Annotated in this window: 153 protein-coding genes; 98 read left to right on the forward strand and 55 right to left on the reverse strand. The window is 71.4% G+C overall.

All coding sequences use genetic code 11. The features are described from left to right. Window positions 1–225: 225 nt before the first annotated feature. Window positions 226–1,043, forward strand: a protein-coding gene (locus ACFYY1_RS32170) for an IS5 family transposase (RefSeq protein ID WP_388591830.1) whose coding sequence is annotated in 2 segments (ribosomal slippage) — window positions 226–571 and window positions 571–1,043 — 819 coding nt in all. Because the reading frame shifts where the segments join, the coding sequence is not laid out codon by codon here. An 18-nt stretch (window positions 1,044–1,061) separates the two neighbouring features. Here the strand turns inward: ACFYY1_RS32170 and ACFYY1_RS32175 are convergent. Continuing rightward, a protein-coding gene (locus tag ACFYY1_RS32175; protein ID WP_388591832.1) for an IS5 family transposase occupies window positions 1,062–1,879 on the reverse strand; the annotation gives its coding sequence in 2 pieces (ribosomal slippage) (window positions 1,062–1,531 and window positions 1,531–1,879; 819 coding nt in all). Window positions 1,880–2,882: 1,003 nt separating this feature from the next. Beyond that, window positions 2,883–3,035: a hypothetical protein gene (locus ACFYY1_RS32180; RefSeq protein WP_388591834.1), complete on the reverse strand. Its 153-nt coding sequence runs from the start codon at window positions 3,033–3,035 to the stop codon at window positions 2,883–2,885. Between the two features lie 178 nt (window positions 3,036–3,213). On the opposite strand from ACFYY1_RS32180, the gene ACFYY1_RS32185 reads away from it, so the two are divergent. After that, window positions 3,214–4,050, forward strand: a complete 837-nt coding sequence (locus ACFYY1_RS32185) for a maleylpyruvate isomerase family mycothiol-dependent enzyme (protein ID WP_388592064.1) — start codon at window positions 3,214–3,216, stop codon at window positions 4,048–4,050. Between the two features lie 19 nt (window positions 4,051–4,069). Here the strand turns inward: ACFYY1_RS32185 and ACFYY1_RS32190 are convergent, their stop codons facing one another. After that, window positions 4,070–5,899 carry an AAA family ATPase gene (locus tag ACFYY1_RS32190; RefSeq protein ID WP_388591836.1) on the reverse strand — a complete coding sequence of 610 codons (1,830 nt, stop codon included), beginning with the start codon at window positions 5,897–5,899 and terminating at the stop codon, window positions 4,070–4,072. Between the two features lie 320 nt (window positions 5,900–6,219). Between ACFYY1_RS32190 and ACFYY1_RS32195 the strand changes: the two genes are divergently transcribed. Further along, window positions 6,220–8,352, forward strand: coding sequence for a tetratricopeptide repeat protein (locus ACFYY1_RS32195; protein WP_388591838.1), 2,133 nt, complete (start codon window positions 6,220–6,222; stop codon window positions 8,350–8,352). Window positions 8,353–8,385: 33 nt separating this feature from the next. On the opposite strand, the gene ACFYY1_RS32200 is transcribed toward ACFYY1_RS32195, so the two are convergent. Both ACFYY1_RS32200 and ACFYY1_RS32205 read right to left on the reverse strand, forming a co-directional pair. Then, entirely contained in the window at window positions 8,386–9,795 is a 1,410-nt protein-coding gene (locus tag ACFYY1_RS32200; protein WP_388591840.1) for a hypothetical protein, read from the reverse strand. Between the two features lie 552 nt (window positions 9,796–10,347). Next, complete coding sequence (locus ACFYY1_RS32205) at window positions 10,348–10,839, reverse strand: GtrA family protein (protein WP_388591842.1); 492 nt, start codon at window positions 10,837–10,839, stop codon at window positions 10,348–10,350. 231 nt (window positions 10,840–11,070) lie between these two features. Between ACFYY1_RS32205 and ACFYY1_RS32210 the strand changes: the two genes are divergently transcribed. Both ACFYY1_RS32210 and ACFYY1_RS32215 read left to right on the forward strand, forming a co-directional pair. Continuing rightward, window positions 11,071–11,895 (forward strand): SAM-dependent methyltransferase, encoded by an 825-nt coding sequence (locus ACFYY1_RS32210; protein WP_388591844.1) that lies wholly within the window; start codon window positions 11,071–11,073, stop codon window positions 11,893–11,895. Between the two features lie 120 nt (window positions 11,896–12,015). Then, a complete protein-coding gene (locus ACFYY1_RS32215) occupies window positions 12,016–12,840 on the forward strand; it encodes an SAM-dependent methyltransferase (RefSeq protein WP_388591846.1) in 825 nt (274 codons plus the stop codon). A 79-nt stretch (window positions 12,841–12,919) separates the two neighbouring features. On the opposite strand, the gene ACFYY1_RS32220 is transcribed toward ACFYY1_RS32215, so the two are convergent. From ACFYY1_RS32220 to xylB, 6 genes are all read right to left on the reverse strand, one after another. Continuing rightward, a complete protein-coding gene (locus tag ACFYY1_RS32220; RefSeq protein ID WP_388591848.1) occupies window positions 12,920–15,592 on the reverse strand; it encodes a TIM-barrel domain-containing protein in 2,673 nt (890 codons plus the stop codon). A gap of 239 nt (window positions 15,593–15,831) precedes the next feature. Continuing rightward, window positions 15,832–16,353: a DUF4232 domain-containing protein gene (locus ACFYY1_RS32225; protein WP_388591850.1), complete on the reverse strand. Its 522-nt coding sequence runs from the start codon at window positions 16,351–16,353 to the stop codon at window positions 15,832–15,834. 195 nt (window positions 16,354–16,548) lie between these two features. Further along, window positions 16,549–17,916, reverse strand: a complete 1,368-nt coding sequence (locus tag ACFYY1_RS32230) for a cytochrome P450 (RefSeq protein ID WP_388591852.1) — start codon at window positions 17,914–17,916, stop codon at window positions 16,549–16,551. A gap of 213 nt (window positions 17,917–18,129) precedes the next feature. Continuing rightward, window positions 18,130–18,969 (reverse strand): hypothetical protein, encoded by an 840-nt coding sequence (locus tag ACFYY1_RS32235; RefSeq protein WP_388591854.1) that lies wholly within the window; start codon window positions 18,967–18,969, stop codon window positions 18,130–18,132. Beyond that, on the reverse strand, window positions 18,969–20,243 hold the full coding sequence (locus ACFYY1_RS32240; RefSeq protein WP_388591856.1) for a VWA domain-containing protein: 1,275 nt from the start codon (window positions 20,241–20,243) through the stop codon (window positions 18,969–18,971). Before ACFYY1_RS32240 ends, ACFYY1_RS32235 begins: the two co-directional genes overlap by 1 nt. A gap of 63 nt (window positions 20,244–20,306) precedes the next feature. Next, the gene (xylB, locus tag ACFYY1_RS32245) at window positions 20,307–21,788 is read right to left on the reverse strand and encodes a xylulokinase (protein ID WP_388591858.1); all 1,482 of its coding nucleotides are present in this window, start codon (window positions 21,786–21,788) and stop codon (window positions 20,307–20,309) included. Window positions 21,789–22,004: 216 nt separating this feature from the next. On the opposite strand from xylB, the gene xylA reads away from it, so the two are divergent. Continuing rightward, window positions 22,005–23,174 carry a xylose isomerase gene (gene xylA, locus ACFYY1_RS32250; protein ID WP_388591860.1) on the forward strand — a complete coding sequence of 390 codons (1,170 nt, stop codon included), beginning with the start codon at window positions 22,005–22,007 and terminating at the stop codon, window positions 23,172–23,174. A gap of 38 nt (window positions 23,175–23,212) precedes the next feature. Here the strand turns inward: xylA and ACFYY1_RS32255 are convergent, their stop codons facing one another. After that, on the reverse strand, window positions 23,213–24,457 hold the full coding sequence (locus ACFYY1_RS32255) for an ROK family protein (protein ID WP_388591862.1): 1,245 nt from the start codon (window positions 24,455–24,457) through the stop codon (window positions 23,213–23,215). Between the two features lie 46 nt (window positions 24,458–24,503). Beyond that, entirely contained in the window at window positions 24,504–25,355 is an 852-nt protein-coding gene (locus ACFYY1_RS32260; protein WP_388591864.1) for a formylglycine-generating enzyme family protein, read from the reverse strand. On the opposite strand from ACFYY1_RS32260, the gene ACFYY1_RS32265 reads away from it, so the two are divergent. Continuing rightward, window positions 25,354–25,530 carry a hypothetical protein gene (locus ACFYY1_RS32265; protein ID WP_388591866.1) on the forward strand — a complete coding sequence of 59 codons (177 nt, stop codon included), beginning with the start codon at window positions 25,354–25,356 and terminating at the stop codon, window positions 25,528–25,530. The genes ACFYY1_RS32260 and ACFYY1_RS32265 overlap by 2 nt on opposite strands. Here ACFYY1_RS32265 and ACFYY1_RS32270 read toward each other — a convergent pair. Further along, window positions 25,511–26,758: an ROK family transcriptional regulator gene (locus ACFYY1_RS32270; protein WP_388591868.1), complete on the reverse strand. Its 1,248-nt coding sequence runs from the start codon at window positions 26,756–26,758 to the stop codon at window positions 25,511–25,513. The genes ACFYY1_RS32265 and ACFYY1_RS32270 overlap by 20 nt on opposite strands. A gap of 210 nt (window positions 26,759–26,968) precedes the next feature. Here ACFYY1_RS32270 and ACFYY1_RS32275 point away from each other — a divergent pair, with 210 nt between their 5' ends. From ACFYY1_RS32275 to ACFYY1_RS32295, 5 genes are read left to right on the forward strand one after another with little or no spacing between them, the layout of a single operon-like run. Then, window positions 26,969–28,504, forward strand: a complete 1,536-nt coding sequence (locus ACFYY1_RS32275) for a sulfatase-like hydrolase/transferase (RefSeq protein ID WP_388591870.1) — start codon at window positions 26,969–26,971, stop codon at window positions 28,502–28,504. Then, window positions 28,501–29,358 carry an ABC transporter permease gene (locus ACFYY1_RS32280; protein ID WP_388591872.1) on the forward strand — a complete coding sequence of 286 codons (858 nt, stop codon included), beginning with the start codon at window positions 28,501–28,503 and terminating at the stop codon, window positions 29,356–29,358. The genes ACFYY1_RS32275 and ACFYY1_RS32280 overlap by 4 nt, the downstream gene beginning before the upstream one ends. A 2-nt stretch (window positions 29,359–29,360) precedes the next feature. Continuing rightward, the gene (locus tag ACFYY1_RS32285) at window positions 29,361–30,143 is read left to right on the forward strand and encodes an ABC transporter ATP-binding protein (protein WP_388591874.1); all 783 of its coding nucleotides are present in this window, start codon (window positions 29,361–29,363) and stop codon (window positions 30,141–30,143) included. Further along, on the forward strand, window positions 30,140–31,168 hold the full coding sequence (locus ACFYY1_RS32290; protein ID WP_388591876.1) for an aliphatic sulfonate ABC transporter substrate-binding protein: 1,029 nt from the start codon (window positions 30,140–30,142) through the stop codon (window positions 31,166–31,168). Before ACFYY1_RS32285 ends, ACFYY1_RS32290 begins: the two co-directional genes overlap by 4 nt. Then, window positions 31,165–33,456: a DUF4838 domain-containing protein gene (locus tag ACFYY1_RS32295; RefSeq protein WP_388591877.1), complete on the forward strand. Its 2,292-nt coding sequence runs from the start codon at window positions 31,165–31,167 to the stop codon at window positions 33,454–33,456. Before ACFYY1_RS32290 ends, ACFYY1_RS32295 begins: the two co-directional genes overlap by 4 nt. A gap of 84 nt (window positions 33,457–33,540) precedes the next feature. Here the strand turns inward: ACFYY1_RS32295 and ACFYY1_RS32300 are convergent, their stop codons facing one another. The 3 genes from ACFYY1_RS32300 to ACFYY1_RS32310 form a co-directional block, all read right to left on the reverse strand. Further along, entirely contained in the window at window positions 33,541–34,197 is a 657-nt protein-coding gene (locus tag ACFYY1_RS32300) for a DUF305 domain-containing protein (RefSeq protein WP_388591878.1), read from the reverse strand. After that, a complete protein-coding gene (locus tag ACFYY1_RS32305) occupies window positions 34,194–34,844 on the reverse strand; it encodes a DUF3105 domain-containing protein (RefSeq protein ID WP_388591880.1) in 651 nt (216 codons plus the stop codon). Before ACFYY1_RS32305 ends, ACFYY1_RS32300 begins: the two co-directional genes overlap by 4 nt. Window positions 34,845–34,933: 89 nt before the next feature. Then, window positions 34,934–35,356, reverse strand: a complete 423-nt coding sequence (locus tag ACFYY1_RS32310) for a hypothetical protein (protein ID WP_388591882.1) — start codon at window positions 35,354–35,356, stop codon at window positions 34,934–34,936. Window positions 35,357–35,615: 259 nt separating this feature from the next. Here ACFYY1_RS32310 and ACFYY1_RS32315 point away from each other — a divergent pair, with 259 nt between their 5' ends. Further along, entirely contained in the window at window positions 35,616–36,224 is a 609-nt protein-coding gene (locus tag ACFYY1_RS32315; RefSeq protein ID WP_388591884.1) for a GNAT family N-acetyltransferase, read from the forward strand. Window positions 36,225–36,274: 50 nt separating this feature from the next. Here ACFYY1_RS32315 and ACFYY1_RS32320 read toward each other — a convergent pair whose 3' ends face one another. Next, entirely contained in the window at window positions 36,275–37,792 is a 1,518-nt protein-coding gene (locus ACFYY1_RS32320; protein ID WP_388591886.1) for an APC family permease, read from the reverse strand. Window positions 37,793–38,018: 226 nt separating this feature from the next. On the opposite strand from ACFYY1_RS32320, the gene ACFYY1_RS32325 reads away from it, so the two are divergent. Both ACFYY1_RS32325 and ACFYY1_RS32330 read left to right on the forward strand, forming a co-directional pair. Beyond that, window positions 38,019–38,723, forward strand: coding sequence for a GntR family transcriptional regulator (locus tag ACFYY1_RS32325; protein WP_388591887.1), 705 nt, complete (start codon window positions 38,019–38,021; stop codon window positions 38,721–38,723). 202 nt (window positions 38,724–38,925) lie between these two features. After that, entirely contained in the window at window positions 38,926–40,131 is a 1,206-nt protein-coding gene (locus tag ACFYY1_RS32330; protein WP_388591888.1) for an amidohydrolase, read from the forward strand. A gap of 67 nt (window positions 40,132–40,198) precedes the next feature. Here the strand turns inward: ACFYY1_RS32330 and pcaB are convergent, their stop codons facing one another. Then, entirely contained in the window at window positions 40,199–41,560 is a 1,362-nt protein-coding gene (pcaB, locus tag ACFYY1_RS32335; protein WP_388591889.1) for a 3-carboxy-cis,cis-muconate cycloisomerase, read from the reverse strand. Window positions 41,561–41,597: 37 nt separating this feature from the next. Beyond that, entirely contained in the window at window positions 41,598–42,365 is a 768-nt protein-coding gene (locus ACFYY1_RS32340) for a VOC family protein (RefSeq protein WP_388591891.1), read from the reverse strand. Between the two features lie 148 nt (window positions 42,366–42,513). Between ACFYY1_RS32340 and ACFYY1_RS32345 the strand changes: the two genes are divergently transcribed. The 3 genes from ACFYY1_RS32345 (at window position 42,514) to thrS (ending at window position 46,127) form a co-directional block, all read left to right on the forward strand. Continuing rightward, window positions 42,514–44,217 carry an FUSC family protein gene (locus ACFYY1_RS32345; RefSeq protein ID WP_388591893.1) on the forward strand — a complete coding sequence of 568 codons (1,704 nt, stop codon included), beginning with the start codon at window positions 42,514–42,516 and terminating at the stop codon, window positions 44,215–44,217. Next, complete coding sequence (locus tag ACFYY1_RS32350; RefSeq protein ID WP_388591895.1) at window positions 44,214–44,720, forward strand: MarR family winged helix-turn-helix transcriptional regulator; 507 nt, start codon at window positions 44,214–44,216, stop codon at window positions 44,718–44,720. Before ACFYY1_RS32345 ends, ACFYY1_RS32350 begins: the two co-directional genes overlap by 4 nt. A gap of 192 nt (window positions 44,721–44,912) precedes the next feature. Next, complete coding sequence (thrS, locus tag ACFYY1_RS32355; RefSeq protein ID WP_388591896.1) at window positions 44,913–46,127, forward strand: threonine--tRNA ligase; 1,215 nt, start codon at window positions 44,913–44,915, stop codon at window positions 46,125–46,127. A 147-nt stretch (window positions 46,128–46,274) separates the two neighbouring features. Here the strand turns inward: thrS and ACFYY1_RS32360 are convergent, their stop codons facing one another. Beyond that, complete coding sequence (locus ACFYY1_RS32360) at window positions 46,275–47,030, reverse strand: IclR family transcriptional regulator (protein ID WP_388591897.1); 756 nt, start codon at window positions 47,028–47,030, stop codon at window positions 46,275–46,277. A gap of 492 nt (window positions 47,031–47,522) precedes the next feature. On the opposite strand from ACFYY1_RS32360, the gene ACFYY1_RS32365 reads away from it, so the two are divergent. The 6 genes from ACFYY1_RS32365 (at window position 47,523) to ACFYY1_RS32390 (ending at window position 53,647) form a co-directional block, all read left to right on the forward strand. Then, window positions 47,523–49,148, forward strand: a complete 1,626-nt coding sequence (locus tag ACFYY1_RS32365) for a sensor histidine kinase (protein ID WP_388591899.1) — start codon at window positions 47,523–47,525, stop codon at window positions 49,146–49,148. After that, the gene (locus ACFYY1_RS32370; RefSeq protein ID WP_093896207.1) at window positions 49,145–49,552 is read left to right on the forward strand and encodes a roadblock/LC7 domain-containing protein; all 408 of its coding nucleotides are present in this window, start codon (window positions 49,145–49,147) and stop codon (window positions 49,550–49,552) included. The genes ACFYY1_RS32365 and ACFYY1_RS32370 overlap by 4 nt, the downstream gene beginning before the upstream one ends. Then, window positions 49,549–49,920: a DUF742 domain-containing protein gene (locus ACFYY1_RS32375; RefSeq protein WP_351259810.1), complete on the forward strand. Its 372-nt coding sequence runs from the start codon at window positions 49,549–49,551 to the stop codon at window positions 49,918–49,920. The genes ACFYY1_RS32370 and ACFYY1_RS32375 overlap by 4 nt, the downstream gene beginning before the upstream one ends. Continuing rightward, the gene (locus ACFYY1_RS32380) at window positions 49,901–50,515 is read left to right on the forward strand and encodes an ATP/GTP-binding protein (protein WP_358942663.1); all 615 of its coding nucleotides are present in this window, start codon (window positions 49,901–49,903) and stop codon (window positions 50,513–50,515) included. Before ACFYY1_RS32375 ends, ACFYY1_RS32380 begins: the two co-directional genes overlap by 20 nt. Window positions 50,516–50,584: 69 nt before the next feature. Then, entirely contained in the window at window positions 50,585–52,132 is a 1,548-nt protein-coding gene (locus tag ACFYY1_RS32385) for a cytochrome P450 (RefSeq protein ID WP_388591902.1), read from the forward strand. Between the two features lie 168 nt (window positions 52,133–52,300). Then, window positions 52,301–53,647 carry a 6-phospho-beta-glucosidase gene (locus tag ACFYY1_RS32390; RefSeq protein ID WP_388591904.1) on the forward strand — a complete coding sequence of 449 codons (1,347 nt, stop codon included), beginning with the start codon at window positions 52,301–52,303 and terminating at the stop codon, window positions 53,645–53,647. Between the two features lie 11 nt (window positions 53,648–53,658). On the opposite strand, the gene ACFYY1_RS32395 is transcribed toward ACFYY1_RS32390, so the two are convergent. The 7 genes from ACFYY1_RS32395 to ACFYY1_RS32425 all read right to left on the reverse strand — a co-directional run bounded on the left by ACFYY1_RS32395 (window position 53,659) and on the right by ACFYY1_RS32425 (window position 65,130). Beyond that, window positions 53,659–55,686 (reverse strand): hypothetical protein, encoded by a 2,028-nt coding sequence (locus ACFYY1_RS32395; RefSeq protein ID WP_388591906.1) that lies wholly within the window; start codon window positions 55,684–55,686, stop codon window positions 53,659–53,661. Next, window positions 55,683–56,876 (reverse strand): VWA domain-containing protein, encoded by a 1,194-nt coding sequence (locus ACFYY1_RS32400; RefSeq protein WP_388591908.1) that lies wholly within the window; start codon window positions 56,874–56,876, stop codon window positions 55,683–55,685. The genes ACFYY1_RS32395 and ACFYY1_RS32400 overlap by 4 nt, the downstream gene beginning before the upstream one ends. Next, window positions 56,873–59,236, reverse strand: a complete 2,364-nt coding sequence (locus ACFYY1_RS32405; RefSeq protein ID WP_388591910.1) for a DUF5682 family protein — start codon at window positions 59,234–59,236, stop codon at window positions 56,873–56,875. The genes ACFYY1_RS32400 and ACFYY1_RS32405 overlap by 4 nt, the downstream gene beginning before the upstream one ends. After that, window positions 59,236–60,366, reverse strand: a complete 1,131-nt coding sequence (locus tag ACFYY1_RS32410) for an AAA family ATPase (RefSeq protein WP_388591911.1) — start codon at window positions 60,364–60,366, stop codon at window positions 59,236–59,238. The genes ACFYY1_RS32405 and ACFYY1_RS32410 overlap by 1 nt, the downstream gene beginning before the upstream one ends. Beyond that, a complete protein-coding gene (locus tag ACFYY1_RS32415) occupies window positions 60,363–63,965 on the reverse strand; it encodes a DUF4132 domain-containing protein (RefSeq protein ID WP_388591913.1) in 3,603 nt (1,200 codons plus the stop codon). The genes ACFYY1_RS32410 and ACFYY1_RS32415 overlap by 4 nt, the downstream gene beginning before the upstream one ends. Before the next feature lie 269 nt (window positions 63,966–64,234). Next, window positions 64,235–64,678, reverse strand: coding sequence for a hypothetical protein (locus ACFYY1_RS32420; protein ID WP_388591915.1), 444 nt, complete (start codon window positions 64,676–64,678; stop codon window positions 64,235–64,237). Beyond that, window positions 64,672–65,130: an ATP-binding protein gene (locus tag ACFYY1_RS32425; protein ID WP_388591917.1), complete on the reverse strand. Its 459-nt coding sequence runs from the start codon at window positions 65,128–65,130 to the stop codon at window positions 64,672–64,674. Before ACFYY1_RS32425 ends, ACFYY1_RS32420 begins: the two co-directional genes overlap by 7 nt. A 207-nt stretch (window positions 65,131–65,337) precedes the next feature. Between ACFYY1_RS32425 and ACFYY1_RS32430 the strand changes: the two genes are divergently transcribed. From ACFYY1_RS32430 to ACFYY1_RS32445, 4 genes are all read left to right on the forward strand, one after another. Continuing rightward, window positions 65,338–66,198 (forward strand): helix-turn-helix domain-containing protein, encoded by an 861-nt coding sequence (locus tag ACFYY1_RS32430; RefSeq protein WP_388591919.1) that lies wholly within the window; start codon window positions 65,338–65,340, stop codon window positions 66,196–66,198. Further along, on the forward strand, window positions 66,198–66,434 hold the full coding sequence (locus tag ACFYY1_RS32435; protein WP_266728102.1) for a DUF397 domain-containing protein: 237 nt from the start codon (window positions 66,198–66,200) through the stop codon (window positions 66,432–66,434). The genes ACFYY1_RS32430 and ACFYY1_RS32435 overlap by 1 nt, the downstream gene beginning before the upstream one ends. Before the next feature lie 121 nt (window positions 66,435–66,555). Beyond that, on the forward strand, window positions 66,556–67,365 hold the full coding sequence (locus tag ACFYY1_RS32440) for an SAM-dependent methyltransferase (RefSeq protein ID WP_388591920.1): 810 nt from the start codon (window positions 66,556–66,558) through the stop codon (window positions 67,363–67,365). 125 nt (window positions 67,366–67,490) lie between these two features. Next, the gene (locus ACFYY1_RS32445; protein WP_388591922.1) at window positions 67,491–67,940 is read left to right on the forward strand and encodes a YchJ family protein; all 450 of its coding nucleotides are present in this window, start codon (window positions 67,491–67,493) and stop codon (window positions 67,938–67,940) included. Window positions 67,941–67,966: 26 nt separating this feature from the next. Here the strand turns inward: ACFYY1_RS32445 and ACFYY1_RS32450 are convergent, their stop codons facing one another. Beyond that, window positions 67,967–70,042, reverse strand: a complete 2,076-nt coding sequence (locus ACFYY1_RS32450) for an MDR family MFS transporter (RefSeq protein WP_388591923.1) — start codon at window positions 70,040–70,042, stop codon at window positions 67,967–67,969. Between the two features lie 58 nt (window positions 70,043–70,100). Beyond that, the gene (locus ACFYY1_RS32455) at window positions 70,101–70,928 is read right to left on the reverse strand and encodes a hypothetical protein (protein WP_388591925.1); all 828 of its coding nucleotides are present in this window, start codon (window positions 70,926–70,928) and stop codon (window positions 70,101–70,103) included. Between the two features lie 83 nt (window positions 70,929–71,011). On the opposite strand from ACFYY1_RS32455, the gene ACFYY1_RS32460 reads away from it, so the two are divergent. Then, window positions 71,012–72,262, forward strand: a complete 1,251-nt coding sequence (locus ACFYY1_RS32460) for a cytochrome P450 (protein WP_388592066.1) — start codon at window positions 71,012–71,014, stop codon at window positions 72,260–72,262. A 63-nt stretch (window positions 72,263–72,325) separates the two neighbouring features. On the opposite strand, the gene ACFYY1_RS32465 is transcribed toward ACFYY1_RS32460, so the two are convergent. Together ACFYY1_RS32465 and ACFYY1_RS32470 are read right to left on the reverse strand one after the other, a co-directional pair. Then, window positions 72,326–72,589 carry a hypothetical protein gene (locus tag ACFYY1_RS32465; protein ID WP_124720710.1) on the reverse strand — a complete coding sequence of 88 codons (264 nt, stop codon included), beginning with the start codon at window positions 72,587–72,589 and terminating at the stop codon, window positions 72,326–72,328. Between the two features lie 215 nt (window positions 72,590–72,804). Further along, complete coding sequence (locus ACFYY1_RS32470; protein ID WP_388591927.1) at window positions 72,805–74,019, reverse strand: helix-turn-helix domain-containing protein; 1,215 nt, start codon at window positions 74,017–74,019, stop codon at window positions 72,805–72,807. Window positions 74,020–75,087: 1,068 nt separating this feature from the next. Between ACFYY1_RS32470 and ACFYY1_RS32475 the strand changes: the two genes are divergently transcribed. The 18 genes from ACFYY1_RS32475 to ACFYY1_RS32560 all read left to right on the forward strand — a co-directional run bounded on the left by ACFYY1_RS32475 (window position 75,088) and on the right by ACFYY1_RS32560 (window position 92,823). Next, entirely contained in the window at window positions 75,088–75,735 is a 648-nt protein-coding gene (locus ACFYY1_RS32475; RefSeq protein WP_388591928.1) for a hypothetical protein, read from the forward strand. A 109-nt stretch (window positions 75,736–75,844) separates the two neighbouring features. Continuing rightward, a complete protein-coding gene (locus tag ACFYY1_RS32480; RefSeq protein ID WP_388591930.1) occupies window positions 75,845–77,332 on the forward strand; it encodes a DUF6801 domain-containing protein in 1,488 nt (495 codons plus the stop codon). A 50-nt stretch (window positions 77,333–77,382) separates the two neighbouring features. Continuing rightward, window positions 77,383–78,342 (forward strand): hypothetical protein, encoded by a 960-nt coding sequence (locus ACFYY1_RS32485; protein ID WP_388591932.1) that lies wholly within the window; start codon window positions 77,383–77,385, stop codon window positions 78,340–78,342. Between the two features lie 22 nt (window positions 78,343–78,364). Further along, window positions 78,365–78,967, forward strand: a complete 603-nt coding sequence (locus ACFYY1_RS32490) for a hypothetical protein (protein WP_388591934.1) — start codon at window positions 78,365–78,367, stop codon at window positions 78,965–78,967. A 558-nt stretch (window positions 78,968–79,525) separates the two neighbouring features. Then, on the forward strand, window positions 79,526–80,521 hold the full coding sequence (locus ACFYY1_RS32495; RefSeq protein WP_266728080.1) for an ABC transporter ATP-binding protein: 996 nt from the start codon (window positions 79,526–79,528) through the stop codon (window positions 80,519–80,521). Continuing rightward, on the forward strand, window positions 80,518–81,378 hold the full coding sequence (locus ACFYY1_RS32500) for an MlaE family ABC transporter permease (protein ID WP_388591936.1): 861 nt from the start codon (window positions 80,518–80,520) through the stop codon (window positions 81,376–81,378). Before ACFYY1_RS32495 ends, ACFYY1_RS32500 begins: the two co-directional genes overlap by 4 nt. A gap of 3 nt (window positions 81,379–81,381) precedes the next feature. Beyond that, entirely contained in the window at window positions 81,382–82,185 is an 804-nt protein-coding gene (locus ACFYY1_RS32505; RefSeq protein ID WP_072485014.1) for an ABC transporter permease, read from the forward strand. Next, on the forward strand, window positions 82,185–83,498 hold the full coding sequence (locus ACFYY1_RS32510) for an MCE family protein (protein ID WP_388591938.1): 1,314 nt from the start codon (window positions 82,185–82,187) through the stop codon (window positions 83,496–83,498). The genes ACFYY1_RS32505 and ACFYY1_RS32510 overlap by 1 nt, the downstream gene beginning before the upstream one ends. After that, on the forward strand, window positions 83,495–84,526 hold the full coding sequence (locus ACFYY1_RS32515; RefSeq protein ID WP_388591940.1) for an MCE family protein: 1,032 nt from the start codon (window positions 83,495–83,497) through the stop codon (window positions 84,524–84,526). Before ACFYY1_RS32510 ends, ACFYY1_RS32515 begins: the two co-directional genes overlap by 4 nt. Beyond that, complete coding sequence (locus tag ACFYY1_RS32520; RefSeq protein WP_388591942.1) at window positions 84,523–85,542, forward strand: MCE family protein; 1,020 nt, start codon at window positions 84,523–84,525, stop codon at window positions 85,540–85,542. The genes ACFYY1_RS32515 and ACFYY1_RS32520 overlap by 4 nt, the downstream gene beginning before the upstream one ends. A 1-nt stretch (window position 85,543) precedes the next feature. Next, the gene (locus tag ACFYY1_RS32525; RefSeq protein WP_388591944.1) at window positions 85,544–86,653 is read left to right on the forward strand and encodes an MCE family protein; all 1,110 of its coding nucleotides are present in this window, start codon (window positions 85,544–85,546) and stop codon (window positions 86,651–86,653) included. After that, complete coding sequence (locus ACFYY1_RS32530; protein ID WP_388591946.1) at window positions 86,650–87,801, forward strand: MCE family protein; 1,152 nt, start codon at window positions 86,650–86,652, stop codon at window positions 87,799–87,801. The genes ACFYY1_RS32525 and ACFYY1_RS32530 overlap by 4 nt, the downstream gene beginning before the upstream one ends. Continuing rightward, window positions 87,798–89,057 (forward strand): MCE family protein, encoded by a 1,260-nt coding sequence (locus tag ACFYY1_RS32535; protein WP_388591947.1) that lies wholly within the window; start codon window positions 87,798–87,800, stop codon window positions 89,055–89,057. The genes ACFYY1_RS32530 and ACFYY1_RS32535 overlap by 4 nt, the downstream gene beginning before the upstream one ends. After that, window positions 89,054–89,575 (forward strand): hypothetical protein, encoded by a 522-nt coding sequence (locus ACFYY1_RS32540; RefSeq protein ID WP_388591949.1) that lies wholly within the window; start codon window positions 89,054–89,056, stop codon window positions 89,573–89,575. The genes ACFYY1_RS32535 and ACFYY1_RS32540 overlap by 4 nt, the downstream gene beginning before the upstream one ends. After that, window positions 89,572–90,201 (forward strand): hypothetical protein, encoded by a 630-nt coding sequence (locus tag ACFYY1_RS32545; RefSeq protein ID WP_388591951.1) that lies wholly within the window; start codon window positions 89,572–89,574, stop codon window positions 90,199–90,201. Before ACFYY1_RS32540 ends, ACFYY1_RS32545 begins: the two co-directional genes overlap by 4 nt. Before the next feature lie 88 nt (window positions 90,202–90,289). Continuing rightward, window positions 90,290–90,787, forward strand: a complete 498-nt coding sequence (locus ACFYY1_RS32550; protein ID WP_388592067.1) for a hypothetical protein — start codon at window positions 90,290–90,292, stop codon at window positions 90,785–90,787. Window positions 90,788–90,827: 40 nt separating this feature from the next. Continuing rightward, complete coding sequence (locus ACFYY1_RS32555) at window positions 90,828–91,595, forward strand: hypothetical protein (RefSeq protein ID WP_388591952.1); 768 nt, start codon at window positions 90,828–90,830, stop codon at window positions 91,593–91,595. Window positions 91,596–91,617: 22 nt separating this feature from the next. Further along, complete coding sequence (locus tag ACFYY1_RS32560) at window positions 91,618–92,823, forward strand: lytic murein transglycosylase (protein WP_388591954.1); 1,206 nt, start codon at window positions 91,618–91,620, stop codon at window positions 92,821–92,823. Here ACFYY1_RS32560 and ACFYY1_RS32565 read toward each other — a convergent pair. After that, window positions 92,806–93,873 carry an ATP-dependent DNA ligase gene (locus ACFYY1_RS32565; protein ID WP_388592068.1) on the reverse strand — a complete coding sequence of 356 codons (1,068 nt, stop codon included), beginning with the start codon at window positions 93,871–93,873 and terminating at the stop codon, window positions 92,806–92,808. The genes ACFYY1_RS32560 and ACFYY1_RS32565 overlap by 18 nt on opposite strands. A 97-nt stretch (window positions 93,874–93,970) precedes the next feature. Between ACFYY1_RS32565 and ligD the strand changes: the two genes are divergently transcribed. Together ligD and ACFYY1_RS32575 are read left to right on the forward strand one after the other, a co-directional pair. After that, window positions 93,971–94,981, forward strand: a complete 1,011-nt coding sequence (gene ligD, locus ACFYY1_RS32570; protein WP_388592070.1) for a non-homologous end-joining DNA ligase — start codon at window positions 93,971–93,973, stop codon at window positions 94,979–94,981. After that, window positions 94,978–96,057, forward strand: a complete 1,080-nt coding sequence (locus ACFYY1_RS32575; protein WP_388591956.1) for an ABC transporter permease — start codon at window positions 94,978–94,980, stop codon at window positions 96,055–96,057. The genes ligD and ACFYY1_RS32575 overlap by 4 nt, the downstream gene beginning before the upstream one ends. Window positions 96,058–96,069: 12 nt before the next feature. Here ACFYY1_RS32575 and ACFYY1_RS32580 read toward each other — a convergent pair whose 3' ends face one another. Together ACFYY1_RS32580 and ACFYY1_RS32585 are read right to left on the reverse strand one after the other, a co-directional pair. Further along, window positions 96,070–98,304 (reverse strand): OmpL47-type beta-barrel domain-containing protein, encoded by a 2,235-nt coding sequence (locus ACFYY1_RS32580; RefSeq protein ID WP_388591957.1) that lies wholly within the window; start codon window positions 98,302–98,304, stop codon window positions 96,070–96,072. Beyond that, on the reverse strand, window positions 98,301–100,793 hold the full coding sequence (locus ACFYY1_RS32585; RefSeq protein WP_388591959.1) for a ThuA domain-containing protein: 2,493 nt from the start codon (window positions 100,791–100,793) through the stop codon (window positions 98,301–98,303). The genes ACFYY1_RS32580 and ACFYY1_RS32585 overlap by 4 nt, the downstream gene beginning before the upstream one ends. A gap of 194 nt (window positions 100,794–100,987) precedes the next feature. On the opposite strand from ACFYY1_RS32585, the gene ACFYY1_RS32590 reads away from it, so the two are divergent. Then, the gene (locus ACFYY1_RS32590) at window positions 100,988–102,049 is read left to right on the forward strand and encodes a multicopper oxidase domain-containing protein (protein WP_388591961.1); all 1,062 of its coding nucleotides are present in this window, start codon (window positions 100,988–100,990) and stop codon (window positions 102,047–102,049) included. Between the two features lie 57 nt (window positions 102,050–102,106). Here ACFYY1_RS32590 and ACFYY1_RS32595 read toward each other — a convergent pair whose 3' ends face one another. Continuing rightward, window positions 102,107–104,359 (reverse strand): DEAD/DEAH box helicase, encoded by a 2,253-nt coding sequence (locus ACFYY1_RS32595; protein ID WP_388591963.1) that lies wholly within the window; start codon window positions 104,357–104,359, stop codon window positions 102,107–102,109. Window positions 104,360–104,617: 258 nt separating this feature from the next. Further along, window positions 104,618–105,400: an IclR family transcriptional regulator gene (locus ACFYY1_RS32600; protein WP_388591964.1), complete on the reverse strand. Its 783-nt coding sequence runs from the start codon at window positions 105,398–105,400 to the stop codon at window positions 104,618–104,620. Window positions 105,401–105,595: 195 nt separating this feature from the next. Here ACFYY1_RS32600 and ACFYY1_RS32605 point away from each other — a divergent pair, with 195 nt between their 5' ends. From ACFYY1_RS32605 to ACFYY1_RS32635, 7 genes are all read left to right on the forward strand, one after another. Next, window positions 105,596–105,706, forward strand: coding sequence for a putative leader peptide (locus ACFYY1_RS32605; RefSeq protein WP_388591965.1), 111 nt, complete (start codon window positions 105,596–105,598; stop codon window positions 105,704–105,706). 158 nt (window positions 105,707–105,864) lie between these two features. Then, window positions 105,865–106,896: an ABC transporter substrate-binding protein gene (locus ACFYY1_RS32610; protein ID WP_388592071.1), complete on the forward strand. Its 1,032-nt coding sequence runs from the start codon at window positions 105,865–105,867 to the stop codon at window positions 106,894–106,896. A gap of 14 nt (window positions 106,897–106,910) precedes the next feature. Beyond that, window positions 106,911–107,927: an ABC transporter substrate-binding protein gene (locus ACFYY1_RS32615; protein ID WP_388591967.1), complete on the forward strand. Its 1,017-nt coding sequence runs from the start codon at window positions 106,911–106,913 to the stop codon at window positions 107,925–107,927. Next, window positions 107,924–108,754 carry an ABC transporter permease gene (locus ACFYY1_RS32620; RefSeq protein ID WP_388591968.1) on the forward strand — a complete coding sequence of 277 codons (831 nt, stop codon included), beginning with the start codon at window positions 107,924–107,926 and terminating at the stop codon, window positions 108,752–108,754. The genes ACFYY1_RS32615 and ACFYY1_RS32620 overlap by 4 nt, the downstream gene beginning before the upstream one ends. Continuing rightward, entirely contained in the window at window positions 108,751–109,506 is a 756-nt protein-coding gene (locus ACFYY1_RS32625) for an ABC transporter ATP-binding protein (protein ID WP_388591969.1), read from the forward strand. The genes ACFYY1_RS32620 and ACFYY1_RS32625 overlap by 4 nt, the downstream gene beginning before the upstream one ends. Beyond that, the gene (locus ACFYY1_RS32630; RefSeq protein ID WP_388591971.1) at window positions 109,507–110,406 is read left to right on the forward strand and encodes an ABC transporter substrate-binding protein; all 900 of its coding nucleotides are present in this window, start codon (window positions 109,507–109,509) and stop codon (window positions 110,404–110,406) included. It begins immediately after the preceding gene. 4 nt (window positions 110,407–110,410) lie between these two features. After that, window positions 110,411–111,484: an LLM class flavin-dependent oxidoreductase gene (locus ACFYY1_RS32635; RefSeq protein WP_388591973.1), complete on the forward strand. Its 1,074-nt coding sequence runs from the start codon at window positions 110,411–110,413 to the stop codon at window positions 111,482–111,484. A 50-nt stretch (window positions 111,485–111,534) separates the two neighbouring features. Here the strand turns inward: ACFYY1_RS32635 and ACFYY1_RS32640 are convergent, their stop codons facing one another. Then, the gene (locus ACFYY1_RS32640; RefSeq protein WP_388591975.1) at window positions 111,535–112,410 is read right to left on the reverse strand and encodes a hypothetical protein; all 876 of its coding nucleotides are present in this window, start codon (window positions 112,408–112,410) and stop codon (window positions 111,535–111,537) included. A 261-nt stretch (window positions 112,411–112,671) separates the two neighbouring features. Here ACFYY1_RS32640 and ACFYY1_RS32645 point away from each other — a divergent pair, with 261 nt between their 5' ends. The 3 genes from ACFYY1_RS32645 to ACFYY1_RS32655 all read left to right on the forward strand — a co-directional run bounded on the left by ACFYY1_RS32645 (window position 112,672) and on the right by ACFYY1_RS32655 (window position 114,339). Next, the gene (locus ACFYY1_RS32645; protein WP_388591977.1) at window positions 112,672–113,472 is read left to right on the forward strand and encodes a VOC family protein; all 801 of its coding nucleotides are present in this window, start codon (window positions 112,672–112,674) and stop codon (window positions 113,470–113,472) included. Window positions 113,473–113,545: 73 nt separating this feature from the next. After that, entirely contained in the window at window positions 113,546–113,794 is a 249-nt protein-coding gene (locus tag ACFYY1_RS32650) for a WhiB family transcriptional regulator (RefSeq protein WP_124720677.1), read from the forward strand. A 44-nt stretch (window positions 113,795–113,838) separates the two neighbouring features. After that, window positions 113,839–114,339: a tetratricopeptide repeat protein gene (locus ACFYY1_RS32655; protein WP_388591979.1), complete on the forward strand. Its 501-nt coding sequence runs from the start codon at window positions 113,839–113,841 to the stop codon at window positions 114,337–114,339. A gap of 70 nt (window positions 114,340–114,409) precedes the next feature. Here ACFYY1_RS32655 and ACFYY1_RS32660 read toward each other — a convergent pair whose 3' ends face one another. The 3 genes from ACFYY1_RS32660 to ACFYY1_RS32670 form a co-directional block, all read right to left on the reverse strand. Beyond that, window positions 114,410–115,384 (reverse strand): acyl-ACP desaturase, encoded by a 975-nt coding sequence (locus ACFYY1_RS32660; protein ID WP_388591981.1) that lies wholly within the window; start codon window positions 115,382–115,384, stop codon window positions 114,410–114,412. A 306-nt stretch (window positions 115,385–115,690) separates the two neighbouring features. Further along, window positions 115,691–115,882, reverse strand: coding sequence for a hypothetical protein (locus tag ACFYY1_RS32665; RefSeq protein WP_124720673.1), 192 nt, complete (start codon window positions 115,880–115,882; stop codon window positions 115,691–115,693). Between the two features lie 9 nt (window positions 115,883–115,891). Continuing rightward, window positions 115,892–116,743 (reverse strand): Scr1 family TA system antitoxin-like transcriptional regulator, encoded by an 852-nt coding sequence (locus tag ACFYY1_RS32670; RefSeq protein ID WP_388591983.1) that lies wholly within the window; start codon window positions 116,741–116,743, stop codon window positions 115,892–115,894. Window positions 116,744–116,957: 214 nt separating this feature from the next. On the opposite strand from ACFYY1_RS32670, the gene ACFYY1_RS32675 reads away from it, so the two are divergent. Next, window positions 116,958–117,362 (forward strand): ATP-binding protein, encoded by a 405-nt coding sequence (locus ACFYY1_RS32675; RefSeq protein ID WP_388591984.1) that lies wholly within the window; start codon window positions 116,958–116,960, stop codon window positions 117,360–117,362. Between the two features lie 45 nt (window positions 117,363–117,407). Here the strand turns inward: ACFYY1_RS32675 and ACFYY1_RS32680 are convergent, their stop codons facing one another. Continuing rightward, entirely contained in the window at window positions 117,408–117,824 is a 417-nt protein-coding gene (locus ACFYY1_RS32680; RefSeq protein ID WP_388591986.1) for an SsgA family sporulation/cell division regulator, read from the reverse strand. A gap of 222 nt (window positions 117,825–118,046) precedes the next feature. Here ACFYY1_RS32680 and ACFYY1_RS32685 point away from each other — a divergent pair, with 222 nt between their 5' ends. Continuing rightward, window positions 118,047–119,117 carry a WD40/YVTN/BNR-like repeat-containing protein gene (locus tag ACFYY1_RS32685; protein ID WP_388591988.1) on the forward strand — a complete coding sequence of 357 codons (1,071 nt, stop codon included), beginning with the start codon at window positions 118,047–118,049 and terminating at the stop codon, window positions 119,115–119,117. 48 nt (window positions 119,118–119,165) lie between these two features. On the opposite strand, the gene ACFYY1_RS32690 is transcribed toward ACFYY1_RS32685, so the two are convergent. Then, the gene (locus ACFYY1_RS32690; RefSeq protein ID WP_388591990.1) at window positions 119,166–119,465 is read right to left on the reverse strand and encodes a YciI family protein; all 300 of its coding nucleotides are present in this window, start codon (window positions 119,463–119,465) and stop codon (window positions 119,166–119,168) included. A gap of 140 nt (window positions 119,466–119,605) precedes the next feature. Here ACFYY1_RS32690 and ACFYY1_RS32695 point away from each other — a divergent pair, with 140 nt between their 5' ends. Next, window positions 119,606–120,268 carry an endonuclease V gene (locus ACFYY1_RS32695; protein WP_388592073.1) on the forward strand — a complete coding sequence of 221 codons (663 nt, stop codon included), beginning with the start codon at window positions 119,606–119,608 and terminating at the stop codon, window positions 120,266–120,268. A gap of 68 nt (window positions 120,269–120,336) precedes the next feature. Then, window positions 120,337–120,480 carry a morphogenic membrane protein MmpA gene (mmpA, locus tag ACFYY1_RS32700; RefSeq protein WP_388591991.1) on the forward strand — a complete coding sequence of 48 codons (144 nt, stop codon included), beginning with the start codon at window positions 120,337–120,339 and terminating at the stop codon, window positions 120,478–120,480. A gap of 36 nt (window positions 120,481–120,516) precedes the next feature. Here mmpA and ACFYY1_RS32705 read toward each other — a convergent pair whose 3' ends face one another. Beyond that, window positions 120,517–121,467, reverse strand: coding sequence for a peptidoglycan-binding protein (locus ACFYY1_RS32705; RefSeq protein ID WP_388591992.1), 951 nt, complete (start codon window positions 121,465–121,467; stop codon window positions 120,517–120,519). 228 nt (window positions 121,468–121,695) lie between these two features. Beyond that, window positions 121,696–122,886, reverse strand: coding sequence for a saccharopine dehydrogenase family protein (locus ACFYY1_RS32710; protein WP_388591993.1), 1,191 nt, complete (start codon window positions 122,884–122,886; stop codon window positions 121,696–121,698). 202 nt (window positions 122,887–123,088) lie between these two features. On the opposite strand from ACFYY1_RS32710, the gene ACFYY1_RS32715 reads away from it, so the two are divergent. From ACFYY1_RS32715 to ACFYY1_RS32730, 4 genes are all read left to right on the forward strand, one after another. Beyond that, window positions 123,089–124,222 carry a CaiB/BaiF CoA transferase family protein gene (locus ACFYY1_RS32715; RefSeq protein WP_388591995.1) on the forward strand — a complete coding sequence of 378 codons (1,134 nt, stop codon included), beginning with the start codon at window positions 123,089–123,091 and terminating at the stop codon, window positions 124,220–124,222. Between the two features lie 64 nt (window positions 124,223–124,286). Next, window positions 124,287–125,429 (forward strand): acyl-CoA dehydrogenase family protein, encoded by a 1,143-nt coding sequence (locus tag ACFYY1_RS32720; RefSeq protein WP_388591997.1) that lies wholly within the window; start codon window positions 124,287–124,289, stop codon window positions 125,427–125,429. 35 nt (window positions 125,430–125,464) lie between these two features. Beyond that, entirely contained in the window at window positions 125,465–126,679 is a 1,215-nt protein-coding gene (locus tag ACFYY1_RS32725) for an acetyl-CoA C-acetyltransferase (RefSeq protein WP_388591998.1), read from the forward strand. A gap of 39 nt (window positions 126,680–126,718) precedes the next feature. Then, on the forward strand, window positions 126,719–128,890 hold the full coding sequence (locus ACFYY1_RS32730) for a 3-hydroxyacyl-CoA dehydrogenase NAD-binding domain-containing protein (RefSeq protein WP_388592000.1): 2,172 nt from the start codon (window positions 126,719–126,721) through the stop codon (window positions 128,888–128,890). A 34-nt stretch (window positions 128,891–128,924) separates the two neighbouring features. Here ACFYY1_RS32730 and ACFYY1_RS32735 read toward each other — a convergent pair whose 3' ends face one another. Next, window positions 128,925–129,656 (reverse strand): MerR family transcriptional regulator, encoded by a 732-nt coding sequence (locus ACFYY1_RS32735; protein ID WP_388592002.1) that lies wholly within the window; start codon window positions 129,654–129,656, stop codon window positions 128,925–128,927. Window positions 129,657–129,785: 129 nt separating this feature from the next. On the opposite strand from ACFYY1_RS32735, the gene ACFYY1_RS32740 reads away from it, so the two are divergent. The 4 genes from ACFYY1_RS32740 to ACFYY1_RS32755 all read left to right on the forward strand — a co-directional run bounded on the left by ACFYY1_RS32740 (window position 129,786) and on the right by ACFYY1_RS32755 (window position 135,012). Beyond that, window positions 129,786–130,262, forward strand: coding sequence for a macro domain-containing protein (locus ACFYY1_RS32740; RefSeq protein WP_388592004.1), 477 nt, complete (start codon window positions 129,786–129,788; stop codon window positions 130,260–130,262). Window positions 130,263–130,345: 83 nt separating this feature from the next. Continuing rightward, window positions 130,346–131,452 carry a helix-turn-helix transcriptional regulator gene (locus ACFYY1_RS32745; protein ID WP_388592006.1) on the forward strand — a complete coding sequence of 369 codons (1,107 nt, stop codon included), beginning with the start codon at window positions 130,346–130,348 and terminating at the stop codon, window positions 131,450–131,452. A 131-nt stretch (window positions 131,453–131,583) separates the two neighbouring features. Beyond that, the gene (locus ACFYY1_RS32750; protein ID WP_388592008.1) at window positions 131,584–134,274 is read left to right on the forward strand and encodes a M4 family metallopeptidase; all 2,691 of its coding nucleotides are present in this window, start codon (window positions 131,584–131,586) and stop codon (window positions 134,272–134,274) included. A gap of 105 nt (window positions 134,275–134,379) precedes the next feature. Beyond that, a complete protein-coding gene (locus ACFYY1_RS32755) occupies window positions 134,380–135,012 on the forward strand; it encodes a TetR/AcrR family transcriptional regulator (RefSeq protein WP_388592010.1) in 633 nt (210 codons plus the stop codon). Here ACFYY1_RS32755 and ACFYY1_RS32760 read toward each other — a convergent pair. Beyond that, window positions 134,930–135,928, reverse strand: a complete 999-nt coding sequence (locus ACFYY1_RS32760; RefSeq protein WP_388592012.1) for an oxygenase MpaB family protein — start codon at window positions 135,926–135,928, stop codon at window positions 134,930–134,932. The genes ACFYY1_RS32755 and ACFYY1_RS32760 overlap by 83 nt on opposite strands. Before the next feature lie 295 nt (window positions 135,929–136,223). Between ACFYY1_RS32760 and ACFYY1_RS32765 the strand changes: the two genes are divergently transcribed. After that, window positions 136,224–137,141, forward strand: a complete 918-nt coding sequence (locus ACFYY1_RS32765; RefSeq protein ID WP_388592014.1) for an oxygenase MpaB family protein — start codon at window positions 136,224–136,226, stop codon at window positions 137,139–137,141. Here ACFYY1_RS32765 and ACFYY1_RS32770 read toward each other — a convergent pair. Both ACFYY1_RS32770 and ACFYY1_RS32775 read right to left on the reverse strand, forming a co-directional pair. Beyond that, on the reverse strand, window positions 137,104–138,153 hold the full coding sequence (locus ACFYY1_RS32770; protein WP_388592016.1) for a LacI family DNA-binding transcriptional regulator: 1,050 nt from the start codon (window positions 138,151–138,153) through the stop codon (window positions 137,104–137,106). The genes ACFYY1_RS32765 and ACFYY1_RS32770 overlap by 38 nt on opposite strands. A gap of 130 nt (window positions 138,154–138,283) precedes the next feature. Then, window positions 138,284–139,777: a M1 family metallopeptidase gene (locus ACFYY1_RS32775; RefSeq protein WP_388592018.1), complete on the reverse strand. Its 1,494-nt coding sequence runs from the start codon at window positions 139,775–139,777 to the stop codon at window positions 138,284–138,286. A 232-nt stretch (window positions 139,778–140,009) separates the two neighbouring features. Here ACFYY1_RS32775 and ACFYY1_RS32780 point away from each other — a divergent pair, with 232 nt between their 5' ends. The 6 genes from ACFYY1_RS32780 (at window position 140,010) to ACFYY1_RS32805 (ending at window position 149,303) form a co-directional block, all read left to right on the forward strand. Beyond that, window positions 140,010–142,004: a Xaa-Pro dipeptidyl-peptidase gene (locus ACFYY1_RS32780; protein ID WP_388592019.1), complete on the forward strand. Its 1,995-nt coding sequence runs from the start codon at window positions 140,010–140,012 to the stop codon at window positions 142,002–142,004. Window positions 142,005–142,136: 132 nt separating this feature from the next. Further along, complete coding sequence (locus ACFYY1_RS32785; RefSeq protein ID WP_388592021.1) at window positions 142,137–143,900, forward strand: BCCT family transporter; 1,764 nt, start codon at window positions 142,137–142,139, stop codon at window positions 143,898–143,900. 81 nt (window positions 143,901–143,981) lie between these two features. Then, on the forward strand, window positions 143,982–145,619 hold the full coding sequence (locus tag ACFYY1_RS32790; RefSeq protein WP_356087411.1) for an ABC-F family ATP-binding cassette domain-containing protein: 1,638 nt from the start codon (window positions 143,982–143,984) through the stop codon (window positions 145,617–145,619). 240 nt (window positions 145,620–145,859) lie between these two features. Further along, entirely contained in the window at window positions 145,860–147,335 is a 1,476-nt protein-coding gene (locus ACFYY1_RS32795) for a chlorohydrolase family protein (protein ID WP_388592023.1), read from the forward strand. Continuing rightward, window positions 147,332–147,991 (forward strand): GntR family transcriptional regulator, encoded by a 660-nt coding sequence (locus ACFYY1_RS32800; RefSeq protein ID WP_388592024.1) that lies wholly within the window; start codon window positions 147,332–147,334, stop codon window positions 147,989–147,991. The genes ACFYY1_RS32795 and ACFYY1_RS32800 overlap by 4 nt, the downstream gene beginning before the upstream one ends. A 103-nt stretch (window positions 147,992–148,094) precedes the next feature. After that, complete coding sequence (locus tag ACFYY1_RS32805) at window positions 148,095–149,303, forward strand: amidohydrolase family protein (RefSeq protein WP_388592026.1); 1,209 nt, start codon at window positions 148,095–148,097, stop codon at window positions 149,301–149,303. Window positions 149,304–149,522: 219 nt separating this feature from the next. Here ACFYY1_RS32805 and ACFYY1_RS32810 read toward each other — a convergent pair whose 3' ends face one another. Further along, on the reverse strand, window positions 149,523–151,931 hold the full coding sequence (locus ACFYY1_RS32810; protein WP_388592027.1) for a Tex family protein: 2,409 nt from the start codon (window positions 151,929–151,931) through the stop codon (window positions 149,523–149,525). A 308-nt stretch (window positions 151,932–152,239) separates the two neighbouring features. After that, window positions 152,240–153,103 (reverse strand): hypothetical protein, encoded by an 864-nt coding sequence (locus ACFYY1_RS32815; RefSeq protein WP_388592029.1) that lies wholly within the window; start codon window positions 153,101–153,103, stop codon window positions 152,240–152,242. Window positions 153,104–153,237: 134 nt separating this feature from the next. Here ACFYY1_RS32815 and ACFYY1_RS32820 point away from each other — a divergent pair, with 134 nt between their 5' ends. Next, entirely contained in the window at window positions 153,238–154,200 is a 963-nt protein-coding gene (locus ACFYY1_RS32820) for a GlxA family transcriptional regulator (protein WP_388592030.1), read from the forward strand. A gap of 62 nt (window positions 154,201–154,262) precedes the next feature. Next, the gene (locus ACFYY1_RS32825) at window positions 154,263–154,898 is read left to right on the forward strand and encodes a DJ-1/PfpI family protein (protein WP_388592032.1); all 636 of its coding nucleotides are present in this window, start codon (window positions 154,263–154,265) and stop codon (window positions 154,896–154,898) included. Between the two features lie 17 nt (window positions 154,899–154,915). On the opposite strand, the gene ACFYY1_RS32830 is transcribed toward ACFYY1_RS32825, so the two are convergent. Then, the gene (locus ACFYY1_RS32830) at window positions 154,916–155,674 is read right to left on the reverse strand and encodes an enoyl-CoA hydratase/isomerase family protein (protein ID WP_388592034.1); all 759 of its coding nucleotides are present in this window, start codon (window positions 155,672–155,674) and stop codon (window positions 154,916–154,918) included. An 80-nt stretch (window positions 155,675–155,754) separates the two neighbouring features. Between ACFYY1_RS32830 and ACFYY1_RS32835 the strand changes: the two genes are divergently transcribed. Together ACFYY1_RS32835 and ACFYY1_RS32840 are read left to right on the forward strand one after the other, a co-directional pair. After that, window positions 155,755–156,378, forward strand: coding sequence for an HdeD family acid-resistance protein (locus tag ACFYY1_RS32835; RefSeq protein WP_388592036.1), 624 nt, complete (start codon window positions 155,755–155,757; stop codon window positions 156,376–156,378). 135 nt (window positions 156,379–156,513) lie between these two features. After that, window positions 156,514–156,969, forward strand: coding sequence for an ATP-binding protein (locus tag ACFYY1_RS32840; protein ID WP_266727948.1), 456 nt, complete (start codon window positions 156,514–156,516; stop codon window positions 156,967–156,969). Between the two features lie 39 nt (window positions 156,970–157,008). On the opposite strand, the gene idi is transcribed toward ACFYY1_RS32840, so the two are convergent. The 3 genes from idi to ACFYY1_RS32855 form a co-directional block, all read right to left on the reverse strand. Then, complete coding sequence (gene idi, locus ACFYY1_RS32845; RefSeq protein WP_388592038.1) at window positions 157,009–157,602, reverse strand: isopentenyl-diphosphate Delta-isomerase; 594 nt, start codon at window positions 157,600–157,602, stop codon at window positions 157,009–157,011. A 147-nt stretch (window positions 157,603–157,749) separates the two neighbouring features. Further along, window positions 157,750–159,018 (reverse strand): bifunctional class I SAM-dependent methyltransferase/N-acetyltransferase, encoded by a 1,269-nt coding sequence (locus ACFYY1_RS32850; RefSeq protein ID WP_388592040.1) that lies wholly within the window; start codon window positions 159,016–159,018, stop codon window positions 157,750–157,752. A gap of 210 nt (window positions 159,019–159,228) precedes the next feature. After that, window positions 159,229–160,170 carry a cation diffusion facilitator family transporter gene (locus ACFYY1_RS32855; protein ID WP_388592042.1) on the reverse strand — a complete coding sequence of 314 codons (942 nt, stop codon included), beginning with the start codon at window positions 160,168–160,170 and terminating at the stop codon, window positions 159,229–159,231. Between the two features lie 439 nt (window positions 160,171–160,609). Here ACFYY1_RS32855 and ACFYY1_RS32860 point away from each other — a divergent pair, with 439 nt between their 5' ends. The 15 genes from ACFYY1_RS32860 to ACFYY1_RS32930 all read left to right on the forward strand — a co-directional run. After that, window positions 160,610–162,379, forward strand: a complete 1,770-nt coding sequence (locus tag ACFYY1_RS32860) for a DUF5941 domain-containing protein (protein WP_388592075.1) — start codon at window positions 160,610–160,612, stop codon at window positions 162,377–162,379. Continuing rightward, the gene (locus tag ACFYY1_RS32865; RefSeq protein WP_388592044.1) at window positions 162,376–163,128 is read left to right on the forward strand and encodes a sugar phosphate nucleotidyltransferase; all 753 of its coding nucleotides are present in this window, start codon (window positions 162,376–162,378) and stop codon (window positions 163,126–163,128) included. The genes ACFYY1_RS32860 and ACFYY1_RS32865 overlap by 4 nt, the downstream gene beginning before the upstream one ends. Beyond that, window positions 163,116–164,177 (forward strand): iron-containing alcohol dehydrogenase family protein, encoded by a 1,062-nt coding sequence (locus ACFYY1_RS32870; protein ID WP_388592045.1) that lies wholly within the window; start codon window positions 163,116–163,118, stop codon window positions 164,175–164,177. Before ACFYY1_RS32865 ends, ACFYY1_RS32870 begins: the two co-directional genes overlap by 13 nt. Then, window positions 164,155–164,934: a CDP-alcohol phosphatidyltransferase family protein gene (locus ACFYY1_RS32875; protein ID WP_388592047.1), complete on the forward strand. Its 780-nt coding sequence runs from the start codon at window positions 164,155–164,157 to the stop codon at window positions 164,932–164,934. Before ACFYY1_RS32870 ends, ACFYY1_RS32875 begins: the two co-directional genes overlap by 23 nt. 8 nt (window positions 164,935–164,942) lie before the next feature. Next, the gene (locus tag ACFYY1_RS32880; RefSeq protein WP_388592077.1) at window positions 164,943–165,815 is read left to right on the forward strand and encodes a glycosyltransferase family 2 protein; all 873 of its coding nucleotides are present in this window, start codon (window positions 164,943–164,945) and stop codon (window positions 165,813–165,815) included. 110 nt (window positions 165,816–165,925) lie between these two features. Then, on the forward strand, window positions 165,926–166,855 hold the full coding sequence (locus ACFYY1_RS32885; protein WP_388592049.1) for an ABC transporter permease: 930 nt from the start codon (window positions 165,926–165,928) through the stop codon (window positions 166,853–166,855). Beyond that, window positions 166,848–167,633, forward strand: coding sequence for an ABC transporter ATP-binding protein (locus tag ACFYY1_RS32890; protein ID WP_072484952.1), 786 nt, complete (start codon window positions 166,848–166,850; stop codon window positions 167,631–167,633). The genes ACFYY1_RS32885 and ACFYY1_RS32890 overlap by 8 nt, the downstream gene beginning before the upstream one ends. Window positions 167,634–168,080: 447 nt before the next feature. Beyond that, window positions 168,081–169,001: a squalene synthase HpnC gene (gene hpnC, locus ACFYY1_RS32895; RefSeq protein WP_388592051.1), complete on the forward strand. Its 921-nt coding sequence runs from the start codon at window positions 168,081–168,083 to the stop codon at window positions 168,999–169,001. A 29-nt stretch (window positions 169,002–169,030) separates the two neighbouring features. Next, a complete protein-coding gene (hpnD, locus tag ACFYY1_RS32900) occupies window positions 169,031–169,951 on the forward strand; it encodes a presqualene diphosphate synthase HpnD (protein ID WP_388592053.1) in 921 nt (306 codons plus the stop codon). A gap of 118 nt (window positions 169,952–170,069) precedes the next feature. Next, window positions 170,070–171,458, forward strand: a complete 1,389-nt coding sequence (gene hpnE / locus ACFYY1_RS32905; protein WP_388592055.1) for a hydroxysqualene dehydroxylase HpnE — start codon at window positions 170,070–170,072, stop codon at window positions 171,456–171,458. Further along, window positions 171,455–172,558 (forward strand): polyprenyl synthetase family protein, encoded by a 1,104-nt coding sequence (locus ACFYY1_RS32910; RefSeq protein WP_388592056.1) that lies wholly within the window; start codon window positions 171,455–171,457, stop codon window positions 172,556–172,558. The genes hpnE and ACFYY1_RS32910 overlap by 4 nt, the downstream gene beginning before the upstream one ends. A gap of 109 nt (window positions 172,559–172,667) precedes the next feature. Further along, window positions 172,668–174,668 carry a squalene--hopene cyclase gene (gene shc / locus ACFYY1_RS32915; RefSeq protein ID WP_388592058.1) on the forward strand — a complete coding sequence of 667 codons (2,001 nt, stop codon included), beginning with the start codon at window positions 172,668–172,670 and terminating at the stop codon, window positions 174,666–174,668. Next, on the forward strand, window positions 174,668–175,327 hold the full coding sequence (locus tag ACFYY1_RS32920; RefSeq protein ID WP_388592059.1) for a 1-hydroxy-2-methyl-2-butenyl 4-diphosphate reductase: 660 nt from the start codon (window positions 174,668–174,670) through the stop codon (window positions 175,325–175,327). Before shc ends, ACFYY1_RS32920 begins: the two co-directional genes overlap by 1 nt. 5 nt (window positions 175,328–175,332) lie before the next feature. Further along, window positions 175,333–176,352 carry an adenosyl-hopene transferase HpnH gene (gene hpnH / locus ACFYY1_RS32925; protein ID WP_388592061.1) on the forward strand — a complete coding sequence of 340 codons (1,020 nt, stop codon included), beginning with the start codon at window positions 175,333–175,335 and terminating at the stop codon, window positions 176,350–176,352. A 4-nt stretch (window positions 176,353–176,356) separates the two neighbouring features. After that, window positions 176,357–176,537 (forward strand): flavodoxin-dependent (E)-4-hydroxy-3-methylbut-2-enyl-diphosphate synthase (locus ACFYY1_RS32930; protein WP_388592063.1); only part of this gene is annotated, 181 nt, incomplete at its 3' end.

Consider the following 176,537-nt stretch of genomic DNA (forward strand, 5'->3'; position numbering starts at 1 on the left):
AGCGCTTCCGCCCCTATGGCCAGTCGACGCTGACGCTCGTCCAGATGCGGCAACAACGCCTGGAACTTCGCCGCCAGGACGTTCTCGATCCCCTCTGGTCTCCCCATACCAGAACAACGAGCCCCACAGCTGGAAGCCACGACTTGTTTCCCGGCAAGCCCTTAGAGGCCCTAACAGAAGGCGTTGATGGTGTGACTGTCGGCTTGGCCGCTCGTTGGTCTGTTCGTGGGGAAGAGGAACTCTCGACCGTGGGTCGTTTCGGACGAACTGTGGCTGTTGATCGAGCCGTTGCTGCCGGTCCCGGCCCCGAAGCTGGTGGCGGGGCGTCCGCGGGTGCCTGACCGGCAGGCGCTGTGCGGGATCCTGTTCGTGCTCCATACCGGCATCCAGTGGGAGTACCTGCCCCAGGAGCTTGGCTTCGGATCAGGCATGACGTGCTGGCGGCGCCTGGCCGCGTGGAACGAGGCCGGTGTGTGGGACCGGCTGCATGTCGTTCTGCTGACAAAGCTGCGGGCGGCAAAGCAGCTGGACTGGTCCCGGGCGGTGATCGACTCCTCCCATGTCCGGGCCGCTCGACGGGGCCCAAAAGCGGGCCCAGCCCGGTCGACCGAGCCCGGCCGGGCAGCAAGCACCACGTCCTGGTCGACGGGCAGGGCATCCCACTCGCCGTGTCGCTGACCGGCGGCAACCGCAACGACGTCACGCAGTTGATGCCCCTGCTCGCGAAGATTCCGCCTGTCGCCGGGAGGGTCGGGCGACCGCGAAGGCGACCGGACGCGCTCCTCGGCGACCGAGGCTACGACCACGACAAGTACCGCCGTCAGGTCTGGGCGACGGGCGTCAAACCGGTGATCGCTCGCCGCGGTGTCCCACACGGATCGGGACTGGGTATCCATCGCTGGGTCGTCGAGCGGACCATCGCCTGGCTCCACGGCTTCCGCCGACTCCGTATCCGCTGGGAACGACGCGACGACATCCACGAAGCCTTCCTCGGCCTCGCCACCTGCCTCATCACACACCGACACGTCCAACGCCTTTGTTAGGACCTCTTAGACCGTGTCCTATGTGGTGAGTCGGACCAGTCGTTTGTAGCAGCAGAGGGTGGCGGCGAGGCCGAGGAAGGCCAGGTAGTTGCGGGGGTGGCGTTCGTAGCGGTGGTTGAGTCGGCGGTAGCCGGTCAGCCACGACATGGTGCGTTCGATGACCCATCTGCGGCGTCCGAGCCGTTCGCTGGATTCGATTCCTTTGCGGGCTATGCGGACGCCGATACGTTTGCCGCGGAGCCATCTCCGCAGGTCGGGGATATCGTATGCCTTGTCGGCGTGGAGCTTGCGGGGATTGTAGTGCCAGCCGCGGTGGGGGTCGTGTCTCGTTTGGAGACCGGCCACCATGGGCTTCAGGCCGTGGCTGTCGTGGGTGTTGGCGGCGGAGATGCCGACGACCAGGGGCAGTCCGTTCGCGTCCGACAGGACGTGCATCTTGGAACCCGGTTTACCCCGGTCCACGGGGCTCGGGCCTGTGAGTTCGCCCCTTTTTTGGCCCGTACGTGGGCGGAGTCCAGGACCACGCGGGTCACGTCGAGCAGGCCGCACTCGTCGATGCGGTCGAGCACCGCCTCGTGCAGCCGGCCCCAGACACCGGCCCTGGACCAGATGACGAAACGCCGGTGGGCAGTCGACTTCGAGACCCCGAAACATGGCGGCAGAGCCCGCCAGGCACACCCGCTCACCAGCACATAGACGATCGCCGCGAACAGCGTCTCATCAGGCGTGTCCTGCGTCCCGCCGCCCTGCGGACGCACCCTCGACGGCGGGATCAGCGGCTTCGCGATCTCCCACAGCCCGTCCGGAACAATCCAACTCCACGTATCCCGCCCCATGAACAGCCCAACGAGTGATCACCACTTAGGACACGGTCTTAGCTGCAAGAAGTGGGCCGTCTGCGTGGGGTAACCCCCATCATGGGCCCCCCACCATGGGGGTTACCCGGGCCCGGCATGTGCGTATGTACTGACGTCGCGGCGCCGAGATATACCCAACTCGCAAGTTATCCACCAAGATCCACACGACATGGCGACCTTTGCTGTCATGTCCGAACGCGACTCCACCGATGAAAAGAGACCCTTATGCCGAACCGCCCCGCGTTCGAACTCCGCTGTGGCGGGTTCCATATGACGCTTCAGCGTGTCCCCGGATGGTTGGTGGCAACCCTCACCACGGCCGGAGGCGGCGCCGTGGCCGCATGGCTCACCTCGCGCTGACGTCGCCGTCAGTTCCGGTCAGTTGGGGACAGAGCAAGGGGGCGGGGTCTGCGGTGCATGGGGGAGCCGCCTAATTTCCTGAGGCGTGGATACGATCAGTAAGCTGCCTGACCTGCCGTAAGGGCGGTAGCGACGGTTCGGCTACTTCCGTTCCGCAGGTCGTCGGCTACTTTCGTTCCGCAGGTCAGCGGGGTCCTGATGTCGCTGATCCGAAGGGACTCCCCACGGCAATCCAGGATCCAGGGTCTACCAATGGCATCACGGTAGACGTGCACCCCACCGCCCGCGCTACGTTCCACCACGGCTCGCAGACCGGCTGAGAGCGCGAGGGAGGAGCAGCCCATGGACACCGACCACAGGGCCCCCGCAGTTGACATCCGAGTTGGCGGATTCCATCTGACTGTTCAGCGCGCACCAGTGCGCCTTTTCACGGCGCTGGTCACCCTCGGAGGGTCAGCGCTCACGGCATGGCTGACAACGCGGTGAGAAGTGCCTGCGGGCTCTTGAGTACTCGGCGCGAGGTATCAAACAGCGTCCCCGAACTTCGTTGCCGTCTTGAACCCGTGGCGGTCGACAGTCAGCCCCAACCCGTTCATGAGCCCCCGCATCTCCGCAGATACAGTCAGCCAGTCTTGCTGAACGCGTTGTACATGAGGACGCGCAGCGACGGAGTCCCGGCCGCCGATGCCTGACGTGCGTTGGCGGCCAGCGTCGCCGCGGCGAGCGCGGCGGCCAGAGTCGCGCCGGAGATGCGGCGGATCGCGGGATTCGGCACAGGATCTCCTCGTGCGGGGGAGGGGCGGAAGATGGTGCCGCCCATCAAAGCAGGAGGAGTTACCCATGGGTAGACATTGGATGCCCGCAGACTTGCCACGACCGTACGAATGGGTAAGTTCGGCGCAGTGGGTTCGGCCGGAGCGGGTTCGGCCGAGGTGGGGAGAAGCGTGGAACCAGTGACCGGACGCGACGCACGGGGCACACTGCCCGCAGGGCTGGGTGACGCCCTGCGGTCCACCGCCGAGGACATCGCGGCGGTGGTCCGCGGGTTCGCCGACACCGGCGTTCCGGTGCCCCGGTCGGAGTGGACCGCCGGGGAGGCCGCGGCACATCTGGCGCAGGCCAACGAGCTGATGGCCGACCTCGCGGCCGGGCGGGAACGCCGCTACGGGGACGGGACGCCGCAGAGCCTGGCCGCCGCCAACGAGCGCGCGCTCGCGGAGTTCGACGAGCGGGGTGGCGAGCCGCTGGCGGAGATGATCGTGGCGCATACGGACGCCTACCTCGCCGCCGTCGAGCGGTGCGCGACGGACGGCACCGGGACCGATGACGCGGCCGGAACCGTGGTCACGCCGCTGGGGCCGATGAGCCGGGCGGTGCTCGGCTCGTACCTCCTGACGCACATGCTCGGCCACGGCTACGACCTCGCCCGTGCGCGGAGGCGGCCCCACATGATCGACCGCACCCGCGTCGAACTGTCCCTGCCGTTCCTGATCACGGCGATGCCCCGGGTCACCGATGCCACCACCACCGCGGGGCTCACCGCCTGCTACGCGATCCGTCTGTGGGGCGGCGCCCGATTCGGTGTCACGTTCACCGACGGCGCCGTGACCGTCACTCCCCGACCGCCGGCCCGCCCGGACTGCACCATCCTCATCGAGCCGGTCACCTTCTTCCTGATGGCGCTCGGCCGCGTCGACCCATGGGGTGCCATGGCCCGGGGCCGGGTGTTCGCCCGGGGCCGCAAGCCCTGGCTCGCACCCCGGTTCCCCAGGCTGTTCAAGGCCCCCTGATCCGCCGGACGGGCCCGCCCTACGCCGGGTTCCCGTGGGACTCCATGAGCTCCTGGTGCGCCGCCGTCACGTCCTCGGTGAGCACGGTGACGATCTCCTGCCTGGTGGGCGTCGTCCCGCCCGAGTGTTCGGCGTACAGACGCAGATCCCGTTGCGCGGCGGCCTTCTGGCAGAGCTCACGGGCGAAGCGGGCGTTGCCCAGGGTGTCGGCCATGCCTCCCTCCACGGCCGAGGCGAAGAAGGAGCCGAGTGCGGCCGCCGCCCCCTCGTCGGGTTCGTCGCCCTGACCGGACAGGACGGACCGGGCGATCAGGAGCAGCTCCTGCGCGGAGTAGGAGGGGAAGTCGACACGGGTGTTGAACCGGGACACCAGACCCGGGTTGGCGGCGAGCAGACCGGTCATCTCCTCGCGGTATCCGGCGAGTACGACGACGAGCCGGTCCCGGTCGTCCTCGGCCCGCTTCAGGAGCACCTGGAGCGCCTCGTCGCCGAACGCGTCGCCACCGCTGTACCCGCTGTTGGACAGGGCGTACGCCTCGTCGATGAACAGCACGCCGTTCAGGGCGGAGTCGATGACCTTGCTGGTCTTGATCGCGGTGGAGCCGAGGTGTTGCCCGACGAGATCGACGCGCTGCGCCTCGACGACATGGCCGGACCGCAGCAGCCCCAGCCCGGCGAAGACCTTGCCGATGATGCGGGCGACGGTGGTCTTGCCGGTGCCGGGCGGTCCCGCGAAGACGAAGTGCCGGGGCCGGGCACCACTGGGCAGGCCCTGCTCCTCGCGGAGCGCCGCCATGCGCAGCTGCGCGATCAGCGTGAGCACCTGCCGCTTCACCGGCTCCAGACCGATCATGCCGTCCAGCGCCTGCTGGGCCTCCGCGAGCAGACGCGCCATCTCCTCCCGGGACAGCCCGCCCGTCCCGTCCGTCTCCGCCGACGCGGAGTCCGGCCCGCCGCCCGGAGCGGCCACCGGGACAGCGGGTGCGGCGGGTACGGGGGAGGGCGCGGCCGTGCGGGGCGGCGGGGGCCCCACCGGGGAAGGGGGCGGGGACGAGGGCGCGGGGGACTCCCCGGCCACGGACGAAGCCGTCGGAGCCGTGGAACGCGCCTGCGCCCGTACGTTCACGTCCAAGAGGTTCGGTGCGCACCGGAACGCGTACTGGTACCGCCTCAGCGCCTCCTCCGGCCGGCCCAGCGACTCCAGGGACCGGCCCATGAAGTACTTGACCTCCGCGTCGAAACGGCTCCCCGCCTCCAGCTTCTTCGGCAGCTCCGCCAGCACGTTCAGGGCCTCGTGGCAGACCCCCTGCGCGAACAGCGCCGCCCCCACGTACAGCTGCGCCTCGTCGTGCAGGAACGCGTCACGGATGCCCGGGGCGAAACGGAGCACGAGGGCCCAGTCCTCCTTGAGGAAGGCATATCGCGTACAGACGAACCGGGTCTCGTCGCAGTCCAGTTGGGCCGTGGACAGCCCGGCCCAGGCCTCGTCGAGCTTGCCTTCGTCCAGCAGCGAGGTCATGGCCGCCACCCAGAGGTCACGGGCGTTCTCCAGCCGGAACGTGACGTAGTGGCCGAGCTGGAACCGGGACCGCAGCGGCATCCCGAACTTCGAACGCAACGCGCCGAAGAAGCCGGACGCCCGGACCATGCCGTCCAGCGCCTCCTTCTGACGCTGCCCGGTCGCATGCAGCCCCAGCCATGCGTCCGCGGCCAGGGGATCGTGCGCGGCGGCGAACGAGAACCGCTCGGCGGCGGCCGCCTCGTTGCCCTGGTTCAACAGGACCACTGCCTGCTGCCAAGCCTGCTCGGTCTTCCTGGGCGAACCCCGGCCTGCGGCTGTTCCCTGCACCGTTACTCCCCTCGACGGGCCCCCGGCCCGCGCGCCGACGGCCGACGGGGCTCGCCGTGACGACCTGGAACAACCGCCAGGATATCCAAGATACCCAGCACGACGTGGCGGCCGGTGAACACACTCCGAGCCCGGCCGGGCGCCGACGAAAAGGGTCGCTTTCAGGACAGTTGGATGGTTGGCGCACGCCGGCACCGTCGATCACCCCGCGATGTCCGGGGGAGTGGGCCCGTCTGACGCTAACGTTGCTCCGCACGGTGACAGCGACGGTGCCGGGGAGGGCGCACCGCGCGGAACACCGGGAACGAGGAGTGCGCGACATGCTCGATCCCACTTCGGTGGCGGCGATTTCGGCGGTGCTCGGTGCGGTCGGCTCGGGAATGGCCAACGAGGCCGGCAAATGGGCCTGGGAATCCACCGGTGGTGTCGTGCGGAGAATCGTCGGCCGCGAGGTCCCCGCGCCGGAGGCCCCGGACGAACGGGACGACGTGGCCCGCATGGTCCACGACCGGATCCGCACCGATCCGCAACTCGCCGCCTCCTGGACCTCGTTCGCCACCCGCATGCGCCGCGAGCCCGCCCCGGGCCGGGCCGCGCGGTCGAACCTCCCCGCCTCCATAAGGTTCTTCACGGATCGCAAGGAGGCACTGAAACAACTCCAGCGGGAGGCGTCCCGCCGCCCGGACGGGCGGCCCCGGCTCGCCCTGGTGCACGGTCCGGACGGCATGGGTTCCAGCACCCTCGCCGTGCACTTCGGCGCACAGCCGACCCGCCTCTTCCCGGACGGCCAGATCTACGCCGACCTCGGGGGCCGTGGAGCCGGTGGCGCGCGCGACGTCGGAACCGTACTGCGTGCCCTGCTGCGCCAACTGCGGGTGCCGGACGAGGAGATGCCGACCGGGACCGATGAGCTCGGCGAGTTCTTCCACCACCGCGTGGCGGACCTGAGACTCCTGATCGTGCTCGACCACGCGTACTCCTCCTCGCAGGTGCGGCCGTTCCTCACCTCGGCACCCGGGGTGTTCACGATCCTGGTCGCCCGCGCGCCCTTCACCGGCATCGACGCCGTACGGGTGCCCGTCGGCCCGCTCTCGGACCGGGACGCGGTGCGGCTGCTCACCGACATCACCGACAAGTCCACGGTCGCCGCCGCCCGCGCCACCCTGCCTTCGCTGCTCCAGCGCTGCGGCGGGTCGCCGTACGCCCTGCGCGCGGCGGCGCACCAGCTTTCCGCGCCCACCCTTCCGCCACGTCGCGCCGAGGCGGACAGCGACCCGGTCCGGGGCGCCGCCGAGGACAACTACCGGCTCCTGACGCCGGAATCCGCCCGGCTGTACCGGCTGATGGCGCTGCGCGACTGGCCCGCCTTCGACGCCGCCACGGCCGCCCGGACCACCGGCCAGGACCCCGACCCGACGGCCGGACTCCTGGAGGACCTGGCCGACCGGATGCTGCTGGAACGGGGCTCCGGAGCGGCCGGCAGCGGCCGCTACCACTACCGCCTCGCGGTCCGTGCGCACGCCGAGGCGGCGGCGGTCCGGGACGACGGGATCGCGGCGTGCTCCGCGGCGCTCGCCCGCACCCTGAGCGCCTACGCCGACCTGGCCGAATCGGCCGCGCACCAGGCGCTCCCGGAGAGCTGGCGGGTCCCCGCGCCCGCCGAGGACCGTGCCGGGCGGACGTACGCGGACCGGGGCGCCGCCCTCGACGCGCTGCTCGTGGAATCGGGCAACCTGGTCGAGGCGGTGCGCTGCGCCGAGGAGTCCGGCGACCCGGACACCGCCGTACGCCTGTGCCGTTCCCTGTGGCCGCTCCAGCTCAAGGCCGGCCACCACGAGATGCTGCTGCCGGCCCTCCGTATCGGCACGCGCCTGGTGGACACCCATCGGCCCACGAGTCCCGACGCCGGAGCGCTGCACGCCCAACTCGCCCACTCGCTCACCGAGTCGATGCGCTGGCAGGAGGCGGGGGAGCAGGCTCGGGCGGCGGCTCGGGCGGAGGAGGCGGCGGGCCACAAGCGGGGACATGCCTCGGCCGTCGAGTTCCTGGGGCTGCTGCGACTGCGGCAGTGGCGGTACCAGGAGGCGTACGACTGCTTCGAGGAGGCCGGCGCCGTCCTGAGCACCATGGGCGGGCAGGACGAGGGGACGCGCGACGTGCCGCGCGCCGAGGCCTTGCTGGAGCGCCATCGCGGACGGGCGCTGCGCGGTCTGGGCCGACGCGAGGAGGCCCGGCGGAGGCTGGAGACGGCGCTGTCGTACTTCCGGTCGAGCGGCGACACGTACAACACGGCCCGGACCCTCACGGATCTCGCCGAGACCTGCCTGGACGAGGAGGACACCGGGGCGGCGCTCCCGCTGGTCGAAGTGGCGATCACCACCCTCGACGGTCAGCGTGCGACGTACCACCTGGCGCATCTGCGAACCCTGCGGGAGCGCTGCGTTGCCGCCTGAGCGCGTACCCGGGAATCTCGGGCCGCGGTTCGTCTAGCCGGCCGGGTCAGGTGGCGTGAGAGGAGTGACGCGTACGCGATGGAGCCGGTCGCCCGTCCGCAGGACGAGCCCGTCGGTCATGGCCCGCGCCAGCCTCGCCCGGACGGTGACGGCCTCCGGGCCGTCCGCGGCCAGCCAGGCGTGCAGGGCGGAGGCGTACGCGGCAGGGTCCGCGCCGGACACGTCCTCCGTATCGGCCGTACCGGCGCCGGGCACCGCCACCATCCGCAGCGGCTCCTCGCCGCGTACCCGGACCACGCACTCGGACGGGCCGGTCGCATAGGCCGCCAGGGAGCAGCCCCGGTGGCGGCGGAGCACCTCGGCGGTCCAGAGCGACGGCGAGCCGAAGCGCGGATCGTCGGGTTCGCCGTCCCGGAAGATGACGTCGGCCAGCTCCAGCCGGTCCACCTCGCGGGTGTCCTCGTGCACGGCGACGTGCAGTTCGCCACCGTGATCCGGCCCCGGGCCGGACCGCTGCCCCGCCCACCGGCTGACCGCGACCTCTCCCGGCCCGAGCACCCGGGTCAGGACCCGCAACGGCACGGTGACCGTTCCGGCCTCGTACCGGGGCAGCGGGAGCGGTTCCAGCGAGGCGGGCCGGCCGGGCTCCGGCGTCCCCATCATCGAGTAGAAGAGCCGCCGGAGCCGGACCGCGGATTCGCCCGGCACGGAGGTGGTGAACTCGGCGGGTCCGGGCAACGGCCGGTGAGAGCCGATGACTTCATCGATCTGTGTCGCCAGGGACGCGTCGGGGTCGAGCCTCGGTGCCTCCCGCATGAACGCGGAGATCGGCGCGTCGGGGTCCAGGGCGTGGAGGGGCACGGCGCCCAGGAGCACCGGGGTGCCGAGGGCGGCCGCGTAGAAGGTGACGGATCCGTGGTCACCGATCACGGCGTCGGCCGCCAGCAGGGCCTGCCGCCATCCCGTCAGCGGATCGATCAGCGCCAGCCCGCCGCGCCGCGCGCGATCGAGCCAGGCGCGGATCTGACCGGGGCCGTGCCCGTGCCAGATGTTGGGGTGGAGCACGGCCGCGAACCGGTACTCGTCCACGGGGAACTCGTCGGCGACCCGGTCCAGCAGGGCGGCGACCACATCACCTCCGCACCAGCCGTCCCCCGGGACCTCGGCCCCGTCGCCGAAGAGCGACTCGGAGTTCCAGGTCGAGTTGAGCAGGACGAGCCGCTGACCGGGCCGCACTCCCAACGCGCGGCGGAAGCGTTCGCGGCGGGGCCGTGCGGCGAGCATCCGGTCGAAGCAGGGGTCTCCGGCGAGCACGGCGGTGGGTGCGGCCTCGGGGCAGGCGGTGCGCAAGCGCTCGAACTGCTCGGGGTGGGAGAGCACGAGCGCGTCCGCGACGGGAGTGCCCCGGCTCGACAGCAGCCACGAAGGCGCGAGCCCGAACACGGGCGCAGGCGCCCCCGCCCCCGATCCGGTATCCGGTATCCGGTATCCGGTATCCGGTATCCGGTATTGCCAGCCTCTTAGTATATCCAACGCCGTGCGAAAGGACGGCCAACTTCCCGGTGAATGCCTCCAGTTGGCCGCCGAAGCTGGCGGAGACGACCAGGTCCACCCTGGTCTCGACCGCCTGCTCCCACGGCAGCACCGGCACCCCCGTGTCGGCCAGCAGCTCGGCGGTGCCGGCCGCGAACGCCGAGGAGCCCGTGCAGGTCGCCAGCAACTGGACCCGCAGGTCATCGTGGAACAGGGGCAGTACATCGAGCAGCCGTGTCGCGGCGGTCACGTTGTGCACGACGACGAGCACCCGCAGGCACTCGCCCCGGGTCGTCCACCGCGCGGCGTCGTCCCCCACCGGCACCCGGACCCACCCGGCCCGCCCGTACTCCATCCGCACGCCCCTCATCCGCCCCGGCCCGCCCGCGGGCTCCGTGTCGCCCGTGCGACCGGCCACGCCAGTCAACCAGCACGATCGCCGGTCCGGCCACCGAGGGGGCGTCACACGGCCATGGCGACCGAGGACTTGCCCAGTGCGTCGTCGTGCGGGGCACGGCCGCGCCGCCTGCGGGTGCGGTTGCCGAAGACGACGACGCGCAGCAACACGAACCGGCCGGCCCCCGCCAGAGCGGACGCCGACAGATAGACCGTCTGCGCGAGCAGGGGCGAGGCGGCGGGTCGCACGGCGAACAGGCAGAGCAGCGCCCCCGTCGTGAACGCGTAGCTCACGGCGACCGTCGCCCCGGACTGGAGATGGACCCGCCACCCCCCGCGTTCGCTGCGGAACGAGATCCGTCGGTGCAACTCGGTCGCGACGACCGTGGAGACGACGGTGACCAGCGCGTTCGCGACGGCCATCGGCATACGCGCGCTGAGCGGCACCACCGCCGCGCTCGACGCCAGCCCGACCCCGCCACCGCACACGACGAACCGCGCGAAGGCCGCGAGGATCGGCCGAAGGGCGCGCGTCCGTGGACGCGTTGGGGCGGTCACTGGCGGGCCTCCGGACGTTCTGGGGGGACGGTGGATCGACTCCACCCCAGAACCTACGGATTCGGCGCCGTTCGAGCGACCCGATAAGGCCCGGATCGAGCGGGGAACAACCCGGAACCCACCCCGGGCCGAGCAGGGGAGACACGTTCGGTGACGTATGCGGCCATAACTCGTGCGACGCCCAGGTAGGTTAAGGCCATAGCTTGATCACTTTCGCGTCCGGAGGTCTCCATGAGTGAGCAGCAGCCGTCCGTCACCCCTCCCGCCAAGTCCGTGTCGGACCGGATCGACACCACCAGGCCTCATTCCGCCCGCTTCTGGAACTACTTCGTGGGCGGGAAGGACAACTACGAGGTCGACCGTGAGATCGGTGACCAGATCAAGGCGTTCTTCCCGGGGCTGGTCGACGTGGCGGTGGCGGGGCGGCAGTTCCTGCGGCGTTCGGTGAGCCACCTCGTCCAGGAGCGGGGGGTCCGGCAGTTCCTGGACATCGGGACCGGCCTGCCCACCGCGGACAACACTCACCAGGTGGCCCAGGACATCGCGCCCGAGGCGCGCATCGTGTACGTCGACAACGACCCGCTCGTGCTGACGCACGCCCGTGCGCTGCTGACCAGTTCGCCCGAGGGCGTCACCGACTACATCGACGCCGACCTCTACGACCCGGACAGCATTCTGGCCGAGGCGGCGAAGACGCTCGACTTCGACCGGCCCGTGGCCCTGATGCTGCTCGGCATCCTCGGTCACGCGGACGACTTCGCCAGGGCCCGCGAGGTGGTCGGCCGGCTGATGGCGGGGCTGCCGACAGGCAGCTACCTCGTGATGTACGACGGCACGCGCACCAGCGAGGGCATGATCGCCGCGGAGAAGGCGTACATCGAGAGCGGCGCGGTCCCGTACTACGTGCGCGAGCCGGACGAGATCGTCACGCTCTTCGACGGGCTGCGGATCCTCGACCCCGGCTTCGTACGGCTCAGCGAGTGGCGGCCCGACGCCGACAGCGCGACCGTGCCCGCGGACGTCGACGCCTTCGGGGGGATCGGCGTCAAGGAGTGACGTGACCCGCGGCCCGATGCGGATGGCCGGCCGTCGGATCACGCGTGTCCGCGCGGCCGGCCGGGCGATTGCTGCAGGATGCCGGGGCAGGCAGCTGATCAGTACCAGGGGGTATGCCGGATGACAGGGAACGGATCCGGTGCGGACCGCATCGACACCACCAGGCCGCACCCCGCGCGGGTGTACGACTGGTTTCTCGGCGGGACGGACAACTTTCCCGCCGACGAGGCGCTCGGGAGACGGATCGCCGGGCTCTCACCGGACACGAAGCGCATCGCGCGGCACAACCGGTGGTTCATGCACCGCGCGATGCGCTGGCTCGCGGGCGAGGCGGGGATCCGGCAGTTCCTGGACATCGGTTCCGGCATTCCCACCGAGCCCAATCTGCACCGGATCGTCCAGAGCACGGCTCCCGACGCCCGGGTCGTGTACGTGGACAACGACCCCGTCGTCCTGGCCCATGCCGGGGTGCTGCTGAGCGGGAGCGCCGAAGGAGCGACGGCATACCTCGACGCGGATGCGCGGGAGCCGGAGAGGATCCTCGAACTGGCCGCCGACGTCATCGACTTCGACCGGCCCGTGGCGCTCTCCCTCATCGCTCTCCTGCACTTCATCGACGACGGGGAGGGGAAGCACCCGGGGGCGTACGAGCTGGTGGAGCGGTTGACGGAGCGGCTTCCCGCCGGAAGCTGTCTGGTGCTGTCGCAGCTCACCGGTGACTTCGACCCCGAGAGCGTGGAGAAGGGGGTGGCCTCGTACGCGGCGGGCGGTGTGACGCTCGTGCCGAGGTCGCACCGGGGCGTCAGCCGGTTCTTCGACGGACTGGAGCTGGTCGAACCCGGCCTGGTGCCGGTCGTCGACTGGCGTCCCGAGCTCAGTGTCGGCGAGCTTCCGGTGGAGACGCAGCCGGTGCCGATCTACGGTGCGGTCGCCCGCAAGCCGTAGCGGGACGGACGCGGGGCCGGGGACCGTCCGGAGACGGCCCCCTGCCCCGCGCCGCCGCGTTCGCCGGCTGCTTTTGCGGTTACTTCCTCAGTTCGACCGTGAAGCCGCGCCCGGTCGGGACGGACGGTGTCCTGATCTCCGTGATCCCGGTCGCGGGGTCGGTGAACCAGCCGGATCCGGCCCCGGCGAGTTCCGCCGCCGAGTTCACCCGGTGCAGGCGGCTGCGGCCCATGACGACCTGCGACGGCGCGTGCTCACCGTGCACGGTCAGGTCGTACGAGCGGGTGGCCACCTTGCCCTCGTAACTGCCCACGCTCGCACCGATCCTGATGGTGGTGCCGCCCTCCTCGCCCCGGTCGGGTGCCTCGACCCGCACGTGCTGGGTGGCCGAGGCGCCCTGCGCGAACTGCCTCGTCACGCCGTCGTCCTCGTAGAGCGTGTACTGCGAGGTGCCCTGCGGGTGGATGTCGTAGCCGAGCCGGGTCCGGTCCCGGGACTCCCAGGACATGGTGCCCTCGGGCCACATCGGCACGATCGATCCGCCCCTGACGAAGAGCGGCAGGGTGTCGAGCGGCGCCTCGTAGCCGTCGATCGTGGTCGGGCCCTGGTACGTCCGGCCCGTCCAGTAGTCGGTCCAGGTGCCCTTCGGCAGGTAGATGCCGTCACGGACGTCCGTGTCGCTGTACACCGGAGCCACCAGGAAATCGGGGCCGGCCAGGAACTCGTACTTGGCGTCCGGGCCGAGCGCCGCCGGGTCGTCGGGGTACTCCAGCGCGAGCGGCCGGACCGCGCCGACACCGGTCTTCGTGGCCTCCTTCGACAGGGTGTACATGTACGGCAGCAGCCGCTCCTTCAGCATCAGGTACTTGCGGTTGATGGAGGTGTACGGCTCCCCGTCCAGCCACGGCTGCTGGTCGTGCGGCTTCTTGGTGGTGATGTCACTGGCCCAGCCGTCCATGGTCATGATGGCCGGGAGGAACGCCTTCCACTGGAGGTCGCGGGTGTACATCTCGGGGTCGTGACGGTAGATGCTGCCGACGTCACCCGTGTTGTACGCGATGCCGGACATGGTCGCTCCGGCGTACGTCGGGATCTGCCAGCGGATGAAGTCCCAGGACAGGCTCTGGTCCCCGCTCCACAGCACACCGCAGCGCTGCGCACCGGCCCAGGACACGGGCAGCCAGACGAAGCCGCGGGCATCGCTGTTGTTCTCGATGCCGGCCTTGGCCTGGTCGCAGGCGTCCAGCGCGAAGCCGTAGCCGCCGCCGACCCAGGCGACGTCCAGCTTGCGGACGCGTACCCCGGCCTTGGCCTCCGCGGCCTCGTCGGGCAGACCGTTCTGGGTCCAGAGCCCGAGCTGGGCGTGGTTCTTGTTGAGCCCCGCACCCGTCTGGGACAGGTTCTCGTAACCGCATCCGTAGCCGTCGTTGACGAGCATCCAGCCGAGTGGCATCCCGTTGCTCACATAGCTGTCCGAGACCTTCAGCGCGTCCAGGGTGTGGCGCTCGCCCCGGTTGGCGTTGTGGAGGTAGCAGTCGGCGGAGCCGGGCTCCAGCCCGTACGCCGGGGGCATGAACGGCTTGCCCACCAGGGAGGTGTACTTGCCGATGACCGACTTGGTGTCACCGGTGAAGTAGTAGGCGTCCAGGCGCCGTTCCTGCTGGCCGGTCCGCACCGGGGAGCCGAAGTCGTAGATACCGGGCGTCATGGTGTTGCGGAACACGCCGTAGCCGGCCGTGGAGACGTAGAACGGCTGGGAGTTGTTGTAACCCCCCTCGTTCCAGTCGGTGTTGTTGCCGACGTTCATGAGCCGGCCGCGGTGGGAGAAGCTGCCGTTCTGCTCACCGCCGCCGAAGAACTGCTCGTCGGCGCCGCGCTTCAGGCTCTGCCGCATGCCGCCGCCGGTCCAGCGCAGCGGATCGGCCTCCTGCCAGATGGCCGTGCGGTTGTCGGCCTTGTAGAGGCCGAGGCGCAGCGGCTTCTTGTAGACGCGCAGCACGACGCCCTTGGAGCGGATGCCGTAATAGGTGCCCGCGTCGAAGGAGGTGGTGTGCGGTTGCGCGGTGGGCTGCTGCCGGATCATGTGGCTGTCCTTCGGGTCGGCGAGCACGCCGTCCGGGGATGCCTGGAGCCGCAGCGTGTCGTCGGTGAAGAACTCGGCGCGGGCCTTGAGCGCACCCGCCTCGATCTCGTACCTGCCGTGCGAGCCGGTGAGGCCGGTGAGGTTCCCGGCGTCGGTGGCCTCGGGCAGATACGCCTTTCCGCTGAAGGAATTGTTGTGCACGTCGTAGGGGACGACCACCACGTGGTACGTCCCCGAAGCCTTCGGGACGACCGCGGACTCCGGGTCGGCGGTGCCGGCGCTGGAGGCCACCTGCTTGCCGGCCGAGTCGTAGATGTACATGTCGAAGTCGTCCGTGGGTGTCTCCCACCGGATGGAGACGGGGACGCCGCCCTCGGGGTTGTCGTCCCACTGGCCCTCGGGCGGGTCGACGGTCAGGTCGAACCGGGCGCAGACCGCGTTCTCGGGATCCTCGGCTGCCGTACCGCACTTGCTGGGCGAGTCGACGGTTCCCTCGGCGTACACCGGGCTCTGCCACGTGACGGTCTTCGTGGCGCCGTCCAGGGTGCCCGAGGGCGTGGCCGCGGCATGGGCCCGCGGGGCGGGGGCGGTCAGGGCGGTGAGTGCGAGGACGATCACGGACAGCGTGCCGACGGCCGCTTGGCCGGGACGGTTCTTGAGTATCCGCAAGGAGTGTTCTCCGTTCGTACCGAACAGTGAAAGAGGTGACATTTGCGCAGTCGTGATTGGAACTCTGGAGATTCGAGCATCAGAATTCACCGCACGACGGGTGCATGTCAACGCGTCGGACCGTCGCCCGCACGGGCCACGGTCCGTGGTCGCAGCTCACCTCGGCGCGCCCTCCGGCCCGGCGCGCCCTTCACTCCGGCGCGCCCCGCCCCGGCGCGCCGCTCACCCCGCCCTGCCCGTCACCCCAGCGCGTCCGCCAGGGCGCTGTCGGCCGCCGCGCGCGAGTGCTGCCACAGGGTGGTCACCGGCACCCACACATGGACGCCCTCCGGCATGCCGACGGTGGCCGCAGCGAAGGTGACGCCCAGGTGGGAGGGGTCCGCCGCCACGGAGAGGCTGCCGACGACGTGCCCCTCGGCGGCCGCCGGGTCGGCGGTCCGTACGGCGGCGTACGCCCGCTCGCCCGGGGACAGCTCGTACGGGCCGCTCCCGGTGGGCGGGACGACTTCGGCGGAGCCGTCGAGGCCCCGGAACGTGATCGTGGGGACACGGTCCACCGCGCAGGCCCGGCCGCCGTTGTTGACGACGCTGATCAGGGCCGTGTTCCGCTGTCCTCCGGGTGTGGCGTGCACCGCGAGGGCCTTCTCCTGGCAGGTCGCCGGGCGGCTCGCGGTGCCGGTCGTCGCCGACGCCGTGGTCCCGGTGAGTGGCAGGGTGGCCGCGACGGCGAGTGCGGCGGTGAGGGCGGGGCGCAGACGCATGGTGCTTCTCCCGTTGGATCGACAGCCTGCGGGTACGGGGCCGGGCGGCCCGCCGGCCGGTGCGGCCGACATGGACAGTGTGAACCGTATGCCCTGATCTTCGCGACACATCGGACATATCGGTTCGGTATATCCGATGCGGGGGGGCGGGCCCGGGGAAACAGGTGCGGCCGCCGGGGCCCGCCCCGTGCGCCGTCAGCGGGCCCGGACCGTCGCCATCACTTCCCGGTCCGGCTGCAGCGTGAGCGAGGGGACCGGCTCGATGACGCCCGGGTCCACATCCAGCTCGAAACGGCGGGCCAGCACGGCCAGAATCAGCACGGACTCGACCATCGCGAACCGGGCGCCCAGGCAGACCCGCGGGCCGCCGCCGAACGGGAACCAGGCGTACTCCGCGATGTCGTCGCCCTCCTCGGGGTCCCAGCGCTCGGGGCGGAACTCCTCCGGTTCGGGGAACCACCGCGCGTCGCGCTGGGTCGCCCACTGGCTGGTCCACACCCGGGTGCCCTCCGGCATCGGCACACCGCCGATCTGCGCACCGGCCTTCGCGACACCGGTGACCAGCCAGATCGTCGGGTAGAGGCGCAGCGTCTCCTTGACCACGGACTGGGTGTACGTCAGCCGCGCGTAGTCGTCGAACTCCGGCTCCCGGTCGCCGAGCACCCGGTCCAGCTCCTCGGCGAGCGCGGCACGCACCCGCGGATTGCGGGCCAGCAGGTACCAGGCCCACACCAGGGTGGAACTGGTCGTCTCGTGCCCGCCGATGTACAGCGTGACCGTCTCGTCCCGGATCTCCTGGTCGGTGAGGCGCTCCCCCGACTCGTCGACCGCCGTCAGCAGCCGGCTCAGCAGATCGGGGCGTTCGTCCCCGCCGTCGCGATGGCGGGCGACGACCCGGCCCACCTCGGCGTCGATGACCGCCGCGGCCTTCTTGATCCTGGCCCTGCCGGGAGTCGGCACCCAGTCCGGCAGCAATGCGCCGATACCGGCGAACTCCTTGCCGATCTCCTGCTGCGCCACATCCATCGCCCGGCCCATCGCCTCGGCGTCGGCGGCCGTGTCGACCCCGAAGATCGTGCGCACGGCGATCCGCTGGGTCAGCGCCGCCATCTCCCGCTTGATGTCGACGCGTTCACCGCCCGACCAGGTGTCCGCCAACTCCACCGTGCTGCTCGCCATCGTCGCCGCGTACGATCGCACCTGCTTGGGCCGTACGGAGGGCTGCACCAGCGACCGCTTCCGCCGCCAGTCCGTGCCGCGGGCGACCACCACGCCGTTGCCCATCACGGTCCGGAAGGCGATTCCCAGGGCCGGCTGGTCGAAGGAGCGTTCCGTCTCGGTGAGCAGCTCGCCTATGCATTCCGGATCGGCTATGTACACACAGGAGTTGGGGCCGAATCGCCAGCCCACCATGTCGCCGTGGGAGCGCAGCCGCTCGAAGAAGGCGAGGGGGTTCTTTCCGAACTGCGGCAGATTCCCGATGAACGGCAGCCCCTTCGGGCCCGGCACGATCCGGTGGCTCCGCGGCTCGGCGTCGATGGCCGGGCCGGTCTCCGTGGACATGAATGTCTCCGCTCCCTTGTGGCGCACCCGATTCGGTGCGCGGCGACCTGACTTCAGCGGTACCGCACGCCCCGAGAACTGTCACCGGCCTTGTGCGGTACGTGAGTTGTCGAGGGTAGTCGCTGTCCGCCACCGCCGTCCGGGCCCGGGAGCGGGGCCCGGACGGCGGTGTGCCGGGCCCCTTGTCCGGAGCCCGGCCGCGCGGTGTGCGGGTCAGACGCCCGGCGGGACCCGGGACGGGCTGCCGCTGCCGCGCGTGAGGCGGTATCCGAACACGGCCGCGAGCGCTCCGAGCACTCCGCCGCCCACCGTCCACAGCCAGCGGTCGGTCCACCAGCCCGACGCCCAGCCGTCCTCCGGTTCACTGGCGAGCGGGACTCCGGACGAGCCGTCGTCGCCGTCGGCCGAGTCGTCCGAGGCCTGCGCGACGGAGGACACACCGGGGACCAGCGGCTCGGCGAGCGTGCCGTCCACATCGCCCGCGCCGCCCTTGTCGGCGGCCGTGACCTCGATCTCGGTCTTCACCGGCAGGCCCAGGTCCGCCGACGGCAGATCGACGACCGTGAGGCGTACGTAGTAGCTGCCCGGCAGCGGGTCGTCGGCCCACGGCTCGGACCAGGCGCGGACGGTCCGCAGCACGCAGGTCAGCTCGACCGCCGCCGCGTCGGCCGCGGCCTTGCCGGTCTGGCGGCCGTACATGCAGGCCTGGCGGCGCCGCAGTCCGTCGTACACGTCGACCTGCCAGGTCGACGCGCCGTGCCGGGTGGCGCTCTCGGGCAGTGTGATCTTCGCCTTGACGGTGGCCCGCTGGCCCGCGTCGGCGGGGAACACCCAGTACAGGTAGTCACCCGTGGACGCCCCGGCGGTGGCGAGCTGGTCCGGCTTGATCGCCGTCGCCGTACGGAAGGTGGTGCCGGCCTCGGTGGGGCCGGAGCCGTCCTCCGAGGCGCTCGGGCTCGCCGACGGGTCGTCGGCCACCGCGGCGCCCGCCGACGTCAGCAGGGCGAGCCCGGCGAGCAGCGCGCCCGCCAGTACACGTGTCCTACGCATCATCAGTTGGTCCTCCAGACAGCGACGCGCCAGCGCGAGATCCAGCCGAAGACCAGGCCCACGACCAGCCCGGTGAGCACCAGGACGCCCAGCAGCCACCAGCCGCGGCCGAGCCCGAACGCGGCGGCGTCGGCTGCGTCGTCCGGGGCGTCCACCAGGTCCACGGTCAGTTCGACCGGCATACCGGGCGAGGTCTTCACCGAGGCGGGCGCCGAGAAGGAGTTGCTGAGCTGGAGGCACACGGTCTCGGCGGCCGGCTTGTCGCTGTCCGAGCCGTCCACCTCGGGCTTCGGGTAGCGCAGGCCGGAGGAGATCGCGTCCGTACGGCCGGTGCCCGACTCCGAGCCCCGTACGATCTCCCGGCCGTGCACGGTCAGTGCGCGCATCAGCACGCCGTAGTCGTCGTTCACGGCGCGGTCGGCGAAGACGCTGACCGAGGCGCGCAGTTCCTGGCCGGGCAGCACGTCGACCCGGTACCAGCGGTGCTGGCCGAACTTCTGGCGGTCGGTGTAGAGGCCGGCCTTGAGCTGCGGTGCCGAGGAGCAGCTGTCCGCACCCTCGGTCGCCACCGGGGTGACGACGGGCTCGGCGGCCCGGTCGACCAACTGCTTGACGCGGCCGGAGAGTTCATCGGTGTGCTGGACCGCGGTGTACGTTCCGCCGGTGGCCTCGGCGATGCAGGTCAGCTGTTCGCGGATCTTCGCGTTGGGCACCAGGCCCAGGGTGTCGATGACGAGGTGGATGCCGCGGGCCGCGATGTCGCGTGCGACCTCGCACGGGTCGAGCGGGCCGCAGGTGTCCTCGCCGTCACTGATCAGTACGATCCGGCGGGTGGAGTCGCCGCCTTCGAGGTCGTCGGCGGCGCCCAGCAGGGCCGGGCCGATCGGGGTCCAGCCGGTGGGGGCCAGGGTGGCGACCGCGGTCTTCGCCTCGGTGCGGTCCAGCGGGCCGACCGGGTAGAGCTGCTTGGTGTCCTTGCAGCCGACCTTGCGGTCGTCGCCCGGGTAGTCGGCGCCGAGCGTCCGGATGCCGAGCTGCACCTCCTCGGGCACCGCGTCCAGCACCTCGTTGAACGCCTGCTTGGCGGCTGTCATCCGGGACTGGCCGTCGATGTCACGGGTCCGCATGGAGCCGCTGACGTCGAGCACCAGCTCGACCTTGGGGGAGGCTTTGGCGGGGGCTTCGCCGGCGGCGGCGGGGAGTGCCGTGCCGAGCCCGGCGGTCAGGGTGGCGAGCAGGATGCCCACCCCGGCCGTCAGCCTTCTTCTTATGATCATCGCCGGATACTAGTGAAGATCGCCGTGCTTGCCCAAACCGGTCCCCGGACCGCTGGGGAACCGTCAGAAACCGCCGAGCAACGGCCCCGAGGCGCGCTCCAGTACCGATCCGACCCGCTCCCAGGTGGCCGAGTCCCGCTGGACGGGCGGCAGTCGGACGTCCTCGCCGGTGCCCCAGCCGGCGGCGATCGCGACCGGGTCGGCGCCGGTGGCAGCGGCGGCGGCCAGTGCGGCGGCGCCCAGGGCCACCGGTTCGCCGCTCCCGGGCACGATCACGGGACGCCCGGAGAGCCGCCGCACCATCTCCACCCAGGCGCGCCCCCGGGCGCCGCCGCCGATCAGCCGCAGTGGGCGGGCGGCCACCTGGGGATCGGCCGGGTCGAGCCCGCAGGCCCGCAGCAGCTTGTCCAGGGCGCGCAGCACGGTGACCACGGCACCCTCGTAGGCGGCGCCGAGGAGCTGACGGGGCGTCGTGTCGTGCCGGAGCCCGGTGAGCAGGCCGGCGGCGGTGGGCAGATCGGGGGTGCGTTCGCCGTCCAGGTAGGGGAGGAGCACTGCCTCGCCGCCGGGTGAGGTGTCCTCGCGGTCCAGGCCGAGCAGTGCGGCGACCTTGTCCACGGCGAGCGTGCAGTTGAGGGTGCAGGCCAGCGGGAGGTACGTGCCGTCCGTCGCGGCGAAGCCGGAGAGCGCCGGGGACGCGGGCCGGGTCCGGGACGCCGCGAAGACCGTGCCCGAGGTGCCGAGGCTGAGGACGGGGTGGTCGAGGAGCCCGGCGGCGCCCAGCCCGAGACCGACGGCGGCGCTCATGTTGTCCCCGGTGCCCGCGGCGACGGCGGTCGTGGTGGGCAGGCCGAGGGCCTCGGCCGCCTCGGCGGTCAGCGAACCGACGCGGGTCGCGCCGGTCGGTGCCACCTCGGGGAGCAACGCGGCTTCCAGGCCGAGGAGTTCGAGGAGCACGGGGTCGTAGGCACCGGTCGCGGTGGAGTACCAGCCGGTGCCCGAGGCGTCGCCGGGGTCGGTGGCGGCGGTGCCCGCGAGCCGCTCGGTCAGGAAGTCGTGGGGCAGGCGGACGGCCGCGGTCGCGGCGGCGGTGTCCGGCTCGTTCTCCCGCAGCCACCGCCACTTCGACGCGGTGATGGCGGCCACCGGCACCGATCCGGTCCGCGCGGTCCAGGCGCCGGGGCCGCCGAGCGCCCCGGTGAGCGCGGCGGCCTGGGGGGCGGAGCGGGTGTCGTTCCACAGCATCGCGGGGCGCAGCGGACGGCCCGAACCGTCGAGGACGACCAGTCCGTGCTGCTGTCCGGCGACCGCGATGCCGGTCACCGCCGACGCGGCGGCTCCGGACTCCTTCAGCCCGGCGGCGACGGCGTCGCGCAGCGCCCGCCACCACACCTCCGGGTCGCTCTCCCGGGCCCCCGCCGCACCGTGGACGGCATGCGGCGCGCGGCCGACGGCGAGCAGTCGGCCGCTCACGGCATCGACGAAGGCCGCCTTGGTCGACTGGGTGGAACTGTCCACGCCGATGACGACGGTACGCGGCGGCATGGCGCCCTCATTCCTGTGCTGCGGGCCCGCGCGGCGTACCGCGTGGATTTTGGACATGTCAGAAACAAAATACGCGACCGGGTCCCCGTCGAACAGTGGCTGTGCGGGGGTTACGCGCCGAGGACGGCCCGTGCATCATTAGTCATGACAGTGAACAAATAAGGTCCGGGCGGCTCGGCCGGCCCCGGGTCCGACGGCACCGAAGGCGGTCACACGATGACGGAACGCTTCACGCCCACCCCCGATGACAGGTTCACCTTCGGACTCTGGACGGTGGGCTGGCAGGGACGCGACCCGTTCGGCGACGCGACCCGCGCGGCGATCGACCCGGCCGACTCCGTGCGGCGGCTCGCGGAGCTGGGTGCGTACGGTGTGACGTTCCACGACGACGACCTCATCCCGTTCGGCTCGACGGACACCGAGCGCGAAGGGATCGTGAAGCGGTTCCGGCAGGCGCTGGACGCGGCCGGGCTGGTCGTCCCCATGGCGACGACGAACCTCTTCACCCACCCGGTGTTCAAGGACGGCGCGTTCACCGCCAACGACCGCGACGTACGCCGCTACGCCCTGCGCAAGACGCTGCGCAACATCGACCTCGCCGTCGAGCTCGGCGCCACCACCTATGTCGCCTGGGGCGGCCGAGAGGGCTCTGAGTCCGGCGCCGCCAAGGACGTCCGGACCGCCCTCGACCGGATGAAGGAGGCCTTCGACCTGCTCGGCGACTACGTCACCGGGCAGGGCTACGACCTGAGGTTCGCCATCGAGCCCAAGCCGAACGAGCCGCGCGGCGACATCCTGCTCCCCACCATCGGTCACGCCCTCGCCTTCATCGAGCGCCTGGAGCGGCCGGAGCTGGTCGGCGTCAACCCGGAGACCGGGCACGAGCAGATGGCCGGGCTGAACTTCCCGCACGGCATCGCGCAGGCCCTGTGGGCGGGCAAGCTCTTCCACATCGATCTGAACGGTCAGTCGGGCATCAAGTACGACCAGGACCTGCGCTTCGGCGCGGGCGATCTGCGCCAGGCGTTCTGGCTCGTCGACCTGCTGGAGACGGCCGGTTACGCGGGCCCGAGGCACTTCGACTTCAAGCCGCCGCGGACCGAGGACCACGACGGGGTCTGGGCCTCGGCCGCGGGCTGCATGCGCAACTACCTGATCCTCAAGGAGCGCGCCGCCGCGTTCCGCGCCGATCCCGCCGTCCAGGAAGCGCTGCGCGCCTCCCGCCTCGACGAACTGGCCCGCCGCACCGCCGAGGACGGTCTCGCCGGGCTGCTGGCCGACCGGTCGGCGTACGAGGAGTTCGACGTGACGGCGGCGGCGGAACGCGGGATGGCGTTCGAGGCCCTGGACCAGCTGGCGATGGACCACCTGCTCGGCGTCCGCTGAATCCCGGGCGCGCCGGTGAACCCGGGCCGCCCGGCCGCTCAGCCGGCCGGGCGCCCCGCGTACGCCAGCGGGTCGGCCAGCACTTTTGTCAGCACCAGCGCAGCCGCGCCCCGGGCCGCGTCACCCGCGACGGACGAGGCGCGCAGCCGCCCGCTCCCCGGGGACCAGAGCCCCGACACCACTCGGCCGGTCAGCTCCTGGTCGGCGGGCGGCGACAGCCACGGCATCAGGTTCCGGTAGATCCCGCCGAGCACCACTGCGTCCGGGTCGAGCAGATTCACCGCCCCGGACAGCACCCGCCCCAGCATCCGGCCGGCCTCCGCGACCGCGGCCACCGCCCGTTCGTCCCCCGCGCGGGCGCGCCGTTCCAGTTCGGCCACCCCGGCGCCGCTGCCGGACTCCGCGATCCCGGCGGCCCGCAGCAGCGCCGCCTGTCCCGCGTACTGCTCCAGGCAGCCGCGCGAGCCGCACCGGCACTCCGGCCCCTCGGCGTCCACCACCACATGCCCGATCTCCCCGGCGAATCCGTGCGCCCCGCGCAGCAGTTCACCGTTGACGACCAGCGCACCGCCGACACCGATCTCGCCGGTCAGATAGAGGAAGCTGCGCAGCTCGTCGAGTCCGCCGAACCAGAGCTCGGCCAGCGCCGCCAGATTGGCCTCGTTCTCGGAGGCCACCGCCGGCGCCTCGTGCCCGGGGCGGGCGCGGGCGAGCGCGGCCGCGAAGAGATCCTCGGCCGGAACCCGGTTCCAGCCCAGGTTGGGCGCCTGGCGCACCGTACCGCCGGACACCAGTCCGGGCAGGGCGAGGGCCACGCCGACCGGGCGGAGTTCCTGCTCGCGTGCCGACTCCAGGGTGCGTGCGGCGATGCCGGCGGCCCGCGCCAGGACCTCCCCGGGCGGGGCGCCGCGGTTGTCGAGGTGCTCGGTGAGCCGCACCCGTCCGGTGCCCGCCAGGTCCACGACGCACACCGACACGTAGTCGATGTTGACCTCCACGCCCAGCCCGGCGGGCCCGGTGCGTGCCACCTTGAGCGCGGTGCCGGGGCGGCCCGCCTGACCGCTGAACGTCTTGCCGGACTCGGTGAGGAAACCGGTGGCGAGCAGCTGCTCGACGAGCGAGGACACCGCGGCCCTGGTCAGCCCCACCCGTGCGGCGACCCCGGCCCTGGTCGCCCCGCCCTCGGCCTCGTCGCGGACGGCGCGCAGCACCAGGCTGAGGTTGCTCCGGCGCACGGTGTCCTTGTCGGCCTTGGGCCCCAGCGGTGTGACGTTGCTCTTCATGTCGGAGCCGAGCCTATGCGATCCCTTGTGCGATGCCCCGGCCCGCTCAGAGCGCGCAGCGGAATCCGCCGTGGCCCGTCGTGCTGTCCGGGGTGTTGGAGGTGCGGGCGGCCACCCGGTAGCGGGTGCAGTAGGAGCTGTGGCAGAGGTAGGAGCCGCCGCGCAGCACCCGGTTCCCACCGGTCGGCGGCCCGACGGGATCGACGCGGGCGGCCGGGCGGTCGGCGACGTGCCAGTCGGCGCTGAACCGGTCGACGCACCACTCCCACACATTGCCCGAGGTGTTGTACAGGCCGAAGCCGTTGGGCGGGTAGGAGTTGACGGGGGCCGTGGAGAGGAAGCCGTCCTCCCCGGTGTTGCGCACGGGGAAGTCGCCCTGCCAGGTGTTGCAGCGGTGCCTGCCCCCGGGGGTGAGTTCGTCGCCCCAGGGAAAGCGGGCCCGGACCAGTCCGCCACGGGCCGCCTTCTCCCACTCGGCCTCGGTCGGCAGCCGCTTGCCGGCCCATCGGGCGTAGGCCGTCGCGTCGTGCCACGACATATGGACCACGGGGTGATTGCGGCGGTCGCCGATCGAGGTCCCGGGACCCTCGGGCGCCCGCCAGTGCGCACCGCTCACCGCCCGCCACCAGGGGGCGCCGGGGACGGTGCCGGGCAGCACCGCGTGCCGTGCCTGCGGGGGCACGAAGGAGCCGAACACATAGGACCAGCCGATGAGTTCGGCCTCGGTGCGATAGCCGGTGGCCTTCACGAACACGGCGAAACGGGCATTGGTCACACAGGCCGCGTCGATGTGGAACGGGCTGACGGCGACCTCCCGTACCGGCCCCTCACCGTCCGCCGCGAACCCGTCCTCGTCCTCGCCGCCCATCAGGAACGGGCCACCCGGGACGGCGACCATGCCCCGAAGGAGCTCGGCCGGCCGGCGCACGGGGACGGTGAAGTCCGCCGGCGGAGGGCAGGGGGTGCCCTCCGGCGGTGCGGCGGCGGGCATGGAGTCCGCCGGGGCGAGGGCCGGGGCCGTCGCCGCCGCCCGGGACGGTCCGCAGCACGCGTTCACCGCGATGCCCCGGTGACGAGGGGCGAGCCGTCCTCGGTGGCGTCGCCGGGGGCGGGCCGGTCGTCGAGCAGCCCGGCCAGTTCCTGCCCGGTGGTGCGCAGCAGCAGGGCCACCCCGCCGAGCGCGGCCGCGTCGCCGCTGAGCGCGGAGCCGCGCACCTCGACGGTACGGGGCGCGGTCGGCAGGGAGAGCGCGGCGAGCTGTTCGCGGATCGGGGCGAGGACGAGTTCGTCCAGGGCGGCCGGTTCACCGCAGACCACGATGCACTCGGGGTCGACCTGTGCCGCGAGGGCCGCGAGGACCCGCCCGGCGGTGACGGCCGCGCCGCGGAACACATCGGCGACGTCCGGCCGGCCCGCCGCCGCGAGCGCGACCATCTCCTCGGCGTCCTCGACCACCACGCCCCGGTCGGCGCAGGCCGCGAGCAGAGCGGGAAGGCCGATGAGGCCCTCCAGACAGCCGCGGCCACCGCAGTGGCAGGGCTTTCCCTCCGGATCGCAACTGGTGTGGCCGATCTCGCCGGCCGCGCCGTGGGCGCCGCGCACCAGCTGGCCGTTGACGACGAGCCCCCCGCCGACGCCCTGGGACCACCCCAGGTAGACGGTGTTGTCGAGGCCGCGGGCCGCGCCCCAGGTGACCTCGGCGAGCGCGGCGAGCCTGGAGTTGTTGTCGGTGAGCACGGGGGCGTCGAAGTGCCGGCCGAGTTCGGCGGCGACATGGCTGGCGAAGGGCGTCATGTTGCGCGGATCGCCGGAGGCCGGGTTCTGGACGAATCCGGGGAGCCCGAGGCCGATGCCCTGGACCGGGGCGAGGCTGATGTTCTCGCGGCGTACCAGCTCCTCCACGGCGGCGACGGCCTGCGCGGCCCGCTCGGGGGCGCCGCTGTCCGGCGGGGCGGGGGCGCTGTACCGGCCGACGATCTCATGGGCGCAGTTGGCGACGACCACATGGATCCGGTGGCGCTGGAGGTCGATGCCGATCAGCTCGGCACCGCGCGCGTTCAGCGCGATCTCCAGGGCGGGCCTGCCCCGGCCGCGCGGATGCTCCGGATCCGGGGCGGGCTGTTCCACCACGGCCTTGCGTTCCAGCAGATCGGAGACGATCGCGAACAGGGTGGTGCGGGAGAGCCCGACCCTCGCCTTGAGCTCGCCGCGGCTCAGCGCGCCCGACCTGCGCAGTTCGCCGAGTACGGCGGCTTCATTGGCCCTGCGCAGGCGTTGCAAGGCATCGGTGCGTTCCGTCATGCACGCATGGTCGATCGGTCAAGGTCTTTCTGTCAACGCGCCGGAAGAATTCACACGCTTTTTATTCCCAAGGGTTGACGTAAAAAAGTCGCCATCCCTACAGTTCCGGTCACTTGCCTGCCCGAGCACGTGCCTCGGCACCGGCCCGAGCTCCTGCCCGGGCCCTCGGCGGCACCCCCGTGAGCGACCCGTCGAAAGGGCGACCAGCCAGTGGCTCCGCGCAACGTCCTGTTCCTGATGACCGACCAGCACCGGGTCGACACCCTGGGCTGTTACGGCAATCCACTCGTCGACACCCCGGCTCTGGACGCCCTGGCGGCCGAGGGGACCCGGTTCGACCGCTTCTACACGCCGACCGCCATCTGCACCCCCGCCCGTGCCTCACTCGCCACCGGCCTCCACCCGTTCCGCCACGGCATGCTGAACAACCCCGAGCGCAACGGCGGCAGCAAGGACGAACTCTCCGACGGAAGTCCCCTGCTCTGGCGCCAGTTGATGGACCGGGGCTACCAGGTCGGCCACGCCGGCAAATGGCACATCGGCCGCGAGCGCGGCCCCGAGTTCTACGGCCTGGACGGCGAGCACCTGCCCGGCGCGCTCAACCCCGTACACCATCCCTCGTACGAGAAGTGGCTGGAGGACAACGGCTTCCCGCCCTTCGCCGTGCGTGAACCCGTCTTCGGCACCGCCGCCAACGGCACCGGACGCGGCCACCTCATCGCCGGCCGGCTCCAGCAGCCCGCCGAGGCCACCATCGAGGCGTTCCTCACCGACCGGACCCTCGCCCTGCTGGAGCGCTACGCCGCCGACTGGAAGGCGAGCGGCACACCCTTCATGCTGTCGTGCCACTGGTACGGCCCCCACCTGCCGTATCTGATCCCCGACGAGTACTACGACCTGTACGACCCCGACGACGTGCCGCTGCCCGCCTCCATGGCCGAGACCTTCGCCGGCAAGCCCGAGGTGCAGCGCCAGTACAGCGCGTACTGGTCCTCGGACGACTTCGACGCCGCCGCCTGGCGCAAGCTCATCGCCGTCTACTGGGGCTACGTCACCATGATCGACCACCAGGTCGGGCGGCTGACCGACGCGCTCCGGGAGCACGGGCTCCAGGACGACACGGCGGTCTTCTTCACCGCCGACCACGGCGAGTTCACCGGCGCCCACCGGCTCAACGACAAGGGCCCGGCGATGTACGAGGACATCTACCGGATCCCCGCGATCGCCCGCGTCCCCGGCGTCCCCGCCCAGGTCAACGACGACTTCGCCACCCTCATCGACCTCAACCCGACCATCCTCGACCTGGCCGGCGCCGCGATACCCGAACTCTGCGACGGGGAGAGCCTGTTGCCGCTGCTGATGGGGGAGAAGCCCGGGATCACCGGGGATTCCGGGGCCGCCCAGGGCTCCGTGACACCCGCCGGGAACACCCGTGACCAGATCGTCGCCGAATTCCACGGCCACCACTTCCCCTACTCCCAGCGCATGATCCGCGACCGGCGCCACAAGCTGGTGCACAACCCGGAGAGCGTGCACGAGCTGTACGACCTGGAGGCAGACCCGCACGAACTGCACAACGTGTACGAGGCACCCGCCTACGCCGGTGTCCGGCGCGACCTCACCGTGCGGCTCTACCGCGAGCTGCTGCGCCGCGGCGACCCGGCCTACTCCTGGATGAGCTACATGGCGGACATCGGTGGAGACCGCGCGGCGGACGTCGACGGAGTCGCGGAGGAGGTCGCATGAGGCAGAAACTCCTGCCCGGCCCCGCACCGGCGGACGAACCGGCCACGGCCGCACCGGTGAAGAGCCCGAGTTCGACGAAGCGTCCGCAGAAGAAGGTCCGTGGCACGGGCCGGCTGCACTCCCTGCTGCTCGGCCTCGCCTCCGCCGCGCTCGGCCTGGCGGCCTGGTCCGTCCTCGCCAACAGCGGCATCGACGGCTTCCCCGGACCCGTCGAAGTGGCCCGCCGGGCCATCGCCCTCATCGGTGACGGCACGCTCCTCGCCGACGCGGGCGCCAGCCTGAAGCGCGTACTCATCGGCTACGTCCTCGGCGTCGTGCTCGCGATCCCCGTCGGCTTCCTGATGGGCTGGTACCCGGCCGTCCGCCGACTGGTCGAGCCCTGGCTGCAGTTCTTCCGCATGGTGCCGCCGCTCGCGATCATTCCGCTCGCCATCGTCCTCATGGGCATCGACGAGACCCCGAAGATCTTCGTCATCTTCCTGGCCGCGTTCCTCAACTCCGTCGTCTCCACCTTCCAGGGCGTCGTCGCCGTCGACGTCACCCTCGTCAACGCGGCCCGGGTGCTCGGCGCCCGCGACCCGCAGGTCTTCCTCGGCATCGTCGTCCCCGCGTCCACGCCGTTCATCCTGGTCGGCATGCGCATCGGTCTCGGGGCCTCCTGGGCGACCGTCGTGGCGGCCGAACTCATCGCGGCCCAGGGCGGACTGGGCTTCCGCATGCAGCAGGCCCAGCTCTACTACGACCTGCCGACCATCTTCGTCCAGCTCATCGCCATCGGAGCGATCGGCCTCGTCATGGACCGGCTGCTGCTCCTCGCCGAGCGCCGGCTCACCCACTGGCAGGAACGGCGGTAACCATGCCCACCATCAACTTCCACGAGGTGTCGAGGAGCTTCCCCGTCAAGGACGGCGAGTTCCTGGCCCTGGACCGGGTCGGACTGGACATCGAGGACGGCGAGTTCGTCACCGTCGTCGGCCCGTCCGGCTGCGGCAAGAGCACCCTGATGAACATCGCGGCCGGTCTTCTGGACGCGACCGGCGGCGAGGTCACCGTCGACGGCGTGCCCGTCCGCGGACCGGCCCCCGAACGCGGCGTCATCTTCCAGCAGTACGCGCTCTTCCCCTGGATGACCGTCACCGCCAACGTCGAGTACGGACTGAAGGTCGCCGGAGTCGGCAGGGCCGAACGCCGCCGCCGGGCCCAGGAGGTCATCGAACTCGTCGGCCTCACCGACTTCGCCGACGCCCTGCCCAGAACGCTCTCCGGCGGCATGAAGCAGCGCTGCGCCATCGCCCGCGCCTACGCCGTCGACCCGAAGGTCCTCCTCATGGACGAACCGTTCGGCGCGCTCGACTCACTGACCCGGGTCCGGATGCAGGAATCCCTGCTCGACACCTGGAGCCGCGACCGGCGCACCGTCATGTTCATCACCCACGACGTCGACGAGGCGGTCTTCCTGGCCAACCGGGTCGTCGTGATGGCCGCCCGTCCGGGCCGCGTCCACACGATCATCCCCGTCACACTGCCCTACCCGCGCACCGAGGAACACCGCCTCTCGCCCGAGTTCGCCGAACTGCGCGCCCAGGTCTGGCACGCCGTCCACCGTCAGCCCGCTCCCCTCGAAGGAACAGCGTCGTGAAGAGAACCCGCATCGGCCGTCGCACGGCAGGTCTCCTCCTCGCCCTCGCCCTCATCCCCGCCACCACCGGATGCGGCGGCGACTCGTCCGCCGGCTCCTCGGGCGGTGGCGGCGACAAGGTCCGCTTCGGCTACATCGCCGACTACAGCGGCTCGGCGGCGCTCGCCGTCGCCCAGAAGCAGGGCCTGTGGAAGAAGGCGGGCCTCACCCCCGAGCTGAAGGTCTTCACCAACGGCCCGCTCCAGGTCCAGGCCCTGGGCTCCGGCGACCTGGACTTCGGCTACGTCGGTCCGGGCGCGCTCTGGCTCCCCGCCTCCGGCCGCGCCGAGATCGTCTCCGTCAACATGCTGGGACTCGCCGACCGGGTCATCGCCCGGCCGGGCTCCGGCATAGACGGGCCCGCCGACCTCAAGGGAAAGAAGATCGCCGTCGCCGAAGGCACCTCCGGCGACATGATCCTCGACCTGGCGCTGCGCGAGGCCGGGCTGAAGCAGAGCGACGTCACCAAGGTCGCCATGGACGCCTCGACCGTCGTCACGGCCTTCTCCTCCGGCCAGGTGGACGCGGCAGCCACCTGGTACCCGCTCATCGACACGATGAAGAAGAAGGTCCCCGATCTCAAGGAGATCAGCCGGACCGAGGACTACTACCCCGAGCTCACCTTCCCGAACGTCTTCGTCACCCAGCCGAAGCTGGCCTCCGGAAACCCGGAACTCGTCAAGAAGGTGACCGGGGTCCTCAAGGCGGCCGGCGACTGGATCGCCGCACACCCGCAGGAGTCGGAGACCGTCGCCGCCGACTTCCTCAAGCTGCCCGCCGGTCAGCTCAAGGGGTCCACGAAGTACGTGAAGATCCTCCCGTCCGCCGAGCTGACGAAGCTCAGCCAGGACGGCACGGTCGACGGCTGGTTCGACGGACTCGCCGATGTCTTCGTCCGGATGAAGAAGCTGCCCGAAGCAGGCAGGGCCAAGGACTACTACCTCGCAGACCTGTACGCCACAGCCGGAAAGGCGGACCGGACATGAACGACCCGAGCGCCACGGACGACGGATACGCGTCCCGCCACCTGAGCACCAGGAGCGCGCCGGGACGGCGGGGATTCCTCGCCGGAGCCGCGGGCCTCGCCGGTGCGGCCGTACTGCCCTGGACCACCGCCACCGAAGCCGCGGCGGCCGCACCCGCCACCGCGGCCGCCCTCCGTGTCGTCACGGAAGGACGCGCCCGTGCGACGGTGCTGTGGTGGGGAGCGGGCAGCGCCCGGTTCGCCGCCACCGAACTGCGGGACTACGTCCGGCGGATCACCGGTGTCCGGCTGCCGCTGCGCGCCGCGAACGCCCCCGGAGCCACCGTTCCCGAAGGCGTCACCGGCCTGGTGAGCCTCGCCCCGGGCACCGGCCGGGACACCACGGTCCCCGCGAGCCGGCTCGCCGAGGCCGGCCGGGAACTCTCCGGTTCGCCCGAGGACTCCTTCACCCTGCTCGGCGACCACACCCACCTGCTGCTGACCGGGCTCGGCGACCGGGCCCCGCTCTACGCCGTCTACGCGCTCCTGGAACGGCTCGGCGTACGGTTCTTCGCCCCGTCCTTCCCCGCGTACGAGGGCCACGCCGAACAGCTCCCCAGCATCCCGGCCCTCACCCTTCCGCCCGTACGCAGCACCGACCGGCCCGACTGGCAGCTGCGCCGGCAGTACGCGGAGGAGGGCTTCAGCCACACCGAAGCCAGCCTGCCGCCGCTGCTGGACTGGATGGCGAAGAACCGGCTCAACACCTTCGTCCACCCGACCGACTACCTGGGCCTCGGCGTCACCACGTACGACAAGGTGCGCAGCGTCCTCACCCGCGAGGCCACCAAGCGGGGCATCCGCATCGAGACCGGCGGCCACGGCTACGACAGCTTCCTGCCGAAGGCCGACTACCCGCAGTACTACGAGTCCGGCGGGCCGCTCTTCGACATCTACAACCCCGAGGCGCTCGACGCCTACATCGACCGCGTCGTCGCCTTCCTGCGGGACCGCCCCGAGATCACCGTCTTCGACTGCTGGCCCCCGGACGTCGGCGCGTTCCAGAAGGCGATCCTCGACCGGTACGGCAAACCCGCCAACGCGGAATCGGTGGTCGTCAACAAACTGGTCCAGGTGTTGCGGGAGGAACTGCCCGGTGTCCGGGTCGAACGGATCGCGTACGCGTCCACCGTCCGGCCGCCCGATCCGGAGTACGCCTGCGACCCCGAGGTCATCGTCGACTTCGCCCCGTACTCCCGCAACTACGACGGGAACCTCGGCGACCCCGCGGTGAAGGCCAACACCGGGCTCGCCGACGCGCTGCGCGAGTGGCGGTCCGCGTTCCGCGGTTCGCTGGTGATGTACGAGTACTACCGGCGCTACCGCTGGCGCAGCCTGCCGGTGCGTCCGGTCGCCACGATCGAGGGCGACGTCGCCTTCGAGTCCCGGCTCGGTCTGGGCGGCATGGGCATGTACAGCGAACCGGGCGACTGGATCACCTACGAACCCGTCCAGAGTCTCGTCGCCGCGCTGGCCTGGGACAACAGCCTGGACGCGGACGCGTATCTCGACGGCTACCTCCTGGCGCGTTTCGGCGAGGAGACCTTCACCGCGATGCGCCGCTACTACGACCTGACCGGCCTCGACCCCGACACCCACGCGGTCACCCGGCTCACCGACACCTACACGCGGGCCCGCGACGCGCTCGGGGAGGCCACCGGCCTGGCGAAGGGCGCCGCGGCCTGCACGGTGCTGGACCGGCTGACCCGCAACATCGACATCGCGCTGGCCGACATGCGCATCGGCCTGGCACCGGCGAACAGCGCCGAACTCGCCGCGGCCCGCCGGGAGTACCGGGCGCTCGTGCACCGCAACCGGTTCAACGGCGTCTGCCTGCCCAACGTGCAGGCCTGGTGGCGCTGGAACGGCCCGGCGGGGCAGACGCCGTACGACGACGCCACGGTCCGCCAGGACGTCGCCGACAACTACGCCGCCCCTGCCGCCGGATTCGGCGACCCGGGATTCCTCGCGCTGGTACGGGACGGTGAAGCCGCGGCGCTCGTCGTCGAGGCACAGGACGTCGACTTCACCGGTCACACCGTCCAGTGGACGGCGACCGCGCCCCACGGCGTGGTGCTGGAACCGGCGAGCGGCACGCTGAAGGTGCACGGCACCCGGGGCGCGGCCGCCACGGTGACGGTGCGCGCCACTGCCGGGGCGGCGACCGGGGCGCAGCGGATCACCCTGGACTTCCGGCTGCCGGACGGGACCGTGCTGGTCCCCGCACGGGTGGAGGTCGCCGTGTCATGACCGGGGCCGGCCCGTCCGGGGCGGAGGAGTCCGCCGCGAACGGGCCGGCCGCGCGGGGGTGCGGGAAGCGGGAACGTCCGGCGCTCAGGCCTTCGAGCCGCGTTCCTTGAGCATGTCCGCCATGAGCGAGATCTCCGACTGCTGGCCGCGCACCATGCCCGCCGCCAGGTTCCTGATCTCGTCCGTGTCCGCCGAGGTGGCGGCGGCCGCGGCCATCTCCACACCGGCCTGGTGGTGCGGGGTCATCAGCTTCAGGTAGAGCACCTCGGCTGCCCTGCCCTTCGCCGCCCGCAGCTCGTCGAGTTCGGTGTTGGTCGCCATGCCGGGCATCAGCGAACCGTCGCCCCTCGGTGTGAAGGGGTGGTTCATCCACTTCATGGGCGCGGCCGAGGAGGACTTCGCCCGGCCCCACGTCTCCAGCCAGCCGAGCATCATGCCCCGCTGGTTGGCCTGCGTGTTGATGATGTCGTAGGCGAGCCGGCGCACCGCCTCGTCGGACGTGCGGTCCCGGACGATGAACGACATCTCGACCGCCTGCTGATGGTGGACCGACATGTCACGGGCGAACCCGACGTCGACCGAGGTGTCCGAGGGGGCGGTCGCGGCGGAACCCCCGGCGGAGGGGGAGCCCGCCGACGAGGACGGCCGTACGAGCATGAGCGCGACCAGGCCCGCCGCCAGCAGCAGCACCACGCCGCCGGCCAGCATCATCGGGCGCGAGGAGCGGACCGCGGTCGTCACTGGGCGACCCCGCCCGTGCAGGCAGCGCCCGGCTCCGGCGTCTGCGGGCCCTGCACGTACTTGGTGAAGAACTGGTCGACGCGCGCGTCGGCGGCGCCGTTCACCGTGACCTGCTTGCCCCAGGCGCTGAGCATGAGCGGGTCGGCCTGGTCCTCGATCGGGCTCATCAGGGAGTACGGCGTCGACTTGACGCGCTCGCGGAGCTTCTCGACGTCGGCCGGCTTCGCCTTGCTGGTGTACGTGACCCAGACCGCGCCGTGCTCCAGGGAGTGGACGGCGTTCTCCTTCGGTATCGCCTTGGAGTAGACGTCGGCGTTGCAGTTCATCCAGATCGGGTTGTGATCGCCGCCGACCGGCGGGTTCATCGGGTAGTCGACCTTCTTGTCGACATGGTCCTGGGTGAGCTTGTCCCAGGTCCGCTCGCCCTTCACCGGAGAGGACTTCGCCTCGGTCTCGGCCTTGTCCTTGTCGTCGGCGGCCGACATCAGATAGCCGCCGCCCGCGACGAGCGCGGCGACCACGGCGACGGACGCGGTGATGGTGATGAGGCGATTGCGTCGCTCGCGGGCCCGCTCCTTGCGGCGGGCCTCCTCCAGCTTGGCGCGGCGTGCGGCGGCCGAGGCGTTCTGTTGCTTGGCGGATGCCATGAGGGGGGTCCTTCGGTTCAACGGAGGTGAGGGAGCTGAGGGCATACGGAGTCCGTTCCCCGGGTGTCACGGGGAACGGGGGCGTGCCTCTAGATCCGCTGAACCTGCAGACGGAGATGGTCGACGTCCCGCACGGCGTCGTTGGACGGGCCGCGGATCGCGGCCGCGCCGCTGAGCGGGGCGACGGGAGCGGTGACGGCGGTGCCGGGCAGGGCGGCGGGTGCGCTCTGGCCGGGCAGCACGACCGGGGTCGAGTGCTCGGAGGGTCCGTGGCAGGAGCTGCCCATGCCCCGGTCCTCGGGGGAGTCGGCCACCACGATGCGTGCGAGTGCCTGGTGCGTGGGCGTGACGGTCCGGGCGACGGCCGCCGGCCCGACGTCCGAGGCGTGTGCGGCCGGCGCCGTGATCGAGCAGCACGAGACCATGGCGAAGAGCACGAACAGCCAGCCGAACACGGCCGACGCGCAGGTGCCCTGCGTCCGTCGGCGCGTCGCTTCGCTCAGCCCGGTCATCCCGTCATCGTACGCGGTGTGTGAAGTTTCAATGAGGGGTGGGAGGGGGTGGACCGGGCGGATCCCGTGCGAGTGCTCCCTCACACGATCGCCCGTGCGAGGGAGCACCCGGGGCAGTGGGACGTCACGGGGCGGGCCGCCCCGTGGGCGAGCCGGCCGATGGGCGAGCGGGCCGGCTGACGGGCGGGCCGACCGCGGGGCCGGGCCGACCGGCGCGCGACCGGCCGCGACGGCTGGTGCCCCGTGCCATGATGCGCCCATGCCGTACTTGGTGCCGCCCCACATCCCCCCGGGTCGCCTCGCGGACCACGCCCAACCGGCTCTCGCCGTCGCCGACGACCTGCTTCTGCGGCCGTGGCGGCGCGCGGACGCACCGGCCGTCTTCGCCGCCTTCTCCGATCCGGCGATCCAGCGCTGGCATCTGCGCCGGGCCGACAGCGAGGACGAGGCGCGCGGCTGGATCGAGCAGTGGCAGGAGGCCTGGCACGGCGAGACCGCGGCCCACTGGGCCGTCGTACGTCCCCGGACGGCGGGCGACGGAACCGGGGAAGTCCTCGGCCGGATCTCGCTCCGCTCCCTGATCCCGGAGGTCGGTCAGGCGGAATGCGCCTACTGGGTGCTGCCGGCCGCCCGCGGACGGGGCGTGGCATCGCGGGCCGTCTCGGTGCTCGCGCGCTGGGCGTTCGACGAGATCGGGTTCGAGCGGCTGGAACTCGCGCACTCCGTGCTGAACGAGGCGTCCTGCCGGGTGGCGGCCAGGACGGGTTTCGCCCTGGAGGGCACCCGGCGCCACGCCCATCTGCACGCCGACGGCTGGCACGACATGCATCTGCACGCCAGGCTCCGCGGGGACGAGGCGAAGAGCTGACCGCGACCGGGGCCGGTACCGGCTGTTCGCGTCGTCCCCGTACGGAACACCTAGTCCCGTTCCACGTCCACCTCGGTGAGCCGCTCGTACCGTCCGGGGTCGGCGCGCCGGATGCGCAGCGCCACCACGGCCCCGGCCACGAGCACCACCGGCAGCGGCAGCAGCAGCGCCACATTGACCGCACCCGTGCGCCCGGTGAGCAGGTCGAAGTGGAGTACCGCCAGCACCGAGAGGAGCGCGAGACCGACGAAGGCGATCAGTGGCGCGACCGCGACCCGCCAGACCGACATGCCGCGCCGCTCCCGGCGGAAGAAGAAGCAGACGGCCAGCGCGGCCAGCGCCTGCATGATCATGATGCCGAGCACGCCGGTGCTGTTGGTCCACAGGAAGATCTCGGCGTACGGATCCGCGTCGATCAGGGCACCGCCCACCACGATCACCAGGCCGAAGACGGTTTGCACGACGACCGCCGCCACCGGTGAGCCCTGCCGGGGCGACACCCGGCCCAGCCTGCGCGGCAGCAGGCCCTCGCGGCCCAGGGCGTAGAGGTAGCGGGCCGCGGCGTTGTGGAAGGCGAGGGTCGCGGCGAACGCGCTGACCACGATCAGCACATGCATGGAGTCGGCGAGCCACGGGCCGACGAACCGGTCGGCGGCGTGGAACGTCAGCTGCGGGCCGTCCGAGGAGCGGGCCATCGAGACCGACTCGTCCGTGCCGAAGCCGCCCATCAGGATCCACACCCCGGCGGCGTAGAACAGCGCCAGGAACCCGATCGCGACAAAGGTGGCACGGGGCACCGTGCGCTCCGGGTCGCGTGCCTCCTCGGCGTAGATCGCGGTCGCCTCGAAGCCCGTGAACGCGCCGATGACCAGGACGAACATCCCCGCCATGCCGCCCGACGAGGTCAGCACGGACGGGTCGAAGGACGTGACGTCCAGGGCGGCGGTCCCCCGGTCCGCCAGCACCCCGACGTCCATCACCAGCAGCACCAGGACCTCCAGGACCAGCGCCACCCCCAGCACCTTCGCGCTCAGGGTGACCCGCAGCCAGCCCAGTACCCCGGTGCCCAGCACACAGATCGTCGCCAACGGCCACCAGGGCAGTTCCGCACCGGTGAGATCGCTCAGCGTCGTCGAGGCGAAGTAGCCGAACCCGGCGGCGACACCGGGGGCGATGAGGTTGTACGAGAGCGTCGCGAGGTAGGCCGTGGCGACCCCGAGCGTACGGCCGAGCCCTCGGGCCACGTACGCGTAGAAGGCCCCGGCGTTGCGCACGTAGCGGCTCATCGCGGTGAACCCGGCGGCGAAGAGCACCAGCAGCGCACCGGAGACCAGATAGCCGAGCGGGGTGCCCGGACCGCCGATCCCGATGGCGAACGGTGCGACACCGGCCAGCACCGTCAGCGGTGCGGCCGCCGCCACGACGAAGAAGACCAGATCGAAGGTGCCGATCTGCCCCTTGGCGAGGCTTCCGGACGGACTGCCGGAAGGCGGGGTGGTATCCCGAGGGGCCTCGGGGGGCGAGGCGGGGGAGGCGGGCGGCGGGACGGCCGTCGAGGCTTGCGTCATCGGTGGTTCCTCAGGTGCGAACGGGCGGCTGGACGCCGAAACCGATGCCTGCTCCAGGCATGGGTCAGCGGAAAAGACCAGTTCAGGGCGGCCGAATTGGGCGCGGCGCTCAAGCTAACTGGTATACCGAATACCAAGCAAGGGGGTACGGAAGGTTTCCGGAATCTGCGATGATCGCGGCACGGGAACCGGAAGAGACCGGCTCCGACGGGCAGGAAGCGAGTCCATGAGCAGCAGCCGAACCGCCGGCCCCACCGCCACCGGCACCATCGGCGCGGCACATCAGTCGCTGCGCGACCAGGTCTATGTGGAACTGCGCGAGAGGATCATCGACGGCCGCTACCCCTCCGGGCACCGGGTCGTCGAGCGGGAACTCGCGGACGAGCTGGGGGTGTCCCGCATCCCCGTACGGGAGGCCATCCAGCGGCTGGAGACCGAGGGGTTCATCGCGGCGCAGGCGCGCAAGGGCGCGTTCGTCGCCCCGCTCGGCCCGGCCGAGGCCGCGGACTTCTTCGACATCCGGGAACACCTGGAGGCGCTGGCGGCCTCGCTGGCCGCCCAGCGCGCCGACCGGGCCGGTCTGCGCACCCTGGAAAAGCTCCTGGAACGGGCCCGCCGCGCCGCCGACTCCTCCCGCCGGACCCGCGAACTGGGCTCGGTCCATGCCGACTTCCACCAGCAGATCGTCGTCATGTCCGGCAATCCGCTGCTCCAGGGCCTGATGGCACCGCTGGACGGCCGGCTGCGCCGCCTGTTCAGCCTCACCTCCGAGCCGGGCGACGGCCCCATGATGTGCGGGGAGCACGAAATGCTCTACGAGGCGATCCGCAGCGGCGACGCCGAGGCGGCGGAGCGGATCGCCCGCCGTCATGTGGCCGGGACGCGCGAGACCGCGATGCAGATGCTCGCCGCAGGCACCGCTGACTCCTGATCCGGGGCAGCCCCTGCCGTCGGCCCCTTGGATCCCGGCCCCGATCCCGGCCCCGATCCCGGCCCCGGCCCCGGCCCCGGCCCCGATCCCGGCCCCGGCCCCGGCCCCGGCGCCGGTCCCGATCCGGACGACCGATCCGCGCGCCACGTCACGCGCCTCGTCACTCACCACGTCACGTACCACCGAAGGAGACCACCGCCCCATGGCGACGCCCGCCCCCGCCCGCCCCCACGTCCTGTTCACCGCCGTCCGCTGCACCGACGGGCGCATCCGTGACCTGCTGGTCTCCGAGGGCCGGATCGCCGCGTACGACCCCGCACAGCTGCCCGACGGCTGCGCGACCGTGGACGCCCGGGGAGCCCTCGCCCTGCCCTCGCCCGTCGACGCGCACATCCACCCCGACAAGTCGACCTGGGGCGGGACCTGGCTGAGCCGCGAACCCGCCGAAACGCTCCGGGACCTGATCGAGGGCGACGTACGGGCCAGGGCCGCCTTCACGGATCCGGTGGCGGAGCGGGTCGGGGCACTCATGGACCGGGCCATCGCCCATGGCACCCGCGCCATGCGGGCCCATGTGGACGTCGCCCCCGTGCACGGCCTGTCCGGGGTGCACGGGGTGCGGGCGGCGGCCGATGCCCGCAAGGACCTCATCGACGTCCAGATCGTCGCCTTCCCCCAGCTCGGCCTGTTGAGCGAGCCCGGTACCGCCGAACTCATGGAGCAGGCCCTGTCCGAGGGCGCCGATGTGGTCGGCGGCCTCGATCCGATCGGCATCGACGGTGACATGGGGGGCCAGTTGGACTTCGTGTTCGGGCTGGCCGCCCGCAAGGGCGTACCGCTCGACATCCATCTGCACGACGGCGGACCGGCAGGGATCCGCCAGGTCACCGAGATCGCCCGGCGCACCGTCGCGGCGGGGATGCAGGGCCGCGTCACCCTCGGCCACGCCTTCGCGGTGGCCGAGCTGGACGGCACCGAGAACGACTCCGTCGCCGCGCTGTTGGCCGGATCCGGCGTCTCCCTCGTCACCTGCGCGCTGGGTGCCGACCCGGTCCTGGACCCCGCACGGCTCATGCCGCACGGTGTGCGGCTCGCGGTCGGCTCCGACGGGGTGCGCGATGCGTGGACGCCGTTCGGCGACGGCGACATGATCGCGCGGGCCCATCTGCTCGCCTACCGCACGGACGCCCGCACCGATGCCGAACTCGCCGCCTGCTACGAGGCGGTGGCCCAGGGTGGCGCCGCCCTGCTGGGGCTGCCCGCCTCCCGGCTGGAGCCCGGCGACCCGGCCGACTTCGTCCTGGTGGCCGCGGGGTCGCTGCCCGAGGCCGTGGTGGACCGCCCGGTCCCGTCCATGGTCGTGCGCGAGGGCCGGATCATCGCCCGCGAGGGCCGGCTGGTCCGATGAGCGCGGGGCCCGGCGCGGCGACGGGGGCCCGGCACGACGGCGGGGCCCGGCACGACGACCGGGCCGGTCAGCCGCGATCGAGCGCGCGGTCGGTGAGGGCGCCCGCGCAGCCGGTGTAGCGGGCGGGGTCGGTCAGTTCGCCCAGGTCGAGACCGGCGAGTTCGGGTTCCTCGTCGAGCACGTCGGCGAGGACGTCGGACAGATCCGTGGTCTCCGCGCGGGCCCGGTCGGCGGCGCCGGCCAGAACCTCCCCGGCGCGCTTGCGGCCGATCCGTTCGGCGAACACGGCGGCCAGCCGCTCCGAGACGATCAGCCCGTCGGTGAGCTGGAGATTCTCGCGCATGGCGTACGGGACGACGCGCAGCGCCCCGGTGAGTTCGGCGGCGCAGCGCGCAGCCCCGCCGACGAGCCGCAGCAGCTCGCGCAGCGGTTCCCACTCGGCGTGCCAGGCCCCGGCCGGCCGCTCGTCCTCGGCGGCGAGCGATCCGTACAGCGTCGCCGCCAGACCCGGGGCGCGACGGGCGGCCGCCGCGATCAGCGTGGCGTGCACCGGACCGGCCCGGTGCGCCATGGCGGACGTGTCATCGCCCGTCCCCTCGGTGACCTCGCCGATCTCGGTGCGGGCAAGGCTGAGCACATCGGCCGCCGTCTTGCCGAGCGCACCCGCGGTGAAGGCGAGCGCGCCCGCCAGGTCCGCGATCGGGGTGCGCAGGGTGTGCCACGGCAACAGCGGTTCGGCCAGGCCGAGTTCGCTCGCGAACGCCTGGACCAGGGGAAGCCCCGGATCGATCGCGTCGATGTCCTCGGTGGGCGCGTACGCCTCGAAGGCGGCCAGCGTTCCCGCGACGCCGCCGAGTTGGGCGGGAAGCGATTCCCGTACGGCCGAGAGGCGGTCCCTCGCGTCCAGGACCAGCGCCCGCCACCCCGCCGCCTTGAGCCCGAAGGTGGTCGGCACCGCGTGCTGGGTGAGGGTCCGGGCGGCCATCGGGGTGTTGCGGTGCACGGTGGCGAGCCGGGCCACCGCGTCCGCGGCCCGCGCCAGGTCGTCCAGGAGCGGAGCCAGGGTCCGTGCCGCGACCAGCATGGCGGCGGTGTCCAGGATGTCCTGGCTGGTCGCGCCCCGGTGCACATACGGCCGGACGTCCGGCGGTACGGCGGCGACCAGGTCCATGACCAGCGGGATGACCGGATCGCCGCCCGCGCGTGCGCGCAGCGCCAGATCCCGTACGTCGAACCGGCTCCGGTCGGCCGCCGCGGCCGTCACCGCCTGCCCCGCACCCGCGGGGGCGAGCCCGCACTCGGACTGGGCGCGGGTGAGCGCAGCCTCGGCGTCGAGCATCGCCTGCAGAAAGGCGCTGTCGCCGGTGGCCGTCTCGGCGGGGGAGCCGGCCCGCCCGGGGGCGAGCAGACCGGCATCGCTCTCGTACATCGACTGAACTCCAGACATCCCCCCAAGGGCTGCCTCCTTAGCCTTCGCCGCCCGTCCGGTGGATGCCGAACACCGCACCCTGCGGGTCCCGCACGACCGCGATCCGCGGCCCCTCCGGGATGTCGGTCGGCGGCATCAGCAGTTCGCCGCCCGCACCCTGGGCCGTGGCGGCCGTCGCGTCGACATCCGTCACGGCGAAGTACGGCAGCCAGTGCGACGGTGCCTCCGGCGGGAACCGGTCGTCCATGACCAGCATCCCGCCGAAGTCCTCACCGGCCACGCCCCACTGTGTGTACCGGTCCGACGCGGCGTTCACCGTCCACCCGAGGACCGCGGGGTAGAAAGCGAGCGCCGGGTCCGCCTCGCGGGTGACGAGCTCGACCCAGCCGAGCGCGCCGGGGTCGTTCAGCCGCTCGGCACCGGCGAAGGCGCGCCCCTGCCACAGCGAGAACACCGCACCGGACGGATCGGCGACCACCGCGAACCTGCCCTGGTCGAACACGTCCATCGGGCCGACCAGGAGCGTGCCGCCCGCCGACTTCACCCGCTCGACGGTGCCGTCCGTGCCGTCCGTGGCGAACGAGACCGTCCAGGCGGTCGGCAGGCCCGGCTGATAGACCGGGCTGAGCGCGGCCACGCGGGCGTCGCCGAGGTGCGCCATCGTGTAGCCGCCCGCCTCCTCCCGCGGATCGGTCTCAAGGCGCCAGCCGAAGAGTGCCGCGTAGAACGACTTGGCGGCCGGGATGTCGGGGGTGCTCAGCTCGACCCAGCAGGGGCCGCCGGTCACCGGTTCGGTGAGCTTCATTCGGTTCCTCCGTGGACGGGTGGGCGCGCGGACGTGTACGTGGGCCTGTGGCTGCCGGTCCTCGCGCAGTTGAACGCTATGACCTCGGGCAGGGAGCGGCCATCGGGGAGAAATGTTTTACGGGTGTAATACCTGTTAAAGTATTTGGGTGAGTGATACAACTACCCGGTCCCGGTGGCCCTCCGTCCGCAGACTTCCGCTGGCGGCCCCGCTGCGCCTCGCCCGGCCCTCGGACATGTGGTTCAAACCGGCACTGAGCGTGGTCGTCGCCACCGCCGTACCGGATCTGGTGCTGTTCGCCATCGACCGGCTCGACCTCGTGATGTACACGATGGCCGGTTCGCTCTGCGCGCTGTACGGCCACAACCTGCCGTACGCCCGGCGCGCCCGTGCCGTCGCCGGAGTCGTCGTCTCCATGGTCATCGGCCTGGCGATATCCCTGGTCGCGGCCTCCCTCACCGGGTCGACCGCCGTACTGATCGCGGTGGGGGCGCTGCTCGCGGCGGCGCAGAAGACGCTCTGCGACGCCACCCGCATCGGCCCGCCCGGACCGGTGATCTTCACCTTCGTCACCTCCGCCGCCCTCTTCGTCCCCCAGCATCCGGGCCAGGTGCCCGGCCATCTCGCACTGACCCTGGCCGCGGGCGCCATCGCCTGGCTGGTCACGGCCGGCCCCGCGCTGCTGCGCCGGGAGGGCCCGGAGCGCCGGGCGACGGCCCGCGCCCTCGACGCCGCCGCGGCGTACCTCACCGACCCCGGCCACCGCACCCGGCACGCCGCGGCCGCCACCGTGCACGCGGCCTGGCAGACCCTGCTCGCCGCCGGCCGCCCCACACCCGTACGCCGGTCACTCGAACGGCTCGTCGTGCACGCCGAAGCCGCCCTCGCCTCAGGCACCCTCGACGCCGCCACGGCCCTGCCCGCCCCCGACCCGGAACAGCTCCGCGCCTGGGCCCGGCGGACCCGCGCCCGAGGCCCCGTCCCCACACCGCCGCCCGCCCCGGGCACGGCGGAGGAGCTCTTCGGCATCGACGCCGAACGGGCCGCCCGCGGCACGAGCCGTCGCGAGGCCCGCCGCGCGCTGCTGCGCAGCCTCGCCCCGGGCTCCCCCCTGCTGCCCGTCGGCGCCCGCGCCCTCGTCGGCTGCGCCCTGGCCGGATACGTCTCCCAGGCGGCCGGCGTCGGCCGTCCCTACTGGGCGATCGTCACCGCCGCCTCCCTGTACCAGGCCAATGTGACCCTGTCCTGGAACCGGGCCCTCCAGCGCACCCTCGGCAATCTGATCGGCGTCCTCGTCTTCGCCGCGATCCTCCCGGCCAGCCGCACCGGCCCGCTGGCCCTCATCGGCTTCTGCCTGTTCTTCGGCTTCGCGGCCGAGGCCCTGATCACCCGGAACTACTGGCTCGGCTCCGTCGCCGTCACCCCGATGGCACTGCTGGTCCTGGAATTCGGCGGCACCCACCCGGCCGGCGAACTCATCGGCGACCGGGTCCTGGACACCGTCATCGGTGCCGGGGTGGGCATCCTCGCCGCCATGCTGGTGCCCAACCGCCGCGCCGCCGGACGCCTGGAGAAGGCGCTCGCCGCCACCGACCTGGCCCGCGCCCACGCCGTACACGCACTCGCCGCCCCGCAGCCGACTCCCGCCGCGCTCGACGCCGCCCGCCGCAGGCTGACCGGAACGCTCGTCGAACTGCGCGAGGCCGACGACACGGCGGCGGGCGAATGGTGGCAGCGCGCCCTCCCCCAGGAGCGGGTCCTCGCGGCCGAGCAGGCCGGACACCGTACGCTCGCCGCTACAGCAACACGGCGGGGGCCGATCGCCCGCGCCCCGGAGAACGGAGCGGTGTGACCGACGACATCGTCGCCACGGTGGTACGGCAGTGGCAGGCCGTCAACCCGGAACTGGACACCGGACCGATGGAACTCATCGGCCGCATCAACCGCTGCGCGGCCCTGCTCCAGCAGGCCGAGGACGCCCCGCTGCGCGAGGCCGGGCTGACCCGCGCCGAGTTCGACCTGCTCGGCGCCGTACGCCGCACCGACCGCGAACTCACGCCCGGCGAACTGGCCAGGGAGACGTTCTCGTCCGGCGCCGCCGTCACCAAGCGGCTGCGGATCCTCCAGGAACGCGGTCTCGTCGACCGGCGCGGCGACGACCGGGACCGCCGGGTCAACCACATCCGCCTCACCGAGGCGGGGCGCGCGCTGGTGGACATGCTGCTGCCCCGGCAGCTCGCGTACGAGCGCGCCGTGCTGTCCGGTCTCGACGAGGAGTCCCGTACGCGGCTCAGCGCCCAGCTCAGCGAGTTGCTGGTGCAGTTGGAGGGGCGGATCGGCGGCGGCCGGCGCTGAACCGGCGCCGGAAAAATGCCGCGCGGATGCGGGCGCGCTGCTGCTAGCGTCCACGGCATGAAGCGCGCTGCCATGACGACGACGCCGGAGAGTGTCCCGGCGCGCTGACAGCTGTGCAGTGAGAAGCCCCGGGGCGAGTGCCCCGGGGCTTCGCCCTGCGGTCACCCGCCCGACCACCGCGAGGAGACCGCCATGCACGACCACCGCAAGCTCGGCCGCGAACTGGGCCTGTTCGACACCGACCCGCTGATCGGCGCGGGACTGCCCTACTGGCTGCCCGACGGTGCCGCCGTGCGCCACACCCTGGAGGAGTACGTCCGCACCGCCGAACGGCGGGCCGGATACCGGCATGTGTACTCGCCGGTGCTCGGCAAGCGGGAGCTGTACGAGATCTCCGGGCACTGGTCGCACTACAGCGACGACATGTTCCCGCCGATGGACGTGGGCGGGGAACAGGTCGTGCTGCGGCCGAGCCTGTGTCCGCACCACGCCGTCATCTACCGCTCCCGCTCGCACAGCTACCGCGAACTGCCGCTGCGGATGGCCGAGCTGGGCGGCATGTACCGCTCCGAGCTCTCCGGGGTGCTCGGCGGACTGACCAGGGTGCGTTCCATCCAGCTGAACGACGCGCACATCTTCTGCACCCCGGACCAGGTGGCCGAGGAGGCGCGCGCCGCTCTGGAGCTGATCGGCGCGGCGTACCGGGCGCTGGGCATCGGCGCGGCCCGCTACCGGCTCTCCCTCCCGGGCGCGGGAGGCAAGTACGTCGACGATCCCGGGATGTGGCAGAGGTCCACCGCCCTGCTGACCGAGGTACTCGACCGCTCGGGAGTGCCGTACGAGGCGGCCGAGGGCGAGGCCGCGTTCTACGGTCCCAAGATCGATGTCCAGGTCGTCGACGGCGCCGGCCGGGAGTTCACCCTCTCCACCGTCCAGATCGACTTCCATCAGCCGGGCCGGTTCGACCTGCACTACATCGGCGCCGACGGCGCGAAACACCGGCCGGTCATGATCCACCGCAGCATCATCGGCAGTGTGGAGCGAGCCGTCGCCCATCTGATCGAGGTGCACGGCGGGGCCTTCCCCGCCTGGCTCGCCCCCACCCAGCTGGCGATCCTCCCGATCTCCGACGCCGAACTGCCGAACGCCGAGGCGCTCGCCCGGCAATGCGCCGACCTGGGACTGCGGGCCGAGATCGCCGGACCGGAACGCGGCACCCTCGGCGCCCGCATCCGGGAAGCCCGACTGGTGCCCTGCCAGGCGGTCATCGGGGCGAGGGAGGCCGCCGGGGGACAGGTGGCGCTGCGGCTGCGCGGCGGAGAACGGCTGGAGCCACGGCCGGCGGACGGCGTTCTCGCACGGATCTCCGCCCTGGTGGAGGCGCACGCCATCGAACTCCGGATGTAGCCACCCGGGCGGAAAACGGACCGCCGGAGCGGACCGCCGGAGCGGCAGCCGGAGCGGATCACCGGAGCGGGACGGCGCGCTCCGGCGGTCCGCTCCGGCGTGCGCTCGCCCGCGGCGGCTCGCCCGTGGCCGAACGGCCGGGAGCGGTCAGACCGCGTCCAACAGCGCGGCGGACAGGCGGATTTCCGCGGCGAGGCGGACGAGCGCCGCGTCGTCGCCGCGATCGGCGGGAGCCGACGCCATCAGGGCGAGCCGGTCACGCCGGCTCGATCCGGTCAGCGGCACGGCCACGGTGTTCAGGCCCCGGACCGACTCCCCGCGGCTGAGTGCGTATCCGACGGAGCGGATCTCCTGGAGCTCGGCGAGCAGCGCGGAGCGCGAGGTGACGGTGGACGGCGTGGCCGCGGGCAGCTCCTCGTGCGGGTAGAGCGAGCAGACCTGTTCCGGCGCCATCCGCGAGAGCAGCAGTTTCCCGCCCGACGTGGTGTGGGCGGGGTGCGTACTGCCGGGTTCCGGCATCACCCGTACCGGCTGCGCGGACTCGCGGCCGTCGGTGACGATGATCCGGTCACCGATCAGCGCGGTGCACTGCACGGTCTCACCGGTGCGCCGCGCCGCGTCGTCCAGCACCGCCGCGAGCCGTTCCCGGACGGGCGGGCCGAATCCCGCCGGGCGGCCGAGCCGGAACAGCTCCGGACCGGCCGAGTAGCCGCGGCCGGAGAAGTCCCGGGTCGCGAAGCCGCGCCCTTCCAGGGTGCTGAGGACCCGGTGTGCCGTGGACCGGCCCACGGAGAGCAGTTCGGCGGCCTCGGAGACGGTGAGCGTGTCGTGGGTGAGGAAGAGCTGCATCAACCGGAGCCCGGTGTCCAGAGATTCGATGGTGTAGCCACGATTCGACCCCATGGTGTGTCGGTTCCCCTTCGGTCCAGGTGTGTTCAGCGACGCCCGCGGTGCCGGTCCGTCCCATCCGTCAGTTCGGTGACCGCACCGTCCACCCGCCCCTGAGCCATGAATGCACTCCTTTCGATCCGGTTCGATCACATGTGCGCCTGTCCTGCGCTGCAGGACGGATGAGTCTGCCCGGCAGGGTCGGAATCCCCGAACTCGCTTGAAACAACCGTACGTTGTCCCGTCCTCCGGTACGAACGTCTCGACTTCGCGCCGCATCACCTCCGCTGTCACTCCTTGTGCACGCATGGCGGCGGTGCGTGCAAAAACTCGTGAGTGTATTACCGCTGGAGCGCTCGCGCAGGGGGTTGGGTGAATGTGCCGAAGCACTGATTCGATCTGACTAAGCTCACGCGCAGTGAAGTCGAGTTGATATGAATTCGAGCGCTTGTTCCCGACTGTCCTGCAAGCGTGCATACCTCCCGAATCAACCGCCAGAGGTCTTAGATGGTTCGTGTTGAATCACCGCCGATCGACCGAGAACCCTCCGTCGCTCGCGCCGTGCTGCTGCCCGTGTTCCTGATGGGCGGCGCTACCGCCGCCGCGGCGGCACTGGTTTCCACGGCCGCGCGGATACCAGCCGTCTGGTGCGGTGCCGTCGCCACCGTGGTGGTAGCCGCCCTGAGCGTCCAACTCGCCCGCCGGGCACGCGAAATGCGTACCCAGCGCGCGGTGTACGAACGGCGCTTCGCCGACCTGGAGCGGCGCATCGCCACTCATGACGACGAGACCGTACGGATCAGCAAGGAGCTCCTGCCGGCCGCCATCCACCGGCTGCGCGTGGGCAATTCGCCCGAAGAGGTGCTCCGCGACGTCGTCGACGCGGACGAGTTGTACCGCGACCTGCCCGACGCCCAGCGCACCCTCGTCTACACGGTGCTGCGCATCATCGACAACGAGGAGGCGATGCGTGACTCCGCGCAGCGCGCCTTCGTCAACGTCGCCCGGCGCGTCCAGGCGATCGTCCACCGCCAGGCGAGTGAACTGCGCGAGATGGAGGAGCACCACGGGCGCAACCCCGACGTCTTCGACGACTTGCTCCGCATCGACCACGGCACCGCGCTGATCGGCCGCCTCGCCGACTCCATCGCGGTGCTCGGCGGCGCCCGGCCCAGCCGTCAGTGGCCCAAGCCCGTACCGCTGTTCAGCGTGTTGCGCGGCGCCATGTCGCGGATCCTGGAGTACCCCCGCGTCGATCTGCACTCGATCGCCAAGGTCGCCATCATCGGCACCGCCGTCGAGCCGCTCATCCACGCCTGTGCCGAACTCCTCGACAACGCCACCCGTTACTCGCCCCCGCAGACCCGGGTGCACGTCACCGCCGTCGAGGTCCAGACCGGCATCGCCATCGAGATCGAGGACGGCGGCGTCTCGCTCAGCGAGGAGGCCCGCTCGCGGGCCGAGAACATGCTCGCCAGGGCCCAGGCCGGCTCCAACATGAACGACCTCGGCGAGTCCCCGCGCCTCGGCATGGCCGTCGTCGGCCGGCTCTCGCGGATGTACGACCTCCAGGTCTCGCTGCGACAGTCCGCGTACGGCGGCGTCCGCGCCGTGCTCATCGTGCCCCGCGCCATGATCACCACCGGACCCGCTCCCGGCATCGCCCACGGCATCGGCGCCACTTCGAGGCCCACCAGCGACATCGACCAGGAGGCGATGAAGCACGTCGTGCCGGCCCGCCGCCGCAAGCCCCGTACCCCCGTGGCCCAGCGACCCGCCACCGGGCCGGTCGCACCCGCCACCCGGCCGGTCCTCCCCGCAGCCGCCATGGAGGACGACGTCCCCGTGGTGACCGAATGGACCGCGGGCGGGCTCCCGCAGCGCCGCAGCCGCGGCAGGGCGCCTCTCGGCTCGCACAACCTTCCGGCCCAGCCCGCCGACCCCACCGCGGGCCAGCGCAACGGCTACACCAACGGCCACACCAACGGGCACGGGCCCGGCGGATCCGGCGGCAAGGAACAGCCGCCCGGGCTCTGGCTGGAGGCCTTCACCAACGCGGTCAACGGTGTGCCGCAGGACCCGAAGACCGACGAAGACTCTGACGATGCGTGGGACAAGGGAGACCTGAAGTGATCCAGCAGCGGGGAAACATGGACTGGATGCTCAAGGAACTGGCCGACGACGTACCGGACATCCACCAGATCGTGGTGCTCTCCGCCGACGGTCTGCGCATCGCCCGGCACGGCGGCGATCCCGATGTCGCCGACCGCCTCGCGGCGGCCTGTGCCGGACTGCAGAGCCTGGCCGCCGCCGTCGCCTCCGAGATCCCCTACAGCGACGGGCTCATGCGGCTGGTCGTCATCGAGGTCACCGGCGGCTTCTTCTACCTGATGGCTGCCGGGACGGGCGCGTACCTCGCGGTGCTCGCCGGTGAGACGGTCGACGCGGGGCTCGTCGGATCGCGGATGCGTGACATGGTCGTCAGGATCGGCGCCCACCTGACGAGTCCGCCGCGCCATGACGGGCAGGCCGGATGAACTCTCCCCGACGAGAACGCCGAAAAGCCGATCCGGCGCTGAGCGATCCGGAACGGCTGTACGTGATCAGCGGCGATCCCGACGGCAGCGAGAGGGCGCAGCTCGACCTGGTCACGATGATCGTCGCCCAGGCAGAGCCGTCACCGACGGTCCAGCCCGAGCAGGCCGTGATCCTGCGGCTCTGCCAGGCACCGTTATCCGTCGCCGAGATCTCGGCATACCTCGGTCTGCCCTTCAGCGTGGTGACCTCGCTCCTCACCGAACTCCTCGCTGCCGAGCTCATCGAATCGCGCGCACCCATCGTCCGCGCCACTCTCCCGGACAGGTCCCTTCTCGAAGCGGTGATGCATGGACTTCAGAAGCTCTGACACGATCACCGGCCCCCGGCGCGAGGACGTCCTTCCCACCACGGCGACAGCCGCGGTGAAGGTCGTGATCGTCGGCGGGTTCGGGGTCGGCAAGACGACCATGGTCGGTTCCGTCAGCGAGATCCGGCCGCTGACCACCGAGGAGACCATGACCCAGGCCGGTGTCGGCGTGGACGACAACTTCGGGGTGGAGAGCAAGACCGCCACCACCGTCGCCATGGACTTCGGCCGGATCTCCATCAGTGAGGAGCTGATCCTCTACCTGTTCGGCACCCCGGGCCAGGAACGGTTCTGGTTCCTGTGGAACGGCCTGTTCGAAGGTGCCCTCGGCGCGGTGGTCCTCGTCGACACCCGGCGTCTCGAAGTCAGCTTCGACGTCATCGGGAGACTGGAGGAGCGCGGCGTGCCGTTCGTCGTCGCCGTCAACACCTTCCCCGGTGCCCCGAAACACCCCGTCGAGGCGTTGCGGAGCGCCCTGGACCTCCCCGACGAGGTCCCGATGATCGACTGCGACGCCCGGCTGCGCGGTTCCAGCCGCGATGTGCTGATGACCCTGATGCGCTATCTGCACAGTCTGGCCCTCCCGCTCGCCTGACCGCAGCACCACCACCCTCCCTCGCGCGTCCCCGTCCGTCCGGTACTTGGCCTGATCCCTGGAGCGATCGTGACAACCCCATTCCACTACGAGCCCGGAGCGGCCCCCGGGCCGGTTCCGCCCCCCGAATGCCCGGCCCACGGCCTCGGCATCGGCCCCGGCGGAGTGCACCGGTTCTACGGCCCGGAGGCCGAACGGGACCCCCACGGGCTCTACGACAAGCTGCGGGCCGAACACGGCACCGTGGCCCCCGTGTTGCTGCACGGGGACGTACCCGCCTGGCTGGTCCTCGGACACAGCGAGAACCTGCACATGACCCGCACCCCCTCGCAGTTCTCCCGTGACTCCCGGCGGTGGCGGGCCCTGCAGGACGGCAGCGTCGCCCCGGACCACCCGCTGGCCCCGATCTTCACCTGGCAGCCGGTGTGCGTGTTCGCCGACGGGGCCACCCATGAGCGTCTGCGCGGCGCGGTCACCGACAGCATGGGCCGGATCGACACCCGCGGTGTCCGCCGCCACGTCAACCGCTACAGCAACCGGCTCGTCAACGACTTCTGCCAGCAGGGCCGCGTCGACCTGGTCGCCCAGTTCGCCGATCGGCTGCCGATGATGGTGATGTGCGCGATCATCGGCATGCCCGAGGAGTACAACGACCGGATGGTCCAGGCCGCCCGCGACATGATCCGCGGCACGGCCACCGCCGTCGCGAGCAACGCCTATGTGCTCGACGCGCTGACCCGGCTCGTCCAACGCCGCCGGCGCGAACCCGCGGACGACTTCGCCACCTGGCTCACCGAGCATCCCGCAGGGCTGAACGACACGGAGGTCAGCGAGCATCTCCGGCTGATCCTCATCGCCTCCTACGAGGCGACCGCCAACCTGATCGCCAACGTCCTGCGGATGGTGCTCACCGATCCGCGATTCCGGGCCAGGCTCAGCGGCGGTCACATGACGGTGCCCGAGGCGGTCGAGCAGACGCTGTGGGACGAGCCGCCGTTCACCGCGGTCTTCGGCCGCTGGGCGGTCGGTGACACCGAACTCGGCGGCAAGCAGATCAAGGCTGGCGACGCGCTGATCGTCGGCATCGCACCGGCCAACTCCGACCCGGTGGTCCGGCCCGATCTGGGCTCCGACATGGCGGGCAACCGCGCCCACCTCGCCTTCAGCGGCGGCCCCCACGAATGCCCCGGACAGGACATCGGACGGGCCATCGCGGACGTCGGTGTGGACGCCCTGCTGATGCGGCTGCCCGACCTCGAACTCGCCGTCGAGGAGAGCGAGCTGAGCTGGGTCGGCAACATCATGAGCCGGCACCTGGTGGAACTGCCGGCCGACTTCGCCGCCCGCCCGCCGCAGGACGACAAGGAACCGCCGTCCATGGGCAGGCCCAACCTGCCGCGCCAGGACTGGGAGGTCCAGTCGACGGTCCGGCACACCGCACCCACACCCGGACGTGTCTCGGCCACCATCCCGATGGGTACGACATCCACGGCCACCGCCGTCGACGACTCCGGGAGCCCCGCCCCGACCGCCGTGGGCGGGATCCCGCAGCAGCACGGCGGATCCGCACCGGCGAGGCTGTGGCGGGCCGTCTCCCGATGGTGGAGCGGCAACTGACCCGGCACACCCCTCGGGAATCAAGGCGGCACCGGCGTACGGCCCGGCGGCGGAGGACCTCCCGGTCCGCGGCCACCGGGCCGTACGCCGTACCCGGCCACCGGGTGAACGCCGCCGCCCGAGGTCGCTCGGCCCGGGACCGGGCCCGCCCCCGTACCATGCACAAGCGTGAAGCTGACAATTCTGGGCGGCGGCGGATTCCGGGTTCCACTCGTGTACGGGGCGCTGCTCGCCGATCACGCCGAAGGCCGCGTGTCCGCGGTCACCCTCTACGACACCGACGCCGACCGGCTCACCGCCGTCGCCCGGGTGCTCGGCGAACAGGCCGCCGGCATCCCGGACGCACCCACCGTCACCGCCACCACCGAGCTCGACGAAGCGCTGCGCGGCGCCGACTTCGTCTTCTCGGCGATCCGCGTCGGCGGCCTCGAAGGCCGGGCGGCCGACGAACGGGTCGCCCTCGACGAGGGCGTACTCGGCCAGGAGACCGTCGGCGCGGGCGGCATCGCGTACGGACTGCGCACCGTGCCCGTCGCCGTCGGCCTCGCCCGGCGCATCGCGCGGCTCGCCCCCGAGGCCTGGGTCATCAACTTCACCAACCCGGCGGGCCTGGTCACCGAGGCCATGTCCCACCACCTGGGCGACCGGGTCATCGGCATCTGCGACTCGCCGGTGGGGCTCGGCCGTCGCATCGCCCGGGTGCTCGGCGCCGACCCCGACCGGGCCCGGATCGACTACGTCGGGCTCAACCATCTGGGCTGGGTCCGCGGACTGTACGTCGACGGCCGGGACGAACTCCCGAGGCTGCTCGCGGACCCGGAACTCCTCGGCTCCTTCGAGGAGGGCAGGCTCTTCGGCACCGACTGGCTGCGGTCGCTGGGCGCCGTCCCCAACGAGTACCTGCACTACTACTACTTCAACCGGGAAGCGGTCCGCGCCTACCAGGACGCCGAACAGACCCGCGGCGCCTTCCTCCGGGAGCAGCAGGAGGGTTTCTACGCCCGGATGAAGGACCCCGCCACCCCCGCCCTGTCCGCCTGGGACCGCACCCGCGCCGAGCGCGAAGCCACCTACATGTCGGAGAACCGGGAGGTCGCCGGGGTCGGCGAGCGGGACGAGAGCGATCTGGAGTCCGGCGGCTACGAGCAGGTGGCGCTCGCCCTCATGCGGGCCGTCGCCCGCAATGAACGGACCTCGCTCATCCTCAACGTCCGCAACCGCACGACGCTCCCGGTGCTCGACGCGGACGCCGTCATCGAGGTGCCGTGCCTGGTCGACGCCAATGGCGCCCACCCGGTCGCCGTCGACCCGCTGCCGTACCACGCCGTCGGGCTGGTCACCGCGGTCAAGGCCGTCGAACGCGCCGTGCTGGACGCGGCGGCGAGCGGCTCCCGCAGCGCCGCCGTGAAGGCATTCGCCCTGCACCCGCTGGTCGACTCGGTGACCGTGGCCGGGCGCCTCGTCGACGGCTACATCAAGGTCCATCCCCAACTCGCCTATCTGAACCGTCCGTAGCGGTTCCGGAGCTATTGCGGTTTCGCGGACTCCGTTCCCGAGGAGCGGAGTTCGCTGCTGAGCAGGAGGTGGAGCTGGGCGTCCAGCCACGCCTCGGTACGGGCCGCGAGGGCCTCCTCGGCCGACCGGGCCCCGTCGTCCAGTGCCGCGACGAAGGCGCGCAGCAGCGTCGCTCCACGCGTCAGGCCGGTGCGGGCCAGCGCGGTCGCCGCCTCGTCGATCCGGGCGCGGGCGGGGACGTTCAGATGACGCAGCCCACTGTGCGGCACCGCCGACATGGCGGATATCGCCTCCTCCAGCGCCGCCGTCAGCGGATCGGACGGCCGTCGCACGACCGCCGCCAGGGCCGCGGAACCGTCACCGGCGGCGAGATCGGGCACGACCGTCCCCGCCGGGGTGAGCACCCCGAGCGGATCGATCCGCACACCACCGCCGGAGCGGTGCAGCGAACCGCTGATGTGCGTGGCGCCGCCCTCCAGCGCATCGGCCAGGGCGTCCAGCGCACCGGGGCACTCCGGGCGGTACTCCGATGCCACCAGCGCCCGCCCGCCCGACGCGTCGCGCACCACGGCCTCCAGCCGCTGCTCGGCGGGGTCGTATCCGACGCTCTCCACCTCGGACAGCGCGACGACATGGACGGCCTCCGCCTCGACCCGCGGCCGGATCAGCCGCGGCGGCCTGCTGCTCCAGCCTTCCGTCAGGGCGGTCAGATCCCGTACCAGCAACGGCTCGGGAAGTTCCGTCCAGGCGGCGCCGACCGGGGTGATGGTCGTCGCGCCGAGCCGGCCCCTGGCGACCGTCAGCGCATGGCTCGGGGTGCGCCGGACGCTCTCGCTGACCAGGCTTCCGGTGGCCAGCGAGCCCAGCGGGGTGGCGAGTATCCGACGGGTGGCCAGCCGGTGCGCGGAGAGCTCCTTGCCGTCGGGGGCCGTCCAGGTCTTGCGCAGTACGAGGACGGTGCCCGCGCCGGGGTGGGCGAAGTACACCTCGGAGACCAGGGACTGTGCGGTGCCGTGGACGCGGCAGCCGAGCGAGACCAGCCGGACCCGGCGCAGCGGGGTGTCCCCGGCCTCGCGGCTGCCGAGCACGCCCGGATGCCCGGCGGCCCGCCGCCGGGCGTGCACCTCGGTGAGCAGGGCCGCGACCGACTCCGGACGGTACCGGGCGGTGCGGTCGGCGTACGCCGTGAGCTGGTCGGTCAGCTCCGCGATCGCGCCCGCCGGCCAGTGCATCGACCCGGCGGTCAGCGCGGCACCGGCGCGCGCGAGGGCTCCGCCGTGCACGGGTCCGACATGGGCCACGCCCTCCGCCAGCAGCTCGTCCGCCAGCGCGAGGGCCGCGTCGAGCGCGGGCACCGCCGTGGACGGCGCGGCGGCACGGCCGCCGACCTGGACGGGTACGGAACGCTCGTCGGTGTCCATGGCGTCGGCGGCCCGGAACGCCCATACCGCGAGCGCCAGCACCTCACCGCGCAGCGCGGCGGCCGCGTCCGTCAACGCGTAGGCGATCTCGCCGGGGACCGGGAAACGCACCGTGCAGGTGGGGAGCTCGACCCGGGGCTCGGGGTGATCGGGGGACGGGCGGTGCACGACGGCGGCATAACCCCGGTCGAAGACGCGCCGTGCCGAGGCGACCGGACGGGTGCCGGCGGCGTCGGTGAGCGCGTCGTCGTCGGTGCTGCCCGGGGACCAGTCGGTGAACGCGGCGGGGGCGCTGTCCGGACCGGCCTCGGCACCGCGCTGATGGGCCAGGACCAGGGCGATGAGATGGCGGCACACGCCCGGTGCGGCGCAGCTGCAGTCGCCCTCGTCCAGACCGGTGCCGGGCGGCAGCGACGTGGTGGTGCCGTCGTCGAACCTGGCTCGCACCGTGGTGTCCGGATCGGTCGTGAGCACGGGCACCGTCCCCGCGTCCAGCTCCTTCGTGGCACGTTTGACCAGGCCGCGGTTGGCGAGCGCCGCGAGCGTATCGGGAGTGAGGGCGAGCAGATCGGGGCGCACGGCCGCGCTGCTCTCCGTGGTGGTCGTCGGCCCGGTCATCGGCCCAGCCTCTCGGCGACGAATTCGGCGAGCCGGCCCGGCGTCATCGCCCCGACGTGGGCCCCGGCCGCGGCAAGCTTCCCGGCCGTCACCCGGTCGTACTCCGGGTCGGCGTCCTCGTCGAGCGCGGCCAGCCCCAGCACGGTCGAGCCCTGCTCCACCAGCCCCCGCACCGCCCGCACCAGCCGGTACGGGTCGCCGCCCTCGTAGAAGTCGGTGATCAGCGCGACGACGGTGCGCCGCGGGTTCTCCACGAGACCCGCGCCGTACTCCACGGCCCGCGCGATGTCGGTGCCGCCGCCCAGCTGGACCCGCATCAGCAGTTCCACCGGGTCGGTCACGTCGGCGGTCAGGTCCACCACCTGGGTGTCGAAGGCGACCAGATGTGTCTTGAGACCGGGCAGGCCCCACAGACACGCGGCGGTCACCGCGGAGTGGATGACCGATCCGGCCATCGAGCCCGACTGGTCGACCAGCAGGATCAGCTGCCACTGCGTCACATGGCGTCGGGTGCGGGAGTGGAAGTGGGCGCGCTCGATGAGCAGGCGCCGTTCGGCCGGCTGGTAGTGGGCGAGGTTGGCCTTCACGGTCTGCCGGAAGTCGAAGTTCCTCGCCAGCGGGACCCGGCTGGGCCTGCGGGAGCGGGTGCCGTGGAACGCCCGGCGGATCTCCGGCTGAAGCCGGGCCAGGAGCTGTTTCACCACCGACTCGACGATGCGCCGGGCCAGCCGCAACACCTGTGGGTTCATCAGATGCTTGGTGCGCAGCACGGCGCGCAGCAGCGTCTGGCTCGGCTCGACCCGCTCCAGCACCGCGGGGTCGGTGACGATCTCCTGGATGCCGTACTTCTCGACGGCGTCCCTTTCCAGGCGTTCGATGGTCTCCTTCGGGAAGAGCCGGTGGATGTCGTCGAGCCAGTCGACAGCGGTCACCGGTGACGGTCCGTCGCCGCCCGTCCGGGGAGCAGAACCGGAACGGCGCACCCCTCGGCGGGTGAGCTCGGGGTCGCGGCCGTAGAGCCAGTCGAGCGCGGCGTCCCGGCCGGCGTCGGCCGGGCCCAGCTGCCCGGTGTGCTGCTCGGCGGCGGCGCCGAGGACCAGCCGCCAGCGTTCCAGCCCTGCGTCGGGGGCCGTGCCGGTAGCCTCCTCGGGCCCCGGTGCCCGGCCGGGTGCCTGTTCGGGCGTGGTCATGGGGTGGCTTCCAGTTCGTAGCGGGCCAGCAGTCGGGACACGGACTCCTCCAGCGCGCGGGCCCGGGCGATCAGCAGGGGGTCCGCGGTGGTCCGCAGCAGGGAACGCGAGGAGCCGCGCACCCCGCGCCGTTCCAGCAGACGGGCGGCGATCCGGTCCCGCTCGCGCGGCGGGAAGAACGCGAACGCCTGACGCAGCGCGGGCAGTCCGGACAGGAACTCGTCGTCGGACAACGCACCGACCAGGCCGTCCAGCACATCGATCAGCGACTCGGCACCACCGCCCGGTCCGTCGTCGTCGCCCACCACACCCGTCACCTCGTCGCGGGCGAGCGCGAACAGCCCGGCCAGCCAGTCGCCGAGCGCATCCGCACCGGCCCTTGCCGCCGCACGCACCGCCTCGGCCGGATCCCCGGACGCGCCCGGGGATCCCGGGACCCGGCCGAGGGACCGGGCCAGCCCGAACATGCCCCCGCGCAGATCGACCGGCGCCTGAGGATCCTTTGAGATCCGCCGCGCGATCCCGGCCGTGACCTCCCGGGTGACGGAGAGCAACTCCGGCGCGTGCAGCACCGCGTCACGCACCGCGACCACGGCCCGCAGACGGGGGAAGTCCACTCCCGACGAGCCGCGCGCGCCCTCCAGCAGCCACAGCAGCCGCCCCGTCGCCCCGCCGATCACCGCCGCGAGCAGCGGACCGCGCGCCATACCGAACACCCGGTCGTGCCGCCACAGACCGAGAGCCGTGGCGAGTATCTCCCCGAGCGGGCCGCTGACCAGCAACTCGCTTACGCAGGAGGAGAGTTCGCCGAGCAGTTGCTCCGAGAAACCACCCATCCCGCACAGCACGGCGTCGAACAGCGCTTCCGCCAGACCGTCGGCATCCGGCGCGCCGCCCCGCGTCCGCGCGGTGAGGGCGACGGCCGCCGCCTCGGCCAGAGTGGCCCCGTACGCCCCGGCTTCCACCAGCGCGGCCTCGCGGCCCAGGGCGGACCGCGCCTCCCAGCGTTCGGTGAACACCGGGTCCACACCGTGCGCGGGACCGGCGGTCCGCTCCAGGCCGGGGATCTCCAGCACCCGCAGCCGGTGGAGCACCCGGCTCCGTTCCAGATCGGCGGCGTCCGTCAGGTCGAGGCGGTACGTCGCCTTCGGGCCGCCGTCCAGTCCCAGCGCGGCCAGCCGCGCCGCCACGTCGTGCACCAGGGGCGGCGCCGGGGTATCGGGATGGAGCCGCCCGACGCGGTCGCCGCCGCAGGCCGCGACCATCTCGACGACCGCGGGATGGGCACCCACCGTCAGCGTGCCGCGGCCCGTCCACGGCAGCGGCTGGTCCAGGTCGTCCGTGATCAGGGCGCCCGCCAGACCGTCCAGCACATCGATCCGGGCGGGGCCCGGATGGCCGCGCAGCGCCGTGAGCCCTTCGGCCAGGCTCCGGGCGGCGATCAGACCGGCGGTGGACACCGGGTACTTCCGGGCCCGCAGCCGCTCCACGACCACTCGGAGCAGGCCGTCCGCCGCGGCCTCGGGGCCCGCCTCCCACACCTGCTGGTAGTAGCCCGGCGACGGCATCCCCGACTGGTACCCGGCGAACGCGTCCAGCTTCCGGAAGGAGTACGGCACCAGGAAGCTCCCGGCCATGGCGTCGTCCGGCGGGGCGGGCACCACCGGCCACCCGTCCGCGCCGCGCTCCCAGCCGTCGTCGTCCGCTCCGTCCCGCGCACCGGACCCGGTGAGCGCACGGAGCGCCGGCTGGTGGAAGCCACCGGTGACCACCAGGACCGGCCGGTCCCCGGCCGCTTCCACCGCCGCCCGCACCCATGCGGCCATGTAGGTCTCCCGCGCCCGGTCGCCCGCGTCGGCCTCCGCGTCACCGCGCACCAGCGCGAAGTACGCGTCGAGCCGCTCGGCGAGACCGTCGTCCGGCTCGACCTCGAACAGGCGGTCCCACAGGGCGTCGGAGGAATCCACCGCGAACTGCCGGCACAGCCGCTCCGTCGCCTCCGCGTAGCGGGCCTCCGCGTCGGCGTAGCGGTTGGTGCGCTCGGCGAACGCCGGATGCCAGGCGGGCAGATCGATGAACCGGACCTCCGCCCCGGCCGCCCGTCCCGCCCGCAGCGCGACCCACTCCGGCGAGTAGTCGCACAGCGGGGCCCAGGACGTCGCGGCCCGCTGCCCGTCGCGGTAGTGGCTGAACACCGCGACCGGCAGCTCGTGCCCGAGCAGCAGCTCGTCCAGCCGGCCGTTCATCTCGGCGGGCCCCTCGATCAGCACCTGGGCGGGCCGGAGCTCCGCGACGGTCCGCTCGACGAGCCGTGCGCAGGCGGGGGAGTGGTGACGCACCCCCAGGAACACCGCGGACATCAGTCGGCCAGCAGATGGCGTGCGTCGTGCAGGGCCTTCCACTGCGGTCCGCGGCGGCGCGGCACCTGCTGCTCCAGATAGCGGCGCAGCCGGGCCAGGTCCTCCGGGCTGTCCTTCGCCGCGGTGCCCGCCAGGCACGCCACCACATCGGCGGCACTGCCCGGCTCGCCGCGCAGGAACCAGCCGCGCACTCCCACGGCGTGCGCGACGGACACGGCCTCCGCCGTACTCATCACCGCCGACGGACGGTCCGAACCCGTGCCGCCCTTCTCACCGGCCCCCGCACGCAGCTCCCGGAACGTCCCGACCAGGACCTCCAGCACATCCCGGTCCGGCGGCGGCTCCACCCCCGAGCGCCGCAGCAGGGTCGTCACCTCGGCCTCGACCAGGGCCAGTTCGGTGTCCAGGTCGGGGATCGGGAAGACCGTCTCGAAATTGAACCGCCGCTTGAGCGCCGCACTCATCTCGTTGACACCGCGGTCCCGGGTGTTGGCGGTGGCGATCACATTGAAGCCCTGCCGGGCGAAGACCATGCCGTCCGGCCCGGTCAGCTCGGGGATGGCCACCACCCGCTCGGAGAGCAGCGACAACAGCGAGTCCTGCACCTCCAGCGGACAGCGGGTGATCTCCTCGAACCGGACGAGCCTGCCCTCCGCCATGCCGCGCAGCATCGGGGCCGGTACGAGCGAGCGGGGAGAAGGCCCCTCCGCGACCAGCAGGGCGTAGTTCCAGCCGTACTTGATCTGGTCCTCGGTGGTGGCCGCGCCGCCCTGCACCGTCAGCGTCGAGTCGCCGCTGACCGCGGCCGCGATCAGTTCGGAGAGCAGCGACTTGGCGGTGCCCGGTTCGCCGACCAGCATCAGCCCGCGGCTCGTCGCCAGCGTCACCAGGGCCCGGTCGACCAGCGAGGGGTTGCCGACGAACTTCCGGCCGATGCCCGTGTCCGCGTCACCGATGATGAACCGGCGGGCCGCACGCAGGCTCAGTTCCCAGCCCGGCGGACGCGGATCACGGTCGTCCGCCCGCAGCGCCGCCAGCTCCTCGGCGTACCGCACCTCGGCCGGGGGCCGCTGCACCGGCTCCGCCCCGCCGCCCGGCGCTCCGGCACGGGTCTCCTCCCTCGTGGTCACGGCGCGACGCCCTCGGTGAGTTCGGCCAGGTCGCTCAGGAACTCGGACACGGTCACCGCGTCCAGTCCGGTGAAGCGGAGCTCGTATTCGGCACGGTTCCAGCGATGGTTGGGCCGGCTGCCGAGCCAGACCGTGTCCAGGGTCTGGTCGGGGAACATGTCGACCACGCCGACCGCGATGCCCGGGTCCAACGTGATCACGAGGTAGCAGTCGTCGCTCAGGCGCTTGGAGATCCAGCATTCCACCCCCGCGTCCTGCGGCGCGCCACGCTCCCAGCCTCGCCGCTGCAGTCCGAGAATCCTGCCGACCGGAACCTTGAGTCCCTCGAACCGGGTGAGCCGACCCCCGTCGGCCTCCTCCTCGGAGAGCGCGAGCACGCTCCGCCCGAGCTGCGCGAACGGCTGCAGGATCTCGTAGTCGGCGAACAGCTCCGACCAGGCTGCCAGTTCGTCGCCGAGGTGCAGCGGGTGCGCGAGCCGCACCGTCGCGTCATCGGACAGGACGAAGACGTCGTCCTCCGCGTCGGCGAACGTACGGTCCTCCGCCACCCGGAACGCGGTGCCCGTCCCGTCCTCCGTCCCGCTCAGCCACACCAGTCGGCGCACCAGGTGCCACAGCAGCGGATGACCGACGAACAGCTCCTGGAACTCCCGGGCCGTCCAGGAGCGCCCGGTCACCATCGCGGCCTCCAGACGCCGCACCTGGTCGGAGGCGATCGTCCGGACGTCCTTCTTGAGCGTCATGAACCGCTTGCGCTCCGCCGGGGCGAGCTCCTCGTCGTCGCGGGCGCCCGGCTTCGGCAGGTCCTTGCGGCGCTTGCCGTCACCGTCCAGCACGTACGGGCGCAACTGCTCGTCGAAACCGACCGTGAACGAACGGGGGCCGTAGTCGATGACCGTCGAACCGTCCGCCTCCAGCCCGAGGTCGGGCACGAGACGGTCGGAGAGCTGCTCCCCGGTCAGCCCCAGCCCCGCGGCCACCTCGGCGATCTTCTCCCCGGCCCGCACCTTCAGCGCCTTGAACTTCACCCGCTGCGAGATGCCGTGCAGATGCAGCAGCGCCACATCGGTGCCGATGGCGGCCAGCACGTCGAGCCCTTCGACGGCCCGGTGGTGCGCCGACTCACCGGGCCAGGACCGGATCAGCGGAGTGAGCCGGCGGACCGTCTCGTCGTCGCCCAGCAGCCCCAGCGCGTTCAGCGCCCATGACTCCTTCGCGGGCATGTTCGCCAGCCGCCACTGCTCGAACACGGCCCAGGCGAACTCGGCGAGCGAGGCGGCTTCGGCCGTTTCGGTCAGCGAGGAGATTCCCGGGTACACCTCACCGGGCTTGGACAGCGCCAGCATCGTCAGGGCGTGGCGCACCGCCGTCACCGGCAGCGCACCGCCGGACCGGACGACGACCTGCGGCAGCACCGCGGGCTCCGCCCAGCCCGGCAGCACCGGCATCCTGGCCGGCAGCGCCCGCTCCAGCGGGTCGGCGGCCAGCAACTCGTCCACCGCTGCCGCGGCCGGTGCACCGTACCCCCGGGCGGCCTCGCGCACCACGTCGTCGCCGTGCGTCGCGGCGATCGACGTCAGTGCCTGCTCGGCGGCGCTGCGTGCGGCGCCCGCCTTGCCCACGGCGGCCGGCACCAGGAGCGGGGCCGCCGCCGCACCGTGCCGGGCGAACCAGGCACGGGTGGTCACCGAGGTGGACTTGAGCCGGACGGACCAGTCCGCCATGTGCCGGGCGACGTCCGCATCGACGAACGGGAGCAGCAGCGGGGCGAGGGTGCTCGGCTGCCTGGGCACGGTGCGCAGCAGCAGCGGCAGCGCGGCCAGGCCGAATCGTGCGGCGACCGGCTTGAGCGTGTCCTCGCCGTCCCACAGATCGGTCGGGTGCCAGTTGTCGAGCAGCGGGGCGACCACTTCCTCGTCGCCGTGGACGAACAGCCACGCCGGTCGCAGATCTTCCGCGGCCGTGCCGTGACGCAGGACGTCGATGTACTCGTTCATGTCGCCGTTGTTGCGATTGCGCGTGTACCAGGAGGAGGCGGCCGCCCAGGCCTCCTGTTCCCCGGGCAGCCACTCCAGCGTGGGCTCGGAGACCGGGGTCAGCCCGGCCACGGGCTTGGCACTGGCGGTGGTGCGGGGCCGGGACCACGGCGGAGCCGTCAGCACGGCCGGCAGGGCGTCCACCGGTGCGTCGGCGATCAGGTTCACCGGATTGACCAGCGGTTCGACGATCTCCACGACCTCGGGGCCGAGTTCGCCGAGCGCCAGTGACACCACCTCGCGGTAGGCACCGACATGACTCCGGAGCAGTTGCAACGACTGGGAAGCCGCCGCCGAACCACCGGCCGACTCGGCGGCCAGCAGCCGGATCGCCCGCACCGGGTATCGGCGCATGGCTTCGAGGAGCGAGGGGCGGACGTGCTTGGAGTCCGCATGCGCCAGCAGGCCGAGGAAGGCCTTGTCCGTGGGCAGCTCCACCAGGGCCTCGGCGGCGAGCTTCACGCCGTCCGAGTAGTAGCGGTTGCCGTCGAGCGCGTCGGCCAGTGACTCGGCGATGACCGGGCCGACGCCCTCGGCGACCGTCGCGATGGTCGCGACACCGAGGGTGTGGTCCGGGCGGTAGGGCAACAGCGGCACCTGGTCGGGCGAGTACAGCGAGCTGAACACCATGGCGCGCAGCGTGCGGTCCTGCTCCGCGTGCACCGCCGGATCGGCGCAGAGCTCGTCGACCCAGTCGGTCTCGCCCGGAACCAGATAGGAGACGAGGATCCTGCGCAAGGTGTCGGTGCGGCACTCCGCCAGCGCCTCGACCGCCGCCCGGTACGTGGCCTCGTCGGCCGCGGCGAGCAGCGCACGGACCCGGTCGATCGGCGCTCGGTGGTGATGGGCCCAGTACGAGTGGCGCGGGCCCGGGAGCGCCATCAGCCGGGGCGCGCCCCGCTGGAGGCCGCTCTGCTGCCAGTTGGCGTCGACCGAGAACACCTCGGTCGCGGCCCGTGCGGCGAACACGAGGCCGTAGCGCTGCGACCAGAAGTCCGCCCACCCCGGAAGGTCGGCGATCGCGGTCAGCGCGGCCGCACCGGCCGGTGCGGGGTATCCGTCGAGGTGGGCGCGCAGTGCCTCGGCCACTGCCGCGTCCGACTGCGGCGAGTCGGCGAACTCCTCGATCCAGGACGCGTCCTCGGCGAGCCTGGTCTCGATCGCGGCGATCGCCTCCCGCCGCGGCTTGGACGGTTTGCGGGGGACTCCGCCGCGCCGCGGGTGGAGCACCCGCTTCCAGGCGTCGGGCAGGGTGAAGGTGTCCTCGTCGGGAAGCACGGGCGCGCCCGCGTCCGCGACCACGTCGGGGGCGGTCGCCGCGGTGGGGGAGGACGGGGCGGCGGGTGCCGAGGCGGACGCCTCGACCTCGCGGTACCCCTTCTTCTCCTTCTCCGCGATCGTCTTCACGACCTGGGCGGCAGCGGCCTCGGCCGACGCGTACTCCTTGGTCTGCGTACGTCCGTCGCTTCCGCACCGCCCATAGCGCACCGTCACCACGGCGCCCTCGGCCTCGGTCTCCCAGAACTTCGACGCAGTGCCCTCGACATACTCCCAGCGGCGCACAGCTCCGCCCCCTTCCCGCCCACAGCCCGCTCCGCCGCGGGCTTTTCGATCAGTGGTGCCACAGTAGAACGGAGCACTGACAACGCAGCGTGACCGGGGCCTCCTGGCGGTGAATCCGCAGGTCAACCCCTCGGCCGCAGGCCCGCGCAGCCCCGCGCGGGCCACGCAGCTCCGGACGGTGACGAGTGACGCATCGCCCTGTGCCGCACCGGAGAAGCCGCACCACCCCGTGCCGCGCCGGAGAACCGGTGACCGCGCCCGGTCGTGTGTCAGGGAGCGGAGATGGCGCGCTCGCCGCCGGACGACGCCCAGGACGGCGCCACACCGGTGACCTGGCACACCATCAGGAAGAGCGGGATGGGCGGGGTGTAGGGCGTGCGGTTGTCGGGCTGGTGGATCAACCGGGGCCGGGCCGCGGGGACGTAAGCCCCCTGCGCGTAGAAGGCCTGCGTGGGCCAGTCCAGATCGAGGTCGGAGCCCGCGGGCACGATCCACCACCAGCGCTCGGCGTCCGCGAAGACGCAGCCGGTGCGCGGCAGGTGGGACATCAGCCGGAAACCGTACCGGGCCGGCACCCCCACCGCGTCGCAGCCCAGGCTCGCCGACAGTGCGGGCGGCAGCGGCAACGGCACCGTGCCCGCCGTACCGGGGGCGGGGCGCAGCTCACGGGGGTGGCGCGTGCCGAGCAGATGGGACATCGCGTTCTTCAGCATGACCGCTCCGAGCCGTGCGGCAGTTCCGCCCAGACGATGCGGCCCGAGCCGTTGCACGCGTCGTGGGAACCCCATGAACTGGACATCGCGTCGACGAGCAGCAGGCCGCGTCCGTGCTCGTCGTCGGCGGTACGGCGCAGCTGCGGCCCGCCGGGCTGGTGTCCCTGGTCCTGCACGGCTATCCGCAGCCGTCTGTCGAGGCAGCGCAGCTCGCACACGACGCGAGCGCTCATGGTGTGCACGACCGCGTTGGTGACCAGTTCGGAAACGATCAGGATCGCCGAGTCGTGGGCGTCCGCGTCGAGCTGCCACAGGTCGAGCCGGGCCCGGGTCAGCCGCCGTGCGCCGGCCACCGACTCGGGGTGCGCGGGCAGGGCGAAGCAGTACCGGAGCGCCTCCGTCCCGGGACTGAGATCCATGAGCCGGGGGATGAGCGCACTGCCAGGTGCCACAACCGATTCCTCACAGTGGGGGCTGCGTCACGCTCCGCGCACTCACCTGAATGAGGGCGGTCGCGACATCGTGAACTGGTTCACTCACCAACTCTCCCCCTGTCGTGAACACTTGGCAAGGGGCACTCTGAAAATTTCAGAGTGGCTGTGTTCTGGTCGGCCCGCGCATGGCACACTGCTCAAAAACAGCGCATGGGGAGGTCTGAAGTGAGCGAACCGCGGTCCGCCCCGACCGTGGGTCAGGTCGTTCTCGGCAAGCGCCTGCAGGATCTGCGGGAGCGCGTCGGCCTGAGCCGTGACCAGGCTGCCAAGGTGCTGCGGGTCGCTCCTGCGACGATACGCAGGATGGAGACCGCCGAGGTCGCTCTCAAGATCCCCTATGTACAGATACTGCTGAAGGCCTACGGAATCTCCGACGACGAGGCCGACGCCTTCGTGGAGCTCGCCGAGGAGGCCAACAAACCCGGCTGGTGGCAGCGGTTCCACGATGTGCTGCCCGACTGGTTCAGCATGTACGTCAGCCTTGAGGGCGCCGCGAGCCTGCTGCGCATGTACGAACCGCATTTCGTCCCCGGACTGCTGCAGACCGAGGACTACGCGCGCTCGGTGATGCGCACCGGAGCCGTGGGCCAGACCAGACCCGAGGACATAGAGCGCCACGTGGCGCTGCGGATGGAGCGCCAGTCCCTGCTGACGCGGCCGGACGCCCCGAAGCTGTGGGTGGTGATGGACGAGACGGTGCTGCGCCGTCCCGTCGGCGGCGTCGGCGCCATGCGGGAGCAGATCGACCGGCTGCTCGAAGCGACCGAGATGCCGCATGTGACACTGCAGATCGCGGAGTTCTCGACGGGCCACCACCCGGGCACCTACGGCCCGTTCGTACTCTTCCGCTTCGGTGTCCCCGAACTCCCCGACATGGTCTACAGCGAGTACCTGACCGGTGCCGTCTACTTCGACGCGCGCCCCGAGGTGGCCTCCTACCTCGAAGTCATGGACCGCATGGCGGCTCAGGCCGCGACTGCACAACGCACGAAGGAAATCCTCCGGGACTTCCGCAAGGAGCTGTGATGGATCCCATATACAACGGCATGCCGGCCGCCGAACTCGGCTCCGAGGGCTGGCACAAGCCGTGGAGCGGTGGGAACGGGGGCAATTGCGTCGAAGCGATGAAGCTGTCCGACGGCAGGGTCGCCGTACGCCAGTCCGCCGACCCGGACGGCCCGGCCCTGATCTACACCCCGCGCGAGATCGCCGCGTTCATCCAGGGCGCCAAGTCCGGTAAGGCGGACTTTCTGCTCACCTGATCCGCGTCCGCCGGCCCGGCACCGCATCCGGACCGGCCTTCTCCCCCGAATCAGCGGCACCGGAGCCGTCCCGGCCCCACACTCTTGTTGTTCGCCGACCTCTGGACCCATGGAGCGCGCTATGACCGGGCACGACCCCCGAGCCGTCGACATCGACACCACCAAGCCTCATCCCGCACGGATGTACGACTGGTTCCTCGGCGGCAAGGACAACTACCCGGTCGACGAGGAGATGGCCCGGCAGCTGCTCGCCCTCGACGCACGGGGGCGCGACATGGCCCGGGTGAACCGGGCCTTCATGCACCGGGCCACCCGATGGCTCGCCGAGAACGGCATCCGCCAGTTCCTCGACATCGGCACCGGCATACCGACCGAGCCGAACCTCCATCAGATCGCCCAGCGGACCGCACCGGACGCGCGCATCGTCTACTGCGACAACGACCCGATCGTCCTCGCCCACGCGGCGGCCCTGCTGCGCTCCACCCCGCAGGGCGCCACCGAGTACATCCAGGCCGACGCCCGCAAGCCGGAAGCCATCCTCGAAGAGGCCGGCAGGGTGCTCGACTTCGACAAGCCGATCGCCCTGTCGCTCCTCGCCCTGCTGCACTTCCTGGACGACGAGGACGGCGCCGCCGAGCTCGTCGACCGTCTCGTCGAGCGCCTCGCCCCCGGCAGCTACCTGGTGCTCTCGCACACCACCGGGGACTTCGACCCCGAGCGCGCGGCGCAGGCGTCCGAGATGTACCGGGCCCGGGGGATGACGCTGCGCCTGCGCTCGCACGCCGAGGTCTCCACGTTCTTCGACGGACTCGAACTCGTCGAGCCGGGGGTGTCGCTCGCCGCGGACTGGCACCCGGAGCTCGGCGAAGTGATCGAGGTCCCCGGCGACGAGCCGATCCCGGGTTACACGGGTGTCGCCCGCAAGCCCTGATCCGGCCTCATCCGGGCGGGCCCGTTTCTCCTGGTCGGGCCGGGTCCGGACCAGGACCCACCGTGACCTGCACCGGACCCGGCGCAGGTCACGGGGGACAGCCCTCGCCGGGTGACAATGGACGTATGTCACGACGCACGAAACGACCGGGCCGCCCCGCCCCCACCGCACCACGGCCCCCCGCGGTCACCGCGGATTCGCCGTGCCCGTGCGGCCTGCCGGCCACGTACGCGGACTGCTGCGGCCGGCTGCACGCCGGGACCGCCGCCGCGCCGACCTGCGAGGCGCTGATGCGCTCCCGGTACGCCGCCTTCGTCGTCCGGGACGAGGCGTACCTGCTGCGCACCTGGCACCCCGACACCCGGCCGCCCGCCGTCGACTTCGACCCCGGGATGCGATGGGTGCGCCTGGAGGTGCTGGAGACGACCGACGGCAGCCCGTTCCACACCACGGGCACGGTCACCTTCCGCGCGCACTACACGGACGACGGGCGGCCGGACTCGCTCCACGAGAAGAGCCGCTTCGTCCGGCACGACGGTGCCTGGGTGTACGCGACCGCGGTCTTCGTCGACTGACGCCCGCGGGCGGCGGCCCGGCCGGTTCAGGCCGCCGTCCCGGCCAGGGCCCTCTCCCGCGGCAGCTCCTGCGCCAGGTCCTCCGCCAGCAGCCGTTTGGCGATCACGTCCACCGCGGCCCGCAGCTGCCGGTCGTCCGGGCGTGCCCCGTGCTCGTCCAGGCGCTCATTGAGCCACCGCGCCCACGCGTCGGTGATCGCGGCGGCCTCCCGGCTCCCGGCGGCGGTGTGCGTGAACACCCGGCCGTCGCCGGTGAGATAACCCTCCTCGATCATCCGGTCGAAGACCGGCACCAGCACCTCGGGCGGCAGCCGGTGCCGGGTCGCGATCAGCCGCAGACCCGCGTGGCCCACCATGCGGGTGAACAGCTCGACCTGCATCACCGCCCAGGCGCCCGCCATGTCCAGCCGGGTGTCCGAGTCCGCGACGATCCGCCGGGCCGTGTCCGGGCCCACCCCGTGCAGGATCTTGGCCACCGCGAATTCGAGGAGCTGGGCCGAGTCGCCCGTGCCCGGCTGCGCGAAGCCCTCGCCCATGTCCGTGGAGCCGACCCGGGCCGTGTCCCGCAGCTTCACCTGCTTCAGGAAGAGAGCGACGAAGAACCCCAGCACCGCGACCGGCACCGTCCACAGGAACACGGTGTGCAGCGTGTCCGCGTACGCCTGGGCCAGTGGCGCGGACTGCGCGGGGGGCAGCCCGTGCAGTCCCGCCGGGCTCTGCGCGGCCTTCGCCAGCGTCGCGGGGTCGCCGCCGGCCCTCGCCGCCGCGGCGACCCCGTCGGTGAGATTGGGCTTCAGCGCGTTGGCGTAGATCGTGCCGAACACCGCCGTACCGAACGAGCTGCCGAGCGTACGGAAGAACGTCACGCCCGACGTCGCCGTACCCAGGTCCGCGTAGTCGACCGTGTTCTGCACGGCGATCGTCAGCACCTGCATGGCCAGACCGATGCCGACGCCGAGCACCAGCATGTACAGCGACTCCAGCCACACCCCGGTGCCCGGACCCATCCGGGAGAGCAGATACAGCCCCACCGCCATGATCAGCGAGCCGACGATGGGGAAGATCCGGTACTGGCCCGTCTTGGAGACCACGTTGCCGCTGAAGATCGAGGCGACGAGCAGGCCGAGGACCATCGGCAGCGTCCGTACGCCCGAAAGGGTCGCCGAGTCCCCGTCCACGTACTGCAGATAGGTCGGCAGGAAGATCATCGCGCCGAGCATCGCGAAGCCCACGATGAAGCTCAGGACCGAGCAGACGGTGAACACCGGATTCCGGAAGAGCCGCATCGGCAGCATCGGCTCCTGCGCCCGGAACTCCACGAGGCAGAAGAGCGCCAGTGCGACCAGGCCGCCGGCGAAGAGACCGAGGATGACGGGCGAGCCCCACGCGTACTCGTTTCCGCCCCAGCTCGTCGCCAGGATCAGCGCGCTCGCGCCGACCGTGACCATCGCGATGCCCAGGTAGTCGATGACGGGCCGGCCGGCGGCCTTGACCGAAGGAATCGTCCGGGCCGCGGCGATCACCACCACGATCGCGATCGGCACATTGACGTAGAACGCCCAGCGCCAGCTCAGATGGTCGGTGAAGAGTCCGCCGAGCAGCGGCCCGATCACCGTCGACACCCCGAAGACCGCGCCGATCGCACCCTGGTACTTGCCGCGTTCGCGCAACGGGATCACATCGGCGATCAGCGCCATCGAGGTGACCATCAGCCCGCCGGCCCCGATGCCCTGCAGCCCGCGCCAGACGATCAGCAGCGTCATGTTGGTCGCCAGGCCGCAGAGGAACGAGCCGGTGATGAAGATGATCGCCGACAGCTGGAAGATGATCTTCCGGCCGAACAGGTCACCGAACTTGCCCACCAGGACCGTCGCCACCGTCTCCGCGAGCAGATACGCGGTCACCACCCAGGACATATGAGCGGCGCCGCCGAGGTCCGAGACGATCGTCGGCAGCGCGGTGCCGACGATCGTCTGGTCCAGGGCGGCCAGCAGAATTCCCAGCACGATCGTCGCGAAGACGATGTTCCGGCGGCGCGGATCGAGTACGGGCGGCGCGGCGGCACTCTGCGCGACGGGGGCGGTCTCGCTGGCAGTGGTCACGCTTGCACCATCACACCGGCCCGCGCTTCGCGCATGTGGGGGACGGCCGGACGGGTCGTCAGGCCGGCAGATCCCGCAGGGAAGCCTTCAGCCGGGTCACGAACGCCTCCCGTACGGGCTCCGGCACCCGGTCCAGCGAGAGGTACGGATTGAGGTCCTCCAGTTCGACGAGCAGCAGCTCGCCCCGCGCGGTCCGGCAGGCGTCGACCCGCTGGATGCCGTGGTCGAGGGTGTTCCACTCCACGAAGCCGCGGGCGAACGCCAGATCCGCCGCGCCCGGAGCGTACGGCTCCAGCACCCACCGCCGTTCCGGGTCCGGTGCGTACAGCGCGTACTGGAAGTCGTGGTCGATGAAGTAGAAGGACACCTCGTAGCGGAAGTCGATCCGGGGCTGGACGAGCATCGTGCCGTCCTCGCCGGCCGGTAGCGCGGCCTCCCGCACGAACCGCAGCCCGGCCGAGTCCGCCCCCAGCTTGGGCTTGACCACGTACTCGGGTGCCTCGGGCAGCGCCCCCAGGTCGGCCGCCCGGTCCACGGTGGGGATCACCGGGTGTCCGGCCCGGCTCAGATCGACCAGGTACTGCTTGCCCGCCATGTCCCCGCGGCCGTGCAACGGGTTGTAGACCCGGGTGCCCAGCTCCCGCGCGCGGGCGCGGAACGCGTCGTACGCCTCCTGGTAGTGCAGCACCGGACCGCTGTTGCGTATGACGACCGTGCCGAAGCCGTCCAGCAGCGCGGCGGCGTCCCGGGGGTGACAGAGCGCGACGTCGAACTCCTCCCGCAGCCGCGCGGTCAGCTGGATGTCCTCGTCGCAGTAGCGGCGGCCACGCGCCTGGTAGGCGAGGTCGGTGACGAACAGGACGGACGGCCGCGGACCGGCTGGCATGGCGCTCCTCCAAGGGGTGTTTCGGTGGACAGCTGATCAATAGCCTTGACGGCGTTGCCCGTTCACGACCCTGGAGCGTCATGATGTCTGCCCCGCACGAGCCGGCCGCATCGCAAACGCCGTCGCTGCCCGACATTCTCTCGCCCGCCTTCGCGGCCGATCCCTACGGGGCGTACCGGATCATGCGCGAGAGCGCGCCGCTGATCCGGCACGAGGCCACGAACAGTTACCTCGTCTCCCGGTACGAGGACGTGGAGCGGGTCTTCAAGGACCGGGCGGGGGAGTTCACCACCGACAACTACGACTGGCAGATCGAACCCGTCCACGGCCGGACGATCCTCCAGCTCAGCGGCCGTGAGCACGCCGTGCGCCGGGCCCTGGTCGCCCCGGCCTTCCGGGGCACGGACCTCCAGGAGAAGTTCCTGCCGGTCATCGAGCGCAACGCACGCGAGCTGATCGACGCCTTCCGTCACACCGGCGAAGCCGATCTCGTCCCCGCCTTCGCGACCCGCTTCCCGGTCCTCGTCATCGCCGACATGCTCGGCCTGGACCGGGCGGACCACGAGCGCTTCCACAGCTGGTACACCACCGTCATCGCCTTCCTCGGCAATCTGGCGGGCGACCCAGAGGTGGCCGCGGCCGGTGAGCGGACCCGCCGGGAGTTCGCCGAGTACCTGATCCCGGTCATCCGGCGGCGCCGGGACGAGCCGGGCGACGACCTGCTCTCCGCGCTCTGCGCCGCCGAGGTCGACGGGGTGCGGATGAGCGACGAGGACATCAAGGCGTTCTGCAGCCTGCTGCTCGCTGCGGGCGGCGAGACCACCGACAAGGCCATCGCCTCCGTCTTCGCCAATCTGCTCACCCACCCCGAGCAGCTCGCCGCGGTACGGGAGGACCGCGGCCTCATCGACCGGGCGTTCGCCGAGACCCTGCGCCACACCCCGCCGGTCCACATGATCATGCGCCAGACGGCGAAGGAGGTGGAGCTCAGCGGCGGGACGGTCCCGGCGGGGGCCACCGTCACCTGCCTGATCGGCTCCGCCAACCGCGACGAGTCGCGCTACCACGAGCCCGACCGCTTCGACATCTTCCGCTCCGATCTGACCAGCACCACCGCCTTCTCGGCGGCCGCCGACCACCTGGCGTTCGCGCTCGGCCGGCACTTCTGCGTCGGCGCGCTGCTGGCCAGGGCGGAGGTGGAGACGGGGGTGAACCAACTGCTGGACGCGATGCCCGGCCTGCGGCTCGCGGACGGCTTCACCCCCACCGAGCACGGCGTCTTCACCCGGGGCCCGCGCTCGCTGCCGGTGCGGTTCACCCCGGTCACCGGCTGAGAACCGGGCCCGGCACGGGAACGGCCGGCGGGCGGAGCGGTTCAGCGGATGCGGCGGAGGGAGTCACCAGGGGCTGCCGGGGCGCACCGCGAGCCGGGGGTGATGGGCGGCGAGGATCTTGTTGGCGCGGGCCAGTTCGGAGAGTGCCTGCTCGCGGTCGGCCCGGTCCTCGTCGCAGAGCCGCGGACCACGGAACCTGCGCACCTCGCGCGCGGCGCAGTCGGCGTCGAATTCCGCCTGGAGGATGTGCGGCGGGATGCAGGACCCGATCAGCGCGGCGACCCGGTCCGGGATCGGCACGGGAACGAGGAGGTGCGAGGCGGTCATGGGGGGTTCCCTCTCGGAAATGGTCGGCCAGGAGGCGGGTTCTCGGCTCGGCCGCCGGGTGCGGCGGCCGATATCTCCATATGTACGGGACGCGGTTCCGGGTTTCTCGTTGAGAACGTCTCCGTGTGGCAACCGTTTGAGAGTGACCGTCTATTTTGCCTTACCCATAAGTAAGTTGACTCATGGTGAGGACCGTGATCCGGCCGAAAACCGACTCAGGGCGCTGTTTCGTCGCCACGGGCCCGCAACTGGAGTGCCCGCAGCACGGCCTCGGTGGAGAACCGGCTCTCGGGATCGGTCAGTTGCTCGCCGAAGATGGACTCCAGATTGCGCATCCGGTAGCGCACCGTCTGCGGGTGGACGTCCAGCAGTTCGCCCATGTGGGCAGCGGTGCCACGGGTGTCCAGCCAGATCCGCAGGGTCTCGACCAGCCGCTCCCGGCGGGTGGCGCTGATCCCGGAGATCGGGGCCAGTTCGCGCTGGGCGAGCTGGTCGACCAGCACCGGGTCGGAGAGCAGCCACAGGGTGATGAGGTGGTCCTCGCAGAGGATGACGGGCGCGTCGTCGATGATGTTCGTGTCGACGAGTTCGAGTACGCGCCGGGCCCAGCGGATCGAGTCCGAGGCCAGGGCGGTGGGCACGGTCAGGCCGATCGCGGCGTGGGTGCCGAGGAGCGCCTCGTCCAGCATGTGTCTTCGGCTGTCGTCGAACGTTCCGGGGATCAGTAAGTGCGGTTGGGGGTCGCTGAGATCGGCCAGGACGTCGCGGTCCGCCACGGCCCGATCCAGGGTGGCGGGGGAGCGGACGGCGACCAGGGTGACTTCCTCGGGAAGCGTCCATCCGGTCTGCTCGCAGAGCTCGGCGATGGCGGAACGGGGGGCGGGGCGGCCGGCGAGGATCAGGTGCAGCAGCCGGCGGCGCATGGCCTCGGTCTGTTCGCCGGTCTGTGACTGCACCTCCAGGAAGCCTTCCCGGGAGAGGGATTCGAGCTCGTCGATGTAGGCGAAGAGCGCGTCGGCGAAGCTGAGCATGAGAGTCGGTGAGAAGTTGTAGCTCCGGCCGACCTTCTTCGCCCGTCGCAACGCGACCCTGGCCCCGAGCCGGTAGGCGCCCTGGAGCGTCTCCATCGTGCGCCCTTCGTACGCCTCGAAGCGCCCGAACCGGCGGCACATGTCGTCGCGCAGCGAGGTCGAGGCGGACGGCTCGGCGACCAGGTCCACGAACGAGGAGAGGCTCTGCTCGACACCGACCCGGATGGCCTGCCCGTTGGGCCCGCTGAGCAGCCGGGCGTACTCCGGGTAGGCCCGGGTGACCTCGACGCCGATCTCCTTGATCAGGCTGGGCAGTTCGGGCCGCATGATGGCGGCGAATTCCTGGGGGAGCGGCCCCAGCGGATCCCCCGTGTCCGACGGCTGAATGAGTTCTGGCATGACTGTCCCCTTGCTCTCCGGCGCCCGGTGGGGGGTCAGGCGGTGGGGAAAGCGCTCCCACGGACCGACAGGTGCGTACCAAATCCGCGATGAAGATAGACCAAGTGAACGGTGGTGCCCACTGCTTGAGCAAGATCGAAGTGCAAGGGGCACGCATATCGGACCCGTTGCGGTGCTCCGGTGCAGGTGAGGCGGGAGTGCTCACATCCGGACAATGTTTTTCGGACTTCTACTCCCCCCGCAACAAGAAAGTAACCGTCGGTAACGAAAGCCCGTCCGGCGGATTGGTGTGGTTTCGTGCGGGTGGTGTGCAATCTCCCGAGCGCTGCGGGTGTGGCGGATTGCGGCCCTCCGTTTCTCCGTGCGTGGCGCCATTAGCGCGGGGTCGCATTATTCGGCAGGGGAAATCCTGGGCGATTCGCGGAGTGATATCAGAACCGGTCGACCGGAATGGGTAATCCGTCATTCGTGCCGCGTCGGGGGTCGGCCGGACCGCGTGCGGCCCCGGGGTGGGCGGCCCGGCCGGACCCGGTCCGGCGCCCCGTGCGACTGCCGTGCGCGCGCTGCGCGCCGGTCGGGCCGGATTCGAGGGTGCTCGCTGCGCTCCGGGAGTGCTTTCGGCTGCGCTCCATGCAGTTCAGCGGTGCGGTGCGCGGGATGCGCCAGGGCGGCATTCAGCCGCGTCGACGGTGATCTTACCGGCGAGTACATGGGTCGCTGGCGGAGCGGGTGGCCGGCGGCGAGTGCGCCCCGGGTGAGTGTCCGGCGGGCTCCCGGGCGCATGACACGGCCGTAACTACTCACTTTCGTATAGAAAATCGCGGCGATCTGCTGAGTTCTCGCTAAGCCGGAATGCGTTTATCGAGAGGGTGCGGGAATTTCTGCTTCGGGTATTGCCGCGTTGGGCTACTGGCTCGTAACGTTCGATCCGCACGGAGTTCGATCACGCAGTCGAGTCCAACGACTTCTGCGTTCCGCGATGTGAGCCGCCCTCGTGCCGGACCCATTCCCAGGGTGTGGTGCGAGGCAATCGGGTACGTCCAACTCCACTCCCTCGGAGGCTGTTCCGTGAGAAGCATCATCAAGCGTTCGCTGTTCGCCACCGCTGTCGCCACCGCCGCGTTCGGCCTCGCGGCCACCTCGGCGTCGGCCACCGCGCAGGCGACCTGGACCATCACCAACCCCAACGCGAACGGGTCGTTCTCGGCCCACCTGAAGGCCGGGACGACGGCGGACCTGCTGGACATCACCACCGACCAGTCCGTGATCTGCTACACGGCCACCGCGAGCGGCGTCGCCCCCAACGGCACGCAGCCGGACGGGACCGACATCGCGCAGATCACCTCGGCCGCCTGGGGCGACCCGGTCACCTCCCCGTGCGACGGACCGCTCGGTTCCTCCTTCAGCGCCGTACTCACCGGCACCATCCACCTCAACGCCACCAGCTACAGCGGTGGTGTGACCCAGGGCAACCTGTCGGGTGTCGACGTGACGATCACCGGTGACACGCTCTTCGGTGAGTGCACGGCCAAGATCTCCGGCAGCGCGAGCAACGCCTCCTACACCAACTCCACGGGCGAGCTCAAGATCAACAACGGCACCGGGCTCACCATCTCCTCTGTCAACAACTGTGCCGACCTGATGAACAACGGCGACACCGCCTCGTTCTCCGCGACGTACGTGCTCGACAAGCCGATCACGGTCACCTCTCCGTGAGTCGCTGACCGCACCTGACACTCCCTCGCGCCGCTCGCGTCGGCGGGCGGCGCGAGGGAGTGCTTCCGCAGACGACCAGTCAGCTCCGAGACGACGGCAGGTTGCCGAGATGAGATTGAAGTCGAGCCGCTCGTACCGAGTGGGTCAGGTCGGTGCCGTCGGCGTGATGGCGTTGCTGGCCGGGCTCGTCCCGGGCACCGGTTCCGCGAGCGACACCCGCGTGGTCGAGACGGATCTCACCTATACCTGCGGATTCTCGGCCGGTGCCCAGCCCGTTGCCGTGCGCGTGGCGGCCGGGCTGCCGGTGACTTCGAGCGCCGGAACGGTGATCCAGCCCGAGGACGTGTCCGTCTCGGTCACACTGCCCCGCGCGGCCCTTGGGGAATTCCTGGGTGCCGGCTCCCGGCAGGTGACCGGAACGACGCAACTCGCGACCGAGGTGACCCAGCGCGGCGAGTCGACCGAAGTGCCCTGGCAGGACCTGCGGATCGCCGAGACGGAGGTCGCCGCCGACGGTGATGTGTCATTGCAGGCGACCGGGGAGGTGCCCACCATCACCCCGCGCTCCAGCGGTGACATCGTTTTCACCGCCGGGCAGCTCGATCTCGAACTGTCCACGGTGCCGGCCGGCGACACGGACGGTACGCCGACGACGCTCCCCGTGTCCTGCAAGCCGGCGGACGGCCAGGCGCTGGAGCTGGGGACTGTCGGTGTGCCGGACGGGACCGTGGAGACACCACCGGGTGCAACGGTGCCGGACCCGGCCGGTACCGGCATCATCTCTCCCGGAGCGCGGCCGACGGCGACGGTCGCGGGGGACGACGAGGTCGTGCCGGGCAAGGTGCAGCCACCGGAGGGCTGCTCCTTCCTGCCGGGCCAGGAACCCAAGCCTTCCGGCGCGGGCGGCGTACCGGGCTCGGGTTACATGGCGGGCTACTCGAATGCCAACAAGCTCAACGGCGCCATGCTGTTCAAGGAGCCCGGTCTCCTCGATCTGAAGATGAACTACCTGGTGAGCAGCGGTCTCATGTGCCCCGAGGACAGAGCGGCGTGGCTGATGACGAAGGGGACGCTCGACTACCACGGGAAGCCGCAGATGCCGCCGACCGAGGCGACCTTCCTCACCTTCGGATTCATGCCGACCACCGCGAAGGTCGAGATGATGCTTGAGGGGGACGTCGACATCGCCACCATGGGCTGGTCGAAGAAGACCCCCGAGAGGCGGGCCCGCGAGACGACCATCACCGCCGCGGACCTGTGGGTCCGCCTGTATGACGTGAAGGTGAACGGGGAGCCGCTCGACGTCGGCCCGCAGTGCCGCTCCGCGCGGCCGATGCGCCTGCAGCTCAGGGGCGACGGGCTGACGGGAGGTGGCCTTCCGCCCACCGGATACACCGTCTCCAACGGCGGACCCCTCACCGGCTATGCCGAGATACCCCCTTTCAGCGGATGCGGTGCCACCGAGGACCTGGACAGCCTGTTCACCGCTTCCGTGTCCGGCAAGGGCAACTACGTGAAGATGACGCAGGCTCCGCTGTGCGTGCCGAGCAACCCGAAGTCCCCCTGCCCGCCCAGCAAACCCACCCCCGAACGCTGACCTGGCGCATCCGCGCGCCCCATTTCCCGAACCGAAAGGCTGGACCATCAATGAGCGCTGCCCAGAACCGTGTCAGACCCGCACTTCTCGGCGCCCTGGTCGCGGTGGCCGTCGGCATTCCGCTGAGCACCTCGCCGGCGAGTGCCGCCTCCGCCCAGGAGATGAACGGCAACTGGGCGCCCTTCACCCGGTGTCCGGTCGACGACCCGGCCATGCTGGCCGCGGACGGCAAGACGGACATCGCGATCTGCGTGGCCTCGCACTCGGAGAGCGGCTCCATCAAGCTGGGCAACACCGTGGCGACGACCGGCGCCAACGACCTGCAGTTCGGTGTCGTCCGCAACGCGACGACGGGGGTCTCCAAGATCGTGGCGCCCGACGGCGGTTCGATCGTCGGAGCGCCGACGGAGATACCCGGTGGTCTGCTCGGCCTCATGTGCCCGAGCGGGATTCCGGTGGTCTCGGACATCTGCAAGCAGCTGACGGACAACAACCTCAACCGGGTCGTCGCCACCGTGCAGTCGGCGGGCACTCCCACCAACTTCGACCTGTCGGCGGGGATGACGAGCGGCAAGCCGATCGTCGACATCCCGGTCCGGATCCACCTGGAGAACCCGTTCCTCGGCTCGAAGTGCTACATCGGGACCACCTCCAGCCCGATCGTGCTGCGTCCGCAGAATCTCACCAAGCCGGCCCTGGCCAGCCAGCGCTTCGACGCCAACGGCACGCCGAACACCGCGGGTGTCCTGAACCGGGTCGCGCTGACCGGCAACGACCAGGGCGACGCCGCGTTCGCCGTCCCAGGAGTGAGCGGCTGCGGCCCGCTGACCCTCGGCGAGCTGAACTGGGCCGTCAACCTGAAGACGGCTCTGCCCTCGGCGTCCGGGAACAACAACCTGGTGCTCAACGACGCCGCCACGTACACGGCCGGCCTGACCTCCCCGGGTGCCGCGGTGCCCAACGCCGGCCGGCTCCTGTCGGAGAACTGGCACGCCGGAGTGGCGCGGTAGCAGAGGGCCGGGAGGAGCATCCATGAGACCTGTGACCGGACGCATCACCGGACGAACCTTCGGCGTGGTCGCGGCGGTCGTCGCCGCGGCGGCGGGGCCGGCGGTACCCGCGGCCTCCGCCGCACCGGCTCCGGTCCCGGCCTCCGCCGCACCGGCTCCGGTCCCGGCCACCGGTGCCTGGACCGCGACCCTGGCACCGGGATCGACGGCCGAGTTCCTCGACGTGGTCAGCAGCCGGTCGATCTCCTGCGACCGGAGCGCGGCCTCGGGGACGGACTACGTCATCGAACACGTGACGTGGGACTGCGTGGGGGAGTCGGGCTCCACCGGCGACGTCCAGCAGGGCGGTCCCACGTACTTCGATCCGGCGAGTTCCTCGGGGGGCGTGATCTCGGGGAGCGTCTCGGGAGTCGACGCGCGGTTCACCATGGACACGTTGTTCGGTTCCTGCACGGGATCGATATCCGGATCGGCGAGCAACGCCGCGTTCAACACCGCGACCGGTGAATTCACCGTGTCCGGTGGATCCGGTCTCGCCATCTCGAACGTCAACAACTGTGCCGGTCTCTTCAACGACGGGGACCCGGTGGCTTTCACGGCCACCTATCGGGTTGTTTTCGCATAGCGCCGACCGTCGCCGCCATCCGTCCGCCCTGCCCGGATTTCATTGCCGGGCGGGGCGGACGCATGTGTGACCGACCTCCGGCGGAACGACAGGGAAGGACTCACTTGTCGACAAGTGAATGGCCGCGCATGCTCACCCGTTCACAAAAACGCTGCGAACGCCAATCATCGTGCAAAAAGTTCCGGGACCGCTATTGCGGATGCAGGTTACCGAGCCGTAGCGTCCCGGTTGAGCAGCGCGGAAACATATCCGTGACGGCTCGTTCGGTGCATCTCGGGTCTTCGTGGCTCCGGCCTCGCCGGCCGCGGGGACCGGTCTGTACCCCGGAGGATCTTGCGCAGATTTCGACAAAGCCCGCGCACGGCTTTGTCACTCGGTGACAAGTGATCCACACCAGGCATCAGATTCGTCGATTTCCGCTGTTCAACGGCTTGTCCTGGCGGATTCGTCGGACATAGCGTGCGCCTCCTGGTGCATGTGTGACGGGCCGCCATCGCATTTCTCAGAGCCGGAGCGCTGACAGATGACTTCGTTCACCACAACTTCGAAGGAGGGCCGATGGGAATCGAAGTAGTCGTCGAAGGCCTCACGAAGTCCTTCGGCAAGCAGAACATCTGGCAGGACGTCACCCTCACACTGCCCGCCGGTGAAGTGAGCGTCATGCTCGGGCCTTCCGGCACCGGAAAGACCGTCTTCCTGAAATCCATCATCGGTCTGCTGAAGCCGGAACAGGGGCGCGTCCTCATCAACGGCGTCGACATGGTGAACAGCCCGGAACGCGAGATCATGGAGACCCGGAAACTCTTCGGGCTCATGTTCCAGGACGGCGCCCTCTTCGGATCGATGTCGCTCTTCGACAACATCGCCTTCCCCTTGCGTGAACACACCCGCAAGAAGGAATCGGAGATCCGCCGGATCGTCATGGAACGGATCGACATCGTCGGTCTCCTCGGCGCCGAGGACAAACTGCCGGGTGAGATCTCCGGCGGAATGCGCAAGAGAGCCGGCCTGGCCCGCGCCCTCGTCCTGGACCCGCAGATCATCCTCTGCGACGAACCGGACTCCGGACTCGACCCGGTCCGCACCGCGTACATCTCCCAGCTGCTCATCGATCTCAACGCGCAGATCGACGCGACGATGCTGATCGTCACCCACAACCTCGACATCGCGGCCACCGTCCCGGACAACATGGGGATGCTCTTCTGCCGCAACCTCGTCACCTTCGGACCCCGCGAGGTGCTGCTCACCAGCGACATGCCGGTCGTCTCCCAGTTCCTCGCGGGACGCCGCGAAGGACCCATCGGGATGGCGGAGGAGAAGGACGCCGCCACCCTCGCCGAGGAGGAGATGAACGGCTACGGGGTCGGCATCAGCTCAGCCAACGCGCCCCGCACCGTCGTACCCCAGCTGGAGCCCTCGCCCGGCATGCCCGTCCGGCAGGCCGCGCTGCGCCGCCGCGAACGGGTCCTGTCGATGATGGGCCAGCTGCCCGAGGCCGCCCGCACCGCCATCATGAAGAGCTACACCCCGGCCGTGGGCGGTGAACGCCTGTGACGGCCCCCATGCCGGTGCTGCCCCCCGAGCCGCCCCCGTCCCCGGCGGCCGGCGCGACGCCGTCGCAGCGGCCGGAGCAGAAGGCCCCGAACCGGCTGCTCTCCCCGCTGCGCGAGACCGGGAAGCTGTTCTCGCTCGCCGCCACCGTGAGCCGGGAGGTCTTCCGACGGCCTTTCCAGGTACGGGAGTTCATCGAGCAGTTCTGGTTCGTCGCCAGCGTCACCATCCTGCCCGCCGCACTCGTCTCGATCCCGTTCGGCGCGGTCATCGCCCTCCAGGTCGGCTCGCTGACCCAGCAGCTCGGCGCCCAGTCGTTCACCGGCGGTGCCAGCGTCCTCGCCGTCATCCAGCAGGCCAGCCCCATCATCGTGGCCCTGCTGATCTCCGGCGCCGCGGGCTCGGCCATCTGCGCGGACCTCGGATCGCGGAAGATCCGTGAGGAACTCGACGCGATGGAGGTCATGGGCGTCTCGCCCATCCAGCGCCTCGTCGTCCCCCGGGTCCTGGCGACCATGCTGGTCGCCGTACTGCTCAACGGGCTCGTCTCCGTGGTCGGCACGCTCGGCGGCTACTTCTTCAACGTGATCCTCCAGCACGGCACCCCCGGGGCCTACCTGGCCAGCTTCTCCGCCCTCGCCCAGCTCCCCGACCTGTACATCAGCGAGGTCAAGGCGCTGATCTTCGGCTTCATCGCGGGCATCGTCGCCGCCTACCGGGGACTCAATCCGCGCGGCGGCCCCAAGGGGGTCGGCGACGCGGTGAACCAGTCCGTCGTCATCACCTTCATGCTGCTGTTCTTCGTGAACACGGTCCTCACGGCGATCTACCTCCAGATCGTCCCCGCGAAGGGGAGCTGACCGATGTCGATGCTCAGCTGGCTCGACCGATCAGGTGAACAACTCACCTTCTACGTACGTGCGTTGATCTGGGTTCCGCGGACCCTGCGCCGCTATCTGCGCGAGGTCCAGCGGCTGCTGGCCGAAGTGGCCTTCGGCAGTGGCGGTCTCGGTGTCATCGGCGGCACCATCGGCGTGATGGTCGCGATGACGCTCTTCACCGGCACCGTCGTCGGCCTCCAGGGATACGCGGCCCTCAACCAGATCGGCACCTCGGCCTTCACCGGCTTCATCTCCGCCTACTTCAACACCCGCGAGATCGCCCCGCTCGTCGCCGGACTCGCGCTCTCCGCGACCGTCGGCGCGGGTTTCACCGCCCAGCTCGGCGCGATGCGGATCAACGAGGAGGTCGACGCCCTGGAGGCGATGGGGGTGCGGTCCATGCCGTATCTCGTCTCCACCCGGATCATCGCCGGGGTCGTCGCGATCATCCCGCTGTACGCGATCGGGCTGCTCTCCTCGTACCTGGCGTCCCGCTACATCACGGTCCTGTTCAACGGCCAGTCCGCGGGCACCTACGACCACTACTTCAATCTCTTCCTCTCCCCGGACGACGTGCTGCTTTCGGTGCTCAAGGTGCTGATCTTCAGCGTGATGGTGATCCTCGCGCACTGCTACTACGGCTTCCACGCCACCGGCGGGCCCGCCGGTGTGGGCGTCGCGGTCGGGCGGTCGGTGCGCAACGCCATCGTGCTCATCAGCGTCACCGACTTCTTCCTCTCGCTCGCCATCTGGGGCGCGACCACGACGGTGAAGGTGGCCGGCTGATGAAATCCCACCGGACGCAGACCGTCCGCCGCAGACTCGCCGGAGTCACCTTCCTCCTCGTACCCGCCGTACTCGTCTGGTTCTCGGTCTCGGTGTACCGGAAGGACTTCACCGACGACGCCACCGTGACCGTACGCACCTCCAGCGTCGGCAACGAGATGCACGACAACGCCGATGTGAAGCTGCGCGGCGTCGTCGTCGGCCAGGTCCGCGACATCGCCGCGGACGGGAAAGGGGCCCGGCTCACCCTGGCCATCAACCCCGACAAGCTCGACCGGATCCCGGCCGACGTGACGGCCCAGATGCTGCCCACCACGCTGTTCGGGGAGCGGTTCGTCGCCCTCGTACCGCCCGAGCTGCCCTCCACGCAGCCGCTGCGGGCCGGCTCCGTCATCCCGCAGGACCGTTCCAGCAACGCCATCGAGCTGGAGGAGGTCCTCGATAACGTCCTGCCGCTGCTGACCGCCGTCAAGCCGGAGAAGCTCGCCGCCACCCTCGGCGCGGTCTCCCAGGCACTCGAAGGGCGCGGCGAGAAGCTCGGCGACACCCTCGCCACGCTCGACGCGCATCTGGCGAAGTTCAACCCCCAGCTGTCCACGCTCAACGCCGACATCAAGGAACTCGTCAAGGTGAGCAAGGTGTACGGGGACGCCGCACCCGACATCCTCGACGCACTCACCGACTTCACCACCACCAGCGGCACCATCGCCGAGCAGCAGGCACAACTCGCCGGGCTGTACGGGTCCACGACCGCCTCCGCCCAGGACCTCACCTCGTTCCTGCGGGAGAACAAGGACAACCTGATCCGGCTCTCCGCCGAGAGCAGGCCGACGCTGGAACTGCTGGCGAAGTACTCCGCCGAATTCCCCTGCACCCTGCGGACCCTGGCCGGCTTCGTCCCGGCCATGGACAAGGCGCTCGGCAAGGGCACCGACAGGCCCGGCCTCCACGTCACCATCAAGTCCGTGAAGTCCCAGGGCAAGTACGTGCCCGGCAAGGACACCCCGGTCTACGACGCGACCGGCGGACCGCACTGCTACTCCGTGCCGTACGTGGGCAAGGCCGTACCGACCGCGGACACCCGCGCGGCGACGCCGGTCACCGCACCCGGCACGACAACCGCCGAAGAACCGGCCGGCGCGACGCCGCCCGACCCGAAGTCCGGTCTCGGCATGCCCAACTCCCCGCAGGAGAGCCGGCTCGTCAACGAGCTGGTCGCTCCCTCACTGAAGGTCCAGCCGCAGACCCTGCCCGACTGGAGCAGCGTGCTCATCGGTCCGGCCTTCCGCGGTGCGGAGGTGAAGCTCAAGTGAAGCGCCGCTCTCTCGCCGCTCCGCTCACGAAATCCATCGTCTTCATCCTGGTGACCGTGCTGGCCACCACCGTGCTGGCGCTGTCCATCGCCAACACGAGCGTGGGCGACACCACCACGTACAGGGCCAGGTTCACCGACGCCACCGGACTGGTCGTCGGCGACAGCGTCCGGATCGCCGGGGTCAAGGTCGGCCAGGTCGAATCCATCCGGGTGGCCGACAAGAGGCTCGCCGAGGTCGGCTTCGCCGTGCGCAAGGGGCGCAAGCTCCCCGCGTCGGTGACCGCCTCGATCAAGTACCTCAACATGGTCGGCCAGCGTTACATCGACCTCGACCAGGGGGCCGGGCCGGTCGGCCGGAGCTTCGCCGCCGGAGCGACCATCCCGGTCTCCCGCACCACCCCGGCGCTCGACCTCACCCAGCTCTTCAACGGCTTCCAGCCGCTCTTCGAAGGGCTCTCCCCGCCCGACGTCAACCAGCTGGCCGGCTCCATCGTCCAGGTGCTCCAGGGCGAGGGCGGCACCGTGGACAGCATCCTCTCGCACGTCGGCTCGCTGACCGGCACGGTCGCCGCCAAGGACAAGGTGATCGGCGAGGTGATCAAGAACCTCAACACGGTCCTGAAGACCGTCAACGACCGCGAGGCCGGCTTCGACGACCTCGTCGACACCCTGCAGAAGCTCGTCACGGGATTCTCCGGCGACCGCAAACCGCTCGGCAAGGCGGTCACCGCCATGGGCGCGCTCACCACCGTCACCGCGGACCTCCTCGAAGACGGCCGGGCACCCCTCAAGAGCGACATCAAGCAACTCGGGCGCCTCTCCGACCAGTTGGGCAAGGGCACCCCGCAGATCGAGAGCTTCCTGCAGAAGACCCCGGCCAAGATGGCGGCGATCAGCAGGCTCACCTCGTACGGCTCCTGGCTCAACCTCTACCTCTGCGAGGCCAAGGTCGGCGGAGTGACGACCGAGGACGGCAGCGCCCCGCCCACCGGCATCGAGGTACGGAAGCCGAGGTGCCAGTCATGAGGATCAAACCCGTACGGGAACGCAACCCCGTCGCCGTGGCCGTCGTGGGCCTGGTCGTCCTCGCCCTCATCGGCCTGGGCGCCTACCGCGCCGACTCGCTGCCCTTCATCGGCGGCGGCACCACCTACAGCGCCGACTTCACCGAGTCCGCCGGACTGAGCGAGGGCGACGAGGTACGCGTCGCCGGAGTGAAGGTCGGCGAGGTCACCGGCGTCTCGCTCGACGGCCCCAAGGTGAAGGTCGGCTTCAAGGTCAAGGACGTCTGGATCGGCAACTCCTCCACCGTGGGCATCGCCATCAAGACCCTGCTCGGCGAGAAGTACCTCGCCGTCGACCCGCTGGGCGACGCCCCGCAGGACCCGGACGAGCGCATCGGGGCGAGCCGCACCGCCTCCCCGTACGACGTCACCCAGGCATTCAACGGACTCGGCGAGACCATCGGCGAGATCGACACCGCACAGCTCGCCAAGAGCTTCGAGACGATCTCCGCCACCTTCAAGGACTCCCCGCCGGACGTGAAGAGCGCGGCCGAAGGACTCTCCGCCCTCTCGAAGACCGTCTCCGAACGGGACGCCCAGCTCGCCACCCTCCTCAAGGGCAGCAAGCAGCTCACCAGGACGCTCGCCAACAAGAAGAGCAGCTTCGAAACCCTGCTGGAGGACGGCAACCTGCTCCTCGGTGAGATCCAGGCCCGCCGCGACTCCATCCACCAGCTGCTCACCGGCACCAAGAACCTGGGCACCCAGCTCACCGGCCTGGTGAAGGACAACAACAAGCAGCTGAAGCCCACCCTGGACTCGCTCGGCCGGGTCACCGCCGTCCTGGTGAAGAACCGCAAGAGCCTCGACAAGGTGCTCTCGCTCGCCGGCTCGTACAGCCGGCTCGTCGGCAACACCCTCGGCAGCGGCCGCTGGTTCGACAACTACGTCTGCGGCGTCGTCCCGAAGGAGTACCTGCCCGCGGGCACACCCGCCGGGGCCGAGTGCAAGCCACCCAAGCAGCAAGGCGGTCGCTGACATGAGAATGAAGCGCATCGTCGGCATCGGCGCCGGACTCGCGGTGGTGGCCGTCGCGGCCACCACCGGCGTGCTGGCCATGGACGACGAGGGAACGACGACCGTCACCGCCTACTTCGACCAGGCCACCGGTGTCTACGCCGGATCGGACCTGCGGATCCTCGGCGTCCGGGTCGGCCGGGTCGAATCGGTCACGCCCCGCGGCAAGGAGGTCAAGGTGGTCCTGCGCGTCGACAAGGGCGTCAAGGTCCCCGCGGCCGCGCACGCCGTGGTCGTCGCGCCCAGCCTCGTCGCCGACCGCTACGTCCAGCTCGCCCCCGCCTACGACGGCGGACCGGAACTCGCCGCGGGCGCCGTGCTTCCGGCCGCGAACAACGCCACGCCCGTCGAGGTGGACCAGCTGTACGACTCCATCACGGAGCTGTCCAAGGCGCTCGGCCCGGAAGGAGCCAACGCCGACGGCGCCCTGTCCGGACTCCTCGACACCGGCGCCAAGAACCTCGACGGCAACGGCAAGGCCATCGGGGACTCCATCGAGCAGTTCGGCAAGGCCACCAAGACGCTCGACAACAGCAGCGGGAACCTCTTCGACACGCTGTCCTACCTCCAGACCTTCACCACCATGCTGAAGGAGAACGACGGCAACGTGCGGGCCGCCGAACAGCAGCTCAACTCGGTCACCGGCTTCCTCGCCGAGGACAAGGAGAACCTCGGCGCCGCACTGAAGGAACTCGGCACCGCACTCGGCCAGGTCAAGGGCTTCATCCAGAAGAACCGCGGTGCATTGAAGGCGAACGTCGACGCCCTGGTGCCGCTCACCCAGACCCTGGTCGACCAGCGGGCCTCGCTCGCCGAGGCGATGGACACACTGCCGCTCGCCGCCGGCAACGTCGTCAACGCCTACGACCCGGTCAACCGCACCCTCAACGGCCGCACCGACCTCAACGAGCTCTCCATGGGACCGCTCACCGAGGCCGCCGGACTCGCCGGCCTCACCCCGGTGGACAGCGCACGGCGCAAGGCGCTGCCCACCCTGCCGCTCCCGGCCGTCGGGACCGTCTACGGCACCCCGGCGAAGACCGCCACGGAAAAGAAGGGGGCGAACCGATGAGCCGTACGCTGCGCGGACCCGGACCCCGCACGACCGGCATCGCCGCGGTGCTGGCCGTGGGCGTCGGCCTGGCCCTCGTCGTCACCTCCTCCGGCCTGCCCTCGTTCACCGGGATCGACCAGGTGCCGCTGCCCGGCGGCGCCGACCTCGGCGACCACCCGTACGAGATCACCGCGGAATTCGCCGACGTACTCAGCCTCGCCCCGCAGGCATCGGTCAAGGTCAACGACGTCGCCGTCGGCCGGGTCACCAAGGTCTCCCTGGGCTCGGGCAGCTGGAACGCCAAGGTCACCATGCGGGTCAACGGCAAGGTCGACCTGCCCGCCAACGCCTACGCCCACCTGGAACAGTCCAGCCTCCTCGGCGAGAAGTACATCCAGCTCGCCGCCCCGGCACGCGGCACCGCACAGGGCAGGCTCGCCGACGGGGACCGGATCCCGCTGACCCGCACCAACCGGAACCCCGAGGTCGAAGAGGTCTTCGGCGCCCTGTCGATGCTGCTCAACGGCGGTGGCGTCAACCAGCTCAAGACCATCACCACCGAGCTCGACAAGGCACTCGCCGGACGCGAACCCCAGATGCGCTCCATGCTCGGCCGGGTCAACACCCTCGTGACCAACCTGGACGGCCACAAGAAGGACATCACCGACGCCCTCGACGGAGTGAACCGGCTCTCCGCCACCCTCGCCACCCGCAAACAGGACGTCGGCACGGTCCTCACCGGGCTCAGCCCCGGACTGAAGGTCCTGGAGAAGCAGCGCGGCTCGCTCCTCACCATGCTGCGCTCACTCGACACCCTCTCCACCGTGGCAGTCGACACGGTCGACAAGAGCAAGGCCGACATGATCGCCGACCTCAAGGCCCTCGCCCCCAGCCTCAAGGCGCTCGCCGACTCCGGACGCGACCTGCCCGACTCCCTCCAGGTGCTGCTCACCTACCCGTTCACCGACGAGGTGCTGCGCGGGGTGAAGGGCGACTACCTCAACGTCTACCTGGATCTGACGGCCGTGCCCGGCACGCAGATCATCCCGCCGATCGTCCCGGCGGCCCCTCCGGCGACCGGGGCCGCTTCGAGCCGGTCCGGGCAGGCACCGCCGCTGCCCCTTCCCCAGGTCCCGACGGCGGGCACGAACGGGAGCAGCCGATGATCACCCTCGCCATCCGGCTCAAGAACATCTCCTTCCTGATCATCGCGGTGCTCGTGCTCGGCTTTCTCGGAGTGCGCTACGCCGACCTCGGCCACTACATCGGGCTGCGCAGCTACTACACCGTCACGGTCCAACTCCCGCGCACCGGAGGGCTGTACACCCACTCCAACGTCACCTACCGCGGCGTGTCGGTGGGCCGGGTCGGGCCGATCGAGCTCACCGACGACGGAGTCGAGGCCGAACTGCGCATCGAGAAGGACGCCCCGAAGATCCCGGACGGCCTCAAGGCCGTCGTCGCCAGTCTCTCCTCTGTCGGCGAGCAGTACGTCGACCTGCGGCCCACCCGCACCGAGGGCCCGTACCTGGCGAACGGCTCCGTCATCGACCAGGCCGACACGACCGTCCCCGCGCCCGTCACCGATGTCCTCACCAGTGTCAACGACCTGGCGGGCTCGGTCGACCTGGAGTCCCTGCGCACGGTCGTCGACGAGTTCGGCACCGCGTTCGAGGGGCGCGGCGACGACCTCCAGGTGCTGCTGGACACCGGGAGCGAATTCGTCCAGGCGGCGGACGACGCACTGCCCGTCAACATCCGGCTGATGGCCGACGGCCGGACCGTGCTGCGCACCCAGGCCGAACAGGGCGAAGCGCTCAAGGGCTTCGCCTCCGGGGCCGAGGAACTGGCCGCCCAGCTCAAGAGCTCCGACACCGATCTGCGCAAGCTGATCGCGGTCGCCCCCGACGCGACCGGACAGATCAGCGGGCTGCTGCGGGACATCGACCCGAGCTTCGGTGTCGTCGTCGCCAACCTCCTCACCACCTCCGAGGTCGCCGTCACCCGGCAGCGCGGCATCGAGGAACTCCTGGTGAAACTGCCCGCGGTGGCCGCTGCCGGGGCCAGCGCGATCGACGAGAACGGCGCCCGGTTCGGCATGTCGGTCACCTTCTTCGAACCCCTGCCCTGCACCGCCGGATACGGCGGCACCGTCTACCGCAGCGGACTGGACACCTCGGCCGGGCCGCCGGTCAACACCAAGGCCCGCTGCACCTCCTCGCCCGGCACCGGCATCAACGTCCGGGGCAGCGCCAACGCTCCGAAGGGCGGCGCCGTGCCCGAACCGGCCAAGCCCGGCTCGATGCTGCTGGGCGGCGACGCGGACCGGCTCCCGGGCGCGCTCGGTGTCACCGGCCGGAGCCCGGCGGCCGGGGACGGCATGGCCGGACTGCTGGGCCTCGGACAGGAAGGCGGCCGATGACGCCCCGGACCAGGACCCTGACCGGCTGGGCGGTGCTGCTCGTCGCGGCGCTGGTCTGCGCCCTCGGCGGCTGGTCGTACGCGCGGGCGCGCGGCGACGACGACCTGGCGTACGCGAAGAGCCGCGATGCCGCACTGGCCGACGGGAAGCACCACCTCGCCCGGCTGAACAGCCTCGACGCCAAGGACGCCAGAAGCGTGGACGCCGGCCTCGGCGCCTGGCTCGACGCATCGACCGGGCCGCTCCACGACCAGCTGGGACGGACCCGGAGCAAGGACGCCAAGGAACTGACCAAGTCCGGTGCCACCGCACACGGGAAAGTCACCGACGCGGCGCTCACCGCGCTCGACGAGCGGACCGGGACGGCGGAGCTGATCGCGACCGTCGATGTCGAGGTCACCCCGCGCACCGGAAGGAGCGGCACCGAACGCAAGCGCTTCGAGGCCACGCTGTCCCGGACCGAGGACGGCTGGAAGGTCAAGGCGCTCACGGCGATCCCGGTCGGGAGCGGCGCATGAAACAGCGGGGAGGGACGGCGGTCGTGAGCACGGACGTGGACGCGCGGGACGTCGAGGAACGCGAAGCGGCCGCGGAGGGACCCGACGCGGCCACCGACGAGGGACAGCCGGACCCGCCCGGCCCGGTCCGGCGGTGGCCGCGCGCCGTGGCGGCGGTCCTGGCCGTCGTGCTGCTCGCGGCCGGCGGTGTGCTCTTCGCCCAGGGCAGGGCGCTGCGCGACACCCCCGCCACCTCGAACCGCGCGCTGACCGACAGCGAGGCGACCACTCGGGTCGCGGGCGATGTCAGCAACGCACTCGGCAAGGTCTTCTCCTACAGCCCGCAGGCCACCGCCGTCACCAAGGAAGCGGCGAAGCAGCTCCTGGCCGGCAAGGCGCTCCAGCAGTACGCCGCCCTGTTCGGCCAGGTCGAGAAGCAGGCCGCCGACCAGAAGTTGACCCTCACCACTCATGTCGTGCGCGCCGGAGTGACCCGGCTGACGGAGAACAGCGCCCACCTGCTGGTCTTCCTCGACCAGGTCTACGAGCGGGAGGGCAAGCCGGCCACCACGGCGGCCGCGCAGCTCTCCGTCACCGCCCGACTCCGGGACGGCCACTGGGTCGTGGTCGAGATCACCTCCAGATAGCAGTGCCCACACTCGCGCAACTCGGTACGGATCGGCCGGCAGGGGAGAGACAGCAATGGCACGGGTACGGATCACGAGGAACCCGCTGATGGCGGCGGCGGTCGTGCTGACGGTCGTGGCGGCCAGTGCGGCGGCCTGGGGCGGCGTCTCCCGCTACGAGGCCGCGCACGACGAGTCGGCGGCGTACGCGCAGGCGCGCGACGAGGCGCTGGCCGCGGGCGAGCAGGCCGTGCAGAACATGAACACGCTGGACCACCGGAAGCTGGCGAAGGGCCTGGACAGCTGGGAGGACTCCACCACCGGCGATCTGCACCAGCAACTCGTGGACGGGCGGGACGCGTTCGTGAAGCAGATCCAGGAGGCGAAGACGGTCAGCACGGCCCAGATCCTGTCCGGGGCGGTGACCGAACTCGACGACCGGGCCGGGAAGGCCGGAGTGATGGTGGCGCTGCGGGTCACCGTGACCGCGCCGAAGGGCAAGCCCGCGGTGAAGGAGAGCCGGATGCTCGGCCAACTCAGCCGTACCTCCGAGGGGTGGAAGCTCAGCGCCCTCGGCCAGGCACCCGTCGGCAACACGGCCGGCTGACGCCACCGACCCCCACCCCGCCACCGAGAGGACCCCGGACATGTCGACGACCCGTCACCTCGTCAACCGTCAGCGCCGCCTGGCCACCGTCGCCGCGGAACGCGCCGCAGCCCCGGCGCGCGGGCCCTCGACCCCGGACCTCGACGAGCCGGTGCCGGACCCGTCCGCGAAGGACACCGCGGCCGAGGACGGGGCCACCGAGGACGGGGCCGGGGACGACGCCGACCCGGCAGAGGCCGATGGAACAGCGGCGGTCCGGGAGAAGAAGGATCCGGGCGGCGCGCGGCCCTCCCGCCTCCGCGTCCGGCTTCCCGCCGTCCTGTGCGCCCTCACCGTGCTGCTCGGGGCCTTCGCCGCCTGGGAGTTCACCTCGGCCGGCAGCCTGCGCGACGACCCGTCCCGGCAGAACACCGCCCTCACCGACATCGGCCGCACCAGCGAGGTGAAGGGCCAGATCGCCGACGCCGTCGGCGCGGTCTTCTCGTACAACTACGCCTCGCCCGCCAACTCCGAGGAGGCGGCCAGGACCCACCTGGTAGGCAAGGCGGTGCAGCAGCACAAGGACATGCTCGCCCAGGTCCGGGCCCAGGGGCAGAAGCAGAAGCTCGTGCTGACCACCACCGTCACCGACAGCGGCGTGGAACTCCTGGACGGCGACCGGGCCCGGCTGCTGATCTTCGCCGACCAGAGCAACACCCGTACCGGCAAGTCGGACGAGACGACCTACGCGGCGGCCATGTTCGCCGTGGACGCCGTCCGCCGCGGCGACGCCTGGCGCATCTCCGCCATCGATACGTTCACCCGGTGACCCGGGGGAGAGGGGAGCACGCATGAGGTTCAACGGCACGATGCGCCGCGGACTCGGCGGCACGGCGGCCGCGGTCGTCGCGATGGCCGCGCTCACCGCGTCCCAGGCACCGGGAACCGCCGCTCACGAAGCGCCGCCGAAGGAGCGCCCCCACACCGACGAGGTCAAGTGGTCGCACGTGCCCAACGACGACTCGTACCACACCGAACTGCCGCCGCTGCAGTCGCCGAAGCCGCCGGAGGCCGGGAAGAAGCAGACTCCGGCCGCCGCCCGGTCGTGGGCCGAGGCGGGCATCCCGGCCACGGTGCTCGCCGCGTACCGCAAGGCGCAGAGCGCACTCGGGAAGACCGACCCCGGCTGCCGGCTGCCGTGGCAGTTGCTCGCGGCGATCGGCAAGGTCGAGTCCGGCCAGGCGGGCGGCGGACGGGTCGACGCGCAGGGCACGACGCTCACCCCGATCCTCGGGCCGGTCCTCAACGGTGCGGGATTCGCCAACATCCCGGACACCGACGGCGGCGCGTACGACGGCGACCGGAACTACGACCGGGCGGTCGGCCCGATGCAGTTCATCCCCTCGACCTGGGCCCACTGGGGGCAGGACGGGAACGGCGACGGGCGGCGCGACCCGAACAACATCTACGACGCCGCACTCGCCGCCGGGCACTACCTCTGCGCCGGACCGCGCGATCTGTCGGTGAAGGCCGACCTGGACCGGGCGATCCTCAGCTACAACCACTCGGACACCTATCTGCGCACCGTGCTGTCCTGGCTGGAGTTCTACCGCAAGGGCATCCACCCGGTGGCCGACGGCAAGGGCACCGTCCCCAAGAGCCCCGGCGCGGGCGGACCGAACAAGCCGAAGCATCCGGTCGGCGGCCCCGGCGCCCCGGGCGGCGGCATCATCGTGGGCCCGCAGCCAGGCGGCTCGCACCAGCCCTCGCCGTCCGTCACCCCGACGCCCACCGGTTCCCCCGACCCCACCCTCTCCCCGGACCCCACCGACCCGGGCACCGCCTCACCCGGTCCCACCGACAGCGGCTCGACCACCCCGGACCCCGGTACGAGCCCCGACCCCGGCCCCAGCACCTCCGAGCCGGGCCCCGGCTGCCCGACGGACCCGGCGTCACCCGACCCGTCCGGCACGGCCGGAACCGAATCCCCGGAACCCGACCCGACGACGAGCGAAGACCCGTGCGCCTCGCCGTCCGGCTCAGCGTCCACCGGCTGACAGCACTTCGGCCAGGTCGTACCGCACCACCTCCTCCAGCTGCGCGTAGGTGCAGCCGGCCGGGGTGCGGTCCGGCCGCCAGCGGCGGAACTGGGCGGTGTGCCGGAAGCGGTCGCCCTCCATGTGGTCGTACGCCACCTCGCAGACCCGCTCCGGGCGCAGCGCCACCCACGACTGGTCCTTCTTCCCGGACCAGCGGCTCTGCGTCCCGGGCAGCCGGGCCCGCTCGTGCGCCTCGGCATCCGCCCAGGCCGCCCACGGGTGGCCGGCGAAATCGACGCGCAGCGGCTCCAGCTCCGCGACCAGCTCCTCACGGCGCTTCATCGAGAAGGCCGCGCAGACCCCGACGTGCTGGAGCACGCCGTCGGAGTCGTACAGGCCCAGCAGGAGCGAGCCGACGACCGGGCCGCTCCGATGGAAGCGGTACCCCGCCACCACGCAGTCCGCGGTCCGCTCGTGCTTGATCTTGTACATCACCCGGGTGTCCGGACGGTAGGGCAGGTCGAGCGGCTTGGCCACCACACCGTCGAGCCCCGCGCCCTCGTAGTGCTCGAACCACTCCTGGGCGAGGGCCGGGTCCGTGGTCGCCGGGGCGAGGTGGACGGGGGGTGAGGCGCCGGACAGCGCCGCCTCCAGCACGGCGCGGCGGTCGGACTGCCGGGTGGAGAGCAGCGAATCGTCCCCCACCGCCAGGATGTCGAAGGCGATCAGGCTGGCCGGGGTCTGCTCGGCGAGCAGCCGCACCCGTGAATCGGCGGGGTGGATGCGCTCGCTGAGCCGGTCGAAGTCCAGCCGCCCGTCGTGCGCGACCACGATCTCGCCGTCGATCACACAGCGCGGCGGCAGATTGTCCCGGACGGCGCCGACCAGCTCGGGGAAGTAGCGGGTGAGCGGCTTTCCGGTGCGGCTGCCGATCACCACCTCCTCGCCGTCCCGGTGCACGATCGCCCGGAAGCCGTCCCACTTGGCCTCGTACTGCATGCCGGGCGGGATCCGGGACACGGACTTGGCGAGCATCGGCTTCACGGGAGGCATCACCGGCAGATCCATGGTCCGATTCTCACGCATGACCGCAGGCAAGTCTCCCGATATGCGGCATATGTGAGCCCGGCCTACCGTGACCGTCATGGGTGCAGCGGCGAAAGCAGTGGAGCTCGAAGCCGGCGGACGGGCCGTACGGCTCTCCAGTCCGGACAAGGTCTACTTCCCGGAGAAGGGCTACACCAAGAGGGACGTGGCCGAGTACTTCCTGGCCGTGGGTCCCGGCATCACCCGCGCGCTGCGCGACCGGCCCACCACCCTCCAGCGCTTCGTGGACGGCGTCGAGGGCGAGTTCTTCTACCAGAAGCGGGCCCCGAAGAACCTCCCCGACTGGATCCCCACGGCCGAGATCGCCTTCCCGAGCGGCCGGCCCGCCGACGAGATCTGCCCCACCGAGCTCGCCGCCGTCATCTGGGCCGCCAACCTCGGCACCCTCACCTTCCACCCCTGGCCGGTCCGCAGCGCCGACACCGACCACCCCGACGAGCTGCGCATCGACCTCGACCCGCAGCCCGGCACCGACTACGCCGACGCGGTGCGCGCCGCCCACGAACTGCGGTCCGTGCTCGACGGCCACGGGCTGCGCGGCTGGCCCAAGACCTCCGGCGGCCGGGGCATCCACGTCTTTGTCCCGATCGTCCCGGAGTGGACGTTCACCGAGGTCAGACGGGCCACCATCGCCGCCGGACGGGAACTGGAACGCCGCATGCCGGACCGGGTGACCACGGCCTGGTGGAAGGAGGAACGCGGCGAGCGGATCTTCGTCGACTTCAACCAGACCGCCCGCGACCGCACGATCGCCTCCGCCTACTCCGTACGCCCGCGCCCGCACGCCCCGGTCTCCGCCCCGCTCTGCTGGGAGGAGATCGACGACGCCGAACCGGACGACTTCGACATCAGGACCATGCCCAAGCGCTACGCCGAGGTGGGCGATGTGCACGCGGACATGGACGACCACGCCTTCCGGCTCGACGCGCTGCTGGAGCTGGCGGACCGGGACGAGCGGGAACGCGGACTCGGCGACATGCCGTACCCGCCGGAGTACCCCAAGATGCCGGGCGAGCCGAAACGGGTCCAGCCGAGCCGGGCCCGGCACGACGAGGGCACCGAGGGATGAGCGCACCCGACCCGGAGCCCGCCGCCCCGCACGGGGCACATGCCCGGCCCCCGGCCCGCGGCGGCCGATGGGCGGAGTTCAAGGCGTCCCCGTATCTGCCCGCCGTCGTGCTCCTGTTCATCATCGCGGCAGCGGCCGGGCTCTTCGCGGGTTCCTACACGTACGCGATGGCCAACCCGACCCCGCGCAACATCCCCGCCGCCGTGGTCGGCCGGCCCGACACCCCGCGCGACAAGGTCTTCCTCGACCGGCTTGAGGACGAGCTCAACGCCTCGCTGGTGCTCCACGAGTACGCCACCGCGGCCGGAGCCCGCACCGCGCTGGAGGAGCAGAAGGTCTTCGCCATCCTGCGGCCCGAGAACGGCGGGGTCGGACTGGACATCGCGAGCGCGTCCGGAGCCTCGGTCGCCCAGCTGCTCGCCGAGTCCACGCTGAAGGTGGGGGAAGCGGCCCATGTGCCGGTGAAGGTCACGGATGTGAAGCCCTTGCAAAGGGGCGATCCGCGCGGTCTTGCTCTCTTCTACATCTCGCTCGCCGCGGTGATCGTCGGGTTCGTCGGTGCGATCCAGTTGAGTGTGCACGCCAAGGCACTGGAGCCCCTGGAGCGCATCGGGTTCACCATCGCCTACGCCCTGCTCGGCGGGTTCGCCATCGCCGCCGTGGTGGACTGGCTGCTCGGCTCCGTCGACCTGCCGTTCGTCCAGTCGTGGATGATCCTCTCCCTCACCATGTTCACCACGGGCATGGTCTTCACCATGTTCAACGCTTTGATCGGGCGCTGGGCGATGCTCCCCACCTGGGGACTCATGGTGATGCTCGGCAACCCGTCCTCCGGCGGTGCGGTGTCCTGGCCGCTGCTGCCGTCGGTGCTCGGTTTCATCGGCCGCTGGCTTCCCCCGGGCGCCTCGGTCAATGCCCAGCATGCCGCCGTCTACTACCAGGGGCACCAGCGGATCTTCCCGTACCTGGTGCTCGCCGGATGGCTGCTCGTCTCCTGCACGGTGTTCTGGGTGTGGCGCCACCGGCACCCGGGAGGCCGTGACCACATGCCTCAGCACGCGGCCACGGCCACCTGAACCCGGTCCCGGCTACAGCTCCTTGATACGGATGTCGCGGTACGAGACCACGTCCGTGGTGCTGTGGACCTGGAGCCCGATGTAGCCGGAGGCGTACCGCCGGCCGTCGGTGCCCGGGTCGTCGCCGCGCGGCGGCTCGAAGACCTGACCGCCGTTGTTGTCGAACTCGTTCAGCAGGACACCGTTGCGGTAGACCGAGTAGTGCTGGTCCACCACCCGGATCTCGTAGTCGTTCCAGGTGCCCTTGGGGGTGACCCCGGCGCCGGCCAGACCGACCCGGTCGAAGCCGTAGACCGAGCCGGTCTTGTACATGTCGCCGTCCGGCCGGTCGAGGATCTGCACCTCATGGCCGTACTTGATGGCGACCCATTCCGGACGCGGCTCCTCCGGGTTGTCGTGGACGTTCGGGAAGCGGACGAACACACCGCTGTTGGCGTTGCCGGCACCCGGGGCGTCGTCGCGCCACTGGAGCTTGAGCGAGAAGTCGCCGTACTGCCGGCCCGGGAACCAGAGCATGCCCATGCCGTCGACCGCCGTGGAGCTGGTGATCGTGCCGTCCGGGTTCAGCCCGAACTTGCCGCCTCCGACCTGCTGCCACTTGGCGAAGGACTCCGCCGTGCCGTCGAAGAGCTTCTTGTAGCCCTCGTCCTGGCCCGGCATACCGATCCCCGACTGCTTGGCCGCCCGGTAGATCTTCTTGTGCTCACGGGCGTCGATCACACCGGCCGCGAGCAGCTTGTCGAGGACACCGTCGACGTGCTTGAGGAACAGCGCGTGCGACGACCAGTCCTTCTCGTCCTCGATCAGCTCGTTGATGGTGCAGCGGTTGCCCGTGACGCGGTTGGGGACCCCGGTGTCGATCGTGCCGACGATGACGGTGAGCCGCTCGTCGAACTCCGGGCAGTTCGGCGCCGGTACGCCGCCGCTCTCCGCGACGGTGAACGACACCTGCTTCGCCACCGAGGTGTTGCCGGCCTTGTCCGTGGCCCGGTGGGCGACGGTGTGGTAGCCGACGCGGTCGACGATGACGGTGGTGGTGTACGCGAGGTACGGGCCGCCGTCGAGCGAGTACTCGACCTTGTCCACGCCCGATTCGGCGTCGGTCGCGGTGATGGTCACCTTGGCGCTGGTGATGTAGGCGTTGTCGGAGTTCTTGGCGCCCTCGACCTTCGCGGAGGTCTCCGGCGGGGTCTTGTCCTGCGTCGGCGGTGCGACGACGGTGAAGTCGGCCGACTTCTCGGCCGCGGTGTTGCCCGCCCGGTCGGTGGCCCGGTAGCGGACGGTGTGCGTACCGGTCTCGTGGACCATCACGGGCGCGGTGTACGGCTGCCAGGTGCCGTCCGCCCCGACCGCGTACTCGATGGTGTTGACGCCGGACCCGGTGTCGGAGGCGGTCACGGTGACCGTCGCCATGCCCAGGTAGCGCCCCTGGTCGTCCTTCTCGCCGGACACGGTCGCCGAGGTCTCCGGCGGGGTCCTGTCGTCCGTCGGCGGTGCGGCGACCGCGAAGTCGACCGATTTCCCGGCCGCGGTGTTGCCCGCCTTGTCGGTGGCCCGGTAGCGGATGGTGTGCGCACCGACCTCGTTCACCACGACCGGCGCGGTGTACGGCTGCCAGGCGCCGTCCGCCCCGACCGCGTACTCGACGGTGTCCACGCCGGAGCCGTCGTCGGTCGCCGAGACGGTGACCGTCGCCTGACCGATGTACGCGCCGTCGGCGTTCTTGTCACCGTTCACCGTCGCCGAGGTCCCGGGCGCCGTGGTGTCCTCGCCGCCACCGCCGTCGGTCACGGTGAGGATGCCCTGCATCGACTCGTGCCCCGGCATGGTGCAGTGGTAGAAGTACCGGCCGGGCGTGAGCGTGACCTCGGCGGTGTGCCTGCCGCCCTGGTCGTCGCCCGGGTTGGCCAGGATGTTCAGCGTGACGTCGTTGTTGAACTCCGGGTCCGAGACGCTGAACGTGAGGGTGTGCGGCATCCCGGTGGTGTTGCCGGTCGCCGCGCTGTTCTCGAAGACGATGGTCGCCTTGCCGGCCACCGCGGTCTTCGGGGCGGACAGATAGTGGTCGATGGGGTCGCCCGCGGTCCAGGTGAGGACCTGGTCGGCCGCCGCTTCGGCGGGAGCAGCCGTACGGCCGTACGCCGCCGTCGAGGTCAGCCCCAGAACCATCAGGAACGAACCCAGCAGCGCCAGCCACAACCGCGCCGGACGGTACCGCCTTCGTGAGAGGACCGGACGATGTCTCACTGCGTCGCCGCCTTCCTGGCCAGATCGCCGGCGGCCGGGGTCGGACCGCCGCCCTTGTACGTCACGCGCCACAGCGCGGACTTGGAGTCGGAGGTGAAGAAGCCGCGCCCGTAGTCCAGGACGTACAGCGAACCGTCCGGGGCGAACTTCCAGTCCATCAGGTTGCGGATGCCGTCGGCCCCGACCGGGATGATCTTCCGCAGGGACTCGGCGTGGGTGGGCAGACCGCCCTTGCCGACCGTCTTCGGGTCGGTGAGCACGGCGTGCCGGGGCTGGGTGCCGTCGTAGAAGTCACCGACGAACCACTTGCCGTCCCAGTACGAGGGCCACTTGTCGGCGCTGGTGCTCGCCGCGTCGTACCGGTAGACCGGGCCGTTCATCGTGGCCTGGCCGCCGCCCTTGAGCCACGGCAGCAGCTGCTTCTGCTCCTCGGCCTTGTAGCTCGGGATGCCGTTGGCGTCGCGCGGGTAGTCCACGCCACCGCCCTGCGGCGAGTACCAGATGGTGTTGGAGGTGACCGGCGGCAGGTTCACCAGGCCGTCGTTGTTCGGCGACTCGTTCTTCGGGTGGTCGCAGTCGTACCAGCCGAGCGGCTTGGCGGGGTCGGGCAGGTTGCGGTCCCGGTAGGGCTGCTTGTTGCCCATGCAGTACGGCCAGCCGTGGTTGCCCGCCTTGGTGATCGCGGCGAAGGTGTCGTACTTGGCCGGGCCCCAGGTGGTGGAGGGCGAGCCGGCGTCGGGGCCGACCCAGCCCGCGTACAGCGTGTCGGTCGACTTGTCGATGGAGATCCGGGCCGGGTTGCGCACGCCCATCACATAGATCTCGCCACGCGTCTTGCCACCGCCCTCGTCGGGCTCCTTGCCGGTGAAGAGATTGCCCTCGGGCAGCGTGTAGGTGCCGTCGTCCTCCGGGTGGATCCGCAGGATCTTCCCGTTGAGGTTGTTCGTGTTGCCCGCGGTGCGGCGGGCGTCGGCGAACGAGACGCCCTTGTAGCTCGGCTGCGGATTGTTCCCGGAGTAACCCTCGCTGAAGCCGGAGGAGTTGTTGTCCCCGGTCGCGATGTACAGGTTGCCCTTGGAGTCCCACGCCATCCCACCGCCCGCGTGGCAGCAGCTGTGGACCTGGACGGGCCAGCTCAGCAGCACCTTCTCCGAGGACAGGTCCAGCCTGTTCGTGGCCGGGTCCAGGGTGAAGCGGGAGACCTGACGCACCGCCATCTGCTTGTCGCGGTCCAGCTTCGCGTGCGGGGTGTAGTGCAGATACACCCAGCCGTTCGTCTCGAAGTCCGGGTCCAGCTCGATGCCGAGCAGCCCCTCCTCGACCTTGATCAGCTCGTCGCCGCCGCCCTTGTTGCCGAAGACCGTCAACTCGCCGGCGAGGGTGACCTTCTTGGTCTTCGGGTCGTAGACGTGGATCTGCCCGAGGCCCTTGCCGATGTCGGGGTCGTTCCAGTCGGTGACGACCGGCCTGCTGCTGTCGGCGCCGCCGCGCCCGATGTACAGCACGCGTCCGTCGGGGGCGGTGACCAGGCCGTGCGGCTCGCCGATCTGGTCGTTCTGCCCCGGCTGATTGGGCTGGGTGACCCGCTCGGCCTGGTAGTTGGAGTCGATCGTCGCCTTGCAGTCGGCCCGTGAGATCCGGGTCGTCCAGTCCAGCGCGCCGCGCAGATGGTCGCGGAAGTCGGTCTCCGCGAAGCTGTCGGCCGTACCGCCCATCGCCGTGTAGAAGGACCGGCCGCCGTCGTAGTCGCGGCACCAGGAGACCGGGTGGTCCCAGCCGTTGGCACTCGCGCCCGGCTTGTAGGTGATCTCGCGTACCCGGGCCACGGTGTGCACCGCGCCGGACGGGTTCTTCGTCCAGTTCAGCCACTTGTCGGGGCGCTTCCACTCCAGCGGGAGGTTCTTGGTCGCCGGATGCTGCCGGTCGCCGATCTCGACCGTGGCGCGCTGCACGGCGGCCGGGCTGTCCGCCGCCGGGCGGGCACCGACCAGGCCGGTGAACCAGTCCGAGTACGGCTCGGTGCGCGCGGCGTCATGGATGCCGAGGAAGCCGCCGCCGGCCTCCATGTATGCCTCCAGGCCGGCCTCCTGCTCCGGGTCGAGGACGTCGCCGCCACCGGTCAGGAAGACCACGGCGTTGAACCTGCCGAGCCTCTTGCCGTTGGTGAAGACCGCGGGGTCGTCGGTGGCGACGGTCTTGAACCGGCCGGATTCCGGGCCGCTCAGGCCGATCTTCTCGATCGCCGCGATCCCGGCGTCGACCGTCGGGGACTCCTCGGTGGCCGAGGCGTGGAACACCAGCACCTTGACGTCGGCGCCGCCCGGCGGCGACGGCAGGGACAACGTTGTCGCCAGGGAGCCGGGCGGCTCCGGATAGGGCCTGGCCTCGGCCGTGTTGGCGCCGAGCAGGGAAGCGGTCAGTGCGCCGGCCGCGAGGCCCGCCGCGAGTCCGCGTCGCGATCCGGACCTGCGATGTGGTGCGCGCTGCATGTGGTCACCCACCCCTCTTTGGTCACTGCAACAGCGCATGAAGCTAGACCTCTTTTCGTGGTCCGCCAATAGCTATGGCGGCAATGGCACGAACTTTGTCCTGACTGTGGATAAACGGAGATCCTCCGGCTACGGTGTGGGCCGTCCGGGGCGAGTCGGCGCTCCAAATTCCTTGGATCGGTGGGGAGTTCGGCATGGACAGAAGGAGCTTCAACCGGCGGATGCTGGTCGGCGGGTCAGTGGCGGCCGCGACCGGCCTGACATCGTTGTCCCTCGGTGCGATCGAGGCCAGCTCGGCGGAACCCACGGCGAAGACGGCCCCGGCGGGCGGTGTGGTCCGCCATCTCAAGCTGTACGCCGAGAAGCTGGCGGACGGTCGGCTGGGCTACGGCCTGGAAAAGGGGAAGGCATCGGTCCCGGGACCGCTCATCGAGATCAACGAGGGCGACACCCTGCACATCGAGTTCGAGAACACGACGGATGCGGCGGCCAGCCTCCATGCGCACGGCGTCGACTACGACATCGCGAGCGACGGCACCCGGATGAACCGGAGCATCGTCGAACCGGGCGGTACCCGGACCTACACCTGGCGCACCCATGCCCCCGGCCGGCGCAAGGACGGCACCTGGCAGCCGGGCAGCGCGGGCTACTGGCACTACCACGACCATGTCGTGGGCACGGATCACGGCACCGGTGGCATCCGCAAGGGCCTCTACGGTCCGCTGATCGTCCGGCGCCAGGGCGACATCCTGCCGGACAGGACGATCACGATCGTCTTCAACGACATGACGATCAACAACAAGCCCGCCCACGAGAGCCCGAACTTCGAGGCCACGGTGGGGGACCGGCTCGAAGTCGTCATGATCACGCACGGCGAGTACTACCACACGTTCCACATCCATGGTCATCGCTGGGCGGACAACCGGACCGGACTGCTCACCGGCCCCGACGACCCGAGCCGGGTCATCGACACGAAGATCGTCGGCCCGGCGGACTCCTTCGGCTTCCAGATCATCGCGGGCGAACGCGTGGGCGCGGGTGCCTGGATGTACCACTGCCATGTGCAGAGCCACTCCGACATGGGCATGGCCGGACTGCTGCTGGTCGCCAAGCCGGACGGCACCGTGCCGGGGTACGAACCGCACCACATGACGGCGCACGGCGAGGCGGCGCCGGACAAGGCCGCGCCGAAGGAAACGGCGAGGTACACGCCGAAGGGCACGGCCGCGCACGATTCGGCGGCGCACGGCTCCTGACCCGACCCGCCCGCAGGCCCGACGCCGTCGGGGGCGTACCCACGCGTCCCGACGGCGTCAGCCCTCCGGCACTCCCCGCATCGCCCCGTCCGCCTCGGCGGCCACAGCCGCCTCCGCGGCCGCCCCGGCCGTTCCCGTCGCCAGGCGCAACTGCTCCTCCTCGACGATGCGCCGGGCCAGCGCCCCGTCCGACACGTCCACGGCGTCCGGCGTCGTCTCGGCGACGTCGCTGCGCCGCGCGTACAGGTCGAACAGCCGCTCCTTGCGGGCCAGGATGTCCAGCATCCGTTCGTCGACGCTGTCGGCCGCGAGGAGCCGGTGCACCTGGACGGTCCGTATCTGCCCCATCCGGTGGGCGCGGGCCACCGCCTGGTGCTCCATCGTCGGCTTGATCTGCGGTTCGCAGATGATGACGACCGACGCCGACTGCATGTTCAGTCCGACTCCGCCCGCCTGGATCTGGCTCAGTAGTACGGCATGACCGTCCACGGCGGCGAAGTCGTCGATCAGCCGCTGGCGGCGGTCGGCCGGCAGGCTTCCCGACAACGGGCCGAACACGGGCGAATCCAGGGCCTGTCCGACCGTGTGCAGCACTTCGCGGAAGTAGGAGAACACCACGACCTTCAGGCCGTTGTCCGCGGCCTCGGCGACCAGTTCGCGCAGCCGGTTCAGCTTCGCGGACGTGGCGGGCCGGGCGTACGCCGCCCGGCGCATCCGCATGAAGTGCCCGGCGCCCACCGCCTCGCGGTAGGCATCGAGATCGCCGGGGCTGAACTCCTCCCACTCGTCGACCTGCACCAGCGCCGGGAGTTCGGTGAGCACATCCACCTGGTTGCGCCGCAGATAGGCCGGGGCGACGGCCCTGCGGAAGGCGAGCGAACCGGCGGCTCCATGGGTGGTGTGTATCGAGGGGGCCAGCTCCGGCTGGAGGTGACGGACCAGGCTGCGGAACTCCTCGACCCGGTTCTCCATGGGCGTACCGGTCAGGAACAGCACCCGTTCGGTGTGCCGCGTCCACCCGGAGACGGCCCGGGACCGGCGGGTGGCGGGGTTCTTGACGTAGTGGGCCTCGTCGACCACCAGCATGCCGGGCCGGGTGCCGCAGTCCGCGGCGGCCGGGAGGGTGTGCAGGGCGTCGAACGTGGTGAGGGCGACCCCACCGCCGCGCCGCCATGCGTCGAAGGCGGACTGCCGCTCGGCGCCGTGCACCGGCAGGGTGCGCAGAGTGGAGCGGGCTCGGATCTCGCGCGCCCAGTTGATCAGCACGCTGGCCGGGCAGACCACCAGGAAGTGTGTCTCGCCCCGCGCCGAGAGGTGCGCGAGCGCGGCGATGGCCTGCACGGTCTTGCCGAGCCCCATCTCGTCACCGAGGATCACCCGCTTCTGCGCGAGCGCGAACCGGGCGCCGAACGACTGGTAGCCGCGCAGCGAGACCCGCAGATGGGCGTCGTCCAGCCGCAGGCCGCGCACCCGGTCCGCCATCCCGGACGGCAGGAAACCCTCGGCCGCGTCCCGGTCCGGCCCGGCGCCGGACATCTCGGCGAGCAGGCTGTAGTACTCGGCGGACCGCAGCTCGAAATCCACCCAGGCCGCGACGTCCGACTCCGCGCTCCGCAGCAGGTCCACACAGACCTGCCCGAAGAGCAGGGGCAGTTCGCGCTCGTCCGCCTCGGCGACGGCGGTCCGCACCTCGGCGACGGCCTCCAGCGCCCGGGAGCGGGCCTGCCGCCCGGCGAACACCATGCGCAGCCGGCCCCGCGCCGGTCCCGCGGCGGCCAGCAGGGGTTCGAGGCGCCCGACGAGCCGGCCCGCCGCGGCCACCGCCCGCCGGACGTCGGGACCGGCCTCCACCAGCCGGTGCAGTGCGACGACCAGCGCGGTCGTGGCCTCGTCCGGGGCGTCCACGTCTATCCGGACCGCGACCGTGTCCCGCACCGCGTGGGCGATCTGCCCGGCCGCGGCCAGCACCTGGTCGGCGGTCTGCGCGCCGACCCCGGGGATCTGGCGCAGCTCGTAGCGGTTGGCCTCGTGGACCTGGCCGACGGTGGTGAAACCGGCCTGCTCGACCGCGCCGAGGCGCAGCCTGCCCTCCGTGACGTCCTTGAGCCTGGCGGCAGGGATGGCGGCGAGCTCCCGGCTGACGAGGGAGTCGAGCAGCGGCTTCAGCGCGGTGTGCACGGCTTCGACGGCGCGGGTGTGATCGGCCTGCACGGTGCGCGCGGACTCCAGCAGCCGCTCGGCCCGGGTCAGCAGCTCCCGGGCGGCCCTTCCGGTGGGCGCCCCGGCCTCCGTCGCTCCGGCCTGTGTCATGTACGTCCCTCTGTCCGCGCAGCCCGGCTGCCTTCCCGCCCGGCACCTGCCCGGACGATTCCTATCGTGCCACGCGGCACCGACAGCCCAGGCTGGTCGGTGCTGGAGTCCTGACCCGGACACCAGTCGGACACTCGGGCGGAGCCGAGCGCTCGGGGAAGGAGCCCCGGGCGGCCGACCAGGCCGCCCTTCGGGCTCTCGCGACCTGCTGTGCGAACGGTGTCCGGGTCCGGACTCCAGGGCCTGATCAGGGCCTGGTCAGGGCGCGGGCGGCCGGCGCTCGGCCGGGGAGAGCAGCAGGATCTCCAGGGCCCGTGCGCAGGAGCGGGCCTGCGCCAGGAACCAGTCGGTGCGCGCGTCCGTGATCACGGACGGGGTGGCCCGGACCGCCAGGGCGAAGCGGGCATGGCCGGTGCCGTCCAGGACCGGGACCGCCAGGGTCCGTACCCCGTGGGCCGACTCGCCGTCGTTCAGTGCGTAGGCGTCGGACCGTACCTTCGCCAACTCGGCCTCCAGCGCGGCCGGTTCGACGATCGTCCGGTCGGTGAACGCGGGCAGCGGCGGCAGTGAGGAGGGCCCGCCCTCACCCGGCCGGGCCCAGGCCAGCAGGACCTTGCCGAGCGCCGTCGAGTGCAGTGGTCTGCGCAGCCCCACCTTCGGCGTCACCGAACCGCCCGCCACGATCACCGCATGGGGGCCGCTGCGCAGCGCCAGGTCGGCGGTGGCGCCGGTGCGCTCGGCGAGATCGGTCAGCTCGGGGGCGGCCAGGTGCAGACCGCGCTGGTGGTACGAGAGCCTGCCCAGCTCGGTCACGGCGGGGCCCAGCCGGTAGCGGGACGTACGGGCGTCCTGTTCCAGGAAGCCCGCGCCGAGCAGTGTGCGGGCCAGGCGGTGCGCCGTGGAGGCCGAGAGGCCGAGGCGGCGGGCGAGGTCGGAGGCGCTGAGGTCGGGGCCGTTGTCGTGGAAGCAGTGCAGTACGTCCAGGGCGCGCTGCACGGCCTGCGCACCGCCGGGAGCGCGCACTGCCGCGGCCTCGGTCATGTCGGTTCGCTCTCCGCTCGTGGGGATGAGGTGCATGTGGTCGCCCACATTACGGGAGTCGGAGACCCGGAGAGCCGGGTGCTGAAACACTGTGTTCACACCGAATCCCACATCATGGGAAGCGAGTTGTGGGACTGCCTCGGCGCGTGGCAGTCTGCGACACGTCACCACCGACGAGCAGGAGGGAGCAGTGCCATGGCCGGTCGCCGAACCGCGACTCCCGCCCATGCCGCTCCGGTCCTGCTCGCCCTGACGCTGCGCCGTCACATCGACCTGGCGCGGGTCGCCGGCGCTGCCTGTCGCTGACCCCTTCCCCCTCGCGATTCCTTTTCCTCCCCCTCCGCCGCGCCCCGGCGCGGCCGGGGTCCTCGGCCGTACCCGGTGTCCGCTTCCCGGCGTACGCGCCGTGCCACCAGCCGCTTCGCCGACCCCTCGGGAAGACCCCCATGAAGGCCCCCATGAAGATGCCCACGACGCATGCCGTCCCGCCCCGGACGCTCTGGTTCACCCGCTGTCCCGTCCCCACCGCGACCGGGATCGCCGCCGACCGCCGCTGGCTCACCGAAGAGTTCGCCCCCGACGGCATCACGGTGCGGTCCCTCCAGGACGCCGCACCTGGTGCCGACCCGGCGGCCCACTTCACCCACGCCCTGCCGGGCCTGTTCCGCGAAGGCGGCAACGTGCCCGCCCTGTGGGCCCGTTCCCGCGGGGAGCGGACCCGGCTGATCGGCCTCACCTGGATCGAGGAGCGGCAGACCGTACTGGTCCGCCCCGGCTCCGGGATCCGGGGCGTCGAGGCGCTGCGCGGACTGCGGCTCGCCGCACCCGTGCACGACATCGCCATCGACTTCTGGCGGGCCATGGCCCTGCGCGGCTTCGAGGGCGCGCTCGCCGCCGCCGGACTCGGGCCGCAGGACGCCATGTTCGTCGACGTACCCGCCGCCGGACACCGGGGCCAGTGGGCCGCCGAGCTGGCGGCGCTGCGGCGCGGCGACGTCGACGCCGTCTACGTGAAGGGCGCGTTGGCCGTCGAGGCCGCCCGGCGCGAGGGCGCGGAGGTCGCCGTCGAACTCGACGAGCTGGCCGACCGCCGGTTCCGGATCAACAACGGCACCCCGCGCCCCATCACCGTCCACCAGCAGCTCCTCGACGAACACCCCGGCCTCGTCGACCGCTTCCTCGCCGTCCTGCTCAGGGCCGCCGCCTGGGCCACCGAACAGCCCGCCGAGGTCGCCCGGATCCTCGGCGCCGAGACCGGCGCGGGCGCCGAGGGCGTTGCCGGGGCCTACCGGCCGGGCACCCATCTCGCCCTCCACCCCGACCTCTCCCCGGACCGCCTGACCCTGCTCGCCGAGCAGGAGGCCGGGCTGCGCGCCCACGGCTTCCTGCCCGAACCCGTCGACATCACGGCCTGGGCCGACCCCGAGCCGCTGCGCCGCGCCACCGAACTGGCCGCCTCCCGCCCCGCCCACCGAGCCTTCGCCCCTGAGTTGTGAGGACCCCCGACACCATGAACCTTCCCCGCCCACAGCGCACCGTCGTCGCCCCCGCGCTCCTCACGGCCACCGCCCTGATCGCCCTCACCGCCTGCGGCTCGTCCGCGGCCGGCAGCGGCGGCTCCGGCGCCCGGGGCACGGTGGACATCCGCATCCCCGACCCCGGCAACTCCGGGGTGCTCGCCCTCGGCAAGAAGGACGGCAGCCTCGACAAGGCGCTCGCCGAGGTCGGCGCCAAGGTGCGCTGGACCGGCAGCGCGGGCCCCTTCGCCCCGGCCGCCCAGGCGATGAACGCCGACCAGCTCGACATCGCCACCGGCTCCATCACCTCCGGCATCACCTCGCTCGCCCAGCGCCCCGGCTTCAAGTTCTTCACCGCGGTCGACCCCGACGCCGCCGGCGAAGGCATCCTCGTCAAGAACGGTTCCGGTATCGGCTCGGTCGCCGACCTGGTCGGCAGGAAGGTCGCCGTCAACCAGGGCGGCACCGGCGAGTACCTGCTGCTGAAGGCCCTCGACAAGGCCGGCATCCCCGCCGACAAGGTCGAGCGGGTCTATCTGCGCCCCGACCAGACGGCCGCCGTCTTCAACGCGGGCAAGGTCGACGCCTGGGCGGTCTGGGCGACCTACGCCGTGGCCGAGATCGGCAGCGGCAAGGCGCACTTCGTCGCCGACGGCGCCGCGATCGGCTCCGACAACTACAGCCTCAACGCCGTGCGCACCGGCTTCGCCGAGCAGCACCCCGAGATCGTCAAGGCGCTCTACCGGTACCTCCACGACGCCAGCGCCAAGGAGAAGCAGAACCCGGCCGCGTACCTCAACGTCTTCACCGGCGTCGGACCGACCGCCGTCACCGGCAAGGCGAAGGACGTCCAGACCGGATTCACCCGCGAGGGCGGCACGGTCGACCCCATCGGACCCGAGGACATCGAGCGCTTCGAGGACGTCGCCGGCTTCTACGCCGAGCAGAAGGTCACCACGCGGAAGGTCGACGTCGCCGCCCACCTCCTCGACATCGAGAAGCTGAAATGAGCTACGCCGGCCCGCACCCGGGCCTCGTCCGGCCCCGCCCCCAGCGGCGCAGGGACCGCAGCCGCACCTACTCCGCCACCGTCCGGACACTCGGCCCCATCGCCCTTCTCGTCCTGTGGTGGGCGGCATCCGCCACCGGTGTCCTCACTCCCGACGTACTCGCCTCGCCCGAAGAAGTGCTTCGTGCTGTAGGGGAGTTGTGGGGAAACGGGCAGCTGCCCGACGCGCTCACCACTTCCCTCACCCGCTCCGGCCTCGGCCTCCTCATCGGGCTCACCGCCGGGCTGGTGCTCGGCATCACCACCGGGTTCACCCGCCTCGGCGACGAACTCCTCGACTCCTCCATCCAGACCCTGCGCACCATCCCGTTCCTCTCCCTGGTGCCCCTGTTCATGGTCTGGTTCGGGATCAACGAGACGGCGAAGATCCTCCTCATCGCCGTCGCCACCACCTTCCCGATGTACGTGTCGACATCGAGCGGGGTGCGCGACACCGACCCCGAACTCATCGAGGCGATGCGCAGTTTCGGCATGGGCCGCTTCGCCCTCGTCCGCGAAGTCGTTCTCCCCGGGGCCCTGCCGTCGCTGCTCGCCGGGCTGCGGCTCTCCATGACCCTCAGCGTCATCGCCCTGATCGCCGCCGAGGAGATCAACGCCACGGCAGGCATCGGCTATCTGATGTCCCAGGCGCAGAGCTACGCCCGCACCGACATCCTCGCCGTCTGCATCCTCGTCTACGGGCTGCTCGGACTCGCCGCCGACGTCGTCGTACGGCTGCTGGAACGCGCACTGATGCCCTGGCGCACCCCACAGGGAGCCACCCGATGACCGACCACAGCCCACAGCCGGCCGTACGGGTACGGGAACTGCGGCGCGTCTTCGGCGACCGTGCCGTGCTCGACGGTCTCGAACTCGACATCGCACGGGGCGAGTTCGTCGCCCTTCTCGGTGCGAGCGGCAGCGGCAAGACGACCCTGCTGCGCATCCTGGGCGCACTCGACGGAGCCGACGGGGGAGAGGTCCTCGTCCCCGAGGCCCGCACCGTCGTCTTCCAGGAACCCCGCCTCGTACCGTCGAAGAAGGTCCTCGCCAATGTGACGGTGGCCCTGCCGCGCGGCAGTTCCGGACACGGGCTGCGGGCCCTGGCCGAGGTCGGCCTCGAACGGCACGCCGACGCCTGGCCCGCCACCCTCTCCGGCGGCGAGGCGCAGCGCGTCGCCCTCGCCCGCGCCCTGGTCCGCGAACCCGAACTGCTGCTGCTGGACGAGCCGTTCGCCGCACTCGACGCCCTGACCCGGCTCAGGATGCAGGACCTGGTGGGGGAGCTGTGCCGCAGGCACCGGCCCGCCGTCCTCCTCGTCACCCACGACGTGGACGAAGCCGTACGGCTCGCCGACCGGGTCGCCGTACTGCGCGACGGCCGGCTGATCACCGACGAGCCGGTCACCGTCGACCGGCCGCGCGACCCCGGCGACCCCGCCTTCGGAGCCCTGCGCCGACGGCTCCTCGACGACCTCGGCGTCGATGCGACCCCGCAGCCCTCAACCATCCGCGAACGTACCGAAGTCGGAGTGATCTGAATGACCATCACCATCGGTGTGCACAGCAGCAACCCGTCCCTCTACCACCTGTACCACCTCTCCCGGCTGGGCCTGGCCCAGGAGGAGCTCGCCCCGCTCGGCGAGAGCGTCGTCTTCCACCCGTACACCAATGGCGTCCGCACCGGGGAACTCCTCAGCCGGGGCGTCATCGACTTCGGCGGCACCGGCTCCACCCCACCGGTCACCGGCCAGGCCGCCGGCCACGACATCGTCTACACCGCCGTCTCCGCCCCGCGCCCCGAGCACGGCGCGCTGCTGGTCCCCGAGGACAGCCCCGTACACACGGTCGCCGACCTCAAGGGCACCACCGTCCACCTCGCGATCGGCTCCTGGCAGACCCACCTCGTCGCCAAGGCGCTGGACGACGCCGGGCTCTCCTACGCCGACGACATCACCGCCGTCCGCAGCACCGACGACAGCGAGGAACTGCTGCGCACCGGCGCCATCGCCGCCTGGGTGGCCCAGGGCGCCCAGCTCGCCGCCGCCCGCCGCACCGGTGGGCTGCGCACCCTGATCCGCACCGGCGACGTCATCACCGACCGCTCCGTCTTCTTCGCCCGCCGGGACCTGGCCGAGAGCCGCCCCGAGGTCGTCGAGGCGCTCACCCGCGCCCTCCAGCGGGCCGACGACTGGGCGGCGGCCCACCCCCGCGAGGCGGCCGAGATCGCCGCCGCGGACCTCGGCGGATCCGCCGACGACTGGGAGACCGCACTGCGCGCCCTGCCGTGGAAGATCGAGCCCGTCACCGACGCCTTCATCGCGGAGCAGCAGGAAGCGGCCGACATCTTCCACCGCACCGGATTCATCGACCGCCCGGTCACCGTCGCCCACGCCCTCGCCGGTGCGGGCGAGAGCACCGGCACGGACCGGGCGGCGTGACGACATGGCGACCGAAGTCCTCTGGTACGTCATCCCGCGCGAAGGCGCCTACCCCTGGGAGCCCGAGGGGCGGCGCCCGGTCGACCTCGGCTACCTGGCCCAGCTCGCCGGCACGGTCGAACGCCTCGGCTACAGCGGTGCGCTGCTCGCCACCGACCTGTACGACGTCTGGCCGCTCGGCAGCGCGCTGGCCGCCTCCACCAGCACCGCGTTCAAGCCCCTGCTGGCCGTCCACCCCGGCCTGATCTCGCCCACCCTGCTCGCCAAGATGGCCCTCAGCTTCGACAACCTCTTCGGCGGCCGGCTCCGCTTCAACGTGGTCAACGGCTCGACGAAGTCGCTCCAGGAGTACGGACTCCACGTGGAGCACGACGAGCGGTACGAACTGAGCGCCGAGTACTGGTCGATCGTGAAGCGGCTCACCGCCGGTGAGGTCTTCGACCACAAGGGCCGCTTCTACGACCTGAAGAACGCGGGCGCGTCCTTCCGGGAGCTGAGACCGGTCCGGGAAGCGCACATCCCGCTCTGGTTCGGCGGCTCGTCCGACCCCGGGATCGAGATGGCGGCCGAGCACGTCGACGTCTTCCTCACCTGGGGCGAACCCCCGCACCTGCTCAAGGAGAAGCTGGCGAAGGTCAGGGCACGGGCCGCCGCGTACGGCCGCACGCTCAGGATCGGGCTCCGCCTCCACCTCATCGTCCGGGACACCGAGGACGAGGCATGGGCCGCGGCCGACCGGCTCCTCGACGTGACGAGCGAGGCGACGTACGCCCGGCAGCTCGGCGACCGGGCGGGGGAGGACGGCGTGGGCTGGCAGCGCCAGTTCCGCCAGCACGGCGGCAAGGTCCCGGCGCATGCCCGGGAGCTGGAGACGCACCCCAACATGTGGCCGGGCATGAGCCTGTTCCGCCCGGGGCCGGGCACGGCGGTCGTCGGTTCGACGGCCCAGGTCGTCGAGCGCCTCAAGGAGTTCGAGGAGCTGGGCGTCGACACCTTCATCCTCTCCGGCAACCCGTTGCTGGAGGAGGCGTACCGGGTGGCGGAGACGGTGCTTCCGGCACTGGGCGTCACCCGCTGACCGGCCGGGGGCGGGAGCACCGGGAACTGCCCCGCCCCCCGCCCTTCGTCTCACCGATCGCCGCGCGCCAGGTCGAACACCGCCCAGTCCGTCCCGCCGCGCTCACGCACATGGATGCGCGGACCGCGGCAGACCGTGCTCCAACGGTGGGCCAGGGCGCGCCCGTCGGGCCGGACCAGCCGCGCGGCCCCCGGTTCCGGCTCGACCGTGTGCTCCGTGATCCGGCCGTACGTCAGCACGCCGTCGAGGTCCACGAAGGCCACCCGCCCGCCGTCCACCGCCACGCCCTTGACGCGATTCACCCGCGTGGTGCGGACCCGCACCGAGCCGTCGGCCCGGACCTCGATCAGCGGGTGGTGCATGTACGGACAGGCCCAGGCCGTCGTCCCGTGGACGTTGAGGACGAGGCAGTTCGACATGTCCAGCGGTCCGGGCCCGGGGCGGAACGACCACAGCGGCTCGCCCGTGCTGCTCCACCGCCGCAGACCGGGGTGGCTCAGCGGGTCGTCGCCGTACACCCCCTCGTCGAAGTGACCGACCCAGAGGGCGCCCGACGTGTCGGTCAGCAGACGCTCGATCGCGTCGCCCACCCGGAACGTCCACGACGGACGCCCGAGCGCGTCGAAGACCTGCACATGGTCGGCGTCCACCCTGCTGCGGGGCTCCGCGAGCACGAAACCGCCGTCGGGCAGGGCGTCGAGCCAGGGACGGTACAGCCGGACGGCGCCGAGATGCGTCTCGTCCACCTCGCCCCGGTCCGCGGTGACGACCAGGGCCTCGTACGGATCGGCCGGTCCCGGCCCGGGGTCGCGTTCGGTGAGCAGCCAGTGCACCCGGCCGTACGCGTCGACGGTGCTGTGCAACAGGTGCAGCCGGCCGTATGCGCGCGGCAGGCGGGCGTACTTGGTCAGGCGGACGGACTTCATGGTGCTCCTCGGCGTGGTGCGTGAACGGTCGGCTGCGGGCATGCGCAGGACCGGTGGCGCGTTCGCCGGGTGCCGGAGCGGGGGGGCGCCTACGCGGCATGGACCTTTCTGATGGTCATGGGGGAGATCATCCATGAGCGCGGTTCACCCGCGCAATGCCCGGCCGTCCGCGGGCTGCGGTCGCCGGGGCCCGGTGCGAGACTCGGAACGTCGAGGAGGACCCCGTGCCGCACGGCACGGGCACCGCCGAAGGAGCCGGCCATGCTCACCACTCGTTACGTCGACGGAGCGCCCGACTGGATCGACCTGGGCACACCCGATCTCGACGGGGCCGTCGACTTCTACACCGGTCTCTTCGGCTGGGAGTACGTGGCCGGCGGGCCGGAGACCGGCGGCTACGGCATGTTCACGCTGGACGGGAAGTCGGTCGCCGGCGCGATGACGGTCACCGAGGAGCAGGCGGCACCGTCCTGGTCGGTGTACTTCCGGTCGTCGGACGCCGACGCCACGGCGCGGGCGGTCGAGCAGGCCGGCGGCACTGTACCGTTCGCCCCGATGGATGTCCTGGACTTCGGCAGAATGGCCGGATTCAAGGACCGGTCAGGGGCCTTCTTCGGCATCTGGCAGCCCGGTGGGAACACGGGCCTGGGCGTCGTGGGCGTCCCCGGCAGTCTGTGCTGGGCCGAGCTGTACACCCCGGACGTGCCCGCGGCCGCCGCGTTCTACGGCGCGGTCTTCGGATGGGAGAGCGCGCGGGCACCGTTCCCCGGGGGCGGCGGGTCCTACACGGTGATCCGGACCGGCGGCGGTGGCGAGGAGGCGGCCTTCGGCGGCTTCGTACCGCTGAACGCGGTTCCGGCACGGGCGGTGGCCGGATCGCACTGGCTGCCCTGGTTCGAGGTCGCCGACTGCGACGAGGCGGTCGCGGACGTGGAACGGCTGGGCGGCCGACCGACCCTGGAGCCCACGGAGATGGAAGGTGTGGGAAAGTTCGCCAGTGTGGCCGATCCGGACGGCGCCGAATTCGCTCTGATCAAGAGCGCGTCCACGCCGCAGAGCTGACCGGAACTCGTCGGCGCGCCGTATTGATGAGGCGTTGATCGGTCGTTTATCGCGACCGGGCACTGTGGACCGCATGCTGATCAACACCGCGGCCGACCCCGCACTCGCCTGGCAGGAGACAGCGCTGTGCGCCCAGGCGGGGCCCGAGTTCTTCTTTCCTGCCCCCGGCAGCTCCACCCGTGAGGCCAAGCAGCTCTGCAACGCCTGCGAGGGGCGCGAGGCATGCCTGGAGTACGCCCTCGCCAACGACGAGCGCTTCGGCGTATGGGGCGGGCTGTCCGAGAAGGAGCGGGACCGGCTGCGCAGAACCGGCCGCGACTGAGGGGCTGCGGCCGGACCGCCTCGCGGCCCTGGGACGATGTCCGTATGAATGATCACGACCGGGACAGTTCGCTCGCGGCGGCCGTACGGCTGCGCACCGAGGGCCACCAGGAGGAGGCCAGGCAGCGCCTGCTGGCCCTGTCCGCCGAGTTCCCCGCGGACGCGGAGATCGCCTATCAGACCGCCTGGGCCCACGACGTGCTCGGGCTGGAGGCGGAGGCGGTGCCGTTCTACGAACGCGGCCTCGGTGGCACCGGGCTGTCGGAGAAGGACCGCAGGGGCGCGCTCCTCGGCCTGGGGAGCACGTACCGGGTGCTCGGGCAGTACGAGAAGGCCGTCGAGGTGCTGCGCGGCGGTGTCGAGCAGTTCCCCGACGACGGGGCGCTGCGGACGTTTCTCGCCATGGCCCTGTTCAACACCGGCGAGCATCACGAAGCCATGCGGTTGCTGCTGGAACTCCTCGCGACCAGCAGCGAGGACCCGTATGTGCGCCAGTACCGGGCCGCGATCGAGTACTACGCGCGGGACCTGCACGAAACGGTGTGACAGCGGGCACGCGTCGACCCGCCGGCCACCGGACGGCGGCGGACGGGTCGACGGGCCGGGCCCCGAACGGTCAGGCGCCGGCGCGCGCGGCCATCCGCGCCTTGCGGGCGGCCAGCTTCTCGTCGAACTTCGCCGCCTCGTTGTCCAGGCCGCCCATGTACAGGCCCAGCTCCTCCTGCGCCTTCAGGCCGTCGGGGCCCAGGCCGTCGATGGAGAGGACCTTCAGGAAGCGCAGCACGGGCTGGATCACGTCGTCGTGGTGGATGCGCATGTTGTAGATCTCGCCGATCGCCATCTGCGCGGCGGCCCGCTCGAAGCCCGGCATGCCGTGACCGGGCATCCGGAAGTTGACGACGACGTCGCGCACGGCCTGCATCGTCAGGTCGGGGGCCAGCTCGAAGGCCGCGCCGAGGAGGTTGCGGTAGAAGACCATGTGCAGGTTCTCGTCGGTCGCGATCCGCGCGAGCATGCGGTCGCAGACCGGGTCGCCCGACTGGTGGCCGGTGTTGCGGTGCGAGACGCGGGTGGCCAGCTCCTGGAAGGCGACGTACGCCACGGAGTGCAGCATCGAGTGGCGGTTGTCCGACTCGAAGCCCTCCGCCATGTGTGCCATCCGGAACTGCTCCAGCTTGTCCGGGTCGACGGCCCGTGAGGTGAGCAGGTAGTCACGCATCACGATGCCGTGCCGGCCCTCCTCCGCGGTCCAGCGGTGCACCCAGGTGCCCCAGGCACCGTCGCGGCCGAAGAGGGAGGCGATCTCGTGGTGGTAGCTCGGGAGGTTGTCCTCGGTCAGCAGGTTCACCACCAGGGCGATCTTGCCGATGTCGGTGACCTTGGACTGGTCGGCCTGCCAGGCCTCACCGTCCTCGAAGACCCCGGGGAAGTTCCGCCCGTCGGAGAACGGCACGTACTCGTGGGGCATCCAGTCCTTGGCGACCTTGAGATGGCGGTTGAGCTCCTTCTCCACCACCTCTTCCAGGGCGTACAGCAGCTGGGCGTCGGTCCACGCCTTCGGGCTGCCGAGGTGGGGAGCGGTGATCGTCACGGGGGACTCCTGGGGACGGGAGAATTACCTACGGGTACGTAGGTTACGAGACCGTAGGTTAAAGCTGCGGTAAGGCCACCGCCAAGCCCGCCCTCGCGATGCCCGGTTACGTAACGTTATGTGCGCAGGTCCGGGGGTGGTCGGGTGTCCGTGAACGAGCTTCGGCGCGGTGCGCGGCGAACCGTCCGGACCGGTGGATCCGCCGGTGACCGGGACCGGCCGGCCCCCTGCTGCGGGGCGCTCAGAGCTGTCGGCGTACTCGGAGCGGGGCCCTCGTGGGGGCGCGGGCGCGGCCGGGGTGTGCGGTCAGAGCAGGTGGTCCGCCGCGCCGGACTTCACCGCGGAGATCAGTGCCCGCAGCGCCTCCATGGAGTCGCTGACGTAGGCGGTGGTGTCCGTGGTGGAACCGATGTACGCCCGGCCCTGGTCGTCGAGTCCGAAGCGGAAGCAGTTGGCGCCCTCGCTGCAGAAGGCTTCGTCCCAGCAGATATCGGTCATGGTCGCTCCTCAGAGGTCCTGGGCTATGGATCGGATGAAGTCGCGCGATTCCTCGACGGGCAGTGCGAGCGTGCGCAGACGCTCCAACAGGCCGCGATAGCGCCGCAGTTGCATGTCGGAGTCCAGCAGCATCGAACCATGCGAGGAGTCGAGCTGCACGGTGTCGAGCTGCGGTACCGCCGCGCCCACATAGGTGAACGACTGTCCGGCGCCCGGGAATCCGCCGGCCGCGAACGGGATCACCCGTACCGTGATCCGGTCCCGCTCGGACTGTCCGAGGATGTGGTCCAGCTGGGCCCTCGCCACCTTCGGGCCGCCGAACTGCATGCGCAGCGCCGCCTCGTGGATCACCGACTCGTACATCGGCGGACGGTCCCGCTCCAGCACCTCCTGGCGGCGCAGCCGCAGCGACAGCCGGGCCATCAGATCGGGCCCCGGCAGTTGTGGATCGGCCGTGTCGAAGACCGCCCGCGCATGCTCCTCGGTCTGCAGGAGGCCGGGGATGTGCGTGGTGGTCGAGGTCGTCAACTCAGCTGCGTGGTACTCCAGTTCGGCGATGTCGAGCAGTCCCGGCAGCAGTAGTCCGCGGTGCTCCTCCCACCAGCCCCGGGCGCGCTCCTGGGCCATCTCGGCGAGCAGGTCGACCAGCCCGGTGTCCGGGCAGCCGTAGTTGAAGGCGAGGGTGCGGACCCGTTCGGCGCTGATGCCGAACCGTCCCGATTCGATGTTCGGGATGCGGGTGCGGTCGACACCGAGCAGTGCGGCGGCCTGCTGCACCGGCATGCCCGACTGCTCGCGCAGTTTGCGGAGTTCGTACCCGAGTCGCTGCTGCCGGGCGGTCGGGGTGCTTCTGGGGGGCAAGGTGCGGTTCCTTCCGGGGTGGGAGCGAAATGACCGGAACCGCACAAGTAGTAGCACTGTGCTCCAGGGTGCGCTACGGTCGGTAGCGCAAGTCTCACACGGGGCGACCGTGCCTGTGTGTGATCGTCACCACAAATACCGAAATGTGAGCATCTTGATGAAAGGCGCGCTGCGTTGTCTGCCGGCCCCCGCACCTGCTGGACCCCACCCACCGGTGGCGGACAACCTGAGCTATTCGTTCGCACTGCCCGGCGGCGCCTTCTGCGCCGGCCTCGCCCGCGGTGCCGTGGGTGACCTGCTCACCCGGCACGGCCTCACGGGGCTCCGGGAGACGGCCGTACTCGCCGCATCCGAACTGGTCGCCACGGCCTACCGGTTCACCCCGGAGCGGGAGATGCTGCTGCGGGTGCACTGGCAGTTCGACGCGCTCCGCATCACTCTCTACGACCAGCACCCCTCGCACGGCTCGGCCCTGAAGTCCGAGATATGCCGCGAGCGCCGCAGCGACAGCATGTGGCTGCTGGCCGCCGCGGTCGACGCGCACGGCGGGGACTGGGGGCTGACGCCCGCGCTGACCCCGTCCGGCGGCTGCAAGGCCTGGGCCTTACTCCACAGCTGACGCCCACGCGGCCCGCCCGGCGACCGGACCGCTGGACGCGCGCTCTCAGCAGGGGCCGCCGAGCAGATCGGTCAGGCCGCGGTCGAGATCCAGGAACCGGTGCTCGTCGCCGACGGGCACCATTTCCTGCGCCCGCCCCAGAAAGCGGCGCAAATCCGCCGTACGGACGTGCACCATCGCGATGCCCTCGGCGGCGTGGAACTCCAGGACCGTACGGTCGTAACCGAACGGCCTGACGCGTACGTCCCCGACGCCGGCCGCCCCCTCCATCCCCGCCGCCAGCAGCTCGCGGGAGAACTCCCAGGCGACCTCGGTGCCCTCCAGGGTCGCCGGAGCGGGAAACGCCATGCGCACGGCGAACGGATCCCTGGGGTCGTAATGCAGGGTGGCGGGAAGGGTCTCCATCCGCGGTGCGGATGCGACCATGCGGGCCTGCACGGACTGTTCGATGACGGTGGACAAGACCTGCTTCCTTTCTCGGCCGGATGAACGGTTCCCGACACTGATACAGACGAAGGAACTCCCTCATCCGTGCACCGGAAGGCGGCGTGAGCTGTATCACCGCCCGCCGCAGCGCCCGGTCACCTCCCGGCTGCGCGGCCCCGGACCGCGCACCCTGGACTGGGCACCACGCGTGGGCTAGCTTCCAGCGCCATGAGGGTCAAGGGGAAGACGAGACGACCGATGTCATGGGGACTCTGTGCGGCGGCGCTGACCGCGGCACTGGCCACACCGGCAGCCGCGGCGACACCGTGGGAACACCACCGGCCCGGCGAACGGCCGGCCTGGACGCTCACCGACACCACAACCGATGCCCGCTTCCGGGGCCTCGCCGCCGTCAGCCGCAGCACCGCCTGGGTCGCGGGCAGCAAGGGCACGGTGCTGCGCACCTCCGACGGGGGCCGGCACTGGCGCGACGTCTCGCCGCCGGGCGCGGCCGCTCAGGGGCTGGAGTTCCGCGACATCGAGGCGTTCGACGGGCGGCGCGCGGTGGTCCTGGCCATCGGCGAGGGCGAGGCGTCCCGGGTGCTGCGCACGGACGACGGCGGAGCGACCTGGACGGAGTCGTTCCGCAACACCGACGCACGCGCCTTCTACGACTGCCTCACCTTCTTCGACAGCCGGCACGGGCTGGCGATGAGCGATCCCGTGGACGGCAAGTACCGCATCCTGTCCACGGCGGACGGCGGCCGGAACTGGCGGGTGCTGCCCGACGCCGGGATGCCGGACGCCCAGCCCGGTGAGGCGGGATTCGCCGCCGGCGGCCAGTGCCTGGTCTCGTCGGGCCCCAGGGACGTATGGCTCGCGACCGGAGGCGCCGCCACCGCACGGGTGCTGCACTCCGCCGACCGCGGGCTGACCTGGACCGCGGCCGAATCCACGATCCCGGCCGGCGACCCGGCCCGCGGCGTCTTCGCACTGGCCTTCCGCGACCGCCACCACGGCATCGCGGTCGGCGGCGACTACCGGGCCGGGGAGCCGTCGCCGGACGCCGCGGCCGTGACGGGCGACGCCGGCCGCTCCTGGCGGCAGGCCGCCACCCCGCCGGCCGCCTACCGCTCGGGCGTCGCCTGGCTGCCGCACAGCAGGTCCGGGGCGCTGGCGGTCGGCCCGACCGGCACCGACCTCACGACGGACGGCGGCCGCACCTGGCGCACGGTCGACACCGGCTCGTACGACACCGTCGACTGCACCCCGGACGGCGGCTGCTGGGCCGCGGGGGAGAAGGGCCGCGTGGCACGCGCGGGGAACTGAGCCGTTCCGCATCCCCCGGGGCGGGTCCGCTCCGGGGGAAGGGCTCCACTATCCGGGCAGCTGCTGACGGTACGGAGCGAGTTCGTCCGAGGTCTTCGTCGCGATGAACTCGGTGATGCGGTAGGCGCACACGCCCCGCATCGCGAACGGATCCCGCGAAACGATCTCCTCGATCCGCTTCCGGTCGTCGCCGACGGCCAGGATCACCCCGCCGTCGCGCGGGTTCTTGCGGCCCGACGCGATGAACACCCCCGCCGCGTACTGTGCGTCCAGCCAGACGACATGGTCCCGCATCAGCTCGTCGACGCGTTCGACAGGGGCGGTGTAGGTCAGTTCGAGTACAAACATGATCGCCAGGCTACGGGCAGGGCCCCGCGGACTCCGGGCCCGTCCGGCGGACCGGCCCCGGCGTGCGTGCCAGGCGTCGTGAGTCAGGCGGGACCTTACGGCCACGACCTAGACTCGGCCGCACCATGACACACCTTGTGATGCCCGCCGACGAGGCCGAAGCCCGAGCCGTCCAGGACACCCTGCGTTCCCGGGTGGTGCTCGACGAAGCCGGCCCGCCGCCCGGTTCCGGCCGGGTCACCGGGGTCGACGTCGCCTATGACGACGAGCGCGATGTCGTCGTCGCGGCGGCGGTCGTCCTCGACGGGGCGACGTTCGAAGTGGTCGCCGAGACCACCGCCGTCGGCCGGATCACCTTCCCGTACATCCCCGGCCTCCTGGCCTTCCGCGAGATCCCGACCGTGCTGGCCGCCCTCGAATCCCTGCCGGTCGACCCCGGACTCGTGATCTGCGACGGATACGGCCGGGCGCACCCGCGCCGCTTCGGACTCGCCAGCCACCTCGGGGTGCTCACCGGCCTCCCGGTGATCGGCGTCGCCAAGAATCCGTTCACCTTCACGTACGAGCAACCGGGCCCCCGTCGCGGCGACTGGTCGCCGCTGCTCGACGGCGAGGAGGAGGTGGGCCGGGCGCTGCGTACCCAGGACGGCGTCAAACCCGTCTTCGTCTCCGTCGGACACCGGACCGGTCTGGACAACGCCTGTGCCCACACCCTGCTGCTGTCCCGCGACTTCCGTCAGCCGGAGACCACCCGCAGGGCAGACTCGCTCTGCCGCCGGGCCCTGCGGGAGGCGACCGCCTGAGAGCGCTCGGGGCGCCTGAGTACGCGTACGGATACCTTTTGCCGATCATCACCGGCAAGCTTGTACGCATGAACGAACATCGAACGTCCACACGACCCGGCACCGTCTATCTCGCTCAGCGCCGGGTCGCGATAGGGATGACCCTCGGGATGATCGCGGGAGTGGCCTGGGCCGTCTCGATGGTCTGCACGCTCGTCGCCTGGGCACTCTGAGCCCGCAGCGCAGGGCCGCCCCTGTCCGGCCCGCGGCTACTTGTGCAGGTCCGGCCCCTGGGCGTTGAGCAGCGCGCGCCAGGTGGTCTCGTCCCCGATCCCCGTCACCGGAAGATTCCGGGACTTCTGGAACTCCTTGAGCGACCGCATGGTCGAGGGCGTGTACGTACCGGTGCTGTCGGTCGGCACCCCGGCGTGATGCAGCAGGTACTGCACCGCCGTGACGGCATCGGGCTCGGCGGTGCGCGAGTCGACCGTGATGACCAGCAACGGCCAGGTGTCCTTCCCGACCTTGCCGTCCGGGGTCAGACCATGTGCCGCCTGGAACTTCTTCACGGCCTCGGCCGTGGCCGGACCGTAGTCGGCGTCGACCTTCACGTCGAAGCCGTTCGCCCTCAGCAGCAGCTGCACCGTGCGCGCCTTCCAGAGCACATGGCCCTTGCGGGCCAGCGGCCAGTCGGTGCCCTCCGACGGCCGGTCCGAGACGCCCGCCGCGCCCTTGGCATCGCTCTGTCCCGTGGTGGTGGGCACCAGCCACCACACGAAGCCGCCGAGCACGAGCAGGAGCAGCGACGCGACGGCCAGGGCCGGGTATGCGACGGAGGAGCGGCCCCGCCAACGGGCCGCCGCGTCGCGGTCGGCGGACGGACCGGCGGGCGCGGCTCCCGGACCGGGCGCCGCCGCGGCCGCCGGGCGCTTCCCGGCCGCCGCCTCGCGCGCCAGGGCGAGCGCCAGGTCCAGGTCGTCGGCCGGTGCCCGCAGCGCCGTGTGCAGCTGCTCGACGATCCGGCTCGGGGCGTTGGAGGCATGAGCGGGATTCAGATAGCGCGACAGGGTGGTCTGGTCGATCCCCAGCCGCTTGGCGAGCGACTGCTGCGTGGGTTTCTCGCGGCCGTCGCGCGCCGACGACTCCCACCAGTTCCTCAGTAACCCGGCGAGCGCCGGCCCCGGCTGTTCCCCGTGACCCGCCACAGTGTTGTCCGTCATCGTTCTTCCCCGACTCTCTGTGTGCATAGCCGCAGGTCAGGGCTGTGCATCGGGAGCATGCCCGGGTGCGCCGACCTGCGGGACGCAGATCGTAGTGAAAGCGCCGATCCGTGCCGCGCGGCCGAGGAGCCCGCGAAGCGGTGCCATGGCCCGCTCACCCGGGGAACGAGGAGGCGGGGGCCCGGGGCGACATCACCCGAACGAGTGCGTGCCGCCCCGGGCGTCGGCTCAGCGGGCCGCCGCGACCCGGAAGCGCAGGCCGGCCGAGCGCAGCCGCTCCAGCAGCGCGTCGCCCATCGCGGCGGCGGTGGTGACCTGTCCCGATGTCGGCGGGAGTTCGTCCAGGGCGAGGCAGAGCGCGGACTCGGCGAGCATCTTCGCGGTCTCGTCGTAGCCGGGGTCACCGCCCGAGACCTCGGTGAACACCCGGTGCCCGCCGCCCTCACCGACGAAGCGCACGGTGAACCAACTGCGCCGACGACGCTCCGCGTCCGGCCCCTGGCCCGGCTCGTACCGGTCCATCAGCCAGGACCGGGCCGCCGGAACCTGCGCGGCACCCACCAGCGCGCCGACCGCGGCCGCGCCGCCGAGGGCCACGGGCAGATGACGGACCGAGGCGAAGTGGCGGTAGCGGAAGTCGGGGCCGTACCGGGCCAGCGCCCGCGCCGAGCGTTCGACGACCTGCGGGTCCAGCGTCGGCAGCGGGAGTGCCCAGGTGCCGGTCTCCGCGCTGAAGTGCGGGGTGCCGAGCGGGGCGCGGGCCCGGCGCCCGACCAGCCGCGGTTCGTGCAGCCGGCGTTCCCTGGCGGCGCTCAGCATCCGCGGGCCGCGGCCCATCGCGGTGAGCGCCGAGGCGAACGTACCGCCGGAGAAGACGGCGTTGCTGCGTACGAAGCCGTCGACGGTCAGCGGTACGTCCTGCGGCAGCTGCTGGACGGTGAAGTACACCCCGAGGTCGTGCGGAACGGAGTCGAAACCGCAGGCGTGCACGATCCGGGCTCCCGTCTCGCGGGCCCGCGCGTCGTGCTCCAGATACATCCGGTCCACGAACTCCGCCTCACCGGTGAGGTCCGCGTAGTCCGTCCCGGCCTCGGCGCAGGCCGCGACCAGCTTCTCGCCGTACCAGACATAGGGGCCCACCGTCGTGGCCACCACATGGGCGGACTCGGCGAGCCCGCGCAGCGCGTGCTCGTCCCCGGCGTCGGCGTGCAGCAGCGGGAGCTCCGCGCAGCGCGGCTCGATCGCGGCGAGACGGTCGCGCAGGCGTTCCAGCTTGGCCCGGTCGCGTCCGGCCACGGCCCAGCGGAAGCCGGCGGGTGCGTGGGCGGCGAGATATTCGGCGGTGAGGGCGCCCACGAAGCCGGTGGCACCGAAGAGGATCACGTCATAAGGGCGTTGTGCCCCGTTCTGCCTGTTCATGAGTACCTCCGCGGAGCCGGCGCCGATGTGGCAGGCAGAGGCTAGCGGAGCGGTCGTGGCGGTGTGCGGCCGGGCGGTGCGCATGGGGGAGGATCCCCGGGAGAGAACTAAGCGCTTGCTCGGCCAAAGGGGTTGTGCGGAGCGCGGCGCGTTCTTAGCATCATCGCTGTTACATCAGTTGTGTCATACCGCTGGGGGCTCGATGGCAACGACAGAGCACGGCTCGCACGGCCCGCTGGCAGGGGTGCGGGTGGTCGAACTGGCAGGCATCGGGCCCGGCCCGTTCGCCGCGATGCTCCTGGCCGACCTCGGCGCCGACGTCGTCAGGGTCGACCGGCCCGGCGGTGCGGGGCTGGGCATCGATCCCGCGTACGACCTCACCAACCGCAACAAGCGCTCCGTGCTCGTCGACCTCAAGGCCGAGGACGGAGCCGCCAAGGTGCTCGATCTGATCGAGCGCGCCGACATCCTGATCGAGGGCTACCGGCCGGGCGTCGCCGAACGCCTCGGCGTCGGACCCGACGCAGCCCTGGTCCGCAACCCGCGCCTCGTGTACGGGCGGATGACCGGCTGGGGCCAGGATGGACCGCTCGCCGAACGGGCCGGGCACGACATCGCCTACATCGCGCTCACCGGCACCCTCTCCATGATCGGCAAGCCCGGCGAGCCGCCCACCGTCCCGGCCAATCTCGTCGGCGACTACGCGGGCGGCTCGCTCTATCTCGTCGTCGGCGTGCTCGCCGCCCTCCAGCACGCCCGTACTCCCGGCGGCCGGGGCCAGGTGGTGGACGCGGCGATCGTCGACGGCGCCAGCCATCTCGCCATGATGATCCACGGAATGCTGGCGGCCGGCGGCTGGCAGGACCGGCGCGGCTCCAACCTCCTGGACGGCGGCTGCCCGTTCTACGGCACGTACGAGACCGCCGACGGCCAGTACATGGCGGTCGGGCCGCTGGAGCAGCGGTTCTACGAGGAGTTCGGCCGGCTCCTCGGGATCGGGGACGAGGCTCCGGACCGGGGCGACATCGGCCGGTGGGAGGAACTGCGCACCGTCGTCGCCGACCGGTTCCGCACCCGTACGCGTGCCGAGTGGACCGAGGTGTTCGAGGGATCGGACGCCTGCGTCGCCCCCGTGCTCTCGCTCCGTGAGGCGCCGCACCACCCGCACCTCGCCGCCCGCGCCACCTTCGTCGAGCACGACGGGCTCGTCCAGCCCGCGCCCGCACCGCGCTTCTCCGTGACCCCCGCCTCGGTGCGCGGCGGGCCCGCGCGGCCCGGCGCGGACACCGAGGCCGTCGCCACCGACTGGGACGTACCCGGCCTCGCCGGGCCGTGACCCCCACCGGGCCCGACCGGCCCGGCCCATCCACCCCTTCAGCAACCGGCCCAGGAGGACCCCAGTGCAGCGGCAGATCTTCACCGAGGAGCACGAAGCGTTCCGCGAGACCGTGCGTACCTTCCTCACCAAGGAGGTGCTCCCGCACTACGAGCAGTGGGAGAAGGACGGCATCGTCTCGCGCGAGGCATGGCTCGCGGCCGGCCGGCAGGGGCTGCTGGGCCTCGCCGTGCCCGAGGAGTACGGGGGCGGCGGGAACACCGACTTCCGTTACAGCGCCGTCCTCGCCGAGGAGTTCACCCGGGCCGGCACCCCCGGCCTCGCGCTCGGGCTGCACAACGACATCATCGGCCCCTATCTCACCGGCCTCGGCACCGACGAGCAGAAGCGGCGCTGGCTGCCCGGATTCTGCAGCGGCGAGACCATCACCGCCATCGCCATGACCGAACCCGGCGCGGGCTCCGACCTCCAGGGCATCCGCACCACCGCCGAGGACAAGGGCGACCACTGGCTGCTCAACGGCTCGAAGACCTTCATCTCCAACGGCATCCTCGCCGACCTGGTGGTCGTCGTGGCGAAGACCACCCCCGAAGGCGGCGCGAAGGGGCTCTCGCTGATCGTCGTGGAACGCGGCGCGGAGGGCTTCGAGCGCGGCCGCAACCTCGACAAGATCGGCCAGAAGTCCCAGGACACCGCGGAGCTGTTCTTCAACGACGTCCGTGTGCCCAAGGAGAACCTGCTGGGCGAGCGGGACGGCGCCTTCATCCACCTGATGACCAACCTGGCGCAGGAGCGGATGGGCATAGCGGTCGCCGGGATCGCCGCGGCGGAACACCTGCTGGAGATCACCACGAAGTACGTCAAGGAGCGCGAGGCCTTCGGCAGGCCGCTCTCCAAGCTCCAGCACATCCGGTTCGAGATCGCCGAGATGGCCACCGAGTGCGCCGTCACCCGCACCTTCATCGACCGCTGCATCGTCGACCACTCCGACGGCACGCTCGACGCCGTGCACGCCTCGATGGCCAAGTGGTGGGCCACCGAACTGCAGAAGCGCGCCGCCGACCGCTGTCTCCAACTGCACGGCGGATACGGCTACATGGCGGAGTTCCCGGTCGCCAAGGCATTCACCGACGGCCGCATCCAGACCATCTACGGCGGCACGACCGAGATCATGAAGGAGATCATCGGCCGCTCGCTGCTCGCCTGACCCCGTCGCACAACCACCCTCGAAAGGCTGCTGTCTTGAGTACCGAAGCGTTCGTCTACGACGCGATCCGCACCCCGCGCGGCCGCGGCAAGGCCAATGGCGCCCTGCACGGCACCAAGCCGATCGACCTCGTCGTCGGCCTCATCCACGAAATCCGCAGCCGCTTCCCCGGCCTCGACCCGGCGGCCATCGACGACATCGTCCTCGGCGTGGTCAGCCCGCTCGGCGACCAGGGCTCCGACATCGCCCGGATCGCCGCCATCGCGGCCGGCCTCCCGGACACCGTCGCGGGCGTCCAGGAGAACCGCTTCTGTGCCTCGGGTCTGGAGGCCGTCAACCTGGCCGCCGCCAAGGTCCGTTCGGGCTGGGAGGACCTCGTCCTCGCGGGCGGTGTCGAGTCGATGTCCCGGGTCCCGATGGGCTCCGACGGCGGCGCCTGGGCGATGGACCCGATGACCAGCTTCGAGACCGGCTTCGCCCCGCAGGGCATCGGCGCCGACCTCATCGCCACCATCGAGGGCTTCTCCCGCCGCGACGTCGACGAATTCGCCGCACTCTCCCAGGAACGCGCCGCCGAAGCGTGGAAGGACGGCCGCTTCGCCCGTTCCGTCGTCCCCGTCAAGGACCGCAACGGCCTCGTCGTGCTCGACCGCGACGAGCACATGCGGCCCGGCACCACCGCCGACTCGCTCGCCGCGCTCAAGCCCTCCTTCGCCGCGATCGGCGAGATGGGCGGCTTCGACGCGGTGGCGCTGCAGAAGTACCACTGGGTCGAGAAGATCGACCACGTCCACCACGCGGGCAACTCCTCCGGCATCGTCGACGGCGCCGCGCTCGTCGCGATCGGCAACAAGGAGGTCGGCGAGCGCTACGGGCTCACGCCGCGCGCCCGGATCGTCTCCGCCGCAGTCTCCGGCTCCGAGCCCACCATCATGCTCACCGGCCCCGCGCCCGCCACCCGCAAGGCCCTCGCCAAGGCCGGGCTGACCATCGACGACATCGACCTCGTCGAGATCAACGAGGCGTTCGCCGGAGTCGTGCTCCGCTTCGCCCGGGACATGGACCTCCCGCTCGACAGGATCAACGTCAACGGCGGCGCCATCGCGCTGGGCCACCCGCTCGGCGCCACCGGCGCGATGATCCTCGGCACCCTCATCGACGAACTGGAGCGCCGCGACCAGCGGTACGGCCTCGCCACCCTCTGCGTCGGCGGCGGCATGGGCGTCGCCACCGTCATCGAGCGTCTCTGACCGTCCCCCGGCCATCCCTGCTTACGGAGAAGAACCGCAATGACCGAGAGCACGACCATCCGCTGGGAACAGGACGAGACGGGCGTCGTCACCCTCGTACTCGACGACCCGAACCAGTCCGCCAACACGATGAATCAGGCGTTCAAGGACTCCATCGCGGCCGTCGCCGACCGCGCCGAGGCCGAGAAGGACACCATCCGCGGCATCATCTACACCTCCGCCAAGAAGACCTTCTTCGCGGGCGGCGACCTCAAGGACATGATCAGGATCGGTCCGGAGAACGCCCAGCTGGCCTTCGACACCGGCACCGCCATCAAGAACTCGCTGCGCCGCATCGAGACCCTCGGCATCCCCGTCGTCGCCGCCATCAACGGCGCCGCGCTCGGCGGCGGTTACGAGATCGCGCTCGCCTCGCACCACCGCGTCGCCCTCGACGCCCCCGGCTCCCGGATCGGCCTGCCCGAGGTCACCCTCGGCCTGCTGCCCGCCGGTGGCGGCGTCACCCGCACCGTACGCCTCATGGGCATCGCCGACGCGCTGCTGAAGGTCCTCCTCCAGGGCACCCAGTACACCCCGCGGCGAGCCCTGGAGAACGGCCTGGTCCACGAGGTCGCCGCCACCCGCGAGGAGATGCTCGAAAAGGCCCGCGCCTTCATCGACGCCCACCCCGAGTCCCAGCAGCCCTGGGACGTCAAGGGGTACAGGATCCCCGGCGGTACCCCGTCCAACCCGAAGTTCGCCGCCAACCTGCCGGCCTTCCCGGCCAACCTGAAGAAGCAGCTCGCGGGCGCCCCGATGCCCGCGCCCCGCAACATCCTGGCCGCCGCCGTCGAGGGCTCGCAGGTCGACTTCGAGACCGCGCTGACCATCGAGGCCCGGTACTTCACCGAGCTGGTCACCGGCCAGGTCGCGAAGAACATGATCCAGGCGTTCTTCTTCGACCTCCAGGCCGTCAACTCCGGTGCCAGCCGCCCCAAGGACATCGAGGAGCGCCAGGTCGACAAGGTCGCGGTGCTCGGCGCCGGGATGATGGGCGCCGGCATCGCGTACTCCTGCGCCCGCGCCGGGATCGAGGTCGTCCTCAAGGACGTCTCCACCGAGGCCGCGGCCAAGGGCAAGGCGTACAGCGAGAAGCTGCTCGACAAGGCGCTCTCCCGGGGCCGCACCACCGAGGCCGAGCGCGACGAACTGCTGGCCCGGATCACCCCGACCGGCGACCCGGCCGATCTGGCGGGCTGCGACGCCGTCATCGAGGCCGTCTTCGAGGACACCGCGCTCAAGCACAAGGTGTTCCAGGAGATCCAGGACATCATCGAGCCGGACGCGCTGCTCTGCTCGAACACCTCGACCCTGCCGATCACCGTCCTCGCCGAAGGCGTGGAGCGCCCCGCCGACTTCATCGGGCTGCACTTCTTCTCGCCCGTGGACAAGATGCCGCTGGTCGAGATCATCAAGGGCGAGAAGACCGGCGACGAGGCCCTGGCCCGCGCCTTCGACCTGGTCCGCCGGATCAAGAAGACCCCGATCGTCGTCAACGACTCGCGCGGCTTCTTCACCTCGCGCGTCATCGGCCAGTTCATCAACGAGGGCGTCGCCATGGTCGGCGAGGGCGTCGAGCCCGCCTCCGTCGAGCAGGCCGCCGCACAGTCCGGGTACCCGGCCAAGGTGCTCTCGTTGATGGACGAGCTGACGCTCACCCTGCCCCGCAAGATCCGCAACGAGACGAAGCGGGCCGTCGAGGAGGCCGGTGGCACCTGGCCCGGACACCCGGCGGACGCGGTCATCGACCGGATGGTCGACGAGTTCGGCCGGCCGGGACGCAGCGGTGGCGCGGGCTTCTACGAGTACGACGAGAGCGGCAAGCGCACCCGCCTGTGGCCCGGACTGCGGGAGCACTTCACGAAGGCCGACGCCGACATCCCCTTCGTCGACATGAAGGAGCGGATGCTGTTCTCCGAGGCGCTGGACAGCGTCCGCTGCCTGGAGGAGAACGTCCTGATCACCGTCGCCGACGCCAACATCGGCTCCATCATGGGCATCGGCTTCCCGCCGTGGACCGGCGGCGTGCTCCAGTACATCAACGGGTACGAGGGCGGCCTGCCCGGCTTCGTCGCCCGCGCCCGGGAACTCGCCGAGCGGTACGGCGACCGCTTCCTGCCGCCCGCGCTGCTCGTGGAGAAGGCCGAGAAGGGCGAGACCTTCCACGACTGAGCCCCACGGCCGGCGCCCGCCCCGCGGGCCGCGTTCACTCTGCCGTGAACGCGGCCCGCAGCTCCTGCTTCAACGACCGCTGGAACGCGGTCACCAGCGCCTGGATCACCATCGGCTGCATATGGGCCGACAGCGACTTCATCGCCGCCACGTGCTCGGGGTCCGACTCCCGCTCCCGGTACGGCCCCCACACCTCGTCCCGGAACAGCCGGGTCAGCTCCTGCGCGGCGGACCGGGAGTGTTCCAGCAGCACCGTGCGGGCGGCCAGGATCGTCTCGTGGGCGATGGGCACGCCGAGCAGTTCGACCCCGAGCCGCAGCAGCCCCGGATCCACCCGGTAGCTGCCGTCGACCGGCTCCGCGTGCTCCAGCACCCCCATCGCGGCCAGCCGCGCGATGTCCTGCTCGCTCAGCGCCCGGCCGGCCCGCCGCTCCAGCTCCGCCCGCGTCGCGTCCTCCGCCGAGTCCGGTGCCCAGGAGGCCACCAGCGCACGGTGGATCGCCAGGTCGTGGGCGCTCAGATCCGGCGGGAGCTGCTCCAGATAGCGTTCGATCGCGGCCAGCGTCATGCCCTGGTGCTGGAGCTCCTCGATGAGCGCGAGCCGGGACAGGTGCTCGTGGCCGTAGTGCCCGACCCGTCGCGGCCCGATCACCGGGGGCGGCAGCAGGCCCCGGGTGCTGTAGAAACGCACGGTGCGTACCGTGACACCGGCGCGTGCCGCCAGCTCGTCGACGGTGAGCGTCGGCTCCTCGGTCCCGGTCGCCATCTCTGCTCCTCGTGTCCGGCCCTGAGGGCGAGCGGCTGAACGCGCGGCCCACCCCGGTGCAACAGTATTGCTGTCTCACCAGTGATGTGAAAGTGCCTGGTTGTCAGAGGTGCGACCTAGCCTGGTGCCATGTCCGAGATCACGTACGTACAGGGGGACGCGACGGCGCCCCACGGCCAGGGCGTCAAGCTGATCGTCCACGTCTGCAACGACCTGGGCGGCTGGGGCAAGGGATTCGTCCTGGCGCTCTCGCGTCGCTGGCCCGGACCCGAAGCGGCCTACCGCCGGTGGCACCGGGAGCGCGCGGGCAATGACTTCGCCCTCGGCGCGGTGCAGTTCGTGCAGGTGAGCCCGTACATCTGGGTGGCGAACATGGTGGGCCAGCGGGGGATGCGCAGGGGCAGCAACGGGGTCCCGGTGCGTTACGAGGCGATCGACACGGGGCTGGACGCGGTGGCCGGGCGGGCCCGCGAGCTGGGGGCCTCGGTCCACATGCCGCGGATCGGCTGCGGGCTCGCGGGCGGGAAGTGGTCCCGGGTGGAACCCCTGATAGAGAAGCGGCTGACCGGCCGGGGCATACCGGTGACGGTCTACGACTTCGACTGAGGGCTGTCGGCGTCCCCGGGGGCCTCGGCCTGCGGAAATCCGCCGGATAGCCTGACCCCGGCCGACGGGCGGCAGGAAGAGGGGTGGGTCCGGTGGAGGGTGCCGAGGCGGGGCGCGAAGAGCCCGCACGTCCCGATGCCGTCGCGCCGGGCGGCCCGGTGGACGGGGAGCTGCTGACCCTGCTCGGCCTCGGACCGGACGAGGACGCGGTCTACCGGCTGCTGGTGGACCGCCCCGACAGTGAACCGGACGCGTTCACGGGCCCGTTGGACCGCTCGGCGGTGACACGTGTCCTCGGCTCGCTCGTCGACCGCGGGCTCGTCAGTGCCGCCCTGCCGGAAGGGGACGGCACCGTCCGGTACCGGGCCGCCTCGCCCGTCCTCGCGCTCGGGCCGCTCCTGGAAGCCCGCCGGTCCGCGCTGCACCGGGTCGAGTCGCTGGTGGGGGACCTCACCGAACGCCACCGCGCCGCGCAGTCGCACGCGTCGGGTGCGCCGGTGGAGGTGCTGTCCGGTCCGGCGGCGATCCGGCGGCGCCTGCTGACCATGCAGCGCCAGGCCAGGAGCGAGGTGTGCACCCTGGTGCCGACCAGGCGGGTGCCCGCGGTGCTCAGCTTCGAGGACAACCACGAAGAGGTCGACTCCGAGATGATGCGGCGCGGGGTGACCGTGCGCAGCGTCGTCGAACGGGAATGGCTGGAGCATCCGGCGACCGGGGCCCTGCTGGCCTCCTGCGTCGCCCAGGGCCAGCACATCTCCGTCACGGACCGGCTGCCGATCAAGCTCGCCATCGTGGACCGCCGTGTCGCGCTGCTGCCCCTCTATCCCGAGCGCGAGGCGGAACCGGTGGCGCTCGTCGTGCACCGGACGGGTCTGCTCACCGCCCTGGTCTCGCTCTTCGAGGAGCACTTCGACAAGGGCTGGCGGCTGAACGCCTCCGGTACGGAGGGGGAGAACGAGGCCCCGGTCGCGGCGGTCGACCGGCAGATCGTGGCCCTCCTGCACGTCGGCCTGACCGACGCGGCCATAGCCCGCCAGCTGGGCATGGGCCACCGCACCGTCCAGCGGCGGCTGCACGCGCTGATGGACGAAGTGGGCGCGGCGACCCGCTTCCAGCTCGGCTGGTACGCCGCACGCGCCGGATGGCTGCCCCATGATTCGGGCAACTCGCCTACTGCTGAGTACTCCTGAGGCGTAATTACGCCACGGCACTTTCGCGCCAGCTCCATCCCTTGTTCGCACAACCGCCCATGGCGAACGATCAGCACGTCAACGCCCGGGGCCCCGACGGCCCGGGCGCAGGTGTGCGATGGGGAGGTTCCGTGAGACGAACGAGCGTGCTGCGGATGCTGGCGACCGGCGTGGTCGCCGCCGCGACCGGCGCGACGCTGCTGGCCGCGCCGGCCTGGGCGGACGACACCGCCGCGGCGCAGACGACGGACCCGGTGGGTGTCGCCCCGGCGATGACGCAGGGCCTGGACAGGACCGCCCGCGAGGGCACCCCGGCCGAGGCCGCGCGGGCCCACATCAAGGCCCATGAGGACACGTACAAGGTTCCGGTCTCCGACCTCAGGACGGTGAGGACCACCAAGGACGGCAAGCAGTCCTCGGTGCGTTTCCAGCAGAAGCACGACGGCGTCCCGGTCTTCGGCGCCGAGTACGCGGTGCAGACCCAGGCCGCGGACGGCGGTCAGCAGGTCACCTCCGCGACCGGCACGCTCTACACGGACCTCACCGTCTCCACCACGCCGAAGGTGAGCGAAGCCACCGCGAAGCAGCGGATGTTCACGCTCGACCGCGGCCTGTCGGGCGTGCAGGGCGCGAAGACCGAGGCACACGGTCTGTCCGTGCTGCCCGACGCCCAGGGCGGCAGGCTGGCCTGGCACTTCACGGTCACCGGCGGCAAGGCGAACGGCAGCCCGGTGCGCCAGGAGGTGTACGTGGACGCCCGGGTGGGCGGCATCGCGCTCTCGTACAACAACATCGACGCGGCCGACGCGTCGCCCGCGCAGGGGACCGGCGTACGCGTCGACGGCACCGAGGCGAAGCTGGACGTCAACAAGGAGGCGGACGGCTCGTACACGCTCGTCGACTCCACGCGCGCCATGTACCCGCAGACCGGCGGCCAGATCCGTACGTACGACGCGAACCGCAAGCAGTACACGGACGTCGCGGGCGGCCCGGTCACCGACGACATCCGGCTGGGCACATCGGCGAGCGACCGTTTCGACGGCGCCAACACCGCCTCGGGCGCGGTCGACGCGCACCTGAACGCGGCGAAGGTGTACGAGTACTACAAGAACCAGATCGGCCGCGACGGCGTCGACGGCAAGGGCGGCACGATCTACTCCGTCGTCAACGTCGCCGCGAACGGCAAGGACTACGCCAACGCCTTCTGGGACGGCTCCAAGATGGTCTACGGCCACATGGACGGCGTACCGCTCTCCGTCGGCCTGGACGTCGTAGGCCACGAGATGACGCACGGTGTCACCGAGCACTCCGCCGGACTCGTCTACCTCAACCAGTCGGGCGCCCTCAACGAGGCGATATCCGACTACTTCGGCAACGCCATGGAGACCGCCGACAAGGGCGTCGCGATGAGCGACCCGACGTCCGGCCTCATCGGGGAGTACCTCTGCAACGGCACCAAGCCGCTGGAGGAGTGCGCCCTGCGCGACCTGAACGACGGGCGCAACGCACAGAAGGACTACGAGCCCATCACGCTCGACATCGACAACGGCGGGGTGCACTACAACTCCACCATCGTCGGCGGCGCGCTGTGGGACATGCGCAAGAACCTCGACAGCAAGCTCGCCGACCGGATCGTCTACCGGTCCGCGCAGAACTACCTCACCCCGCTGTCCGGCTTCACCGACATGCGCAACGCGGTCCTTCTCGCGGCCAAGTCCCTGAACGTCTCGAATGCCGATCTCGCTGTCATCACCAAGGCCTTCGACGACCACGGCATCGAGACCGGCTGGGAGAAGAAGGGCGGCACGCACGACGGCACCACCATAGGCGCCGACATCCTGCCCGCCTACGAGGTCTACGGCGGCGTCGACGAGCAGGCCGCCCAGATCAACGGCGACGTCTACGCCATCAGCCACGGCGACGCCATCGCCTGGGACCAGGGCAGCGCCGCCTTCGGCATCACCGTGGGCCGCTTCAGCAAGGAGCCGCAGCACGAACTGGCCCAGAAGGACGCCTACCTGCTCGACCCCTCCCTGGACGACGACCGCATCGCCTTCACCCGTATCACCGCCGACGGCATCGGCATCTACCGGGCCGGCGAGAAGGGCCAGGGCGCGATCAAGAAGCTGGTGGACCGCCCGGACGCCGACGAGACCGAGCCGGTCACCGAGAACGGCGCGCTCGCCTACATCAGCACCACCGCCGACGGCGAGCAGGACGTCATGCTCCGCAAGGCCGACGGCACCACGGTCGACGTGACCCCGGAGGCAGGCACCAAGGCCAGCCACCTCGCCATGAAGAACGGCCGGATCGCCTGGGCCGGCGGGGACGGCACCTGGGTGTACGTGTACGACATCGCGAAGGAGACCACGCAGAAGAAGCGGATCACCGGCTTCATCTTCGACTACGTCTCCGACATCCAGCTGACCTCGGACCGTGTCTTCTGGCGGGAGACGGGCGGTTTCCTGATTCCGTCCTCGAAGTTCGTGTCGGCTCCGCTCGACGACCTGTCCAAGGCGGCGACGCTGCGCTACCCGTCGAGCATCTACCTCGCCCAGTTCTCGGTGAACGACGAGTACTTCGCCTACTCCACGTACGACTTCTGGGGAGCGCTCGGCTCCTGGAACGGGCCGACGAAGGTGAAGGTCTCCAAGACCGCCGACGTGGTCGCGGGGGTCAACAACTTCTCCCGCGTCTCCTGCTCCTCCGGCTCCCAGCTGGCCCCGTCGCTCGGTGACGGCCAGCGCGTCGCCTGGCTGGACACGACCGCGGCGGCCACCGACGTGGTGACCCGCGAGACGTTCGCCGGGACCTGCGAGTAGTACCCCCGGCCAGGACACCGCACCTTCGGCAGGGCGCCCACCGGACTCCGGTGGGCGCCCTGCCCGCTTAGGGTGGGGCGGACGCGGCGGAACGGGAGAGGGCCCATGACGGCACGGAGCACCGACGAGACAGGGCTGGCCCTGGCGCTGCGCACGGCGCCGCCCTCCGACGCGCTGAGCGAGCAGATCCTGGACGCCGCGCGCGAGCAGTTCACGACCTTCGGGCTGCGGCGCTCCACCGTCGACGACGTCGCCAAGCGCGCCGGGGTCTCGCGGGTGACCGTGTACCGGAGGATCGGCAACAAGGACAGCCTGGTCTCCGCCTGTCTGCTGCGCGAGTACCGCCGCTTCGTCGTGGAGGTGGACGGCGCCGTGGCCGCGCTGCCGACCACACAGGACCGGCTCGTCGAGGGCTTCGCCGCGGTGCTCCGGCACATCCGCGAGCATCCGCTCGTCGGCGGTCTGCTGAGGCTGGAGCCCGAGACGATGCTGCCGTTCCTGACCCTGGAGAGCGGGCCGGCCTTCCTCGCCATCCGCGAGTACCTGGCCGACCGGCTGCGGGACGCCCGGCGCGCGGAGGGCCGGCCGGCCAGCGATCCGACCCCGGTCGCCGAACTGATGGTGCGGATCACCGTCTCCTTCCTCCTCAACCCCGTCAGCTGTTTCGAGCTCGACGACGACACCCAGGTGCGGGAGTTCGCCCGTCGCTATCTGGTGCCGCTGCTCGCTGCCGGGTAGCGCCACCGGCGTGACCGCCCTTCTCGCCGCCCTTCTCGCCGTCCCTCTCGTCGGGCAGGGGTTCCACGGGGCGGCTGCCGGCCCAGTGCGGTCCCAGGTCGTCGAGCCGCCAGCCGAAGGGGTACGAACGGGGCCGCGGGCGCGCGGGAAACCCGCGTGGCCGGGCCGGCAGTCCACGGACACAACGGGCGCGCAGCCGCAGGGCCGCCGACGCCGAGGCCCGCACCCACCGCGGCTGCGGCCGGAAGCCCAGCGCCGCCAGCAGCGGCTCGTCCAGCACCCCGAGCGCGAACCTCGCCACCAGGGGCCGCAGCGGTCGCGGGTACCAGCTCGCGATCACCCGGAACGTGGCGTTCGCCACCCGCCGGTTCGCCGGGTCGTACGCGAACATCCGCTCCTCGTAGGAGTCGAGGAGCCGCTCGAACCCCTCGTACGTGTCGGGCACCCCCTCGATGCCCATCATCGCCCCCGTCTTCCGGCCGGCCTCCACCAGTGCCTGGACCTCCTGGGCGCACAGGGGACGCCAGCCGAACCGGTCGATCCAGCGTTTCGGCCCCACGACCGTGGTCGCGAGGACGTAGCGGAAGTCGTCGTTCGGGATCCGGTACCTCCCGTGGATCCGGTTGAGGTGACGCGCGGCAGCCCGTCCGCGCTCCGAATCGAAGCCGTCGACGGCCATCTCGTACGCGATCAGCACCGTGTCGTCGTACCGCTTCTGCCCGGCCCGTTCGAACTCCTGGGTCCGGTCGAGGAGCACGGAGATCCGGGGAACGCCGTAGTCCCGGAGGAAGGCGACGCTCACCCCCTGCCGGTAGTCCCAGGGGAACTCGTACTGGGACATCAGCCGAAGGATCTCGGCGTAGTCGCGTGCCGGATCCATCCGGCGTATCTCGTGCAGGCGGCTGTATCGGCCCATCGTGCGCCCTCCTGTCCGTGTGGCCGACTCCCTGTGGGCCCGCTTCCATGGGTTGTCGCTGCGCGACGGGCCAACTCGCCTGATCCACAAGTGATATGACGTGCCGTCGGGTGCGGGAGTCAAAGTTACAAATACTATCGACTTGTTTCACGAGTCACGTCAACACCACCGACTGCCGGGGATACGGCGGGGTGGGGCGGGGGGCCGGTGCGCGGGGCTCCCGGGGCGCTCGCATACTGGATCACGCAGGGACCGGGCGCCGAGCCGTGCGCCCGCCGACCGTCGGGAGCACCGTATGCACAGCGAACCGGCCAGGGGCGCCGACCCCGCACCGCCCCCGCCCGGCGGTGTGCTGTGGAGCCTCTCGGGCGACATCCGGGCCCTGCTGATGCTGCCCGCCGCGCTCACCCTCCAGGTGGCCCACCCGGCGGTCGGCGCCGGGGTCGACGAACACTCCGTCTTCCGCACCGACCCCTGGGGGCGCGGCGAGAGGTCCCTGCGCTCGCTCCAGCTCTGGGTGTACGGGGGCGAGGCGGCGGCGGAGGAGGGGCGCAGGCTGCGCGTACTGCACCGCACCATCCAGGGCACCGACACCCGGGGGCGCCGCTACCACGCGCTGTCACCGGAGAACTACGCCTGGGTGCACGCCACCGGCTTCCCGGTCTACCAGCACGGCGCGCGCTATCTCGTCCGGCCGCTCACCGCGGCACAGGAACGCGCCCTGTACCGGGAGTGGCTCCAGGTCGGCAGGATCCTCGGCATCCACGACCGGGACATGCCGCAGACGATCGAGGAGTTCTGGCCGTACTACCGGAAGGTGCTCGCCGAGGAGATCGAGGCGACCGCGGTCGTCGAGGACCTGGTCGCCACCGATCGTCCCGTACCGCCGCCGGACCGTGGGCCGCTGCCGCTCAGGCTGCTGCTGAGGGTGCTGTGGCCGGTGCTGTTCCCGCCGCTGGCCCGGTTCCGGCGCTTCGTCACCATCGGACTGATGCCGCCGGACGCGCGGGAGGCCATCGGGCTGGAGTGGACGCAGGAGCAGGAGCGCGCACTGCGGCGGTTCTGCGGGGTGGTGCGGCGGGTGGTGCCCGTGCTCCCCGAGCGGCTGCGCTATCTGCCGTACGCGCGCAGGGCACGGGCGGCCCACCGCCATGGCCTCCGCGGCCGGCAGGCTCTCAGGCGGAGGCCCGGCGCACCAGCTCGGTCGGCGTGATCACCGACTCCCGCTCGTCGCCCCCGGCCTCGCCGTCGAGCCGGCTCATCAGCATCCGTACCATCAAGCGGCCCATGCCCTCCACGTCCTGACGGACCGTCGTCAACGGCGGATCGGTGGCCTCGGCTATCGAGGCCATGTCGTCGAAGCCGACCAGGGCCACGTCCTTCGGCACCACGCGACCGCGCTCGCGCAGCACCCGCAGGGCGCCCGAGGCCATCAGGTCGTTGGCGGCGAAGACCGCGTCCAGGCCGGGCCGGCGGTCGAGCAGTCGTGCCATCGCCCGCGCACCGCCCTCCACGGTGAAGTCGCCGTCCGCCAGCAGGGCCGGATCGGCGTCGGGCAGCACATCGCGGTAGCCGTCGACCCGGTCCAGGGCCGAGGTCTGGTCGCGCGGTCCGGCGATGTGCGCGATCCTCCGGCGCCCGAGGGCGACGAGATGGCGTACGGCCGCGGCCGCGCCGCCGCGGTTGTCGCAGTCGACGTATGGGACGGCCGGTTCGGACGCGGCGCCCGGCCGGCCCGGACGGCCGCCGTAGACCGCGGGCACCTTGAACCTGCGGATGATCGCGGGGAGTTCGTCGCCGGTGTGCAGCGAGAACGCCAGTGCGCCGTCCACATGGCCGCCCGCCAGATAGCGGGCGATCCGGTCGAAGTCCCCGCTGCCCTCCACCAGGAGCAGCACCAACTGGGAGTCGTGCAGGGTCAGTTCACGGCTGATGCCGCGGATCTGCCGGGAGAAGAAGGGGTCGGAGAAGATCCGGAACTCCGGCTCGTCGATGATCACGGCGACCGCGCCGTTGCGCCGGGTGACCAGGGTGCGGGCGGCGTGGTTCGGTACGTAGCCGAGCTCCTCGACCGCCTTGCGCACCCGGTCCACCAGCGGTTCGCGTACCCCGGCCCCGCCGTTCACCACCCGGGAGACCGTCGCCCGGGAGACCCCGGCACGGGCCGCCACGGCTTCCAGGGTGGGGCGGGCGTCGCGATCGGCATCGTGGGACGGACCGGGCAAGGGACGCTCCTCGTACACGCGGGATCGGGCCGGAGGCGGCCGGAGCCGTCAGCCTAACCGGCGCCCCCGGCCCGCCGCCGGGCACCACCGCCCCCCCACCAGGGGGAAGGGGCGGCGCTGCCCGGACCGGTCAGCGGTGCTCGTGCACGGAGTTCGTGGCCGCGATCTTCTTCCACGAGGCGGGCCGGGCGGGCTGCGCGGCGGCGTCCGGGGCGTACGTCCTGGCCGCCGCCGGGGCCCCGGGCCGCGTCGGCTGGAACAGCCAGGTGTCGAAGAAGGCGGCGAGCGGCTTGCCCGAGACCCGCTCCGCGTACGCGACGAAGTCGCTCACGCTCGCGTTCCCGTACGCGTGCTCCGCGGGCCAGCCCTTCAGCAGCGCGAAGAACGTCTCGTCGCCCAGCTCGTCGCGCAGCGCCTGGAGCGCCAGCGCCCCCCGGTCGTAGACGGCCGCGTCGAACTGGTTGTCGGGACCCGGGTCGCCCGGCTTCACCTTCCAGAAGGGGTCGTCGGCCGGGTGCAGGGAGTAGACGTAGTCCGCCAGTTCCTGCGCGGTTCCCTCGCCCTCCTTCTCCGACCACAGCCACTGGCTGTACCGGGCGAAGCCCTCGTTGATCCAGATGTCCTTCCAGCCCTTGAGGGACACGCTGTCGCCGTACCACTGGTGCGCCAGCTCATGGACGACGACCGAGACATTGGCACCGTTGGCGAACTGCTTCGGGCTGTAGAACGGCCTGGTCTGGGTCTCCAGCGCGAATCCGCTCGTCACATTGGGGGAGTAGCCGCCGAGCGCCTCGAAGGGGTACGGACCGAAGACCTCGGTCAGCCACTCGGCGACCTCGGTGGTCCGCTCGATGCTGGCGCGGGCCGCACCGGCGTTGGCGCCGAGGTCCTTGCTGTACGCGTTGACGACCGGCAGCCCGTCCGCGGTGGTGTCCGTGGTGATGTCGAACCTGCCGACCGCGAGCGTCGTCAGATACGTCGCCTGCGGCCGGGCGGAGCGCCAGTTGAAGCGGGTCCAGCCGAGCTTCGAACTCTGCGACTGGAGCGTGCCGTTGCTGATCGCCTGGGTGCCGTCCGGGACGGAGACGGAGATGTCGTACGTCGCCTTGTCCAGCGGGTGGTCGTTGCTGGGGAACCACCACGCGGCCGACTCCGGTTCCTGGGCGGCCACCGCGCCGTCCGGGGTGCGGACCCAGGACGTCCAGCCGTTGATCTTCACTTCGGAGGGCTTCCCGGCGTACCGCACGACCACCGAGACGTCCTTGCCCTTCGCCAGTGGGGCGGCCGGGGTGATCTCCAGCTCCTGCTCGCCGTTCTTCACATGGCCGGCCTTCCTGCCGTTCACCCGCACCTCGGAGACGTCCAGCCCGAAGTCCAGGTTGAAACGGGAGAGTTCCTCGGTGGTCGTGGCGAGGATCGTCGCCGTGCCCTCCAGCAGATCGGTCGAGGGCTGGTACTTCAGCCGCAGGTCGTAGTGGGACACGTCGTAGCCGCCGTTGCCACTGGCCGGGTAGTAGGCGTCGCCGATGCCCGGGGCGCCCACGGTGCCTTCGGCGGCCGAGGCCGGGATCGCCAGCAGCAGGGAGGCCGCGATTGCGCTCGGGACGATGAATCTGCGGTGCACGGAATGCTCCAAGTCGTCGGGCGAGTGATCTTTCGAACCGTCAGGGTGATCTTTCGAACCGTCGTGCCGAGACTATTCAGCGACTGCCGCAACAGGGGTGTCCATGGCCGCAGCTGTCACACGATCGCCATTCGGCCGCCACTCCCGGCCGTCCGCTTTGCGCCATGATCATGCCATTCCGGTCGCTGATCGCCCTCTGTCGCCCGGGTGTTGGCCGGGGTACCTTCCGCCCATGCCGATTCGTGCGCTGGGCCCCCGTTCGAGGTACAGATCGCTGGTGGTGGCGGCCGTCGCCGCCCTGATGGCCGTCCTGCTCCCACCCGTGGGCGCCCAGGGCGCGAGCCCCGGGAAGGAGCGGCCGCCGAAGAGCGAACCCGTCTACTCGTACGGGGACGCCGTCCGTGAATCGGTCTGGGTCGACACCGGACTGGACGGCGACGGGGACGGGCGCGGCGACCGCGTCGCCGCCGACATCGTCCGGCCGCGCGAACCCGCCCGGCAGGGCCGGAAGATCCCTGTGATCATGGACGCCAGCCCGTACTACTCCTGCTGCGGACGCGGCAACGAGAGCCAGCTCAAGACCTACGACGCCGACGGCCGGCCCGTGCAGTTCCCGCTCCACTACGACAACTACTTCGTGCCGCGCGGCTACGCCTTCGTCGCCGTCGATCTGGCCGGAACCAACCGCTCAGACGGCTGCGTCGATGTCGGCGGCCGCTCGGACGTGCAGTCCGCCAAGGCCGTCATTGACTGGCTCAACGGCCGCGCCCGCGCCTACACCACCCGCACCGGCGACGCCCGTGCCTCGGCCGGCTGGTCCAACGGCCGCACCGGAATGATCGGCAAGAGCTACGACGGCACCGTCGCCAACGGAGTCGCGGCGACCGGTGTCGAAGGGCTGCGCACCATCGTGCCGATCGGCGCCATCTCCTCCTGGTACGACTACTACTTCGCCCAGGGCGCACCGCTCTACGACAGCGGCCCCGACTGGCTCTCCGGCTACGTGGAGAGCCCCGGGGCGCGCGACCGCTGCGCCGCCGTCCAGCAGCGGCTGGTCGACGGGGCGCCGCGCACCGGTGACTGGACGGGGCTGTGGACCGGGCGCGACTACGTGAAGGACGCCCGCAAGGTGCGTGCCAGCGTCTTCGCCGTGCACGGCATGCAGGACCTCAACGTCCGTACCAAGCACCTCGGCCAGTGGTGGGACGCGCTCGCGGACCAGGGCGTGGAGCGGAAGATCTGGCTCTCCCAGACCGGACACGTCGACCCGTTCGATTTCCGGCGCGCCGCCTGGGTCGACACGCTGCACCGCTGGTTCGACCACTACCTCCTGGGCTACGACAACGGCATCGACCGTGAGTCGATGGCCGACATCGAACGCCACCCCGACCAGTGGTCCACCGACCGCGTCTGGCCGCCCCGCACCACCCGGGCCACCACCGTGCGCCCGGGTACCGGCGACGCGCCGGGCGTCGGCACCCTGGCCCTGAAGCCCGCCCGTCCCGGCGCCACCGAGACGTTCACCGACGATCCGGCGCAGGACGAGACCCGGTGGGCCGACGACCTGGACCGGACCACGAGCGCCAAGGCCGGGTTCCGCACCGCCCCGCTCACCACCGATCTGAGGCTCTCCGGCTCGTCCGCGGTGACCGTCACCGCCACCCCGACCACGACGACCGCCCATCTCTCCGCGGTCCTCGTGGACCTCGGCCCCGCCACCATCCGCGACTACGGCTCCTCCGGCGAGGGCATCAGCACCCTCACCACCCGCAGCTGCTGGGGCGCGAGCACCACCGGGGACAGTTCCTGCTTCAAGGAGACCGAGGCCCGGACCACCACTGTCGACCGGACCGTGGTCAGCCGCGGCTGGGCCGACCTCGGCACGTACGCCGACGCGCACCGGGGCCGCCCCCTCACCCCGGGCCGGGCCGTCACGCTCACCATCGACCTGGCGGCCACCGACCACGTCGTCCCGGCCGGACACCGCCTCGCCCTGATCGTCGCCGGCACCGACCGGTACCTCATCGACCCGCCGGACTCCACGCCCACCCTCACCCTCGACCTGGCCCGCACCTTCGCGAAGCTGCCGCTCGTCGGCGGCACCGATGCCTTCGTACGGGCCACCGAGGGCTCCGGGGCGGCCACGGCCACGCCCCGGGCGGACGGCGTACGGGGCGTCACCCCGCCGCGGCCCGCCGCCCGCGTACCGGGCGGCAGCCACCCGTAACGGACCGCCCGGCCGCGAACGGCCCTTCCCGAGAGGGGCCCTTCGCACCGCTTGTTGGTCCACGGGAGTGAGCGCTGCGTGTGGTACTGCCTACGGAGAGCGAACACATTGCTTCCGTGAAAGGTGCCATCCGTGTCGCAGGACGAACAGAGAACGGGCGACCGGGGGGACCTGCCGGTGACGGCGGACCTCCCCGGCGACCCGGCCCAGAACCGGCACCCCACGACGGACCGGGTGGTGTTCGGCGTCACCGCCGTGTTCACCCTCGCCTTCGTGGTCTGGGGGGCCACCGCCACCGACTCGCTGCAGAACATCTCCAGCGCCATGCTCGACGGGCTGATCCACAACGGTGGCTGGGCCTTCATGCTCGCCGCGTCCGGCTTCGTGGTCTTCGCCCTCTGGCTCGCCATCAGCCGCTACGGCAAGATCGCCCTCGGCCAGGAGGGGGAGGAGCCCGAATTCCGGACCGTTTCCTGGGTCGCCATGATGTTCAGCGCGGGCATGGGCATCGGCCTGATGTTCTACGGGGTGAGCGAGCCGCTCGCGCACTTCACCAGCCCGCCGCCCGGCACCCATCCCGCCGACGCCGCCGAAGCGATGCAGACGGCGATGGCCACCACCCTCTTCCACTGGACGCTCCACCCCTGGGCGATCTACGCCGTGGTCGGTCTGGCCATCGCGTACAGCACCTTCCGCCGACGCCGCCGGCAGACGATCAGTGCCGTCTTCGAGCCGCTCATCGGAGCCCGGCACGCCCACGGCGGTCTCGGCCGGCTGATCGACATCCTCGCCATCTTCGCGACCCTCTTCGGCTCCGCCGCGTCACTGGGCCTGGGCGCCCTCCAGATCGGCAGCGGCTTCCACGAACTGCACTGGAAGGAGAAGACCGGCACCGGGCTCCTGGTCCTGATCATCGCCGTGCTGACCGTGGCCTTCGTCGCCTCGGCGATCTCCGGCGTCGAAAAGGGCATCCAGTGGCTCTCCAACACCAATATGGTCCTCGCCCTGATCCTCGCCACCTTCGTCTTCATCGCGGGCCCCACCATCATCGTGCTCGACCTGCTGCCCACCTCGATCGCCGCCTACTTCGGCAATCTGGCCCAGCTCGCCGGACGCACCGAGGCGACCGGCAAGGGCGACGTCGCCGAGTGGCTCGGCAACTGGACCGTCTTCTACTGGGCCTGGTGGATCTCCTGGACGCCCTTCGTCGGCATGTTCATCGCCCGGATCAGCCGCGGCCGGACGATCCGCCAGTTCATCGGCGGCGTCATCCTGGTGCCCAGCGCCGTCAGCCTGGTGTGGTTCGCGATCTTCGGCGGTACGGCGATCAACCTCCAGGAGGCCGGCAAGCTCGGCGGTGCCGTCACCCAGGAGGCACAGCTCTTCGGAGTGCTCCAGCAGTTCCCGATCGCCACGGTGACGAGCCTGCTGGTGATGATCCTGGTCGGTATCTTCTTCGTCTCGGGCGCCGACGCCGCCTCCATCGTGATGGGCACGATCTCCCAGAAGGGCATCCTCGAACCCGCCAAGTGGGTCGTCGTCTTCTGGGGCGTGGTCACCGGAGCCGTGGCCGCGATCATGCTGCTCATCGGCAACGGGAAGGGCGACGCGCTCGCCGGGCTCCAGAACCTGACGATCCTGGTCGCCGCGCCGTTCACCGTCGTCATGGTCGGCATGTGCGTGGCCCTGCTGCGGGACCTGCGCCAGGACCCGCTGATCGTGCGGCGCGAATTCGGTGTGGAGGCCGTCGAGTCCGCGGTCATCGAAGGGCACGCCAAGTACGCCGGTGACTTCGAGATCCGGATCGGACCGGGCGGCAGCCAGGTCACCACCGGGCTCCACCAGGACCACGGACCGGAACCCGGCCCCTCCGGCGCGGACGAACCGGCCGGCTGACGGCCGAGGCACCCGCCGTCCGGCCGGAGCACGACCGGCCGGGCGGTCCGGCCCCCGGCGCCGATTAGGATCGGCACCCTGATGACTGCCACTCTCGTCGCCAAGGACCTCGCCGCCGGACACGGCGACCGCACACTCTTCGCCGGACTCGACCTCGTCGTCGCGCCCGGTGACGTGATCGGTCTCGTCGGAGTCAACGGCGCCGGAAAATCGTCCCTGCTCCGGCTCCTCGCCGGGCTCGACCGGCCGGAGGAGGGCGAGCTGCGGCTCTCCCCGCCGACCGCCACCGTCGGCCACCTGCCGCAGGAGCCGGAACGGCGGGCCGGTGAGACGGTGCGGGAGTTCCTGGCCCGCCGCACCGGCGTCGCCGAGGCCCAGGCCGCCATGGACGAGGCCACGCAGGGCCTCGTCGACGGAGCGCCGGGCGCGGACGACGCGTACTCCGAGACACTGGAGCGCTGGCTGGCCCTCGGCGGCGCCGACCTGGACGAACGCGCCGACGAGGTCGCCGCCGAGCTCGGGCTGACCGTCGGCCTCGACCTGCCGATGACCGCGCTCTCCGGCGGCCAGGCCGCCCGCGCGGGCCTCGCCTCCCTGCTGCTCTCCCGCTACGACGTCTTCCTGCTCGACGAGCCCACCAACGACCTCGACCTGGACGGCCTGGAGCGGCTGGAGCGCTATGTCTCGGGGCTCCGCGCGGGCACCGTGGTCATCAGCCACGACCGCGAATTCCTGATGCGCACGGTCACCAAGGTCCTCGAACTGGATCTGGCCCAGCAGCAGATCAATCTGTACGGCGGCGGCTACGCGGCCTACCTGGAGGAGCGCGAGCGCGCCCGCAGGCACGCCCGCGAGGAGTTCGAGGAGTACGCCGACAAGCGCGCCGCCCTCGAAGGGCGCGCCCAGATGCAGCGCTCCTGGATGGACAAGGGCGTCAAGAACGCCCGCCGCAAGGCCACCGACTCCGACAAGCTCGGCCGCAAGTTCCGCAGCGAGTCGAGCGAGAAGCAGGCCGCGAAGGCCCGGCAGACCCAGCGCATGATCGAACGGCTCGATGTCGTCGAGGAACCGCGCAAGGAGTGGGAACTGCGGATGGAGATCGCCGCCGCACCCCGCTCCGGCTCGGTCGTGGCCACCCTGCGCGAAGCACAGGCCGTACGCGGAGACTTCGCCTTCGGCCCGGCGTCGCTGCAGATCGACTGGGCGGACCGGGTCGCCATCACCGGCGCCAACGGAGCGGGCAAGTCCACCCTGCTCGCCGCCCTGCTCGGCCGCCTCCCGCTGGACTCCGGCCACGCCGCGCTCGGCTCGGGCGTGGTGGTCGGCGAGGTCGACCAGGCGCGCAAGCTCTTCCACGGCTCGGAATCGCTCCTGGAAGCGTTCTGTGCCGCCGTGCCCGACACCGAACCGGCCGAAGTGCGCACGCTGCTCGCCAAGTTCGGCCTGCGCGCCGACCATGTGATGCGCCCCGCCACGACGCTCTCCCCGGGGGAGCGCACCCGGTCGGCGCTCGCCCTGCTCCAGGGCAGGGGCGTCAACCTCCTGGTGCTCGACGAGCCCACGAACCACCTCGATCTGCCCGCGATCGAGCAGCTGGAATCCGCGCTCGACTCGTACACCGGAACGCTGCTGCTGGTCACGCACGACCGGCGGATGCTGGAAGCGGTACGGACCACCCGGCGGGTCGAAGTGGCGGCGGGCCGGGTCACGGAGCTCTGAGCCCCGCACCGGGCCGTCGCCGGCGGCCCGGTGCCCGGGGTCCGGGCGAACAACTACCCTTTCTGGTATCCCAAAGGGGTCGCATTTCCCGATTCCGAACCTCTGTCCGCCGGTCAATACCGGCGTCGCGCCCGCACTCCTCGGTGGTGGCGGAATTTGGTATGCCAAGTGCTAGTGTCGGCACAGCCAAGGACCGCCGTCCGGCCCAACGGCCCCGACACCGCATCCGCAGGAGGCCCTGTGCGTACCCGCTGGCGCGCCACCCACATCCTCGCCCATCGCGACGGCGGGCACGCGCTGCTGCGCGACGGCGAGATCGTCTGGGACGGCGACACGATCGCCTACGTCGGCAGGCGGTACGACGGCCCGGTCGACGAGGAACTGGACCTCGGCGAGACGCTGGTGATGCCGGGCCTCATCGACCTGGACGCCCTCACCGACATCGACCATCTCGTCCTGGACTCCTGGGCGTCGCAGGAGACCGAGGGCGGACTGCTCTGGTCGCAGGAGTACTTCACCGACCGGCGCCACGACGTCTTCACACCGGCGGAACGGGCCACCGTACGCGAGTACGCGCTCGTCCAGCTCGCGCTGCACGGCATCACCACCTACATGCCCATCGCCTCGGAGGTCCACAGCGCCTGGGCCGAGCCGTACGACGAGCTCGTCGACATGGCGCGGACCTCCAGGCGGATCGGCCTGCGGGGCTATCTGGGGCCCGCCTACCGTTCCGGCGTCAATGTCACGCTGCCCGACGGCAGCCGCGGCGTCGCGTTCGACGAGGACCGCGGCCGGGAGGGGTTCCGGGACGCCGTGCGCTTCCTCGATCACGCGGCCGCACTGGACGACCCGCTGGTCAACGGGGTGCTGCTGCCCTGCCGCATCGAGACCCTCACCGACGAGCTCATGCGGAAGACCGCCGCGGTCGCGCTCCGCCGCGACGTCCTCGTACGGCTCCACTGCCTGCAGGGGACGACGGAACGGAACCTGGTGCGGGAGCTGCACGGCACCACCCCGCTCCAACTGCTCCAACGCACCGGGCTGCTGGACACCCGGCTCCTCGTACCGCACGGCATCGTGATCGACCGGCATCCCGAGGTGCACGGCGAGGACCGCGGCGACCTGGCGACGCTCGCGGCGGCGGACGTCTCGGTCATCCACTGCCCGCAGACCTCCCTGCGCTACGGCCAGGTGCTGCACTCCTTCGGTGCGTACCGGCGGGCAGGCGTCAACCTCTGCCTGGGCACCGACTCCTTCCCGCCGGACCTGATCCGGGGCATGGACCTCGGCGTCCACCTCGCCAAGGTCGTCGACGGCCGCGCGGACGCGGCGCCCGCCGAGCACTACGTCGAGGCGGCCACCCTCGGCGGCGCCCGCGCACTGGGCCGCACCGACCTGGGGCGGCTGGAGCCGGGCGCCCAGGCGGACCTGGTCGCTTTCCGGCTGGACGACATCCGCGACGGCGTCCGGGACGACCCCGTCCGCACCTTCCTGCTGAACGGCACCGCCCGCCAGGCCACCCACTCCGTGGTGGCGGGACGCCCGGTCATGACCGACGGCCGGATCCCCGGCATCGACCTGGTGAACCTGCGCCAGCGCGCCCAGAGCCTCTTCGACCGGATGCGCGAGGCGTACAGCGAGCGAGACGTGCTCCGGCGCGGCGCCCGGGAACTGTTCCCGCCGACGTTCCCGCCGTTCGAGGCGGGCCGCTCATGACCGGAGCCGGTACGTCCCACGTCGCGCACGCCGAGCGGACGATCCGCTCCCGCATCCTCGGCGGCGCGTACCCGCCGGGCTCGCGGCTGCGTGAACGCGAACTCTCCGACGCCCTGGGGGTGTCCCGCATCCCGGTCCGCGAAGCGCTCACCCGGCTGACGGGGGAGGGGCTCGTGCTGATCTCGCCCCGTCGCGGCGCCTCCGTGCGCAACCTCTCGCTCCGCGACGTGGCCGAACTCTTCGACCTCCGGCTGAGCCTGGAGGTGTTCGCCGCGCGCAGGGCCGCCGAGGCATGCGCCGCCGGCCGCGGCGGTGAGCGGCTGCGGGAACTCATGGAAGCGGCCGAGGACGCCACCCGGTGCGGTGACATGCAGTCGATCCCCGCCGCCAACACCGCCCTGCACGCGGAGATCGTCGCGATGACCGGGAACCGGCTGCTCCAGGACGCCCTGCAGCCGTCGCTCGGCCTGGTGCAGTGGCTGTTCACCCTCACCGGCGGCCTCGAACCGCGCGTCCAGTGCACCGAGCACCAGGACATCTGCGCCGCGATCCACGCGGGCAAGCCCGACCTGGCCGACGCCCTCGCCTACGCGCACATCGAGAGGGGCCGCGGCCCCTCCCTGGCGGCCCTGGCCGAGGTCCTTCCGGCCGAGTGACCGACGACGGCCGGACGGACCCCACCGGACGGACCCCGCCGGAGAGCCGTGCACCGGAGCCCGATCACCGCGCACCGGCGCCCGAGACAAGGAGATCCACCCCATGCTGATCACGAATGTCCGCCCCTGGGGCGGCGAGCCGTGCGACATCGAGATCGAGAACGGCACGATAACGGCGCTCACCCCGCACGATCCGGACCGTGCCGTGACCGGTGACACCGTGGCCGGACGGGGACGGCTCGCCCTGCCGTCGTTCTCCGACGTCCACTGCCACCTGGACTCCACCCGCATCGGGCTGCCCTTCCGCCCGCACACCGGCGCCCCCGGCGTCTGGGCCATGACCATGAACGACCGCGCCCACTGGCGCGAGGACGAATGGAGCGTCGCCGAGCGGGCCACGTACACCCTGGGCCGCATGATCGAGCGCGGCACGACCCGGGTCCGCAGCTACGCGCAGATCGACGCGGACTGCGGCCTGGAGCGGTTCGAGGGCGTGCTCGCCGCCAAGGAGGCGCACGCCGACCGGTGCGAGGTCGAGATCATGGCCTTTCCGCAGGCCGGCCTGCTCAAGGAGAAGGGCGTGCCGGAGCTGATGGACCGGGCGCTGTCCGCGGGCGCGGCCGTCGTCGGCGGCATCGACCCCTGCACCCTCGACCGGGACCCGGTGCGCCACCTGGACATCATCTTCGACCTCGCCGAGCGCCACCGCGCACCGGTCGACATCCACCTCCACGAGCCCGGCCCGCTGGGCGTGTTCAGCGTCGACCTGATCCTGGAGCGGGTGCGCGCCCTCGGCATGGCCGGCCAGGTGACGCTCTCGCACGCGTACGACCTCGGCGGTGTCGACGAGGCGACGACGCGCCGGCTGATCGAGGAGTTCGCGGAGCTGGACATCGCGATGGCGACCGTCGCCCCCGCGCAGCACCGGGCGCTGCCGCTGGCCGACCTGACGGCCGCCGGGGTGCGGATCGGCCTCGGCGAGGACGGCCAGCGCGACTTCTGGTCGCCGTACGGCAACGGGGACATGCTGGACCGCACCTGGCAGCTCGCCTTCACCAACCGCTACCGCGCCGACGAACTGATCGAGCACTGCATGGCCGTCGCGAGCCGTGGCGGCGCCTCGATCCTGCACCCGGAGCTGCCGCGCCTGACCTCGGTGGCCGACCGGCCCGGCGTCTCGGTGGGCGACAGCGCCGACCTGCTGCTGGTCGAGGGCGAGACCGTGGTGTCCGCCGTGATGGACCGCAGCGGCGACCGCACGGTGCTGCACGCCGGCCGCGTCGTCGCGGACGGACTGGAGCTCGTCGGCTGACCCACCCCGGGTACACGCGCCGGAGCCCGTCCACCACGCGGTGGACGGGCTCCGGCACCGGTCGGTGGCCGGCGGGCACCGGGTGTGGAAGTGGCAGCCGGGCGGCGGGTCCAGCGGGCTGGGCAGGTCACCGCCGAGCACGATCCGGCTGCGGCCCCGCTGCTCGGCCGGGTCGGGCACCGGGCTGCCGGACGAGTGCCGGTACTGCTGCCGCTACGGCTACCGCCTCCGGCCGCCCTGGTCCGGGTCCGTCAGTCCGGCCCGGCGCAGCGCGTCCGCCATCGCGCTGTTCACCGGTGCCGGCGCCTGTCGGGCGGAGCCGCCACCGCCGCCACCGCGCCGGTCGCGGTCCTGGCCGCCCTGCCCCTGGCGCTGCCTCGGCGGCCGTCCGCCCTGACCGCCGCGCTCACCGCGCTCGCGCCGCTGGCCGCCGCCCTGGGTGCCCGCACCCGCCGCGGCCTCGTCGTCCAGCCGCAGCGTCAGCGAGATCCGCTTCCGCGCCACGTCGACATCCATGACCTTGACCTTCACGATGTCGCCCGGCTTCACGACGTCCCTCGGGTCCTTCACGAACGTCCGCGACATCGCCGACACGTGCACCAGGCCGTCCTGGTGCACACCGATGTCCACGAACGCGCCGAACGCCGCGACATTGGTGACGACGCCCTCCAGCACCATGCCGGACGCGAGATCACCGATCTTCTCGACGCCCTCCTTGAAGGTGGCCGTCTTGAACGCGGGCCGCGGGTCGCGTCCGGGCTTCTCCAGCTCCTTCAGGATGTCGGAGACCGTCGGCAGACCGAACTTCTCGTCCACGAAGTCGTCGGCCCGCAGCGAGCGCAGCACCCCGGTGTTGCCGATCAGCGAGGCGACGTCGCCGCCGGTCCGCTTCACCATCGCCCGCACCACCGGATACGCCTCCGGGTGCACGCTCGACGCGTCCAGCGGGTCGTCGCCCCGGATGCGCAGGAAGCCCGCGCACTGCTCGTACGCCTTCGGGCCCAGCCGCGCCACGTCCTTGAGCGCCTTGCGGGACCGGAAGGGGCCGTTGGCGTCGCGATGGGCGACGATGTTCTCGGCGAGCCCCGAGCCGATCCCCGAAACCCGCGAAAGCAGCGGCGCGGACGCGGTGTTGACGTCGACGCCGACACCGTTCACACAGTCCTCGACGACCGCGTCCAGCGAGCGCGACAGCTTCACCTCGGACAGGTCGTGCTGGTACTGGCCGACCCCGATCGACTTCGGATCGATCTTCACCAGCTCGGCGAGCGGGTCCTGCAGCCGCCGCGCGATGGAGACCGCCCCGCGCAACGACACGTCCATGTCGGGGAGTTCCTGCGAGGCGAAGGCCGACGCCGAGTACACGGACGCGCCCGCCTCGGAGACCATCACCTTGGTGAGCTTCAACTCCGGGTGCTTGTCGATGAGTTCACCGGCCAGCTTGTCGGTCTCACGGGACGCCGTGCCGTTGCCGATCGCGATCAGGTCGACGTCGTGGGCCTTCGCCAGCCGCTCCAGCGCGGCCAGCGACTGGTCCCACTTGTTGGCCGGGACATGCGGGTGGATGACGTCCGTCGCGACGACCTTGCCGGTCGCGTCGACGACGGCGACCTTCACCCCGGTACGGAAACCGGGGTCGAGCCCCAGCGTGGCCCGCGTCCCGGCCGGCGCGGCGAGCAGCAGATCGCGGAGGTTCGACGCGAAGACGCGTACCGCCTCGTCCTCCGCCGCGGTGCGCAGCCGCAGCCGCAGATCGATCCCGAGGTGCACCAGGATCCGGGTCCGCCACGCCCATCGCACGGTGTCGCCGAGCCACTTGTCGCCGGGGCGGCCGCGGTCGGCCACGCCGAAGCGCCGGGCGACCATGTTCTCGTACGTCGACGGACCGGGGGTGTCCGAGGGCTCCTCCGGCTCCATGACCAGGTCGAGCACGTCCTCCTTCTCGCCCCGGAGCATCGCGAGCACCCGGTGCGAGGGCAGCGCGGTGAACGGCTCGGCGAAGTCGAAGTAGTCGGCGAACTTCGCGCCCGCCTCCTCCTTGCCGTCCCGCACCTTGGCGGCCAGCCGCCCGCGCGTCCACATGCGCTCACGCAGCTCACCGATCAGATCGGCGTCCTCGGAGAACCGCTCGGTGAGGATGGCACGGGCCCCCTCCAGCGCCGCCGCGCCGTCCGCGACGCCCTTGTCGGCGTCGACGAAGGCGGCGGCAGCGGCGAGCGGCTCCACCGAAGGGTCCCCGAGCAGGCCGTCGGCAAGCGGTTCGAGCCCCGCCTCCCGGGCGATCTGCGCCTTGGTGCGCCGCTTGGGCTTGAACGGCAGATAGATGTCCTCAAGGCGCGCCTTGGTGTCGGCTGCGCGGATCTGCGCCTCCAGCGCCTCGTCGAGCTTGCCCTGCTCGCGCACCGAGTCGAGGATCGCCGTCCGGCGGTCCTCCAGCTCGCGCAGATACCGCAGCCGCTCCTCCAACGTGCGCAGCTGCGCGTCGTCGAGCATCTCGGTCGCTTCCTTGCGGTAGCGCGCGATGAACGGCACGGTCGACCCGCCGTCGAGCAGCTCGACGGCCGCCTTCACCTGCCGTTCGCGTACGCCGAGCTCCTCGGCGATCCTGCCTTCGATGGACGTCGTCACGGTTCTACCGACTCGCCTTCTCGTACTGGCTCTACTGGCTGTGCCTGCCGGGGCCGGGGCCCTCCGTTCGGATCACGCCGGGCTCGCGTGCCCCGGTGCCGCACCTCGCCGCGTTGTCGTCGGTCGCCGACGCCCCGCGTCGACTCCCTCCTCCGCCTTGCGATGCACGGCACCGGACCCCGCTCCCTGATCCGGCCCGATCCGAACGAGAGGCCCCGGGCCCCTTCGCCTGCATTGTGCCGGGTGGCCGGGCGCCGTGTCGCCCGGCCACCCCAGGGCCTGTCGTACGGATCGGGCGGGGCGGCTGATCAGTCCTTGCCGATGAGGCCGTCCGGGAACGCGCCCGCCGAAGCCGCCGTGAACAGGAACCCGCGTGCCAGCTCGGTCAGCCGCTCCACACCCTCGGCGCCCAGGTGCTCGTACGGTGCCGCGTCCATCCGGTCCGTGGCCTCCTCCAGCTCCGCGCGGAGCGCGACACCGGCCTGCGTCAACTCGCCCTCGGCGTCCAGGAGTCCGCGCCCGCGCAGCCGCTCGTACGCCGCGTCCCAGTCGTCGCGGTGCCAGCCGCGGGTGGCGAGCACCCAGCGCGGGGACATCCCCTTGCCGGTCGCCGTGTGGCTGACCAGGGCCTCCAGCGGGTCGAGCCCGGCGGTCAGCAGCGCGGCGAGATGGCCGTCGCCGCGGTGCTCCCGCAGCAGTGTGCCGGCGTGCCAGTACGCCAGATGCGGCTGCTCGGGCACCGGGAGATCGGCGTGGGCGGCGTAGAGCGGCCGGGCGTGTCGGGTGCACGCCTCGGCGGCGCGCAGTGCGAGCTCAGCCGCCTCGGCCAGTTCCGGGGAGGCGATGATCTCCTCGCCCAGCAGCCGGCGAAGGGTGGTGTCGGCGGCGCGCAGCCGGGCGTCCAGGACCGCCTGCGGCGAGGCCACGGACCACACGGCGGGCAGATGCCGGGCGACGAGGTCGTGGTTGAAGTTGTAGAACGCGGCGGTGACCGCGCCCGGTCCGACGGCACCCATCGCCGCCGAACGCGCGGCGAAGTAGGCGGCGTTCGAGTCGTCGATGCCGAGCTCCCCGAGTTCCTTGCCGAGGTCGGGGGAGAAGTAGACCGTCGAGTGCAGCGGGTTGATGGCGTTGTGGCAGCGGCGTCCGGCGCGCGGCGGCAGAGTACTCATACAGTCACATTACCGACTGGTCGGTACGCGAGGTAACCCCGGTACGGCGCCGGGTTCGCGATCACCGCGCGATGGCAGGAAAGGTGGGTTCCTCGTCATTGCGGCCATGACCGGGGCCGACCAGGATGGCGGTCATGACGCAGCGATCCGTACTCGTCGTCCTCTACGACGGCGTCCAGAGCCTCGATGTCACCGGGCCGGTGGAGGTCTTCGCCGGGGCCTCCCGTTTCCCCGGGGCCGGGTACGGACTGCGCACCGCCTCGCTCGACGGAGCCCCGGTCCGCACCTGCAGCGGCCTCGTCCTCGTCCCGGACAGCAGCCTCGCCGACGCCGAACCGCCCCACACCCTGCTCGTCCCCGGCGGCGAGGGCACCCGCGACCCCGACCCGGCGCTCGTCGACTGGCTGTGCGAACACGCCCCGCACGCCGAACGGCTCGTCTCCGTCTGCACCGGCGCGCTGCTGCTCGCCGGGGCCGGACTGCTGGACGGGCACCGGGTGACCACGCACTGGTCGGTCTGCGACCACCTCGCCCGCACCCACCCGGCCGTCGAGGTCGATCCGGACCCGATCTTCGTACGCGACGGCAGGCTGGCCACCTCCGCCGGGGTCACCGCCGGAATCGACCTGGCCCTCGCGCTGGTCGAGGAGGACCACGGCAGGGACATCGCGCTCACCGTCGCCCGGCACCTCGTGGTCTTTCTGCGCAGGCCGGGCAACCAGGCCCAGTTCAGTGCCCAGCTCTCCGCCCAGACCGCCCGGAGCGAACCCCTGCGCGAGGTCCAGCACTGGATCACCGAGAACCCCGGCGAGGACCTCTGCGTCGAGGCGCTCGCCGCCCGTGCCCGCCTCTCGCCCCGGCACTTCGCGCGCGCCTTCCGGGCGGAGACGGGCCTCACACCGGGCCGATACGTCGACCGCGTACGCCTGGAACAGGCCCGCAGGCTGCTGGAGGACACCACCGACGGTGTCACCGGCATCTCGCGCGCCTGCGGCTACGGCACCCCGGAGGCCATGCGCCGCGCGTTCATCAAGGCCCTGGGCGCCGCCCCCGCCGAATACCGCCGGCGCTTCCGCGCCCAACCCGCGGCCGGCTGACCGCCGACCCGCACCCGACCGACCGCGACCGTGAGATCGACCGCGAACGTGAAAGGGAACCCATGCAGATCGCCATCGTCCTCTTCGACCGCTTCACCGCACTCGACGCGGTGGGCCCGCACGAGATGCTCGCCCGCACCCCCGGCGCCGAGACCGTGTTCGTCGCCGAACGGACCGGCCCCGTGCGCAACGACACCGGCAGCCTCACGCTCGTCGCCGACAAGACCTTCGCGCAGGTGCCCGCGCCCGACGTGGTGGTGGTGCCGGGCGGCCCCGGCCAGCGCGACCTGATGGAGAACGAGGAGCTGCTCGGCTGGCTGCGCGCCGCCGATGCCACCAGCACCTGGACCACCTCCGTCTGCACCGGCTCGCTGCTGCTCGCCGCGGCCGGACTGCTGACCGGCCGCCGGGCCACCTCGCACTGGCTCATGCTGGACGTACTGAAGGGGCTCGGCGCCGAGCCGACCGGCGAGCGGGTCGTCGTCGACGGCAAGTACGTCACCGCGGCGGGCGTCTCCTCCGGCATCGACATGGGGCTCACGCTGGCGGGCCGGATCGCGGGCGACGAGCACGCCCTGGCCGTACAGCTGCTGACCGAGTACGACCCGCAGCCGCCGTACGACGCGGGCTCGCCGGAGAAGGCCCCGGCGGCGATGGTCGAGAAGTTCCGTGCCCAGCGCCACTACCTCCTCCAGTAGCGCGCGGGCGCGGGCCGTCAGGCCCCGGTCGTCCAGGTGAAGCGGGGCTCGCGCCGCTCCAGGAAGGCGGCGACACCCTCGGCGGTGTCGCCGCTGCGGCGTGCCTGCCGCGCCCAGTGCGCGTCCCGGTCCCGGCGCCCGTCGGCGAACTCCTTCGCCGCCGCCTGCGTCAGCCGCGAGCGGGCGGTCAGGGTCCGGGTGTACGCCTCGACCCGCTTCTCCAGCTCGCCGGCCGGCAGCACCTCGTCGACCAGACCGGTACGCAGCGCCCGTGCGGTGTCGATCAGCTCGCCGGAGAACAGCAGGTGCTTCGCGGTGGCCGGGCCGGTCAGCGCCACCAGCCGCCGGGTCGACGACGCGGCGTACACGATGCCGAGCTTGGCCGGCGTGACACCGAAGGACGCCCCTTCCTCGGCGAACCGCAGGTCGCAGGCGGCCGCCAGCTGACTGCCGCCGCCCACGCAGTAGCCCCGGATCACCGCGAGGGTCGGCCCGGGGAACGCGGCCAGCGCCTCCTCGGCCGCCACCGCGAGCGCCTGCGGGTCGCCCGCCGGGTCCCGGAGCGAGGAGATGTCCGCACCCGCGCAGAAGGTGTCCCCGGCGCCCGTCAGCACCAGCACCCGGACCGCGGGATCGGCCGCCAGCCGTTCCAGCAGACCGGGCAGCGCGCTCCACATCGCCGCCGTCATCGCGTTGCGCTTGGCGGGATTGCTGATCACGACGGTGGCGACGCCGTCCGCGACGGTGTGCTCCAGCCCGGGTTCCGTACGGTCCATGTGCCGGATGCTATCCGTACGGTTCGAACCTATGATCAAGAAGGGGTCCGGGACCAGGTACGCACCGTGAGGAGCTTCCCGTGGCAGATCCCGCAACCGAGGGCAGGAGACTGAGCCGCAGCTTCGGCTGGCTCACCCTGCTCGGCAGCCTGCTCGTCGTGGCCGGTCTGGTCGGTCTCGTCTACACCGGCGTCGCGACGCTCACCTCGATGATCCTGTTCGGCTGGCTGCTGCTGATCGGCGGCCTCGTCGGACTGCTGCACGCCATCGACTCCCGCGGCAGCGACTTCTTCTGGCTGGGTGTCGTGGTGGCCGCGCTGAACATCGCCGCCGGGATCGTCGTCATCCGCCACCCGCACGGCACCGCCGAGGCGCTGACCATGTTCGCCGCGCTGCTCTTCCTGACCGGCGGGGTGTTCCGCCTGGTCGGCAGCGTCGTGGTGCGCGGCCCGCAGTTCGGCTGGACGCTGCTGCAAGGCGCCTTCGGCCTGCTGCTGGGGCTGCTGGTGCTCTTCGACTGGCCGCACAGCAGCCTCTACGTACTGGGCCTCTTCTTCTCGCTGGCGCTGCTCTTCGACGGCCTCGGCCTGATCGCGATGGGGGTGGGCGGCCGCCGCATCGTCTCGATGGTCTCGGAACAGAGTGTGACCGGCGAGCTGCCCGACCAACCCCGAGGAGACGAACAGAAACGGTCCAAAGGCTGAGCCTTCGGCGTTCTGTCCGGTCAAAATTCGTCGATAGAGGCTGAATTCTGTTCAGTGGCACGGTCCGGACCAACTACGCCCCGCACTCTGTACTCGACGTGCAGTCACCATCGAGTGGAGAGCGGGTACCGGACTATGGAGAGCCGCGGGAGTGTCCCCGCCCGGCCCGTCCCGTACGAGGGAGTCTGGCGGTTCACCGCTCCGGCCGTGGACGTATCCGTACCGCAGGCCCGGCACGCGGTGCGTGATCTGCTGAAGCGCCAGGGCGTGCCGCTGGACGACGATGTCGCCGAGGGGCTGCTGCTCATCGTCTCCGAGCTGGTCACCAACGCGGTGAAGCACGCCGCGCTGCTCTCGCCGGAGCTGGCCGTCGAGGTGGCCGTCGGCGAGGAGTGGATCAGGGTGTCCGTCGAGGACAACCACCCCTACCGGCCGACGGCCCTGGAGACGGACTACGCGCAGACCGGCGGACGCGGTCTGCTGCTGGTCCGGGAGATCACCCGGGAAGCGGGCGGGGCCTGCGACGTGGAGCACACCGCAGGCGGCGGAAAGATCATCTGGGCGGCGCTGCCGCTGACCCCGCGCCCCTGACCGCCCGTACCCGACGGCGCCCCCGGTGCCGTCCGTCCGTCACCAGCCGGCGGACGGTCCCGTCAGCTCCCTGATCGCCGGACGCGCGGCGTCCAGCACCGTCATGAACCAGGCCGAGAACGGCGACCGGGCGTGCCGCTCGGCGAGCTCGTCGGCCGTCACGAAAGCGGTCTCGCCGACCTCCTCCGGGTCCGGGTCGAGCCGGTCCTGCGCCATGCCCACGAAGAGATGGTTGAACTCCTGCTCCACCAGGCCCGAGGCCGGGTCCGGATGGTTGTAGCGGACCGTGCCCGCCTCGGCCAGCAGGGAGGGCGAGACGCCGAGCTCCTCGTACGTACGCCGGGCGGCGGCGGCGAAGGGCGCCTCACCGGGGTAGGGGTGGCCGCAGCAGGTGTTCGACCAGACACCGGGGGAGTGGTACTTGCCGAGCGCACGGCGCTGGAGCAGCAGCCTGCCCTGCTCGTCGAAGAGGAACACGGAGAAGGCGCGGTGCAGCTGACCGGGTGGCTGATGGGCGGCGAGCTTCTCCGCCGTACCGATGGTGGTGCCGTCCTCGTCGACCAGTTCGAGCATGATCGCTTCTGCTGTGCCGTTCGACGAGCTGTGCGCCGCGGTGGCTGGTGTGGTCGGCATACCCATCCTTCGCTATGGTCCCGGCCCGGTGCGCCGGTCCCGTCGATTCCGGTCAAGTCTGCCGTACAAAAGCCGCTTGTCCGCACCGCGGGGTCTGGCATGTCCGGTCCCGCCGCACCGTGACGCGCGGCGGGACCGGACGGTACGTCAGACGCCGAAGGCGGCCGGATAGCGGATCGTGCCCTGCGGGACCGGCACGGATTCGTCCAGTACCAGGGCCATCATCGCCTCGTCCGGGACGTCGAAGCCCGGCCGGATCCCGTACCGCGACGCCGGTACGAAGCCGAACCTCGGGTAGTACTCGGGATGACCGAGCACCAGGACGAGTGACTCGCCGCCCAGCCTCGCCGCGTCGAGCGCCGCGCGCACCACCGCCTGCCCCGCACCGCGACGCTGGTGCTCCGGGACCGTGGCCACCGGGGCCAGCGCGAGCGCCGGTACGTCCCCGACCCGGCACCGGGTCAGCAGCGCGTACGCGGCGACGTCCCCGTCCGGGCCGTCCGTCGCCACCCGGGCGAGGCCGGGCAGCCAGGCCGCCGGGTCCGCGCGCAGCGCGTCGACGAGAGCCGCCTCGTCCGGCGTCGGGAACGCGGCGGCGTTGACGGCATGCACGGCTGCCGTGTCCGCCGCGGTCTCCGGCCGGGTCGGCCAGCGGGGGTCGGCGGGGCGCAGCACGTAGCCGGCGTAGCCGTACTCCGCGCCGTGGTCGCGCCGCATGGCCAGCTCCTCGCGGGTCGCCGCGAGCGCCCAGGCCATGCCGGGAGCGGACGCCTCGGCGGCCTCGACGCGCTCGGCGAGCGGGACGTAGTACTCGTCCCAGTCGCTGTCGGGCTGCACCAGCGACCCCAGGACGTGGTAGCCGGCCGCGACCGCCGCCGCGGCGTTGTCCGCCACGGGGCGCATCGACGTCTCCTGTTCCCAGAAGGCGCGCGTCTCGGGCGTCGGCGCGTCCGTCGTCCAGACGCACTCGCTGACGACCAGGGAGCCGCCCGGGGCGAGCAGCCGCTTCCAGTCCCGCAGAGCGGTGTCGAAACCGATGAGGTACGCCGACCCCTCGGCCCAGACGAGGTCGAACGACCCGTCGGGGAAGTCGGGGCCGGACAGCTCCGCCATGTCGGCCCGGACCGTACGGACACGGTCGCCGAGCCCGCGGGCCCCGGCCGCCTCGCGCAGTTCGTCGAGGAACGGCTGGTGGAGGTCGACGGCGGTCACCTCGGCACCCGCCTCGGCGGCGAGGAGCAGCGCGGCACGGCCGGGCCCGCAGCCCAGATCCAGGACGCGCGGACGGCGCGGCAACGGGCCGGTGAGCCCCAGCAGCCGCCGGGTGGTGGCATCGGAGCCGGGGGACTGCCGGGGCAGGCCGTGGTGCAGGGAGAAGAACGCCTCGGTACGGACGGCGTGATCGTTGTCGGTCAACGTGGGAACCCTTGGTGTACGAGGGCTCCGGCCAACGGGTCGACCCGTTGCGAGTCGGGGTGCTAGCCGAGAACCCGGGAGATGAGGAAGGACCGGATGCCGCGCCGGGTGGGCGCCTTCGCGACGGTCATCAACCTCAGCTCCTCTCTCGCACAGGGGGAGGCCGAACGCCTCTGCGAATACCCTACACGGCGCCGCCGGAGGGGACCCTCAGTGACAGAGCTTCGCCTCGTGCTCGGCATGGCCGCTCGGCTCCAGCTGGAAGGTGCAGTGCTCCACGTCGAAATGGTCGCCGAGGCAGCCCTGCAGCTCGTGGAGGAGCTTCTCGTGGCCGATCGAGTCGAGCATGTCCTGGCGCACCACCACATGGGCGGAGAGCACCGGCATGCCCGAGGTGATCGTCCAGGCGTGCAGGTCGTGGACGTCCAGCACACCGGGCAGCGCGGTGATGTGGGCGCGCACCTCCGCCATGTCGACCCCCTTGGGCGCCGACTCCAGCAGCACGTTGAGCGTCTCCCTGAGCAGCTTCACGGTGCGCGGGACGATCATCAGGCCGATGACCAGCGAGGCGATCGGGTCGGCGGCCTGCCAGCCGGTGGCCAGGATGATCCCCGCCGAGACCAGCACCGCGAACGAGCCGAGCGTGTCCGCGAGCACCTCCAGATAGGCGCCGCGCACATTGAGACTGTCCTTCTGCCCGCGCATCAGCAGCGACAGCGAGACCATGTTGGCGGCCATGCCGACCAGGGCGAAGGCGATCGTCAGCCCGCCCCTGGTCTCGGCCGGGGTGATGAAGCGCTCGACGGCCTCGAAGAGCAGGAAGCCGCCCACCCCGAGCAGCAGCAGACAGTTGGCCAGTGCCGCCAGGATCTCGGCACGGGCGTAGCCGAAGGTGCGGTTCACCCCGGCCGGGCGGTTGGCGAAGTGGATCGCCAGCAGCGCCATGCCCAGGCCGAGGGCGTCGGTCGCCATGTGGGCCGCGTCGGCGATCAGGGCGAGCGAGTCGGCGAGCACCCCGCCGACGATCTCCACGACCATCACGGTGAGCGTGATGCAGAGCGCGATGCGCAACCGTCCCCGGTACGCGGCGGCTGCCGTGCCGGTGGGCGGCGGCCCGCCGTGTGTGTGCCCGTGGTCGTGCCCTGCCCCCATGGGGAACGCCTCCCGGTCGTCTCGCGGTCCCGGACGCGGTCGGCCCGGGGCACTGCCAGTGAACTACGGGTGGGGGGTATCCGGCAACACGGCACTGAACACCGTTGTCATATGCTCTGACCTGCGGAAATGCTTGCAGGTCAGGAGGGTGTCGCGGCAGGCCGGGCCGGGGCCGTACCGACGCGTTTTGTCAGGCGAGGCAGCGATCGACGATGATGATCGCGGGCGGCGCCGGATGATGCCGGTCCACCCCGAACGGGGCGCAAACGGTCGGTGAACTCGCGCTTCCGTTCATCCGATAGCCTCTGCCGACGTGCCGCCGGCCCGCATCCGGGCCGCACAGTCGCGCGCCGACCCCGTCAGCACCAAGGAGTGAGTTCGTCTGTCGACCGCCATCCTCACCGGTGCACCGGTACCCGGGTCGTCGCTCGCGGACGACCTGCGGTCACTGGGCTTCGACGTACAGGTCGCCGCCGATGTGACCGAGGCCGCACGGCTGCTCTCGGCCGTCCCCGCCGACCGCCGGGTCGCACTGGTCGACCCCCGTTTCGTCGGCCATGTCCACGCCCTCCGGCTCGGACTGACCGACCCCCGCTTCCCCGCGGCCACCGTCCCCGGCGCGCTCACCGCGCAACCGGAGGCGCGCCCCGCGCTCGTCCGGGCCCTGGACACCACGGCCGAGGCCGTCGGCGCGGGCCTGCCCACGGGCCCGTCCACCGCACCGGTCACCGACCGCACCGTGCCGGGCCGGCTCGCCGTCACCATGGACGCCGAGGGCACCGCGGTGCAGCGCCCCGAGCTGGGCTCGCTGGTCGCGGCCGTGCCGACGGACGCGTCCGCGCGCGCCGAGGCGGAGAGCGCCACCGCCTCGGTCGACGACGAGGCCGTGCGGCTGCGCAGCGCGGTGAAGGCCCACGACGGCTTCTTCACCACGTTCTTCATCAGCCCGTACTCCCGCTACATCGCCCGCTGGTGCGCCCGCCGCGGCCTCACGCCGAACCAGGTCACCACCGCGTCCCTGCTGACCGCGCTGGTCGCGGCCGGCAGCGCGGCGACCGGCACCCGCGGCGGCTACATCGCGGCCGGGCTGCTGCTGCTGTTCTCCTTCGTCCTGGACTGCACCGACGGGCAGCTCGCCCGCTACTCGCTCCAGTACTCGACGATGGGCGCGTGGCTGGACGCCACCTTCGACCGGGCCAAGGAGTACGCCTACTACGCGGGCCTCGCGCTCGGCGCCGCCCGCGGCGGCGACGACGTATGGGCGCTGGCCCTGGGCGCGATGGTGCTCCAGGCCTGCCGGCACGTCATCGACTTCTCGTTCAACGAGGCCAACCACGACGCGGTCGCCAACTCCAGCCCCACGGCAGCGCTCTCCGACCGGCTCGACAGCGTCGGCTGGACCGTCTGGGCGCGCCGGATGATCGTGCTGCCGATCGGTGAGCGCTGGGCGATGATCGCGGTACTGACCGCGGTGACCACGCCCCGGATCGTCTTCTACGCCCTGCTCGTCGGCTGCGCCTTCGCCGCCTGCTACACCACGGCCGGCCGGCTGCTGCGCTCGCTGACCCGCAAGGCCGAGCGCACCGACCGCGCCGCCCAGGCCCTCGCGGACCTCGCCGACTCCGGCCCGCTGGCCGAGGCCGCCGCCGCCTTCGGGCCCCGGCTCGGCGGCAGCTGGGGCGCCCCGGTCACGGCCCTGCTCGCCGGGGTGCTCATGATCGCCTCCGCGCTGTCGCAGCCCTTCGGCAGCTGGCACACCATCCTGGCGGCGGTGGTCTACGCGATGCTCTCCGGAATGGCCGTCTCCCGCCCGCTCAAGGGCGCGCTGGACTGGCTCGTGCCCCCGATATTCAGGGCGGCCGAGTACTGCACCGTCCTGATCCTCGCGGCCCGCAGCGATGTCCCGGGCGCCCTTCCGGCGGCTTTCGGGCTGGTCTCGGCCGTCGCCTACCATCACTACGACACGGTGTACCGCATTCGCGGCGGCACCGGCGCGCCGCCCCGGTGGCTGGTGCGCACGATCGGTGGGCACGAGGGCCGCACCCTGGTGGTGGCCGTACTCGCCGCCGTATTCACTCAGCATTCGGCTTTCACCGTGGCACTCACCGCGCTCGCGGTGGCGGTGGCACTGGTGGTGCTCGTGGAGTCCATCCGCTTCTGGGTGTCCTCCGGAGCACCCGCCGTTCACGACGAAGGAGAACCCGCATGATCGGCCTCGTACTGGCAGCCGGTGCAGGACGGCGTCTGCGCCCCTACACCGACACGCTTCCGAAGGCCCTCGTGCCTGTGGGCCCTGAACAGGACGGCGCTGCGAAGACCGTGCTGGACCTCACGCTGGCCAACTTCGCGGAGATAGGTCTCACCGAGGTCGCCGTCGTCGTCGGCTACCGCAAGGAAGCCGTGTACGACCGCAAGGCCGAGCTGGAGGCCAAGTACGGGGTGACCCTCACCCTGATCGACAACGACAAGGCCGAGGAGTGGAACAACGCCTACTCCCTGTGGTGCGCCCGTGAGGTGCTCAAGCGCGGTGTGATCCTGGCCAACGGCGACACCGTCCACCCGGTCTCCGTCGAGAAGACCCTGCTCGCCGCCCGGGGCGACGGCCAGAAGATCATCCTCGCCCTCGACACGGTGAAGCACCTCGCCGACGAGGAGATGAAGGTCATCGCCGAGGACGGCAAGGGTGTGCGGCGCATCACCAAGCTGATGGACCCGGCCACCGCGACCGGCGAGTACATCGGCGTCACCCTCATCGAGCCCGAGGCCGCCGAGGAGCTCGCGGACGCCCTGCGGGCGACCTTCGAGCGCGACCCCGACCTCTACTACGAGGACGGCTACCAGGAGCTCGTGAACCGCGGCTTCACCGTCGACGTGGCCCCCATCGGCGAAGTCACGTGGGTGGAGATCGACAACCACGACGACCTCGCGAAGGGCCGTGAGATCGCGTGCCAGTACTGACCCGGCTCATCCCGTCCCCGGTCGTCGTCGACATCCGTCGCGGCGCCCTGGACGATCTGGCCGGCCTCCTCGCGGACCAGCGGATCTCCGCCTCCGGCAAGCTCGCCGTCGCGATAAGCGACGGCTCGGGACGGGCCCTGCGCGAGCGGCTGACCCCCGCGCTGCCCGGCGCCCACTGGTACTCCGTGAGCGACGGCACCCTCGATTCGGCGGTCAAGTTGGCCGACGACATCAAGGGCAACCGGTACGACGCCGTGGTCGGCCTCGGCGGCGGCAAGATCGTCGACGTGGCGAAGTACGCGGCGGCGCGGGTCGGGCTGCCCATGGTCGCGGTGGCGACGAACCTCGCCCACGACGGCCTCTGTTCACCCGTCGCGACGCTCGACAACGACAACGGCCGGGGATCCTACGGGGTACCCACCCCGATCGCCGTGGTCATCGACCTCGACATCGTCCGCCAGGCACCGGCCCGCTTCGTGCGCTCCGGCATCGGCGACGCGGTCTCCAACATCTCGTGCGTGGCCGACTGGGAGCTCGCCCACGAGGTCAAGGGCGAGGAGATCGACGGACTCGCGGCGGCCATGGCCCGGCAGGCGGGCGAGGCGGTGCTGCGCCACCCCGGTGGGATCGCCGACGACGCCTTCCTCAAGGTGCTGGCCGAGGGCCTCGTGCTCACCGGCATCTCGATGTCCGTGGCCGGGGACTCCCGCCCGGCCTCCGGCGCCTGCCACGAGATCAACCACGCCTTCGACCTGCTGTACCCCAAGCGCGCGGCCAGCCACGGCGAGCAGGTCGGCCTCGGCGCCTGCTTCGCCATGTATCTGCGCGGCGCCCGCGAGGAGTCGCTGCACATGGCGGCCACCCTGCGCCGCCACGGGCTGCCGGTCCTGCCCGAAGAGATCGGCTTCACCGCCGACGAGTTCGTCCAGGCCGTCGACTACGCCCCGCAGACCCGGCCGGGGCGCTTCACGATCCTGGAACACCTCAACCTGTCCACCGACCAGATCAGGGACGCGTACGCCGACTATGCAAAAGCCATCCATAGCTGAACTCCGTCCGGTCGTGCACCCGCCGGGTGTGAAGGACCGGCGCAGTGGTGAGCACTGGGCGGGTCGGCTCTACATGCGCGAGATCTCGCTGCGCATCGACCGGCACCTGGTGAACACCCGGATCACGCCCAACCAGCTGACCTACGTGATGACGATCGCGGGCGTGCTCGCCGCACCGGCCCTGCTCGTGCCCGGCATCCCCGGCGCCCTGCTCGGCGTGCTCGCGGTCCAGCTCTACCTGCTGCTGGACTGCGTCGACGGCGAGGTGGCCCGCTGGAAGAAGCAGTTCTCGCTGGGCGGGGTCTACCTGGACCGGGTCGGCGCGTACCTCTGCGACGCGGCCGTGCTGGTCGGCTTCGGCCTGCGCGCCGCCGACCTGTGGGGCAGCGGGCGGATCGACTGGCTCTGGGCCTTCCTCGGCACGCTCGCGGCGCTCGGCGCCATCCTGATCAAGGCCGAGACCGACCTCGTCGGCGTCGCCCGCCACCAGGGCGGGCTGCCGCCGGTCAAGGAGGCCGCCTCGGAGCCGCGCTCGTCCGGCATGGCGTTCGCCCGCCGGGCCGCCGGCGCGCTCAAGTTCCACCGGCTCATCCTCGGCGTCGAGGCGTCCCTGGTCGTCCTGGTGGCGGCCGTCCTGGACGCGGTCCGCGACGATCTGTTCTTCAGCCGTCTCATGGTCGCGGTGCTGGCCGGCATCGCGCTGCTCCAGACGCTTCTGCACCTCGTGTCGATCCTGGCGTCGAGCAGGCTGAAGTGAGCACGCCCATGAAGCTCGGCGCGGTCGTCATCACGATGGGCAACCGTCCCGACGAGCTCCGCGCCCTCCTCGATTCGGTCGCCCGGCAGGACGGCGACCGGATCGAGGTGGTGGTCGTCGGCAACGGCGCCCCCGTGCCGGACGTCCCCGCGGGCGTGCGGACCGTCGAGCTGCCCGAGAACCTGGGCATCCCCGGCGGCCGGAACGTCGGGATCGAGGCCTTCGGCCCGTCCGGCGCCGACGTGGACGCCCTGCTCTTCCTCGACGACGACGGGCTGCTGCCGCTCACGGACACCGCCGAGCTCTGCAGGCGGGCCTTCGAGGCGGATCCCGCTCTCGGCATCATCAGCTTCCGCATCGCCGACCCGGACACCGGGGTCACGCAGCGCCGCCACGTGCCGCGGCTGCGCGCCTCCGATCCGATGCGCTCCTCGCGCGTGACGACGTTCCTGGGCGGCGCCAACGCCGTACGGACCAAGGTCATCGCCGAGGTCGGACCGCTGCCCGGCGAGTTCTTCTACGCGCACGAGGAGACCGACCTCGCCTGGCGGGCGCTGGACGCCGGCTGGATGATCGACTACCGCGCGGACATGGTCCTCGACCACCCGACGACCGCCCCCTCGCGGCACGCGGTGTACCACCGCATGGTGGCCCGCAACCGGGTCTGGCTGGCCCGTCGCAATCTGCCCGCACCGCTGATCCCCGTCTACCTCGGGGTGTGGCTGCTGCTCACCCTGGTCCGCAGGCCGTCGGGCCCGGCGCTCAAGGCCTGGCTCGGCGGCTTCCGGGAGGGCTGGGCGACGCCGTGCGGCACCCGCCGTCCGATGAAATGGCGCACGGTGTGGCGGCTGACCAGACTCGGCCGACCTCCGGTGATCTGAGAAGCTCTCCTCTGAGAGCATGGGACGTACGTTTTCTACTCCACGGGACCTGTCCGCTCCGAGCCGCGCCCGCGACCGGCTGCGCATCTTGAATACGAGAGTTTCATCTGGTGAGTGACACAACCCATGATGGTGCGGTGGCATTGAGCACCCCACCATCCGCCGACGACGGCCTGACCTCGGCCGCCCTGGCCGCCAAGTACGGCCTGACGGTGAGCGGCGCCCGGCCAGGGCTCTTCGAGTACATCCGGCAGCTCTGGGGCCGGCGCCACTTCATCATGGCGTTCTCCAGGGCGAAGCTGACCGCCCAGTACAGCCAGGCGAAGCTGGGCCAGCTGTGGCAGGTGGCCACGCCGCTGCTCAACGCCCTGGTCTACTACTTGATCTTCGGGCTGATCCTGGGCACCCGGAAGGGGATGACCCAGGAGGTCTTCATCCCGTTCCTGGTGACCGGCGTCTTCGTCTTCACCTTCACCCAGAGTTCGGTGATGGCGGGCGTGCGGGCCATCTCCGGCAATCTGGGACTGGTCCGGGCGCTGCACTTCCCGCGAGCCTCGCTGCCCATCTCGTTCTCGCTCCAGCAGCTCCAGCAGCTGCTGTTCTCGATGATCGTGCTCGGGGCCGTGGCCGTCGCCTTCGGCAGCTACCCCAGCCTGTCGTGGCTGCTGATCATTCCGGCGCTGGTCATGCAGTTCGTCTTCAACACCGGCCTGGCGCTGATCATGGCCAGGCTCGGCAGCAAGACCCCCGACCTCGCGCAGCTGATGCCGTTCGTCATGCGGACCTGGATGTACGCCTCGGGCGTCATGTTCTCCATCCCGGTGATGCTCAAGGACAAGCCGGCCTGGATCACCGACGTGCTGCAGTACAACCCGGCAGCCGTCTACATGGACCTGATCCGCTTCGCGCTGATCGACGGGTACGGCTCGGAGAACCTGCCGGCGCACGTCTGGGCCGTGGCGCTCGGCTGGGCGGTCCTGATCGGCCTGGTGGGCTTCGTGTACTTCTGGAAGGCAGAGGAACGGTACGGCCGTGGCTGACGACAAGACTCCGGGGCGCGTCCCCACCGTCATCGCCGACGATGTGCACATCGTGTACCGCGTCAACGGCGCCGGCGGCGGCAAGGGCAGCGCCACCGCGGCGCTGAGCCGGATCCTGCGCCGGGGCAAGGGCGAATCACGCGGGGTGCGCAAGGTGCACGCCGTCCGCGGTGTCTCCTTCACCGCCTACCGGGGCGAGGCGATCGGCCTCATCGGCACCAACGGCTCCGGCAAGTCGACGCTGCTGCGGGCCATCGCCGGTCTGCTCCCCACCGAGCACGGCAAGGTCTACACCGACGGTCAGCCCTCGCTGCTCGGGGTGAACGCGGCGCTGATGAGCGATCTGACCGGCGAGCGCAACGTGGTGCTCGGCGGCCTCGCGATGGGCATGTCGCGCGAGGAGATCCGCGAGCGCTACCAGGGGATCGTCGACTTCTCCGGGATCAACGAGAAGGGCGACTTCATCACCCTGCCGATGCGTACGTACTCCTCCGGCATGGCCGCTCGGCTGCGCTTCTCCATCGCCGCCGCCAAGAACCATGACGTCCTCATGATCGACGAGGCGCTGGCGACCGGTGACCGCAAGTTCCAGATCCGCTCCGAGAAGCGCATCAGGGAGCTCCGCAAGGAGGCCGGCACGGTCTTCCTGGTCAGCCACAGCAACAAGTCCATCCGCGACACCTGCGACCGGGTGCTGTGGCTGGAAAAGGGCGAGCTCCTGATGGACGGCCCGACGGACGAGGTGCTCAAGGCGTACGAGCGGGAGACCGGAAAGTAGCGGTCCGTCCGGTTCCGTGACACCGAGGCGGCCTCCGTCGGAGCTCTCCGGCGGAGGCCGCCTCGGTGTCCGGATCGTGGACCTCCCCCGGAGCTCTCCACGCCCGGCGGTATGTCCCGGACAGGATCTCGTCCCGTCGGATGACGTCAACCGGCTTGCGTGCGGGGAAGGTTGGCGAGGTGGAAGGCGTTGCCGCAACGCGCCCAACACCCCGCCGTATGGATGAGCGTTGTACAACGTAAGCTGTAGCGGTGCTGATTCGAGGCAAGTGGGGCGATAGTGCCTGGCTGTACGGCCCGTAGGCAGCGCTCCGCACTCGGCAGAGCGGGCGGCGTGTCCGGAATGGGATGTTTTGGGTCAGCAGTGTAGAACGGGAGATGTGACGGCAATGACGGAAAATCTCCAGCTCCGAGGTGCTCACGCCGTCCCAGCGCCGGGCGGTCCGTGGTGACCCGCACCCGGCAGACGCACCCCGACGACGTCGTGCCCAGCACTCTCGACAAGGCCGCGGACGAGAACTTCCCCGTAGCCCCCTTCTTCCTGCCCCGCGCCTGGCGCGACGACCTCATGGCCGTCTACGGCTTCGCGCGCCTGGTCGACGACATCGGCGACGGCGATCTCGCCCCCGGCGGCGCGGACGCCCGCCGCCTCGGGCTCGATCCCGCGCAGGCCGACGACCGGCTCGCCATGCTCGACGCCTTCGAGGCCGATCTGCACCGGGTCTTCGACACCTCGGGCGACGGCCCCGGCCACCCCCTGCTGCGCGCCCTGGTCCCCACCGTGCGGCGCTGCGCGCTCACCCCGGAACCCTTCCTCGGCCTCGTCGAGGCGAACCGGCAGGACCAGAAGGTCCGCCGCTACGGGACGTACGAGGAGCTCCTGGCCTACTGCGAGCTCTCCGCCAACCCGGTGGGCCGGCTGGTCCTGCAGATCACCGGCACCGCCAGCCCCGAGCGGATCCGCCGCTCCGACGCCGTCTGCACCGCCCTGCAGATCGTCGAGCACCTCCAGGACGTCACCGAGGACCTCGGCCGCGACCGGATCTATCTCCCCGCCGACGACATGGCGCGGTTCCATGTCCGCGAAACCGATCTCGCCGCCCCCTCGGGGAGCGCATCGGTGCGTTCACTGGTCGCGTACGAAGCGGAACGCGCTCGGGAACTGCTGAATGAGGGCACCCCCCTGGTGGGTAGCGTCCACGGCAGGCTCAAGCTGCTTCTCGCCGGATTCGTGGGAGGGGGGCGCGCCGCCCTCAGCGCGATCGCGGCCGCCGGGTTCGACGTACTGCCCGGACCGCCCAAGCCCACCAAGCCCAGCCTGCTGCGCGAGGTGGGAGTTGTCTTGCGAAGAGCGCGTAGAGAGGGGTGAGCCGGACCGTGGAGGGACAGACGACGTACATGTCGGCACCGGTACAGGCCGCATACAGTTACTGCGAGGCGGTCACCGGACAGCAGGCGCGTAACTTCGCGTACGGCATCAGGCTGCTGCCGGCCGAGAAGCGGCAGGCCATGTCGGCGCTGTACGCCTTCTCCCGTCGGGTCGACGACATCGGCGACGGCGAACTGGACGCGGACACCAAGCGGGCCCGTCTGGAGAGCACCCGCGACGTCCTGGACCGGATCCGGGACGGAGCGGTCGACGAGGACGACACCGACCCGGTGGCCGTCGCGCTCGCCGACGCCGCGCGCAGGTTCCCGCTCCCGCTCGGCGGGCTCGACGAGCTCATCGACGGCGTGCTGATGGACGTGCGCGGTGCGACGTACGAGACCTGGGACGACCTCAAGGTCTACTGCCGCTGTGTCGCGGGTGCCATCGGCCGCCTCAGCCTGGGCGTCTTCGGCACCGAGCCCGGCGCCCCGGGCGCCGACCGGGCCGCGGAGTACGCCGACACCCTCGGCCTCGCGCTCCAGCTGACCAACATCCTGCGCGACGTCCGCGAGGACGCGGGCAACGGACGTACGTATCTGCCCGCCGACGACCTCGCCAAGTTCGGCTGCTCGGCCGGCTTCCACCGGGCCACCCCGCCGCCCGGCGCCGACTTCGCGGGCCTGGTCCACTTCGAGGTGCGGCGCGCCCGCACCCTGTTCGCCGAGGGCTACCGGCTGCTGCCCATGCTGGACCGGCGCAGCGGCGCGTGCGTCGCGGCCATGGCGGGCATCTACCGGCGGCTCCTCGACCGGATCGAGCGCGACCCCGAGGCGGTGCTGCGCGGCCGCGTCTCGCTGCCGGGCCACGAGAAGGCGTACGTGGCGGTGCGAGGGCTCTCCGGTCTCGACGCCCGGTACATCTCCCGGCGCACGACCAGGGGGCGTGTCTGATGCGCCGTGCGGACATCTCGCGCACCATGTGCAGCACGGAGACCCGATCCGCACGGCGGTCAACCCTCCGCCGTGCTGGTGCGTCCCTGACTGAAGTGACCTGGCGAAAGGAGGACGCATGACGGACGACGCCCCGCGCTCCTCCCGCGCGGTCGTGATCGGTGGCGGACTCGCCGGCATCACCTCGGCCCTGCGTCTCGCCGACGCCGGGCTTGACGTGACCCTGCTCGAAGGCCGGCCCCGGCTCGGCGGCCTCGCCTTCTCCTTCCGGCGCGGCGAACTGACGGTCGACAACGGACAGCATGTCTATCTGCGCTGCTGCACCGCCTACCGCTGGTTCCTCGACCGCATCGACGGGACGAGCCTGGCACCGCTGCAAAACCGTTTGGACGTGCCGGTCCTCGACGTCGGACGGCCCTCGGGCCCCCGGCTGGGACGGTTGCGCCGCAACGCCCTTCCGGTGCCCTTCCACCTCGCCGCCGGACTGGCCGGCTATCCGCACCTCTCGCTCGCCGAGCGGGCCGGCGTCGGCCGCGCCGCACTGGCGCTCGGCCGCCTGGACCCCGACGACCCCGCGCTCGACACCGTCGACTTCGGCAGCTGGCTCGCCCGGCACGGCCAGTCGTCGCGCACCATCGAGGCCCTCTGGGACCTGGTCGGCGTCGCCACGCTGAACGCCACCGCGCCGAACTCCTCGCTGGCCCTGGCCGCGAAGGTCTTCAAGACCGGGCTCCTCTCCGAGCCCGGCGCCGCCGACATCGGCTGGGCGAGCGTGCCCCTCGGCGAGGTGCACGACACACTGGCCCGCAAGGCCCTCGACTCCGCCGCGGTCCGCACCGAACTCCGCACGAAGGCCACAGCCATCACCCGTACGGGGGATGGCGGCTGGATCGTGGACACCGGCGGCGAACGGATCGAGGCGGACACCGTCGTCCTCGCCGTCCCGCAGCGCGAGACCCACGACCTGCTGCCCGAAGGCGCACTCGACGCACCGGAGCGGCTGCTCGACATCGGCACCTCGCCGATCCTCAACGTGCACGTCGTCTACGACCGCAAGGTGCTGCGCCGCCCGTTCTTCGCCGCGCTCGGCTCCCCGGTCCAGTGGGTCTTCGACCGCACCGACGCCTCCGGACTCACCGGCCCCGGGCAGTACCTCGCCGTGTCCCAGTCCGCCGCCGACGAGGAGATCGACCTCCCCGTCGCCGAACTGCGCACCCGCTACCTGCCCGAGCTGGAGCGGCTCCTGCCGGCCGCCCGCGGCGCTGGCATCAGGGACTTCTTCGTCACCCGGGAGCGCGCGGCGACCTTCGCCCCCGCCCCCGGAGTCGGCCGGCTGCGGCCCGGTGCCCGTACCTGTGCCCCCGGCCTCACCCTGGCCGGGGCATGGACGGCCACCGGCTGGCCCGCGACGATGGAGGGCGCCGTCCGCAGCGGGTTCAGCGCGGCCGAAGCCGCCCTCCGGGCGCTCGGCCGCCCCCATGAACATCCGCTGCAGGAGGCGGCATGAGCAGTACCACCGGAACAAGAGGAGAGTCAGTGACCCCGGCGAATCCGGCTTTCGACACCGTGGCCGACACCACGGACGTCACCGCGCTTCTGGAGCGCGGACGGGCCCTTTCCACGCCGGTGCTCCGGGCCGCCGTTGACCGGCTCGCACCGCCCATGGACACCGTCGCCGCCTACCACTTCGGCTGGATCGACGCCCAGGGACAGCCCGCCGACGGCGACGGGGGCAAGGCCGTCCGCCCCGCCCTCGCCCTGCTGTCCGCGGAGGCCGCCGGCGCCCCGGCGGAGGCCGGCGTACCCGGCGCAGTGGCCGTCGAACTCGTGCACAACTTCTCGCTGCTGCACGACGACCTGATGGACGGCGACGAACAGCGCCGCCACCGCGACACCGTCTGGAAGGTGCACGGCCCCGCCCAGGCGATCCTGGTCGGCGACGCGCTCTTCGCCCTCGCCAACGAGGTCCTGCTGGAGCTCGGCACCGTCGAGGCGGGCCGCGCGACCCGTCGGCTGACCGCGGCCAGCCGCAAGCTCATCGACGGGCAGGCCCAGGACATCTCCTACGAGCACCGCGAGCGGGTCACCGTCGAGGAGTGCCTGGAGATGGAGGGCAACAAGACCGGCGCCCTGCTCGCCTGCGCCTGCTCCATCGGCGCGGTGCTCGGCGGCGCCGACGACCGGACCGCCGACACCCTGGAGGCGTACGGACACCACCTCGGTCTCGCCTTCCAGGCCGTCGACGATCTGCTCGGCATCTGGGGCGACCCCGAGTCCACCGGCAAGCAGACCTGGAGCGACCTGCGCCAGCGCAAGAAGTCCCTGCCGGTCGTCGCCGCGCTCGCCGCGGGCGGCCCCGCGTCGGAGCGCCTGGGCGAGCTGCTCGCCGCCGACGCCAAGAGCAGCGATTTCGACAGCTTCTCCGAAGAGGAGTTCGCCGCCCGTGCGGCACTCATCGAGGAGGCGGGCGGCCGCGAGTGGACCGCCCAGGAGGCCCGTCGACAGCATGCGGTCGCCATCGAGGCGCTGCACCGCATCGACATGCCGCAGACCGTGCGGGCGCAGCTCACAGCGCTCGCGGACTTCGTCGTCGTACGAAAGAGATGATCACTATCTGCTCCATATGACTCGCAGTCGCCGGCCGGCGCCCTTGCCAGGGCGCCGGCCGACGGAGACCCCAGCACAGCAGAGGAACTGACTGCACGAAGGGGAAGCCATGACAGCGACGACCGACGGAAGCACCGGGGCTGTGAACCCCCGCGCAGCCTCGGCCAGCAAACCGACCGACACAACCATTGCCGCGGACGACGTGTTCACCGCCGCGCGGCGGGCCGCGGAACGCTCGGTGGAGCACCTCCTCGGCAGACAGGACGAGCAGGGCTGGTGGAAGGGCGACCTCGCCACCAACGTCACGATGGACGCCGAAGACCTGCTGCTCCGTCAATTCCTCGGCATCCAGGACCCGGACACCGTCCGGGCGGCCGGCCGCTTCATCCGTGGCGAACAGCTGGGCGACGGCACGTGGGCGACCTTCCACGGCGGCCCCGGCGAACTCTCCACCACCATCGAGGCGTACGTGGCCCTGCGGCTGGCCGGGGACCGGCCGGACGAACCGCACATGGCCCGCGCCTCCGGATGGATCCGGGAACAGGGCGGCATCGCGTCTGCCCGGGTCTTCACCCGGATCTGGCTCGCCCTGTTCGGCTGGTGGAAATGGGACGACCTGCCGGAACTCCCGCCCGAGCTGATGTTCTTTCCCAAATGGGCCCCGCTCAACATCTACGACTTCGGCTGCTGGGCCCGCCAGACCATCGTGCCGCTCACCATCGTCTCGGCGAAGCGCCCGGTCCGCCCGGCCCCCTTCCCGCTCGACGAACTGCACACCGATCCGGGCGACCCGAACCCGCCCAGGCGCCTCGCACCGGCCGCCAGCTGGGACGGTGTCTTCCAGCGCCTGGACAAGGCGCTGCACGTCTATCACCGGATCGCACCGCGCGCGCTGCGCCGGACCGCGATGAACGCCGCGGCCCGCTGGATCATCGAGCGCCAGGAGAACGACGGCTGCTGGGGCGGCATCCAGCCGCCCGCCGTGTACTCCGTCATCGCCCTGCACCTGCTCGGCTACGACCTGGACCACCCGGTGATGCGGGCCGGACTCGAATCGCTCGACCGGTTCGCCGTGTGGCGCGAGGACGGCGCCCGCATGATCGAGGCTTGCCAGTCCCCGGTCTGGGACACCTGCCTCGCCACCATCGCGCTCGCCGACGCCGGGGTCCGCCCCGACCACCCGGCGCTGGTGAAGGCCGCCGACTGGATGCTCGGCGAGGAGATCGCCCGGCCCGGCGACTGGTCCGTACGGCGGCCCCGGCTCAACCCGGGCGGCTGGGCCTTCGAGTTCCACAACGACAACTACCCGGACATCGACGACACCGCCGAGGTGGTCCTCGCACTGCGCCGGGTCCGCCACCCCGACCGGGCCCGCGTCGAGGCCGCCATCAGACGCGGCGTCCGCTGGAACATCGGCATGCAGTCCCGCAACGGCGCCTGGGGCGCCTTCGACGCGGACAACACCAGCGCCTTCCCCAACCGGCTGCCCTTCTGCGACTTCGGCGAGGTCATCGACCCGCCGTCCGCCGATGTCACCGGGCACGTGGTGGAGATGCTCGCCGTCGAAGGAAAGGCCGGCCACCGGGTCACCCGGCGCGGCATCGAGTGGCTGCTCGCCGAACAGGATTCCTGCGGCGCCTGGTTCGGCCGCTGGGGCGTCAACTACGTATACGGAACAGGGTCGGTGGTCCCCGCGCTGGTGGCCGCCGGACTGCCCGTGACGCACCCGGCGATCCGCCGCGCGGTCGGCTGGCTGGAGTCCGTGCAGAACGACGACGGCGGCTGGGGCGAGGACCTGCGCTCCTACCGGGAGGAGAAGTGGATCGGGCACGGCGCCTCGACCCCCTCCCAGACCGCCTGGGCCCTGCTCGCCCTGCTTGCCGCGGGAGCCCGGGACAGCGTCGCCGTGCGGCGCGGGGTCGCCTGGCTCACCAACACCCAGCAGGCCGACGGCTCCTGGGACGAGCCGTACTTCACCGGCACCGGATTCCCGTGGGACTTCTCCATCAACTACCACCTCTACCGCCAGGTGTTCCCGCTCACCGCACTCGGGCGGTACGTGTACGGCGAGCCGTTCGCCGACCGCACGGCCACCCGCAAGGGGGCCTGATGGCCGACGGCCCGGGGACGGCCGGCCCCGCCGCGCCGCTGCTGATCGCCTGCGCGCTCGGCATCGAGCAGTTCGCCCTGCGCAGCGGCCGGGGCAGGGCCGGCGCCACTCCCGGCCCGGTGACCGTACTCCGTACGGGCATGGGTCCCAGGGCCGCCGAGGCGGCCGTCGCACGGGCGCTCGGTCAGGACCGGGTGCCCGGCACGGCGGTCCTCGCCTCCGGGTTCTGCGCCGGACTGCTGCCCGGCATGCACCCCGGGGACCTGGTGGTCGCCGACGAGACCCGGGACGGCGGCGACCGTACGGTCTGCATCGGTCCGGGCCTGCTCGCCGAGGCCCTGGCCAGGGCGGTACCCGGCCGCGCCGTCCACACCGGCCCGCTGACCGGCTCCGACCATGTCGTACGCGGACATGAGCGGGCCGGGCTGCGGGCCACCGGAGCCATCGCGGTGGACATGGAGTCCGCCGCCACGCTGCGCACCGCTCTGCGGTCCGGGCCGCGCCCGGTTGCCGCCGTACGGGTGGTCGTGGATGCTCCGGAGCATGAGCTCGTCCGCATCGGCACGATACGCGGTGGAATATCGGCTTTCCGAGTTCTCCGTGCCGTCCTGCCTGCTTTCTACGAATGGCACCGATCCTTGCTGCTCCCCAGGAGGTGAGCCAGATGGCCATGCCGCTCCGTCAGTCCATCAAGGTTGCGACGTACCTCATCGAACAGAAGATCCGCAGGCGGGAGAAATTCCCGCTCATCGTGGAACTGGAGCCCTTGTACGCCTGCAATCTCGCGTGCGAGGGCTGCGGGAAGATCCAGCATCCGGCCGGCGTGCTCAAGCAGCGCATGCCGGTGGCCCAGGCCGTGGGCGCCGTCCTCGAATCGGGCGCCCCGATGGTTTCCATCGCGGGCGGCGAACCATTGATGCACCCGCAGATCGACGAAATCGTCCGGCAGCTGGTGGCGCGCAGGAAATACGTCTTCCTGTGCACCAACGCGATGCTGCTGCGGAAGAAGATCGAGAAATTCACCCCCTCGCCGTTCTTCGCCTTCGCCGTGCACATCGACGGGCTGCGGGAACGGCACGACGAATCGGTCGCCAAGGAAGGGGTCTTCGACGAGGCCGTGGCGGCGATCAAGGAGGCCAAGCGGCGCGGCTTCCGGGTCACCACGAATTCCACCTTCTTCAACACCGACACCCCGCAGACCATCATCGAGGTCCTCAATTACCTCAATGACGACCTGAAGGTCGACGAGATGATGATCTCGCCCGCCTACGCCTACGAGAAGGCACCCGACCAGGAGCACTTCCTGGGCGTCGAGCAGACCCGCGATCTGTTCAAGAAGTCCTTCGCGGGCGGCAACAGGGCCCGCTGGCGACTGAACCACTCGCCGCTCTTCCTGGACTTCCTGGAGGGCAAGGCGGACTTCCCGTGCACGGCGTGGGCCATTCCCAACTACTCGCTCTTCGGCTGGCAGCGGCCCTGCTACCTGATGAGCGACGGCTACGTACCGACGTACCGTCAGCTCATCGAGGAGACCGACTGGGACAAGTACGGCCGGGGCAAGGACCCGCGCTGCGCCAACTGCATGGCGCACTGCGGCTACGAACCCACCGCCGTGCTCGCCACCATGGGATCGCTGAAGGAGTCCCTGCGCGCCGCGCGCGAGACCGTCTCCGGGAACCGGTGACGTCATGACCGCTGGAGAACCGGTCGCACTGGGGCTCCCCGCTCTGCCGGCCCGGCCGCTCGCGATGCGCCGCCCCTCGCGGCGCATCCGGGTCGGGTCGGTTGCGGTGGGCGGGGACGCGCCGGTGTCGGTGCAGTCGATGACGACGACGCGTACGTCGGACATCGGTGCGACGTTGCAGCAGA

This window comes from Streptomyces sp. NPDC001890 (assembly GCF_042891445.1).
Taxonomy (GTDB): domain Bacteria; phylum Actinomycetota; class Actinomycetes; order Streptomycetales; family Streptomycetaceae; genus Streptomyces.

Coding starts and splice junctions, on each gene's coding strand:
- ACFYY1_RS32195 (WP_388591838.1), top strand. CDS start 6,220: ATGCTCGATCCCACTTCGGTGGCGGCGATTTCGGCGGTGCTCGGTGCG.
- ACFYY1_RS32210 (WP_388591844.1), top strand. CDS start 11,071: ATGAGTGAGCAGCAGCCGTCCGTCACCCCTCCCGCCAAGTCCGTGTCG.
- ACFYY1_RS32215 (WP_388591846.1), top strand. CDS start 12,016: ATGACAGGGAACGGATCCGGTGCGGACCGCATCGACACCACCAGGCCG.
- ACFYY1_RS32225 (WP_388591850.1), bottom strand. CDS start 16,353: ATGCGTCTGCGCCCCGCCCTCACCGCCGCACTCGCCGTCGCGGCCACC.
- ACFYY1_RS32230 (WP_388591852.1), bottom strand. CDS start 17,916: ATGTCCACGGAGACCGGCCCGGCCATCGACGCCGAGCCGCGGAGCCAC.
- ACFYY1_RS32235 (WP_388591854.1), bottom strand. CDS start 18,969: ATGATGCGTAGGACACGTGTACTGGCGGGCGCGCTGCTCGCCGGGCTC.
- ACFYY1_RS32240 (WP_388591856.1), bottom strand. CDS start 20,243: ATGATCATAAGAAGAAGGCTGACGGCCGGGGTGGGCATCCTGCTCGCC.
- xylB (WP_388591858.1), bottom strand. CDS start 21,788: ATGCCGCCGCGTACCGTCGTCATCGGCGTGGACAGTTCCACCCAGTCG.
- xylA (WP_388591860.1), top strand. CDS start 22,005: ATGACGGAACGCTTCACGCCCACCCCCGATGACAGGTTCACCTTCGGA.
- ACFYY1_RS32255 (WP_388591862.1), bottom strand. CDS start 24,457: ATGAAGAGCAACGTCACACCGCTGGGGCCCAAGGCCGACAAGGACACC.
- ACFYY1_RS32265 (WP_388591866.1), top strand. CDS start 25,354: ATGCCCCGAAGGAGCTCGGCCGGCCGGCGCACGGGGACGGTGAAGTCC.
- ACFYY1_RS32260 (WP_388591864.1), bottom strand. CDS start 25,355: ATGGTCGCCGTCCCGGGTGGCCCGTTCCTGATGGGCGGCGAGGACGAG.
- ACFYY1_RS32270 (WP_388591868.1), bottom strand. CDS start 26,758: ATGACGGAACGCACCGATGCCTTGCAACGCCTGCGCAGGGCCAATGAA.
- ACFYY1_RS32280 (WP_388591872.1), top strand. CDS start 28,501: ATGAGGCAGAAACTCCTGCCCGGCCCCGCACCGGCGGACGAACCGGCC.
- ACFYY1_RS32285 (WP_388591874.1), top strand. CDS start 29,361: ATGCCCACCATCAACTTCCACGAGGTGTCGAGGAGCTTCCCCGTCAAG.
- ACFYY1_RS32295 (WP_388591877.1), top strand. CDS start 31,165: ATGAACGACCCGAGCGCCACGGACGACGGATACGCGTCCCGCCACCTG.
- ACFYY1_RS32305 (WP_388591880.1), bottom strand. CDS start 34,844: ATGGCATCCGCCAAGCAACAGAACGCCTCGGCCGCCGCACGCCGCGCC.
- ACFYY1_RS32310 (WP_388591882.1), bottom strand. CDS start 35,356: ATGACCGGGCTGAGCGAAGCGACGCGCCGACGGACGCAGGGCACCTGC.
- ACFYY1_RS32315 (WP_388591884.1), top strand. CDS start 35,616: ATGCCGTACTTGGTGCCGCCCCACATCCCCCCGGGTCGCCTCGCGGAC.
- ACFYY1_RS32320 (WP_388591886.1), bottom strand. CDS start 37,792: ATGACGCAAGCCTCGACGGCCGTCCCGCCGCCCGCCTCCCCCGCCTCG.
- ACFYY1_RS32325 (WP_388591887.1), top strand. CDS start 38,019: ATGAGCAGCAGCCGAACCGCCGGCCCCACCGCCACCGGCACCATCGGC.
- ACFYY1_RS32330 (WP_388591888.1), top strand. CDS start 38,926: ATGGCGACGCCCGCCCCCGCCCGCCCCCACGTCCTGTTCACCGCCGTC.
- pcaB (WP_388591889.1), bottom strand. CDS start 41,560: ATGTACGAGAGCGATGCCGGTCTGCTCGCCCCCGGGCGGGCCGGCTCC.
- ACFYY1_RS32340 (WP_388591891.1), bottom strand. CDS start 42,365: ATGAAGCTCACCGAACCGGTGACCGGCGGCCCCTGCTGGGTCGAGCTG.
- thrS (WP_388591896.1), top strand. CDS start 44,913: ATGCACGACCACCGCAAGCTCGGCCGCGAACTGGGCCTGTTCGACACC.
- ACFYY1_RS32360 (WP_388591897.1), bottom strand. CDS start 47,030: ATGGGGTCGAATCGTGGCTACACCATCGAATCTCTGGACACCGGGCTC.
- ACFYY1_RS32365 (WP_388591899.1), top strand. CDS start 47,523: ATGGTTCGTGTTGAATCACCGCCGATCGACCGAGAACCCTCCGTCGCT.
- ACFYY1_RS32375 (WP_351259810.1), top strand. CDS start 49,549: ATGAACTCTCCCCGACGAGAACGCCGAAAAGCCGATCCGGCGCTGAGC.
- ACFYY1_RS32380 (WP_358942663.1), top strand. CDS start 49,901: ATGGACTTCAGAAGCTCTGACACGATCACCGGCCCCCGGCGCGAGGAC.
- ACFYY1_RS32395 (WP_388591906.1), bottom strand. CDS start 55,686: ATGACCGGGCCGACGACCACCACGGAGAGCAGCGCGGCCGTGCGCCCC.
- ACFYY1_RS32400 (WP_388591908.1), bottom strand. CDS start 56,876: ATGACCACGCCCGAACAGGCACCCGGCCGGGCACCGGGGCCCGAGGAG.
- ACFYY1_RS32405 (WP_388591910.1), bottom strand. CDS start 59,236: ATGTCCGCGGTGTTCCTGGGGGTGCGTCACCACTCCCCCGCCTGCGCA.
- ACFYY1_RS32420 (WP_388591915.1), bottom strand. CDS start 64,678: ATGCTGAAGAACGCGATGTCCCATCTGCTCGGCACGCGCCACCCCCGT.
- ACFYY1_RS32435 (WP_266728102.1), top strand. CDS start 66,198: ATGGATCCCATATACAACGGCATGCCGGCCGCCGAACTCGGCTCCGAG.
- ACFYY1_RS32440 (WP_388591920.1), top strand. CDS start 66,556: ATGACCGGGCACGACCCCCGAGCCGTCGACATCGACACCACCAAGCCT.
- ACFYY1_RS32445 (WP_388591922.1), top strand. CDS start 67,491: ATGTCACGACGCACGAAACGACCGGGCCGCCCCGCCCCCACCGCACCA.
- ACFYY1_RS32455 (WP_388591925.1), bottom strand. CDS start 70,928: ATGCCAGCCGGTCCGCGGCCGTCCGTCCTGTTCGTCACCGACCTCGCC.
- ACFYY1_RS32460 (WP_388592066.1), top strand. CDS start 71,012: ATGTCTGCCCCGCACGAGCCGGCCGCATCGCAAACGCCGTCGCTGCCC.
- ACFYY1_RS32465 (WP_124720710.1), bottom strand. CDS start 72,589: ATGACCGCCTCGCACCTCCTCGTTCCCGTGCCGATCCCGGACCGGGTC.
- ACFYY1_RS32470 (WP_388591927.1), bottom strand. CDS start 74,019: ATGCCAGAACTCATTCAGCCGTCGGACACGGGGGATCCGCTGGGGCCG.
- ACFYY1_RS32480 (WP_388591930.1), top strand. CDS start 75,845: ATGAGATTGAAGTCGAGCCGCTCGTACCGAGTGGGTCAGGTCGGTGCC.
- ACFYY1_RS32485 (WP_388591932.1), top strand. CDS start 77,383: ATGAGCGCTGCCCAGAACCGTGTCAGACCCGCACTTCTCGGCGCCCTG.
- ACFYY1_RS32490 (WP_388591934.1), top strand. CDS start 78,365: ATGAGACCTGTGACCGGACGCATCACCGGACGAACCTTCGGCGTGGTC.
- ACFYY1_RS32495 (WP_266728080.1), top strand. CDS start 79,526: ATGGGAATCGAAGTAGTCGTCGAAGGCCTCACGAAGTCCTTCGGCAAG.
- ACFYY1_RS32505 (WP_072485014.1), top strand. CDS start 81,382: ATGTCGATGCTCAGCTGGCTCGACCGATCAGGTGAACAACTCACCTTC.
- ACFYY1_RS32510 (WP_388591938.1), top strand. CDS start 82,185: ATGAAATCCCACCGGACGCAGACCGTCCGCCGCAGACTCGCCGGAGTC.
- ACFYY1_RS32520 (WP_388591942.1), top strand. CDS start 84,523: ATGAGGATCAAACCCGTACGGGAACGCAACCCCGTCGCCGTGGCCGTC.
- ACFYY1_RS32525 (WP_388591944.1), top strand. CDS start 85,544: ATGAGAATGAAGCGCATCGTCGGCATCGGCGCCGGACTCGCGGTGGTG.
- ACFYY1_RS32530 (WP_388591946.1), top strand. CDS start 86,650: ATGAGCCGTACGCTGCGCGGACCCGGACCCCGCACGACCGGCATCGCC.
- ACFYY1_RS32535 (WP_388591947.1), top strand. CDS start 87,798: ATGATCACCCTCGCCATCCGGCTCAAGAACATCTCCTTCCTGATCATC.
- ACFYY1_RS32540 (WP_388591949.1), top strand. CDS start 89,054: ATGACGCCCCGGACCAGGACCCTGACCGGCTGGGCGGTGCTGCTCGTC.
- ACFYY1_RS32545 (WP_388591951.1), top strand. CDS start 89,572: ATGAAACAGCGGGGAGGGACGGCGGTCGTGAGCACGGACGTGGACGCG.
- ACFYY1_RS32550 (WP_388592067.1), top strand. CDS start 90,290: ATGGCGGCGGCGGTCGTGCTGACGGTCGTGGCGGCCAGTGCGGCGGCC.
- ACFYY1_RS32555 (WP_388591952.1), top strand. CDS start 90,828: ATGTCGACGACCCGTCACCTCGTCAACCGTCAGCGCCGCCTGGCCACC.
- ACFYY1_RS32560 (WP_388591954.1), top strand. CDS start 91,618: ATGAGGTTCAACGGCACGATGCGCCGCGGACTCGGCGGCACGGCGGCC.
- ACFYY1_RS32565 (WP_388592068.1), bottom strand. CDS start 93,873: ATGGATCTGCCGGTGATGCCTCCCGTGAAGCCGATGCTCGCCAAGTCC.
- ACFYY1_RS32575 (WP_388591956.1), top strand. CDS start 94,978: ATGAGCGCACCCGACCCGGAGCCCGCCGCCCCGCACGGGGCACATGCC.
- ACFYY1_RS32585 (WP_388591959.1), bottom strand. CDS start 100,793: ATGCAGCGCGCACCACATCGCAGGTCCGGATCGCGACGCGGACTCGCG.
- ACFYY1_RS32590 (WP_388591961.1), top strand. CDS start 100,988: ATGGACAGAAGGAGCTTCAACCGGCGGATGCTGGTCGGCGGGTCAGTG.
- ACFYY1_RS32595 (WP_388591963.1), bottom strand. CDS start 104,359: ATGACACAGGCCGGAGCGACGGAGGCCGGGGCGCCCACCGGAAGGGCC.
- ACFYY1_RS32600 (WP_388591964.1), bottom strand. CDS start 105,400: ATGACCGAGGCCGCGGCAGTGCGCGCTCCCGGCGGTGCGCAGGCCGTG.
- ACFYY1_RS32605 (WP_388591965.1), top strand. CDS start 105,596: ATGGCCGGTCGCCGAACCGCGACTCCCGCCCATGCCGCTCCGGTCCTG.
- ACFYY1_RS32610 (WP_388592071.1), top strand. CDS start 105,865: ATGCCCACGACGCATGCCGTCCCGCCCCGGACGCTCTGGTTCACCCGC.
- ACFYY1_RS32615 (WP_388591967.1), top strand. CDS start 106,911: ATGAACCTTCCCCGCCCACAGCGCACCGTCGTCGCCCCCGCGCTCCTC.
- ACFYY1_RS32620 (WP_388591968.1), top strand. CDS start 107,924: ATGAGCTACGCCGGCCCGCACCCGGGCCTCGTCCGGCCCCGCCCCCAG.
- ACFYY1_RS32625 (WP_388591969.1), top strand. CDS start 108,751: ATGACCGACCACAGCCCACAGCCGGCCGTACGGGTACGGGAACTGCGG.
- ACFYY1_RS32630 (WP_388591971.1), top strand. CDS start 109,507: ATGACCATCACCATCGGTGTGCACAGCAGCAACCCGTCCCTCTACCAC.
- ACFYY1_RS32635 (WP_388591973.1), top strand. CDS start 110,411: ATGGCGACCGAAGTCCTCTGGTACGTCATCCCGCGCGAAGGCGCCTAC.
- ACFYY1_RS32640 (WP_388591975.1), bottom strand. CDS start 112,410: ATGAAGTCCGTCCGCCTGACCAAGTACGCCCGCCTGCCGCGCGCATAC.
- ACFYY1_RS32645 (WP_388591977.1), top strand. CDS start 112,672: ATGCTCACCACTCGTTACGTCGACGGAGCGCCCGACTGGATCGACCTG.
- ACFYY1_RS32650 (WP_124720677.1), top strand. CDS start 113,546: ATGCTGATCAACACCGCGGCCGACCCCGCACTCGCCTGGCAGGAGACA.
- ACFYY1_RS32655 (WP_388591979.1), top strand. CDS start 113,839: ATGAATGATCACGACCGGGACAGTTCGCTCGCGGCGGCCGTACGGCTG.
- ACFYY1_RS32665 (WP_124720673.1), bottom strand. CDS start 115,882: ATGACCGATATCTGCTGGGACGAAGCCTTCTGCAGCGAGGGCGCCAAC.
- ACFYY1_RS32685 (WP_388591988.1), top strand. CDS start 118,047: ATGTCATGGGGACTCTGTGCGGCGGCGCTGACCGCGGCACTGGCCACA.
- ACFYY1_RS32690 (WP_388591990.1), bottom strand. CDS start 119,465: ATGTTTGTACTCGAACTGACCTACACCGCCCCTGTCGAACGCGTCGAC.
- ACFYY1_RS32695 (WP_388592073.1), top strand. CDS start 119,606: ATGCCCGCCGACGAGGCCGAAGCCCGAGCCGTCCAGGACACCCTGCGT.
- mmpA (WP_388591991.1), top strand. CDS start 120,337: ATGAACGAACATCGAACGTCCACACGACCCGGCACCGTCTATCTCGCT.
- ACFYY1_RS32705 (WP_388591992.1), bottom strand. CDS start 121,467: ATGACGGACAACACTGTGGCGGGTCACGGGGAACAGCCGGGGCCGGCG.
- ACFYY1_RS32710 (WP_388591993.1), bottom strand. CDS start 122,886: ATGAACAGGCAGAACGGGGCACAACGCCCTTATGACGTGATCCTCTTC.
- ACFYY1_RS32715 (WP_388591995.1), top strand. CDS start 123,089: ATGGCAACGACAGAGCACGGCTCGCACGGCCCGCTGGCAGGGGTGCGG.
- ACFYY1_RS32730 (WP_388592000.1), top strand. CDS start 126,719: ATGACCGAGAGCACGACCATCCGCTGGGAACAGGACGAGACGGGCGTC.
- ACFYY1_RS32735 (WP_388592002.1), bottom strand. CDS start 129,656: ATGGCGACCGGGACCGAGGAGCCGACGCTCACCGTCGACGAGCTGGCG.
- ACFYY1_RS32740 (WP_388592004.1), top strand. CDS start 129,786: ATGTCCGAGATCACGTACGTACAGGGGGACGCGACGGCGCCCCACGGC.
- ACFYY1_RS32755 (WP_388592010.1), top strand. CDS start 134,380: ATGACGGCACGGAGCACCGACGAGACAGGGCTGGCCCTGGCGCTGCGC.
- ACFYY1_RS32760 (WP_388592012.1), bottom strand. CDS start 135,928: ATGGGCCGATACAGCCGCCTGCACGAGATACGCCGGATGGATCCGGCA.
- ACFYY1_RS32765 (WP_388592014.1), top strand. CDS start 136,224: ATGCACAGCGAACCGGCCAGGGGCGCCGACCCCGCACCGCCCCCGCCC.
- ACFYY1_RS32780 (WP_388592019.1), top strand. CDS start 140,010: ATGCCGATTCGTGCGCTGGGCCCCCGTTCGAGGTACAGATCGCTGGTG.
- ACFYY1_RS32790 (WP_356087411.1), top strand. CDS start 143,982: ATGACTGCCACTCTCGTCGCCAAGGACCTCGCCGCCGGACACGGCGAC.
- ACFYY1_RS32800 (WP_388592024.1), top strand. CDS start 147,332: ATGACCGGAGCCGGTACGTCCCACGTCGCGCACGCCGAGCGGACGATC.
- ACFYY1_RS32805 (WP_388592026.1), top strand. CDS start 148,095: ATGCTGATCACGAATGTCCGCCCCTGGGGCGGCGAGCCGTGCGACATC.
- ACFYY1_RS32815 (WP_388592029.1), bottom strand. CDS start 153,103: ATGAGTACTCTGCCGCCGCGCGCCGGACGCCGCTGCCACAACGCCATC.
- ACFYY1_RS32820 (WP_388592030.1), top strand. CDS start 153,238: ATGACGCAGCGATCCGTACTCGTCGTCCTCTACGACGGCGTCCAGAGC.
- ACFYY1_RS32825 (WP_388592032.1), top strand. CDS start 154,263: ATGCAGATCGCCATCGTCCTCTTCGACCGCTTCACCGCACTCGACGCG.
- ACFYY1_RS32830 (WP_388592034.1), bottom strand. CDS start 155,674: ATGGACCGTACGGAACCCGGGCTGGAGCACACCGTCGCGGACGGCGTC.
- ACFYY1_RS32840 (WP_266727948.1), top strand. CDS start 156,514: ATGGAGAGCCGCGGGAGTGTCCCCGCCCGGCCCGTCCCGTACGAGGGA.
- idi (WP_388592038.1), bottom strand. CDS start 157,602: ATGCCGACCACACCAGCCACCGCGGCGCACAGCTCGTCGAACGGCACA.
- ACFYY1_RS32855 (WP_388592042.1), bottom strand. CDS start 160,170: ATGGGGGCAGGGCACGACCACGGGCACACACACGGCGGGCCGCCGCCC.
- ACFYY1_RS32865 (WP_388592044.1), top strand. CDS start 162,376: ATGATCGGCCTCGTACTGGCAGCCGGTGCAGGACGGCGTCTGCGCCCC.
- ACFYY1_RS32875 (WP_388592047.1), top strand. CDS start 164,155: ATGCAAAAGCCATCCATAGCTGAACTCCGTCCGGTCGTGCACCCGCCG.
- ACFYY1_RS32880 (WP_388592077.1), top strand. CDS start 164,943: ATGAAGCTCGGCGCGGTCGTCATCACGATGGGCAACCGTCCCGACGAG.
- hpnD (WP_388592053.1), top strand. CDS start 169,031: ATGTCGGCACCGGTACAGGCCGCATACAGTTACTGCGAGGCGGTCACC.
- hpnE (WP_388592055.1), top strand. CDS start 170,070: ATGACGGACGACGCCCCGCGCTCCTCCCGCGCGGTCGTGATCGGTGGC.
- ACFYY1_RS32910 (WP_388592056.1), top strand. CDS start 171,455: ATGAGCAGTACCACCGGAACAAGAGGAGAGTCAGTGACCCCGGCGAAT.
- shc (WP_388592058.1), top strand. CDS start 172,668: ATGACAGCGACGACCGACGGAAGCACCGGGGCTGTGAACCCCCGCGCA.
- ACFYY1_RS32920 (WP_388592059.1), top strand. CDS start 174,668: ATGGCCGACGGCCCGGGGACGGCCGGCCCCGCCGCGCCGCTGCTGATC.
- hpnH (WP_388592061.1), top strand. CDS start 175,333: ATGGCCATGCCGCTCCGTCAGTCCATCAAGGTTGCGACGTACCTCATC.